Origin of the sequence: Cellulosimicrobium funkei (genome assembly GCF_001019615.1) — a bacterium.
GTDB classification, from domain to species: Bacteria; Actinomycetota; Actinomycetes; order Actinomycetales; family Cellulomonadaceae; genus Cellulosimicrobium; species Cellulosimicrobium cellulans_E.
Genome location: NZ_JNBQ01000002.1, coordinates 113,580 through 344,265, shown reverse-complemented (window position 1 = coordinate 344,265; position 230,686 = coordinate 113,580). Strand labels below are relative to the sequence as shown.

Annotated in this window: 184 protein-coding genes, 1 tRNA gene and 1 pseudogene (1 of these 186 running past the window's edge); 101 read left to right on the top strand and 85 right to left on the bottom strand. The window is 74.2% G+C overall.

The window, feature by feature from the left end:
- The first annotated feature begins 70 nt into the window (after positions 1–70).
- The 3 genes from FB00_RS03960 (at position 71) to FB00_RS03950 (ending at position 2,565) form a co-directional block, all read left to right on the top strand.
- On the top strand, positions 71–820 hold the full coding sequence (locus FB00_RS03960) for an SDR family oxidoreductase (protein ID WP_047231505.1): 750 nt from the start codon (positions 71–73) through the stop codon (positions 818–820).
- A 154-nt stretch (positions 821–974) separates the two neighbouring features.
- A complete protein-coding gene (locus FB00_RS20905) occupies positions 975–2,039 on the top strand; it encodes a GNAT family N-acetyltransferase (RefSeq protein ID WP_052877413.1) in 1,065 nt (354 codons plus the stop codon).
- A 106-nt stretch (positions 2,040–2,145) separates the two neighbouring features.
- Positions 2,146–2,565 carry a hypothetical protein gene (locus tag FB00_RS03950; RefSeq protein WP_047231504.1) on the top strand — a complete coding sequence of 140 codons (420 nt, stop codon included), beginning with the start codon at positions 2,146–2,148 and terminating at the stop codon, positions 2,563–2,565.
- A 28-nt stretch (positions 2,566–2,593) separates the two neighbouring features.
- Here the strand turns inward: FB00_RS03950 and FB00_RS03945 are convergent, their stop codons facing one another.
- Positions 2,594–3,055, bottom strand: coding sequence for a hypothetical protein (locus tag FB00_RS03945; protein WP_156186288.1), 462 nt, complete (start codon positions 3,053–3,055; stop codon positions 2,594–2,596).
- 168 nt (positions 3,056–3,223) lie between these two features.
- Positions 3,224–3,577, bottom strand: coding sequence for a hypothetical protein (locus tag FB00_RS03940; RefSeq protein ID WP_047231502.1), 354 nt, complete (start codon positions 3,575–3,577; stop codon positions 3,224–3,226).
- A 140-nt stretch (positions 3,578–3,717) separates the two neighbouring features.
- Here FB00_RS03940 and FB00_RS03935 point away from each other — a divergent pair, with 140 nt between their 5' ends.
- From FB00_RS03935 to FB00_RS03890, 10 genes are all read left to right on the top strand, one after another.
- Entirely contained in the window at positions 3,718–3,972 is a 255-nt protein-coding gene (locus tag FB00_RS03935; protein WP_047231501.1) for a hypothetical protein, read from the top strand.
- 477 nt (positions 3,973–4,449) lie between these two features.
- On the top strand, positions 4,450–6,615 hold the full coding sequence (locus FB00_RS03930) for a peptidase C14 (RefSeq protein ID WP_231581702.1): 2,166 nt from the start codon (positions 4,450–4,452) through the stop codon (positions 6,613–6,615).
- 73 nt (positions 6,616–6,688) lie between these two features.
- Entirely contained in the window at positions 6,689–8,905 is a 2,217-nt protein-coding gene (locus tag FB00_RS03925; RefSeq protein ID WP_197088735.1) for a peptidase C14, read from the top strand.
- A gap of 266 nt (positions 8,906–9,171) precedes the next feature.
- Entirely contained in the window at positions 9,172–10,557 is a 1,386-nt protein-coding gene (locus FB00_RS03920) for a Gfo/Idh/MocA family protein (protein WP_047231500.1), read from the top strand.
- A gap of 113 nt (positions 10,558–10,670) precedes the next feature.
- The gene (locus tag FB00_RS03915; RefSeq protein WP_047231499.1) at positions 10,671–11,945 is read left to right on the top strand and encodes an ABC transporter substrate-binding protein; all 1,275 of its coding nucleotides are present in this window, start codon (positions 10,671–10,673) and stop codon (positions 11,943–11,945) included.
- 76 nt (positions 11,946–12,021) lie between these two features.
- Positions 12,022–12,975, top strand: coding sequence for a carbohydrate ABC transporter permease (locus FB00_RS03910; RefSeq protein WP_082140951.1), 954 nt, complete (start codon positions 12,022–12,024; stop codon positions 12,973–12,975).
- Complete coding sequence (locus tag FB00_RS03905) at positions 12,972–13,892, top strand: carbohydrate ABC transporter permease (RefSeq protein ID WP_231581701.1); 921 nt, start codon at positions 12,972–12,974, stop codon at positions 13,890–13,892. Before FB00_RS03910 ends, FB00_RS03905 begins: the two co-directional genes overlap by 4 nt.
- An 8-nt stretch (positions 13,893–13,900) precedes the next feature.
- Positions 13,901–14,968 carry an NAD-dependent epimerase/dehydratase family protein gene (locus FB00_RS03900; RefSeq protein ID WP_047231498.1) on the top strand — a complete coding sequence of 356 codons (1,068 nt, stop codon included), beginning with the start codon at positions 13,901–13,903 and terminating at the stop codon, positions 14,966–14,968.
- Positions 14,968–16,149, top strand: a complete 1,182-nt coding sequence (locus tag FB00_RS03895; RefSeq protein WP_197088734.1) for a dihydrodipicolinate synthase family protein — start codon at positions 14,968–14,970, stop codon at positions 16,147–16,149. Before FB00_RS03900 ends, FB00_RS03895 begins: the two co-directional genes overlap by 1 nt.
- On the top strand, positions 16,146–17,207 hold the full coding sequence (locus FB00_RS03890; RefSeq protein WP_047231497.1) for a hydroxyacid dehydrogenase: 1,062 nt from the start codon (positions 16,146–16,148) through the stop codon (positions 17,205–17,207). The genes FB00_RS03895 and FB00_RS03890 overlap by 4 nt, the downstream gene beginning before the upstream one ends.
- A gap of 42 nt (positions 17,208–17,249) precedes the next feature.
- Here the strand turns inward: FB00_RS03890 and FB00_RS03885 are convergent, their stop codons facing one another.
- Positions 17,250–18,278, bottom strand: a complete 1,029-nt coding sequence (locus FB00_RS03885; protein ID WP_052877412.1) for a DMT family transporter — start codon at positions 18,276–18,278, stop codon at positions 17,250–17,252.
- Positions 18,279–18,360: 82 nt separating this feature from the next.
- Between FB00_RS03885 and FB00_RS03880 the strand changes: the two genes are divergently transcribed.
- Entirely contained in the window at positions 18,361–19,278 is a 918-nt protein-coding gene (locus FB00_RS03880) for a LysR family transcriptional regulator (protein WP_047231496.1), read from the top strand.
- Positions 19,279–19,306: 28 nt separating this feature from the next.
- On the opposite strand, the gene FB00_RS03875 is transcribed toward FB00_RS03880, so the two are convergent.
- On the bottom strand, positions 19,307–19,702 hold the full coding sequence (locus tag FB00_RS03875) for a YybH family protein (RefSeq protein ID WP_231581700.1): 396 nt from the start codon (positions 19,700–19,702) through the stop codon (positions 19,307–19,309).
- 147 nt (positions 19,703–19,849) lie between these two features.
- Between FB00_RS03875 and FB00_RS03870 the strand changes: the two genes are divergently transcribed.
- A complete protein-coding gene (locus tag FB00_RS03870; protein ID WP_047231663.1) occupies positions 19,850–20,311 on the top strand; it encodes a tRNA (cytidine(34)-2'-O)-methyltransferase in 462 nt (153 codons plus the stop codon).
- A 119-nt stretch (positions 20,312–20,430) separates the two neighbouring features.
- Positions 20,431–20,763 carry a hypothetical protein gene (locus tag FB00_RS03865; RefSeq protein ID WP_047231495.1) on the top strand — a complete coding sequence of 111 codons (333 nt, stop codon included), beginning with the start codon at positions 20,431–20,433 and terminating at the stop codon, positions 20,761–20,763.
- Positions 20,764–20,862: 99 nt separating this feature from the next.
- Here FB00_RS03865 and FB00_RS03860 read toward each other — a convergent pair whose 3' ends face one another.
- Together FB00_RS03860 and xylA are read right to left on the bottom strand one after the other, a co-directional pair.
- On the bottom strand, positions 20,863–22,458 hold the full coding sequence (locus tag FB00_RS03860) for a xylulokinase (protein ID WP_047231494.1): 1,596 nt from the start codon (positions 22,456–22,458) through the stop codon (positions 20,863–20,865).
- A gap of 1 nt (position 22,459) precedes the next feature.
- Entirely contained in the window at positions 22,460–23,650 is a 1,191-nt protein-coding gene (xylA, locus tag FB00_RS03855) for a xylose isomerase (RefSeq protein WP_047231493.1), read from the bottom strand.
- 102 nt (positions 23,651–23,752) lie between these two features.
- Here xylA and FB00_RS03850 point away from each other — a divergent pair, with 102 nt between their 5' ends.
- Positions 23,753–24,982, top strand: a complete 1,230-nt coding sequence (locus FB00_RS03850) for an ROK family transcriptional regulator (RefSeq protein ID WP_231581699.1) — start codon at positions 23,753–23,755, stop codon at positions 24,980–24,982.
- Between the two features lie 260 nt (positions 24,983–25,242).
- Here FB00_RS03850 and FB00_RS03845 read toward each other — a convergent pair whose 3' ends face one another.
- Complete coding sequence (locus FB00_RS03845; RefSeq protein WP_231581698.1) at positions 25,243–26,310, bottom strand: LacI family DNA-binding transcriptional regulator; 1,068 nt, start codon at positions 26,308–26,310, stop codon at positions 25,243–25,245.
- Between the two features lie 175 nt (positions 26,311–26,485).
- Here FB00_RS03845 and FB00_RS03840 point away from each other — a divergent pair, with 175 nt between their 5' ends.
- The 7 genes from FB00_RS03840 (at position 26,486) to FB00_RS03810 (ending at position 36,843) form a co-directional block, all read left to right on the top strand.
- A complete protein-coding gene (locus FB00_RS03840; RefSeq protein WP_047231491.1) occupies positions 26,486–27,424 on the top strand; it encodes a carbohydrate ABC transporter permease in 939 nt (312 codons plus the stop codon).
- Between the two features lie 2 nt (positions 27,425–27,426).
- Positions 27,427–28,383 (top strand): carbohydrate ABC transporter permease, encoded by a 957-nt coding sequence (locus tag FB00_RS03835; RefSeq protein WP_047231490.1) that lies wholly within the window; start codon positions 27,427–27,429, stop codon positions 28,381–28,383.
- An 87-nt stretch (positions 28,384–28,470) separates the two neighbouring features.
- The gene (locus FB00_RS03830; protein WP_047231489.1) at positions 28,471–29,808 is read left to right on the top strand and encodes an ABC transporter substrate-binding protein; all 1,338 of its coding nucleotides are present in this window, start codon (positions 28,471–28,473) and stop codon (positions 29,806–29,808) included.
- A gap of 137 nt (positions 29,809–29,945) precedes the next feature.
- Positions 29,946–32,099, top strand: coding sequence for a beta-galactosidase (locus FB00_RS03825; RefSeq protein ID WP_082140950.1), 2,154 nt, complete (start codon positions 29,946–29,948; stop codon positions 32,097–32,099).
- A gap of 134 nt (positions 32,100–32,233) precedes the next feature.
- Positions 32,234–35,836, top strand: a complete 3,603-nt coding sequence (locus tag FB00_RS03820) for an Ig-like domain-containing protein (protein ID WP_231581697.1) — start codon at positions 32,234–32,236, stop codon at positions 35,834–35,836.
- Between the two features lie 204 nt (positions 35,837–36,040).
- Entirely contained in the window at positions 36,041–36,373 is a 333-nt protein-coding gene (locus tag FB00_RS03815; RefSeq protein WP_047231488.1) for an STAS domain-containing protein, read from the top strand.
- Positions 36,370–36,843, top strand: a complete 474-nt coding sequence (locus FB00_RS03810) for an ATP-binding protein (RefSeq protein ID WP_156532764.1) — start codon at positions 36,370–36,372, stop codon at positions 36,841–36,843. Before FB00_RS03815 ends, FB00_RS03810 begins: the two co-directional genes overlap by 4 nt.
- A gap of 21 nt (positions 36,844–36,864) precedes the next feature.
- Here FB00_RS03810 and FB00_RS03805 read toward each other — a convergent pair whose 3' ends face one another.
- Positions 36,865–39,147: a SpoIIE family protein phosphatase gene (locus tag FB00_RS03805; protein WP_047231487.1), complete on the bottom strand. Its 2,283-nt coding sequence runs from the start codon at positions 39,145–39,147 to the stop codon at positions 36,865–36,867.
- A gap of 261 nt (positions 39,148–39,408) precedes the next feature.
- Between FB00_RS03805 and FB00_RS03800 the strand changes: the two genes are divergently transcribed.
- From FB00_RS03800 to FB00_RS03760, 9 genes are all read left to right on the top strand, one after another.
- Entirely contained in the window at positions 39,409–40,206 is a 798-nt protein-coding gene (locus FB00_RS03800; protein WP_047231486.1) for an ABC transporter ATP-binding protein, read from the top strand.
- A 237-nt stretch (positions 40,207–40,443) separates the two neighbouring features.
- Complete coding sequence (locus FB00_RS03795; RefSeq protein WP_231581696.1) at positions 40,444–40,764, top strand: YciI family protein; 321 nt, start codon at positions 40,444–40,446, stop codon at positions 40,762–40,764.
- A 28-nt stretch (positions 40,765–40,792) separates the two neighbouring features.
- On the top strand, positions 40,793–42,133 hold the full coding sequence (locus FB00_RS03790) for an RNA polymerase sigma factor (protein ID WP_047231485.1): 1,341 nt from the start codon (positions 40,793–40,795) through the stop codon (positions 42,131–42,133).
- 10 nt (positions 42,134–42,143) lie between these two features.
- Complete coding sequence (locus tag FB00_RS03785) at positions 42,144–42,875, top strand: GntR family transcriptional regulator (RefSeq protein ID WP_047231484.1); 732 nt, start codon at positions 42,144–42,146, stop codon at positions 42,873–42,875.
- A 164-nt stretch (positions 42,876–43,039) separates the two neighbouring features.
- A complete protein-coding gene (locus FB00_RS03780) occupies positions 43,040–44,116 on the top strand; it encodes a BMP family lipoprotein (RefSeq protein ID WP_082140949.1) in 1,077 nt (358 codons plus the stop codon).
- Between the two features lie 45 nt (positions 44,117–44,161).
- Positions 44,162–45,946 carry an ABC transporter ATP-binding protein gene (locus FB00_RS03775; RefSeq protein WP_082140948.1) on the top strand — a complete coding sequence of 595 codons (1,785 nt, stop codon included), beginning with the start codon at positions 44,162–44,164 and terminating at the stop codon, positions 45,944–45,946.
- Complete coding sequence (locus FB00_RS03770; RefSeq protein ID WP_082140947.1) at positions 45,943–47,262, top strand: ABC transporter permease; 1,320 nt, start codon at positions 45,943–45,945, stop codon at positions 47,260–47,262. The genes FB00_RS03775 and FB00_RS03770 overlap by 4 nt, the downstream gene beginning before the upstream one ends.
- Complete coding sequence (locus FB00_RS03765) at positions 47,259–48,185, top strand: ABC transporter permease (RefSeq protein WP_047231483.1); 927 nt, start codon at positions 47,259–47,261, stop codon at positions 48,183–48,185. The genes FB00_RS03770 and FB00_RS03765 overlap by 4 nt, the downstream gene beginning before the upstream one ends.
- A gap of 110 nt (positions 48,186–48,295) precedes the next feature.
- Positions 48,296–49,285: an ornithine cyclodeaminase family protein gene (locus FB00_RS03760; RefSeq protein WP_047231482.1), complete on the top strand. Its 990-nt coding sequence runs from the start codon at positions 48,296–48,298 to the stop codon at positions 49,283–49,285.
- Between the two features lie 101 nt (positions 49,286–49,386).
- On the opposite strand, the gene FB00_RS03755 is transcribed toward FB00_RS03760, so the two are convergent.
- A complete protein-coding gene (locus tag FB00_RS03755) occupies positions 49,387–50,436 on the bottom strand; it encodes an aldo/keto reductase (RefSeq protein ID WP_047231481.1) in 1,050 nt (349 codons plus the stop codon).
- Between the two features lie 79 nt (positions 50,437–50,515).
- Entirely contained in the window at positions 50,516–51,352 is an 837-nt protein-coding gene (locus FB00_RS03750) for a helix-turn-helix transcriptional regulator (RefSeq protein ID WP_047231480.1), read from the bottom strand.
- 130 nt (positions 51,353–51,482) lie between these two features.
- Between FB00_RS03750 and FB00_RS03745 the strand changes: the two genes are divergently transcribed.
- Positions 51,483–52,421, top strand: a complete 939-nt coding sequence (locus FB00_RS03745; RefSeq protein WP_047231479.1) for an SDR family oxidoreductase — start codon at positions 51,483–51,485, stop codon at positions 52,419–52,421.
- 39 nt (positions 52,422–52,460) lie between these two features.
- Here the strand turns inward: FB00_RS03745 and FB00_RS03740 are convergent, their stop codons facing one another.
- The gene (locus tag FB00_RS03740) at positions 52,461–53,507 is read right to left on the bottom strand and encodes a LacI family DNA-binding transcriptional regulator (RefSeq protein WP_047231478.1); all 1,047 of its coding nucleotides are present in this window, start codon (positions 53,505–53,507) and stop codon (positions 52,461–52,463) included.
- 322 nt (positions 53,508–53,829) lie between these two features.
- Here FB00_RS03740 and FB00_RS03735 point away from each other — a divergent pair, with 322 nt between their 5' ends.
- From FB00_RS03735 to FB00_RS03725, 3 genes are all read left to right on the top strand, one after another.
- Positions 53,830–56,103 carry a discoidin domain-containing protein gene (locus FB00_RS03735; RefSeq protein ID WP_047231477.1) on the top strand — a complete coding sequence of 758 codons (2,274 nt, stop codon included), beginning with the start codon at positions 53,830–53,832 and terminating at the stop codon, positions 56,101–56,103.
- 151 nt (positions 56,104–56,254) lie between these two features.
- Positions 56,255–57,664: a DUF1996 domain-containing protein gene (locus FB00_RS03730; protein ID WP_082140946.1), complete on the top strand. Its 1,410-nt coding sequence runs from the start codon at positions 56,255–56,257 to the stop codon at positions 57,662–57,664.
- Between the two features lie 104 nt (positions 57,665–57,768).
- The gene (locus FB00_RS03725; RefSeq protein ID WP_047231476.1) at positions 57,769–60,375 is read left to right on the top strand and encodes a discoidin domain-containing protein; all 2,607 of its coding nucleotides are present in this window, start codon (positions 57,769–57,771) and stop codon (positions 60,373–60,375) included.
- A gap of 58 nt (positions 60,376–60,433) precedes the next feature.
- Here the strand turns inward: FB00_RS03725 and FB00_RS03720 are convergent, their stop codons facing one another.
- The 6 genes from FB00_RS03720 to FB00_RS03695 form a co-directional block, all read right to left on the bottom strand.
- Positions 60,434–61,459 carry a 3-oxoacyl-[acyl-carrier-protein] synthase III C-terminal domain-containing protein gene (locus tag FB00_RS03720; protein ID WP_047231654.1) on the bottom strand — a complete coding sequence of 342 codons (1,026 nt, stop codon included), beginning with the start codon at positions 61,457–61,459 and terminating at the stop codon, positions 60,434–60,436.
- A 51-nt stretch (positions 61,460–61,510) separates the two neighbouring features.
- Complete coding sequence (locus FB00_RS03715; RefSeq protein ID WP_047231475.1) at positions 61,511–63,061, bottom strand: UxaA family hydrolase; 1,551 nt, start codon at positions 63,059–63,061, stop codon at positions 61,511–61,513.
- Positions 63,058–64,482: a Gfo/Idh/MocA family oxidoreductase gene (locus FB00_RS03710; RefSeq protein WP_269429989.1), complete on the bottom strand. Its 1,425-nt coding sequence runs from the start codon at positions 64,480–64,482 to the stop codon at positions 63,058–63,060. Before FB00_RS03710 ends, FB00_RS03715 begins: the two co-directional genes overlap by 4 nt.
- Positions 64,483–64,631: 149 nt before the next feature.
- The gene (locus FB00_RS03705) at positions 64,632–65,978 is read right to left on the bottom strand and encodes an ABC transporter substrate-binding protein (protein ID WP_047231474.1); all 1,347 of its coding nucleotides are present in this window, start codon (positions 65,976–65,978) and stop codon (positions 64,632–64,634) included.
- A 100-nt stretch (positions 65,979–66,078) separates the two neighbouring features.
- Entirely contained in the window at positions 66,079–67,056 is a 978-nt protein-coding gene (locus FB00_RS03700; protein ID WP_082140945.1) for a carbohydrate ABC transporter permease, read from the bottom strand.
- Positions 67,049–67,972 carry a carbohydrate ABC transporter permease gene (locus FB00_RS03695; RefSeq protein ID WP_047231473.1) on the bottom strand — a complete coding sequence of 308 codons (924 nt, stop codon included), beginning with the start codon at positions 67,970–67,972 and terminating at the stop codon, positions 67,049–67,051. Before FB00_RS03695 ends, FB00_RS03700 begins: the two co-directional genes overlap by 8 nt.
- 241 nt (positions 67,973–68,213) lie before the next feature.
- On the opposite strand from FB00_RS03695, the gene FB00_RS03690 reads away from it, so the two are divergent.
- Both FB00_RS03690 and FB00_RS03685 read left to right on the top strand, forming a co-directional pair.
- A complete protein-coding gene (locus tag FB00_RS03690) occupies positions 68,214–70,193 on the top strand; it encodes a DUF6807 family protein (protein ID WP_047231472.1) in 1,980 nt (659 codons plus the stop codon).
- Entirely contained in the window at positions 70,190–71,371 is a 1,182-nt protein-coding gene (locus tag FB00_RS03685) for a Gfo/Idh/MocA family protein (RefSeq protein WP_231581694.1), read from the top strand. The genes FB00_RS03690 and FB00_RS03685 overlap by 4 nt, the downstream gene beginning before the upstream one ends.
- A 13-nt stretch (positions 71,372–71,384) precedes the next feature.
- Here the strand turns inward: FB00_RS03685 and FB00_RS03680 are convergent, their stop codons facing one another.
- On the bottom strand, positions 71,385–73,781 hold the full coding sequence (locus FB00_RS03680) for a VWA domain-containing protein (RefSeq protein WP_052877410.1): 2,397 nt from the start codon (positions 73,779–73,781) through the stop codon (positions 71,385–71,387).
- Between the two features lie 154 nt (positions 73,782–73,935).
- Between FB00_RS03680 and FB00_RS03675 the strand changes: the two genes are divergently transcribed.
- Positions 73,936–74,355, top strand: coding sequence for a TIGR03618 family F420-dependent PPOX class oxidoreductase (locus FB00_RS03675; protein ID WP_047231470.1), 420 nt, complete (start codon positions 73,936–73,938; stop codon positions 74,353–74,355).
- Positions 74,356–74,380: 25 nt separating this feature from the next.
- On the opposite strand, the gene FB00_RS03670 is transcribed toward FB00_RS03675, so the two are convergent.
- The 8 genes from FB00_RS03670 to FB00_RS03635 form a co-directional block, all read right to left on the bottom strand.
- Complete coding sequence (locus FB00_RS03670) at positions 74,381–75,496, bottom strand: mannonate dehydratase (RefSeq protein WP_231581715.1); 1,116 nt, start codon at positions 75,494–75,496, stop codon at positions 74,381–74,383.
- A 2-nt stretch (positions 75,497–75,498) separates the two neighbouring features.
- On the bottom strand, positions 75,499–77,121 hold the full coding sequence (locus FB00_RS03665; RefSeq protein WP_231581693.1) for a mannitol dehydrogenase family protein: 1,623 nt from the start codon (positions 77,119–77,121) through the stop codon (positions 75,499–75,501).
- A gap of 175 nt (positions 77,122–77,296) precedes the next feature.
- Entirely contained in the window at positions 77,297–78,373 is a 1,077-nt protein-coding gene (locus tag FB00_RS03660) for a Gfo/Idh/MocA family protein (RefSeq protein WP_231581692.1), read from the bottom strand.
- A 17-nt stretch (positions 78,374–78,390) separates the two neighbouring features.
- Positions 78,391–79,206, bottom strand: coding sequence for an ABC transporter ATP-binding protein (locus FB00_RS03655; protein WP_047231468.1), 816 nt, complete (start codon positions 79,204–79,206; stop codon positions 78,391–78,393).
- Entirely contained in the window at positions 79,203–80,225 is a 1,023-nt protein-coding gene (locus FB00_RS03650) for an ABC transporter substrate-binding protein (RefSeq protein WP_047231467.1), read from the bottom strand. Before FB00_RS03650 ends, FB00_RS03655 begins: the two co-directional genes overlap by 4 nt.
- A 69-nt stretch (positions 80,226–80,294) precedes the next feature.
- Positions 80,295–81,188 (bottom strand): ABC transporter permease, encoded by an 894-nt coding sequence (locus FB00_RS03645; RefSeq protein WP_047231648.1) that lies wholly within the window; start codon positions 81,186–81,188, stop codon positions 80,295–80,297.
- Positions 81,189–81,250: 62 nt separating this feature from the next.
- Positions 81,251–82,078: a sugar phosphate isomerase/epimerase family protein gene (locus FB00_RS03640; RefSeq protein ID WP_047231466.1), complete on the bottom strand. Its 828-nt coding sequence runs from the start codon at positions 82,076–82,078 to the stop codon at positions 81,251–81,253.
- Positions 82,079–82,543: 465 nt separating this feature from the next.
- A complete protein-coding gene (locus tag FB00_RS03635; RefSeq protein WP_047231465.1) occupies positions 82,544–82,831 on the bottom strand; it encodes a hypothetical protein in 288 nt (95 codons plus the stop codon).
- A gap of 305 nt (positions 82,832–83,136) precedes the next feature.
- Between FB00_RS03635 and FB00_RS03630 the strand changes: the two genes are divergently transcribed.
- Together FB00_RS03630 and FB00_RS03625 are read left to right on the top strand one after the other, a co-directional pair.
- Entirely contained in the window at positions 83,137–84,141 is a 1,005-nt protein-coding gene (locus tag FB00_RS03630; protein ID WP_047231464.1) for a LacI family DNA-binding transcriptional regulator, read from the top strand.
- Positions 84,142–84,296: 155 nt separating this feature from the next.
- Entirely contained in the window at positions 84,297–87,686 is a 3,390-nt protein-coding gene (locus FB00_RS03625) for a family 16 glycoside hydrolase (protein WP_082140944.1), read from the top strand.
- Positions 87,687–87,843: 157 nt separating this feature from the next.
- On the opposite strand, the gene FB00_RS03620 is transcribed toward FB00_RS03625, so the two are convergent.
- Entirely contained in the window at positions 87,844–88,872 is a 1,029-nt protein-coding gene (locus FB00_RS03620) for a LacI family DNA-binding transcriptional regulator (RefSeq protein ID WP_047231463.1), read from the bottom strand.
- Positions 88,873–89,006: 134 nt separating this feature from the next.
- Here FB00_RS03620 and uxaC point away from each other — a divergent pair, with 134 nt between their 5' ends.
- From uxaC to FB00_RS23190, 9 genes are all read left to right on the top strand, one after another.
- Complete coding sequence (gene uxaC, locus FB00_RS03615; protein ID WP_231581691.1) at positions 89,007–90,506, top strand: glucuronate isomerase; 1,500 nt, start codon at positions 89,007–89,009, stop codon at positions 90,504–90,506.
- Positions 90,507–90,581: 75 nt separating this feature from the next.
- Positions 90,582–92,618, top strand: coding sequence for an alpha-glucuronidase (locus FB00_RS03610; protein ID WP_047231462.1), 2,037 nt, complete (start codon positions 90,582–90,584; stop codon positions 92,616–92,618).
- Between the two features lie 4 nt (positions 92,619–92,622).
- Entirely contained in the window at positions 92,623–94,110 is a 1,488-nt protein-coding gene (locus FB00_RS03605) for a serine hydrolase domain-containing protein (protein ID WP_052877409.1), read from the top strand.
- Positions 94,111–94,315: 205 nt separating this feature from the next.
- Complete coding sequence (locus tag FB00_RS03600) at positions 94,316–94,486, top strand: hypothetical protein (RefSeq protein ID WP_156186287.1); 171 nt, start codon at positions 94,316–94,318, stop codon at positions 94,484–94,486.
- Positions 94,486–94,842: a YciI family protein gene (locus FB00_RS03595; RefSeq protein ID WP_047231460.1), complete on the top strand. Its 357-nt coding sequence runs from the start codon at positions 94,486–94,488 to the stop codon at positions 94,840–94,842. Before FB00_RS03600 ends, FB00_RS03595 begins: the two co-directional genes overlap by 1 nt.
- A gap of 10 nt (positions 94,843–94,852) precedes the next feature.
- On the top strand, positions 94,853–96,184 hold the full coding sequence (locus tag FB00_RS03590) for an RNA polymerase sigma factor (protein WP_047231459.1): 1,332 nt from the start codon (positions 94,853–94,855) through the stop codon (positions 96,182–96,184).
- 730 nt (positions 96,185–96,914) lie between these two features.
- Complete coding sequence (locus tag FB00_RS21500) at positions 96,915–98,102, top strand: AAA family ATPase (protein WP_197088732.1); 1,188 nt, start codon at positions 96,915–96,917, stop codon at positions 98,100–98,102.
- Positions 98,099–98,608 carry a hypothetical protein gene (locus tag FB00_RS22240; protein ID WP_052877408.1) on the top strand — a complete coding sequence of 170 codons (510 nt, stop codon included), beginning with the start codon at positions 98,099–98,101 and terminating at the stop codon, positions 98,606–98,608. The genes FB00_RS21500 and FB00_RS22240 overlap by 4 nt, the downstream gene beginning before the upstream one ends.
- Positions 98,497–99,300: an RNA ligase family protein gene (locus FB00_RS23190; RefSeq protein ID WP_419865513.1), complete on the top strand. Its 804-nt coding sequence runs from the start codon at positions 98,497–98,499 to the stop codon at positions 99,298–99,300. Before FB00_RS22240 ends, FB00_RS23190 begins: the two co-directional genes overlap by 112 nt.
- Positions 99,301–99,348: 48 nt before the next feature.
- Here FB00_RS23190 and FB00_RS03580 read toward each other — a convergent pair whose 3' ends face one another.
- From FB00_RS03580 to FB00_RS03550, 7 genes are all read right to left on the bottom strand, one after another.
- The gene (locus FB00_RS03580) at positions 99,349–101,460 is read right to left on the bottom strand and encodes a beta-galactosidase (RefSeq protein ID WP_047231458.1); all 2,112 of its coding nucleotides are present in this window, start codon (positions 101,458–101,460) and stop codon (positions 99,349–99,351) included.
- Between the two features lie 35 nt (positions 101,461–101,495).
- On the bottom strand, positions 101,496–102,227 hold the full coding sequence (locus tag FB00_RS03575; protein WP_231581690.1) for a glycosyltransferase: 732 nt from the start codon (positions 102,225–102,227) through the stop codon (positions 101,496–101,498).
- A complete protein-coding gene (locus FB00_RS03570) occupies positions 102,224–103,774 on the bottom strand; it encodes a GH39 family glycosyl hydrolase (protein ID WP_047231457.1) in 1,551 nt (516 codons plus the stop codon). Before FB00_RS03570 ends, FB00_RS03575 begins: the two co-directional genes overlap by 4 nt.
- A 128-nt stretch (positions 103,775–103,902) precedes the next feature.
- A complete protein-coding gene (locus FB00_RS03565; RefSeq protein WP_047231456.1) occupies positions 103,903–105,564 on the bottom strand; it encodes an extracellular solute-binding protein in 1,662 nt (553 codons plus the stop codon).
- A 108-nt stretch (positions 105,565–105,672) separates the two neighbouring features.
- Positions 105,673–106,593 carry a carbohydrate ABC transporter permease gene (locus FB00_RS03560; RefSeq protein ID WP_082140940.1) on the bottom strand — a complete coding sequence of 307 codons (921 nt, stop codon included), beginning with the start codon at positions 106,591–106,593 and terminating at the stop codon, positions 105,673–105,675.
- Positions 106,587–107,636: an ABC transporter permease gene (locus FB00_RS03555; protein ID WP_047231455.1), complete on the bottom strand. Its 1,050-nt coding sequence runs from the start codon at positions 107,634–107,636 to the stop codon at positions 106,587–106,589. The genes FB00_RS03560 and FB00_RS03555 overlap by 7 nt, the downstream gene beginning before the upstream one ends.
- Positions 107,633–110,071, bottom strand: coding sequence for a glycoside hydrolase family 3 N-terminal domain-containing protein (locus FB00_RS03550; protein WP_047231454.1), 2,439 nt, complete (start codon positions 110,069–110,071; stop codon positions 107,633–107,635). Before FB00_RS03550 ends, FB00_RS03555 begins: the two co-directional genes overlap by 4 nt.
- 299 nt (positions 110,072–110,370) lie before the next feature.
- Here FB00_RS03550 and FB00_RS03545 point away from each other — a divergent pair, with 299 nt between their 5' ends.
- Both FB00_RS03545 and FB00_RS03540 read left to right on the top strand, forming a co-directional pair.
- Complete coding sequence (locus FB00_RS03545) at positions 110,371–111,405, top strand: LacI family DNA-binding transcriptional regulator (protein WP_047231453.1); 1,035 nt, start codon at positions 110,371–110,373, stop codon at positions 111,403–111,405.
- 170 nt (positions 111,406–111,575) lie between these two features.
- The gene (locus FB00_RS03540) at positions 111,576–113,183 is read left to right on the top strand and encodes an endo-1,4-beta-xylanase (RefSeq protein ID WP_231581688.1); all 1,608 of its coding nucleotides are present in this window, start codon (positions 111,576–111,578) and stop codon (positions 113,181–113,183) included.
- A gap of 136 nt (positions 113,184–113,319) precedes the next feature.
- On the opposite strand, the gene FB00_RS03535 is transcribed toward FB00_RS03540, so the two are convergent.
- Positions 113,320–114,063 (bottom strand): FadR/GntR family transcriptional regulator, encoded by a 744-nt coding sequence (locus FB00_RS03535; protein WP_047231452.1) that lies wholly within the window; start codon positions 114,061–114,063, stop codon positions 113,320–113,322.
- 175 nt (positions 114,064–114,238) lie between these two features.
- On the opposite strand from FB00_RS03535, the gene FB00_RS03530 reads away from it, so the two are divergent.
- The 3 genes from FB00_RS03530 to FB00_RS03520 are packed head-to-tail and all read left to right on the top strand — an operon-like array spanning position 114,239 to position 117,362.
- Positions 114,239–115,033 carry a (Fe-S)-binding protein gene (locus FB00_RS03530; RefSeq protein WP_047231451.1) on the top strand — a complete coding sequence of 265 codons (795 nt, stop codon included), beginning with the start codon at positions 114,239–114,241 and terminating at the stop codon, positions 115,031–115,033.
- Entirely contained in the window at positions 115,030–116,706 is a 1,677-nt protein-coding gene (locus FB00_RS03525; RefSeq protein WP_082140939.1) for a LutB/LldF family L-lactate oxidation iron-sulfur protein, read from the top strand. The genes FB00_RS03530 and FB00_RS03525 overlap by 4 nt, the downstream gene beginning before the upstream one ends.
- Entirely contained in the window at positions 116,703–117,362 is a 660-nt protein-coding gene (locus tag FB00_RS03520) for a LutC/YkgG family protein (protein WP_047231450.1), read from the top strand. Before FB00_RS03525 ends, FB00_RS03520 begins: the two co-directional genes overlap by 4 nt.
- A 70-nt stretch (positions 117,363–117,432) precedes the next feature.
- Here the strand turns inward: FB00_RS03520 and FB00_RS03515 are convergent, their stop codons facing one another.
- Positions 117,433–118,098, bottom strand: a complete 666-nt coding sequence (locus FB00_RS03515) for an NUDIX hydrolase (RefSeq protein ID WP_052877407.1) — start codon at positions 118,096–118,098, stop codon at positions 117,433–117,435.
- A gap of 74 nt (positions 118,099–118,172) precedes the next feature.
- On the opposite strand from FB00_RS03515, the gene FB00_RS03510 reads away from it, so the two are divergent.
- On the top strand, positions 118,173–118,889 hold the full coding sequence (locus tag FB00_RS03510; protein ID WP_331386735.1) for a uridine kinase family protein: 717 nt from the start codon (positions 118,173–118,175) through the stop codon (positions 118,887–118,889).
- 3 nt (positions 118,890–118,892) lie between these two features.
- On the opposite strand, the gene FB00_RS03505 is transcribed toward FB00_RS03510, so the two are convergent.
- From FB00_RS03505 to FB00_RS03470, 8 genes are all read right to left on the bottom strand, one after another.
- Positions 118,893–119,471 carry a hypothetical protein gene (locus FB00_RS03505; protein ID WP_156186286.1) on the bottom strand — a complete coding sequence of 193 codons (579 nt, stop codon included), beginning with the start codon at positions 119,469–119,471 and terminating at the stop codon, positions 118,893–118,895.
- Between the two features lie 129 nt (positions 119,472–119,600).
- Positions 119,601–120,458, bottom strand: coding sequence for a putative protein N(5)-glutamine methyltransferase (locus tag FB00_RS03500; protein ID WP_047231448.1), 858 nt, complete (start codon positions 120,456–120,458; stop codon positions 119,601–119,603).
- A gap of 134 nt (positions 120,459–120,592) precedes the next feature.
- Positions 120,593–121,669, bottom strand: a complete 1,077-nt coding sequence (locus FB00_RS03495; protein ID WP_047231447.1) for an LLM class flavin-dependent oxidoreductase — start codon at positions 121,667–121,669, stop codon at positions 120,593–120,595.
- Positions 121,666–123,060 carry an LLM class flavin-dependent oxidoreductase gene (locus FB00_RS03490; protein ID WP_047231446.1) on the bottom strand — a complete coding sequence of 465 codons (1,395 nt, stop codon included), beginning with the start codon at positions 123,058–123,060 and terminating at the stop codon, positions 121,666–121,668. The genes FB00_RS03495 and FB00_RS03490 overlap by 4 nt, the downstream gene beginning before the upstream one ends.
- Positions 123,057–123,860 carry an ABC transporter ATP-binding protein gene (locus FB00_RS03485; protein ID WP_047231445.1) on the bottom strand — a complete coding sequence of 268 codons (804 nt, stop codon included), beginning with the start codon at positions 123,858–123,860 and terminating at the stop codon, positions 123,057–123,059. Before FB00_RS03485 ends, FB00_RS03490 begins: the two co-directional genes overlap by 4 nt.
- Positions 123,836–124,699 carry an ABC transporter permease gene (locus tag FB00_RS03480; protein WP_082140938.1) on the bottom strand — a complete coding sequence of 288 codons (864 nt, stop codon included), beginning with the start codon at positions 124,697–124,699 and terminating at the stop codon, positions 123,836–123,838. Before FB00_RS03480 ends, FB00_RS03485 begins: the two co-directional genes overlap by 25 nt.
- The gene (locus FB00_RS03475; RefSeq protein WP_047231444.1) at positions 124,696–125,841 is read right to left on the bottom strand and encodes an ABC transporter substrate-binding protein; all 1,146 of its coding nucleotides are present in this window, start codon (positions 125,839–125,841) and stop codon (positions 124,696–124,698) included. The genes FB00_RS03480 and FB00_RS03475 overlap by 4 nt, the downstream gene beginning before the upstream one ends.
- A 553-nt stretch (positions 125,842–126,394) precedes the next feature.
- Positions 126,395–128,962: an ATP-dependent Clp protease ATP-binding subunit gene (locus FB00_RS03470; RefSeq protein ID WP_047231636.1), complete on the bottom strand. Its 2,568-nt coding sequence runs from the start codon at positions 128,960–128,962 to the stop codon at positions 126,395–126,397.
- A gap of 279 nt (positions 128,963–129,241) precedes the next feature.
- On the opposite strand from FB00_RS03470, the gene FB00_RS03465 reads away from it, so the two are divergent.
- The 3 genes from FB00_RS03465 to FB00_RS03455 all read left to right on the top strand — a co-directional run bounded on the left by FB00_RS03465 (position 129,242) and on the right by FB00_RS03455 (position 132,934).
- Positions 129,242–129,889, top strand: coding sequence for a hypothetical protein (locus tag FB00_RS03465; RefSeq protein ID WP_047231443.1), 648 nt, complete (start codon positions 129,242–129,244; stop codon positions 129,887–129,889).
- Positions 129,890–130,154: 265 nt separating this feature from the next.
- The gene (locus tag FB00_RS03460; protein WP_047231442.1) at positions 130,155–131,108 is read left to right on the top strand and encodes a universal stress protein; all 954 of its coding nucleotides are present in this window, start codon (positions 130,155–130,157) and stop codon (positions 131,106–131,108) included.
- A gap of 50 nt (positions 131,109–131,158) precedes the next feature.
- Positions 131,159–132,934 carry an ABC transporter ATP-binding protein gene (locus FB00_RS03455; RefSeq protein ID WP_047231441.1) on the top strand — a complete coding sequence of 592 codons (1,776 nt, stop codon included), beginning with the start codon at positions 131,159–131,161 and terminating at the stop codon, positions 132,932–132,934.
- Between the two features lie 3 nt (positions 132,935–132,937).
- On the opposite strand, the gene FB00_RS03450 is transcribed toward FB00_RS03455, so the two are convergent.
- Positions 132,938–134,998 carry an ABC1 kinase family protein gene (locus tag FB00_RS03450; RefSeq protein WP_047231635.1) on the bottom strand — a complete coding sequence of 687 codons (2,061 nt, stop codon included), beginning with the start codon at positions 134,996–134,998 and terminating at the stop codon, positions 132,938–132,940.
- A gap of 118 nt (positions 134,999–135,116) precedes the next feature.
- On the opposite strand from FB00_RS03450, the gene FB00_RS03445 reads away from it, so the two are divergent.
- On the top strand, positions 135,117–135,449 hold the full coding sequence (locus tag FB00_RS03445) for a cupin (RefSeq protein WP_047231440.1): 333 nt from the start codon (positions 135,117–135,119) through the stop codon (positions 135,447–135,449).
- A gap of 9 nt (positions 135,450–135,458) precedes the next feature.
- Here FB00_RS03445 and FB00_RS03440 read toward each other — a convergent pair whose 3' ends face one another.
- Positions 135,459–135,950 (bottom strand): hypothetical protein, encoded by a 492-nt coding sequence (locus FB00_RS03440; RefSeq protein WP_047231439.1) that lies wholly within the window; start codon positions 135,948–135,950, stop codon positions 135,459–135,461.
- Positions 135,951–136,062: 112 nt separating this feature from the next.
- Between FB00_RS03440 and FB00_RS03435 the strand changes: the two genes are divergently transcribed.
- The 8 genes from FB00_RS03435 (at position 136,063) to FB00_RS03400 (ending at position 144,983) form a co-directional block, all read left to right on the top strand.
- Positions 136,063–137,109, top strand: a complete 1,047-nt coding sequence (locus tag FB00_RS03435; protein WP_047231438.1) for a LacI family DNA-binding transcriptional regulator — start codon at positions 136,063–136,065, stop codon at positions 137,107–137,109.
- A gap of 98 nt (positions 137,110–137,207) precedes the next feature.
- A complete protein-coding gene (locus FB00_RS03430) occupies positions 137,208–138,374 on the top strand; it encodes a Gfo/Idh/MocA family protein (RefSeq protein WP_047231437.1) in 1,167 nt (388 codons plus the stop codon).
- A 71-nt stretch (positions 138,375–138,445) separates the two neighbouring features.
- Positions 138,446–139,669, top strand: coding sequence for a dihydrodipicolinate synthase family protein (locus FB00_RS03425; RefSeq protein ID WP_197088744.1), 1,224 nt, complete (start codon positions 138,446–138,448; stop codon positions 139,667–139,669).
- Positions 139,666–140,571: a sugar phosphate isomerase/epimerase family protein gene (locus FB00_RS03420; RefSeq protein ID WP_047231436.1), complete on the top strand. Its 906-nt coding sequence runs from the start codon at positions 139,666–139,668 to the stop codon at positions 140,569–140,571. Before FB00_RS03425 ends, FB00_RS03420 begins: the two co-directional genes overlap by 4 nt.
- Positions 140,572–140,759: 188 nt before the next feature.
- The gene (locus tag FB00_RS03415) at positions 140,760–143,072 is read left to right on the top strand and encodes a heavy metal translocating P-type ATPase (protein ID WP_369799791.1); all 2,313 of its coding nucleotides are present in this window, start codon (positions 140,760–140,762) and stop codon (positions 143,070–143,072) included.
- A 104-nt stretch (positions 143,073–143,176) separates the two neighbouring features.
- On the top strand, positions 143,177–143,611 hold the full coding sequence (locus FB00_RS03410; RefSeq protein ID WP_156186285.1) for a hypothetical protein: 435 nt from the start codon (positions 143,177–143,179) through the stop codon (positions 143,609–143,611).
- 65 nt (positions 143,612–143,676) lie between these two features.
- Entirely contained in the window at positions 143,677–144,276 is a 600-nt protein-coding gene (locus FB00_RS03405) for a DUF305 domain-containing protein (RefSeq protein ID WP_047231434.1), read from the top strand.
- A gap of 98 nt (positions 144,277–144,374) precedes the next feature.
- Positions 144,375–144,983, top strand: a complete 609-nt coding sequence (locus tag FB00_RS03400; RefSeq protein ID WP_047231433.1) for an alpha/beta family hydrolase — start codon at positions 144,375–144,377, stop codon at positions 144,981–144,983.
- A gap of 7 nt (positions 144,984–144,990) precedes the next feature.
- On the opposite strand, the gene FB00_RS03395 is transcribed toward FB00_RS03400, so the two are convergent.
- On the bottom strand, positions 144,991–145,533 hold the full coding sequence (locus FB00_RS03395; protein ID WP_047231432.1) for an rRNA adenine N(6)-methyltransferase family protein: 543 nt from the start codon (positions 145,531–145,533) through the stop codon (positions 144,991–144,993).
- Between the two features lie 158 nt (positions 145,534–145,691).
- Here FB00_RS03395 and FB00_RS20900 point away from each other — a divergent pair, with 158 nt between their 5' ends.
- Entirely contained in the window at positions 145,692–146,441 is a 750-nt protein-coding gene (locus tag FB00_RS20900) for a hypothetical protein (protein WP_156186284.1), read from the top strand.
- 4 nt (positions 146,442–146,445) lie between these two features.
- On the opposite strand, the gene FB00_RS03385 is transcribed toward FB00_RS20900, so the two are convergent.
- The 4 genes from FB00_RS03385 to FB00_RS20895 form a co-directional block, all read right to left on the bottom strand.
- On the bottom strand, positions 146,446–146,652 hold the full coding sequence (locus FB00_RS03385) for a hypothetical protein (RefSeq protein WP_047231431.1): 207 nt from the start codon (positions 146,650–146,652) through the stop codon (positions 146,446–146,448).
- A 345-nt stretch (positions 146,653–146,997) separates the two neighbouring features.
- Positions 146,998–147,070, bottom strand: a tRNA-Thr gene (locus FB00_RS03380).
- A gap of 112 nt (positions 147,071–147,182) precedes the next feature.
- Positions 147,183–148,730 (bottom strand): alpha/beta hydrolase, encoded by a 1,548-nt coding sequence (locus FB00_RS03375; RefSeq protein ID WP_047231631.1) that lies wholly within the window; start codon positions 148,728–148,730, stop codon positions 147,183–147,185.
- A gap of 90 nt (positions 148,731–148,820) precedes the next feature.
- Positions 148,821–149,414: a hypothetical protein gene (locus tag FB00_RS20895; RefSeq protein ID WP_156186283.1), complete on the bottom strand. Its 594-nt coding sequence runs from the start codon at positions 149,412–149,414 to the stop codon at positions 148,821–148,823.
- Positions 149,415–149,540: 126 nt separating this feature from the next.
- On the opposite strand from FB00_RS20895, the gene FB00_RS03365 reads away from it, so the two are divergent.
- From FB00_RS03365 to FB00_RS03355, 3 genes are all read left to right on the top strand, one after another.
- Positions 149,541–150,785 carry a low temperature requirement protein A gene (locus FB00_RS03365; RefSeq protein ID WP_047231430.1) on the top strand — a complete coding sequence of 415 codons (1,245 nt, stop codon included), beginning with the start codon at positions 149,541–149,543 and terminating at the stop codon, positions 150,783–150,785.
- Positions 150,786–150,935: 150 nt separating this feature from the next.
- Positions 150,936–151,310, top strand: coding sequence for an SHOCT domain-containing protein (locus FB00_RS03360; RefSeq protein WP_047231429.1), 375 nt, complete (start codon positions 150,936–150,938; stop codon positions 151,308–151,310).
- A gap of 72 nt (positions 151,311–151,382) precedes the next feature.
- Positions 151,383–152,372 carry a TIGR03557 family F420-dependent LLM class oxidoreductase gene (locus FB00_RS03355; RefSeq protein WP_047231428.1) on the top strand — a complete coding sequence of 330 codons (990 nt, stop codon included), beginning with the start codon at positions 151,383–151,385 and terminating at the stop codon, positions 152,370–152,372.
- A 7-nt stretch (positions 152,373–152,379) separates the two neighbouring features.
- Here the strand turns inward: FB00_RS03355 and FB00_RS03350 are convergent, their stop codons facing one another.
- A complete protein-coding gene (locus tag FB00_RS03350) occupies positions 152,380–153,276 on the bottom strand; it encodes an NAD-dependent epimerase/dehydratase family protein (RefSeq protein ID WP_047231427.1) in 897 nt (298 codons plus the stop codon).
- 102 nt (positions 153,277–153,378) lie between these two features.
- Here FB00_RS03350 and FB00_RS22615 point away from each other — a divergent pair, with 102 nt between their 5' ends.
- The gene (locus tag FB00_RS22615; RefSeq protein WP_082140935.1) at positions 153,379–153,810 is read left to right on the top strand and encodes a winged helix-turn-helix transcriptional regulator; all 432 of its coding nucleotides are present in this window, start codon (positions 153,379–153,381) and stop codon (positions 153,808–153,810) included.
- On the top strand, positions 153,807–154,343 hold the full coding sequence (locus FB00_RS03340; RefSeq protein ID WP_047231426.1) for a hypothetical protein: 537 nt from the start codon (positions 153,807–153,809) through the stop codon (positions 154,341–154,343). Before FB00_RS22615 ends, FB00_RS03340 begins: the two co-directional genes overlap by 4 nt.
- A gap of 40 nt (positions 154,344–154,383) precedes the next feature.
- Here the strand turns inward: FB00_RS03340 and FB00_RS03335 are convergent, their stop codons facing one another.
- Both FB00_RS03335 and tmk read right to left on the bottom strand, forming a co-directional pair.
- Positions 154,384–155,520: a DNA polymerase III subunit delta' gene (locus FB00_RS03335; RefSeq protein ID WP_047231425.1), complete on the bottom strand. Its 1,137-nt coding sequence runs from the start codon at positions 155,518–155,520 to the stop codon at positions 154,384–154,386.
- Positions 155,517–156,284, bottom strand: a complete 768-nt coding sequence (gene tmk / locus FB00_RS03330; protein ID WP_082140980.1) for a dTMP kinase — start codon at positions 156,282–156,284, stop codon at positions 155,517–155,519. Before tmk ends, FB00_RS03335 begins: the two co-directional genes overlap by 4 nt.
- A 58-nt stretch (positions 156,285–156,342) precedes the next feature.
- Between tmk and FB00_RS03325 the strand changes: the two genes are divergently transcribed.
- Complete coding sequence (locus FB00_RS03325; protein ID WP_047231424.1) at positions 156,343–157,053, top strand: HAD-IA family hydrolase; 711 nt, start codon at positions 156,343–156,345, stop codon at positions 157,051–157,053.
- A 6-nt stretch (positions 157,054–157,059) separates the two neighbouring features.
- On the opposite strand, the gene FB00_RS03320 is transcribed toward FB00_RS03325, so the two are convergent.
- A complete protein-coding gene (locus FB00_RS03320; protein WP_047231423.1) occupies positions 157,060–157,563 on the bottom strand; it encodes a MarR family winged helix-turn-helix transcriptional regulator in 504 nt (167 codons plus the stop codon).
- Positions 157,564–157,652: 89 nt separating this feature from the next.
- Between FB00_RS03320 and FB00_RS03315 the strand changes: the two genes are divergently transcribed.
- Positions 157,653–157,862, top strand: coding sequence for a hypothetical protein (locus FB00_RS03315; protein ID WP_047231422.1), 210 nt, complete (start codon positions 157,653–157,655; stop codon positions 157,860–157,862).
- Between the two features lie 89 nt (positions 157,863–157,951).
- Here FB00_RS03315 and FB00_RS03310 read toward each other — a convergent pair whose 3' ends face one another.
- Positions 157,952–159,034, bottom strand: a complete 1,083-nt coding sequence (locus tag FB00_RS03310; RefSeq protein ID WP_082140934.1) for a Gfo/Idh/MocA family protein — start codon at positions 159,032–159,034, stop codon at positions 157,952–157,954.
- A 136-nt stretch (positions 159,035–159,170) separates the two neighbouring features.
- Here FB00_RS03310 and FB00_RS03305 point away from each other — a divergent pair, with 136 nt between their 5' ends.
- A complete protein-coding gene (locus FB00_RS03305) occupies positions 159,171–160,040 on the top strand; it encodes an ABC transporter ATP-binding protein (RefSeq protein WP_047231626.1) in 870 nt (289 codons plus the stop codon).
- Complete coding sequence (locus FB00_RS03300; protein WP_047231421.1) at positions 160,037–162,706, top strand: ABC transporter permease; 2,670 nt, start codon at positions 160,037–160,039, stop codon at positions 162,704–162,706. Before FB00_RS03305 ends, FB00_RS03300 begins: the two co-directional genes overlap by 4 nt.
- A 64-nt stretch (positions 162,707–162,770) precedes the next feature.
- On the opposite strand, the gene FB00_RS03295 is transcribed toward FB00_RS03300, so the two are convergent.
- Positions 162,771–164,132: an MFS transporter gene (locus FB00_RS03295; RefSeq protein WP_052877403.1), complete on the bottom strand. Its 1,362-nt coding sequence runs from the start codon at positions 164,130–164,132 to the stop codon at positions 162,771–162,773.
- 1 nt (position 164,133) lies between these two features.
- Entirely contained in the window at positions 164,134–164,679 is a 546-nt protein-coding gene (locus FB00_RS03290; RefSeq protein ID WP_047231419.1) for a MarR family winged helix-turn-helix transcriptional regulator, read from the bottom strand.
- Between the two features lie 220 nt (positions 164,680–164,899).
- On the opposite strand from FB00_RS03290, the gene FB00_RS03285 reads away from it, so the two are divergent.
- Positions 164,900–166,045, top strand: a complete 1,146-nt coding sequence (locus FB00_RS03285) for a glycerol dehydrogenase (protein ID WP_047231418.1) — start codon at positions 164,900–164,902, stop codon at positions 166,043–166,045.
- Positions 166,046–166,147: 102 nt separating this feature from the next.
- Here FB00_RS03285 and topA read toward each other — a convergent pair whose 3' ends face one another.
- The 3 genes from topA to FB00_RS03265 all read right to left on the bottom strand — a co-directional run bounded on the left by topA (position 166,148) and on the right by FB00_RS03265 (position 171,951).
- Complete coding sequence (gene topA / locus FB00_RS03280; protein ID WP_047231417.1) at positions 166,148–168,910, bottom strand: type I DNA topoisomerase; 2,763 nt, start codon at positions 168,908–168,910, stop codon at positions 166,148–166,150.
- Positions 168,911–169,078: 168 nt separating this feature from the next.
- Complete coding sequence (locus FB00_RS03275) at positions 169,079–170,173, bottom strand: phosphatase PAP2 family protein (protein WP_082140933.1); 1,095 nt, start codon at positions 170,171–170,173, stop codon at positions 169,079–169,081.
- A 62-nt stretch (positions 170,174–170,235) separates the two neighbouring features.
- A complete protein-coding gene (locus tag FB00_RS03265; protein ID WP_047231416.1) occupies positions 170,236–171,951 on the bottom strand; it encodes an ABC transporter substrate-binding protein in 1,716 nt (571 codons plus the stop codon).
- Positions 171,952–172,087: 136 nt separating this feature from the next.
- Between FB00_RS03265 and FB00_RS03260 the strand changes: the two genes are divergently transcribed.
- Positions 172,088–172,795: a TetR/AcrR family transcriptional regulator gene (locus tag FB00_RS03260; RefSeq protein WP_231581686.1), complete on the top strand. Its 708-nt coding sequence runs from the start codon at positions 172,088–172,090 to the stop codon at positions 172,793–172,795.
- A 95-nt stretch (positions 172,796–172,890) separates the two neighbouring features.
- On the opposite strand, the gene FB00_RS03255 is transcribed toward FB00_RS03260, so the two are convergent.
- The 3 genes from FB00_RS03255 to FB00_RS03245 are packed head-to-tail and all read right to left on the bottom strand — an operon-like array spanning position 172,891 to position 179,014.
- Complete coding sequence (locus FB00_RS03255; protein WP_047231415.1) at positions 172,891–176,553, bottom strand: ATP-binding protein; 3,663 nt, start codon at positions 176,551–176,553, stop codon at positions 172,891–172,893.
- Positions 176,553–177,317, bottom strand: coding sequence for a DUF4194 domain-containing protein (locus FB00_RS03250; RefSeq protein WP_064316318.1), 765 nt, complete (start codon positions 177,315–177,317; stop codon positions 176,553–176,555). The genes FB00_RS03255 and FB00_RS03250 overlap by 1 nt, the downstream gene beginning before the upstream one ends.
- Positions 177,314–179,014, bottom strand: a complete 1,701-nt coding sequence (locus FB00_RS03245; protein WP_082140931.1) for a DUF3375 domain-containing protein — start codon at positions 179,012–179,014, stop codon at positions 177,314–177,316. Before FB00_RS03245 ends, FB00_RS03250 begins: the two co-directional genes overlap by 4 nt.
- Positions 179,015–179,391: 377 nt before the next feature.
- On the opposite strand from FB00_RS03245, the gene FB00_RS03240 reads away from it, so the two are divergent.
- On the top strand, positions 179,392–180,096 hold the full coding sequence (locus FB00_RS03240) for a vitamin K epoxide reductase family protein (protein WP_231581685.1): 705 nt from the start codon (positions 179,392–179,394) through the stop codon (positions 180,094–180,096).
- Positions 180,097–180,218: 122 nt separating this feature from the next.
- Here FB00_RS03240 and FB00_RS03235 read toward each other — a convergent pair whose 3' ends face one another.
- Positions 180,219–181,715 carry a S1 family peptidase gene (locus FB00_RS03235; protein WP_047231619.1) on the bottom strand — a complete coding sequence of 499 codons (1,497 nt, stop codon included), beginning with the start codon at positions 181,713–181,715 and terminating at the stop codon, positions 180,219–180,221.
- 118 nt (positions 181,716–181,833) lie between these two features.
- On the bottom strand, positions 181,834–182,805 hold the full coding sequence (locus FB00_RS03230) for a LysR family transcriptional regulator (protein WP_047231414.1): 972 nt from the start codon (positions 182,803–182,805) through the stop codon (positions 181,834–181,836).
- Between the two features lie 87 nt (positions 182,806–182,892).
- Between FB00_RS03230 and FB00_RS03225 the strand changes: the two genes are divergently transcribed.
- Positions 182,893–183,549 (top strand): TetR/AcrR family transcriptional regulator, encoded by a 657-nt coding sequence (locus FB00_RS03225; protein WP_047231413.1) that lies wholly within the window; start codon positions 182,893–182,895, stop codon positions 183,547–183,549.
- Positions 183,550–183,583: 34 nt separating this feature from the next.
- Here the strand turns inward: FB00_RS03225 and FB00_RS03220 are convergent, their stop codons facing one another.
- The 4 genes from FB00_RS03220 to FB00_RS03205 all read right to left on the bottom strand — a co-directional run bounded on the left by FB00_RS03220 (position 183,584) and on the right by FB00_RS03205 (position 187,431).
- On the bottom strand, positions 183,584–185,227 hold the full coding sequence (locus FB00_RS03220) for a DUF7059 domain-containing protein (protein ID WP_082140930.1): 1,644 nt from the start codon (positions 185,225–185,227) through the stop codon (positions 183,584–183,586).
- Between the two features lie 136 nt (positions 185,228–185,363).
- Positions 185,364–185,900 carry a hypothetical protein gene (locus FB00_RS03215; RefSeq protein WP_047231412.1) on the bottom strand — a complete coding sequence of 179 codons (537 nt, stop codon included), beginning with the start codon at positions 185,898–185,900 and terminating at the stop codon, positions 185,364–185,366.
- 109 nt (positions 185,901–186,009) lie between these two features.
- Positions 186,010–186,627: a hypothetical protein gene (locus FB00_RS03210; RefSeq protein WP_156186282.1), complete on the bottom strand. Its 618-nt coding sequence runs from the start codon at positions 186,625–186,627 to the stop codon at positions 186,010–186,012.
- Between the two features lie 93 nt (positions 186,628–186,720).
- Positions 186,721–187,431, bottom strand: coding sequence for a DUF981 family protein (locus FB00_RS03205; RefSeq protein ID WP_047231410.1), 711 nt, complete (start codon positions 187,429–187,431; stop codon positions 186,721–186,723).
- A gap of 134 nt (positions 187,432–187,565) precedes the next feature.
- Here FB00_RS03205 and FB00_RS20890 point away from each other — a divergent pair, with 134 nt between their 5' ends.
- On the top strand, positions 187,566–188,249 hold the full coding sequence (locus FB00_RS20890; protein ID WP_052877402.1) for a TetR/AcrR family transcriptional regulator: 684 nt from the start codon (positions 187,566–187,568) through the stop codon (positions 188,247–188,249).
- Between the two features lie 136 nt (positions 188,250–188,385).
- Positions 188,386–190,623: a glycoside hydrolase family 3 N-terminal domain-containing protein gene (locus FB00_RS03195; protein WP_231581683.1), complete on the top strand. Its 2,238-nt coding sequence runs from the start codon at positions 188,386–188,388 to the stop codon at positions 190,621–190,623.
- Between the two features lie 84 nt (positions 190,624–190,707).
- Here the strand turns inward: FB00_RS03195 and FB00_RS03190 are convergent, their stop codons facing one another.
- Positions 190,708–193,023: a sodium-translocating pyrophosphatase gene (locus FB00_RS03190; protein ID WP_047231408.1), complete on the bottom strand. Its 2,316-nt coding sequence runs from the start codon at positions 193,021–193,023 to the stop codon at positions 190,708–190,710.
- A gap of 232 nt (positions 193,024–193,255) precedes the next feature.
- On the opposite strand from FB00_RS03190, the gene FB00_RS03185 reads away from it, so the two are divergent.
- Both FB00_RS03185 and FB00_RS03180 read left to right on the top strand, forming a co-directional pair.
- The gene (locus tag FB00_RS03185; RefSeq protein ID WP_047231616.1) at positions 193,256–193,789 is read left to right on the top strand and encodes a sigma-70 family RNA polymerase sigma factor; all 534 of its coding nucleotides are present in this window, start codon (positions 193,256–193,258) and stop codon (positions 193,787–193,789) included.
- A complete protein-coding gene (locus FB00_RS03180; protein WP_047231407.1) occupies positions 193,786–195,213 on the top strand; it encodes a hypothetical protein in 1,428 nt (475 codons plus the stop codon). The genes FB00_RS03185 and FB00_RS03180 overlap by 4 nt, the downstream gene beginning before the upstream one ends.
- A 76-nt stretch (positions 195,214–195,289) precedes the next feature.
- Here FB00_RS03180 and FB00_RS20885 read toward each other — a convergent pair whose 3' ends face one another.
- Entirely contained in the window at positions 195,290–196,060 is a 771-nt protein-coding gene (locus tag FB00_RS20885) for an alpha/beta fold hydrolase (protein ID WP_052877401.1), read from the bottom strand.
- An 87-nt stretch (positions 196,061–196,147) separates the two neighbouring features.
- Here FB00_RS20885 and FB00_RS03170 point away from each other — a divergent pair, with 87 nt between their 5' ends.
- Positions 196,148–197,539, top strand: coding sequence for a M18 family aminopeptidase (locus FB00_RS03170; RefSeq protein WP_231581682.1), 1,392 nt, complete (start codon positions 196,148–196,150; stop codon positions 197,537–197,539).
- Between the two features lie 70 nt (positions 197,540–197,609).
- Here the strand turns inward: FB00_RS03170 and FB00_RS03165 are convergent, their stop codons facing one another.
- Positions 197,610–198,269 (bottom strand): hypothetical protein, encoded by a 660-nt coding sequence (locus FB00_RS03165; protein ID WP_047231405.1) that lies wholly within the window; start codon positions 198,267–198,269, stop codon positions 197,610–197,612.
- 102 nt (positions 198,270–198,371) lie between these two features.
- Between FB00_RS03165 and FB00_RS03160 the strand changes: the two genes are divergently transcribed.
- A complete protein-coding gene (locus tag FB00_RS03160; protein WP_156186281.1) occupies positions 198,372–200,882 on the top strand; it encodes a DEAD/DEAH box helicase in 2,511 nt (836 codons plus the stop codon).
- 218 nt (positions 200,883–201,100) lie between these two features.
- On the opposite strand, the gene FB00_RS03155 is transcribed toward FB00_RS03160, so the two are convergent.
- The 8 genes and pseudogenes from FB00_RS03155 to FB00_RS03120 form a co-directional block, all read right to left on the bottom strand.
- Positions 201,101–201,568, bottom strand: coding sequence for an Rv3654c family TadE-like protein (locus tag FB00_RS03155; protein ID WP_082140927.1), 468 nt, complete (start codon positions 201,566–201,568; stop codon positions 201,101–201,103).
- The gene (locus FB00_RS03150; RefSeq protein WP_331386733.1) at positions 201,565–202,017 is read right to left on the bottom strand and encodes a TadE family type IV pilus minor pilin; all 453 of its coding nucleotides are present in this window, start codon (positions 202,015–202,017) and stop codon (positions 201,565–201,567) included. The genes FB00_RS03155 and FB00_RS03150 overlap by 4 nt, the downstream gene beginning before the upstream one ends.
- Positions 202,018–202,020: 3 nt before the next feature.
- Positions 202,021–202,227 carry a DUF4244 domain-containing protein gene (locus tag FB00_RS03145; protein WP_047231404.1) on the bottom strand — a complete coding sequence of 69 codons (207 nt, stop codon included), beginning with the start codon at positions 202,225–202,227 and terminating at the stop codon, positions 202,021–202,023.
- Between the two features lie 251 nt (positions 202,228–202,478).
- Positions 202,479–203,284 (bottom strand): annotated as a pseudogene (locus FB00_RS23185) (aminoglycoside 3'-phosphotransferase).
- Between the two features lie 229 nt (positions 203,285–203,513).
- Positions 203,514–204,137: a type II secretion system F family protein gene (locus FB00_RS03135; RefSeq protein ID WP_231581679.1), complete on the bottom strand. Its 624-nt coding sequence runs from the start codon at positions 204,135–204,137 to the stop codon at positions 203,514–203,516.
- Positions 204,134–204,784: a hypothetical protein gene (locus tag FB00_RS03130; protein ID WP_047231403.1), complete on the bottom strand. Its 651-nt coding sequence runs from the start codon at positions 204,782–204,784 to the stop codon at positions 204,134–204,136. The genes FB00_RS03135 and FB00_RS03130 overlap by 4 nt, the downstream gene beginning before the upstream one ends.
- A 7-nt stretch (positions 204,785–204,791) precedes the next feature.
- Entirely contained in the window at positions 204,792–206,078 is a 1,287-nt protein-coding gene (locus FB00_RS03125; RefSeq protein ID WP_419865512.1) for a TadA family conjugal transfer-associated ATPase, read from the bottom strand.
- The gene (locus FB00_RS03120) at positions 206,075–206,791 is read right to left on the bottom strand and encodes a hypothetical protein (protein ID WP_047231402.1); all 717 of its coding nucleotides are present in this window, start codon (positions 206,789–206,791) and stop codon (positions 206,075–206,077) included. Before FB00_RS03120 ends, FB00_RS03125 begins: the two co-directional genes overlap by 4 nt.
- A gap of 145 nt (positions 206,792–206,936) precedes the next feature.
- Between FB00_RS03120 and FB00_RS03115 the strand changes: the two genes are divergently transcribed.
- The 6 genes from FB00_RS03115 to FB00_RS03090 all read left to right on the top strand — a co-directional run bounded on the left by FB00_RS03115 (position 206,937) and on the right by FB00_RS03090 (position 214,530).
- Positions 206,937–207,758, top strand: a complete 822-nt coding sequence (locus FB00_RS03115; RefSeq protein WP_047231401.1) for an HAD family hydrolase — start codon at positions 206,937–206,939, stop codon at positions 207,756–207,758.
- Between the two features lie 371 nt (positions 207,759–208,129).
- Complete coding sequence (locus tag FB00_RS03110) at positions 208,130–209,620, top strand: NAD-dependent malic enzyme (protein WP_082140926.1); 1,491 nt, start codon at positions 208,130–208,132, stop codon at positions 209,618–209,620.
- A gap of 2 nt (positions 209,621–209,622) precedes the next feature.
- On the top strand, positions 209,623–210,459 hold the full coding sequence (locus tag FB00_RS03105) for an RNA methyltransferase (RefSeq protein WP_331386732.1): 837 nt from the start codon (positions 209,623–209,625) through the stop codon (positions 210,457–210,459).
- 268 nt (positions 210,460–210,727) lie between these two features.
- The gene (locus tag FB00_RS20880) at positions 210,728–211,321 is read left to right on the top strand and encodes an alternate-type signal peptide domain-containing protein (protein ID WP_052877400.1); all 594 of its coding nucleotides are present in this window, start codon (positions 210,728–210,730) and stop codon (positions 211,319–211,321) included.
- Positions 211,322–211,441: 120 nt separating this feature from the next.
- On the top strand, positions 211,442–213,868 hold the full coding sequence (locus FB00_RS20875; protein WP_052877399.1) for a BspA family leucine-rich repeat surface protein: 2,427 nt from the start codon (positions 211,442–211,444) through the stop codon (positions 213,866–213,868).
- Complete coding sequence (locus FB00_RS03090; protein WP_082140925.1) at positions 213,865–214,530, top strand: signal peptidase I; 666 nt, start codon at positions 213,865–213,867, stop codon at positions 214,528–214,530. The genes FB00_RS20875 and FB00_RS03090 overlap by 4 nt, the downstream gene beginning before the upstream one ends.
- On the opposite strand, the gene FB00_RS03085 is transcribed toward FB00_RS03090, so the two are convergent.
- Entirely contained in the window at positions 214,520–217,153 is a 2,634-nt protein-coding gene (locus FB00_RS03085; protein ID WP_047231400.1) for a LuxR C-terminal-related transcriptional regulator, read from the bottom strand. The two genes, FB00_RS03090 and FB00_RS03085, sit on opposite strands and share 11 nt — an antisense overlap.
- A gap of 243 nt (positions 217,154–217,396) precedes the next feature.
- Between FB00_RS03085 and acs the strand changes: the two genes are divergently transcribed.
- From acs to FB00_RS03070, 3 genes are all read left to right on the top strand, one after another.
- Positions 217,397–219,415, top strand: a complete 2,019-nt coding sequence (gene acs / locus FB00_RS03080) for an acetate--CoA ligase (RefSeq protein ID WP_047231399.1) — start codon at positions 217,397–217,399, stop codon at positions 219,413–219,415.
- Positions 219,416–219,618: 203 nt separating this feature from the next.
- Complete coding sequence (locus FB00_RS03075) at positions 219,619–221,067, top strand: cellulase family glycosylhydrolase (protein WP_082140924.1); 1,449 nt, start codon at positions 219,619–219,621, stop codon at positions 221,065–221,067.
- Positions 221,068–221,182: 115 nt separating this feature from the next.
- A complete protein-coding gene (locus FB00_RS03070; RefSeq protein ID WP_047231398.1) occupies positions 221,183–222,157 on the top strand; it encodes a pentapeptide repeat-containing protein in 975 nt (324 codons plus the stop codon).
- Between the two features lie 154 nt (positions 222,158–222,311).
- Here the strand turns inward: FB00_RS03070 and FB00_RS03065 are convergent, their stop codons facing one another.
- The 3 genes from FB00_RS03065 to FB00_RS03055 all read right to left on the bottom strand — a co-directional run bounded on the left by FB00_RS03065 (position 222,312) and on the right by FB00_RS03055 (position 226,359).
- A complete protein-coding gene (locus FB00_RS03065) occupies positions 222,312–223,685 on the bottom strand; it encodes an MFS transporter (RefSeq protein WP_082140923.1) in 1,374 nt (457 codons plus the stop codon).
- Positions 223,686–223,725: 40 nt separating this feature from the next.
- The gene (locus FB00_RS03060; protein ID WP_231581678.1) at positions 223,726–224,883 is read right to left on the bottom strand and encodes an FAD-dependent oxidoreductase; all 1,158 of its coding nucleotides are present in this window, start codon (positions 224,881–224,883) and stop codon (positions 223,726–223,728) included.
- A gap of 165 nt (positions 224,884–225,048) precedes the next feature.
- Positions 225,049–226,359: an MFS transporter gene (locus FB00_RS03055; protein ID WP_197088728.1), complete on the bottom strand. Its 1,311-nt coding sequence runs from the start codon at positions 226,357–226,359 to the stop codon at positions 225,049–225,051.
- Positions 226,360–226,519: 160 nt separating this feature from the next.
- On the opposite strand from FB00_RS03055, the gene mshD reads away from it, so the two are divergent.
- The 3 genes in view from mshD to FB00_RS03040 are tightly spaced (at most 43 nt apart) and all read left to right on the top strand, a layout consistent with a single transcriptional unit that may run on beyond the window.
- Positions 226,520–227,539, top strand: coding sequence for a mycothiol synthase (mshD, locus tag FB00_RS03050; protein ID WP_052877397.1), 1,020 nt, complete (start codon positions 226,520–226,522; stop codon positions 227,537–227,539).
- A 43-nt stretch (positions 227,540–227,582) separates the two neighbouring features.
- Entirely contained in the window at positions 227,583–229,847 is a 2,265-nt protein-coding gene (locus FB00_RS03045; protein ID WP_047231397.1) for an RNA degradosome polyphosphate kinase, read from the top strand.
- A 3-nt stretch (positions 229,848–229,850) separates the two neighbouring features.
- On the top strand, positions 229,851–230,686 hold the 5' portion of the coding sequence (locus FB00_RS03040; RefSeq protein WP_082140919.1) for an NUDIX hydrolase. The gene runs 202 nt beyond the window's last position; the window shows 836 of its 1,038 coding nt (coding positions 1–836); its start codon is at positions 229,851–229,853; its stop codon lies beyond the right edge, outside the window.

The following is a 230,686-nucleotide window of genomic DNA, read 5'->3' as shown; positions in this document are numbered from 1 at the left end:
CAGCCCGGCGCGACTCCCGGTCGACCTGAGGAGGATGCACCCGCATCCACCGATCTCAGGGAGGCACCACATGGCTCGCATCATCGTCGTCGGCGGCACCGGGCACGTCGGCTCGCGCGTCGTCGAGAAGCTCACCGCGCACGGGCACGACGCCGTCGCCGCATCACGCCGCACGGGCGTCGACGCGTACACCGGCGCAGGGCTGACGGAGGCGCTGGCCGGCGCCGACGTCGTCGTCGACACCACCCAGGCGCCGTCGTACGTCCCCGACGAGGTCCGGGAGTACTTCGCCACGTCGACCGCGAACCTCGTCGCGGCGGAGAAGGCGGCGGGCGTCCGCCACCACGTCGCGCTCACCATCGTGGGCACCGACCGCCCGCAGGGCATCGGCTACTTCCACGGCAAGGCCGAGCAGGAGCGCGTCGTCCGCGAGTCGGGAGTGCCGTACTCGCTCGTCCACGCGACCCAGTTCTTCGAGTTCACCCCCGCGATCATCGGCACGGCCGCGCACGGGGACACCGTGCGGGTGTCGTCGGCGTCGATCCAGCCGATCGCCGCCGAGGACGTCGCGACCGCCGTCGCGCGGATCGCCGCCGGGGAGCCCGTGGGCGACGTCGAGATCGCCGGCCCGGAGGTCCTCGCGATCGGCGACCTCGTGCGCCGGACGCTCGCGGCGCAGGGCGACGGGCGCGAGGTCGTCACGGCGGACGACGCGCCGTACTTCGGGGCGCTGATCGAGGACCGCACGCTCGTGGCCGTGGACGGTGCGCAGATCTTCGGGACGCGCCTGGAGGACTGGCTCGCCGCGCAGGCAGCCTGACGGTGCACCCCGGGTGGCGGCACGCCGCCGCCCGGGGTGTCGTGCGTGCCCAGCCCGGCCCGCACGGTCCGTCGCGTCGCACGCCGACGGTCGTCCCGCGACCCTACTTTTGCTATAGCATCCCGTCAACACCGGCACGCGACCCTGGACGGCCATGCATCTGCGCACCGCCACGCCCGACGACGTCCCCTCCCTCTACGCGCTGTGGGACCGCGCGTTCGACGCGCCGCTCATGGTGCCGGTCTACGAGACCGACGACGGTCGGCTCGACCGCACGCACGTCGCCGTCGACCCGCTCCACGGCGGGGTGGTCGGCTCGGTGTACTGGACGCCGCGCGAGGTCGGCGGGCCAGATGGCGACACGCTGCGGGCCGGCGGCGTCGCCAACGTCGCGACCGCCCCTGAAGCCCGCGGCCGGGGCCTCGTCCGGGCGCTGCTCTCCCGGGCCGTCGAGCAGATGGAGCGTGCCGGCACGCACGTCGCGCTGCTGTTCACCGGCACCCCCGACGTCTACCGGTCGAGCGGCTTCGAGACGTTCGACGTGCCGCTCCTGCGCGGCGCGCCGCGTCAGGTCGACGAGCCGGACACCGGGCGGGAAGACCTCGACGACGGTGCGCTCCCGACGGACACCGCCCCGTCGGACCTCGTGAACGACGGCGCCGTGCGGGTCCGCACCGACCGCCTGCCCGGCGTCCCGTGGCCCGCGTGGTCGGTCGCGCTGGGGCGCGAGCAGCTCGCCGTGCTGCACGACGCGTTCGACACCGTGGCGGGCGGACCGCGTCCCCTCGCCATCCGACGCACCGCCGAGCACTGGGAGCAGCGCATCCCGCTCTGGTACTCCGGCGCCGAGGTGTTCACCGCACGGGCCGCCGACGGGGAGGTCGTGGGCTACCTCGTCCTCGAGCCCGAGCCGGACGTGCTGAAGGTCCGCGAGCTCGGCGTCGACCCGGCGTCGGACCGCGCGCACGACGTCGTCGACGCCCTCGCGCGCACCACGCTCCACCGCGCGCACCTGCACGGCTCTGCCACCGTCGAGGTCCGGCTGCCCGCGCACCCGCTCGCCGAGCGCTTCGCCGCGGCGGTCCTCGACGCGCCGACGCCGGGGACGGACACGACCGGGATGCTCCGTCCAGTTCGCGCGGGGGTCGACGTCGTCGCCCGTCTGCGGGAGGCCGCCGCAGCCGGGGTGGGCTTTCATTGGCCGGGCGACTACCTCTGACCGTTATCTCGGGCACAAGCAATCGCCGGCAGGCGCAGCGCGAGGATGGGGTCGACACATTCACCGTGACGATGGGACGCGCAGGTCGCCCTTATGGTGGGGCCCGATGGACGAGAACATCGCACAGCACATGCGCGACCGTCCTGCAGAGCGTGTGTGGCTCGTGTGGGACGCGGCGCCCCAACATGACTTCGATGGCGTCGCGTTGGCGGCCGGACTGAGGCCTCTGGGGGACTGCTGGATCGAGATTGATGCTGATCGCGCCGAGCAGGTACTCGCACATGTCCTGCGTACCGGCCTGGCCTATAGCGACGAACACATGCCCGAGCACCGAGCACGGCGGCTCGCTCGGGAGTTCATCCGCTCGTGCGGCACCGACGAGACGCGCTACGCCACGAACACGAAGGGCCTCCCGGGCAGCCACCTTGCCTCATGGATGCCCGCTACTGACTACACCATCGACGGCGGCATCGTGATCCTCGGGACGTCGCGCTCGGCGTGCTACTGGGTGGCTGACGAAGACTAGAACCGACCGATGACCGAGGAGTCACGCCCTAGCTCGACTCCAGACCATGGGCGTCGAGCCATGTGACGAGGCGCGCAGGCTCGGCGAGATAGGCGGCGCCGGCCCAGTGTCGCGACTCGACCCTGGAAGGCAGGTCGACGCGAACGACCTCGATGAGGCCGTCGTGCTTGTCGTAGAACTCGATGACGAAATCACCTGTGCACATGCACAGGAAGTCGGTGACCTCGGTGACCCGCAACGCGTCGATGAGTTCACCGAGGTCATCGACGCCGCTCGTCGAGGCTGTCCGGCCCCGGCGGAGGATCGAGACCCTCTTCAGCGTCGCATGATCAAGAACATCCTCGGCGGGGTTCATCGCGAAGACGAGGTATCCGCCGACCGTGATGTCCGCTCTGACTGCCCCGGCGAGCGCGCGATGCAGCGCTGCCGGGTCTGCGCTGGGAGGCCCCGAGAACCGCAGCACTGGTGCCTTCCTGGTCTTTCTCGCCACGGCGCTCAATCTACCCAGACGTGTGTCAGGCAAACGCCGAGCGCCTGGTCGTGGTATCCGCCGGGGAACAAGCCAGAGCGCGTCTTCCACGGTCGGTCCGACAGGCACACCCTTGTCCGCAGCGCGGGTGCCGAGCGGGATTGCCATCGCCTCTCTGCGGACTGGCGCTCATCTCCCTGCGATCCGTCGCAACACTTGACCCGCCTCGTCTCGCGAGATCCCCATGCGCACCTCGAACTCCCAGTCCTCGATCGCTTCGGGGCCGTAGCAGACCTCGGTCAGTGCGTTGACTATCGCGGAGCGATCATCAACGCTCAGGACGTACTGGTCGCGCGCGAGCCACTCCTCCAAGGGGCCGTCCCAGCCGTCAGGAGGAACCCGGTAGAGCCCCTTGTCGATGCACGTCGCGCACGCCCAGGCATCCTCGGAAGTCAGCCCGAGCCAACGAGAACGGTCCGCCGACTCCGCGGAGAGCGGTCCGCCGCACCAGTCGCAGTAGACCTGTTCCGCAGAGCTCGCCACGTCGGCAATCTACAGCATGGAGGCCCCGGCGAGGAGGAGCGCACCGGGCTGCGGGCTAGTGGTGAAGCGCCCGCCGATCGCCAGTCCTCCGCGCCCGGGGACGACACACGTCGAGCGACCGCCGTGCCACACTTCCGGCCATGGCCGATCGCGAACCCGACAAGCCATCGGGATGGTACGAGAGCTGGTTGCGGGACGTGGCCGGTGCGGCGCCGGTCCGCACAGGGCCGCTCTTCCTCGGCTGGGTGGGGGTCGTCTCCGTCGTCGCGGCGGTCGTGTACCTGATGGGAGGCCGGAGCGAGCCGGCATACATGGCTCCCATCGGAGTCGTCTCCATCCTCTACTGGTCCCTCGCGGTGCCCGCCTACGTGGCCAAGCGCTACCGCGGCCGATGAGCGATCACGGGTCGGGTCGGGCAGCGGCTCGCAGGTCGGCGCGTCGCCGCCCTGGCCCTGAACCGCGATCACACGAGCGGTCCGCGCAGGTCGCGTCGCATTTTGCTATGGCATTCAGGGGCCGCTCACACTCTCTCTGACCTGCATCGACACGCATCGTCCATCTCTTGACGATGCCATAGCATTTGGCTACTCTCCGAGAGTCCGGTTCACCGTCGCAACGACGCGCACGAACCCGCTGACCCCGACCCAGCACCGGAACCGCACGACCCCCGCAGCACCGCTCCCCCGGAACACCCCGCAGCCCCGGGCCGCCGGAGCCTTCGCGTCGCCCGCCCGCACGGCGTCCTCCCGACGTCCCGAAGGGTGCCCGAGTTGTCCACTCCCCGATCCCAGACCCGCCCCGCGTCCCCGACCCTCGGCCAACCCGAGCCGGCGGTCGACGCCCCGCCCCCGTCGCGGCGCAGCCTGCTGCGCGTGGCCGGTATCGCCTCCCTCGCCGCAGGCGCCGTCGCCCTCGGCACCGGCAGCGCCCACGCCACGCCCCTCGCCGGCGCACCGCTCGGCGCCAAGAACGACGACAAGCCCGACGCCGAGGTCCTCGTCGCCGCCACCGTCGCCGAGCTCACCGGTTGGAAGGCCAAGAAGGTCGACGACGGCACGGTCGCCCAGCTCCTCGGCCACGCCGCCGCGGGCGACGGCGCCGCCCGCCTCGTGCGCTACGACGCGAAGTCCACCGCCGCACCGAACGGCGGCACCGTCCTCGCCCCCGCCGACGCCACGACCACGGGCCGCTGGCACACCCTGCACACCGGCACCGCCGACTTCCGCTGGTTCGGCCTCTTCGGCCCGGAGAACCCCGCCGACGCCGCGCTCGACGCCCTCGTCGACGACCCGAGCATCACCCGCATCGAGGCCCACACCGACCTCAACTTCACCCGCCGCCACACGTTCACGCGCTCGAACCTCGAGCTCGACTTCGGCGGCAACACGGTCACGAGCGAGGGCATCGAGCGCAACGCGCACGACAACCCGTTCGGCGCGGTCCTGTTCTTCCAGGGGCGGGTGACCGACGAGACGCAGCAGCGCACGCTCGCCGCCACCCTCCCCGACCTCGCCGACGTCTTCGAGGTCGCGGACGCGGGCGCGTTCGCCGTCGGGCAGTGGTGGGCGCTGCGCTCGGACGAGCGCCCCGGGGGCGGAGGCGACGAGCGCGAGCTCCAGCGCCTCGTCCAGGTCACGCAGGTGCTCGACGCGACGCACGTGCGCGTCGACTACAAGAACGGCTGGGAGCTGCCCGCCGGGCGCGTGCTCACCTGGACGCGCGTCGAGCCCGTCGAGCAGGTGCACGTGCGCGCGATGACGTTCCACGGCTCCGGGCCCTTCGACGGCCCGGCGAACGGCGAGCTGCCCGACGACCGCGAGATGACCGGCTCCCACCCCGTCGCGTTCGAGTACGCGGTGCGCTGCGACGTCTCGGACGTGCACGGCCACCGCACGTGGTGGCCCGTGATCATGCGGCGCTGGAACACCCACTTCGTGACCGAGCGGTGCTCGGTCGCCAACCCCCCGACGGTCTTCTACGGCGGCGCCGGCTACCTCACGCAGCAGATCTACTGCCTGTACGGGCGGGTCTCCGACTGCACGAGCCACAACGCGCGGCACCTCAACGACCTCACGGCGTCGGCGTACTGCCTCGTGGAGAACTGCCACGGCGACGGGGACGACCAGGGCGGCAACCCCTTCACGACCCACGGCCAGTACGAGCACGACCTCGTGTTCGTCGGCAACAGCGGGCTCATGGACATCGCCAACTCGGGCGGCCAGTGGGGCACGGCGGCCAAGCGCATCACGGTCAAGCACCACACGTGCTCGTGGTTCGTCGCGGGCACCAAGATCACGGACCTCACGCTCGAGGACGTGCACGTCGTCGCACGGTCGACGTTCGACCCGCAGGCGACGCTCACGATCAACGCCGACGGCGCACAGGTGCGCGGCTGCACGGCCGGCTTCTTCGCCGTCGGGCAGCGGTCGTCGCTGTCGCGGCGCCCGACGGTCGTCGAGGACTGCGCGTTCGCGCTGCCCGCGGGGTCGGTGCTGCACCAGACGCCGGTGACGAACGCCGTGCACTTCGTCCGCACCCGGATCACGGGCGTGGACGGCACGATCCTGCGCGGTGCCGGTCCCGTGACGTTCACCGACTGCGAGCTCGTCGGCGGCACGGACGACGCGCCCGCCGCCCCGGTCGACCTCGGCTCGGCGGACGTCACCGTCACGGGCGGGTCGTGGCGGGGCGTGGGCGTGCGGCTCAGCGGCGCGCGCGACCAGCGGCTCGTGCTCGACGGCGTGCGCGCGTCGGGCACGACGACGGCCGGCGCCCTCGTCTCGCGCGGCACCGGCGCGGGCGCCGTGGACGTCACACTCCGCGGCGCCGACCTGCGGGCGACCGACGACACCGCGCACGTCGCGCTGCGGGCGGGCGACCGCTACGCCGCGACCGGGTCGCGGTTCACGGGCGGCCGCCTCGACCTGCCCGACGGCGTGCGCGTCCTCCATGCCCGCAACGTCGAGACCGGCGTCGACCGCACCGGGCTCCCGACGTCCGGCGACGGCGTGCTCGTCGACGCGAACCTCGTCGTGTGACCCACCCGGGCACCCGAACGTTCCTCCCCACCGACACCCGCGCCGTCGTGCACGGGCCGACGAAAGGACACCCATGACCCTCGACACCACGACCGAGCCGACGACGGCGGCGCCGGGCGAGGCCGCCCAGCCGCCCTCGCGGCGCAACCTGCTGCGCGTCGCCGGCATCGCCTCCCTCGCCGCGGGCGCCGTCGCCCTCGGCAGCGGCAGCGCCCACGCGGCGCCCCTCGCCGGAGCGCTCCCCACGGGCAAGAACGACAAGCCCGACGCCGAGGTCCTCGTCGCCGCCACCGTCGCCGAGCTCACCGGCTGGAAGGCCAAGAAGCTCGACGACGGCACGGTCGCCCAGCTCCTCGGCCACGCCACCCCCGGCGACGGCGCCGAGCGCCTCCTGCGCTACGACGCCAAGTCCACCGCGACCACCAACGGCGGCACCGTCCTCGCCCCGAGCGACGCCAGCGCCAAGGGGCGCTGGCACACCCTGCACACCGGCACCGCCGACTTCCGCTGGTTCGGCCTCTTCGGCCCCGACGACCCCGCGGACGACGCGCTCGACGCCCTCGTCGACGACCCCAGCATCACCCGCATCGAGGCCCACACCGACCTCAACTTCACCCGCCGCCACACCTTCACCCGCTCGAACCTCGAGCTCGACTTCGGCAACCACCTCATGACGACCGAGGGCATCGAGGACGCCGGGCAGGACGACCCCTTCGCGGCCGTGCTGTTCTTCCGCGGGAAGGTCACGGACGACGTCCGGACGAACACCCTCACGGCGACGATGCCGGAGCTGCGCGACGACTACGAGGTCGCGGACGCGTCGCGGTTCGAGGTGGGTCAGTGGTACGCGGTCGAGGTCAACGCGCTCACCGGCCGGTGGGAGCGCGAGCTCCAGCGCCTGGTGCAGATCACGCAGATCGTGGACGCCACCCACGTGCGCGTCAACTACAAGGCGGGCTGGTCGCTCGCGAAGGGCCGCACGCTCACGTGGACGCGCGTGGAGCCCGTCGAGCAGGTGCACGTGCGCAACCTCGTGTTCCGCGGACGACCTGACGGCGACCAGTACACCGGTTCGCACCCGATCGCCTACGAGTACGCGGTCCGCTGCGACGTGGAGAACGTGCACGGCGTCGCGACGTTCTGGCCGCTCGTCATGCGCCGGTGGAGCACGTTCTTCCGCACGGCGGGCTGCTCGCTGACCAACCCGGCGTCGGTCACGTGGGGCGGCGCGGGCTACCTGACGCAGCAGATCTACTGCAACTACGGGCACGTGGTCGACTGCCACACGACCAACGCGCGGCACCTCAACGACTGGACCGCGTCGTCGTACGGGCTGGTGGAGAACTGCCACGGCGACGGCGACGACCAGGGCCCGTTCGTCACGCACGGCCAGTACGAGCACGACCTCACCTACGTGGGGAACTCGGGCCTCATGACGTTCGCCAACTCGGGCGCGGCCTGGGGCGGCGCGGCCAAGCGCATCACGGTGACGCGGCACGTGTGCTCGTGGTTCGTCGCGCGCGTCAAGGTCACCGACCTCACGCTCGAGGACGTGCAGGTCATCCGCAAGGACGGCCTCGCTGGGTCGGGGATGCTGTGGGTCAACGCCGACGGCGTGCAGCTCCGCGGCTGCCAGGCCGACGACACGCTGATCATCTCCCAGGCCTCGGCGCTGTCGAAGCGGCCCAACGTCATCGAGGGGTCGCGGTTCGCGGTCCTGCCGGACACCGCGATCACCCAGGCGAACGTCACGAACCCGGTGCACCTCGTCCGCACGACCCTGAACGGGCTGAAGAACGCCTCGTTCGCCGGGAAGGGCCAGGTCGTGCTCGACGCGTGCACGCTCGAGGCGGCCGAGGGCGAGGGGACCGTGACGGCGAGCGGCGACCTCACGGTGCGCGGCGGCGTCGTGCGCAACGTCGCGATCGTCGCGGCGGGCGCAGCGGAGCAGACGATCCGGCTCGACGGCGGTGCCCGGCTGGAGGGGAAGCCCGCGGGCGGCAGCTTCCTGCGTCGGGCGAAGGCGGACAAGCCGGTCACGTGGGCGCTCGACGGCGTCCGGAGCACCGCGCCGTCGGGTGACACTGGACACGTGAACCTAGACGCCGGTATCAACAAGTGGTCTGCCACGGGCTCGACCTTCGCGGGCGGCAGCCTCGCGCTCGCGCCGTCCGCGCTGGGCGGCGACTCGTACGCCCTGCACAGCGGCAACGTCGAGCAGGGCGTCACCCGCACGGCGTTCCCCGAGGACGGCGACCGCGTCGTCACGACGGGCAACCTCGTCGTCTGACACCAGCCCGACGGCACCACCCGCCGAACCCGGGATCGCTCCCCAGGACGCCTTCACCCTGGGGAGCGATCCAAGGTTCGGCGGGCGGGGGGAGCCGCGGCGCGAAGGTCACAACTCCGCATCGCGTCGTGCGCGAGTTAACACGAGCGCCGATCTGGCGTAACATCGGCATGGCAGGCTTGCTATAGCAAATAGCAAACGAGGCCTGCCAGGGCCGGGAGACCCCCGCCCCGCAGGACCATCGCAACGGAGCAAGGACCGCACACGTGACCCCGAACCCCCAGCCTGTCACCGTCGCCCTCGTCGGCGCCGGCAACCGTGGTCAGACGTACGCGCGCTGGATCGCCGAGCACCCCGACCGTGCCCGTCTCGTCGCCGTCGCCGACCCCCGACCCCACCAGCGCGGGCTCGTCGTCGACCAGGCCGTCGCGGCGCAGGCCGGCCTCTCCGCAGCCCACGCCCTCGCCTCGGGCACCGAGTCGGGCGCGACGCTCGCTGTCGAACCGCGAGTCGAGCTCCCGCAGGTCGCGGAGTTCGCCGGCTGGCAGGACCTCGTCGCCGCGGGCGACGCCGACCGGGCCGCCGGGGGCACGGGCCGGCTCGCGGACATGGTCATCGTCGCGACGCAGGACCGCGAGCACCGCGACCCCGTCGTCGCGCTCGCGCCGCAGGGGTACGCGATCCTCGTCGAGAAGCCGCTCGCGCCGAGCCCGGAGGAGTGCCGGGACGTCGTGGACGCGGTCGAAGCGTCGGGCGTGCTCTTCGGCGTGTGCCACGTGATGCGCTATATGCCGTACACGGACCTCGTGAAGTCGGTCGTCGACTCGGGCGTCCTGGGCGAGATCGTCAACGTCCAGCACCTCGAGCCCGTCGGCTGGTGGCACGACGCCCACTCGTACGTCCGCGGGCCGTGGCGCTCGGAGAAGACGTCGAGCCCGATGCTGCTCGCGAAGTCGAGCCACGACCTCGACTGGATCCGCTACGTCACCGGCAAGCGGATCACGACGGTCGCGAGCTTCGGCTCCCTCAAGCACTTCCGGCCCGAGGAGCGCCCCGCGGGCGCGGCGGACCGCTGCCTGGACTGCCCGCTCGAGCCCACGTGCCCGTACTCGGCGCCGCGCCTCTACCTCACGACGCTGCGCGAGCAGGGCCCGATCTGGCCCGTCTCCGTCATCACGGACGCGACCGACGAGGCGGGCGTCGTCGAGGCCCTGCGCACGACCGACTACGGCCGCTGCGTCTACGGCTCCGACAACGACGTCGTCGACCACCAGGTCGTCGCGATGGAGCTCGAGGGCGGCGGCGCGGCGACGTTCACCATGACCGCGTTCTCCGAGCAGGACCACCGCAAGACCCAGATCTTCGGCACCCACGGGTGCCTCGACGGCGACGGCGAGAAGGTCCGCGTGACCGACTTCCGCGACGGCAGCGTCACCGTGCACGACGGCGGCCACCACGGCGCCACCAACGCCGCCGACGACCACGGCGGCGGCGACTCGGGGGTCATGGACGCGTTCGTGCGCGCCGTCGCGACGGGGGACCCGAGCCACGTCCGGTCGGGCGCCGTCGAGTCCCTCCAGAGCCACCTCGCCGTGTTCGCGGCCGAGGAGTCGCGCCACCGGCGCACCGTCGTCGACGTCCCGGCCCGCTGACGCGTCCGGCGCGACGACCGCACCACCCCGCACCTCCACAGCACCACACCGCACAGCACCACCCCACCCCCCACCCGCCCACCCCGGCGGGACCTCACCAAGGAGACACGTCGATGACCCTGCGCACGACGAAGCGCCTCTGGACCGCCGCTCTCGCGGTAGGCACGCTCGGCGCGCTGAGCGCCTGCGCCGGCGGTGCCGGCGCCGGCAGCTCCACCCCCACCCCCGAGGACGGCGCCGCGTCCGGCTCCGTCACCATGTGGACCTACCCCGTCATTGCCGACGAGGCCGCCCACAAGGCCTTCTGGGACGAGCAGGTCGCCGCCTTCCAGGAGGAGAACCCCGACGTCGACGTCAAGGTCGAGATCTACCCGTGGGCGGGCCGCGACGAGACGCTCGCGACGGCCATCGCGGGCAACAAGGGCCCCGACGTCGTCTACCTCATCCCGGACCAGATCCCCAAGTACGGCAAGTCGCTGGCCGCGGTCGACAACTACGTCACCGACCAGGTGGGCGACCTGCGCGAGAACGCGTCGAAGGCCGTCACGGTCGACGGCGCGATGCTCGGCTCGCCGCTGATCATGAACAGCAAGCCGCTCGTGTGCAACGCCGCGGCGTTCGAGGCCGTCGGCGAGGCCGGCAACTACCCGGAGACGTGGGACGACCTCATGGCGCTCGCGCCGACGTTCCAGGCCGCCGGCTACGACGTCACCAACTACTGGGGCTCGGTCGACGCGACGCTCAACGAGTCCTTCTACCCGCTGCTGTGGCAGGCGGGCGGGTCCGTCTTCTCCGAGGACGGCTCGTCGGTCGCGTTCGACTCGCCCGAGGGCATCGAGGCGCTCCAGTTCGCGGTCGACCTCGCCGAGGGCGGGTACATCGAGAAGGACCTGCTGACGACGATCCCCGCGTTCGAGCAGACCAACACCGCCAAGGGCAAGATCGCGTGCACCTGGCAGCAGGGCCCGGCCGACGTCGCGGGCTTCTGGGGCGAGGAGAACGTCGTCGTGCTCCCGCCGCTCAAGCAGGCCGAGGCGGTCGCGTTCGGCACGGTCGGCTCGCTGTCCGTGCTCAAGACGGCGGAGAACCTCGACGCCGCGGGCAAGTGGGCCGCGTTCGCGACCTCGCCCGAGGTGAGCACCGAGTACGCGAAGGCGGCGGGCTGGTTCTCGCCGTACGAGAGCGAGTCGGGCCTCTACGCCGACGACCCGGTGCTCTCGGCGCTCGAGGACACGCTCCAGTACACGACCGCGGGCGAGGTCAACGAGAAGTCCCGTGAGGTCATGGGCGTGCTCGCCCCGGAGATCCAGGCCGCGCTCATCGGCGAGAAGACGCCCGAGCAGGCCCTGAAGGACGCGGCCGCGGCGGCGAACCCGCTGCTCGGCTGACCGACGTCGCGGCGCGGGCGGCCCTCCCCCTGGCCGCCCGCGCCGCGGCACCCCTCGCGGTACGAGAGGAGAACCCATGACCGCGACCGCCCCCACCTCGGACGGGCTCACCGCCGACGGGGCCGACCGGCGCCCGGCGCCGAAGCCCCCGCGCGGCGGCACCCGCCGCGTCCTGGAGCGCCGTGAGGCGAGGATCGGCCTGCTGTTCGCCCTCCCCGCGTTCCTGCTGTTCCTGCTGTTCCGGTTCGGCCCCGCCATCGCGGGCGTCGCGCTGAGCTTCTTCGACTACACCATCGGCGTCGGCGCCGAGTGGACGGGCGTCGAGAACTTCCGGCGCATGGTCGACGACCCGATCTTCTGGTCCGCGCTGCGCGTCACGGTCGTGCTGAGCCTGCTCATCGTCCCGGTGTCGCTCGCGATCTCGACGTTCATGGCGCTCATGGTGCGCCGCTCGTTCCGCGGCTCCGGCTTCTACCGGTCGGTGTTCTTCCTGCCCGTCGTCACGAGCCTCGTGCTCGCCGCGACCGTGTTCACCTGGGTGTTCTCCACGAACGGCCCGTGGTCCAAGCTCATGGGGGCGCTCGGGTTCTCGACCGACTCGTGGCTCGGCGACACGCTGCTCGTGCTCCCCGCGCTCGCGATGGTCGCGATCTGGTCGCGCTTCGGGTACGGGATGCTCATCCTCCTCGCCCGCATGCAGGACCTGCCGCGCGAGCTCGAGGAGGCGGCCGCGATCGACGGCGCCGGACCGTGGAAGCGGTTCTGGTTCATCATCGCGCCCCAGCTCAAGCCGACCCTGTTCTTCCTCGCCGTCATCGAGACGACGGCGTCGTTCCAGATCTTCGACCTCGTCTACGTGATGACCGCCGGCGGACCGGCCCGGGCGAGCTACAACCTCGTCTTCTACATCTACGACCAGGGCTTCAAGTACTTCGACCTGGGCTACGCGAGCGCGCTCGGCGTCGCGCTGTTCGTCGTCACGCTCGTCGTCGCCCTCATCCAGCGCTACGCCATCGGGAGGGACAAGTGACCGCCGTCGACCCCACCACCACCGGGCGGGTGCTCGAGGGCGCCGCGATGCCCGTGCGCCCCACCGCGACCCGCCGCCGGCGCGGCCGCAAGGGCGCGAGCGACCTGTCGCTGCGCGGCAAGGTGCTGCGCTACGTCGTGCTCTCGCTCGCCGCCGTCGTGACGATCTTCCCGTTCTACGCGATGGTCGTGCTGTCGCTGAAGCCGGCCGCCGCGATCGACTTCCCCGCGTCGCTCCTGCCGACGAACCTCACGACCGAGGCCTACGACCGCGTGCTCGGCGCGGGCAACATCGGCACCTGGCTCGTCAACACGCTCGTGTACTCGGTCGTGTCCGTCGTCGCGGTGCTGCTGCTCGCGTCGATGGCCGGCTACGCGTTCGCGAAGAAGAAGTTCCCCGGGCGCGAGGCGATGTTCTGGTCGTTCCTCGCGATGGTCATGGTCCCGTACCACGTGACCCTCATCCCGACGTTCATCCTCATCGCCCAGGCGGGCGGGCTCGACACGTACTGGGGCCTGATCCTGCCGACGCTCGCGAACGCGCAGGCCGTGTTCCTCATGCGGCAGTTCATCCTCGACCTGCCCGACGAGCTGTTCGAGGCCGCGAAGCTCGACGGCGCCTCGGAGTGGCGCATCTTCCTGCGCATCGTGCTGCCGCTGTGCAAGCCGATCCTCGCGACGCTCGGCACGTTCGTCTTCCTGTGGCACTGGAACGACTTCCTGTGGCCGCTCATCATCGGCCAGGGCACCGACCACTGGACGCTGACCGTCGGCATCGCCTCGCTCCAGCAGCAGGACGTGCCGCTCAACATGGTGCTCGCGGGCGCCACCATCTCGTTCGTTCCGATCTTCGCCTCGTACCTCGTGGCCCAGCGCTTCTTCGTCGAGGGCGTCACCTCGTCCGGCATCAAGGGATGACTCACCACATGACCACGCAGACCAGCACCACCGCCCCGGCCGCCCTCAAGGCCCCGACGTCCGTCGCGGAGCTCGAGGAGCTGCTCACGACGCCGTCCCCCGCCCTCGTGGAGGACCTCGCCGCCCGCTCGGGCGACCTCGTCATCCTCGGCGCGGGCGGCAAGATGGGCCCGAGCCTCACCGTCCTCGCCCGCCGGGCGCTCGACGCGGCCGGGCGCACGGGCGACGCCGTGCACGCCGTCTCGCGGTGGTCCGACGCCGCGCAGGCGGACCGTCTGCGCGACGCCGGGGTGAACGTCGTCGCGGCCGACCTGCTCGCGCCCGACGCCGACCTCGCGTCCCTCCCCGACGGCGCCGACGTCGTCTACATGGTGGGCGCCAAGTTCGGCACGTCGTCCGCGCCGTCGCTCGCGTGGGCCGCGAACGCGGCGCTCGTGCACGACGTCGCGCGCCGCTACGCCGACTCGACCATCGCCGCGTTCTCGACCGGCAACGTCTACCCGCTCGTGCCCGTCGAGTCCGGCGGGTGCTCGGAGGAGCACCCCGTCGGGCCGGTCGGCGAGTACGCGATGAGCTGCCTCGGCCGCGAGCGCGTGCTCCAGCACGCCGCGCTCTCGCGTGGCACGAAGGTCGTGACGATCCGCCTCAACTACGCCGTCGACCTGCGCTACGGCGTCCTGTTCGACGTCGCGTCGCCGATCCTCGCGGACGAGCCCGTCGACCTCACCACCGGGCACGTCAACGTCGTGTGGCAGGGGTACGCGAACGAGGTCGCGCTGCGCTCGCTGGGCCTCGCGTCGTCGCCCGCGACGGCGATCAACCTCACCGGCCCGGAGACGGCGTCCGTGCGGCGCCTCGCGGAGCTCCTCGGCCGCGGCCTCGACCGCGAGGTGTCGTTCACGGGCGAGCCCGCCCCGACGGCGCTGCTCAACGACGCGACCCGCTGCCACGAGCTGTTCGGCTACCCGCAGGTGCCGCTGCGCACGCTCGTGGACTGGCAGGCGCAGTGGCTCGCGGCCGGCCTGCCGACGAGCGGCAAGCCGACGAAGTTCGCCGTGCGCGACGGGGCGTTCTGATGACGGCCTCCACCGCCGCGGCGCCGGCCACCCCGAGCCTCGCCGACGACGTCGCCGCGCTCCTGCGCGCGGGGACCGTCATCCCGGCCCAGCCCCTCGCGCTCGATGCCGACCGCCGCCTCGACGAACGCCGCCAGCGCGCGCTCACGCGGTACTACCACGCGGCGGGCGCGGGCGGCGTGGCCGTCGGCGTCCACACGACGCAGTTCGAGATCCGCGAGCACGGGCTCCTGCAGCCCGTGCTCGAGCTCGCGGCCGAGGTGTCGCGCGCGACGGTCGCGGGCGACGCGCCCGCGGGCTCGCTGCACGCCGGGCCGCGCCCGCTCGTCCAGGTCGCGGGGGCCGCCGGCGACGTGCGCCAGGCCGTCGCGGAGGCGGAGCTTGCCGCGGGCCTCGGCTACGACGCGGTGCTGCTCGCGCCGCGCGTGCCCGGTCTCGCCGGCTCGCGCGAGGAGGTCGAGCGCGTGCTGCTCGACCGCGCCCGCGCCGTCGGCGAGGTGCTGCCCGTCATCGGGTTCTACCTCCAGGAGGCGATCGGCGGGCCGCGCCTGTCCGTCGGCTTCTGGCGCGAGTACGCGTCGATCGAGGCGGTCGTCGCGATCAAGGCGGCGCCGTTCCACCGCTACCGGACCATCGACGTGCTGCGCGGCGTCGCCGCGTCGGGGCGCGGCGACGAGATCGCGCTGTACACGGGCAACGACGACGCGATCGTCGCGGACCTCACGCAGCGCCTCGACGTCCCGGTGACCGACGCCGAGGGCCGCGCCTCGACCTTCACGGCCCGGTTCGTGGGCGGCCTGCTCGGGCAGTGGGCGGTCTGGACCCGGGGCGCGGTCGAGACGCTGGCCCTCGCGCACGCCGCGCACGGCATCGGCCCCGAGGGCGGGGCGACCGTGCCCGACGCCGCCGCCCTCGCGACCCTCACCGCGCGCGCGGCCGGCCTCACCGACGCGAACGCGGCCGTCTTCGACGCGGCGCACGACTTCGCGGGCGTCATCGCGGGCGTCCACGAGGTGCTGCGTCGCCAGGGCCTGCTCGACGGCATCTGGTGCCTCGACCCGGACGAGACCCTCTCCCCCGGGCAGGCCGACGAGCTGACGCGCGTGACGGCGTCGTACCCGTGGCTCGCCGCCGCGGACGACGCGCTCGTCGCGGAGCACCTCGAGGCCTGGCTGCGATGACCGGCGCGCCCGGCGTGGAGACCGTCGCGGGGCCCGGTCCGGGGACCGCGGCCCGCGCGGTCGTCGCGGTCGCGCCGTGGCTGCGCGCCGAGCTGTTCGCCCCCGACGCGTGGGAGCGCCTGGCCGGCGCGGGACCGTTCGACGTCGTCGACGACCCGCGGGCGCTCGGCGCCGCGCTCGACCGGCTGAGCCCCGCGGCGCGCGAGCGCGTCGACGCGCTCGTGATCTCGTGGGGCACGCCTCCCCTGGACGCGGACCTCCTGGACCGGCTCCCCGGGCTGCGGCTCGTCGCGCACACGGGCGCCTCCGTCAAGCCGTTCGTCACGCCCGCGCTGTGGGCTCGCGGGGTCCGCGTGACGCAGGCGGGGCAGGCCATGGCGCGCCCGGTCGCGGAGGTCTCGGTGACGTTCGCGCTCGCGCTGCTCCACCAGGTCCCCGCGTTCCACAACGCCCTGCACGACGGCGTCCCGTGGGCCGACGCCGAGGCCGCACCTCCGCGGTACGAGATCGCGGGCACGCGTGTCGGCGTCGTCGGGGCGTCGCGCACCGGACGCGCCGCGATCGCGATGCTGCGCGCGCTCGCCGCGGAGGTCGTGGTCGCCGACCCGACCCTCTCCCCCGCCGACGCGACCGCGCTCGGCGCGACGCTCGTCGGTCTCGACGAGCTCCTCGCGACGAGCCGCGTGACGATGCTGCACGCGCCCGTCCTGCCCGAGACGCACCACCTGCTCGGCGCGCGCGAGCTCACGCTCCTGCCCGACCACGCCGGGCTCGTCAACACCGCGCGGTCGTGGCTCACGGACGAGGACGCGCTCGTCCGCGAGCTCGCGAGCGGGCGGATCAGCGCCGCGCTCGACGTCTACGACGCCGAGCCGCTGCCGGAGGACCACCCGCTGCGCCGCCTGCGGAACGTGCTCCTCACGCCGCACCATGCCGCTGCGACCGTGCAGGGCCGGCTCGCGCAGGGCGAGATCGTCGTCGACGAGCTCGCCCGCTTCCGCGCCGGGGAGCCGCTGGTCCACGAGGTGCGCGAGGCCGACCTCGACCGCATGGGCTGAGCCCGCGGGGGACCGTGTCGGGGCGGGCCGTCCCGGGGCGGGTCAGGCTCCTGGGTCCGGCACCCGAGGCGCCGGGCCGAACCTCCGCCGCGGGAGCGTCGCGACCGCGACCCCGGCGAGGCACAGCGCGCCGCCCGCGAGCGTGACGACGGCCGGCACCTCGTCGAGCACGAGCCAGGAGAGCACCACGACGATCGGCGGGACGAGATAGGTGGTCGCCGCCGCGCGACCCGCGCTGAGGCGCGAGAGCGCGTACCCCCACGTCGTGAAGGCGACGGCCGTCGGGCCGAGCCCGAGGAGCACCACGGCCCACGTGGACGACGCGGGAGCCGACCCCGCGTCGGCGGCGAGCGCCGGGGCGAACGGCAGGAGCGCGACAGTGCCCGCGAGGCACCCGACCCACGTCATCGTCAGGGCGTCGACGCGTGCGAGCAGCCGCTTCTGCGACGTCGCGGCGCCCGCGTAGAGGACCGCGGCCGCGAGCCCGAGCGCGACCCCGACGACGTCGCGCTCTCCCGACGACGTCGCCGCGGCGATGATCGCCACGCCCGCGAACGCCGCCGCCATGCCCACGAGGAGCCGGCGCGGGAAGCCCTCCCCGAGCAGCAGTCCTGCGAGGACCGCGACGAGGACGGGCGCCACGTTGACGAGCAGCGCCGTGGTCCCCGCGTCGAGGTGCTGCTCGGCGGCGTTGAGCGCGAGGTTGTAGAGGCTGAACCACCCGACGCCCCACGCGAGGACGGCGACGAGCACGCGACCGCGTGGGAGGACGGGTCTCGCACCGCTGCGCAGCCACCGGACGGCGACGATCGCCGTGAGGCCGACGCTGCCGGCGAGCTGGCGGCCGAGCGCGAGGGACCCGGGCTCGTAGTCGTGGCCTGCGGCCCGGACACCGATGAACGCCGATGCCCACAGCAGGACGGTCACGGCCACGGCGAGGACGACGGGCATCGCGGCACGACCGGCCGACCCGCGAGCGGGGGGCGGGCCCGACCGGTCAGAGGCCGCCGCGGGGGCGGCGGGCCGGACGGCGTCGACGGGCGTGGTCGTCGGGGTCTCGGGTGCGGTCACGCGTCGATCGTCGCCCCAACCCACTGTTCAGCACCAGCGAGATTTCCTACCCCTCGATTCAGTCTCGCTGTAGCGTGGAGGGATGCTCGACGTTCATCGCCTCCGGATCTTCCGCTCGGTCGTCGCGAGCGGGTCGGTCCAGGCCGCCGCCACCACGCTCGGGTACACGCCGTCCGCCGTGAGCCAGCACGTCGCCGCGCTCCAGCGCGAGACCGGTCTGACGCTGCTCGAACGAGCCGGGCGCGGCGTGCGGCCCACCGCGGCGGGGCTCGCGCTCGCCGCCCAGGCCGACGGCGTGCTCGCGCGCCTCGGCGAGGCGGAGGCCGTCGTCGCGGACCTGCGAGCGGGCCGCACGGGCTCGCTCTCGCTCGCCTACTTCGCGTCGGTGGGCGCCGCCTGGCTGCCGCACGTCGTGCGCCGGCTCACGGCGGACTTCCCCGGCGTCCGGATCGACCTGGAGCTGCGCGAGACCATCCCCGACGACCCCGACGCGCGCGCGGACGTGCAGCTCGTCGTCGCGCCGCGCGGGTTCGACCCCGGGAGCGGCTTCCGGTCGCACCACCTGCTCGACGACCCGTACGTCGTCGTGCTGCGCGACGACCACCACCTGGCGCCCCGCGACGAGGTCGAGCTCGCCGCGCTGCGCGACGAGCGCTGGGTCGACAACGACTTCGCGCGCGGCTGGTGCCGCCGCAACCTCGTCGAGGCGTGCACGGCCGCCGGGTTCAGCCCGCCGTTCCACGTGGAGGCCCACGACTACCCGACCGCGATCGCATTCGTCGGCGCAGGGGTCGGGGTCACGGTCCTGCCCGCGCTCGGCGCCGCGCACCTGCCTCCCGGGCTCGTCGCCGTCCCGGTCGTCCGCCCCGCGCCGGTGCGCTCGATCCACGCCGTGCTGCGCGACGCCGTCGTCGGCACGCCCCCGGCCCGGGCCGTGCTCGACACGCTCCACCAGGTCGTGGGCGCACGTGTCGATCTGGTGGGTTCCCGTTCGACCTGAGGACGAGAGGGTCGGGAGGTGGTCCGGCTTATGCCCCGTCGGACGCCGTGTACGACCGGCCGGGCCAGTACGGCCACTCCTCGAAGCGCTCGACGCGCCCGTCCGGGGCGAACCGGAGCACCCACAGGTCGCGGTACTCCTGCATCTCGGGCGCGAGGTACCGGACCTCGAGACGCACGACGGCGTCGTGGCCCTCGACCGCGACGGGCTCCGCGGTCACCGTGAAGGTCGCGCCCTCGTCCGCAGTCCAGAAGCCGCGGATCGCGTCGTGACCGCGCAGCGGCTCGTCGTCGTAGGGCGAGCGCAGGTACGTCGCGTCCGGGGTGAACAGCCGCTCGACGGCGGTCGTGTCGCTCGCGCGCCACGCCTCCTCGTACGCCGCGACCCAGGCCGCCACGGCCACGCGCTGTTCGCTTCCGGGCACGGGTCCTCCTTCGTCGGTCGTCGTCGACCCGTCCGACGCTACCTCTCCCGCGGCGCTGCGAGAATCGGGGGGGTGAGCGAGACCCCCGACCCCGGCACCGACTGGCGACCGCACGTCGCCGACCCGGCCGCCCGACCGCCGTCGACCCTGCCCCACGTCGTGTTCTACGAGCCGCGCATCCCCGGCAACACGGGCAACGCGATCCGCCTCGCCGCGGTGACCGGGGCGCGCCTGCACCTCGTCGAGCCGCTCGGGTTCGACCTGGACGAGCCCAAGCTGCGGCGCGCGGGCCTGGACTACCACGACCTCGCGAGCGTCGAGGTGCACGCGGGCCTCGACGCCGCGCTCGCGACCCTCCCGGGCCGGGTGTTCGCCTTCACGACGCGCGCGACGACGTCGTTCACCGACGTGACCTACCGGCCCGACGACGTCCTGCTGTTCGGCCCCGAGCCGACGGGCCTGCCCGACGAGGTGCTCGCCCACGAGCGGATCACCGACCAGCTCAAGATCCCCATGCTGCCCGGGCGCCGCTCCCTCAACCTCACCAACGCAGCGTCGATCGCCGTCTACGAGGCGTGGCGGCAGACGGGCTTCGCCGGGGGCGCGTGAGGGAGACCGCGTACCGGGTACGGGTCACGGGCCGGGTTTTCCCGGATGCCGGGGCGCGGCGCGACGAGGTGGACTGGGGCCGGGCCGGGCAGGCCCACCACCCCGAGCGAAGGAGCTCCATGCGAACCACACGCCAGCGCGCCCTGGTCGTCTCCGCCCTCGTCGCCGCGGCCGTCGCCGTGGCACCGTCCGCGGTAGCCGCGCCGTACGACGGCGGACCCTGCACGTTCGACGTGACCCGGACCGGGAACGTCTTCACCGTCAGCGCGGGCACGTGCGACTGGGTCCTGCTCGAGGTCTACGGCAACGCGTACGGGATGAACCTCAACCGGTCGGTCTCGACGACGTCGGTCGCGTCGGTGGAGATCGCCGGACCGGTCTGGGGCGTGACCGGCGCCGCCGCGGTGGGCCGCAAGGCGGGCGTGACGGGCCCCGTCGTCCGCGTGCTCTGACCACCCCTCCCCCGGCCCCCGCTGAGTGCATGAGATAGTCGCGTCCGAGGGTCTCGGACGCGACTATTTCATGCACTCAGCGGGCGGGGCGGGTCCAGGTCAGACGAGGTCGCGGACCGCCGCGTACTGCTCGCGGATGGCCGGGACCGGGTCGGCCTCGACCACCGTGGCCGACGACGCGGCCCAGGTGGGCGGGGCGACGTCCGCCCCGGAGCCGCCCGCCGCGTGCGCGGCGAGGACCCAGGCCGCCTGGCGCGCGGCGCCGTCGGCCACGTACTCGCCAGGCTCAGGGACCGTGACGGGCAGCCCGAGGACCTGCGGCGCGATGCGCCGGACCGCCTCGGACTGCGCGCCGCCGCCGATGAGCTGCACGCGCTCGACCCGGACGCCGAGCGCCCGCAGCGCGTCGAGCCCGTCCGCGAGGCCGCACAGCATGCCCTCGACGTACGCGCGCGCGAGGTGCTCCGGAGTCGACGTGCCGAGCCGGATGCCGTGCAGCGTGCCGGACGCGTCGGGGCGGTTGGGCATGCGCTCGCCCTCCAGGTACGGCACGAGCACGAGCCCGTCCGCGCCGGGGGGCGCCTGGAGCGCGAGCCGCGACAGCCCCGCGTGGTCGACGCCGAGGACGGCGCGCGCCGCGTCGAGCACCCGGCTCGCGTTGAGCGTCACCGCGAGCAGCAGGTAGCGGCCCGTCGCGTCGGAGAACCCGTTGACGAGGCCGGAGCCGTCCGCCGTGCGGTCGTCGGTCACCGCGGACACGACGCCCGACGTCCCGATCGACACCGCGACGTCGCCCGCGACCATGCCGAGGCCGAGGGCCGCGCCCGCGTTGTCGCCCGCACCGGGGCCGAGCAGCGTGCCGCCCTCGACCGCGCTGCCTGCGACCGAGGCGTGCGCGACGCCCGCCACGGCTGAGGGTGCGACGACGCGCGGCAGCACGACGTCCGTCCGGCCGAACGCGAGTTCGAGGAGATCGAGGCGGTACGCGCCCCGGCCGTCGGGACCGTCGTCCCTGGTCGCGTCGTAGTAGCCGGTGCCCGACGCGTCGGACGCGTCGGTGACGAGCGCGTCGAGGTCCGGGCCGAGCGGCGCGGACTCGTCGCCCGCCGGGCCGTACCCCGCGATGCGCCACGTGAGCCAGTCGTGCGGCAGCGCGACGGCGGCGACGCGCGCCGCGTTCTCCGGCTCCGCGTCGCGCAGCCAGCGCAGCTTCGTCACCGTGAGCGAGGCGACCGGCACGGACCCGATCGCGTCCGCCCACGCCTGGGCGCCCGCCTCGGTCGCGGACTCGACCCGGTCGTGAGCGTCGGGGACGCCCTCGGCGAGGCGGGCCTCGCCGAGGTCACGGATCAGGTCGCGCGCCGCGGGCGCCGAGCGCGTGTCGTTCCACAGGAGCGCGTCGCGCACGACGTTCCCGTCCGCGTCGAGCGCGACGAGGCCGTGCTGCTGGCCGCCGACGGCGAGCGCCGCGACGTCGTCGAGCCCGCCCGCCGCGGACGCGGCCTCGCGGAACGCGTCCCACCACGCGTCGGGGTGGACCTCCGTGCCGTCGGGGTGCTTGGCCGAGCCCGTGCGCACGAGCGCGCCCGTCGCGGCGTCGCGCACGACGACCTTGCAGGACTGCGTGGACGTGTCGACGCCGGCGACGAGCGTGCGCTCGCCGCCGGCGTCGGACGTCCTGGCGTCGGTCGTCACCTCAGCCGATCAGGTGCTCGAGCGCGAGCTGGTTGAGGCGCACGAAGCCGAAGTCGCGGTTCGCCGCGGCGTCGACGTCGAACTCCTCGTACGCGCTGCGGTCCGCGAGCAGGTCGGCGACCGACTCGCCCTCGCCCAGCGTGGGCTGGCCGAGCTCGAACACGCCGGAGTGCGCGAACGCCTCCTGGACGCGGCTGTCGGCGCGGTACGCCGCGGCCTTGCGCGCGAGCAGGCGGTAGGTCTCCATGTTGGCGCGCGCGGAGTCCCACACGCCGACCTCGTTCTCGGTGCGCGACGGCTTGTAGTCGAAGTGGCGCGGGCCCGTGTACGTGGGGCCGCCGTTCGGGAAGCCGTTCTCCAGCAGGTCGACCGTGAAGAACGCGGAGAGCAGGTCGCCGTGGCCGAACACGAGGTCCTGGTCGAACTTGATCGAGCGCTGGCCGTTGAGGTCGATGTGGAAGAGCTTGCCCGCCCACAGCGCCTGCGCGAGGCCGTGCGTGTAGTTGAGGCCCGCCATCTGCTCGTGGCCCGTCTCCGGGTTGAGGCCCACGATGTCGCCGTTGTCGAGCTTCGCGATGAGGCCGAGCGCGTGGCCGATGGTCGGCAGGAAGATGTCGCCGCGGGGCTCGTTCGGCTTGGGCTCGAGCGCGATCTTGAGGTCGTAGCCCTTCTCCTTGATGTACGCCGCGGTGAGGTCGAGGCCCTCGGCGTAGCGCTCGTGCGCGGAGTGCAGGTCCTTGGCGCCGTCGTACTCGGTGCCCTCGCGGCCGCCCCACATGACGAACGTCTTGGCGCCCAGCTCCGCCGTGAGGTCGACGTTGCGCAGCACCTTGCGCAGCGCGTAGCGGCGCACACCACGGTCGTTCGACGTGAGGCCGCCGTCCTTGAACACGGGGTGACTGAACAGGTTCGTCGTCACCATCTCGATGACGAGGCCCGTGTCCTCGGCGGCCTGGCGCACGGAGTCGAGGCGCTTGGTGCGCTCGGCGTCGTCCGCGCCGAACGGCACGACGTCGTCGTCGTGGAACGTGAAGCCCCACGCGCCGAGGTCGGCCAGGCGGCGCACGGACTCGGCCGGGTCGAGCGCGGGACGGCTCGCGCTGCCGAACTGGTCCTGCGCGGTCCAGCCCACGGTCCACAGACCGAAGGAGAAGTTGATGTCTGTGTCGTGTCGGGTGGTCTCGTCGGCCACGGTGGTCTCCTCGTCGAGAGGGCCGTGACGCGGTCCTCGCGTCGACGGCCTATTTTTGTCTTACGGATGAACTTATCCGCCCGGGTCGGTAAGGTCAAGACCGTGAACCGCAGCGTCGCGACCCGCACGGGTCCCCCAGCAGCACGGCAGGCCACGCTGCGCGAGCACAACCTCGCCCTCGTCGCCCGCGCGGTCTTCGAGTCCGCCCACCCCTGCTCGCGCGCCGACATCGCCGCGGCGAGCGGCCTCACGCGCGCGACCGTCTCGACCCTCGTGGACCGGCTCGTCGCCGCGGGCATCGTCGCCGAGCTCCCTCCCGCGACCCCGCAGCGCGCCGGACGGCCCGCCGTCCCCCTCGCGCCCGCGCCGCACTCGCTCGTCGGGCTCGGCCTCGAGGTGAACGTCGACTACCTCGGCGGCCGCGTGCTCGACCTCACCGGCGCCGTCGTCGCCGAGCACGTCGACCCGGACGACCTGCACGACAGCGATCCCGCCGAGGTGCTCGCCCGGCTCGGTCGCATCGCGCAGGACCTCCTCGCGACGGTCCGCGACGACGGCATGACCGTCGCCGGAGCGCGCCTCGCCCTGCCCGGCCTCGTCGACACGCGCGCCGGACGGCTCGAGGTCGCGCCCAACCTCGGCTGGTCCCACCTCGACCCCGTCCGCCTCCTCGGCCTCGACCCGGACGTCCCCGTCGAGATCGGCAACGAGGCCAAGCTCGCCGCGCTCGCCCAGGCGAGCCGCGGCGTCGTGCCCGACGACGCGACCGCGCCCGCACCGTCCACCTACCTCTACGTGTCGGGCGACGTCGGCATCGGCTCCGCGATCGTCGTCGACCGCCGGCTCTTCCACGGCCGCCACGGCTGGACCGGCGAGGTCGGGCACGTCGTCGTGGACCCGCGCGGGCCGCGCTGCCGCTGCGGCGCGACCGGCTGCCTCGAGCAGTACGCGGGCAAGGACGCGCTCCTGCGCGGTGCGGGCCTGCCGGTCGACGCCCCCACCGAGACGCTCGTCGCCGCGCTCGACGCCGCGGAGCCCGCCGCGCTCGCCGTCGTCGAGCAGGCCGGGACCGCGCTCGGCAGCGCGCTCGCCGACTACGTGAACCTCGTCGACATCGACACCGTGCTGCTCGGCGGCATCTACCCCGCGCTCCTGCCTTACCTGCGCGGCGCGGCCGAGGCCGAGCTGCGCACGCGCGTCCTCGCCGCCCCGTGGACGGACGTCGTCCTGCTCCCCGCCCCGGTCGGCGACCACGCGGCCCTCACCGGCGGCGCGCGCGAGGTCCTGCGCGGCGTCGTCGAGGACCCGAGCGCCTGGGTCGCCGACGACTGACCCTCCGCCGAGCCAGAACGCTGCCCGCCCCGCGCGGCATGGGCGAACAGACACCGCCGGCAGTCGCCCGGGTGAGCGACTACCAGGGCAAGACGGCGCAGGGCGGGGTGGGTGGTGGTGCCGCGTCGTGGCGGGCCTGGCGGGAGCCGCGAGGAACGAGCGGCGGATGGTAGACGCGGCACCACCACCCACCCCGACCACCCAGGCCAGCCACACGCCGTCGGGCACAGGAACCACGGCTCTACCTCGCGGCCGGGGTTCTACCCCGGGGGCGGGGCGGTGCTCGCGCGCTCGACGAGGCGGGTCGGGACCAGGCGGGTGCCGGTCTCGTAGACGCCCTCGCGGACCTGTCGGAGCACCTGCTCGACGAGCCGGCGCCCGACCTCGGCGAAGTCTTGGTGGACCGTCGTGAGCGGGGGCAGGAACTCGCTGGACTCGGGCAGGTCGTCGAACCCGACGACGCTCACGTCCTGCGGCACGCGCCGGCCCGCGTCGTGCAGGGCACGCACGAGCCCGAGGGCCATCTGGTCGTTGGCGGCGAACACGGCCGTCACGTCGTCACGCTGCGCGAGGCGGAGCCCTGCCTCGTAGCCGGACGAGGGCGACCAGTCGCCCCGCTCGATCGGCGGCACCTCGCGCCCGGCCTCCTCGAGCGTCGCGCGCCACGCGGAGGTGCGGCGCTCCGCGGCGAACGAGAGCGCGGGCCCGGCGAGGTGGTGCACCGTCTCGTGGCCGAGGTCGAGCAGGTGCTGCACGGCCTGGCGCGTGCCGTCGGCCTGGTCGGTGTCCACGACGGCGTAGCTCTCACCGGCGTCGGAGTCGGCGACGACGACCTGGACGCCGGGCGGCAGGCTGACCCGCGCGACGTCGAGGAGGTGGACCTCCATGAGCAGGATGATCGCGTCGACGGCGAGCTCGCCCAGGCGCGTGAACGCGCCGTGCACGCCGTCCTGCGTCGGCGCGGCGACGGGGATGACGGTGATGGCGTAGCCCTCGGCGGCGGCGGACGTCGCGATGGCCTCGAGCGTGCGGACGTTGCCCGTGGTCGCGAGCGAGAAGAGGATCACGCCGATCGTGCGGAAGGAGCCGCTCTTGAGCGCGCGGGCGGCGCTGTTGGGACGGTAGCCGAGCTCGGTCATGGCCTCGAGCACGCGCGAGCGCGTCGCCTCGACGACGCCCGGGTGGCCGTTGGAGACGCGGGAGACGGTCTGCGCGGAGACCCCGGCGACGCGTGCGACGTCGGCCATCGAGACGCGCCGTGCCGTGCGGACGGCAGCTCCCCCGGTGCGCGTCAGGGCGGGGGTCTCGTCGTCGAGCCCGTCGGTCATGGCTTCCTCGTCCTCGTGGTGTCGGCACAGTACCTGGGCCGGACCGACATCGTGGCCGGTCACGGACCAGCGTAGGCGATGTTTGCGTAAACACCGAACCTCGTGCCATGCTCATGTTTACGCAAACACCGGCGACGACCGACGTCGCCGTCCCCCGATGACGAGGACCCCCAGCATGACGACGACGTCCCCACCCGTGGCAGGGCACCGGCCACCGGTCGGCGCTCCTTCGTCCCTCCCGGCCCGGCGCCGACGGCGCTCGTGGACCGGATGGGGCTTCGTGGGGCCGTTCATGGCGGTCTTCGCGCTCGTGTTCCTCGCGCCGATCGCCTACTCGATCTACCTCAGCCTGTTCCGGACCCAGATGGTCGGCGGCACCCAGTTCGTCGGGTTCGAGAACTACGCGCGCGCCTTCTCCGACCCGCAGTTCTGGTCGGGCGTGTCGCGCGTCGGGCTGTTCCTCGTGGTCCAGGTGCCGATCATGCTCGGCATCGCCCTGCTCGTCGCCCTCGCGATCGACTCGGGCCGGCTCTACGGGCGCAACTTCTTCCGCATCTCGATCTTCCTCCCCTACGCCGTCCCGGCCGTCGTCGCGACGCTCATGTGGGGGTTCATGTACGGGACGCGGTTCGGCCTCGTCGCCAACATCAACGACGCGCTCGGCACGGCGATCCCCAACCCGCTCTCCCCCGACTGGGTGCTGCTGTCGATCGGCAACATCGTGACCTGGGAGTTCGTGGGCTACAACATGCTCATCTTCTACTCGGCGCTACGCGTGGTTCCCACGTCGCTCTACGAGGCGGCCGAGCTCGACGGCGCGTCCCAGTGGCAGGTCGTGCGGGCCATCAAGATCCCCGCGATCCGCGGCTCGCTGGTCATCGCCACGATCTTCTCGATCATCGGCTCGTTCCAGCTCTTCAACGAGCCCAGCATCCTCCAGAGCGTCGCGCCGAACGCCATCACGACGTACTTCACCCCGAACCTGTACGCGTACTCGCTGTCCTTCTCCGGCCAGCAGTACAACTACTCGGCGACCGTCGCCATCATCATGGGCGTCCTCACGATGATCGTGGCCTACGTCGTCCAGCTGCGCGGCATGCGCAAGGAGGCCTGACGATGACCGCCACGACCCCCTCGACCCCGGCGGTCCCCGCCGCGTCCCGCACGACGACGAGCGCCACGACGCGCAAGCCCGTGCGCCTGCGCTCACGCGCCCCGCACAGCGTGGCCCGCCCGCGCCGCAGCGTCCTGATGACCGTCCTCACCGGGATCGTCCTGCTCTACGCGCTCGTGCCGCTGTTCTGGCTCGTCGTCAACGCGTCCAAGACGCAGTCGAGCCTGTTCTCCTCGTTCGGGCTCTGGTTCAGCGGCGACTTCGCGCTGTTCGACAACATCGCGCGCACGCTCACCTACGACGGCGGCATCTTCGGCCGTTGGTTCGCCAACACGCTGCTGTACGTCGTGCTCGGGGCGGGCGGCGCGACCTTCCTCGCCGTGCTCGGCGGGTACGCGCTCGCCAAGTTCGACTTCCCGGGCAAGCGCGGCGTCTTCGCGACCGTCATCGGCGCGGTCGCCGTCCCGGGCACTGCGCTCGCCGTCCCGACCTTCCTCATGTTCAGCCAGATGGGCCTGACGAACACCCCGTGGGCCGTCATCATCCCGTCGCTCATCTCGCCGTTCGGCCTCTACCTCATGTGGGTCTTCGCGGCCGAGTCGATCCCGACGGAGCTGCTCGAGGCCGCGCGCATGGACGGCTCGAGCGAGGGCCGCACGTTCTTCCAGGTCTCCCTGCCGCTGCTCGCTCCGGGGATCGTCACGGTCCTGCTCTTCACCATGGTCGCGACCTGGAACAACTACTTCCTGCCGCTGATCATGCTCAAGGACCCCGACTGGTACCCGCTGACGCTCGGCCTCAACGCGTGGAACGCGCAGGCCGCGACCGCCGGGGGCGAGGCGATCTTCGACCTCGTGATCACCGGCTCGCTGCTGACGATCCTCCCGCTCGTCGCCGCCTTCCTGCTGCTCCAGCGCTACTGGCAGTCCGGCCTCGCGGCCGGGTCCGTCAAGGAGTGACGCGCCCCCGCGTCGTCTCCACGCCCTGCACCACCCCAGACACCCACCCCGCCCGATCCGTCTGACGACGAAGTGAGAGGAACCCTCATGTCCATCCGCACCACCCGCGCCCTGCGCGCCGTCGCCGCCACCGGCGTCGTCGCGCTCGCCCTGGCCGCCTGCAGCTCCGGAGGCAACGACTCCGGCGCGGACGCCGGCTCGGCCGACGACGTCGCGGCGGCTCTCGAGGAGGGCGGCAGCCTCACGGTGTGGGCCTGGGAGCCCACGCTCGAGCAGGTCGTCACCGACTTCGAGGCGAAGTACCCGAACGTCGACGTCGAGCTCGTCAACGCCGGCACCGGCAACGACCAGTACACGGCGCTCCAGAACGCGATCGCGGCCGGCAAGGGCGTGCCCGACGTCGCCCAGGTCGAGTACTACGCGCTCCCGCAGTTCGCGCTCTCGGACGCCGTCGCCGACCTGTCCTCCTTCGGCGCCGACGAGCTCGACGGGACGTTCACGCCCGGCCCGTGGAGCGCGGTCCAGCAGGGCGAGGGCATCTACGGCCTGCCCATGGACTCCGGCCCCATGGCCCTCTTCTACAACGAGGAGGTCTTCACGCAGCACGGCATCGAGGTGCCGACGACGTGGGACGGCTTCGTCGAGGCGGCGCGCGCCCTGCACGCGGCCGACCCGAACGTCTACATCACCAACGACACGGGCGACGCGGGCTTCACGACGTCGCTCATCTGGCAGGCCGGCGGCCAGCCGTTCCAGGTCGACGGCACCGACGTGACGATCGACCTCGCGGACGAGGGCAGCACGAAGTTCGCGGAGACGTGGCAGACGCTCATCGACGAGGACCTGCTCGCGCCGGTCAGCTCGTGGAGCGACGAGTGGTACCAGGGCCTCGGCAACGGCACGATCGCGACGCTCGCGATCGGCGCCTGGATGCCCGCGAACCTCGAGTCGGGCGTGCCCGACGGCGCCGGCAAGTGGCGCGTCGCCCCGCTCCCGCAGTGGGAGGAGGGCGCGTCCGCGAGCGCCGAGAACGGCGGCTCGGCACTGTCCGTCCCGGCCGCGAGCACGAACCAGGCGCTCGCCTACGGCTTCCTCGAGTACGCGAACGCGGGCGACGGCGTGCAGGCGCGCGTCGACGGCGGCGCGTTCCCGGCCACGACGGCCGAGCTCGGGTCGGACGAGTTCCAGGGCTACGAGTCCGAGTACTTCGGCGGCCAGAAGATCAACGAGGTCCTCGCGCAGTCGGCGTCCGACGTCGTCGAGGGCTGGTCGTACCTGCCGTTCCAGGTCTACGCGAACTCGATCTTCAACGACACGGTCGGCCAGGCGTACGTCTCGGGCACGACTCTCGCCGACGGTCTGAAGGCCTGGCAGGACGCGTCCGCGAAGTACGGCACGGAGCAGGGCTTCACCGTCAACGAGTGACCTGATCCCGCCGGGCGCCTGCCGGGGTGCCCGGCCGCCCCCACGGTCGCGTGGTCGTGCCTCCCGGCACGACCACGCGGCCCCCACCGGCGGCGCACCGCGTCGTCCACCGCTCTGCGAGCATCTGAGGAGCCTGCATGTCCACCCCCACCCCGTTCCGCTGGCTGCGCCGTCCCGGGCCGCACACGCCGCCGGGAACGACGGCCGCGGCCGTCGGAGCGACCGACGCGTACGCGCCGTCGGGCCTGTCCTACGGCGCGGACTACAACCCGGACCAGTGGCCGCGCGAGGTCTGGGACGAGGACGTGCGCCTCATGCGCGAGGCGGGCGTGACGGTGGTCTCGCTCGCGATCTTCTCGTGGGCGCGGATCCAGCCGACGGAGCACACGTGGGACTTCGCGTGGCTCGACGAGATCATGGACCTGCTTCACGCGAACGGCATCACCGTCGACCTCGCGACGGCGACGGCCTCGCCGCCGCCGTGGCTCACGACCAAGCACCCGGAGATCCTGCCGCAGACGCGTACCGGCGAGACGCTGTGGCCCGGCGCGCGCCAGCAGTGGCGCCCGACGTCGCCGATCTTCCGGTCGCACGCGCTGCACCTCGTGGAGCGCATGGCCGAGCGGTACGGGAACCACCCGGCGCTCGTGGCCTGGCACGTCTCCAACGAATTGGGCTGCCACAACGTCGACGACTTCTCCGACGACGCCGCCGCGGCCTTCCGCGCGTGGCTGCGCGAGCGCTACACGACCCTCGACGCGCTGAACGACGCGTGGGGCACGGCGTTCTGGTCGCAGCGGTACAGCGCGTGGGAGCAGATCCTGCCGCCGCGCCTCGCGGCGTCGCACCCGAACCCGACGCAGCAGCTCGACTTCAAGCGCTTCTCGTCCGACGCGCTGCGGCAGTACCTGCGCGCGGAGGCCGAGATCCTGCGCCGCATCACGCCCGACGTCCCCGTGACCACGAACTTCATGGTCATGGGCGAGACGAAGGGCATGGACTACGCCGCCTGGGCGGACGAGCTCGACTTCGTGTCCAACGACCACTACGTGCTCCCCGGGCCGCAGGCCCTGGACGAGCTGTCGTTCTCCGCGAACCTCACGGGCGGCATCGCCCGGCACAAGCCGTGGTTCCTCATGGAGCACTCGACGAGCGCGGTGAACTGGCAGCCCGTCAACGTCGCGAAGAAGCCGGGCGAGCTCGCGCGCGACTCGCTCACGCACGTCGCGCACGGCGCCGACGCGGTCTGCTACTTCCAGTGGCGCCAGTCCGCGGCGGGCGCCGAGAAGTACCACTCGGGGATGCTCCCGCACGCGGGCGAGCGCTCGCGGCTCTTCCGCGACGTCGTCGCGCTCGGCGCGACGCTGCGCGACCTCGCGCCCGTCGCGGGGAGCGAGCAGAAACCCGCGCGCGCCGCGATCGTCTTCGACTGGGACTCGTGGTGGACGAGCGAGCTCGACTCCCACCCCACGGACCGGCTGCGCTACCGGCAGGAGGCGCTCGACTGGTACTCGGCGTTCCTCGCGCTCGGCGTGCGCGCCGACGTCGTGCCGACGGCCACGGACCTCGCGGGGTACGACGTCGTCGTGGCGCCCGTGCTGCACGTCGTCCCGGCCGACCTGCGCGACCGTCTCACGGCGTTCGTCGAGGGCGGCGGCCACCTCGTGACGACGTACTTCTCGGGCGTCGTCGACCAGGACGACCACGCGTGGCTCGGCGGCTACCCGGGCGCGCTGCGTGACCTGCTCGGCATCCGCGTCGAGGAGTTCGCGCCGCTGCTGGACGGCGAGAGCGCGACGGTCGAGGTCGCGGGCGAGCAGCTCGAGGGCACGCTGTGGACCGAGCCGGTCGACGTCGTCGACCCCGACGTCGAGGTGCTGGGCTGGTACAAGACCGGCGAGCAGTCCGGGCGCGCCGCGGTGACGCGCCGCACGGTCCGGGGCGGGGAGAGCGCCGGCTCCGCCGCATACGTCTCCACGCGGTTCGGCCGCCTCGGCCTCGTCCCCGTGCTCGCGCGCCTGCTCGACGACGCGGGCGTGCGCAGCGAGCTGCCCGCGGGCGTGCGCGGCGACGTCGAGCTCGCCGTGCGTACGGACGGGACCGACGACTTCTGGTTCCTCGTCAACCGCACGGCGCGTCCGGTCGAGGTGCCCGACGTCGCGGGCGACGTCCTCGCCGGCCGCCGCCTCGCGCCGTCGGGCGCTGGCTCCCCGGAGACCGGCGCGCTCCTGCTCGAGCCGCGCGGCGTCGCCGTGGTACGACGCCCGGCCGAACCGACCCCGCCGAGGTAGAGCCCCGGTACCACGAGGTAGAGGCCCGGTAGGCCGAGACCGCGCCTCTACCTCGGCAGAACAGACCCCGCGGGAACGACCCGCACCCGGTGCACCCCGCCGGTTCGCAGCGACGCGAAGGAGGTGGCTCAGGGATGAGCCTGACCGACACCGACACGACCATGCGGGGTGGACCACCCGGTCCTCGCCGCACGAGCAGCCCGGGCGGTCGGGCCGTCCACGGGACGAGCGCGCGGCTGGTGGCAGGCCTCGGCGCCGGGGCGCTGGTCGCGGGCTGCGCGCTCGCGGCCCTGCCCGCGCAGGCCTCGCCCCTGGGCGCGGTCGCCGCGGCCGGCACGACGGCGGCCGCGGCCGACGTCGCGGGCGTCACCGTGACGCCCGACCCGTCGTACGCGGGCGCGCCGTTCGAGGGCTGGGGCACGAGCCTGGTGTGGTTCGCCAACGCGACGGGCGGCTACCCGGACGAGATCCGCGACCGGCTCGCGGACATGGTGTTCGGCGACGAGGGCCTCAACCTCAACATCGCGCGCTACAACGTCGGCGGCGGGAACGCCCCCGACGTGCCGGACTACCTGCGCGCCGGAGGCGCGGTCGACGGCTGGTGGAAGGCGCCCGAGGGCACGACGCGCACCGACGTGGACTGGTGGGACCCCGAGAACCCGGACCACTGGGACGAGGACGCCGACGCGACGCAGCGCTGGTGGGTCGACCGCATCAAGGACGACGTCACGCACTGGGAGACGTTCAGCAACTCCCCGCCGTGGTTCATGACCGTGAGCGGGTACGTCTCGGGCGGGTTCAGCTCGACCGCGGACCAGCTCAAGACGGACAGCATCGACGACTTCGCGGCCTACCTGGTCGGCGTGACCGAGCGCCTCGAGGACGCGCACGGCATCGAGGTCGACACGATCGACCCGTTCAACGAGCCCAACACCAACTACTGGGGCACGCAGCTCGGCGCCGACGGCAACCCCACCGGGGGCCGCCAGGAGGGCGCCCACATGGGCCCCGCGCTCCAGGCGAAGGTCGTCCCGGCGCTCGCCGCGGCGCTCGAAGGCTCCTCGACCGACGCCGTGGTCTCGGCGATGGACGAGACGAACCCCGGCACGTTCGCGACCAACTGGAACGCGTACCCGCAGGCGGTCCGCGACCAGGTGTCGCAGCTCAACGTCCACACCTACGGCACGGGCCAGCGCACGACGGTCCGCGACATCGCCAAGGGCGAGGACAAGCCGCTGTGGATGAGCGAGGTCGGCGGCAACTGGAGCTCGACGGGCCAGGACTTCGAGACCATGGAGTCCGGCCTCGGCAGCGCGCAGCACATCGTCGACGACCTGCGCGAGCTCGAGCCGAGCGCGTGGGTGTTCTGGCAGCCGGTCGAGGACTACGCCAACATGGCGCCCGGCGGCGAGAGCGCGAACGGCATGAACTGGGGCGAGATCCAGATCCCGTTCGACTGCACCGCCGAGGACACGCTCGAGACGTGCCCGATCTACACGAACACGAAGTACTGGGCGACCCAGAACTTCACGCACTACATCGAGCCGGGCGACTCGCTGATCCGCTCGGACGACGCCAGCAGCACGGCCGCGGTGTCGGCCGACGGCACGTCCGCGACGGTCGTGCACGTCAACGCCACGAAGGGCGAGCGCGCCGTGACGCTCGACCTGTCGAAGTTCGGTGCGGTCGGGTCCGATGCGACCGTCACCCCCGTGGTCACGAGCACGGCCGGCTACCTCGTCGAGGGCGAGCCGGTGGACGTCACGACGGGTGCGGACGGCCCCAGCGCGACGCTCGTCGTGCCGGCCGAGTCCGTGACGACGCTCGTCGTCGACGGCGTCTCCGGCGTCGCGGACGACGCCGCGCTCGTCCAGGACGGGCACGCCTACCGTCTCGACGGCGTGCAGGCGGACCGCTCGCTCGCGCCGTCGGCGTCGGGCACGGGCGTCGTGATCCGCACCGACGCGCCGGTCGCGGAGCAGGCGTGGGAGCTCACGGCGCTCGGCGCGCCCGAGGGCTCCGGCACGCACCGCACGCGCTACGCCGTGACGAACGCGGCCACGGGCCGCCAGCTCGCGGTCGCGGCCGACACGTCCGCCGTCCTCCAGGACCCGCCCACCGACGTCGCGGACACCCCGCTCGCCGCCCAGTGGATCCTCTCGACGACCGGCGACGGCACCTTCACGCTCGTCAGCGCGTCCTCGAAGACCCTCCTCGAGGTCGGCGGCCAGGCGACGGCCGACGGGTCCCCCGTGGGCACGTACCTCGCGAACTCGGGTGTGAACCAGCGCTGGCGGATCGTCGACGAGACGGTCCTCGGCATCGAGCCGGTCGAGGCGTTCACGGCGCCGGGCACCGCGCCCGAGCTCCCCGCGACCGTCACGCCCGTCTACCGCGACGGGGCGCGCGGCGCGCTCCCCGTGACGTGGGACGTGCCGGACGACGACGCGTGGGCCGAGCCCGGCACCGTCGAGGTGACGGGCACCGTGGTCGCGCCGACCGGCGGCGAGGTCGCCGCGACGGCGACCGTCGTCGTCGACGAGCTCACGTCCACGCTCCCCGCGCGCGCCAAGGCGTACGCGGGCGGTACCCCGGCCCTGCCCGCGACCGTCACGGCGGTCGCCGCGGGCGGCGCGGAGGTCCAGCGCCCGGTGGTCTGGGACGACGCCCCCGCGGGCGCGTACGACGCCGTCGGGGTCGTCGAGCTCACGGGCACGGCAGACGCCGGGGCGGGCGCCACGCTCCCGGCCACCGTCCGCGTCCAGGTCACCGAGGCCGCGTCCGCCAACGGCGCGCTCGCAGCGGGCACGACCGCGAGCGCGACGTTCACCGAGCCGGGCTACGCCGTCGGGGGCGTCGTCAACGGCAACCTCACGGACAAGGCCTGGTCGAACTGGGTGTCCGGCACCAAGCGGTCGTCCGACACGCTCGCCGTCACGCTCCCCGCCGACCGCGACGTCACCGGCGTCGTGACGCGGTTCTGGAAGGACGGGTCCAGCGCGAGCTGGGCGCAGTCCGTCCGGCTCCAGGCCCTCGTGGGCGGCACGTGGACCGACGTCGGCGCGCCCGTCCCGGTGGACGCGTCGCCGGACGGCCCGGCGCCCGCGGTCGAGATCCCCGCGGACGTCCGGACCTCGTCCGTGCGCGTCGTCCTCACGGCGCGGGCGAACACCCACCTGGTCGTCTCCGAGATCGAGGTCCTCGCCAAGGTGCCCGGCACGGGGACCGACGCCACGGCGTCGGGCATCACCCTGGCCGGCGAGCCCCTCACCGGGTTCGACCCGGCCGTCACGGCATACGACGTGCCCGTCGCGGGCGGGGTGCCCGCCGTCGAGGCGGCCGCGCACGACCCGTACGCCACGGTCGCGGTCCAGGCCGCCGACGCCGTGCCCGGCACGACGACGGTGCGCGTCACCGCCGAGGACGGGACGGAGCAGGCGTACGAGCTGCGCTGGACGGCAGACGCCGGCACGGCGCCGGTGACGGCCGTCGCCGAGACGCGGTGCCTGGCCGGCAAGGTCTACGTCGCGGTCCGCGCCACGAACGACGGCGACGCGCCGCTCGACGTGACGCTCGCGACGCCGTACGGCACGCGGACGTTCACGGGCGTCGCCCGGGGCGCGAGCGCGTACCAGTCGTTCGCGTCGCGCGCGGCATCCGTCCCCGCCGGGACGGCCGTCGTGACGGTCGACGGGTTCGAGCCCGTCGAGGTCGCGTTCGACGCGCGTACCTGCTGAGCCGTCCGGCCCCGCCACGGGCCCGGTCGACGTCGTCCGCGACGTCGTCCGGGCCCGTCGCCGTCCGGCGGGACCGGCACCGGGCCCGGGTCCGACCAGAAGAGATCCGCGCCACGCGGCGGATCGCAGAGCGAGCGTCGGCAGGTCCGCGTACCGTGTCCCGGGTGCCCGGCACGGTGTCGGGACGAGGAGGAGCGCACCACGGTGACCCCGACGACGAGCGGCGACGTCCTGACGACGAGCGGCGGCACGCGCTGGACCATGCGCGGCGAGATCGACGCCGCGGTCCAGGCCCGGCGCGAGGACGAGCTGCTGCGGATCGCGCAGTCCGCGAACGAGCGCATCCACGTCGACCTCGGCGAGGTGACCTTCATGGACTCGGGCGGCCTGCGGCTGCTCTACCACGCCGCGACCGCGGGCTCGGGAGCTCCCGTCCTGGAGCGCGTCCCGCGCCGTGTCCGCGACCTGCTGGAGCTCAGCGGGGTCGTCGACCTCTTCGAGCTCGCGGACGACCCGACCGACGAGGACAGCGCGTGAGCGTCGAGCACGCCGCGGTCCCCGTCGGCTTCGTCGAGATCGGCTCCTGGCCGCTGCGCGGCCTGGGTGATCTCGCGACGCTGCGCGAGGGCCTGCACCGCCTGCTCACCGGCGGGCCGCTCCCGCCGGACCGCGCGCTCGAGGCGACGCCCGAGCGCGTCGTCCTCGTCGCGAGCGAGCTCGCCACCAACGCCCTGCGCCACGGCCTGCCGCCCACGCGCGTGCGGCTGCTCAGCGACGGGCGCGAGCTCGTCGTCGACGTCGTCGACCACTCGCCGGACGCACCCGTGGTCGCCGGACGGCGCTCGCCGGGCGCGGGCGGGTTCGGACTCGTGCTCGCGCAGCGGGCGTCGACGGCCGTCGGCTGGTGCCGCACCGGCACGGGCGAGAAGCACGTGTGGGCACGGTTCGACGTCCCGGTCTTCCGTGCCGGGGCCTCGGTGCGCAGCGCGCTCCTCCCCGTCGGCTGACCGCCGACCCGGCCACCGCCCTCAGGCGTCGCGACGCACCAGGAGCAGCGTCGCGTCGTCGGCGGAGCGCGGGTCGCGCGCCGCGGTGACGATCCCGTCGACGTCCACGTCCGGGCCCGTCGAGAAGACCGCCGCGAGCCTGTCCAGGCCGTCTCGGATCGACTCTCCCCGCCGCTCGATGAGACCGTCGCTGTAGAGCACGAGCGCACCCCCGCGCGGTACCTGCACGCGCTGTGCTGGCGGGACCCGGTCGACGAGCCCGAGGGGCGGCACGCTCGCGCTCTCGGTCCAGGCGGTGCTGCCGTCGGGGCCGACGACGAGCAGGGGCGGGTGGCCCACCGACACGTGCTCGACGACGCCGCTCACCGTGTCCAGCAGCGCGACCGCGAGCGTCGCGACCTCGCCCGGCAGCGTCCAGCGGGCGACCTCGGCCAGCCGCGCCACCGCCTCGACCGCCGATCCCGTGCTCACGAGTGCCGCGCGCAGCGTCGTGCCGAGCTGGCCCATCGTCGCGGCCGCCTGGAGCCCGTGCCCCGTGACGTCGCCGACCACGAGCGCGAGCCGGCCCGAGGGGAGCACGAGGGCGTCGTACCAGTCGCCGCCGACCAGCCCGGTGCCGGCGGACTCGTAGCGGGACTGGAGGGTCCAGCCCGGGACGTCGGGCAGCAGCGCCGGCAGGAGGCTGCGCTGGAGCTCCTCGGTCGCGCGCACGGCCTTGCGCCCGCGCAGGTACAGCGCCTCGACGAGGTGGCCGCGCAGCGACGTGGCGACGTCCGTCTGGTCCGACGTCCACGGCGCGCTCTGGCCGCGCACGACCTCGCGCCAGCGCTCGAACGACTTGCGGGGGCTGAGCCGGACCGTCTCGCCCTCACGCTGCGCGATCGCCTTGTTGTACGGGTCGCCGCCCCAGTCGACGTGCCGCAGCACCTCGTCGCGCACCCACACGACGACCTGGCCCTCGGGCAGGACGATGCCCAGCACCCCGGCGACATCGGGCGCGAGCGCCGCGAGGTCGGGCGCGTCGCGGCCGAGCGCCTCGGTCGCGACGAGGTCCTCGTCGTGGCTGAGCACCCAGGCCACGAGGGCGCGGCACCCGTCCTCGTCGGGCGTGCTGCCGACCTTGATGAGGCCGCCCTCGGCGACGACGATCGCGCCGTCGGCGCGGACGAGGCGGCGGAGCCACCCGGAGCGCGTGAGCGCGGTGCCGATCGGGACGCTCTCGTCCCGGCTGTCGGCCGCCAGGTGGGCGAGGACGCCCTCCGCGCGCCGCACCTCGGCCTCGCGCTCGTCCTCGGCCTGCGCGACGAGCCGGACGGACAGCGCCGACCCGAGGAACTCCGCGGCCGTGCGCACCTCGTACGGAGGCTCGTGCGGACCTGCGTAGTGGTGGCACGCGATCAGCCCCCACAGCCTGCCCTCGCGCAGCAGCGAGATCGACATCGACGCGCGCACGCCCATGTTGCGCAGGTACTCGAGGTGGATCGGCGAGACGCTGCGCAGCGTGGAGTACGTGAGGTCGAGGGGCGCGCCCGTCGTCGGCAGCAGCGTCGGGACGATCGGCTGCGGCTCGTAGTGGACGTCCGCGATGAGGCGGATCCAGTTCTTCTCGTACAGCGCCCGGGCCTGCGGGGGGATGTCCGACGCCGGGTAGTGCAGCCCGAGGAACGCGTTGAGGTCCTCGCGGCGTGCCTCGGCGACCACCTCGCCGTTGTACGCGGCGTCGAAGCGGTAGATCATCACGCGGTCGAACCCGGTCAGCTCGCGCACGTGCCGGGCCGCGTCGTCGTACAGCTCGTCGAGGGTCGCGGCGCGCTCGAGGTCGCGCAGCGCGTGCCGCACGGCGAGGTACGTGTTGGGGAACGTCAGGGGGCGCGCGCCTGCCGCGGACTCGAGCTCGACGACGAGCACCGGCTCCGTCTCCGGACCGTCGGCGGGCAGCGGGGGCCGGTGGAGCACGGCGTCCACGACGACGGACGCCCCGTCCCAGCGGTCGAGGGTCAGCGTGACGGGGTTGCGCGTGGCGAGGTCGCCGACGTTCGCGGCGTGGTCGAGCACCCGGCGTGCCGGGTCCGCACCCAGCGCGTCGGCGAGCGGGCGGCCCGCGAGCTCCTCGGCCGAGGTCCCCAGGTACCGCTCGACGTTGGCCGACGCCTGGAGCAGCACGCCGTCCGACTCACGCACGACGAGCAGGACGCCCCGCGGCTGGATCATGCCGGGCACGTGGATGGGCTCGCGCGCGCAGTTGTCGAGGTCCACCGCCTCGCCGGGCGCCAGCAGCTCCGGCTCGTCGACCGTCCTGGTCACGTGCTCCTCCGTCCGGGTCGCCGCGCACAGGCACGGTGCCGCGGCGCGGGTCGACGGACCACCTGGGCTCGAGGATCCTGGTCGAGTGCCCCAGGCTACCGCGCCTCGTGGCTCAGGCCGGCAGGCGGCCCCGGGGGACGTCGCCGCGTGCCGCCAGGGCGCTGCCCGTGAGCGACGCCACGGAACTCCGCGGTAGCGTCGTTCGTCGGACGAGCGGGGCCCCGGACCGCCCGCCCGGCCCCGACGACCAGAAGGTGACCCATGAGCACGACGACGACCCCGATCCTGCGCGCCACCGGCCTCGCCGCCGGCTACGGAGGGCCCGACGTCGTCCACGGCATCGACCTCGACGTGACGCCGGGCGCTCCGCCGGTCGGGATCGTCGGCGAGTCGGGCGCCGGAAAGTCCACGGTCGTGCGCGCGCTCGTCGGGCTCGTCCGGCCGACGGCCGGCCACGTCACGTACGCCGGGCGCACGGTCACCAAGCTGTCGCGCCGGGACAAGAAGCAGTTCACCGCCGACGTCCGACGCGTCTCGCAGGACGGTCTCGCCGGGATCGGGATCGACCCGCGCTGGACCGTCGACCGCACGCTCTCCGCGGCGCTCAAGGACGCGCGGCGCGCCGGCCGCCCCAGCGGGCGGTCCGTCGAGGACCTGCTCGGCGACGTCGCGCTCGAGCCCCGGTACGCGCCGCGCACGATCCACTCGCTCTCGGGCGGGGAGAAGCAGCGCGTCGCGCTCGCCGTCGCGCTCGCCACGCGCCCGCGCGCCCTGCTGCTCGACGAGCCGCTCACCGCCGTCGACCCGGCGATGCGCGGCGACGTCGTGCGGCGCCTCGCCGACGCGACCGCCGAGCTCGGCACCGCGGTGCTGCTCGTCTCGCACGACCTGGAGCTCGTCGAGCGGATGTGCCCCTCCGTGCACGTGCTCGCCGACGGGACGTTCGTCGCCTCCGGCGCGCTGCGCGACGTCTTCGCCGGCACCGCCCCCGGCGCCGACCACCCGGCCGTGCGAGGGCTCGCGGAGGCCGCCCCGCTCGCCGTCCAGCGGTTCCGCTGACGCTCCGGAAGAACTCGTCGGCGGCGCGTGTCGAAGACCGGGGGGTCGCCGTCCGACGTCAGGGTGAACACGCCTTCACGACACTAGGGTCGAGGGGGCACTCACCGAGGAGGAACGTCATGCGCGTCATGGTCATGATCAAGGGCACCGGGGCCGACGAGGACAAGATCGCTCCCACGCAGGACATGCTCGCCCAGATGGGCGCGTACAACGAGGAGCTCGTCAAAGGCGGGCATCATGCTCGACGGCCAGGGCCTCCAGCCCACCGCCAAGGCCGCGCGCGTCGTGTTCAGCGGGGGCGAGACGTCGGTCGTGGACGGTCCGTTCACCGAGTCCAAGGAGATCGTCGCCGGGTACTGGATCTGGCAGGTCTCCTCGCTCGAGGAGGCCGTCGAGTGGGCCCGCAAGTGCCCGAGCGACCCCAGCATGGGGCTCGAGGAGGTCCTCGAGATCCGGCCGATCTTCGAGATCGAGGACTTCGGCGCCGAATACACGCCCGAGCAGCGCGAGAAGGACGAACGCCTCGCCGAGCAGATCCGCGCCCAGCAGGGCTCCTGAGGGTCACCCGGCGAGCACGGGCACCGCGATGACCGACGTCTCCCGCACCGTCGAGGCCGTGTGGCGCATCGAGTCGCCACGGCTCGTCGCGGGCCTGGTCCGGACCCTGCGGGACGTCGGCCTCGCCGAGGAGGTCGCCCAGGAGGCGTTCGTCGCCGCGCTCGAGCAGTGGCCCGAGCAGGGCGTCCCGGACAATCCCGGCGCGTGGCTGACCACCGTCGCGCGTCGCCGCGCCGTCGACCTGGTCCGCCGCGAGCGCACGCGCGACGCGAAGTACGCGCGGCTCGCGGCGGACCTCGCCGCGCCCGGGGCACGGTCCGGCGCAGGGACGACGGCGGTCGCGCGCCCGGGCGACGGCGGCGCGGTCCTCGTCGGGTCGGTCCCGGCCCCCGACGCGATCGTCGACGACCCCGTGGGCGACGACCTGCTCGCGCTCGTCCTCGTCGCGTGCCATCCCGTGTTGCCGCGCGAGTCCCGCGTCGCGCTCACGCTGCGCCTCGTCGGGGGCCTGACGACCGACGAGATCGCCCGAGCGTTCCTCGTCCCGTCCGCGACGGTCGGGCAGCGCATCTCCCGCGCCAAGCGGACGCTCGCCGAGGCGAACGTCCCCGTCGACGTCCCGCAGGCCGACGAGCTCGCCGCCCGCGTGCCCGCCGCGCTCGAGGTCGTGTACCTCGTCTTCACCGAGGGGTACGCCGCGACGTCGGGCGACACGTGGGTGCGGCGCGAGCTCGCCGAGGACGCCATGCGCCTCGGACGCGTGCTCGCCGGGCTGCTGCCGGGCGAGCCGGAGGTGCACGGGCTCGTCGCGCTCATGGAGCTCCAGGCGTCACGGTTCGCCGCGCGCACCGGGCCCGACGGCGAGCCCGTGCTCCTCGAGGACCAGGACCGCTCCCGCTGGGACCTGCTCCTCGTGCGGCACGGCCTCGCCGCGCTCGACCGCGCGCTCGCGCTCGGCACGCGCGCCGGGAAGGCGCTCGGGCCCTACTCGCTCCAGGCCGCGATCGCCGCGTGCCACGCCCGCGCCGCGACGTGGGCCGACACCGACTGGGACGCGATCGTCGCGCTCTACGACGCTCTGGCGTCGGTCGCGCCCTCCCCCGTGGTCGAGCTCAACCGCGCCGTGGCCGTGGGCTACGCGGACGGTCCCGAGGCCGCGCTCCTCGTGCTCGACGCCGTCGCGGACGACCCGCGCCTCGCGCGCCACCACCTCTACGGCGCCGTGCGCGGCGACCTGCTCACGCGCCTCGGCCGCCACGCCGAGGCGGCGGACGTCCTCGAGCACGCCGCCGCGCTGGCACCCACCCGGCACGAGCGCCGGCTGCTCCTCGAACGGGCGGCGGGAGCGACGGGGCGGTCCGCTCCCTAGGATCGAGGGCGTGACCACGACGCCCACCTCCCGCGACGACACCGCGCGTCCGTCACTGCGCGAAGCGGCCTACGAGGCGCTCAAGGCACGGATCCTCGGGCTCGACCTGCACCCGGGGCAGCGCCTCGTCGAGCGCGACATCGCGACGGAGCTGGGCGTCTCGCGCGTCCCGCTGCGCGAGGCGCTGACGCTGCTCGAGAGCGAAGGGCTCGTGGTCCTCGTCCCTCGGCAGGGCGCCGTCGTCGCACCCTTCACGCGGGACGACGTCGAGCACCTCTTCGAGGTCCGCGAGAACGTGGAGGTGCTCGCGTTCCGGCTCGCCGCGCTCCGACGCTCGGAGAGCGACCTCGCCGCGATGCGCGCTTCGGTGGACGCCGCCCGTGCCGCCCTGGACACGCACGACGACGCCGCGACGGCGGCAGCCAACGCCGGGTTCCACGCCGCCGTCGTGACCGCGTGCGGGAACCCGCTCCTGCGCTCGATGCTCGCCCCCCTCGACGCGCGCGTGCGCTGGCTCTTCCACCTCACGAAGCAGCGTGACACGCGCGAGCAGTGCGAGGAGCACGCCGCGATGCTCGCGGCGATCGAGGCGCGCGACGAGGACGCCGTCGCCGTGCTCGCCGCGCGGCACGTCGCGTCCGGGCGCGAGCCGAGCCTCGCGCTCGCGGAGACCTGGGCCTCGGCGCCGATCGACCCCGTGGCCGCGACCCGCACGCGCAACCGGGCGCCCCGGCCGCGCTGAGCCGCCACCGCACGCCGGCGACCTCCCGCCCGCACGCCTGTCCTCGCGTCGGGCGCACGGCGGTGGTCGGTCACGCACGATTTACGGTCGGTTGACACCCACGAAACACGGCGTCCGCACACTCGGGGCTTAGTGGTATACCACTAACTCGACCAGGAGGACCCATGCGCAGCACCCGCTCCACCGCCGTCCCGACGTCGTCCGGCCGCACGCCTCGGTCGCCCCGGCACCGTGCCCACCGGCTCCGCACCGCGGCCGTCGCGGCCCTCTCCGCCGCGAGCCTCGTCGCCCTCTCCGCGTGCGGCACGTCCACCGAGGCCGGGACCGACTCGGACACCGCCGGTGCCGAGCCGCTCCGGGTCGGCGTGTTCCTGCCCGGGTCGACGTCCGACACCGGCTTCATGCAGTCCGCGTACCTCGGCTACCAGCGCCTCGAGGAGGAGCTCGGCGACGAGGTCGAGCTGTCGTTCGTGGAGGAGGTCGCCGCGGCCGACTACGAGCAGACGCTCGTGCGCTTCGCGAGCGCGTCGGACCTCGTCGTCTCGGTCGGCGGCCAGACGGACGCCGACCTGCGCAAGGTCGCGCCCCAGTTCCCCGACGTCACGTTCGTCGAGATCGGCGGGCCCGCCGACGCGGAGCCGCTCGAGAACCTCGCCTACTACGACCCGCAGCAGGCCGAGGCGGAGTACCTGTCCGGCGCGCTCGCCGCGCTGTCGTCCACCACGGGCAAGATCGGGTTCATCGGGGGCGTCGAGCTGCCCGCGATCGTCAACGCGTCGGTCGCGTTCGCGAACGGCGCGGAGGCGGCCGTGCCCGGGACGACGGTCGTGACGCCGCAGTTCCTCGGCGACTTCAACGACCCGGCCAAGGCCAAGCAGGCCGCGGCGGCCAACTTCGGGGTGGGCGTCGACGTCGTCGGGCAGATCGTCAACCTCGGCAAGCAGGGCATCGAGCAGGCCGCGAAGGACGCGGGCGCGTCGATGATCGGCGGCCCCATCCCCGGCGAGTGCACCGACGGCGGTCCCTACGTCGGGTTCGTGCGCACCGACGTCGGTACCGAGGTCGAGCACGCCGTCCGGTCCGTCCTCGACGGCACGTGGGAGGCGGCCCAGGTCCCGTTCGGCCTGACGAGCGACCTCGGCGGCACCGAGCTCGTCGTCTGCACGGACGACCCCGAGACCGTCGCCGCGATCGACGAGATCACCGAGTCCGTCGCGAGCGGCGCCGTCACCCCGTACTGACGGACCGCCGCCACCGCCACCCCACCCCCACCGGACGGAGCTCCCATGCCCACGACGCTCCCCGCAGGCGCCGGCGCGGCACCCGACGCGCCCGCAGCACTCCCCGCACCGCTCAAACCGCCCGCGCTCGTCCTGCGCGACGTGACCCGGGTCTTCGGCGCCCACACGGCGCTCGACGCGGTCGACCTCGACGTCGTCCCGGGCGAGGTGCACTGCGTGCTCGGCGAGAACGGCGCCGGGAAGTCGACGCTGTGCAACATCGTGTTCGGCTCGCTCCGGCCGACGTCGGGCGAGGTCCTGCTCGCGGGCGAGGCCTACGCGCCGGCCTCGCCCGCGGACGCCCTCGCGCACGGCGTCGCGATGGTGCACCAGCACTTCTCGCTCGTCGCGACGCTGACCGTCGAGGAGAACCTGCTCCTCGGCCGGGGCACGGGGCGCCGCCTGCGCCCCGACCGGCGCGGGCTGGCGACGCGGCTCGCCGAGATCGAGCGGACGCTCGGCCTGCGCGTCGACCCGGGCGCGCGGGTCGGCGGGCTCACGGTCGGGGCGCGCCAGCAGGTCGAGATCGTCAAGGCGCTCCTCGACCGCCCGCGGCTCCTCCTGCTCGACGAGCCCACGGGCGTCCTCGGCCCCGACGAGATCGACGGCCTGCTCGCGACGTGCCGCCGCGTCGCGGACGCGGGGACCGCCGTCGTGCTCATCACGCACAAGCTCGCCGAGGTCATGCGCGTGGGCGACCGCGCGACCGTCCTGCGCGGCGGGCGCGTCGTCGGGACCGGCGTCCTCGCGCGGGACGCGCACGGCACGAGCACCCGCGGAACCGACACGGACCGTGCCGAGGAGCGGCTCACCGCCGCCGACCTCGTCGCGCTCATGGTGGGCCGCGACGCGTCGAGCCTCGACCCGGTCCTCGCGGCGAGCGTCGGCGTCACGAGACCGGGCACCGACGAGCACACGGAAGAGCATGCGGACGAGCACGGTGCCGGCGGCACCGGGGCGCGCGGGCGTCCCACCGCCCGGGCGGACGGCCCGGCCGAGGTCAGGGTCGCCGAGGTCGACGCGGCCGCCCTCGGCGTGGGTCCCGCTGTCCTCGACGTGCGCGGGCTCGTGGTCGACGGAGCCGACGGCGCGCGGCGGGTCGACGCGGTCGACCTGGTCGTGCGGCCCGGCGAGATCGTCGGGATCGCCGGCGTCGAGGGCAACGGCCAGAGCGAGCTCGTGGCGGCGCTGTCGGGTGCCGTGGTCCCCGCCGGGGGGCGGGTCCGGCTCGACGGCGTCGACATCACGACGGCGCGTCCCGGGCGCCGGACCGCGCTCGGCCTCGGCGTCGTGCCCGAGGACCGCCACCACGAGGCCGTCGTGACCTCGCTCAGCGTCACGACGAACCTCCTCCTCGGCGGCCTGCGCCGGTTCCGGCGGTTCGGCCTCCTCGACCGGAAGGCCATGCGCGCGGCGGCCGCCGACCTCGCGCGCCGGTTCGACGTGCGGGCCGCGAGCCTCGACGCCCCGGTCTCGTCCCTGTCCGGCGGCAACCAGCAGAAGGCGGTGCTCGCGCGCGAGCTGAGCCTCCACCCGCTGCGGTGCGTGGTCGCCGCCCAGCCGACGCGCGGGCTGGACCTCGGGGCCGTCGACGCCGTCGTCGCGCACCTGCGCGCCGCCGCCGACGCCGGGGTCGGGGTCCTCGTCGTGTCGAGCGAGCTGTCCGAGCTCCTCGTGCTGTGCGACCGCGTCCACGTCGCCTACCGGGGTGCGCTCCGCGGCCCGGTCCCCACCGCCGACCCCGACGCGCGCGACCGCGTCGCCCACCTCATGACGGGAGCCTCCGCATGACCGCGCCCACCGCCCGTCCCGGCCTCACGACCGGCGTCGATCCAGAACCGTCCCTCGGCACCGCGGACCGGCCCGGTCCCCCGTCCGCGACCGGTTCCCCGCCGTCGCGCGACGTTCCCGCCCGACCGCCCGCCCCCGCCGAGGACCGGTCCCGACGCGCCGGCGACCGGCTGCGCGCTCTCGCCCCGGCGCTCGTCCCGCTCGCCGCGGTGCTCGGCGCGCTCGCCGTGAGCACCGCGCTCGCAGCCCTCGCCGGTGCCACGCCCGCGCAGGCCGCGGCCGCGCTCTGGGAGGGCATGGTCGGCACCCCCTACGCGATCGGGTCCTCGGTCAACGTCGCGGCCGTGCTCCTGCTCGTCGCGACAGGCTTCCTCGTCGCCCACCGCGCCGGGCTCGTCAACGTCGGCGGCGAGGGCCAGATCTGCGTCGGCGCGGTCGCGGCCACCGCGGTCGGGACCGCGCTGCCCCCGGCCGTGCCCGCCGTCGTCGCCCTCCCCCTCGTGCTGCTCGTCGCCGCGCTGGGCGGTGCGGCGTGGGCGTCGGTCGCCGCGTGGCTCGCGGTGCGACGCGGCGTGAGCGAGGTCATCACGACCCTGCTCCTGAACTTCGTGGGCGCCGCGGTGCTCGTGCTCGCCGTCCACGAGGAGGCGCTCCTGCGCCAGCCCGTGACGAGCTCGGAGACCCTCCCGCAGTCGTCGCCGCTCGTCGACGCCGCGCACCTGCCGCTGCTCGGCCTCCCGGGGTCGCCCGCGACGGTCGGCGGCGTGCTGGCGCTCGCCGCCGCGCTCGTCGCGTCCGTCGTGCTGCGCCGCACCGCGACCGGGGTGCGGCTCGCCGCCGTCGGGCAGTCGCGGGCCGCGTCGCTGCGGCTGGGCCTGCCCGTCGACCGGCTGCGCTTCTCCGCGCTGTCGACGGCCGGGGCCACGGCAGGGCTCGCGGGCGGCGTCCTCGTCGCGTCGGCGCCGCACGTGCTCGACGACGGGCTGTCGTCCGGGTACGGGTTCTCCGGCCTGGTCGTCGGTCTGCTCGCGCGCGGCTCGTTCGCCGCGGCTGCGGGCATCGCGACCGCCCTCGGGTTCCTCGTCTCGGGCGGGATCAACCTCCAGCTCGCCGCCGGCGTCCCGGCGTCGATCACGCAGATCACCGAGAGCCTCGTCATCCTCGGCGTCGCCGGCACCGCGATCTGGGCGGTCCGACACCCGGCAGGCGTGCGCCCACGGTCGCGCCGCCGGTCCCCGGGCCACGACCGTCCACGACCCGGTCAGCGCACCCTGTCGCACCCGTCCACCGCTCCCACCCCGGAGGTCACGCGATGATCCCCACGCTCACCGACCTGCTCGTCGCGAGCGTCGCCCTGTGCGTCCCGATCCTCGTCGCCGCGAGCGGCGAGCTCGTCGGGGAACGCGCCGGCGTCCTCACCATGAGCGTCGAGGGCATGATGCTCACCGGCGCGTTCGCCGCGGTCGTCGGCGCGACGTCGAGCGGCTCGGCCCTCGTCGGGGTCGCGTGCGGCGCGGTCGCGGGACTGCTGGTCGGGGTGCTCCAGGCCGTCCTGAGCGTCACGCTGCGTGCCGACCAGATCGTCACCGGGATCGCGGCCAACGCTCTCGCGCTCGCCGGCACGACGTTCGGCGCGCGCCTGCTCCTCGAGCGCGGCACCGAGGTCCCGGGGTTCGAGCGCGTCGCGATCCCGCTCCTGTCGCAGATCCCCGTGGTCGGGCCGGCGCTCTTCCGCCAGACCGGCCTCGCGTACGTCCTGCTCGCGGCGGTCGTGCTGCTCGCAGTGCTCACGTCCCGGCGGACGCGCTGGGGACTCGCGGTCGACGCCGTCGGCGAGGACGCGGCGAGCGCCGACCGTTCGGGCATCGGCGTGCTGCGCGTGCGGTTCACCGCGGTCCTCGTCGTCGGCCTGCTCTCCGGACTGGCCGGCACGCAGCTCGCACTGTCCGAGGTCCGCACGTTCACCGACAACATGACGGCCGGAGTCGGCTACCTCGCGGTCGTGGCCGTCATCGCGGGGAGCTGGCGCCCCGTCGGCGTGGCCGTCGCCGCGCTCGCGTTCGGCCTCGCGCAGGCGCTGCAGTTCACGCTGCCCGCGCTCGGGGTCGACGTGCCGTTCGCGCTGCTCGTCATGCTCCCCTACGTCCTCGCGCTGCTCGCCGTCGCCGGATTCGTCACCCACAGCAGGCCGCCCGGCGCGCTCACGACACCCTTCGTCCGCCTCGGCCGCACGGCATGACGGCACCCCCGCCGCGCGGCGCGATCCCGCACCCCGGAGAGTCCGCCCGGCCCTCGGCGCTGGCCCCTCTCGTACCCCACCGCCCGACCCGCCCGACCTCTGGAGACCCCGTGCCGCTCGTCCTCACCCGTTCCGACCTCGCCGGGCTCGTGACACCCGCGCAGGTGATCGACGTCGTCGAGCAGGCGTTCGCCGACCTCGCCGACGGGACGGCCGCCCAGGCGCCGCTCGCCGTCGCGGCCGTCGACGACCGGGCGCACTTCCTGCCGATGACCGCCGTGTCGCCGCGCGCCGGGCTCGCGGGGTCGAAGCTCCTCGCCGACATCCCCGCGAACCGCGAGCGGGGCCTGCCCGCGCAGCGCTCGGTCCTCGTGCTCGCCGACGCGACGACCGGCGAACCCGTCGCGGTGCTCGACGGCGGCCTGCCCACGCGCCTGCGCACCGCCGCCGCGAGCGCGGTCGCGACGCGCTGGCTCGCGCGTCCCGACGCGCGCGTGCTCGGCCTCGTCGGGGCGGGCGGGCTGGCGCTCGAGCACGTCAGCGCGATCGCCGAGGTACGACCCCTCGAGCACGTGCTCGTCTGGTCGCGCTCCGACGCGACCGTGCGCACCTTCGTCGAGCGGACGACGGCGCGGCACCCCGACCTCAAGGTGACCCGCGTGGGCTCGCCCGCGAGCGCCGTCGGGTCCGCCGACGTCGTGTGCACGCTGACGCCGGCGCGCGAGCCCGTGGTGCGCGGCGCGTGGTTCCACCCCGGCCTGCACGTCAACGTCGTCGGGGCGCCACCCCGACCCGACCACCGCGAGGTCGACGGCGAGGCGATGGCCCGCGCGCGCGTCGTCGTCGACTCGGTCTCGACCGCCCTGCACGAGTCCGGCGACGCGCTCCTCGCGATCGCCGAGGGGGCGATCGACGAGGCGGCGTGCGGGCTCGAGCTCGGCGACGTCGTCACGGGGCGCGCGACCGGCCGCCGCGCGCCCGACGAGGTCACGCTCTTCGACTCGGTCGGCCTCGGCCTGCTCGACGTCGCGATCGGACGCCTGCTCGTGGACGCGGCCCGCCCGACGGGCCGCGGCCGGTCGGTCGACCTGTCGGCGTGACCCCGCCCCTGCCGAGGGAGAACCCTGGTCTGCCGAGGGAGAACCCCGGTGGCGCGAGGGAGACCCTGGTGACCAGGGTCCTCCTTCGCGCTACCAGGGTTCTACCTCGCGAGGACGGACTCGATCGCAGCCGACTCGTCGGCGGTGAGCGGGGGCGCCGAGAGCGCCGCGACGTTGTTCTCGAGCTGGCGCACGCTGCTCGCTCCGATGAGGGCGGACGTGACGCGGTCGTCGCGCAGGACCCAGGCGAGGGCGAGCTGGGCGAGCGTCTGGTCGCGGCCGGTGGCGATGTCGTTCAGCGCGCGAGCCTTCTCGAGGTAGGACTCGTCGAGGTTCTGCTCGGACAGGAACGGGGAGTCGGGGCGTGCGGCGCGCGACCCCTCGGGCGCGGAGCCGGAGAGGTAGCGGTCGGTGAGCAGGCCCTGCTGGAGCGGCGAGAACACGATGGTGCCGACGCCGAGGTCGCCCACGACGTCGAGCAGCGACTCGCTCTGGACGCCGTCGTACCGGTCCTCGTGCGCGGGGTCCTCGACGTGGCGGTTGAGCATCGAGTAGCTGGGCTGGTGGATGAGCAGCGGGGTGCCGAGGTCGGCGAGGATCGCGGCGGCCTCCCGCGTGCGGGACGGCGAGTAGTTCGAGACGCCGACGTAGAGCGCCTTGCCCTGCTGGACGGCGTCGTGCAGCGCCCGCATGGACTCCTCGAGCGGCGTGCTCGGGTCGGGGCGGTGGTGGTAGAAGACGTCCACGTAGTCGAGGCCCGTGCGCGTCAGCGACTGGTCGAGCGACGACAGGAGGTACTTGCGCGAGCCGCCGTCGCCGTACGGCCCGGGCCACATGTCGTAGCCCGCCTTGGAGGAGATGACGAGCTCGTCGCGGTACGCGCCGAGGTCCCGGGCGAGGTGGCGGCCGAAGTTCTCCTCCGCGGAGCCGTACGGCGGGCCGTAGTTGTTGGCGAGGTCGAAGTGCGTGATCCCGAGGTCGAACGCGCGGCGCAGCACGGCGCGCTGCGTCTCGAACGGGTTGACGTCGCCGAAGTTGTGCCACAGACCGAGCGAGATCGCGGGCAGGTCGAGGCCGCTGCGCCCCGTCCGGCGGTAGGTCATGGTGTCGTAACGGTCGTCGGCGGCGACGTAGCGCGGGGCGAGAGGCATGGGTCCATTCTGCCTCCCTGCGCCCTGGGAGCTGTGCCCAGACTCGTCCCGCAGGCGGGCCGTCGTCTCGCACGACGTCTCAGGCCCGGGCTGGTCCGAGGACGGTGAGGAGCTGCAAGCGTTCCGCGGACTGGCTACCAGGTGCTGCGGTGTAGACGAGCAGCGAGTGCGACTGCTCGGGATCGAGCAGGGTCTGGCAGCTGAGCTCGAGCGGTCCGACGAGCGGGTGGAGGTACCGCTTGACCTGGCGTGGTCGCACGCCCACCTCGTGCCGGTCCCACACCGTGCGGAACTCCTCGCTGCGGTCGAGGAGAAGCCGGGCCAGGTGGGCAGCGCGCGACTGCGGCCCCCGCAGGGCGAGCACCCCACGCAGCCCCGACGCGTACATCCGGGAGTAGAAGGCGTGGTCCTCTGGGAAGTAGAGATCGCGCACCGACGCATCGGTGAACCAGCGGTACCCGATGCTTCGCGAGGGGCCCGTGTACCGGCGAAGGTCGCCGACGAGCGCGACGCCGGGAGGCGTCTGCCACAGCGTCTCGCCGAGCTCGGTGACGATCTCCGCCGGTGTGTCTTCCAGGCGCTCGATGATCCGCAGCAGCCCGGGGTCCACGTGATCGCCGGCCGCCCCGGGCTCGGGCGGACGATGCCCGGCGAGCCGGAACAGGTGGTCGCGTTCCGCGCGCGACAGGTGCAGGCCCTGCGCGATCGAAGCGACCATCTGCTCCGAGGGCTGCGGGCCACGCTCCCTCTCGAGCCGGGAGTAGTAGTCCGTGGACATGTGGCACAGGCTCGCGACCTCCTCTCGCCGCAGCCCTTCGGTGCGGCGCCGCGATCCACGCGGCAGACCCACGTCCTCGGGCTGCAGCACGGCGCGACGGGTGCGCAGGAAGTCGGCGAGCCCCGCTCTGTCGATCATGGGTCCATCGTCACGTGCCTGGGGCTGCCGAGCCACGGATCATCAGGCCGTGGATAACGTGCTGCGCCTGGCTGAACCTGGCATGGGCCGTCCGCCGCGGCCCGACCGCGTCCAGCACCGAGGAGTCCTCATGCCCCGTACGAGCCACGAGATCACCGTCCCCGACCTCACGGGTCGGCGCGCCGTCGTCACCGGCGCGAGCGACGGCGTCGGCCTCCAGATCGCGACCCGGCTCGCCGCCGCCGGGGCCGACGTCGTCATGCCGGTCCGCAACCCGCACAAGGGCGAGGCCGCGGCGGCGCGGATCCGAGCCGGACACTCCGCAGCCCGCCTGACGCTGCGTGAGATGGACCTGTCCTCGCTCGCCTCCGTGTCCTCGTTCTCGCAGACGCTGCTCGACGAGGGGCAGCCGATCCACCTGCTCGTCAACAACGCCGGCGTCATGACACCGCCCACACGTCAGGTCACCACCGACGAGTTCGAGCTGCAGTTCGGGACCAACCACCTCGGCCACTTCGCCCTCACCGGCCACCTCCTCCCGCTCCTGCGGACCGGGCAGGCCCGGGTGACGTCGCAGGCGAGCGTTGCCGCACGCAGCGGCAGGATCCGCTGGGACGACCTCCAGTGGCAGCAGGGCTACGACGGGATGGGCGCCTACCGGCAGTCGAAGATCTCCGTCGGGCTGTTCGCGCTCGAGCTCGACCGGCGCAGCACGGCACAGGACTGGGGCATCACGAGCAACGTCTCCCATCCCGGTGTCGCCCCGACGAGCCTGCTCGCAGCACGGCCCGAGCTCGCCCGTGACTCCGCGACACGAGGCCGACGCATGATCGAGTGGCTGTCCTCGCACGGACTGCTCGTCGGGACGACGCAGACGGCAGCCCTGCCCGCTCTCATGGCCGCGACGTCCCCCGACGCGAAGAGCGGTGCCTTCTACGGACCGCAGTGGCCGGGCAACGCCGGCGGACCGCCCGGAGAGCAGAAGCTCTGGGCCCCGCTGCGCGATGCCTCGGAAGCCGCGCGCCTCTGGTCCGTCTCGCAGGAGCTGACAGGCGTCACGTTCGACTGACCGGCGCACGGCGTCGGCCGAGCGTCGCTGCGCGCCGGTCTAGGCCGAGTCCCGCACGACGAGCACGGGGTCGAAGATCCGTGACGTGACCCGTGGCTCGCCGGTCTCGACCTGCTCCAGCAGGAGGCGCGCCATCTCGGCCGCCATCTCCTCCACGGGCTGGCGCACCGTCGTCAGGGCCGGGCGCGTGAGCGTGCCGGCGGGGCTGTCGTCGAACCCGACGACAGCGACGTCGTCCGGCACCCGGCGCCCTTGCTCGCGCAGCGCGTGGACCGCGCCCTGCGCCATGACGTCGTTCGACACGAAGACGCCGTCGAGCCCCGGTGCGGTGCGCAGCAGCTCGAGCATCGCGGCCTCGCCGCTCTCGACCGTGAAGTTGCCCTCGACGCTCGGCACGTACGCGTGACCCCGCCGCGCCATGGCGTCGCGGAAGCCGTCGAGGCGGTCGCGCGCGGCGAGCACGTCGAGAGGCCCTGAGACGACGCCGACCGTCCGGCAGCCGCGGTCCAGCAGGTGGTGCGCGGCGAGCCGTGCGCCGTCGGCGTTCGCGACGTCGACGTAGCTCACCGGGAGGGGCCGCGGTGGCCGGGCGAAGAGCACCGTGGGCCTGCCCGTGGCCAGGAGCTGCTCGGGGAGCGGGTCGTCGGCGTGGGTGGAGACCAGGAGCGCGCCGTCGGCGTTGCCGAACCGGAGGTACGACACGACCTGCCGCCTCGCCTCGTCGCCGTCGGCGAGCATGAGCACGGGGTGGACGTCGTGCGGGCGCAGGGACCGCACGAACGACCCCACGACGCGGCCGAAGAACGGGTCGGCGAGCAGACGCGGGAGGTGCAGGCCGTCGTCGGGCGCCGGCTCGGCACCGGAGACGACGACCGCGACGGTCCCGGTGCGGCGCGTGACTAGCGAGCGCGCGGCGCGGTTGGGCACGTAGCCGGTCGTCGCGACGGCCTCCAGGACGACCTCCTGGACGGCGGGAGCGACCTTGCGCTTGCCGTTGACGACGCGCGAGACCGTCGCGCGCGACACGCCCGCCACCCGGGCCACGTCGTCGAGCGTCGGCGCCCGGTGCCTCACGTCCTCGCTCACACCATCGACGATAGCAGGGGTAAGAGCGCTTTCCCGGCTGGCACCGGCCCGGGGCACGCTCGGGATCGGCGTCCATTTCTTACTAACCAGTTTGTCAGACTTAGTGACCGTTTTGAGTCGTTTTATGCACGTATTCCTACCCGATCTCACGGCCGCTGCGCTTGACAGCCCTCGTGAGCGGGTGAAAACTCGGGCCTCGGGTAAGAGCGCTCTCCCTGCTTCATACCTCAGCCGCGGCGCCGCGGCTGAGGGTACGGCTCGACGACGAACTGTGCCCCGGGTCGACGCAGACCTGGGGCGGACGGAGAGGTAGACGAACACGATGCGCACCACACCCCCCACCGCCCCCGGGCGACCCCGCAGACGCCGAGCGGCCCGCGCCGCGCTCGCAGCGCTGGCCTCCGGCGCGCTCGCGGGAGCGGCGCTGGTCGTGCCCGCGACGACCGCGAGCGCCGAGCCGGTGCTCCTGTCCCAGGGCAAGCCCGCCACCGCGTCGTCCGTCCAGGACGACTGGGCCGGGTACGCCGCGGGCAACGCCGTCGACGGCGACCTCGGCACGCGCTGGTCCAGCGCCTGGAGCGACCCCCAGTGGCTCCAGGTCGACCTCCAGCAGGCCGCGAGCGTCGACCGTGTGGAGCTCGTCTGGGAGGGCGCCTTCTCCTCCGCGTACCAGGTCCAGGTCTCCGACGACGCCTCCGCGTGGCGCACGCTCTACTCCACGACCCAAGGCGACGGTGGCACGGACGTGCTCGACGTCGACGGGGAGGGCCGCTACGTGCGCGTGCTCTCGACCGCGCGTCCGGGTGGCTACGGCCACTCGCTCTACGAGTTCCGCGTGTTCGGCGAGGCGGGCGGCTCGGGGCCGGTCGACCCGACCGACCCCGGTGACCCGACCGACCCGTTCCCCGACTACGTGCACCCGGGCCACCCGACGGTCCCGGTCAAGGACTCCGGCCCGAGCGTGGTGAAGGTCGTCGGCGGGAACGGCGACTGGGACCTCCAGGTGGACGGGCAGCCGTACACCGTGCGCGGGTTCACGTGGGGCGGCACGAGCGCCGAGGAGACCGGCCCGCGCATGCAGGGCCTCGCCGACATCAACGGCAACACGACCCGCACCTGGGGCACGGGCGCCGACTCGCGCGCGATCCTCGACGCCGCGGCCGCGCACGACGTCCGCGTCATCGCGGGCTTCTGGCTCATGCCCGGCGGCGGCCCGGGGTCGGGCGGCTGCATCGACTACCGCACCGACACGACGTACAAGAACGACACCAAGGCCGACATCCTGCGCTGGGTCGAGGAGTACAAGAACCACCCGGCCGTCCTCATGTGGAACATCGGCAACGAGGCGATCCTCGGCCTCCAGAACTGCTACTCCGGCACCGAGCTCGAGGAGATCCGCGACGCGTACGCGTCGTTCGTCAACGAGGTGAGCGTCGCGATCCACGCGATCGACCCCAACCACCCGACGTCGAACACCGACGCGTGGACCGGCGCGTGGCCGTACATCCGCGACCACGCGCCCGACCTGGACCTGCTCTCCATCAACGCCTACGGCGACGTGTGCAGCATCGCGAGCGCGTGGGAGGCCGGGAACTACGGCAAGCCGTACGTGCTCACCGAGGGCGGCGCGGCCGGCGAGTGGGAGGTGCCGGACGACGCGAACGGCGTCCCGGACGAGCCCACCGACATCGAGAAGAGCCGCGCGCTGCCGCTGTCGTGGAAGTGCCTCATGGAGCACGAGGGCAAGGCGCTCGGCGCGACGTTCTTCCACTACGGCGTCGAGGGCGACTTCGGCGGCGTATGGTTCAACGTCACGCCCGGCAACAACAAGCGCCTCGGCTACCACGCGATCGCCCAGACGTGGGGCGTCGACCTCGCGGGCGTGAACACGGCCCCCCGCATCAGCGGCATGGCGATCCCGGGGGCGACGTCCGTGACCGCCGGCGCCACGCTCGACTTCGACCTCGCCGCGACCGACCCCGACGGCGACCCGATCAACTACGTCGCGTTCTTCAACAGCAAGTACATCGACGGCGCCGGCGGCCTCGCCTGGACCGAGCTCACGAGCAAGGGCCAGGGGAAGTTCTCGGTCACCGCACCGTCGCGGCTCGGCGTGTGGAAGCTCTACGTCTGGGCCGAGGACGGGAAGGGGAACGTCGGGGTCGAGACGCGCTCGTTCCGCGTCGTCGCACCGCCGGTCGCGGGGACGAACATCGCGCAGGGCAAGACCACGACGGCGTCGAGCTTCGACCCCTGGAACGGGAACTGGTCCCCCGGCCAGGCGACCGACGGCGACCAGGGCACCCGCTGGGCGAGCAACTGGAACGACGACGAGTGGCTGACGGTCGACCTCGGATCCGTCCAGGCGTTCCAGCACGTCCAGCTCGTCTGGGAGACCGCGTTCGGCAAGGCCTACCGGATCCAGACGTCGAACGACGGGCAGTCCTGGACCACGGTCCGCACGGTGACCGACGGCGACGGCGGGGTCGACAGCCTCGACGTCGCGGGCAACGGCCGCTACGTGCGGCTCCAGCTCGACGCGCGCGGCACCGAGTGGAGCTACTCGCTCTTCGAGCTCGGCGTGTACCAGCGCTGACACCCGCAGACGTCCGGGTGGGGGCGGCGGCAACCGCCCCCACCCGGCACGGCGCCCGGTGACAGACGCCGGGCGTGCCCATCATCCGCGCAGCGTCGCGCGCTCCTGCCCGAGAGGCTCCGCAGCGCGCGACGACCTCGAAGGAGGAAGCATGCACGGCACGACACGCACCACCACGCTAACGCCTCCCCGGCACGGCAGACGCCGCGCCGGGACGGGCCGACGCCGGATCGCCGCGACGATGACCGGCGTCCTCGTCGCGTCGACCTCGGTCGTCGTCACGACGAGCGCCGCCGCCGCCCCGGACACCCTGCTCTCCCAGGGTGCGCTCACGGCGGCGTCGAGCTCCGAGTCGGGCGGCCTGGGCCCCCGGTTCGCGGTCGACGGCGACCGGGCGACCCGCTGGGCGAGCCAGCCGAGCGACGACCAGTGGCTCCGCGTCGACCTCGGCGAGGCGCACGACCTCGACCGCGTCGTCCTCGACTGGGAGGCGGCGTACGGCAAGGACTTCACGGTCCAGGTGTCGCAGGACGGCCGGTCCTGGACGACCGTCGCGACCGTGGCCGACGGGACGGGCGGCGTGCAGTCGTTCGACGTCGACGTGACGGGTCGCTACGTCCAGGTCGTCGGGACGGAGCGCGGCACGCAGTACGGCTACTCGCTGTACGAGCTCCAGGTGTTCGGCGACGGCGACGCGCCGGACCCCGAGAACCCGCCGGAGTGGGACGACGAGGTCACGCACCACGAGTTCCAGGCCAACTGCTCGTTCTCGCACTTCCTGCCCGACGACCCGATCGTCTTCCCCGGTCAGCCCGGGAGGTCGCACCTGCACACGTTCGTCGGCAACCGCGTGACGGACGCGTTCACGGTCCCGGAGGACCTGTTCGAGAACACCGACTCGACCTGCACGGTCCCGCAGGACCACTCGTCGTACTGGTTCCCCGCGATCGAGAAGAACGGCGTCCCGATCGAGCCCGACATCCCCATGACGATCTACTACAAGTCGGGGATCGACGACTACACGAAGGTCAAGCCCTTCCCGCCGGGCCTGCGGTTCGTCGCGGGCGACATGATGGCGACGTACGACGAGTTCCGGACCGCGCCGGGCGCCGTCGAGGGCTGGGAGTGCGGCGACATCTCGAAGAGCTGGGACATCCCGGCCCACTGCCCCGAGGGCACCGAGCTGAACATCCGCTACCAGGCCCCGAGCTGCTGGGACGGCATGCACCTGTCCCCCGACGCCTCGGCGCACATGGGCCACGGCGCGCACATGGCGTACCCCGTGGACGGGCAGTGCCCCATGACGCACCCGATCGCGGTCCCGATGATCGAGTTCAAGATCGCGTGGCCCGTGAGCGGTGACATGTCCGACGTGAGGCTCGTGAGCGGCTCCGACCAGTCGTGGCACTACGACTTCATCAACGGCTGGGAGCCCGAGGTGCTCGAGCGCCTCGTGGAGCACTGCATCAACGGCGGTCTCCAGTGCAACCCGCGCGGGTACGACCTCTACAAGCCGCACCGCGGCACCGTCCTCGACGAGAACTACCAGCTCGTCGGCTGACACCCCACCGCCCGACGGGCGCGGCGTCGTCGAGCACGACGGCGCCGCGCCCGGGGCACGGTCGTGCCCGTGGCACGACCCACCGACCCGAAGAAGGCAGGACCATGCACCTCCGATCCCCGGCCAGGCTCCGCCTGGCCTCCCTCGCCGCCGGGCTGACCGCGGCGTGCGTCGCGGCGCCGCTCGTGGCGGCCGCCGCGCCCGTCGCCGCCGCGGCGGGACCCGTCAACCTCTCCCAGGGCAAGCCCGCGACAGCATCGAGCGTGCAGGGCGACTACGCCGCCGCACGGGCCGTCGACGGCGACCTGAGCACCCGCTGGGGCAGCGAGTTCGCCGAGGGCCAGTGGCTCCAGGTGGACCTCGGCCAGGTCTCGACGCTCTCCTCCGTCGCCTTGAGCTGGGAGGGCGCCTACGGCAAGGGCTTCCGCATCGAGGCGTCCGACGACGGCACGACCTGGCGCACGCTGCGCACCGTCACCGACGGTGCGGGCGGGCAGCAGACCCTGTCCGTGTCCGGGACCGGACGCTACGTGCGCCTGCTCGGCACCGAGCGCGGCACCGGCTACGGCTACTCGCTGTGGGAGCTCCAGGTGTTCGGCACGCCCGGGACCGACGGCGGAACCGTCGACCCGGGCGACGACTGCACGACGAACGCCGCGCTCGGGAAGGCGGCGACGGCGTCGTCCGCCGAGGGCGCGTACGCCGCGGGCCTCGCCGTGGACGGCAACGCCGGAACGCGCTGGAGCAGCGAGTTCTCCGACGCGCAGTGGCTCCAGGTCGACCTGGGCGCGATCAAGCCGGTCTGCGGGATCGAGATCGACTGGGAGGGCGCCTACGGGAAGGGCTTCCGCGTCGAGACGTCCGACGACGGCACCCTGTGGCGCACCCTGCGCACGGTCACCGACGGGACCGGCGGCAAGCAGGTCGTCGACGTCACCGGGTCCGGTCGCTACGTCCGGCTCGTCGGCACCGAGCGCGGCACCGGCTGGGGCTACTCGATCTGGGAGCTGCGCGTGCTGACCACGGGCGACGGGACGAACCCCGGAACGGGCGAGCCGATCGAGGGCGGCGGGGACCTGGGGCCGAACGTGCACGTGTTCGGCCCCGACACCCCGGTGGACCAGATCCAGGCCGCCGTCGACGCGGCGTACGCGGCGCAGGAGGAGAGCCAGTTCGGGCTGCGCCGCGACCAGTTCCTCTTCGAGCCCGGCACGTACCCGGTGCACGTCAACGTCGGCTTCAACACCGCGGTCAACGGCCTCGGCAGGAACCCCGACGACGTGAACATCACGGGCGGCGTCTGGGCCGACGCGGAGTGGTTCGAGGGCAACGCGACGCAGAACTTCTGGCGCTCGATCGAGAACCTCGCCGTCACCCCGACGGGCGGCGACATGCGCTGGGCGGTCTCGCAAGCGGCCCCGATGCGTCGTATCCACGTCAAGGGCAACCTCATGCTGCACTCGTCACGCTACGGGTGGGCGTCGGGCGGCTTCACGGCCGACTCCGTCGTCGACGGCCAGGTGCGGGGCTACACGCAGCAGCAGTGGTACACGCGCGACTCGACGCTCACGGGCGGCTGGGACGGCACGCTGTGGAACATGGTGTTCTCCGGCACCGAGAACGCCCCGCCGACGACGTTCCCCGAGCCTGCGGTCACCACGCTCGACACCACGGGCACGGTCCGCGAGAAGCCGTACCTCTACCTCGACGGCGACGACTACGCGGTCTTCGTCCCGTCGCTGCGCGAGGGCACGCGCGGCGCGACGTGGAAGAACGGCTCCACGCCCGGCACGTCGATCCCGCTCGACGACTTCTACGTCGCGCACCCCGGCGACACCGCCGAGCACATCAACGCCGCGCTCGACCAGGGTCTGAACCTCCTGCTCACCCCGGGCGTCTACCACCTCGACGAGACGATCGAGGTGAACCGCGCCGACACGGTCGTGCTCGGCCTCGGGTACGCGACCATCGTGCCCACCGCGGGGCAGACCGCGCTCCAGGTCGGCGACGTGGACGGTGTCCGGGTCGCCAGCGTCCTGTTCGACGCCGGGGCGGCCGAGTCCCCGAGCATGCTCACCGTGGGCACGGACGGCTCGAGCGCGGACCACGCCGACGACCCGATCTCGATCCACGACGTGTTCGTGCGCGTCGGCGGCGCGCACGCGGGCAAGGTGGACAGCGCGATCGTCATCAACGCGGACGACACGATCGTCGACCACATCTGGTCCTGGCGCGGTGACCACGGCGAGGGCATCGGCTGGGACGTCAACACCGCCGACTACGGCCTCGTGGTCAACGGCGACGACGTCGACGGCTACGGCCTCTTCGTCGAGCACTACCAGAAGTACAACACCCTGTGGAACGGCGAGCGGGGGCGCACGATCTTCTACCAGAACGAGCTCCCGTACGACCCGCCGAACCAGGCCGCGTGGAACCACGACGGCATCCGCGGGTGGGCGGCGTACAAGGTCGCGGACCACGTGCGCAACCACGAGGCGTGGGGCCTGGGCTCCTACTGCGTGTTCACCTCGGACGCGTCGATCGTCTCGGACAACGGGTTCGAGGTCCCGATCACCCCGGGCGTGCGGATGCACTCGCTGCTGACCGTCTCGCTCGGCGGGGTGGGCACGTACGAGCACGTCATCAACGGCGTCGGCCCCCGCGCCAGCGGCGTCGAGACCGTCCCGGCGAAGGTCGTCAGCTACCCCTAGGCGGGTGCGAGCATCGCCGTCGGCCCGGTGCAGGGGCCGGGCCGACGGCGACCGCTCGTCAGCGGGTCGGGGTCTCCACGACCTGGCCCGCCCAGGCGAACCCACCGCCGAAGCCGAAGAGCAGGGCCGGGACGCCGGCGGGGATCTTGCCGGCGTGCCACCACTTGGAGAGCCCGAGCGGGATGGACGCGGCCGACGTGTTGCCCGACTCGACGATGTCGGTGACGACGATCTTGGACTCCAGCCCGAGGGACTTCGCGAGGGGCTCGATGATGCGCAGGTTCGCCTGGTGCGCGACGAGGACCTCGATGTCGTCGAGCGAGACGCCGGAGCGCTCCACGACGGAGCGTGCGCGGTCGGCGGCGCGCGTGATGGCCCACTTGAAGACGGCGCGGCCGTCCTGGGCGAACTTGTCCGCGGGCGACTCGATGAGCACGGCGGGCGTGAGGTCGGGCTCCGAGCCCCAGGTCACGGGCCCGACGCCGGGCTCGTCCGTCGCGCGCAGCACTGCCGCGCCCGCGCCGTCGGCGGTGAGGATGCACGTGCTGCGGTCGGTCCAGTCGGTGAACGCGGTGAGCTTCTCCGCGCCGACCACGACGGCGGTGCGGGCGGAGCCGGCGCGGATCGCCTGGTCGGCGAGGCCGACGGAGTGGGCGAACCCGGAGCAGGCGACGTTGACGTCGAGCACGGCGGGCCCGACGACGCCGCGCAGGTCGAGCTCGGACGCCTCCTCCGGCGTCGACTGCCCGGGCATGACGCCGGTGCGCAGGTGGTAGGCGACGCGGCCCGCGGTGTTGGGCGAGCGATCGGTCGCGGTGGCCGTGGCGACGATGACGAGGTCGACCTCGGCGGGGTCGACGCCCGCGTCGGCGAGCGCGTGGCGCGCCGCCGCGGTGGCCATGTCGGCGACCGTCGTGTCGTCGTCGGCGACGTGCCGCGTGACGATCCCGGTGCGCGAGCGGATCCACTCGTCGTTGGTCTCGACGAGCTGCGCGATGTCGTCGTTCGTCAGCGTCTTCTCGGGCTGGAAGTGACCGAGGCCGGCGATGCGCGACCCGGCCGCGCCGGTGGCGGGAGTGAGCATGAGGTCGATCATGTCACGCAGCCGGCGGCCCCAGGACCGGGTCCTCTGGCCTCAGGTGACCGTGCCGAGCTGCCACGGGACGAACTCCTCGCCGCCGAGGTCGAGCTCCTCGCTCGCCGTCTGCTCCCCCGAGGCGACGGCGAGGATGCGCGCGAAGATCTCGTCGCCCACCTCCTCGAGCGTCGCGACGCCGTCGACGATCCGCCCGCAGTCGATGTCCACGTCGTCGCCCATGCGCGCGAAGAGCTCGCTGTTGGTCCCGAGCTTGATGCTCGGCGTCGGCTTGCAGCCGAACACGGACCCGCGGCCCGTCGTGAAGCACACCACGGTCGCCCCGCCCGCGACGAGCCCCGTCACGGAGACGGGGTCGTAGCCGGGGGTGTCCATGAAGACGAAGCCCTTGGTGTCGAGGGGCTCGGCGTACTCGTGCACCGCGGCGAGGTCGGCCTGCCCGCCCTTGGCGACGGCGCCGAGCGACTTCTCGAGGATCGTCGTCAGCCCGCCCGCCTTGTTACCCGGCGACGGGTTGTTGTCGAGCGTGCCCCCGCCCGCGACGGCGTAGCCCTGCCACCACTCGAGCCGGTCGAGCAGGCGCTGCCCGACCTCCGGCGTCACGGCCCGGCGCGTGAGCAGGTGCTCGGCGCCGAACACCTCGGGCGTCTCCGCGAGCGCCGACGTGCCGCCGTACGCGACGAGGCGGTCGGACGCGATCCCGAGCGCGGGGTTCGCGGTGATGCCGGAGTAGCCGTCGGAGCCGCCGCAGTTGAGCCCCAGGACGAGGTCGGCGACGTCGCAGTCGGTGCGCTCCCAGCGCGCGTCGATCTCCTGCACCATCTCACGCACCGCCTCGACGCCAGCGCGGACGGTGGCCCGCACTCCCCCGGTGTCCTGGATGGTCAGCGTGCGCACGACCGTGTCCGGCGACAGGTCGGCCCCGGCGAGCACGGTGTCGACGGCGATCATCTCGCAGCCGAGGCCGAGCACGAGGACGCCCGTGACGTTGGGGTGGGCGGCGTACCCGCGCAGCGTGCGCAGGAGCACCTGGGCGCCCTCGCTCGTCGGCACGAGCCCGCACCCTGACTGGTGCGTGAGGGCGACGACGCCGTGGACGTCGTCGTAGGCGTCGAGCGCGAGGCCGCGGAACTGGTCGGCGATCATGCGCGCCGTGCTCGCGGAGCAGTTGACCGAGGTGAGGATCGCGACGTAGCTGCGCGTGCCGACCGTGCCGTTCGCGCGGCGGTAGCCCCGGAACGTCGGGCGCGGTCCGGGCGGCGTCGCCAGCGGGGTGTGCACCGTGGCGAGCTCGTGCTCGCGCTCCCCCGGCGCGTACCCGAGGTTCTGCGTGTGCACGTGCTCGCCGGCGCGGACGTCGCGCGTCGCGACGCCGATCACCTGGCCGTACTTGCGCACGGGACCGCCCGTGGCGACGTCCCGCAGCGCGACCTTGTGCCCGCGCGGGACGTCGTCGAGCACGTCGACCGAGCCTCCGGTGGGAAGTCCCACGACGTCCCCGGGCGCGAGGTCGCGCGTCGCGACGGCGACGTCGTCCTCGGGGCGCAGGACGAGCAGGGGCGTGTCCACCGCGCGCGCGGCCGCGGTCACGACGGCACCGCCTCGGGTCGGGGTGTCGCGGCACGCTCGAGCGAGACGCCGAGGTCGGCGGTCCGCACGACCTGCCCCGTCTCGAGCGAGCGGTTCGCGGCGACGCCGACGGCGACGCTGCGCAAGCCGTCGACGTATCCCGCCGCGCGGGCGAGCGGGTCCTCGCCCGCGCCCCGGAAGACGTCGGCGAGGAGCAGGCGGTCGCCGCCGCCGTGCGAGCCCTCGCCCTCCTCGATGACGAGCTCGCGTGCGGGCTCCCAGTGCCGCTGCACGACGAGGCGCGCGCCGTAGGGCCGGACGTCGCCCGCCCCCGGGTCGTGCACGGCGCTCGGGTCCACGACCGGGCGTCGCTTGCCGTCCGGCCCGAGGGCCTCGGCGGCGTGCCCCGACTCGACGTGGGCGCGCTCGACGACGTCGAGCTCGACCCGGCCGCGCGTGCCGTTGACGGCGACGCGGTAACCCTCCCAGGGGCTGTGCGCGGTGAGCGAGTAGGTGAGGGTCGCGCCGCGGCGGTAGCCCACGAGCGCGCCGATCGTGTCCTCGATGGTGACGCCGGGCGCGAACACGTCGCGGTCGCGCACGTAGCCGTCCTCGGCCTCCGCGTCGAGGTAGAGCGCGCGGAGCGTGTCGTCCCCGGCGAGGTCGATGCCGAACGGGTCGTCCTGCGCGGCGTCGCGCCCGAGGCCGGGGCGGTCTCCCGGGGGACGCCCGGCGCCGTCGTCGCCGTAGAAGCGGAGGCCACCGCGCGCGACGACGGTCTCGGGGACGTCGTCGAGCCACCAGTTGACGAGGTCGAAGTGGTGGCTCGCCTTGTGCACCGCGAGGCCGCCCGACGCGGCCTTGTCGCGGTGCCAGCGCCGGAAGTAGTCGGCGCCGTGCACGGTGTCGAGCAGCCACTCGAAGTGCACCGAGACGACGTCGCCGATCTCGCCCGAGGCGATCACGCGCCGCAGCGCGGTGTTGCGCGGCGAGTACCGGTAGTTGAACGTCACGGTGAGCGTGGCCGACGAGCGCTCGGCGGCCGCGCGGATGCGCGCCATCCCGGCCGCGTCGGTCGTGAGCGGCTTCTCGCACACGACGTCGACACCGGCCCCGAGCGCCGCGACGACGTAGTCCGCGTGGGCGTGGTCGGGCGTCGTCACGATCAGCGTGTCCACGGCCTGCTCGGCGAGCATCCGGCCGAGGTCGGACGGTTCGTAGCGGGGCAGCGGCCCGAGGCCCGCGGCCTCCAGGCGACGGTCGTACCAGGCGGCGCGCACCGGGTTGGGCTCGCACCACGCGACCAGGTGCCCGTCCTCGCGGTGCTCACCGAGCAGCGCGTCGACGAACATGCGGGCGCGGTGCCCGGTGCCGGCGACGGCGTAGCGCCGCGGGCGGCCTGTCGTCGCGGTCTCGGTCGGGGTGGTGCCGGGGTGGTGCACGGGTCTGCGGTCCTCTCGGGGTCCTGGGCGCGGGGTCTGCGCGACGGTGGGGTCGTGCCGGTGCGAGTCCTGGTCGGGCCTGGCCGGGCCGGTCCGTGGGGCGACGGACCGGCCCGGCCGGTCAGGGGTGGCGGGACGCCACGGCGGGGCTACTGCCCGATGGCCGCGCCCACCTCGTCGAGGAACTGCGTCGCGGCGTCCTGCGGAGACTTCTGCTCGAACAGCACCTCGGTGTTGATGCGCTTGAGGATCTCGACGACGTCGCCGGCGCCCTGCGGCGGGACGGGCGGGCCGTCCACGACGTCGGCGCCGAGCGCCTCGAGGAAGTCCGCGGCCTGCTTGTCGGCCGGGGAGAGGCTGTCCTTGACGGCCGCGCGCACCTCCGTGTTCGCGGGCAGGCCGCGGTCGGAGAGCATGAGCGCCCCGGCCTCGGGGTCGTTGAGGAGGAAGTCGACGAACTTCGCCGCCGCCTCGGGGTGCTCGGACGTCTTGGCGACCGAGTAGTACATCGCGGGCTTGAAGTACATGCCCGTGCGCTCCCCCTCGGACTCGCCCGGGAGGCGCAGGAGCTCCAGGTCGCGACCCGACGCGGTGCTGATGGCGCCGAGCTGGTTGGTCCACCACATGCCCATGGCGCCCTGGTTGGTCCCGAGGAGCGAGCCCTCCGGGCCGGCGCCCTCGAGCTCGACGGACCGCGCGGCGTCGGGCTGGCCCCCGCCCGCCTGGAGGTCGAGGGAGAGCTGGAAGAAGTCCGCGACGGTCTCCGCGGAGACGCCGAGCTCACCCTCGGGCGTGTACAGGGCCTCGCCGCGCTGGCGCGCGAGGATCGACAGGCCGGCCTCGTTGAAGCCGTAGTCCTGCGTGCCGTAGATGCCGTCGGTCGACCCCGCGGTCACCGCGTTCGAGACCTCGACGTAGTCCTCCCACGTCCACGTGGCGTCGTCCGGCACCTCGACACCGGCGTCGGCGAACACCTGCGGGTCGGCGAGCACCGCGTAGGCGTTCACGCCGGTGGGGATGCCGTAGAGCGCCCCGCCCGTCTCGCCCGAGCCCACGACCGACTCGTCGATCGAGCTCGTGTCGATGTCGAGCTCCCCGAGGTCCGCGAGGACGCCGCGCGAGGCGTAGTCCGCGAGGTAGCGCTCCTCCTGCGTGATGACGTCGGGCGCGTCGCCGGCCGCGACCGAGGTCGCGAGCTTGTCCCAGTACCCACCCCAGTCGGTGTAGTCGGCGACGACCGTGATGTCGGGGTTCTGCTCCTCGAAGAGGTCGATGATCTGCTGCGTCGTCTGGTGGCGCGTGTCCGAGCCCCACCACGAGAAGCGGATCTGGACGGGCCCGGACTCCGCGGACGACGACTCGTCGTCGCCGCCCGGGTTCGCGACGCCGCCGTCGCCGCCGCAGGCGGTCAGGGCGAGGGCACCGACGGTCAGTGCGGCGGCCAGCGCCGCGCGGCGCGCGCCGGGCCGGCGCGAACGGTGGATCGAGGTGTTCATGACTCTCCTTGTGCGTGACGGGACGTCGTCGTTCTGTCGTGCGGAGCGGTGCCGGTCGGCACCGGGTGGCCCCCGGGCGGGTGCCCGCGGGCCGGAGGAGCTACTTGATCCCCGTCGTGGCGATGCCCTTGACGAGGTACTTCTGACCGAAGAGGAAGACGAGGAACACGGGGACCAGGGAGACGATCGACATGGCGAACATCGGGCCCCACGAGCTCTGGCCCGTGGCGTCCACGAAGGTGCGCAGCGCGATCGGGACCGTGTACATGTCCGGCTTGGTCAGGAAGATGAGCTGGCTGAAGAAGTCGTTCCAGGTCCAGATGAAGGTGAAGATCGCCGTCGTCGCGAGCGCCGGGAGCGCGAGCGGCATCATGATGCGCAGGTAGATCCGGCCGTGGCCGCAGCCGTCGAGCCGCGCGGCCTCGTCCAGCTCCTTGGGGATCCCGCGGAAGAACTGGACCATGAGGAAGATGAAGAACGCGTCGGTCGCGAGCAGCTTGGGCACGATGAGCGGCAGGAACGTGTTGATCCACTCGAGCGAGGAGAACAGCACGTACTGCGGCACGATCACGACGTGGATCGGCAGCATGATCGACATGAGCATGATCGCGAACCAGACCCCGCGGCCCCGGAACTGGAGCCGGGCGAACGCGTAGGCGGCGAGCGAGCACGAGACGAGGTTGCCCAGCACCGAGCCGAGCACCACGACCGCGGAGTTGAGCAGGTAGTGGCCGAACGGGTGGGTGAGCGCGTTCCACCCGTCGGTGTAGTTGCCGAGGTCGACCGCGGACGGGATGAGGCCCGGCTCGCGGAAGATCAGCGCCGACGGCTTGAACGAGCTCGCGAGCATCCACAGCAGCGGGTAGAGCATCACGAGGCCGAACGCGACGAGCAGCACGTGCTTGAGCACGGACCGGACCCGCGCGGACTGCGCACGACGCCGAGGTCGCGGGGCGGTGGGCGGCGCGTCGGCCGCGAGCTGGGAGAGCGTCGACCGGGAGCGGGTCCCGGGGGCCGCGTCCTCGATGACGGCGGCGTCGGTGGGGGTCCCCGTGGCGGGGTGCGTGGTGTCAGTCATCGTAGAAGACCCAGTACTTCGAGGCGAGGAAGTTGACGAACGTCATCCCGCCGATGATCAGGAGCAGGAACCAGGCCATCGCCGACGCGTAGCCCATCTCGAGGGAGCCGAAGCCCTTGAGGTAGAGGTAGAGCGTGTAGAACATCGTCGAGTCCGCCGGCCCACCGGTCCCGCCGCTCACGACGAACGCCTGCGTGAAGGACTGGAACGCGTTGATGAGCTGGAGCACGAGGTTGAAGAAGATGATCGGCGTGAGCATCGGCACCGTGATCGAGCGGAACTGACGCCACCGGCCGGCGCCGTCGATCGACGCCGCCTCGTAGTACATGCGCGGGATCTGGCGCAGCCCGGCGAGGAAGATGATCATCGGCGCCCCGAAGGTCCACACGTTGAGGGCGACGAGCGTGCCCAGCGCGTAGTCGGGGTGCGAGACCCACCCCTGCCCCTCGATCCCGACGAGCGCCAGGACCTGGTTGATGAGCCCGTCGGCGCCGAAGACCTGGCGCCACAGGATCGCGATCGCCACGCTCCCGCCGAGCAGCGAGGGCAGGTAGTAGATCGAGCGGTAGACCGCGAGCCCGCGCAGTCCCTTGTCGAGCAGGAGCGCGAGGCCGAGCGCGGCCGCGAGCTGGAGCGGCACGGAGACGAACACGTACGTGAACGTCACCTGGAGCGAGTTGAGCAACCGCGGGTCGGCGAACATCCGCTCGTAGTTGTCCCAGCCGATCCAGCTCGGCGCCTGGAGCAGGTTGTAGTCCGTGAAGGACAGGTACAGCGACGCCGCCATCGGGCCCGCCGTGATGAGCGCGAGGCCCACGAACCAGGGGGCGAGGAAGAGCGCCGCCGCCTTCCCGTCCCCCTTCTTGCGTGCGGGCCGCCGCGTGGCGGTCCCTCGCGCGAGCTCGGTCACCGCCATGCGAGACCCTCCTCGCACCTCGTGCCGGTCATCCGTCACCCTCCGGTCGTCGTCGATCGGTAGTCCTGCTTTCCCCCGTCACGGGGAAACCGGTTGCTGGGTGAGGACCGTAGCACATGTGGAACCGGTTTCCCATGGTGTACGGTCAGGTCATCGCGCGGCACCGGCCGACCCCGGCGAGCGCAGGCACCACGCAGTCGTGCGTGCCCGCGGCGCGCGAACCACGACTCGAGGGAGAACGATGGCAAGCGTGAGCACACGGCGAGGCGGGGTGACGATCGCCGACGTGGCGACCGCCGCGGGCGTCTCCCGGGCGACGGTGTCGCGCGTCATGAACGGCCGCGCGACGGTCGACCCGGAGATCAGCGCGCGCGTCCGTCAGGCAGCCGCCGACCTGAGCTACCGGCCCAGCAACGTCGCGCGGAGCCTGTCGCTCGGACGGACCAACACGGTCGCGCTCGTCGTCCCGGACCTGGGCAACCCGGTCTTCCAGCAGATCCTGCGCGGCGTCACCTCGGCCGCCGCCCCGGCCGGGTACCGCGTCCTGGTCGCGGACACCGCCGAGGACCCCACGGAGGAGGCCGCGATCGCGCTCGAGGCACGGCTGCGCTGCGACGCGCTCGTGCTCGTCTCCCCGCGCATGCCCGCGGCCGAGCTCGCGCTGCTCGTCCCCGACGTCTCCCCCGTCGTGCTCGTCAACCGGGAGCTCCCGCACCCGGGCGAGGCGGCCGTGCCGTCGCTCGTCGTCGACTACGCCGACGCCGCGGCCCAGGTGCTCGAGCACCTGCTCTCCCTCGGCCACCGCCGGGTCGCCTACCTCGCCGGCCCGCCCGGCAGCGCGTCCGACGCGCTCCGGCGCACCGGGCTGCGGCGCGTGCTCGACCGCACGCCCGACCTCGAGCTCGTCGAGCTCCCCGCCGGGCCCGACATCGCCGCCGGCCACGCCGCCGTCGACGAGGTCCTCACCGCCCGGCCGACCGCCGTCGTCGCGTTCAACGACCTCGTCGCGTTCGGCCTGCTCGCCGGGCTCAACGAGGCGGGCGTCGCGGTGCCCAAGGACATGTCCGTCGCCGGCTTCGACGACATCGACCTCGCGCGCTACGCGACGCCGTCGCTCACGACGGTCGCCGTGCCGCAGGCCGAGCTCGGCCGGCACGCCTGGAAGGAGCTCTCCGCCCTGATCGACGACTCCGCGCCCGCGTCCCGCACGACCCGCTTCGAGCCGCGGCTCGAGGTCCGCGCCACGACGGGACCCGTCCCGCGCCAGGTGGCCCGGGCCCGCGTGGCCCCGCCGGCCGAGCCCGCCGGCACGGTCGTCGTCGAGAGCGCCGGAGCCGGGGCCGCCGACCAGCCCGTGACCCGGGAGGTCCGCTGGGCCCCCGACGGGGAGGCCGTCGTCCTGCGCGCCGGCGACCTGCGCCTGGCCCGCTACCAGCAGGGCGACCGCATCCCGGCCGTGCACGCGCCGCGCTCCTACCTGCACCCGGTCCACACCCTCGCCGGCGTCCCGCTCACCGACGCCGGCCCCGTCGACCACCGCCACCACTACGGCGCCTCGATGGCCGTCGCCGACGTCAACGGCACGTCGTACTGGGGCGGTCGCACGTTCGTCGCCGACGTCGGCCCGACGCTCCTGCCCAACCACGGCCGCCAGGTGAGCCACGCGCTCGCCGTCGACCCCGTGGAGCAGCACCTGCTGCACGACGGCGTCCGCTGGCACGACGAGCAGGGCGTCCCCCAGCTCGAGGAGGACCGCCGTCTCGACGCGTGGATCCTCGACGACGAGTCTTGGGTCCTCGACTGGCGCTCGACCCTGCGCGCCGAGCGCGGCGCGCTCGTCATCGGCTCGCCCGCGACCAACGGGCGCCCCGGCGCCGGGTACGGCGGCTTCTTCTGGCGCCTGCGCGCGGCGGCCTCGACGAGCGTGCTCAGCGCGCACGGGCGTGGCGAGGAGAGCGCTCACGGCAGCACGTCCCCCTGGGTCGCGTTCGTGCAGGAGCACCCCTCCCACACGACGACGCTGCTCCTGGTCCAGCAGGGCGAGACGGTGCCGTGGTTCCTGCGCGCCTCCGAGTACCCCGGGGCCGGCCCGGCCCTGGCCTGGGACGCACCCCGGACCGTCCCGGCGGGCGGCACGCTCGAGACGGGCGCGCGCGCCGTCCTCGTCGACCGCGGGCTCGACCTCGACGAGGCCGCGGCGCTCGCGGACCGCGTCCGGTGAGCGCGAGCCTACGGGCCGCCGCGCCCGGGACCAACCACGTGCTCGGCCCCGCGCAGTCGGCCGTCCCGGTCGCCGTCGTCGGGGTCCACGGTCACGGCGGGTCCCACCTGCGCACGGTCGCCGCGCTCGCGGAGCAGGGCCGCGTCCGGCTGAGCGCGGTCGTCGACCCGCGCCGCCCGGACGACGCCCCCGCGCCCTGGTTCCCCACGCTGGGCGACCTGCTCTCGTCGTCCGACGCGGCCGTCCGCCCCGAGGTCGTCGTGATCTCGACCCCGATCCCGACCCACCTCCCGCTCGCGCGCGCCGCGATGGAGGCGGGCGTCGACGTCCTGCTCGAGAAGCCGACCGCCGCGTCCCTCGCGGAGCACCTCGCGCTCGTCGAGGTGGCCGAGCGCACGGGCCGCCGGTGCCAGGTGGGCTTCCAGACCTTCGGCTCGCACGCGGTGGACGCGGTCGCCGAGCTCGTCGCGGACGGCGAGGTCGGCGACGTCGTGGGCATCGGGGCCGTCGGCACGTGGGTGCGGACCACCGGCTACTGGCGCCGGGCGCCGTGGGCGGGGAGACGCCGGCTCGACGGCCGCGACGTCGTGGACGGCGTCGTCACCAACCCGCTCGCCCACGCGGTCGCGACCGCGCTGCGCATCGGCGGCGCCCGCACGGCCGACGACGTCGCGCACGTCGTGACCGATCTCTGGCGCGCGAACCCGATCGAGGCGGACGACACGTCCTCGCTGCGCGTGGTCGCGCGCGACGGCCTGCCCTACGGGTTCGGGCTCACGCTCTGCGCGCCCGAGCGCACCCCGGCCCGCGTCCTCGTGCTCGGGACGGACGGCGAGGTCACGCTCGAGTACGAGCACGACCGCGTGCTCGTCCGCACCCCCCGGGCGCACGTGGAGAAGACGTACGGCCGCACCGGGCTCCTGGAGGACCTGCTCGCCGCGCGCCGCGACCCGGAGCGCCGGCTCGCGTGCGACGTGCGCGACACCGGCGCGTTCATGCGCGTCCTGGAGGCCGTGCGGACGGCCGCAGACCCGCGGCCCCTCGACCCGGCGACCGTGACGTGGACGGGTGAGGGAGACGACCGCCGCCCCGTCGTCGACGACGTCGCGCGGTGGTGCGAGGAGGCCGCGCGCACGGCCCGGACCTTCACCGAGCTCGGGGCGCCCTGGACGCGCTGAGGGAGTGCCGCGGTCAGGGTGCGACGCGACGGCGTACCGCGGCGACGAGCGCCCACCCGGCGAGGCCCAGGAGCGCGGCTCCCGCGAGCAGGCCCGCGACGCCCGCACCCGTCGTGGCCAACGACCCCGATCCGGGTGCGCTGGCAGGGGGCGGTGTGGCCGCGGGAGGCGTCGTGGTCGGTGCCGGCGTCGGCTCCGCGACGTCGTCGTTCGTCACGGTGCACGTGAGCGCGTCCTCGTCACCGACGCTGACGACGTCGCCGACCACCTCGACCTCGGCTCCCGTGACGTCGTCGACGCACACCCACCCCAGCGACGCGTACTCCTGCGGCCCCTCCTCGGCGAGCACATAGTCGCCGGGGTCGACGGAGGCGTGCGTGACGGCGTCGCCACCGGTGGTGCCCTCGATGCTCACCGTCCCGGTCGCCGACAGCGTCCAGTCGCCGGCCGTCGCGGTGCCGCCGTCGTCGTTGACGACCACCTTGACCAGGGTCAGCATGGGCGGGCACGTCACCCGGTTGGTCACCTCGACCGCCCGAGCGGGGCTCGCGGCCGTCGTGCCGTAGGGCAGCGGGGCGGGCTCCACCGCCTCGCCGTCGACGGACGTCACCTGGGCGTCCGCCAGCACGCACCCGTCCGGGACGGTCGTCGTCTCGTCGACAGTGACGCCCTCGGGGCCCTGATAGCCGCCGCGCTCGACGCCCCACTCCTGACCGGAGGCCTCGGCACCTCCCGGGCCCGTCAGCGAGAGGTCGGCGGTGAAGCCTCCCGGCTGGTCCCCTTCGGCGTACTCGGTGCCGTCGATGAGCCACACCTTGTCGACCACGACGCCGCCGAGGGGCTGGTTGTACACGGTGCAGCTCACGAAGCCCGACGCCGGGAGCACGACGCCGAACGTCGTCTCGCCGCTGCTCGTCGCCTGCACCGGCGCGTCGTCGTCGAGCTTGTCGACGCACACGGCGTTCTGGCCCTCGACGGGCACCAGCGTGAAGCCGTCCTGCTGGTTCTCGGTGATCGTCACCTCGGCGTCCTGCGGCGCCCCCTCGTAGTCGACCTCGAACGCGACGCTCCCGGTGCCGTCGTCCGTCGTGGTCGCGGAGGCGGGGTCGAGCGTGACACCGGTCGCGGACGTGCCCGCGTCGAACTGCCAGCCCGCGCCGGCGGGTACGGCCCCCGTGACGTCGCCCGCCTCGTTCTCCGCGGGGACGATTTCCTTCGTGACGTTGATCCGTCCCTCGCAGCCGCTCAGGAGCAGGTCGCGCAGCGCCGCCCCCGCGGCCTCGAAGTCGTCGAGGTCGAAGTAGTCGGCGTCGCGGGGGTCGCCGCCCGCGTAGAACGTCTCGCCCGAGAGCGCCCGCAGGTTGAGCCGCGTGACGTCGTCGATCCCCGAGCCGACGCCGAGCACCAGCAGCCGTGCGCCGTCGGCCTTGACGGCGTTCGCCGAGTAGATGCCGTTCTCCACGTCGCGCAGGTGCGTGGTGCCGCCCGTGCCTCCGCTACCGGTGGCGCCGAACCGGGTCGGGTTGCCGTCGGTGATCATCACCACCACCTGATAGGCCGGTTCGGCGTCCGCCACGACGCGCAGCCCCTGGTCCCAGTTCGTGCCCGAGCCGGTGGTCCAGCCGGCGTACTGGGCCTTGAAGGAGTCGGCGCCCTGCTGGGTCGCGACGCTGACCAGCTCGGGATGGTTCGCGTCCGACCCGGAGCTCGGCGAGAAGCGGTCGAACGAGAAGACCGCGAGCCGGGACGGGGTGCCCACGAGGGCGTCGGCCACCGAGTCCGTGGCGGCCTTGAGGTTGGTCACCTGGCTGCCCAGCGACGAGGACAGGTCCAGCACGAGCGCGATGTCGGCACCGCACTGCGCCGTCAGCGCCGGGTTGCTCCGCGAGAGCTGCCAGACCCCCTCCGAGTCGGTCACTGGCCGGCCGCTCGAGGCGGATCCCGCCATGAAGCCGATGTCGGGGTCGAGCGAGGAGTAGGTCTGCCCGCCGACCAGGGCCGGGGTCGTGAAGGCGTAGGGCTGCGCAACCGAGCTCGACCCGCTCCCGGGGCCGACCCGGAGCGTCGGGCTGGTGAACCACCCTGCGGGGGCGGCGATCTGCTTGACCACGTACCGGGCAGCGGCGTTCGCGCCGCCCGCGTCCGTGTCCGGGACCGTGAAGGAGCAGTCGCCGTCGGCGTCGGAGACGCACACGCCCCAGTCGTCGTCCACCACGGTGGTCGCGTCGACCGTCGCGTACAGGCCCAGCGTCACGCCGGGGAGTGGGGCGACGGCGCCGGCCGCGGTCCGGTCCCCACCGACGCGCACCGTGACGACCGACTCGTCGGCCGTGGGCGTCGGCACCTCGGCCGACGCCCCCTGCGCGCCGCCGACGAGCGCTGCTCCCACGAGCACCAGACCGGACGCCACGAAAACGCGCCACCGACCGTCCACATCGCGCATCTTGCCGCTTCCCTTCGCCCCGTACGTCACCGAGAACGCTATGCCGAAGCCCGGTGCGCCGCGCGGGCGGCGCCCATGGCGTAGCGTCGGGACGTCCCGCCCCGACCGTGGAGGAGCCGTCGTGTCCCGTCCCCCGCTGCCCGCCGCGCTCGTCGAGCTGCTGCGCCGCCCGAACGCCGCCGTCATGGCGACGGTGCGCTCTGACGGCGCGCCCGTCACCGCGGCGACCTGGTACGTCTGGGAGGACGACGGCCGCGTGCTCGTCAACCTCGACGAGTCGCGCGTACGCCTCAAGCACCTGCAGAACGACCCGCGGGTCTCGCTCACCGTCCTCGACGAGAACTGGTACACGCACGTGACGCTCATCGGCCGCGTCACGGAGCTGCGCGCGGACGAGGGCCTGGCCGACATCGACCGGATCTCCCGCCACTACACGGGGCACGAGTACGCGAACCGGCACAGCCCGCGCGTCAGCGCGTGGATCGACGTCGAGCGCTGGTACGGCTGGGGCGAGGCGAAGGCCGCCGCCGAGGACGCGTAGCCGCTCCCCCGACGGCGCCCGCCCGTCAGGCGTCGTACCGGAACGCGTCCCATGCGCCGAGCAGGTACTGGATGCCGAGCGCGCGGTCGTACAGGCCGTACCCGGGCCGGGGCTTGTTGGTCGTGTTCTCGTCCCACAGGTGCCGGCCGTGGTCGGGGCGCACGTAGCCCTGGTAGCCCGCCTCGGCGTACGCGCGCATGATGCCCGTCGTGTCGACGCTGCCCTCGCACGCGCGGTGCGCGACCTCGGTGAAGTCGCCGTTCCCGAGGTGCTTGATGTTGCGCACGTGCGTGAAGTGGATGCGGTCCATGAACGTGCGCACGGCGTCGACCGGGTCCTGGTCGGGGTTCGCGGAGAAGCTGCCCAGGCACAGCGTCAGGCCGTGGTACGGGCTGTCGTGCAGGGACAGCACGCACGCCAGGTCGTCCTTGGTCGACACGACGCGCGGCCAGCCGAAGACGTCGTACGGCGGGTCGTCGGGGTGCACGCCGAGCTTGACGTCGGCCTCCTCGCACGCGGGGATCACCGCGTCGAGGAAGTACCGGTAGTGGGCGTACATGTCCTCGCGCGTCACGCCCTCGTAGGCGGCGTCGAGCTCGGTGAAGCTCGCGAGCCGCTCGGGCTCCCAGCCGGGCAGCGTGAGGCCGTGCGTGTTGGCCTCCATGTCGGCGATGAGGCTCTGCGGAGACATCGCGTCCACGACGGCCCGCTCGAAGAACAGCGCGGTCGAGCCGTCGGGCAGCGGGTGCCACAGGTCGGTGCGCAGCCAGTCGAAGACGGGCATGAAGTTGTAGCAGACGACCTTCACCCCGGCCCGACCGAGCCGGCGGATCGTCGTCACGTAGTTCTCGATCGCCTCGTCGCGGCCGAGCCCGAGGACGGTCCTGCCGAGCTTGATCGACTCGTGCACGTTGACGGACTCGACCACCTCGGCGTCGAAGGTCCGGGTGATCCCGCGTGCGCGGGCCTCGTCGCTCAGCCCGGTGATCTTCGCGACCTCGGCGTCGATCTCCGCCTGCTCCCACACCTCGCCGGCCTGCTTGCCGTGCAGGCTCCACACGATCGTCTCCACGCCCGGGACCTGACGCACGTGGTCGAGCGTGACCGTGTCGTTCCCCTCGCCGTACCAGCGGAAGCCCATCTTCACGGCGCGCTCTCCTCGTTCCTCGTGGTGGTCGTGCTGCTGGCGGTCGCGCTCGCGGCGACGACCGCGTCGGCGACGTCGGGCAGGCGCTCCGCCGGGACGCCCGGCAGCAGGCCGGGGAGGAGGACGAGCGCGCGGACCGCCGCGGCGTCGTCCGGCGCGCCCTCCACGACCGCACGCAGCTCGTCGCCGCGCGGGTCGTCCACCGTGCGCCCGGCACCCACCTCCGCGACGACGTACCCGGCCCACGCGGCGAGCGCCGCGACGACGCCCCGCGGCGCCGGGGCGTCCGGCTGCGCGGCGAGCAGGTCGGCGAGCGTCGCGCCCCAGCGGAACGGGATCTTCTGCGTCCCGTCCATCGCGACCTGCCGTGTCGTGTGACCTGTCGCGGGGTTGGCGAACCGGTCGAGCAGCGTCTGCGCGTACGCGGCGAGGTCGACGCCGTCGGGCGCCTCGAGCGTCGCGAGCGCGTCGGCCTGGAGCGCCCGGGCGCCCGCGGCGAGCGCCGGGTCGGCGACGGCCTCGGCGATCGTCGCGTGCCCGGCGAGCGAGCCCGCGTACGCGAGATAGGAGTGCGCACCGTTGAGCAGGCGCAGCTTCGCGCGCTCGTAGGGCGCGACGTCGCTCGTGAGGGTCGCCCCGCCCCGCTCCCAGGCGGGGCGCGGCCCGGCGAAGCGGTCCTCGATCACCCACTGGACGAAGGGCTCGGCGACGACCAGACCCTCGTCGCGCGCGCCGAGCAGCGTCTCGACCTCGTCGCGCTGGGCGGGCGTGGTCGCGGGCACGATGCGGTCGACCATGCTGCACGGGAAGGTCACCGACGCCGCGAGCCAGGCGCGCAGCGCGTCGCCCTCGGCGCCCGGGAGCGCGGCGTCGACCGCCTCGCCCACGAGCCGCGCGAGCACGTGCCCGTTGTCGGCGAGGTTGTCGCAGCTCAGGACGGTCAGCGGCGCACCCCCGGCCCGACGTCGCGCCGCCAGCCCGCGCACGAGGAGCCCGACGGCGCTGGTCGCCGCGGCGACGCCGGCCGCCTGGCCGCTCGCGTCCGCGTCGGGCGCGCCCGAGCCCGGAGAACCGGCGGAGGCCTCCTCGCGGCGCAGCACGTCGAGGTCGGTCGCGACGGCGTCGACGTCGAGGCGCCCGTCGGCGCGGCGCGCGTACCCCTTCTCGGTGACGGTCAGCGTCACGACGTGGGTCGTGGGAGCCGCGAGCGCCGCGAGGACGCGCGCCGTCTCCTCCGCGGGCCACGCGACGTCGGTCACCGAGCCCACGACGCGCGGGGACGCGCCGTCAGGCCCGACCGTCAGCACGGTGTAGACCCCACCCTGCGGGCGGAGCTGCTCGCGGACCGACGCGGAGCGCTGCGTGACGCCGAGGATCCCCCAGCACGTCTCGCCCGTGGCCCGCGCGGCGTCCTCGGTGACGACCGCCTGGTGCGCGCGGTGGAACGCACCGATCCCGAGGTGGACGATCCCCACCTGGGTCGGGCGGACCGGCGACGGTGGGAACGCGGGGTGTGCGTCACGGTGCAGGCGTGGGCGCGCCGTGCGCGCGGCGTCGGCGGACGTGGCGGCGGGTGACGTCGGGCCGGGCAGGCTCCGGGCGTCTGTCGGGGCGGTCACGCGGCCTCCTGGGGTCGGTTCGGCGATGTCGCCGGGTGGTCCGGCCGGGACCCGCTCCCGGAGACGGTTCTGCGAACGATTGTAGCCACAGCATCAGAGTGATAGACGGCGGTTGCGGGATCACGGGTGCAAACGTTCGCCATCGTACGCGCAGCCGTGCCGCGTACCGGCGATGTCACGGCACCGACGGAGCCGCTCCCTGCGCCGCGAGGTCGGCCGGTCGGACGGTCCGTCCCGTCGCGGCGGCCTCGCGGATCGCGCACAGGAGCCGGACGGTCTCGATCGCGTCGGCGGCCCCCACGGGAGGTGGCGCGGCGCCGTCGAGGGCCGCGAGCACCTGCTCCCACTGGGTGCGGTGGCCGGCGTGACCGATCGCGAGCGGGTCGGCCGCCCCGCCCGCCGCGCTCCCGGACGCGGGGGCCGCGATCCCCGGCACGTCCCAGCGGAGCACCTCGTCCTGCGCGAGCTCCACCGAGCCGCGGGACCCGTGGAGCGCGAGGGTCGCCGGGAACCCGGGAGGCGTCGCCGTCGTGGTCGTGACGACCCCGAGCGCGCCCGACGCGAGGCGCAGCGTCGCGACCGTCGTGTCCTCGGCGAGGTCCTCCCCGAGCCTTTCGCCGAGGTCGCCCGTGCGGGCGAGCGTCCCGGCCTGGGCCGTGACCGACTCGACCGGTCCGCACAGCCAGCGCAGGAGGTCGACGTTGTGCACGCCCTGGTTCATGAGCGACCCGCCACCCTCGGCCGTCGACGACCGCCAGGGCGCGGCGGCGTAGTAGTCGTCGTCGCGGTACCAGGGCACGTGCGTCGCGACGAGGCGCAGCTCGCCGAGCGCGCCGTCGTCGAGCGCGCGCCGGAGCGCCTGGTGCTGGGGCTCGAAGCGGCGCTGCGAGACCATCGAGACCAGCAGGCCTCGCTCGCGCGCCACGCGCTCGACGAGGAGCGCGTCCTCGACGGTCACCGCGAGCGGCTTCTCCACGACGACGTGCTTGCCCGCCTCGAGCGCCGCGAGCGCGAGGCGCGCGTGGCTCCCGCTCGGCGTGCAGACCGCCACGACGTCGACGCCCTCGTGGCGGACCACCTCGTCCGGCGCCACGTGCACGGCGCGCCCGGACGGGGTCAGGTCCTCGTGGAGGGCCGCGCCCCCGCTGTACGCGACGAGCCGCGCCCGCGGTGCCAGGTCGCGCACGGCACGCGCGTGCAGCACGCCGATGCTGCCCATCCCGACGATCCCGACGCCGACAGCGGTTCCCACCCCCCGCACGGGCCCGCTCACTCGGCGACGTGGCTGGCGCCGAGCAGGTCGCGCAGCCGCTCGGCGGCACCCGTGAACCGGGGGTCGACGAGCGTCGTGCCGTAGTCGCGCTCGTCGGGCAGCCCCGGCTCGAGGGTCTCGACGATCCGTCCCGGACGCGGGCTCATGACCACGATGCGGCTCCCCAGGAACACCGCCTCGGGCACCGAGTGTGTGACGAGCACGATGGTCGTGCCGGTCTCGCGCCAGATGCGGTTCATCTCGATGTTCATCTGCTCGCGCGTGAGGGCGTCGAGCGCGCCGAACGGCTCGTCCATGAGCAGGACGCGCGGCTCGTGCAGCAAGGCCCGGCACAGCGCGACGCGCTGCTGCATGCCGCCGGACAGCTCGTGCGGCAGCGCCTTCTCGAAGCCCGTGAGCCCGGTCAGCGCGATGAGCGCGTCCGCGCGCTCCTGCGCCCGGCGCTTGTCCATGCCCCGCATCTCCGCCTGGAGCAGGATGTTCCTGCGCACCCCGCGCCACTCCAGCAGCGCCGACCGCTGGAACGCGAACCCGATCTCGCGCTGCGGGCGCGTGACAGGCTGCCCGTACAGGCGCACCTCGCCCTCGGTGTAGGCCGTGAGGCCCGCGACGATCTTCAGCAGGGTCGACTTGCCGCAGCCGGACGGCCCGACGATCGTGACGAACTCGCCCGGCTGGACGCTCAGCGAGACGTCGTCGAGCGCCACGGTCTCCGACCGCTTCGACGTGAAGCGCATCGTGAGGTCGCGGACCTCGATGATGGGGTCGGCGCCGACCGCGTCGGCGCGGGCGTCGAGCTCGGTCGCGGTCACTGGTCCGCCCCGAACGCGCCGTCCCAGAAGTCGGCCGGGGTCGTGCCGCCGTCGAAGTCCGTGTTCTCGGACAGGAAGGTCAGGGTGTCCGTCCACTGCTCCTCGGTGTTCACGCCGGGCGCGGGAGCGTCCTCGAGGTTGAGCAGGTCGATCGTCGCGGCGAGCTGCGCCGCCAGCACCGCCTCGTCGGGCGCCTGCTCGGCACCCGCGGCCATCGCCGCGACCGCCGCGTCGGGGTCCTCGGACGCCGCGAGGAAGGCGCGCGACGTCGCGCGCACCATCGCCTCGACGAGCTCCGGGTCGTCCGCGATGAGCGCCTCGTTCGCCACCAGCCCGGTGCCGAGCAGGTTCATGCCGAAGTCCGCGAAGGGCAGCGCGTCGACCTCCTCGCCGGTCTGGTTCTCGATCGTCGGTGCCTGGTCGTGGTGGAAGCCCTGGATCGCGTCGACCTTGCCCTCGATGAGCGCGGCGATCTTGCCCGCCGCGTCCACGTTGACCACGGTCACGTCCGCCGGGTCGACGCCGTTGAGCTCCAGCCAGGCCGGGAACGTCCCGTACATCGCGTCGCCCGGCGTGCCGCCGACCGTCTTGCCCACGAGGTCGGCCGGCTCGGTGATGCCCTGGTCGGCGAAGAACTCCACCGAGCTGGGGCCGGTCTGGAGGAACACGCCCACGCTGCGCACCGGCATCCCCGAGCTGATGGCGTTCGCGAGCGGCGGGGTGTCGGCCCAGCCGAAGTCGGTGTTGCGCTGCGCGACCTGCTGGACGGTGTTCCCCGAGCCGTTGCCGGGCTGGATCGTGAGGTCGATGCCCTCCTCCTCGAAGATCCCCTGCTCGACGCCGTAGTAGAACGGCGCGTGCTCGCCGTAGGGGACCCAGTTGAGGGTGACGGTGACCTCGGTCAGGCCACCCTCGCCCTCCGCCGGCCCGGACGGGTCGGCCGACTGCCCGCAGGCCGCCGTCCCCGCCACCACGACGCCGGCGACGGCCAGCGAGACTGTCAGACGTGCACCACGCATGGGAAGACTCCTTCTGCTCGTGCCGCCTCGTCGTCGGGGCGGCGGACTCTGGGATGGGTCGGCGGCGGGTCAGGAGGACGCGAGGACGAGGTTCCCGCGCCGCGACGCGTGCCACGGGATGAGGAGGCGCTCCAGCAGCTCGACCAGGAGGAACAGCACCACGCCGATGAGGGACATGAGGATGAGGTCGGCGAACAGGAGCGGCGCGTCGAGGTTGCCGCTCGCGAGGAGCAGCACGTACCCCAGGCCGCGGTCGGCGCCGACGAACTCGCCGACGACGGCGCCCACGACCGCGAGCGTGACGGCGACCTTGAGGCCGGACATGAGCTGCGGCAGCGACCCCGGGAAGCGGATCTTGCGGAACGTCTTCCAGCGCGACGCGCCCATCGTCGCGGACATCTCCAGCAGCTCGGGGTCGATCGACCGCAGCCCGGCGACGGCCGAGACCACGACCGGGAAGAACGCGATGAGCACCGCGAGGATGATCTTGGGGGCGGCGCCGAACCCGAACCAGACCACGAGGATCGGGGCGATCGCGATCTTGGGGATGACCTGGGCGAAGAGGATGAGCGGGTAGAGCGACTTCTCGGCCGTCGGCGAGTAGACGAGCAGGACGGCCGTCGCGACGCCGATCACGGCCGCGAGCACGAACCCGACGACCGTCTCCATCGTGGTCACCCAGGTGTGCTCGGCCAGCATGGCCCAGTCCTCGACCATCGTGTCCCAGACGGCGCCGGGCGACGGGACCAGGTAGGCCGGCACGAGCTCGCGCCACGCGACGAACCACCACACGGCGAACAGGGCGAGCAGCACCAGCGCGGGGCGCCAGGCCGCCGCGGCGACCGCGACCACCCGGCTGCCGAACGACGTCGTGCCGCGCCCGCGGGGGCCGGGGCGCCGGGCCGCCCCGGCGGGCGGTCGCGCCGCCTGGCGGGCCGGTCGCACTTCCTGGGCAGTCGTCATCGTGCGGTCCTCCATGGTCGTGGTCCTGGTCGTCGGCGGGGCGTCCGGGCGGGGCGCGTCGGTCATCGGAACGGCACCGCCTCGGCGTCGAGGATCGTGGTGAAGGCCTCCCAGGCCTCGGTGAACAGCTCCGGCCCGGAGAACCCGCCGAGGCTGTGGGCCTCGCTCAGGTGCGGTTCGAGCGAGAAGAACCCGTCGAAGCCGTCGTCGCGCAGAGCCCGCACGGTCTCGGGGACCTGGCCGTCCCCGCGCCCGGCGGGCACGACGGCGCCCGTCGCCGCGAGCGCGTCCTTCACCTGGACGTACTCCAGGTACGGGCGCAGCAGGGCGTAGCCGTCGGTGAAGGGCCGCACGCCCACCTGGACGAAGTTGGCCGAGTCCCACGCGAGCGCCAGGTGCGGCGACCCGACGGACTCGACCACGTCCAGGCACCGCTCCGGGACGTCGCCGTAGATGTCCTTCTCGTTCTCGTGGACCAGCACGACGCCGGCCGCGCGCGCCACCTCGGCGAGCGCCGCCATCCGGCGCAGGACGACGTCGCGCCACGACGACGGGTCCGTCCCGGGGCGCACGAAGAACGAGAACACCCGGACGTACGGGGCCTCGAGCTCCTGCGCGACGCGGGCTGCGTGCCGCATCCGCACGAGGTGGGCGTCGAAGTCCTCGTCGACGAAGATCTTGCCGACGGGAGACCCGATGCTGGAGACGCGGAGGTCGTGCGTGCGCAGCAGGCCCGCGACCCGCTCGCGCTGGTCGTCGTCGAGGTCGAGCACGTTGGTCCCCCACGCGCTGCGGAGCTCGACGAACCCCAGCCCGAGCTCGGAGGCGACGACGCACTGCGTCTCGACGTCGGGCGAGATCTCGTCGGCGAAGCCCGAGAGCGTCCACATCGTGCGCCTTCCCTTCTGCTGGTGGCCCCCGGCGACGACGCGGCCGGCACCGTCGGCCCGCCGACCGCAGCCTCCGGCCCGGGGAGGGGCGAGTGCGGAGGGGGCGGCGCGGGGCCGGTGAGGCGAGGACGCGGGGTCGTACGGGACGGTGGTCGAGGTCCTGCGCACGGAGCTCGTTCTCCGTACGCCTGGCATGGACAGTAGGTGCGGGCCATGGCATGGACAACGAGTTGCCATTTGTTGCACCTGACAGCGCTGGACGAGCGTCCGGGTCGCGAGGCGCACCGGGCCGCGGGTGCTGGGCCGCGCGTGAGCGCGACGCGCGCAGGAGGGCGCGGTTGCCTTCGGTTGCCGCCGGTCGGCGGCGCTGGGCGACGCCCTGTGACGGTCCGGTGACGGAACATCCACGGCTGCCGGGCCGCGTCGGTGGCGGTCCAGGCGGCGCGCCCGGAGGGCGCCGGCGCGTCAGGTGCCGGGATCGGCCGGGGTGCCGAGGTCGAGCGCGACGAGCCGGAAGCCCGCCGACCGGACGGCCCGCAGGACCTCGCCGCGCAGCGGCTCGCTCGCCACGACGGGCAGCTCCGCCTGGGGGGCCTCGACCCGGGCGAGGTCGCCGTGGTGGTGGACCCGCAGGTCCTCCAGGCCGAGCCGGCGCAGCTCGCTCTCGGCCGCCTCGACCTGGACGGCGGCCTCACCGTCGCGGGCCCGGTCGACGGCGAGGTCGACCGGCGGCGCCTGGTCGGTGCGGCTCATCGACGCCGTCCGCCGGGCACGACCGCGACGGCACCGGAGGGTCGGGGTCCAGGCCGCCGACGTGCCGCCGTCGGGCGCAGGGACGCGTTCGCACGCGAGATCACGGAGCCATTGGAGGCTGCCCGTCGGGGCCCGTCAAGGAGTTGCCGTCGGTTGCCGTGGGGTTGCCACGGGACGCACCGCGGGGCGGGCCGGGCACGAGGCGGGCACGGCGCGCGTACCGGCTGGTCACGCGGCACGACCGCGACACGAGGGCGACAACCGGTTGTTGTCCACCGCTGTCAGGGCCGTTACAGTCCGACCGCATGACCTCAGCCGGCAATGGTGCCAGCCCGACGATCTACGACGTCGCCCAGGCGGCCGGCGTCGCCCCCTCGACCGTGTCACGGACGTTCTCGCGGCCCGGCCGCGTCAACGCGCAGACCGCGGAGCGAATCCGCCAGGTCGCCAACGAGCTCGGCTACCGCACGAACCCGCTCGCGCGCGGCCTGCCGACCGGCCGGACCTCGCTGCTCGCGATCGTCGTGGCCGACGTGACCAACCCGTTCTTCTTCGAGATCATCCGCGGCGCGGAGAAGACGGCCCGCGACGCCGGGTACACGCTGCTCATGGTCGACGCGCACGAGTCCGACGAGGCCGAGCGCCGCGCGCTCGACCGGACGCTCCCTCTCGTGGAGGGCCTGATCCTCGCGACGTCGCGGCTCTCGGACTCCTCCATCCGGGTCGCCGCCAAGCAGCGGCCCACCGTCGTCATGAACCGGCACATGACCGACGTCCCGAGCGTCCTGACGGACAACGCCCAGGGCATGCGCAGCGCCGTCGAGCACCTGGTCGGCCTCGGCCACACGAGCCTGGCCTACGTCGCGGGGCCGGAGGCGTCGTGGGCCGACGGCATGCGCTGGCGCGCGTTCCGCGAGGCGACGCGCGAGACCGACGTCCAGGCGCGGCGGATCGGCCCGTTCGCCCCGACGCTCGCCGGCGGGCTCTCTGCGGCCAAGTCGCTCCTCAAGCACCCCGCCACCGCGGCCGTCGCGTACAACGACCTCATCGCGATCGGCGCGATGCGGGGCCTGCGGCGGCTCGGCGTCGAGGTGCCGCGCGACCTGAGCATCGTCGGGTTCGACAACATCTTCGGCTCGGACTTCTGCACCCCGCCCCTCACGACCGTCGCCGCGCCGCTGCGCCACTTCGGGTCGTTCGCGGTCCAGCGGCTCCTGGCCCAGCTCCGCACGGCGCCCGCGCCCGCCGCCGGGCCGACGCTGCTCCCGGCGAAGCTCGTCGAGCGCGGCTCGACCGGCGCCCCGGCCTGACCGCACCCCCGCGGGCGCACCCGCCGGCGGGCCAGGGGCAACAAGTGGCAACTCGTTGCCCGGACCGCGCGCGCCCCCGGATAGTGACGGCACAGCGCACCGATGCGCGCCCTGTGCGCAGTCCGACGCACGGTCCTCGACGGAGAGGCAGGCTGATGGAACACCCCTCGACCGACGCACCACCCGCGCACGTCACGCCGCGGCACCGACGCAGAAGACGGCGTGCCGTCGTCGCCGCGCTCGCCGCCCTGGCCGTGCCGTCCGGCGTCCTCACGGCCCAGGCCGCCGTCCCGACCGCCGCACCCGCCGTCGCACCCGCCGCGACGCAGGCGGACATCCGCCCGCAGGAGCCCGGCGTGACGCTGCGCGTCTTCGACGTCCAGGTCATCCTCGACGACTACTGCACGCTCAAGCCCGGCCAGACGCCCAACGTCGACAAGATCATGCCGACCATCGACTGGACCACGGCGGCCGACTTCGGCCTCACCGACAAGTTCGTCACCGAGGTGACGGGGTACCTGAACGTCCCCGAGGCCGGCACGTACGACTTCCGGATCACGAACGACGACGGTGCGCGCCTGCTGCTCGACGACGAGCTCGTCGTCGACCACCCCGGCCGCCACGGCGCGACGTCGAAGGAGGGGTCGATCCAGCTCGACGCGGGCTACCGCGCGCTGCGCATCGACCACTTCGACGGCGAGTTCGACCAGCGGCTCAAGCTCGAGTGGCGCCCGCCGGGCGCGTCGGGCTACGTCGTCGTCCCGAACTCCGTGCTGAGCACCGACGCCGACGTCACGCGCGTCACCTCGCCCGGCCGCAAGGAGTGCGAGGGCGTCACCGAGGCCCCGGGCGACGGCCTGCCGCTCACCGAGGTGCACCCCGACTACACGCTCACCGACCTGCGCCCCGAGGGCTTCCAGCCGCAGGTGACGGGCATGGACTGGCTGCCCGACGGCCGTCTGGCGATCTCCACGTGGGGCGGCGACCGGCTCACGCAGCGCGGCGAGGTCTACCTGATCGACCACGTGCAGGGAGACACGGGCGCCGACGACGTGACCTACACGAAGGTCGCGGAGGGCCTGACGGAGCCGATGGGCCTCAAGTACGTCGACGGCACGATCTACGTGTCCGAGAAGGACGGCCTCACCGCGCTCGTCGACACCGACGGCGACGAGGTCGCCGACGACTACGACACGATCGCGACCTGGCCGTTCGGCGGCAACTATCACGAGTTCGCGTTCGGCCTGCTCTACGAGGACGGCTACTTCTACGTCACCACCGGCATCGCCATGGTCCCGGGCGGCAACTCGCTCGACCCGCAGCTCGCGGAGAACCGCGGCTCGGTCATGAAGATCAGCAAGGAGACCGGCGAGGTCGAGTACGTCGCGGGCGGCCTGCGCACCCCCAACGGGCTCGGCTGGGGCGCCGACGGCGGCATGTACGTCACCGACAACCAGGGCGTCCGCATCCCGACCTCCAAGCTGGTGCGCGTCGAGGAGGGCGCGTTCTACAACCACTTCACCAACCCCGATGGCCCCTACGACGACCAGCCCGTCACCGAGCCGGTCCTGTGGATGCCGCACAGCGAGATCTCGAACTCGCCGAGCAACCCGGTCGTGCTGACCGAGGGCGTGTTCGCCGGGCAGCTCGCGATCGGCGACGTCACGTACGGCGGCCTCCAGCGCGCCTACCTCGAGGACGTCGCGGGCCAGGAGCAGGGCGCCGTCTTCCGCATGACGCAGGGCCTCGAGTCCGGCGTGAGCCGGACGAGCGTCGGGCCCGACGGCGCGATCTACGTCGGTGGCATCGGCTGGTCCGGCAACTGGGGCCAGGCGGGCAAGCTCTCCTACGGGCTCCAGAAGCTCACGTACGACGACAACACCGCGTTCGACATGCTCGCGATGCGCGCCGTCGAGGGCGGGTTCGAGATCGAGTACACGCAGCCGCTCTCCGAGGAGACGGCCCAGGACCTCGCGTCGAAGTACACCGCCGCGCAGTGGCGCTACGTCGCGACCCCGCAGTACGGCGGCCCGAAGGTCGACGAGGAGGACCTCGACGTCACGGCCGCGACCGTGTCGGAGGACCGCAAGACCGTCACGCTCCAGATCGACGGGCTGAAGCCCGGGCGCGTCGTGAACGTCCACTCCCCGCGCCCGTTCGCGTCCGAGACCGGCCAGGAGCTGTGGAGCACCGAGGCCTGGTACACCCTCACGCGCCTGCCCGACGGCTCCGTCGCACCCCCAGTCTACGAGGCCGAGGGCGCCGACATCAGCGGCGGGGCCGGCTGGAACAGCAACCACGCCGGCTACTCGGGCTCCGGGTTCGTCGACCGCAACTGGGAGCCGGGCGCCCAGACGACGTTCGCCGTCCGCACCGAGGAGGCCGGCCTGCACGACCTCGCGATCCGCTACGCCAACGGCCAGAACAGCGACCCCACGCCGCTGCCGAGGAACCTGAGCCTCTACGTCAACGGCGAGAAGCTCAAGCAGGTCTGGTTCGACAGCACCGTGGCGTGGTCCACCTGGGCCACCCAGGTCGAGACCGTGCCCCTGCGCGAGGGCGCCAACACCATCACGATCCGGCACGACGACGACGACATCGGGCACGTCAACCTCGACAGCCTCACCGTCACCCCGACCGAGCGCATCACCCTGTTCGACGGCGACGACCTCGACCGCTGGGCAGCCGTCAACGGCGGTGGTCCCGCGACGTGGCCGATCGCCGGCGGGTCCGTCGAGTCGTTCGGGGGCGACATCCGCACCAAGGAGAAGTTCGACGACTTCCGGATGCACGTCGAGTGGTACCAGCCGGAGCACGCGCCCGAGGTCACGGGCCAGGCACGCGGCAACAGCGGCGTCTACATCCAGGAGCGCTACGAGGTGCAGGTGCTCGAGTCCTTCGGCATCGACCCGCCGCGGAACGACCACGCCGGGGCGATCTACCTCCAGAGGGCTCCCGACGTGAACGCGGCGACCCCGATGGGCACGTGGCAGACGTACGACATCACGTTCCGTGGAGCCCGCTTCGGCCCCGACGGCAAGAAGACCGAGGACGCGCGCCTCACGCTCGTGTGGAACGGGCAGGTCGTGCACGACGACGTCGCCGTCACGGGCAAGACCGGCAACGGCCGGGCGGAGGGACCGACGTCGGGGTACATCAAGCTCCAGGACCACGGCGACCCCGGCCTCAACCCCCGGTTCCGCAACATCTGGATCGAGCGGCTCCCGGGCGTCGAGGAGCCCGGCCAGGAGGAGGTCGCGATCACCGCGACCGCCGAGGTCCGGTGCCTCGCAGGCACGCCGTACGTCGCCGTGCGCGCGCTCAACGACGACACCGTGCCGCTGGACGTCGTCCTCGACACGCCGTTCGGGTCCAAGACGTTCACCGACGTCGCCCCCGGCAAGAACGCCTACCAGTCGTTCGCCGTCCGCGGGGTCGAGGACCCGACGGCCGGATCCGTGACCGTCACCGCCCGTCCGTCCGACACCTCTGACGAGCGGGAGACCGTCGCGACCCCGGAGCACGGCCAGCCGTCCTGCGGCTGACCGGCCCGGTCCGAACCCGGGGCTGTCTCATGCGCCACCCGGCGCACGAGGCGGCCCCGGGTTCGTCGTCGGCGGTGGGAGAACCCAGGTGGCGCGCGAGATAGAGGTTCCCGTCGCGAGGTAGAGCCCGGCTCGCTCTACACCGAGACCGGAGGCTCTATCTCGCGGGAAGGTCGCGGGTGGGGGCGAGGGTCGTCGAGTCGCGCACCATGAGCTCGACGGGGAGGACGTCGTCGGGCGAGGTCGCGGGGTCGTGCGACCCGTCGGCGGCGGCGCCGCGACGCGTGCCGAGCGCGGCGACCAGGCGGTCGACGGCGCGGGCGCCGAGGCGCGCGAGGTCGGTGCGGACCGTGGTGAGCGGGGGCGAGGCGAGGGTGGCGACGAACGTGTCGTCGAACCCGACGACGCTGAGGTCGCGCGGGACGTCGACGCCGCGCTCGCGCAGGCGTGCCACGAGGCCGAGGGCGACGAGGTCGTTGTAGGCGAGGACCGCCGTCGCTCCCGACGCGACGACGAGGTCGGCGGCGGCGCGGCCGCCCTCGACCCGAGGGCGGAACGACCCCACGGTGACGGTCTCGACGTCCGGGTAGCGCTCACGGGCGACGTCGAGCCCGGCGCGGCGACGGGCGTCGGACCAGGAGCGGTCGGGCCCGCCGACGTAGGCGACGCGGCGGTGGCCCAGCGCGCGCAGGTGCTCGACGGCGAGGAGGACGCCGTGCGCGTCGTCCGAGGAGACGGAGGGGACGCCGTCGTGACGGAGGTTGACGAGCACGACGGGAGCGTCACGCGCGGCCTCCAGGTCCGCCTCGGCCGCGCGCGGGGAGCACAGCACGAGCCCGTCCGTCTGGGACCGCAGCCCGGTCACGAGCTCCGTCTCGAGCGCGGGGTCCTCCCCCGCGTCGACGACGAACACGGCATGGCCCGTCTGGCGCGCCCGCGCCTGCACCCCCTTGGTCACCGACGCGAAGTACGGGTTCTCCAGGTCGGGCACCACGAGCCCGAGGGCCCCGGTGCGTCCCGCGCGCAGGCCGCTCGCGGCGCGGTTGGGACGGTAGCCGAGGCGGTTGGCCACCGCGACGACGCGGTCGCGCGTCTCGGGGGCGACGCGCTCGGGCTCGGCGAGGGCCCGCGAGACCGTGGAGATCGACACCCCGCTCTCGCGGGCGACGTCACGGACGGTGACCACGGCTGCCTCCTCGGCGCTCGGGCCCCGCGGGGAGACCGGGGCTGCGAACGATTGTAGCGCTCGGGGTCGACGACACAGCGGAACGCCGATGACGTAGGATGCAAACGTTCGCAACGACGCCTCTGGAGGAACCCGTGACGAGCACGGCCCACCTGGACCCGACCACCGCGACGGCGCCGTGGTCCCTGCACCCCGACCGCGCGCTCCCCGCCGACCCCGTGCTCCGACCGCTCGCCCGCGAGGTCTACGCCGCGACGCGCGACCTGCCGATCGTCTCGATGCACGGCCACGTCGACGTCGCGCTGTTCGCCGACGACACCCCGTTCGGCGACCCCGCCGCGCTGTTCGTCACGCCCGACCACTACCTCGTGCGCATGCTCGTCGCCCAGAGCACGTCACCGCACGGGTCGCCGGGCGTGCGCGGCGTCCAGGACCTCGGGGTCGCGCCCGTGCCCGGCGCCCCCGACGGCACCGCCCCCGCCGAGACGGACCCGCGCGAGATCTGGCGCCGGTTCTGCGCCGGGTGGCACCTGTTCCGCGGCACCCCGACGCGGTACTGGACGGAGCACGCGCTCGTCGAGGTCTTCGGCGCCCCGGTGAAGCCGTCGGCCGAGACCGCGGATGCGCTGTACGACCACCTGGTCGACCGGCTCGCGCGTCCCGAGTACCGTCCGCGCGCGCTGTTCGAGCGGTTCGGCCTCGAGCTCCTCGCCACGACCGACCCCGCGCAGTCCCCGCTCGCCGACCACGCGCGCCTCGCCGCGGACGGCTGGGGCGAGCGCGTCGTGCCCACGTTCCGCCCCGACCCGCTCCTGCACCTCGACCGCGCCGACTGGGCGACGCAGGTCGCCGAGCTCGGTGCCGCGGCGGGCACGGACGTCGTCGACTATCGCTCCTACCTCGACGCGCTGCGCGCACGCCGCGCCGCGTTCGTCGCCGCCGGCGCCCGCGCGACCGACCACGGCCACCTGACCGCCGACACCACTCCTCTCGACGACGCCGACGCCGCCCGCATCCTCGACCGCGCGCTGCGCGGCGAGGCCACGACGGCCGACGCGCGGGCGTTCTCCGCGCACATGCTGTTCCAGATGGCCGCGATGTCGGCCGAGGACGGGCTCGTCCTGCAGCTCCACCCCGGCGTCCTGCGCGACCACTGCGCCGGCGTCGCGCAGGCCTACGGTCCCGACAAGGGCTACGACATCCCCGAGCGCACCGAGTACGTGCGCGCGCTGCGCCCCGTCCTCGAGGCGTTCGGGCACCACCCCGGCTTCCGGATGATCGCGTTCACCGTCGACGAGGACACCTTCTCGCGCGAGCTCGCTCCCCTCGCGGGCGTCTACCCGGCGCTGCGGCTCGGCGCCCCGTGGTGGTTCCTCGACACCCCTGACGGCATGCGTCGCTTCCGTGAGGCCGCGACCGACTCCGCGGGCTTCTACAACACGAGCGGGTTCGTCGACGACACGCGCGCGTTCTGCTCCATCCCGGCCCGCCACGACCTCGCACGCCGGATCGACGCCGGCCACCTCGCCCGCCTCGTCGCCGAGCACCGGCTCGACCTCGACGAGGCGCTCGAGACCGCCGTCGACCTCGCCTACCACCTGCCCCAGGCGTCCTACCCGCCGTTGAGTGCATGAAGTAGTCGCCGCGGCGGCCCGATCTCGCGACGATTTCACGCACTCACGCTCAGACCGTTCCCCCAGGAGAGACCCGTGACCACCCCGGACCACCCGTCCGTGCACCCCGCCTGGCTGCCCGACGCCGCGACCGCCTTCCTGCACGGCCGCACCGTGCTCGTCGCGGGCGACGGCCCGCTCGCCGAGACCGTCCGCGGCGAGGCCCGCCGTGCGGGCGCGACCCTCGTCGACGGCGACGCCGACCTCGTCCTGCGCGACACCGGCGCCGTCCCCGGCGGCGAGGGGTTCGTCGTCGCGCACCGAGACGGCCGCCTGGACGTCGCGGCGGACGACGACGCCGCGCTCCTCCACGCGTGGTTCCACGTCGTGCGCTCCGGGACGACGGACGCCGCCGGCCACCCGGACGCTCGCCACGAGCCCGCGCACGCGCTGCGCATGCTCGACCACTGGGACAACGTGGACGTCCACCCGGTCATGGGCCAGGTCGAGCGCGGGTACTCGGGCGGCTCGATCTTCTACGCGGACGGGCACGTGCGCGAGGACCTGTCGCGCGTCGAGCAGTACGCGCGCCTGCTCGCGGCGACGGGCGTGAACCGCGTCGCGATCAACAACGTCAACGTGCACGCGCGCGAGGCGCGGCTGCTCACCGACGGCCTGCCCGACGTCGCGCGCGTCGCCGCCGCGTTCCGGCCGTGGGGCATCCGGGTGCACCTGTCCGTGAGCTTCGCGTCGCCGATCGTGCTCGGCGGGCTCCCGACGTCGGACCCGCTGGACCCGGGCGTCCGGGCGTGGTGGGCGGACGCCGTCGCGCGCGTGTACGCGGCGATCCCCGACTTCGGCGGGTTCGTCGTCAAGGCGGACTCCGAGGGGCAGCCGGGGCCGTTCGCGTACGGGCGCGACCACGCCGACGGCGCCAACCTCCTCGCGCGCGCCCTCGCCCCGCACGGCGGCACGGTGCACTGGCGCGCGTTCGTCTACAACCACACGCAGGACTGGCGTGACCGCTCGACCGACCGGGCGCGCGCCGCCTACGACCACTTCGCGCCGCTCGACGGGCGGTTCGACGAGAACGTCGTGGTGCAGGTCAAGCACGGCCCGATGGACTTCCAGACGCGCGAGCCCGTGTCCCCCGTGCTCGCCGCGATGCCGCGCACGCGCCTCGCCGTCGAGCTCCAGGTGACGCAGGAGTACACGGGCCAGCAGCGCCACGCGTGCTACCTGGGCCCGTGGTGGAGCGAGATCCTGCGGTTCCGGCCGTGGGGCCCGGTCGAGGGCGACGACGGCTCCCCCACGGTGTCCGACGTCGTCGGGGGCGCGGGCCCGGGGGCCTCGCCCCAGGTGGCAGCCGCGCGGGGCGGCGGGATCGCCGCGGTGTCCAACGTCGGCGACGACGCGTTCTGGACGGGCCACCCGCTCGCGCAGGCGAACCTCTACGCGTTCGGCCGCCTCGCGTGGGACCCGACGCTCGACCCGACCGCCGTCCTCGACGAGTGGGTCGCGCTGACGTTCGCGTCCCCGTCGTCCGCGAGCGCCGACCGCACCGTCGACCCCGACGTCCGGGCGGGGGTCCACGCCGTCCTCGACGACTCGTGGCGCACCTACGAGGCGTACACCGCGCCGCTCGGCGTGGGCTTCATGGTGAACCCGGGGCACCACTACGGGCCGTCGGTCGACGGCTACGAGTACTCGCCGTGGGGCACGTACCACTTCGCCGACCGCGACGGCATCGGGGTCGACCGCACGCGCGCGACCGGCACCGGCTACATCGGCCAGTACCCCGCACCGTGGCGCGACGTCTACGAGTCGCTCGACACGTGCCCCGACGAGCTGCTGCTCTTCTTCCACCACGTGCCGTACGGGCACGTGCTGCACGACGGCACGACCGTCGTCCAGCACGTGTACGACACCCACTTCGCCGGCGTCGAGCGCGTCGAGGAGTACGTGCGCACGTGGCAGGGACTGCGCGGCGCGGTCGACGACGCGGTGTTCGAGCGGGTCACCGAGCGCCTCGCGGAGCAGCTCCGCTCCGCCCGCGAGTGGCGCGACCAGGTGTGCACCTACTTCCTGCGCGCGTCCGGCGTGGCCGACGCGCACGGCCGCACGATCTACTGAGCACGTGACCGAGCACCCCGTGACCGAGACCGCGACGGCGTCCCCCACCGGGCCCGCCGCGCCGGCGCCCTGCCCCGAGGCGCACGGCATCCCGTCCGCCGCGGTCCTCGACCTGCTCGACGCGCTCGAGGGCGGCGGGCTCGACCCGCACGGCCTCGTCGTCGCGCGCGACGGCATCCCGGTGGTCGAGGCGGCCTGGGCGCCGCACGACGCGCCGCTACCCGGTCTCGTCTACTCCGTCTCGAAGACGTTCACCGCGCTCGCCGTCGGGCACCTCGTGGCCGAGGGGCGCCTCACGGTCGACGACCGCGTCGGGGAGGTGCTCGGCCTGCCCGACCCCTCCGGCCTCACCGTGCGGCACCTGCTGACGATGAGCACCGGTCACACGTCCGGCCAGCTCGCCGAGATCGGGTTCGACCTCCCCCGCCTGCTCGCCACCCCGCCGGAGCACGCCCCGGGCACGCACTTCGCGTACAGCTCGCCCGCGTCGCGCGCGCTGTCCTCGGTCGTCACCGCCGTGACCGGTGAGCGCCTGCTCGCCTACCTGCGCCCGCGCGTGCTCGATCCGCTCGAAATCACGCACCCGTGGTGGGTCGAGATCGACGGACTCGACCAGGGCTTCTCGGGGCTGCACGTGACGACCACCGAGCTGGCGCGCCTCGCCGTCGCGATGGCCGACGGCGGCCGGTACGCGGGCGTCACCGTGATCCCGCCCACGTGGCTGGCCGCGATGCGCGAGCCTTGGTCGGACACGGCGGAGCACGGCGGCGCCCCCGGGGTGGCCGGCGGGGAGCCGCCGGACTGGTCGCGCGGCTACGGCTACCAGGTGTGGACGAGCCGGCACGGGTTCCGGGCCGACGGCGCGTACGGGCAGTTCGCGATCGCCGTCCCCGAGCGCGGGCTCGCGATCGGCTACCGCGGCGCGACCCGCGACGCGCAGTCGACCCTCGACGCGATCTGGGCGTTCGTCGAACGCGCGAGCGACGGCAGCACCCCGCTGCCGCCCGACCCCGCCGCCGCGGCGCGCCTCGCCGACAGGCTCGCGACGCTCGACGCGTGGCCGGGCGTCGTCGGCCAGGAGCTCGACCCGCAACCGACGCCGCAGGACGTGATCAGCCCGGTGCCGTGGACGCTCCACGCCGTCCGGGCCGGGTCCCCGTACACCTGGCGCCTCGACGTCGGTGGACAGCCGGTCCCCGTCGCCGAAGACCGCTGGACGACGCGCGTCCTGCCCTGGCCCCACGCCGCCGAGGGCTCCGGCCCTGCCGCGGGGCCCGTCGTCGACCCCGTGCTCGTCGTCTCGACGCGCGGCCGCGCGCTGCCCGACGGCACCGTCGAGGTGCACGTGGTGCTCCCGACGTCGCCGCACCGCCTCGTCGCGACGGGCCGCCCCGGGGAGCGCCTGACCCTCGCCTGGCACACGACGCCGCTGTGGCACCCGAGCCTGTCGACGCTCGTCGTCCCGGCGGCCCACGCCGCGACGTTCTCCTGACGCGAGATCGACCCGCCCGTCTCCAGATCGGCCCTCCGAGGGTCGATCTAGAACGCTCGGGTCGATCTCGCGGGACCTTGCCGCCCCGCCCTGCCGCCGCCCCGACGGATTCCCAGAACTCGTCGCCGCGTCGTGTCGATCTCGCCGCCCGGGCTTCGTCGTCTGGGTGAGCGGCCGCACGGGCCGCACCGACGGAGGAGGCACGATGACCTTTCTGCAGACGATCCTCGCGGCGAACCGGGAGCAGCCGCCGGACCTCGCGCGCTACCGTGACGGACGGCGCAGCGTCGGCGACGGGATCGACGTCGCCGACGTGGTGCTCTACGGGCCGACGGCGCTCCGCCGGCCCGCGACGACGAGGGCGGAGGACCTCTGATGCGCTACCTGATGCTCGTGCTCGGCACGCCGCACGACCCCGACCTGCGACCCGAGGAGTTCGAGGCGGCCCCGCCGATCGAGGAGTGGGTCGGACGGCACTACGGCAGCGGCGCCGCGGTGATCGGCGACCGGCTGCGACCGGCGGAGGACGCCGTCGGCGTGCGGGTGCGCGGCGGCAAGGTCCTCGTCACCGACGGCCCGTTCTCCGAGACCAAGGAGACGATCGCCGGGTTCGACGTCCTCGAGGCGCCCGACCTGGACACCGCGATCGCCATCGCGTCCGAGCACCCCATGGCGTACGGCGGCGCGATCGAGCTGCACCCTGCGTGGCCGCTCGACCTCGACAGGCCCTGACCTGTCGGTCGTGACGGACCCGAGCCGCGCCGTCGAGGACGCGTTCCGCACCGAGTGGGGACGCGTCCTCGGCGCTGTCGCGCGCAGCACGGGCGACCTCGACCTGGCCGAGGAGTCGGCGCAGGAGGCGTTCGCGACCGCGCTGCGCACGTGGGGCCGCGACGGCGTCCCGGAACGTCCCGGCGCCTGGCTCACGACGACGGCCCGCCGGCACGCGATCGACGTCCTGCGACGGCGCCGGGTCGAGGCGGAACGCGTCGCCGCGTCCGGCCGGCTGGGCGAGCGCGTCGACCCGGGGCCGCGGGCCGGCAATCCCGCCGCCGACCCCGTGGTCGAGCAGGTCGCCGTCGGCCTCGACGACGACGCGTGGGAGCCGGACGACCCCGACGGCGACCTCCTGCGACTGCTGTTCACGTGCTGCCACCCGGCCCTGCCCGCCGAGGCGCGGGTCGCCCTCACCCTGCGGTCGCTGACCGGCATGACGACGGCGCAGGTCGCGCGGGCCTTCCTCGTCCCCGAGGCGACGATGGCGCAGCGCCTCGTCCGAGCCAAGCGCCGCATCCGCGCGACCGGGATCACGTTCCGGGTGCCGCCCGCCTCGCTCCGGGCGGAGCGCGTCGACGGCGTCCTCGCCGTCCTGTACGTGCTCTTCACGGAGGGCTACGACGCCTGGGCGGAGCCCGCCGACGTGGTCGAGGGATCTGCCGAGCGGCGCGCGCTCGCCGACGTCGCCGTCCGGCTCGCGCGCCTCGCCGCACGGCTGCTCGACGACGAGCCCGAGGCACGTGGCCTGCTCGCCCTGCTCCTGCTCCAGCACGCGCGCCGGGACGTGCGCGTCGGCCCGGACGGCGCGACGCGCACCCTCGCCGAGCAGGACCGCGCGCGCTGGCGGCACGAGGAGATCGCCGAGGGCGTGGCCGAGCTCGAGGCGGCGCTCGCCGTCGGGCGCCCCGGGCCGTACCAGGTGCAGGCCGCCGTCGCGGCGCTGCACGACGAGGCTTCCGACGCCGACGCGACCGACTGGCCCCAGATCCTCGGCCTGTACGACGTGCTGCTCGACCTCACCGGCTCGCCGGTCGTCGCGCTCAACCGTGCGGTCGCCGTCGCCGAGGTGCGCGGGGCGGACGCCGGCCTCGCCGCGGTCGGCGCCGTCGCCGCCGAGCCCGCGCTCGCGGGATACCACCTGCTGCCCGCGGTGCGCGCCGAGCTGCTCGAGCGCGCCGGACGCCCCGCGGACGCCGCCGCCGACCTGCACCGCGCACTCGCGCTCGTGGACCGCGAGGGCGACCGCCGCCTCCTGCAACGCCGCCTGGCGGACCTTCCTCCCGCGAGATCGACCTAGAGTCTGTTTCGGAAGTGGTCAGCGGTGGACTAGCGCTTCCAAGACCTGGGTCGTGATGGTGGCGTGGTCTAGCTCAGTAGTCGCGGGTGTGCTCGTCGGTGGCGGCGTCGCGGTGCCCAATCTCGTAGCCCCCGAGTGCTCCAGGGCGGGCGTGGACTGAGATCGACCTGTCGATGTCCTCGTCGCCGGGGTAGACCACGAAGAGCGTGTCGGTCGTGGTTCTCAGCTTCGCGTGCAGGCCCAGGATCTCGACGTGGTCGGGAACTCGACGTAGTCGCCGTCCTCGGTGTCGGGGCAGCACGGCGGTCGCTCAGACAGCCAGGACGGCAGCCAGTCCCACTTCCGAAACAGGCCAGAGGCGCCGGATGGCAGCTGGACGTCAAGCCATAGAACGAAACGTGTCGCGAGGCAGTGTCGTGCAGAGGGCGCGCGCAAGACGACCGTCGTTCCCATGACAACAACGGCCGAAATCAAGCAAGGAGGCGGCGAGACGGAGTATCGTAGCGCCGAACACCATCCGAGAGGACGAGCCTTGCTTACCGAACTGCGGATCAAGAACTTCAAAGCTTGGCGAGACACAGGACGCATCGAACTCGCGCCACTAACCATACTATTCGGCTCAAACTCCTCGGGAAAGTCAAGTCTCCACCAGTTCTTGCTAATGCTCCGCCAGACAGTGGCGTCACCGGATCGTAAAAGAGTACTTCACACAGGTGACGACAGCACACCCGTGGACCTCGGCAGCTATTCCGACCTTTTGCGCGACCCAAACACCTCTACGCCCTTGGAATTCGAACTCGGCTGGAAGCGGATAGAGGACCTCTCGATCTACGACGCACGACACGATGAGTGGTTCGAAGGTCGCGAAATGTCCTTCCAATGCAAAATGAGTGCGGTTGGCGAGGCACCCCCGCGTGTCCGCGTGGACGAATACATGTATACGCTTCAAACGGACTCGAACGACACTCTCCTCCTTGGAAGCGAAAGAGACTCCGCCGGAAAGTACCGCATGAAAGCACAGGGGGTCGAACTCGTTCGGACACTCGGACGAAAGTGGCCAGTTTCTCCCCCATCGCAATTCCACGCCTTTCCGGATGACCTCGCGACGCGCTACCAGCATCTTGATTTTGCGCCCGACCTCACGCTCGCACTCGAAGAGCAGCTCTCGTCGATAAACTACCTGGGCCCACTACGCGAAAAACCTGGCAGGCTCTATCGCTGGTCCGGAGAAGAAGTCGGACACGTGGGTTGGCGAGGCGAGCGTACCGTTGAGGCTCTTCTCGCTGGTCGTGACCGCCGCTTCAATCGTCGGCCCCGGATGCGTTACGAACCTTTGCAAGCCGTCGTCGCGCGTTGGCTCAAAACTCTCGGAGTGATTGACTCCTTCTCAGTCGCCCCTATTGGCGTTGGGCGTGATGAGTACGAGGTTCGCGTAAAAGCACCTGGAAGTTCGCGAGAGGTCCTACTCACCGACGTTGGATTCGGCGTGTCGCAGGTGCTCCCTGTCATAGTCGAAGCATTTTACTCGGCGCCGGGCTCGTCTGTGATCATGGAGCAGCCAGAGATCCACCTCCACCCTTCAGTGCAGGCCGGGTTAGCTGACCTCTTTATCGAGGCCATCAAGATGCGCGAGCACGGAGAACCCCGCAACACCCAACTAATTGTCGAATCGCACTCAGAACATCTGCTCCGCCGACTTTTGCGTCGTATTGCTGAGGAAGAGATTGATCCGGGCATGGTCCGATGCTATGTGGTAAACACCGGAAGGTCCGGATCGCGGATTGAGCCGCTCGAGCTGGACGCCTATGGCAATGTCCACAATTGGCCAGACAACTTCTTCGGCAACTCCGCAGAGGATCTTATCGCTCAATCTCGGCGAGCCCGGGAGCGGCGTCGTGAAAGGCAGTCTGCACTGTGACCCGAGTCATCGACACCAACGTTCCTCTCGTAACCAAACTGGTTGATGGCCACCCACCCGAGCTCCTAGACGCTTGTGAGCAGATTATCGAGGAGATTCTCGAGCAGAGGATGAGGATCGTTACCGATCTGGACGGGGAGATCGTCAGCGAGTACTTGCACCAACTCAGCTTGAGTGGACAACCTTCACTCGGGGACGCATTCGTGAGATACGTGCATGATTCCCGGTTCACATGGGAAGAGGCGACGCGCCCAGACATTCAGCCGGACACATCCGCGGAGAATTCGTATGGCGCCCTTGGGGGCGACGACGCGGAGATCGACCCTTCGGACCGCAAGTTCGTCGCTGCCGCAAAGGTCGCGGGAGTGCCAGTAGTTCAGGCGACAGACACCAAATGGCTGAACTGGGCGAGCGTGCTCGCCAGACACGGTGTTGTGGTGATATTCGCGCACGAGCCATCGATCCGCAGGGCGTACGAGGCCAAATTTGGCCACAAAGCGCCATGAGCGAGTTCTTTCGATTTCCCCACACCCCATACCTAGCCGAACCCGAGGGTGTAGATGTTCGCCGGGACAAGGTCCTTACCGCTTCCGAACGCGCTGCATTTCTGCGACAGAGGTTGCACGTGGAGGAAAAGGTTGACGGCGAGAATCTCGGAATCTCGTTCGACGGCGAAGCCCTTCGCTTTCAAGCGAGGGGAAGTTATGTCGCGCCTGGCGGAAAGCACTTCCATGGACTAGCAACTTGGGTTACCCCGCGCGCGGAGAGGATCGCCCGGGCACTGGGGAAGGACCTCATCCTTTTCGGTGAGTGGTGCGCGATTACGCACAGCGTTAGGTACGACGCCTTGCCGGATTGGTTCCTAGTGTTCGATGTATTCCAACGCTCTGCCGGTACATTCTGGAACATCGCGGATCGCGATCGTCTCGCGAGACATCTTGGATTGTATAGCACCCCACACCTCGGGAATGGGACGTTTGAACTCGGGGACCTCTCGGACATGCTAGACACGAGCCGCGTGGGTCATGAAATGATGGAGGGCCTCGTTGCGCGCGCAATTGAGGGCCGCTCTCGCGCAAAGCTAGTGCGGCCGAAGTTCATCCAGGGGATCGAACAACACTGGATGACATCGCCGCAAAGAAGGAACCGTTTGACCCCCTCACTCCTTAGGGATGCGAGTACACAACCCGGCGGCTAATTGCATAGGCGCGTGGGTATTGCGCTGCGGGCGCACTTCAGGCATTGACTATGAGCGGTCCTCCCGCAGCACGACGACGTCGGTCGGGGCGAGGCGGAGCGGCTCGCCGTGCTCAATCCGGCGGCCGGTGAGGAGGTCGGTGCCCGCCGCGTGCGCCGCGACCTCGACGGTCTCCTGGGCGTGGTTGAGGACGAAGGCCGTGCGGTCGCCGTCGCGCTCGCGCACGGCGAGCTCGAGGTCGGGGACGTCGGCGTACGGGCCGACGAGGCCGTGCCGGTCGAGCACGCGGCGCACGACCCACGAGACACCCGGCTCGTCGAGCGCGGTCGCGACGTACCAGGCCTCGCCGGGGACGCCGTCGGTCCCCCCGACGCGGTGCCGCGTCACGGCCGGGGCGCCGGCGTAGAACTCGGCGCCGTACGTCCCGACGACCTCGGCGCCCTGCGGCACCAGGACCTCGAACACGAGCTCGCCGCCCACGACGAGCGGCGCCTCCCCGCTGCCCGGCGTCCCGGCGGCACCGGCGACGTCGTCGAGGTCGGGGTCGTGCAGCGCGACCGGGTTCACGACGCCCGGCTCGGCGGAGTCCGTCTCCTCGACACGGATCCCGAACAGCGGGCCGAGCGGACCGGGCGCGTCCAGGAGGAACGCGTTGTCGTCCTCGTCGACCCGGCCTGCCCAGAACGACGACAGCACGGTGCCGCCCCTCGCGGCCACGCCCTCCAGACGCGCGGCGACGTCGCCCTTCAGCAGGTGCAGCATGGGCGCGACGACGACGTCGTACCGCGACAGGTCGGCGGTCACGGGCACGACGTCCACGTCGGCGTTCGCCTGCCAGAGCGCGCGGTAGTACGCGAGCACCGTGTCGACGTAGCGCGCGTGACGATTGAAGCCGTCCGTCATCTCGGCGGCCCACCACGAGTCCCAGTCGAACAGCAGCGCGACGCGCGCCGGGGTCCGGGCGCCGAGGACGGCGTCGCCGAGACCGCGCAGCTCGCCGCCGAGAGCGGCGATCTCGCGGAAGCTGCGCGTGTCGCGCCGGCCCGCGTGGTCCAGCATGGCGCCGTGGTACTTCTCGCACGCGCCCTTGGACTGCCGCATCTGGAAGTAGAGGACGGCGTCGGCGCCGTGCGCGACGGCCTGCCACGACCACAGGCGCAGCACGCCCGGGCGCTTCACGGGGTTGACGTCGCGCGAGGCGGTGATGGTCGGCGTCTGCTCCATGACCCAGAACGGCGCGCCGTCCTTGAGCCCGCGCATGAGGTCGTGCGCGAGCGCCATGCGCGCGTGCTCGCGCTGCCCGGGCGGGTAGTTGTCCCACGACGCGAAGTCGAGGTCGTCCGCCCAGCGGTGGTAGTCGAGGGGCCGGAACATGCCCATGAAGTTCGTCGTGACGGGCGTCGTCGCGTCGTGCTCGCGGATGCGGGCCTTCTCGTCGCGGAAGTTCTGCCGCATCGCGTCGGTCATGAAGCGGCGGTAGTCGAGCGTGATGCCCTGGAACGCGGTGTGGTCGGGCCCGCGCCAGTGCTCGGTGAGCTTGTTCGGCGGCACGACCTGGTCCCAGTCGGAGAAGAGGTGCGACCAGAACGTCGCGTTCCACGCCTCGTTGAGCCGCTCGATGGTGCCGTACCGCTCACGCAGCCACCCGCGGAAGGCGACGGCGCAGCGCTCGCACCAGCAGCCGCCGTCGTACCCGCCGTACTCGTTGCCCACGTGCCACGCGACGAGGCCGGGCGTGCCGGCGTAGCGCTCGGCGATGCGGCCCGCGAGCTCGGCGGACAGGCGGCGGTAGACGGGCGAGCTGGGGCACGCGTTGTGCCGCTGCCCGTACGCGTGCGCGCGGCCCTCGAAGTCGGTCCGGTTCACCTCGGGGTAGGCGTGCGCGAGCCACGGGGGCAGCGCCCCGGTCGACGTCGCGAGCACGATCTGGCGCCCGCCCTCGACCGCGCGCGCCACGATCTCGTCGAGGCGCGTGAAGTCGTAGGTGTCCTCGGCGGGCTGGAGGTACGACCACCCGAAGACGGCGAGCGTCACCGTGTCGATCGACGCCTCGTCGAACGCGGCGTAGTCGTCCTCCCACACGGCGCGGGGCCACTGCTCGGGGTTGTAGTCGCCCCCGTAGAGGATCTTCTCGGTCGCGGGCAGACGGGCGGGGGTCATGACGGGGACGGCTCCTCGGGTGGACGGGTCGGGGGTCAGACGGACGTGAAGCGGGCGCGGACGTCGTCGAGCATCCGCCGGTCGTTGCGGTACCAGCACCACACCCACACGCCGCCGACGAGGGCGAGGACGCCGTCAGTCGCGAACCAGGCGACGCCGGCCGCGGCGACGAGCAACGAGACGACGCCGAGGCTCACGAGCGGCATCCGGCCGAGGTAGTGGGCGGCGAGGCGGGCGACGTCGCGCGTGCGGAACGAGAAGAGGGTCGCGATCGCGACCGCGTGCAGCCCCCACACGAGCGCGAGCACCGCGATCACGACGAGCACGGCCGCGTACGTCGGGCCGACGCCGGCGGCCGAGGCGTTCGCGAGCACGACCCCGACGACCGCGAGCACCCCGAGTGCGGGCGCCCACACGCGCAGCGCGTCGAGCGCCCCGCGGCGGTAGCCGCGCACGAAGGTGCGGGCGGGCGCGACCTCGTCGTCGGACTCGCGCGCCCGGACGGCGTACAGGGCGGCGGACAGCGCGGGTCCGAGCGGGAGGGCCGCGAGCGCCGCGAGCGGCACGTTGGACGCCGCGCGGTCGAGCAGCAGGAGCAGGGCGAGCGTCGGCAGCGCCGCGAGCGCGAGCAAGGCCGTGACGACGACGTACCAGTAGACGAGCGCCGTCGCGCGCCCGAGCGTCCCCTGGCCGAGCGCGCCCGGCAGCGGCGATCCCGTGCTCCTCCCCGTGCCAGACGGCGGAGCGGGCCGGGACACGTCGCTCACCGTGCGCTCTCCCGGCCGATGGTCCGGCCGAGGATCCGGTCGTCGTCGAGCCACGCGGGCGTCTCGTCGCGGACGGGGTCGATCTCGACGAGCGTCACCTCGTGCCGCGCGAGCGTGAGCGCGAGGTCCACGCGGCCGTCCACGACGGGGAGGGACGTGGTCGAGCGGGCGGGTTCCGCGGCCTCGTGGAGGAGGTCGAGCTGGCGCGCCGTCGGCGACGCGGGGCGGCCGAGGTGCTGCCACGCGGTGAACGCGTTGCCGTCGGTCTCGTTCACGACGCTGCGGTGCGCGGACGCGCGCTGCGGGGCGCCACCGCCACCCGGCGCCCCGACGGGGACGGAGAGCCGCAGCTCGTGCCGCTCGGGCTCGGCCGGGTCGTCGGTCCCGCCGACGGGCTGCCACGCGAGCACGGTGACCCGGCCCCCCGCGTCGCGCGTCACGAGGTGGTCGGCGCCGCGCGCGAGCACGTCGGGGCCCATGCGCGCCATGAACGTGTAGAGGTGGTAGGTGGGCTTGCGCACCTGGCGGTGGGCGAGCATGCCGAACCCGCCGTGGAAGATCGCGGTGGGGATGTTCTCCTCCTCGAAGACGTCGCAGAACGTCCAGTAGGAGAACGAGTCCACCACGTCGCCGCCGGCGGCGAGCACGGGCGCGAGGGCGGCCGCGTTGTACGCGGTGTCGTGCACCGGGTTGTCGGGGCGGTAGCTCGTGTTGAACTCGGTGACGTGCGCGGGCAGCCCCTCCAGCCGGGTCCCGGCGAGGAGCTCGCGCGGGCGCGCGAACTGGTCGAGCAGGTCGGTCGGGTGGCGCAGGGTCTGGTAGACGCCGAACGGGACGTGCTGCGCGGGGCCGGTCGTGTACGCGTGGAAGGACACGAAGCCGCACGGCAGGTCGCGGGCGGCGACGGCGTCGGCGAACGGCGCCCACCAGTCGTCGGCGCCGGGCGAGATCGCCGGGCCGCCCACCTGGAGGTCGGCGTCGACGTCCTTCACGGCGTGCGCGGTCGCCTCGTACAGGCGGAGGTAGGCCTCCTGGTCGGCGCCCTCCCAGAAGTTCACGAGGTTGGGCTCGTTCCACACCTCGACCGGCCACGTCCGGACCTCGTCGATCCCGTAGCGGTCGACCAGGTGGCGCAGCACCGCGGTCACGAGGGCGGCCCACTCGCGGTGGTCGCGCGGCGGCGTGACGTTGCCCTTCCACCAGAACACCGTCTGGTCGCCCGACGCGAGGCCGGACGGCATGAACCCGAGCTCGAGGAACGGCCTGACCCCGAGCGCGAGGTAGGCGTCGACGACCTGGTCGACGTAGGTGAAGGCGTACCGGGTGCCCTGGTGCCCCGCGACGTCGTACGGGCGGTGGACCCCGACGTCGTCGGACAGCAGGCCGTGGCCGCGGATGTACCGGAAGCCGATCTCGGCCTGCGCGAGGGCGAGCGACTCCTGGTAGTCCTGGCGCAGCGCGAGGTTGAACCGGCCCGTGCCCACGCACGTGCGCCACGCGTCGGACAGGACGGCGACGGGCTCGGACGGGACGACGGTGGGTGTCACGGGTGATGCTCCTGCGGGGAGGGGTGGTGCGGTGGGTGCTGCGGGCGGCGGACCGCCGTCGCCCGGTGGGGCGACCGGGCGACGGCGGGGCCGTGGTGGCGGGTGCCAGGGGCACCCGCCGGAGGACGTCAGCCCGCGGAGCGGGTGAGCGCCGCGTTGTAGGTGTCGATGAGCTGCGTGCCGCCGAGCCCGTCGATCTCGGACACGTAGGCGTCCCACTCGCTCAGCGGGCGCTGACCGGTGACGAAGCCCGCGGTCGCCGCCATCACGGCGTCCTTGATCTGCGTGTCCAGGAGCGACGTCTGCTCGAGCTCGAGCTCGTCGAGGCTCGCGGCCGGCTTGACCGGCAGCATCTCCTTGCGCTCGAGCACGGCGTCGGTCCACGCCTTCGTCTCGTCCGTCATGACGGACTGGAGCAGCTCCTTCGAGGAGCCGTTGGCGAGCAGGAACACGCCGTTGCTGTACCCGAAGTCGGCGTTGAGCTTCTTCGGCGCGTCGGGGTTGAGCGCGTTCCAGCCGATGTCGGCCGGGAGCGTGCGCGTGCCGCCCTCGTTCGTGTACGTCTCGCCCTCGACGCCCCACTGGGCGAACTCGATGCCCTCGTCGGAGTAGTACAGCCAGTCGACGAACTGGAGCAGGGCCTTGAAGTACGGCTTCTCGGCCGCCTCGCTCGAGATCATGAGGCCGGACGACAGCCGGCTCCCGGCGAGCATCCCGCCGAACGGCCCGTCGGGCAGCACGATCATGCGCAGCGTGACGTCCTTGCCCGCCTCCGCCAGCTTGCTGCGGTAGGCCGTGATCTCCTGCGTGTTGCCGGAGATCGCGGCGGCCTCGCCGTTGACGAACTTCTGGATCGCCTGGTCGTCGTTCTGCGTGATCTCGGGGTCGAGCAGGCCGTCGGAGGTCAGGCCGGCGACGTACGTGATCATGTCCTTGTACGCGTCGGTCGTGCCGGTGAGCTGGAACTCGCCGGACTCCTCGTCGAACCACGTGTTGGAGTAGCCCCAGCCGCCCTCCGTGCCGTAGTTCGGGGCGATGTACTGGAGCATCGCGCCGAGCGGCTGCGTGTCGGTCCAGCGGTCGGTCATCGCGTACGACAGCTCGGGGTTCGCGGCCTTGACCGCGGCGAGCTGCTCCGCGAACTCGTCCCAGGTCTCCGGCTCCTCGGTGATGCCGGCCTTCTGGAACAGGTCGTCGTTGACGACGACCGAGTACTGCACGTCGGGGATCTCGCGCAGGCCCGGGAGGAGGTAGTACTTGCCGTCCGCCTGGCGCTTGGCGTCGAGCTCCTCGCCGAGGCCCCACTTCTCCACCTTGTCGGCGAAGTTCGGGAGGTACTCGAGGTAGTCGGAGACGGGCAGGATCGCCCCGCCGGAGACGAACTGGACCTCCTGGCCGGGGTAGGTCACCGGGATGAGGTCGGAGGCGTCGCCGGCGCCGATGAGCAGCGCCTTCTTGTTGTCCCAGTCGGCCAGCGGGACGTCGGTCCGCGTGAAGGTGACGTTCTGGTTGGCCTCCAGGTTCTGGAAGATCGACCAGTCCTCCTTCACCGGGTAGTTCGGGTGGTCGCGGTACATCAGCGAGAAGTCGACCGGCTCCGTGGCCTTGAAGGTCGTGCCGACCTCGAAGTCCTCCATGGCGCCGACGGAGTGCTCGGCGTCGATCGTGACGGCGCCACCCCCCTCCTCGGGGTCGGGCGTGTCGCCACCCCCGCCGCTGCACGCGGTCAGGACCAGGGCCAGGGTGGTCGCGGTCGCCACCGTGGCGGCCGGGATCCGGATCGTTCTCATCTCTCTCCTCGGGTTCGAGCTTCGTCGCTCTGACGTCGCTGAGGTGCGGGTGGTGCGGTGGGGTGGTGCGGGTGGTGCGGTGGGGTGGTGCGGGTGGCGCGTGGCGGCTCAGCCCTTGACGGAGCCGAGCATCACGCCGGAGACGAAGTACTTCTGCACGAACGGGTACAGGCAGACGATGGGCAGGACGGTGAGCAGCATCGTCACGGACTGGATGTTCGAGCCGATCTGGACCGCCTCCTGCGAGCCGGGCCCGGTCGCCGCGGCGATGAGGTTGCGCAGGTAGACGGTGACGGGGAAGAGCTCCTTCTTGTCGAGGTACAGGAACGCGCCGAACCACGAGTTCCAGATGCCCACCGCGTAGAAGAGCGTCATGGTCGCGATGACCGCCTTGGACAGCGGCAGCACGATGCGGCCGAAGATCCCGTACGTCGACAGCCCGTCGATCGCGGCCGCTTCCTCGAGCTCCGTCGGGAAGTTCTCGAAGAACGACTTCATGACGAGCAGGTTGAAGACGGAGATCGCGCCCGGCAGCACGACGGCCCACATCGTGTTCCGCATGCCCAGGACGTCCGCGACGAGGATGTAGTTCGGGATCAGGCCACCGCCGAAGAACATGGTGAACACCGCGATGCCGATGAACGCGTTGCGCCCCTTGAGGTGACGGCGGCTGATCGCGTAGGCGTACGTCGTGGTGAGCGCCATCGCGATGAGCGTGCCGACGACCGTGTAGACGACCGTGTTCTTGTAGTTGGTCCAGAACATGGCGTCGGAGAGCACGTACTGGAGCGTCTGGACGTTGAACCCGCGCGGCACGAGGTTGACGTTGCCCGCCGCGATCTGGCCCTCGGACGAGAACGCCTTCGCGACGAGGTTGACGAACGGGTAGAGCGTCACGACGCACACGACCGCGAGGACGAGGCCGTTGACCACGCGGAACGCGCGGTACCCGCCCGTGTCCTTGATCGTGCCGCCCTCGCGGCGGACGGCGGTGAGGTCCGGCGTCGCGGACAGGGGGTCGGTCACCACAGCGAGGCTCCAGTCAGGCGGCGCGAGACGGCGTTCGCGGAGAGGACGAGCACGAGCCCGATGAGGGCCTCGAACAGCCCGATCGCGGTCCCGTAGGAGAACTGCGCGGACTGGATGCCGACGCGGTACAGGTACGTCGAGATGACGTCGCCCGTGGAGTAGATCAGCGGGTTCTGCAGCAGCAGGACCTTCTCGAACCCGACCGCCATGAAGGAACCGATGTTGAGGATGAGGAGCACCATCATCGTGGGGCGGATGCCCGGCAGGGTGATGTGCCACGTCTGCTGCCACCGGTTGGCGCCGTCGATGCGCGCCGCCTCGTAGAGCTGGTCGTCGATCGTCGTGAGCGCCGCGAGGTAGAGGATCGTCCCCCACCCGACGGTCTGCCAGACCTCGGACGAGACGTAGATGGTGCGGAACCACTCGGGCTGCTGCATGAACGCGACCGGGTCTCCCCCGAACGCCTCGACGATCTGGTTGACCGTCCCGTTGACCGACGTGAGCTGGAGCACGAGGCCCGCGACGATGACGATCGACATGAAGTGCGGGAGGTAGGAGACCGTCTGCACGATCTTCTTGAACCGGCGCGACCGCAGCTCGTTGAGCAGGAGCGCGAAGACGATCGGCAGCGGGAAGCAGACCAGCAGCGTGAGGAGCCCGAGGATGACGGTGTTCCAGAACACCTGCCAGAACTGTGCGTTCTGGATGAACATCTCGAAGTAGCGGAAGCCGACCCACTCGTCGCCGAACACGCTGCCGCCCGGACGGAACCGGCGGAACGCGATGACGTTCCCCAGCATCGGGAGATAGCGGAAGACCAGCAGGAACAGCACGGGCACCACGAGGAACGTGTACAGCCGCCAGTCCTTGCGCAGCGCGACGCGCCACGGGACGCTGCCGGCCTTGCGGCGCCGGGCGGCCCGGCGCGCGCGGCCGCCGCCGTCGCCCGCGGGCTCGCCGGGCCGCGCGTGCTCGGCCGCTGCGACGGCGCTCGCGACGGTGGTGGCCTCGCCGACGTCGACGGGGCCCTGGTCCAGGGTCATCCCACGCTCACCTCCTCGTGATCGTTCTCGCGGTGCGTACCCGGCGCGGCCGGGACGGTCGCGGGTCCGGAGACCCGCACGTCGGTGACGAGGCGGCGCGTGTGGTCGACCTCGCGCTCGGGCCCCACGAGGCGCAGCGGCAGCGTCGCGACGACGTCGGCGCTGGACCGCGAGACGCGCAGCTCGACGTCGCCCGGCTCCACGACCCGGCGCCCGTCGGCCCCGGTGAAGGACGTGACGTCGGCCGGCACGACGAACGACACGGTCGCGGCCTGACCCGGGTCGAGCGCGACGCGCGCGTACCCGACGAGGCGCACGACGGGCCGCGTCACCTGGGCGACCGCGTCGTGCAGGTAGAGCTGCACGACGTCGGCGCCCGGGACGCTCCCGGTGTTGCGCACGGTGACCTCGACCCGGGCCTCGCCGTCGACCGGCCAGGGGGCGGGCCCGCCGGCCGCGGCGCCGACGACCTGCGCGTCCTCCCACGCGAACGTCGCGTAGGACAGGCCGTGGCCGAACGGGAAGGCGGGCGTCGGGTCGACGCTCGAGACGCCGGAGCGCAGGCCGAGCGGCGCCGAGAGGTAGGTCGCGGGCTGACCGCCGGGGTCGCGCGGGACGCTCACGGGCAGGCGGCCCGACGGCGACACCTCGCCGGCGAGCACCTCGGCCACCGCCCGGCCGCCGAGCTGGCCGGGGAAGAACGCCTGCACGACCGCCGCGGGCGGCGTCGGCTCGTCGAGGAGCGCGCCCAGCGCGTAGGGCCGGCCGGTGAGGAGCAGCAGGACGACGGGCGTTCCCGTGGCGAGCAGCGTCCGCACGAGGTCCTCCTGGACACCGGGCAGCCGCAGGTCGGCGGCGTCGCACCCCTCGCCCGAGGTCCCGCGCCCGAACAGCCCGGCCCGGTCCCCCACCGCCACGACGCACACGTCCGCGCCGCGCGCCGCCTCGACGGCTGCGGCGAACCCGCTCGTGTCCGACCCGGTCACGTCACAGCCCCGGGCGTGCACGACGTCGAAGCGCGACCCGAGCTCGGTGAGGACCGTCGGGATCTCGATCCCGGTCTCGACCTCGGGGTGCTGGGCGCCGACGTGTGCCGGGAACGAGTAGCAGCCGAGCATCGCCATCGGGTCGTCCGCGAGCGGGCCGACGACGGCGAGGCGCGTCCCGGTCGCGAGCGGCAGCGCGCCGCCGTCGTCCGCGAGCAGCACGACCGCCTCGCGCGCGAGGCGCAGGGCGAGGTCGCGCCCCGGCGCGTCGTCGAGCACGAGGCCCGCGCCGCCGTCGGGCACGGGCTCCCAGCCGGGGTCGAGGAGGCCGAGCTCGACCTTCTGCCGGAGCACGCGGTGCAGCGCCTCGTCGACGAGGGACTCCTCGACGTCGCCGCGGCGCACGGCCTCGGCGAGCGCTGGACCGAACGCGTCGACGGTGGGGAGCTCGACGTCGACGCCGGCGCGCAGCGCGAGGCGCGCGGCGTCCGTGCCGTCGGCGGCGACCTTGTGCAGCGTCTCGAGGAACCGGACCCCGAAGTAGTCGGCGACGACCGTGCCGTCGAAGCCCCACGTCTCGCGGAGCAGGCCGGTGAGGAGGCCCCGGTCGGCGGCCGACGGCATCCCGTCGACGTCCGTGTAGGCGTGCATGACGGAACGCGGCCGACCGTGGCGCACCGCGATCTCGAACGGCGGCAGGATGACGTCGGCGTACTCGCGCGGCCCCATCGCGACGGGCGCGAGGTTGCGGCCCGCGCGGGAGGCGGAGTACCCGGCGAAGTGCTTGAGCGTCGCGACGACGCCGGACGACTCGAGCCCGCGCACGTACGCGGCGCCGACCGTCCCGACGAGGTACGGGTCCTCGCCGACGGTCTCCTCGGTGCGGCCCCAGCGGTGGTCGCGCGTCACGTCGAGCACGGGCGCGAGCCCCTGGTGCACTCCCGCGGCCCGCATGCTCGCGCCGATGCGCGCGGCCATCGCCTCGACGAGCTCCGGGTCGAAGCTCGCGCCCCAGGACAGCGGGACGGGGTAGGCGGTCGCACGCCACGCGGCGAACCCGGCGAGACACTCCTCGTGCACCTGGGCGGGGATGCCGAAGCGGCTGGCGGCGACGAGGTCGCGCTGCGACCGCTCCAGGGAGCGGGCCCCGGCCTCGGGGCTGACCGGCGCGGTGCCGTAGGGGCGCGTGAGCTGACCGAGCCCGTGCTCGATGACGGACTCCCACGTGGGGACGTGGCCCGTCATGTCGGCCTGGTGCGGCGCGACGCCCCCGCCGGAGGCGTCCGCGCCGACCCACACGCCGACGAGCTGGGCGAGCTTCTCCTCCAGGGTCATCGCTGCGGCGAGCGCCCGGGCACGCTCGGCGGCGCCCCGCCGCACGTCGCGCCACGGCTCCGTGGTCGTGGCCTCGTGCCGCTCAGGGGCGGCCGGGGTCGTCTGCGTCGTCAATCGTGGTCCTCGGGTCGGTCACGTCGTCGTGCCTCGCCCGGTGGCCCGGGCGTCCACGGCATCGTGGTCTTCGAAAGTATCGGTAACGGTTCCGATACCCGTTGGTCCGGGACGCTAGACCGACGGCGGACGCGTCGTCAAGCGAGACTCGGGTCACAGTTCGATGACGACGGCTTGCGAGGCCTTCCTCGCCAAGAGGCGCGGGATACCAGCGAAGATCACCCGCCTCGGCAACGGACGAGCGCCACGCACAAGTGCTACGGTTCGACTCGAAAGTTGCGACCAGCACGAGGAGCGCCATGCCAGCGCAGGACCGGGGTGCCGCCACGGGTGGCCCCGCGACCATCGCGTCCATCGCCGCGGAGGCCGGCGTGTCCGTGCCCACGGTGTCCAAGGTGCTCAACGGCCGGCCCGACGTCGCGGCGTCCACCCGCGCGCGCGTCGAGGCCGCGCTCGAACGCCACCAGTACCGACGCCGGCGGTCCGCCCCCGCGACGCCGACGCCCCTGATCGACCTCGTGTTCCACCAGCTCGACTCCGCGTGGTCGATCGAGATCATCCGGGGCGTCGAGGAGGCGGCGGCCGCCGCGAAGGTCGGCGTGGTGCTCTCCGAGCTCGGCGGCGAGCACCGGCCACCCCAGGACTGGCTCGACGGCGTCCTCGCGCGCCGCCCCCTCGGGGTCCTCCTCGTCCTGTCGAGCCTCGACCAGTCCCAGCGGCACCAGCTCGAGTCCCGCTCCATCCCGTTCGTCGTGGTCGACACCGAGGGCGAGCAGCCCGCCGGCGTCCCGACGGTGGGGTCCAACAACTGGAGCGGCGGGCTCTCCGCGACCCGCCACCTCCTGGGCCTCGGCCACCGTCGCGTCGCGATCATCTCGGGACCGTCGGACGTGCTGTGCAGCCGCGCCCGCATCGACGGCTACCGCAGCGCGCACGATGAGGCGGGGATCGTCGTCGACCCCGGGCTCGTGCGCTACGGCGACTTCTACGTGGACGGCGGGTACGAGCACGGCAAGGCGCTGCTCTCGCTCCCGGACCGCCCGACGGCGATCTTCGCCGGGTCGGACATGCAGGCGCTCGGCGTCCTGCGGGCCGCGCGCGAGCTCGGCCTGCGGATCCCCGAGGACCTGTCGGTCGTCGGCTACGACGACCTGCCGCTGGCCGGCTGGATCGGCCCGGAGCTGACCACCGTGCACCAGCCCCTGCACGAGATGGCGGGGACGGCGACGCGCATGCTGCTCGACCTCGCGCGGGGCGGCCGGCCCATGAACCAGCGCCTCGACCTCGCGACCGAGCTCGTCGTGCGCGAGAGCACGGCGCCGCCGCAGACCTGACGCTCCACCCTCATTTGCGCGACCCTGTCACCGCTGTCGGGTTTGTCCCACAATGTAAAACGTTATCGATAACGATTGCCACAGCCTCTCGGTGTGACTAGCGTCACTCGCGCACGTTGTTCGCGCTGGTGGGCCAACGGAGGTCCACCCCGGGAGGAAGAGGATCGACGATGACCCGAGCACTACCCTTGCGCAGCACGAACGGCGGGAGGTCGGCCGCCCTGGCCGCCCTCGTGGCCGTGCTCATCACCACCGGCGTCGGTGTGGGCTCCGCCCAGGCGGCCGGCTCCACCCTCGAGGCCGCGGCCGCCGAGTCCGGCCGCTACTTCGGCACCGCCCTCGCGGCCGGCAGGCTGTCCGACTCGACGTACTCGACCATCGCGAACCGCGAGTTCGACATGATCACGGCCGAGAACGAGATGAAGATGGACGCGACGGAGCCGTCGCAGAACAGCTTCAACTACTCCCAGGGCGACCAGATCGTCAGCTGGGCGACGAGCCGTGGCAAGCAGGTCCGCGGGCACGCCCTCGCGTGGCACTCGCAGCAGCCGGGCTGGATGCAGAACATGTCGGGCTCCGCGCTCCGCCAGGCGATGCTCAACCACGTGACGCAGGTCGCGACGCACTACCGCGGCAAGATCTACGCGTGGGACGTCGTGAACGAGGCGTTCGCCGACGGCGGCTCGGGCGCGCGCCGCGACTCGAACCTGCAGCGCACCGGCAACGACTGGATCGAGGCGGCGTTCCGCGCGGCCCGCGCCGCCGACCCCGGCGCCAAGCTCTGCTACAACGACTACAACACCGACAACTGGAGCCACGCGAAGACGCAGGCCGTCTACTCCATGGTCCGCGACTTCAAGGCGCGGGGGGTGCCGATCGACTGCGTCGGCTTCCAGGCCCACTTCAACTCGGGCAACCCGGTCCCGAGCAACTACCACACCACGCTCCAGAACTTCGCCGACCTGGGCGTCGACGTGCAGATCACCGAGCTCGACATCGAGGGCTCCGGCTCCTCCCAGGCCGAGCAGTACCGCGGCGTGGTCCAGGCGTGCATGGCCGTGTCGCGCTGCACCGGCATCACCGTCTGGGGCGTGCGGGACACCGACTCGTGGCGCGCGTCCGGCACCCCGCTGCTGTTCGACGGCAACGGCACCAAGAAGGCCGCCTACACCGCCGTGCTCGACCAGCTCAACAGCGGCGGCGGGACCCCCGGCGGCCCCGGGGAGAACCCGGGCGGAGACGGCTCCTGCACGGTGACCGTCACGCGGGGCGACTCGTGGGGCGACCGCTTCAACACGACCTTCCAGGTCTCGGGCGCGTCCGACTGGACCGTGACCATCCGCACCGGCTCCGGCCAGAGCCTGCAGAACTCCTGGAACGCCGCCGTCACCGGCACGAGCGGCACCCTCACCGCGACACCGAACGGCAACGGCGACGCGTTCGGGATCACCTTGTACTCGAACGGCAACACCACGCTCCCGACGGCCACCTGTGCGTCGGCCTCCGGAGGCGGAGGCGAGACCTGCACCGTGACCGTGACGCGGGGCGACTCCTGGGGCGACCGCTTCAACACGACCTTCCAGGTCTCGGGCGCGTCCGACTGGACCGTGACCATCCGCACCGGCTCCGGCCAGAGCCTGCAGAACTCCTGGAACGCCGCCGTCACCGGCACGAGCGGCACCCTCACCGCGACACCGAACGGCAACGGCGACGCCTTCGGCATCACGCTGTACTCGAACGGCAACACCACGCTCCCGACGGCCACCTGCTCGGCCTGACGGGGCGCCGGGGTGGCGGGACCGTCCGTCCCGCCACCCTGGCGGAGTCCCGGCGGAGGCCCGGAGGACAGCGTGTTCGCACGCCGCTCCAGGCCCGACCGTGACCGGGCCGCGACGCCGCCGCACCGGAGGTCGCTCAGAGCCCCGTCTCGGCGTAGAAGCCCTCGATGTGGGCGCGGACCTGACGCGCGGCGCGATCGCCGTCGCCCGCGGTCACGGCCGCGAGGACGGCGCGGTGCTCGGCGCGCAGGCGTGCCGCCGTCCGCTCCCAGGACGGCAGGGCGGCGCTCCCCTGGGCGACGTACGACTCGATCGCGCCGCGCAGCCCGGTCATGACCGCCTCGACGAGCGGGTTGCCCGCGATCCGCACGAGCAGCACGTGGAACGACGCGTCGAGCTCGCGGAACTCCTCGGCCGCGAGCGCCCGGTCGTCCATGCGGTCGAGCAGCGCGCGCGCCGCGGCGAGCGCCTCGGCGACCTCGGGCGTGCCCGGCCCCGGGTCGGCCCCCCGCTCGCCGGTGCTCTGCGCGGCGACGACCCGCTCGGCTGCCGCGCCGGCGGCCCACGTCTCGAGGAGCACGCGCGTCTCGACCACGTCGCGCACGGCGAGCGTCCCCGACGCGACGTGCAGCCGCACGGCCGCCCCGAGGCCGGCGGCGGGCCGGTCGACGACGGTCGCCCCGGCGTCGGGCCCGGACCCGACGGCCGTGCGCACGATGCCCATGGCCTCGAGGACGCGGATCGCCTCCCGCACGGAGGGGCGCGAGACGCCCAGCTCCTCGGCGAGCGCGCGCTCGGCCGGGAGCCGCTCGCCGAGCGCCCAGCGACCCGTGGCGAGGTCCGCCTCGATGCGGGCGAGGACGCGTTCGTGGGTGCGCACCCGCCCAGGGTAGGCGACCCCGGGTCGCTGTGGTCAGACCTCACGGCGTCCCGTGGTCTACAGTGGGCCGTCTGTGGTCAGACCACAGCCGCGGCGCCTCACCGCGGCGGTCTCGGCAGGCGGCGCGGACGCGGCCCGGCGAGACTGGACCGACTCGCCCTCCCCCGGAGCAACGATGCGCATAGCCCTCACCGCGACCTGCATCGGCGACGTGATGTTCCCCCAGGCACCGCGCGCCACCGCCCTCCTCCTCGAGCGCCTCGGCCACGAGGTGTTCTTCCCCGAGCGGCAGGCCTGCTGCGGCCAGATGCACGTCAACACGGGGTACCTCGACGAGGCGGTGCCCGTGGTGCGCAACCACGTCGAGGCGTTCTCCCCCGTGCTCGACGGCGAGTGGGACGCGGTCGTCGTGCCGTCCGGGTCGTGCACCGGGTCCGTGCGGCACCAGCAGGGCATGGTCTGCCGGCGCGCCGGCCTCGACGACCTCGCGCGCACCGCCGACGCGGTCGCCGCGAAGACGTACGAGCTGTCCGAGCTGCTCGTCGACGTGCTCGGCGTGACCGACGTCGGCGCCTACTTCCCGCACCGGGTCACCTACCACCCGACGTGCCACTCGCTGCGCATGCTCCACGTCGGCGACAAGCCGCTGCGGCTCCTGCGGGCGGTCGAGGGGATCGACCTCGTCGAGCTGCCCGCGGCGGAGGCGTGCTGCGGGTTCGGCGGCACGTTCGCGCTGAAGAACGCCGAGACCTCGACCGCGATGCTCGCCGACAAGATGACGCACGTGAAGGCGACGGGCGCCGAGGTCCTCACCGCGGGCGACGCGTCGTGCCTCATGCACATCGGCGGCGGGCTCTCGCGCATCCGCGCGGGCGTCCGCACGCTGCACCTCGCGGAGATCCTCGCGTCCACCAAGGACGCGCCCGCCACCGCCGGGGTCGGTCCGTCGACGCGCGGGGGTGCCCGGTGAGCCGCACGTTCCTCGGCCTGCCCGTGCGGCGCGGTGCGCGCACCCTGCCCGACGACGTCGCGCACCCCGGCGGGCACGGCACCTCCGCGGGTGCGGGGGCGGCGTCGGACGCGTTCGGCGACGTGCCGCACCCCGACGCGCCGCTGCGCTGGGGCGGGTCGTTCCCCGACGGGGCGCGCGAGGCCCTCCAGAACACGCAGCTCCGCCGCAACCTCGCGCACGCGACGTCGACCATCCGGGCCAAGCGCGCGGCCGTAGTCGGCGAGGTGCCGGACTGGGAGGCGCTGCGCGACGCGGGCTCCGCGATCAAGACCGACGTCATGGCGCGCCTGCCCGAGCTCCTCGAGGAGCTGGAGCGGAACGTCGTGGCGCGCGGCGGCGTCGTGCACTGGGCGCGCGACGCCGACGAGGCGAACCGGATCGTCGCGGACCTCGTCAAGGGCAAGGGCGTCGACGAGGTCGTCAAGGTGAAGTCGATGGCGACGCAGGAGATCGGGCTCAACGAGGCGCTCGCCGCCGAGGGGATCGCGGCGTACGAGACGGACCTCGCGGAGCTCATCGTGCAGCTCGCCGACGACATGCCGTCACACATCCTCGTGCCCGCGATCCATCGCAACCGCGCGGAGATCCGCGAGATCTTCCTCGCGCGCATGGGCGACGCCCCGCCCGACCTGTCGGACGTCCCGCGCGAGCTCGCGATGGCCGCGCGCGCCCACCTGCGCCGCAAGTTCCTCTCGGCGAAGGTCGCGATCAGCGGCGCGAACTTCGGCGTCGCGGACACGGGGACGCTGACCGTCGTCGAGTCCGAGGGCAACGGCCGTATGTGCCTCACGCTCCCCGAGACGCTCATCACGGTCATGGGGATCGAGAAGGTCGTGCCGACGTACACCGACCTGGAGGTGTTCCTCCAGCTCCTGCCGCGCTCGTCCACGGGCGAGCGCATGAACCCGTACACGTCCCTGTGGACGGGCGTCACGCCCGGCGACGGACCGCAGGAGTTCCACCTCGTCCTGCTCGACAACGGCCGCACGGACGTCCTCGCCGACGAGGTCGGGCGGGCCGCGCTGCACTGCATCCGCTGCTCGGCGTGCCTCAACGTGTGCCCGGTGTACGAGCGCGTCGGGGGTCACGCGTACGGGTCGGTGTACCCCGGCCCGATCGGCGCGATCCTCACGCCGCAGCTCACGAAGTCCTCCGGCGGCCTCTCCGGCCACCACGACCCGAACGCGTCCCTCCCCTACGCCTCGACGCTGTGCGGCGCGTGCTACGAGGTGTGCCCCGTGAAGATCGACATCCCGTCGATCCTCGTCGAGCTCCGGGCGCGCGAGGTCGACGCCGACCGCGGCCGCCCGACGGGGTGGGGCGCCGCGATGAAGGCGGCATCGTTCGTCATGTCCGACGCGCGGCGGTTCGAGCTCGCGGAGAAGGCGGCGGGGGTCGGGCGCCTGGTCGCCGGTCCGAAGGGCCGGATCTCGACCCTCCCGCCGCCCGCGTCCGCCTGGACCCGCTCGCGCGACCTCCCGGCCCCCGCGAAGCAGACCTTCCGCGACTGGTGGCGCGACCGCCCCGCCCCCGCCCCGGCACCCCCAGGCGCCGAACCCGGGGATACGGGCGGGTTCGGCGCCGCGGCGACCGACAACCCCGGGTTCGGCGAGGGGGGTGAGGGCCGATGAGCGCGCGCGACGACGTCCTCGCCCGCGTCCGCGCCGCGCTCGGCGGGTCGACGGCGACCGGCTCGGCGGCGTCCGGCTCCGTCCCGCGGGCGTACCGCGAGCGCGGCGACCTCGCGCCGGGGTCGCCGGAGGCCGTCGACGTCCTCGTCGACCGGCTCGTCGACTACCGGGCGCACGTGCACGTGGCCGCCACGGCAAGCGAGGTGGCCACCGTCGTCGGTGACCTGCTCGCGGACGCGGGCTCCGTCGTCGTGCCGCCGGGGCTCGACGTCGCGTGGCTCGACGCGCTGGGTGCCGGGACCGTCGTCGTGCCCGACGCGCGCGACGACCCGCGCACGCCCGACGAGCTCGACCGCGTGGACGCCGTCGTCACGGCCGCGCGCGTCGCGATCGCCGACACCGGCACGATCGTGCTCGACAGCGAGCCGGACCAGGGCCGCCGCGCGATCACGCTCGTCCCCGACCTGCACGTGTGCGTCGTGCGCACCGACCAGGTCGTCGAGACGGTCCCCGAGGCCGTGCGGCTGCTCGCCGCGCACCCGGAGCGACCGCAGACGTGGATCAGCGGCCCCAGCGCGACGAGCGACATCGAGCTCTCACGCGTCGAGGGCGTCCACGGCCCGCGCACCCTCCACGTGATCCTGGCGCCGAGGTAGAACCCGCGGTCGCCAGGTAGAACTCCGCAGGTTCTACGTCGCGACCGCGCGTTCTACCTCGCGGCAGAGGTCATGCCCGACGGCGGTGGCGCACCTCCGCGAGGACGGTCGCCAGACGGACCGGGAAGTCGTCCGGCGTGCCGGCCGGGAGCGCGTCGACCGGGAACCACGCGACGTCCTCGCTCTCGTCGCTCACGGCCGTCCGCGCGTCGGGATCCGCGAACGCGACGAACCCGACGTCCCAGTGCGTGCGGCACGTCCCGAACGCGGCGGCGAGGTCGTGGCGGTGCACGTCGACGGGCGCGGCGGGAGCGACGGCCTGGTGCTCGGCGCCGGGGCCGTCGTCCGGGTCGGTGGACGGCTCGGGGTCCGGGTCGAACGGGACGAGGTCGTCGAGGCCGCTCTCCTCGCGCGCCTCGCGATAGGCGGCGCCCGCGAGCGTCGTGTCGCCCGGCTCGATGTGGCCGCCCACCTGGACCCAGAACTGGCCCTTGCGGTGGAAGCAGAGCAGGACGCGGTCCAGGTCCGGGCTGAGCACGAAGCAGCTCGCCGTGAGGTGCTGCGGTCCGCCGTCGCGCCGGACGGCGTCGGCGCGTGCGCCGGACCCACCGTCGCCGCGGACGAACGCGCGGTACTCCGCCGCGAGCGCCGCCTGCTCCTCGTCGGCCGGCTCCCACCGGTCGAGGCGGGCGAGGGCGTCGCGGGCGAGCAGGGCGGCAGGATCGAGTGCGGTCACCGGGGAAGGCTACGTGCCGCCCCCGACGCCCAGCCCTGACGAGCCCGCGCCGGACGCTGCGACAATGGTGTCCCGTGAGCGACCCTCAGCACCACGCCGACGGCGGTCCGGCCGACGCCGCGAGCCGGACCGACCCGGTGACCGCCGATCCCGCCGGGGGTCCGGCGCTGTTCGACCTCCCGCCGGGGTCACGTGAGGTCCCGACGCGGATAGTGCTGCTCACCGGGGCGTCCGGCTCGGGCAAGACGTCGCTCACGCGGCGCCTCGGCCTCCCGGTCGTCGCGCTCGACGACTTCTACCTCGACCACGACCACCCCGACCTGCCGCAGCGGTTCGGCATCGTGGACTGGGACGACCCACGCTCGTGGGACGCGACGGGCGCCGTCGCGGCGCTCGTCGAGCTCGCGCGCACAGGGCACGCGGACGTGCCGGTCTACGACATCCCGACGTCGCGCCGCACGGGGACGACGCACCTCGACGTCACGGGCTCGCGGGTCGTGCTGGCCGAGGGGATCTTCGCGGCGGAGATCGTCGCGGCCTGCCGCGCCCAGGACGTGCTGGCCGACGCGATCTGCCTGCGCCGGCCGCGGCTCATGACGTTCTGGTTCCGTCTGCTGCGCGACCTCGCGGAGATGCGCAAGCCGCCGCTCACCCTGTTCCGGCGCGGGTGGGGACTCCTGCGCGCCGAGCCCGCGCTCGTGCGCCACTGGGAGTCGCTCGGCTGCCGCGCGCTGACGCCCGCGCAGGCGGAGAAGGAGATCCGCGCCCTGCTCGTCCGGCCGTCGACCTAGCTGTCAGGCCAGCGGGTCGGCGATCTCGACCGTCGCGACGGACGGGCCGCCGCAGCCGGCGCCGAAGTCGCCGGTCGTCGGCAGGAACTCCGGATCCACCTCCTGCTCGACGACGACGTCACCGGACGCGAGCTCCACGACGCGCACGACGATCGGGCCGACCGGGCCGTTCAGCGCGGAGCCCGTCCACTCTCCGCGCGACGGCTCGGCCGGTGCGTCCTCCGCCGACGCCTCGGGCGTGGTCTCGACAGCGTCCGGCTGGTCCGGCTGGCCCGGCTCGTCCGGCTGCACCGGATGCACCGGATGCACGGGGACCGTCGTGGGGATCGGCTCGGGGTCGATCGAGATCGTCCCGTCGCGGACCAGCCCGCAGGGTTCGACGCCGACGCAGCTCACGGCGACGCCGTAGGCGTCCCGATCCGGCCAGGAGTCGTCGAGCCGGACCTCGAGGCGCGCCACGTAGCCGACCGCGGGGCACGCGGTGACCAGGCCTCCCGGGCCGCCGCACGCGGGCAGCACGGCCACGAGCAGCGCTGCGGCAAGTCCGTGCCCGCGCCGCCGTCCCCGTCGGTCGCTCGTCATCGCCGCCCATCCCCCGCACGTCGGTTCTCGTCCTGCACCTGTCGCGAGCGGCCGGATCCTTGCACCGAGCGAGAGCCCGTCCCGGTCCGGCGAAAGTGGGAGCGGCCCCGGAGACGCCAGGGCCGCCCCTCACGGCACGGCGGGAAGCGTCCCGACGACGATCGTCGCCCCGATCTCCTCGTCCCGGACGACGCGGGCCCGCAGTCCCGCACCCTCCAGGACACCGACGGCGCCCGCCGCCTGCCGCTCGCCCGACTCGGTGAGCAGGTGGCCGCCGGGCACGAGCCAGTCGCGCGCCTCGGCCGCGACGCGGCGCAGCACGTCCAGCCCGTCACCTCCGCCGTCGAGCGCGACGTGGGCCTCGTGGTCGCGCGCCTCGCGCGGCAGGAGCGGTATCTCGCCCGTCGGGACGTACGGCACGTTGGCGAGGAGGAGGTCGACCCGGCCGCGCAGACCGGCGGGCAGCGGGTCGAAGAGGTCGCCCTCGTGCGCGCTCCCGCCGACGGCGGCGACGTTCCGCGCGGCGCACGCGACCGCGGCCGGGTCCACGTCGCTCGCGTGCAGCACGACGGCCGACTCCCGCGCGAGGTCGGTCGCGGTCGCGAGGCCGAGCGCGCCCGCGCCGCAGCACAGGTCCACCACGACGACGGGCGACCCGCCGGGCTCACCGTCCGCTGCGCCGTCGGGCAGCCCGGCCGACACGCCACCCGCGGCCTGCCGCCCGAGCGCGACCGCCTCGTCGACGAGCAGCGTGGTGCGCTGCCGCGGCACGAACACCCCGGGGTCGACGGCGACGCGGAGCCCGTGGAAGTCGACGTACCCGAGCAGGTGCTCGAGCGGCTCGCCCGCGACGCGGCGCGCGACGAGCGCCTCGAGGTGCGCGTCGTCGTCGGCGCGCTCGGCGAGGAGCGCGGCCTCGTCCTCCGCGAAGACGCACCCGGCGGCGCGCAGGCGGGCAGTGAGGTCGTCGAACTGGCTCCGGTCCACGTCCGGACGGTACTCCGGGCCCGGCTGCGTCCGCGCGGGGATTGCCCCCACCGCCGCGAGATCGACCCGCGCGTCCGAGATCGACCCTCGGTAGGTCGATCTCGCGGCGCGCGGGTCGATCAGGGGGGCGCCGTTCAGTCCCGCAGGAGCGGGAGGAGCCGGGTGCCCTGGCGCTCGATCTCGCGCAGGTACGGGGTGTCGGAGAGGACGAAGTGCGTGACGCCGAGGTCCTGGTAGCGCCGCAGCGACTTCGCGACGTCCTCCGCCGAGCCGACGAGCCACGTCGTGCCCGCTCCCCCGCCGCCGAACCGGCCGGGCGTCGTCCAGAGGTTGTCGTCGAGCACCTCGCCGCGCGCCGCGAGGTCGAGCAGGCGCTGCTGCCCGACGGCGGTGCGCCGCCCCCGGTCGCGCGCGGACCACGCCTCGGCCTCCGGCGACCGCGCGGCCAGCTCCGCGACCTTCGCCTCGGCGTCGGCCCACGCCTGCTCGGTCGTGTCGCGCACGAACGTCGTGATCCGCAGCCCGAACTCGAGCGGGGCGTGCTCGCGCCCCAGGTCGGCGCTCAGCCGCTTGAGACGGTCGATGCGCTCCGAGATCCCGTCGAGCGGCTCGCCCCAGAAGAGCTGGACGTCGGCCTCGGTCGCGGCGACCCGCTCGGCCGCCTCCGACGCGCCACCGAAGTAGATGCGCGGGTGCTGCCGATCTCCACGCACGACCGGGCGCGGCCCGAGCGACGAGCGCGTGACGGAGAAGTGGTCGCCCGCGTACGTGACCTCCTCCTGTGTCCACAAACGCCGCACGATCTGCAGGAACTCGCGCGTGCGGGCGTAGCGGTGCGCCGGGTCCGCCTCGCCGTCGCCGTACGCCTCCTGCCCGTCCGTGCCGGACACGATGTTCACGCGCAGCCGGCCGCCGCTGAGGTGGTCCAGCGTCGCGGCGGCGGACGCGAAGTGCGCGGGCCGCCAGAACCCGGGCCGGATCGCGACGAGCGGCTCGAACGTCGTGGTGCGGGCGGCGAGCGCCGTCGCGACCGTGAACGTGTCGGGACGCCCCCAGCTCGTCCCGAGCAGCGCGCCCGCGAACCCGTGGCGTTCCAGCGCGTGCGCGTGGCTCGTCAGGGTGTCGAGGCTGTTGTGGTCCTGGACCGTGTCGTCCCCGCGGTGCCCGGGACGGACCTGGTTCGGGATGTACCAGAGGTGCTCGGCGCTCACGCGAGGGCCTCCTCGAGGACGCGCGCGCCGCCGTCGGACGAGGCTCCCCCGTACCGGTTGGTGGGCCGCTCGAGCCCGTAGTGCTCGCGCAGCGTGCGGCCCTCGTACTCCTCGCGGAACAGACCGCGCTCGCGCAGCACGGGCAGCACGTGCTCGACGAACTGCTCGAGCCCCGACGGCAGCACCGCGGGCATGATGTTGAACCCGTCGGCGGCCTCGGCGTCGTACCAGTCCTGGATCGCGTCGGCGACCTGGTCGGGCGTGCCCGCGAACGTGCGGTGCCCGCGGCCGCCGCCGAGGCGCCCGATGAGCTGGCGCACGGTGAGCCGCTCGCGGCGCGCGAGCTCGACGATCAGCGTGTACCGGCTCTTGGCGCCCTCGATCTCGTCCTCGGACGGCAGGTCGGCGGGCAGCTCGCGGTCGAGCGGCAGGTCCTCGGGCGCGAGGCGCAGCGTCTTCGCGAGCTGGGCGCGGGCGTACTCGGGGACGATGAGCTCGTCGAGCTCGCGTTCCCGCGCGAGCGCCTCCGCCTCGGTGGACCCGATGACGGGGACGATGCCGGGCAGGATCTTCACCGTCCCCGGGTCCCGCCCGACGGCGACCGCCCGGGCCTTGAGGTCGCGGTAGAACGCCTGGGCGTCGTCGAGCGTCTGGTGCGCGGTGAACACCGCCTCGGCGTAGCGCGCGGCGAGGTCCTTGCCGTCCTCGGACGACCCGGCCTGCACGATGAGCGGCCGCGCCTGCGGCGAGCGCGGCGTCGTGAGCGCACCGTGCACGGAGAAGTGCGTGCCGACGTGGCCGGGCGCGTGGATCTTGGCCGGGTCCGCCCACACGCCCGCGGCCTTGTCGGCGAGCACGGCGTCGTCCTCCCACGAGTCCCAGAGGCGGAACGCGACGTCGAGGAACTCCGCGGCGCGCTCGTACCGCACGGCGTGCGCCGGCTGGTCGTCGAGGCCGAAGTTGCGCGCGATCTCCGGCCCCGCCGTCGTGACGACGTTCCACCCGGCCCGGCCGCCGGAGACGTGGTCGATCGACGCGAACCGCCGCGCGAGGTTGTAGGGCGAGTTGTACGTCGTCGAGGCCGTCGCGATGAGGCCGATGCGCTCGGTCACGGTCGCGATCGCCGTGAGCACGATGAGCGGGTCGAGCGACCCGGCCGGGCGCCGCCCGACGTCGGACCGCAGGCCCGGCCCGTCGGCGAAGAAGATCGAGTCGAGCTTGCCCGCCTCCGCGACCTGCGCGAGGCGCTGGAGGTGCGCGATGTTCGTCGACGTCCACGACGGGTCGCTCTCGGGCAGCCGCCACGACGCCTCGTGGTGGCCCGTGCTCATGAGGAACGCGTTGAGGTGCAGGCGCCCGGGGCGGTGTCCTGCGGAGTCGTGGCGGGTCATGCGGCGATGTCCTTCCTGTCGTCCCGGACCACGCCGAGCGCGTCGAGCAGCTCGGTGCGGAGCAGGGAGAAGCGGGGGTCGGCGGGGTCGCGCGCCTCGCCGGGGCGGTAGCTCTGGTCGATGCGGCGCTCCGCCGCGATGCGTCCCTCGTCGAGGACGACGACGCGGTCCGCGAGGACGATCGCCTCGTCCACGTCGTGCGTCACGAGCAGGACGGCGGGGCGGTGCCGCGCGCACAGGTCGCGCAGCAGCGCGTGCATCCGGATGCGGGTCAGGGCGTCGAGCGCGCCGAACGGCTCGTCGGCCAGCAGGAGCCGCGGCGAGCGCACGAGCGAGCGGGCGAGCGACACGCGCTGCTGCTCGCCGCCCGAGAGCTCGTTCGGCCACGCGCGCTCACGCCCGGCGAGCCCCACCTCGGCGAGGCTCGCGCGGCCCGCGTCGCGCGCCGCGCTCCGACCGCGGGCCCCGGCGTCGAGCCCGAGCACCACGTTGTCCAGCACGCGCGCCCACGGCAGGAGCCGCGAGTCCTGGAAGACGACGGACACCTGGTCGGGCACGACGACCTCGCCCGAGCCCGCGACCCCGTGGTCGAGCGCCGCGAGCGCGCGCAGGAGCGTGCTCTTGCCCGAGCCGGACCGCCCCAGGATCGCGACGAACTCGCCGTCCTCCACGGTGAGGTCGAGGTGGTCGAGGATGCGCTGCTCCCCGTACGACCGCACGAGCGAGCGGACCCGCACCGCCGCGCCGACCGCCGTCGGGCGGTCCTCCTCCACGCTCAGTCCTCCAGCGTGCGCCGCCACGACAGCACCCTCCTCTGCAGGAGGCGGACGGCGAGGTCCGCGGAGTAGCCCAGCACGCCGTAGACCACGAGGCCGACGAGGATGATCTCCGTCTGCCCGTACGTCCGCGCGAGCTCCATCATGTAGCCGATCCCGGCCGTCGCGTTGACCTGCTCGACGACGACGAGCGCGAGCATCGACCCCGTGACCGCGAACCGCAGCCCGAGGAAGAACCCCGGCAGCGCGCCGGGCAGGATGACGCGGCGCACGAACTGCCAGCGCGAGAGCTGCACCGTCTCGGCGAGCTCGACGTAGCGGCTGTCGATCGCCCGCAGCCCGTTGTGCGTGTGCAGGTAGATCGGGATGAACACCCCGAGCGCGATGGTGATGACCTTCATCTCCTCGCCGATCCCGAACCAGAGGATGAGCAGCGGCAGGAGCGCGAGGTTGGGGATCGCGCGCTTGACCTGGATCGGGCCGTCGAGCACGGCGTCGCCGACCCGGCTCAGCCCGGCGGCGAGCGCGAGCACGACGCCCGCGACGATGCCGAACGCGAGGCCGAGCGCCGCACGCGTGAGCGACACCCCGAGGTGCGCGCCGAGCTTGCCGTTCGCGACGAGCTCCGCCCCCGTCGTGACGACCGTCCACGGCGCGGAGAGCACGCGGGGGTCGATGAGCCCCGTGGCGGAGCCGACCGACCAGACGCCGACGAGGAGGGTCACCCCGACGAGCGCCGCGAGCGGGATCGGCCGGCCGAGCCCCAGGCGCGTGCCGCGGGGCCGCACGTCCGTGGTGGTCGCGGGTGCGTCGTCGAGGCTCGGGACGGCGAGATCCACCCGGTCGACGACCGCCGCGCTCACTGCGAGCCCCCGTCGCGGGCCGCCGTCGCGGCCTCGCCCGCGACGGGGCCGAAGCGCTCGTCGAACAGGTCGGCGGCGTCGAACGGCTCCTGGTCGAGCTCGGTCGCGAGCAGGTCGATCGTCGCCTGGGTGCGCTCGATGCCCTCGGTGAGGTCGGACGGGATGTCCGGGACCGGTGCGTGGTCGATGAGGTACTGCGCGTCCTCCTCGCTGAGGCCCTGGTCCTCGACGTAGTACCCCTGCTTCCACTCCTCGGGGTGCTCGTCGATCCAGACCTTCGCCGCCGCCCACGCCGCGACGTACTCGCGCAGCGCCGCGGCCTTGGCCGGGTCCTCGACGACCTCCGTCGGGCCGTAGAGGTGCGAGGCGTCGTCGCGCAGGTGGTGCTTGACCGACGTCGCGCCGTCGGCCTCGTACGTGCCCAGGTAGCGGTAGAGCTGCGTGCCGCCCAGCGGGGCGATGTCGACCTCGCCCGCCGCGAGGGCCGTCGAGTACACGTCGCCCGTGCTCGGCAGCTCGACCAGCTCGACGTCCTCCTGGGTGAGGCCCGCCTCCTGGAGCGCCTTGAGCACGATCGCGCCCTGCGCCTGGCCCGGGCTGAACGCGATGCGGTGGCCGCGGAAGTCCTCGAGCGAGTCGAGCTCGACGCCGGGCGCGCCCGCGAACTCGTAGATCGGCGCGTCCTCCCAGTTCTCCCGGTAGATCGACGCGTAGATCTGCACGTCCAGGCCCGTCCACGTCGCGTGGATCGGCGGGATCTCGGCCACGGCTCCGACGTCGAGCGACCCCGCGCGGAACGCTTCCGTCGTCGCGGGGCCGCCGGAGATGTTGGCCCACTCGACCTCGAACGAGAAGTCGCTGTCGAGGTCGTCACCGGCCAGCTCGAACGCCTTCTGCGTCGTCGGGTCACCGATCCGCAGGACCGTGCCCTCGGGCACCTCGGTGGGCAGGTCGGCGTCGGCGGCGAGAGCCGCGCCGTCGGCCGGGTCCGTGCCGCCGGAGGCCTGCGCGGCGCCGCACGCACCCGTGGCGAGGAGCGCGACGAGGCCGAGCGCGACGGCGGTCGCGCTCCGGCGGCGCGACGAACGACCGGACTGGCGGCCGGGCGGTGCGGAGGAACGGACGAGCGGGTGTGCGGGCATGGCGAGTCCTCTCGGGGAGAGCGCACGGGCGCATGCGGAAGCCGCGCGCGGGAGGTGAGGTGGTGAAAGGGCCCGACAGCGGCCGGGGCGGCCGTCGGTCAGTGCGTCGACGTGCTCAGCGGCACGGGGTCGGACGACACGCGGCGCGGCGACACGCCTGCGAGTCGAGCGCGCGACGACACGCGAGGCCGGGCACGCGCCCGGCGTCGGCGGCGGGGACGGCGACAGGGCCCCCCGGTGTCGTCTGCATGCGGGCGACTGTGCCAGCGTGCGCACCACCCGGAAAGGGGCACCGCGTCCCGTCCCACGAGGCGGACGAACGTAACGCCGTGCAACGGCGTCGCGTCCTGTACGGCGAGGTAGAACCTCCGGTCGCGAGGTAGAGCCCCGCGGGTACTACCTCGCGACCGGAGGTTCTACCTCGCGCGGCGGCGGCGCTCCCCGGCGGGACGACGACGGGCCCCGACCCTCCCGGAGGAGGATCGGGGCCCGTGTGTCAGGCGGCTGCCGATGGGGCAGACGTCGTCAGGCTCTCAGGAGCGGATCACACCACTCACTCAGCGCCGGCCTGGAGCTCGCCCGTCGGGGGCAGGTCGCGGACCGAGACGCCGGTGGGGGCGTCGAGCGCGGCGGCCGCGCCCACGCTCACCGGGCCGCGGTCGTGCTCGCCCTTGGAGACACCCCGGAAGGTGAACTCCCCGAGCAGGCCCTCGCCCTCGGCGTCGACCAGGACGATCTCGCCGGCCTTGAGCTCGCCGAACAGGATCTTCTCGGACAGCACGTCCTCGATGTCGCGCTGGATCGCGCGGCGCAGCGGACGGGCGCCCAGGACCGGGTCGTAGCCCTTCTCGGCGAGCAGGACCTTCGCCGCCGGGGTGAGCTCGATGCCCATGTCCTTGTCCCGCAGGCGGGTGTCGAGGCGGGCGATCATCAGGTCGACGATCTGGATGATCTCGGCCTGCGAGAGCTGCGGGAAGACCACCACGTCGTCGACGCGGTTGAGGAACTCGGGGCGGAAGTGCTGCTTGAGCTCCTCGTTGACCTTCGCCTTCATGCGCTCGTAGGACGTGACCAGGTCGCCGCCGGCGTTGAAGCCGGTCTGGACGCCCTTGGCGATGTCCCGCGTGCCGAGGTTGGTCGTCATGATGATGACGGTGTTCTTGAAGTCCACGACACGGCCCTGCGAGTCGGTCAGGCGACCGTCCTCGAGGATCTGCAGGAGCGAGTTGAAGATGTCCGCGTGGGCCTTCTCCACCTCGTCGAACAGGACGACCGAGAACGGCTTGCGCCGCACCTTCTCGGTGAGCTGACCACCCTCGTCGTACCCGACGTAGCCGGGGGGCGAGCCGAACAGCCGCGAGACGGTGTGCTTCTCGGAGAACTCCGACATGTCGAGCTGGATGAGCGCGTCCTCGTCCCCGAAGAGGAACTCGGCGAGCGCCTTGGCCAGCTCGGTCTTCCCGACGCCGGTCGGGCCGGCAAAGATGAACGACCCACCGGGGCGCTTGGGGTCCTTGAGGCCCGCACGCGTACGGCGGATGGCCTGCGACAGCGCCTTGATCGCGGCCTCCTGGCCGACGACGCGCTTGTGCAGCTCGTCCTCCATGTGCAGCAGGCGGCTGGACTCCTCCTCGGTGAGCTTGAAGACCGGGATGCCCGTGGCCATGGCCAGGACCTCGGCGATCAGCTCCTCGTCCACCTCGGCGACGGTGTCCAGGTCACCGGACTTCCACGCCTTCTCCTTGTCGGCACGCTTGGCCGTGAGCTGCTTCTCCTTGTCGCGCAGGCCGGCGGCCTTCTCGAAGTCCTGCGCGTCGATCGCGGACTCCTTCTCGCGACGCGCCTCGGCGATCTCCTCGTCGAGCTCCTTGAGCTCCGGCGGGGCCGTCATGCGGCGGATGCGCAGGCGCGCGCCCGCCTCGTCGATGAGGTCGATCGCCTTGTCCGGGAGGAACCGGTCGTTGATGTACCGGTCCGCGAGCGTGGCCGCGGAGACGAGCGCGGAGTCCGTGATGGACACGCGGTGGTGCGCCTCGTAACGGTCGCGCAGGCCCTTGAGGATCTCGATCGCGTGGTTGAGCGACGGCTCGGCGACCTGGATCGGCTGGAAGCGGCGCTCCAGGGCCGGGTCCTTCTCGACGTGCTTGCGGTACTCGTCGAGCGTCGTCGCGCCGATCGTCTGCAGCTCGCCGCGCGCGAGCATCGGCTTGAGGATGCTCGCGGCGTCGATCGCGCCCTCGGCGGCACCCGCCCCGACGAGGGTGTGGATCTCGTCGATGAACAGGATGATGTCGCCGCGCGTGCGGATCTCCTTGAGCACCTTCTTGAGGCGCTCCTCGAAGTCACCGCGGTAGCGCGAGCCGGCCACGAGGGCGCCGAGGTCGAGCGTGTAGAGCTGCTTGTCCTTGAGCGTCTCGGGCACGTCGCCGCGCACGATGTCCTGCGCCAGGCCCTCGACGACGGCGGTCTTGCCGACGCCGGGCTCGCCGATCAGCACCGGGTTGTTCTTGGTGCGGCGGCTCAGCACCTGCATGACGCGCTCGATCTCGAGGCTGCGCCCGATGACCGGGTCGAGCTTGCCCTCGCGCGCGGCCTGGGTGAGGTTGCGCCCGAACTGGTCGAGCACGGCCGACCCGGACGGCTGACCCTCGGCGGGGCCGCCGGCGGCGACGGGCTCCTTGCCCTGGTAGCCGGACAGGAGCTGGATGACCTGCTGGCGCACCTTGTTGAGGTCGGCGCCCATCTTGGTCAGGACCTGGGCGGCGACGCCCTCGCCCTCACGGATGAGGCCGAGCAGGATGTGCTCGGTGCCGATGTAGTTGTGGCCGAGCTGGAGCGCCTCGCGCAGCGACAGCTCGAGCACCTTCTTGGCGCGCGGCGTGAACGGGATGTGCCCGCTCGGGGCCTGCTGGCCCTCGCCGATGATCTCGGTCACCTGGGTGCGGACGCCGTCGAGGGAGATCCCGAGGGACTCCAGCGCCTTGGCCGCGACACCCTCGCCCTCGTGGATGAGGCCGAGGAGGATGTGCTCGGTGCCGATGTAGTTGTGGTTGAGCATCCGTGCCTCTTCTTGGGCAAGGACGACGACCCGACGGGCTCGGTCTGTGAATCTCTCGAACATGTGCTGCTCCTCGTGAGCGGCGTACACCTGCCCGCCGGACGACGGGTACAAGCCTGACCGCATTGACTCTATGCGGTTCGAACGAGCCGCACCCCCTCCGTATGCCGTTGTTCGCCAGGGGCGTGAAAGAGGGGTCGGGCCGTGACCTGCGGGCGCGCCGGACGCCGTCGTGCGCAGATCACCCGGCCCGACACGCGCGCGGCACGTTGACCGCGACGCGCGCCCCGGGCAGGCTCGGGAGTGCGCCCCGCACGGACGGCCAGAAGGGTGGCGAGAGCGATGCACCAGCCGGACCAGCAGCCCGAGGACCCCACCGCGCCGGGAGCCGACGAGCGGGACGCGCGGCCCGCGAGCGCGCCCGCCACGTGGGAGCAGGTCGTCGCCCGGTTCCACGGCGTCGTCGCCGAGGTGGACGACCCGTTGACCTGGGGCCTCGACCTCGACGAGGAGACGCTCACGGGGGCCGGGCACGGCGCCCACGACCCGGCGGAGGAGCGGTTCCTGCGCTCCTACGTGTCGTTCACGGGCGAGACGCTGGACGTCGAGACGCTGCGCGTCCTGGCCGCGCACGACGAGCAGGCGGAGGACATCGTCCGCACCGCCCTCAGCGGGGCGCTCGCCGCGCCGCTGCACTCCGACAACCCGGGCGACGACGACTTCCTCGACTCCTACCAGGAGTACCGCGCCGCGATGCGCGCGATCGTCGAGGAGGTCGACGTCGCGCCGGTCACGCGCACCACGTTCGTGGTCGACGGCGAGCCGCAGGCCTGCCTCCACGTCACCGTGCGGGAGCACGCGGCCGTGTACGTCCCGCTGGACGACCGGGCGCTCGTCGTCTCGGGACCGGCCGACCTGCTCGCGCTGGTGGACGTCGTGACCCGCCCGTTGCGCAACATCCTCCAGGACGAGCCCGAACCGAGGTTCTGACGCCCTGATCGGCCCGACCCCGAACCCGGGGTTGCGGTCACCCAGGCCGCCGAACCCGGGGATACGGGTGGGTTCGGCGCCTGCGGGGACGACAAGCCCGGGTTCGACCGCACGTCGGTGACCCTCGTCCCTCCATCAGGGACGGGTGTCACGGGCGGATCGCGGTGTCGCGGCCTAGGGTCGAGTCAGCACCGGTGCCGGGCGACGGTGCCGGGACAGCACGCCGACGGCGCACGCGGTCGGCCGACCGGGCGGAGGTGGCGGGATGCGCGGCGTGATCGTCGGTGTGGACGGGTCGGAGGAGTCCGGCGGCGCGCTCGACTGGGCGCTGCGCGAGGCGGCGGACCGGGGCGTGCCGCTCACGGCCGCGCTCGCGTTCGAGTCGCGACAGGGGTCGGGTGACGGCCCCGACGCGGCGGCCGACGAGAAGCGCGCTCTGGTGCAGGAGTGGCTGGACGCCGCCCGCGCGCGCACAGGTCTCGCGCCGGACGCGGTAGCGGCCACGGCCGTCGCCGAGCGCGGCAGCCCCGCGGCGGTCCTGCTCGCCCTCGCCCAGCCCGGGACCGCCCAGCCCGTCCAGGACGACGTGCAGCTCGACCCGGGCGACGGCGACGACGCCGACCTGCTCGTCCTCGGCCGCTGCGGCCGGGGACGCCTCGGGCGCATGGTCCTCGGGTCGGTCCCGACCGCCGTCGTGCAGCACGCGACCGTCCCCGTGACCGTGGTGCGCGGCACGCCCGACGTGCGCCACGACCACGCCCGGCCCGTCGTGGTCGGGGTCGACGGGTCGTCGACGTCGGTCCAGGCGCTGCGGCACGGCGCGGACGTCGCGCGGCGCACGGGCGCGACGCTCGAGGCCCTGTTCTGCTGGCAGATCGTCTCGCTCGCGCCGCTCCCCGACTCGTGGGGATGGACGCCGCCGATCGACGACTACGAGAAGTTCGCCTCCCAGAAGCTCGATGCGGCGCTCGAGGCCGCGGGCGTCGACCTGCCCGACGACCGCCTCGTGCGCAGCGTGAAGCACGTGCACGCCGCGAAGGGGATCATCGAGGCGTCGTCGCACGCGGAGCGGCTCGTGCTCGGCAACCGCGGCGTCGGCGGGTTCGACCGCCTGCTGCTCGGGTCGGTGAGCCGGCACGCCGTCGAGTACGCGCACTGCCCGGTCACGGTCGTGCGGCCCCCGGACGCGACCCACCCCTCAGGCGCGCACGACGCCTGAGGGTTTCGCCCCTCGAAACGATTCGACGTCACCCGCCCCGCGGGTGGACCATGTGGCACGTGCAGATCGAGGACACCTACGACGGCTCCCGACCCGTCCGCACCGTCACCCGGCTCTTCGCGCCCCAGCGCGGGCGGCTCGCCGCCGCGGCGCTCGCCTTCGCCGTCAAGCACTCGCCCGTGTGGGTGATCCCGGCGCTCACGGCGACGGTGATCGACGTCGTCGTCGAGCACCGGCCGCTGCGCGAGCTGTGGATCACGGGAGCGGTCATGCTCGCCGTCGTCGCGCAGAACCTCCCGCTGCACACGCTCTACGTCCGGTGGCTCTCGACCGCCGTGCGCACGGTCGAGAACGGGCTGCGCATGGCGCTCTCGCGCCGGCTCCAGGAGCTGTCGATCGGCTACCACCGCCGCGTGAGCGCGGGCGTGCTCCAGGCCAAGATCGTGCGCGACGTCGAGAACGTCGTCGAGGCGTCGCGCACGACGTTCGACTCGGGCATGGCCGCGCTCACCACGCTCGTCGGCGCCATCGTGCTCACGGCCGTGCGCGTGCCGGAGTTCCTCGTCATCTTCGCGCTCACCGTGCCCGCCGCGGCGTGGCTCGTCGTCGCGATGCGGCGCCGCATGACCACCCGCAACGCCGCGTTCCGGGCCGAGGTGGAGAACATGTCGGCGCGGGTCGCCGAGATGACGCACCTCATCCCCGTGACGCGCGCGCACGCGCTCGAGGAGCGCGAGCTCGACCGCATGGGCTCGGTGCTGCACCGCGTGCGTGAGGCGGGGATCCGGCTCGACGTCGTCAACGGCCGCTTCGGCGCGTTGTCGTGGATCGTGTTCCAGGTGCTCTCCGTCGCGGGGCTCGTCGGCGCGGCGTGGGTCGCGTGGACGCAGACCTTCGCGGTGTCCCCCGGCGACGTCGTCATGCTGTCGAGCTACTTCGTCACGCTCACCGCGTCCGTGACGGGGCTGCTGAGCCTCGCGCCGATCATCACGAAGGGCCTGGAGTCCGTGCGGTCCATGGGCGAGGTGCTGGGCGAGCCAGACGTCGAGCGCAACGCCGGCAAGCGCGTCCTCGACCACGTCGAGGGCCGCGTCGCGTTCGAGGACGTCACGTTCGCGTACGACGACGTCCCCGCGCCGGGCGAGGAGCCCGCCCTCGCGGTCGACCACCTCTCCCTGACGGCACGGCCCGGCGAGACGGTCGCCCTGGTCGGGGCCTCGGGGTCGGGCAAGTCGACCGTGCTCAACATGGTCATCGGGTTCCTCACGCCGACGTCGGGGCGCGTCCTGGTCGACGGCGTCGACACCGCGACGGTCGACCTGCGCTCCTACCGCCGGTTCCTCGCGGTCGTGCCGCAGGAGTCGATCCTGTTCGAGGGGTCCGTGCGCGACAACGTCACCTACGGCAGCCCCGACCTCACCGACGACGCCGTCGAGCGGGCGCTGCGCGACGCGAACGCCTGGGACTTCGTCACCGAGATGGGCGGCCTCGACGCCGTGATCGGCCAGCGCGGCGGGCGCCTCTCCGGCGGGCAGCGTCAGCGCCTCGCCATCGCCCGCGCCCTCGTGCGCGACCCGCGCGTGCTCGTCCTCGACGAGGCGACGTCGGCCCTCGACACGACGTCCGAGCGGCTCGTGCAGGAGGCGCTGGGACGACTCATGCGCGGCCGCACGACGTTCGTCGTCGCGCACCGGCTCTCGACCGTGCGCGGCGCCGACCGCATCGTCGTCATGGACCACGGCCGCGTCGTCGAGGTCGGCAGCCACGACGAGCTCGTCGCCGCCGGCGGTGCGTACGCGAGCATGCACGCGACGCCTGCCGCCTGAGCGTCAGGGTCGGCGGCCTCCCGTCGCCGTACCCCGGAACGCGAAGACGAGGACGCGGACGGCGAGCACGGTCCCCACGAACCCGAGCGCCGCGCCGAGGACGGCGAAGAGGCGCAGACCCTCGACGAGCTCGGGGCCGGAGTCCGCGGAGACCAGCACGACCGCCGCCACGACGGCCGCGGCGGCGATGACGGTGGACACGACCTGCTGCACCAGACCGGTGACGAAGGCGCGGTCGTCGGGGTGGGCGAACGACCGGACGTTGACGGTGAGCCGCCCGGCCTCGACGTCGCTCGTGATCTTGGCGAGCCGGCGCGGGAGCCGTTCGAGCTCGGGTGCGAGGCCGAGGAAGAGGCTCGTCGCGCGCTCGCGCAGGCCCTCCGGCGTGACGACGCGCCGCACGAGCGGCTGCGCCGTCGCGCGGGCCCCGGCGACGAGGTCGAACCCGGGGTCGATGAGGCGCAGCGTCCCCTCGAGCGACGTGAACGTGCGGAACGCGGCGGCGACCTGCGACGGCACGGCGAGCCCCGCGTCGGTGACGAGCCGGAACAGCGCGGTGAACATCGCGCCGCTCGCGCCGGCGCCGCGGAACCGCACGATCACCTGCCCGACGGCGCGCTCCAGGCGGCGCACGTCGAGGTCGGCCGGGGCGTCGAGCAGCTCGAGCAGCGCGTCGGTCGCGGCGACGGCGTCGTCGGCGTCGACCGCGAGCAGCACGGCCGCGAGCGCCAGGCGCTCGGGCTCGCCGAGCCTCCCGACGGAGCCCATGTCGAGGAGGCCGAGCCGGCCGTCGTCGGTGACGAGCACGTTGCCGGGGTGCAGGTCGGCGTGGAACGTGCCCGCGACGAGCACCTGCTCGAGCGTCGCGGTGAGGAGCCGCGACGCGAGGTCGGCGCGCACGGCGTCCTCCAGGCCCGCGAGCACGTCCGCGGCGCGGCCGACGGGGACGCCGTCGAGCCGTTCCATGACGAGCAGGGTCGTGCCGGAGAGCTCGGGGTAGACCTCCGGGACGCGGACGCGCGGCCCCGCACCCGGGGCGTCCCCGCCGTCGTCCGACGCCGCACCCCGCGCGAGCGCCGCGCGCAGCGAGAGCGTGTTCTCGAGCTCGACCGTGTAGTCGAGCTCCTCGCGCAGCGACGCCGCGAAGCCGTCGGCGAGGTCGACGACGCCGAGCGACCTCCCCCACGCCGTGTCGCGCTCGATGCGGCGCGCGAGCCGCCCGAGGATCGCCAGGTCCGTCTCGACCTGCGCCCGCGCGCCGGGCCGCTGCACCTTGACCACGACCTCGCGCCCGTCGGGCAGGCGGGCCGCGTGCACCTGCCCGACCGACGCCGACGCGAGCGGCTCGGGCGAGAACTCGGCGAAGGCCTCGTCGATCGGCCTCCCGAGCGCGCCCGTGACGGCCGCCTCGACCTGCGACCACGGCGCGGGCGGGACCTCGCTCTGGAGCGTGGCGAGCGCGTCGGCGAACGTGGCGGGGAGCAGGTCGCGGCGTGTCGACAGGACCTGGCCGAACTTCACGAACGTCACGCCCGCGTCGCTCAGGGCGTCCCGGAGTGCGGCGGCCTGCCGACGCTGATCGGTGCGCGACAGGCGCGACCCGTCGGGCTGCCGTGCCCCGCGCGTGAGCGCCCCGCCGAGGCCGTGCCGGACGCCGATCGCGAGGATCTGCGCGTACCGCCGGGTCTCGCGACGCCCCTGCCGCAGGCCGCGCAGCGCGCGCCACGGCCCGGGCACCGAGCCGGTCGGCACCAGCAGCTCGAGCACGAGCAGCACGCACAGCCCCAGCACGAACGCCCACGCGAACGCGAGGACGACCGCGACGAGCGCGACGCCGGGCGCGACGGTGAGCGTCCCGTCCGCGCGCGACCAGCCGGCGTCGAGCAGGCCGTTGGTGAGGACCCACGACGCGACGGAGAGCATGGCGAACGCCACCACGGCGGAGCGGATCCAGCCGACCGACGCCCCCATGACGCGCCGCGCCGTCGCCGCGAGGAGCAGGAGCATGACGACGGTGAAGACGATGCCGACGAGACCGACGAAGAACCCGGAGACGACCTGCATGACCGCCACTCTTCCGGACGGTGCCGCGGATCACCACCACACCCGCGGCGCGCCCCGGGACGGGCACCGTGCCGCCGGGCGCGGCATGATGGAGCTCCCCCCACAGGTCGGAGCCCCGATGACGAACGTCGACCTTCTCACCGACGCCCACCTCACCCACGCCCGGACCGCCCCGAACGGGCGCAGCGCCGAGGTCGTGCTGCACGACGGGCCCCTGCGTCAGACGATCCTCGCGCTGCGCGCGGGCGTCGAGCTCGGGGAGCACAACTCGCCGCCGGCGGCGTCGATCCAGGTGCTCCGTGGGCGCGTCCGCGTCACGGCGCTCGGCGAGGGCGACGTCGAGCTGGGCGCGGGCGAGCTGCGCGTCCTCACGCACGAGCGCCACGCAGTGGGTGCGCTCGAGGACTCGGCGTTCCTCCTCACCACGGTGACGAGCGTCCCGAACGCCTGAACGGCGGGCTCAGCGACGTACGGCCCACGCCGCGAGCGCGAGCGCGACGGCGTCCTCCGCGACCGCGCCCGGCCAGTCGGGGCGCGACCCGACGGCGAGGCGTCGCCAGGCCGCGCCGCCCCACGTCCCGACGGCCGCGCCCGCGGCGCCGGCCACCGCGGCGGCGACGACGCCCGCCGGGCCCGTGCGGTGCCGGGCCAGGAGGATCCCTCCGGCCGCACCGCTCCCGAGCCGGACCACCGGCCCGGGTGGGTCGAGGCGGCTCCGCGCCTGCGGCAGCTTGTCGCCCACCATCTCGCCCACGACACCCGCGACGGCGCCGGCCCGCGCGAGCAGGCCGGGTCCGCCGGACCCGCCGCGCGACCCGCCCCCGACCCATCCTCCGAGCACGGGCGCCGCGGCGCCGAGGCTGCTGCGCGACCCCGCGGCGACGCCGAGCGCGAGCGCCCGGGCGAGGAGCGCCGTCGTGCCGGGCGTGGGTGCTGCACCGTGAGACGTCATGGGGTTCCTCCTACGGCACGTCGGCCGTGCGGTGTGTGGCGGTCTCGTCGAACGTAGCCGTTCCGGGCGCGGCCCACCCGGGCTGCGGGAGCGGTCCCGCTAGCCTGGGTCCGTGCCCGGACCCACTCTGAGCGAGGTCGCGCGCGACGCCGGCGTCTCCCTCGCGACCGCCTCCCGCGCGATCAACGGGAGCGCGAACCGCACGGTGCGCCCCGACCTCCGGGAGCGGGTGCTCGCGTCGGCGCGTCGGCTGGGCTACTCGCCGGACCCGAGCGCGCAGGCCATGGCGCGCGGCCGCACGACGAGCGTGGGCCTCGTGGTGCACGACATCGCGGACCCGTACTTCTCCTCGCTCGCGGCGGGGGTCGCCGACGCGGCCGACCGCGACGGGCTCATCGTCACCCTCACGAGCACGCGGCACTCGCCGGAGCGCGAGCGCACGTTCGTCGAGCTCATGGACCGCCAGCGCGCGCGGGCGGTCGTACTGGGCGGCGGGCGGCTCACTGAGGACGCCGACGGCGCGCTGCGGGGCGCGCTCGAGCGCTACCGCGCGTCGGGGGGCGGGGTCTCGCTCGTGGGCCAGCCGCTCGGCGACCTCCCCGCGGTGGAGATCGCCAACGCCGACGGCGCCGCGGACCTCGCGCGCGCCCTCCACGGCCTGGGCTACCGCGCGTTCGGCGTGCTCGCGGGCCCGGCGGGCCACCGCACCGCGCTCGACCGGGCGCGCGGCTTCACCGAGGCGCTGGCCGCCCTGGGCTCGCCCGTCGCCGGCGAGGCGGTCGTCGAGTGCGCGTTCACGCGCGACGGCGGCCACGGCGGGATGCGCGCGCTGCTCGAGCGCCTGGGGCCGGAGCGCCCCGACGCGGGCACCCCGCCCGTCGCCGTCTTCGCGGTGAACGACGTCATGGCCGTCGGGGCGATGGCCGCGGCGCGCGAGGCGGGGCTGCGCGTCCCCGAGGACGTCGCCGTGGCGGGCTTCGACGACATCGTGACGCTGCGCGACGTCACGCCCGCGCTGACGACGGTGCGCATCCCGCTCACGGAGGTCGGGGAGCAGGCCCTCGCGCTGGCGCTCGCGCCGCTCGACGCCGACTCCGAGCCCCGGCGGGTCGAGGTCCGCGGCGAGGTCGTGCTCCGCGAGTCCACGCCCCGGCTCTGATCCCTGTTGACGCGGGAAAACGGTTCCCCTACGCTCGCGGAAAGCGCATTCCGCGTTCGGCGCACCGCCGGGCGCCCGACCGACGACGGAGCCGATCGATGACCACCACCCGAACCCTGCGGATCGCGATGAACGGCGTGACCGGCCGCATGGGGTACCGCCAGCACCTCGTCCGCTCGATCCTGCCGATCCGTGCGCAGGGGGGCGTCGAGCTCCCCGACGGCACGCGCCTCCAGGTCGAGCCGGTGCTCGTCGGGCGCAACGAGACCAAGCTCCGCGAGCTCGCCGCGCAGCATGACGTCGAGCACTGGACCACCGACCTCGACGGCGTGATCGTCGACCCGGCGACCGACGTCGTCTTCGACGCCTCGATGACCGCGCTGCGCGCCAAGACGCTCACCAAGGCGATGCAGGCCGGCAAGCACGTCTACACCGAGAAGCCGACGGCCGAGACGCTCGCCGAGGCGATCGACCTCGCCCGGCTGCGCGAGGAGACCGGGGTGACCGCCGGCGTCGTGCACGACAAGCTCTACCTGCCCGGCCTCGTCAAGCTCCGCCGGCTCGTCGACGAGGGCTTCTTCGGCCGCATCCTGTCCCTGCGCGGCGAGTTCGGCTACTGGGTGTTCGAGGGCGACCACCAGGCGGCGCAGCGCCCGTCGTGGAACTACCGCGCCGAGGACGGCGGGGGCATGACGACCGACATGTTCTGCCACTGGAACTACGTGCTCGAGGGCATCCTCGGATCCGTCAAGACCGTCACCGCGCAGACCACGACCCACATCCCGACCCGTTGGGACGAGCAGGGCACGGAGTACGCCGCGACCGCCGACGACGCCGCGTACGGGATCTTCGGGGTCCAGACGCCGGGCGGCGACCCGGTCGTCGCGCAGATCAACTCGTCCTGGGCCGTGCGCGTCCACCGTGACGAGCTCGTCGAGTTCCAGGTGGACGGCACGCACGGCTCCGCGGTCGCGGGACTGCGCAAGTGCGTGGCGCAGCAGCGCGCCCACACCCCCAAGCCTGTGTGGAACCCCGACCTCCCCGTCACCGAGCCGTTCCGCGACCAGTGGCTCGAGGTCCCCGCGAACGCCGACCTCGACAACGGCTTCAAGGCCCAGTGGGAGGAGTTCCTGCGCGACGTCGCCGCCGGCCGCCCGCACCGCTACGACCTGCTCTCCGCGGCGCGCGGCGTCCAGCTCGCCGAGCTCGGGCTCCGCTCGTCCGCCGAGGGCCGCCGCCTCGACGTGCCGGAGATCGTGCTGTGACCGCGCCGACGACCGAGGCTCCTGGCGCGCGCGAGCTGCGCGACCGGGACGGCAGCGGCGCCGTCGTGCGCCTGCCCCGCTTCGCCGACGACGGCCGCGTCGCCGGGACCGAGGTGCGCGAGCTGCTCGTCCCCGGCCCGTGGACGACGCCGTCCGCGCCCTTCACGTCGCGCGTCGCCTTCGCGGCCGCGCACGTCGTGCCGCAGGTGGGCGCGGAGAACGTGCCCGGCGCGCCCGCCGTCGTCGACTGGGACACGACGCTCGCCTACCGGCACCGGCTCTGGGAGCACGGGCTCGGGGTCGCGGACGCGATGGACACCGCGCAGCGCGGCATGGGCCTCGACTGGGCCGCGACCCAGGAGCTCGTGCGGCGCTCGGCGGCCGAGGCGCGGACCGTCGGCGGTCGCGTCGCGTGCGGCGCGGGCACGGACCAGCTCGACCCCGCCGTCGTCGCGGGCTGGGAGCCCGGTGACCCCGCGGCGCTCGCCGCCGTCACCGACGCCTACCGCGAGCAGGTGCGCGTGGTCCAGGACGCGGGCGCCCAGGTGATCGTCATGGCGTCGCGCGCGCTCGCGCGCGTCGCCCGCTCCCCCGAGGAGTACGCGCGCGTCTACGACGCCGTGCTCGCCGAGGCCGAGGCACCCGTGATCCTGCACTGGCTCGGCACGATGTTCGACCCCGCGCTCGCCGGGTACTGGGGCACGGGCGACGACGTCGCCGCGGCCACCGACGTGTTCGTCGACCTGGTCCGCGCCCACCAGGGCCGCGTCGACGGCGTGAAGGTGTCGCTGCTCGACGCGGGGCACGAGAAGGACCTGCGGGCCCGCCTCGCCGCGCTCGACCCGGGCACCGGCCCCGCAGCGCCGGGTCCCGTCCACCTCTACACGGGCGACGACTTCAACTACCCGGAGCTCGTGGTCGGCGACGGCCGGGCGCACTCGGACGCGCTGCTCGGCATCTTCGCGGCGATCTACCCCGCCGCGTCGACGGCGCTCGGCGCGCTCGACGCCGGGCACCCCGACCGCGCGCACGCGATCCTCGCGTCGACCGAGGCGCTGGGGCGCCACGTGTTCGCCGCGCCGACGTACTACTACAAGACGGGGATCGCGTTCCTGTCGTGGCTCAACGGCACCCAGCCCGCGTTCCAGATGGTCGGCGGGCTCCAGTCCGGGCGCTCGGTCGCGCACCTCGTCGCGCTCGTCCGGCTCGCGGACCGGGCCGGGCTCCTGCTCGACCCGGACCTCGCGGCGCGCCGCACGCGCGCGTTCCTCGAGGCGAGCGGGGCGGCGGCGTGACCTCCGCGGACGCGCCCGACCTCTCGCGGTGCTCGCTCAACACCGCGACGGTCAAGCGCGCGACGCTCGAGGAGGCGGTCGGCCTCGCCGCCGAGGCGGGCTACGGGGCGCTCGGGCTGTGGCGCGACCGCGTCCAGGAGATCGGCGCCGGCCGGGCCGCGACGGTCGTCGCGGACGCCGGGCTGCGCGTGTCGTCGCTGTGCCGGGGCGGGTTCCTCACCGCGACGGGTGCGGACGACGTCGCCGCGGCGCTCGACGACAACCGGCGCGCGATCGAGGAGGCGGCCACGATCGGGACCCGCGAGCTGGTGCTCGTCGTCGGCGGGCTCCCCGCGAACAGCGCTCCCGGGCAGGCGCCGCGGCCCGACGCCGGCCCGGCCGACCGCGACGTCGTCGCCGCGCGCGGGCGCGTGGCCGACCGGCTCGCCGACCTCGCGCCGTTCGCCGCGGACCACGGCGTGCGGCTCGTGCTCGAGGCGCTGCACCCGATCTTCGCGGCCGACCGCGCGGTGCTCTCGACCCTCGGGCAGGCGCTCGACCTCGCCGCGCCGTTCGACCCGGCGGTCGTCGGCGTGGTCGTGGACACGTACCACGTGTGGTGGGACCCCGACCTGCGGTCGAGCGTCGCGCGCGCCGGCGCCGAGAGACGGATCGCGGGCTACCAGGTGTGCGACTGGATCCTGCCGCTCGCCGCCGACCCGTTGCTCTCGCGCGGCTACGTGGGCGACGGGTACGTCGACTTCGCGACCATCACCCGCTGGGTCGCCGAGACCGGGTACACGGGCGACGTCGAGACCGAGATCTTCCACCAGGAGATCTGGGACGACGACCCGCGCCGCGTCGTCGCGACCGTCGCCGACCGCTACAGCCGCCACGTGCTCCCGCACCTGAACCCCGCCTGAACCGGCGGACGGGGCGAGCGCCCCAGCCCGCCCGACCCAGCCCGTGCGCGGCTCGGCACCCTCCCGCCGAGCCGCACACGGGCTGTCGTGCGTCCGGCCCCGGCCCGTCCGAGGGGTTGACGAGACGGGACCGTCGGGGCATGATCGGGAGCGGAAGATACCCCATGGGGGTATCGGGAGGAGGAATGGTGGACCACCGCAGGGAGCACGGCCACGGCACGGGCGGCGCCGCTCACCACGAAGGCCACGAGCACGGCGAGGCCCGGGTGGTCACGACGGAGGACCACGCGCACGACGACCACGCCGGGCACGACGGCCACGGCACGCACGCCGGGCACGAACCGTCCGGCCATGCGGCCCACGACATGTCCGGCCACGCGGGCCACGACGCGTCCGGCCACGCGGGCCACGACATGTCGGGCCACGCGGGCCACGACGCGTCCGGCCACGCGGGCCACGACATGTCGGGCCACGGCGGGCACGGCGGGCACGGCGACCACGTCGGGCAGTTCCGTCGCCTGTTCTGGGTCATGCTCGTGCTCGCCGTGCCCACCGTCGCGCTGAGCCCGATGTTCGCCATGCTCCTCGGCTACGACCTGCCCGACGCCGCGTGGCTGCCCTGGGTCTCCCCCGTGCTCGGCACGGTCATCTTCTTCTGGGGCGGACGCCCGTTCCTCACCGGCGCGGTGAGCGAGCTCCGTGGTCGCAAGCCCGGGATGATGACGCTCATCTCGCTCGCGATCACGGTCGCGTTCGTGTCGTCGCTCGGCGCGAGCCTCGGGCTGCTCGCGCACGAGCTCGACGTGTGGTGGGAGCTCGCGCTCCTCGTCGTCATCATGCTGCTCGGCCACTGGCTCGAGATGCGCTCGCTCGCGCAGACGGCGTCGGCGCTCGACTCGCTCGCCGCGCTCCTGCCGGACGAGGCGGAGCGCGTGGCGGACGACGGGTCGGTCACGACCGTCGCGCCGACCGACCTGCGCGTGGGCGACCTGGTCGTCGTCCGGCCGGGCGGTCGCGTGCCCGCGGACGGCGAGGTCGCGTCCGGGTCCGCGGACGTCGACGAGTCGATGATCACCGGGGAGTCGCGCCCCGTGCGCCGCGCCGTCGGCGACGCCGTCGTCGCCGGGACCGTCGCCACGGACGACGCGCTGCGCGTACGGATCACGGCCGTGGGCGAGGACACCGCGCTCGCGGGCATCCAGCGGCTCGTCGCCGACGCCCAGGCGTCCTCGACCAAGACGCAGCGCCTCGCCGACCGCGCCGCCGGCTGGCTGTTCTGGTACGCGCTCGGTGCGGCCGCCCTGACGATCGGGCTGTGGCTCGTCTTCGGCACGCCCGAGCAGGCGCTGATCCGGGCGATCACCGTGCTCGTCATCGCGTGCCCCCACGCCCTGGGCCTCGCGATCCCGCTCGTCGTCTCGCTCTCGACCGAGCGGGCCGCGAAGGCCGGCGTCCTGGTGAAGGACCGCCTCGCGCTCGAGCGCATGCGCACGGTGGACACCGTCCTGTTCGACAAGACCGGGACGCTCACCGCGGGCGAGCCGGTCGTGGCGCACCTCGCGACCGCGGGCGGCACCACCGAGGACGAGCTCCTCGCGCTCGCCGCCGCGGCCGAGGCCGACAGCCAGCACCCGCTCGCGCGGGCGATCGTCGACCGCGCTGCCGAGCGGCACGTCCAGGTCCCGCAGGCGACCGACTTCCGGTCGCTCACCGCGGTCGGCGTCGAGGCGACCGTCCCGGCCCCCGACGGCGCGCGACGCGTGGCGGTCGGCGGTCCCGCGCTCCTGCGCGAGCGGCGGCTCGACCCCCTGCCCGACGCCGAGGCCTGGGCCCACGACGGCGCGACCGTCCTGCACGTGGTGGTCTCGCCCGAGGCGGGGCACGACCACGCGACGGGCGAGGTCGTGGGCGCGTTCGCCCTCGCGGACGCGATCCGCCCCGAGTCGCGCGAGGCGGTCGACGCCCTGCACCGGCGCGGCATCAAGGTCGTCATGATCACGGGCGACGCCGAGCCCGTCGCCCGCGCGGTCGGCCGCGAGCTGGGGATCGACCAGGTGTTCGCGGGCGTGCGCCCCGAGGACAAGGACGCGAAGGTCGCGGAGCTCCAGCACGACGGCCGCGTCGTCGCGATGGTCGGCGACGGCGTCAACGACGCTCCCGCGCTCGCGCAGGCGGACGTCGGCATCGCCATCGGCGCCGGCACGGACGTCGCGATCGCGTCGGCCGGGGTCATCCTCGCCAGCTCCGACCCGCGCGCCGTGCTGTCGATCATCGAGCTGTCGCACGCCTCGTACCGCAAGATGCAGCAGAACCTGTGGTGGGCCGCGGGCTACAACATCGCGGCGGTGCCGCTGGCGGCGGGCGTGCTCGCTCCCGTCGGGTTCGTCATGCCGATGGCGGTGGGCGCGATCCTCATGTCCGCCTCGACGGTCATCGTGGCGCTCAACGCGCAGCTCCTGCGCCGCATCGACCTCGACCCGGCGCGGCTCGCCTCCCGGTGACCTCCACGTCGAGCACGAGCTTGCCGTCGTTCTCCGCGCGAGAACGACGGCAACGTCGTGCTCACGGGCGCGCAGGGTCGTGGTCGGCCGTCGTGCTCGTGGGCGTGCTGGCCGCAGCCGTCCTGTGGATGCACGTCCTGGCGGGCAGCAGCACGCACCACGGCGTCGCGCTGCCCGACGGCGGCGCCGGGCACGGGGGTCCGGTCACCCTCGTCGAGGGTCGGCAGGCGCCCGCGGGCGACGCCCTCTCCGGGCACGGCGACCTCTCGTCCGCCTCCACCGGGCTCGGCCGCGTCGACGGCGCGGGCGCCTCCGGGCCGCACCTGGATCTCTCGATCGGCGTCGACCCTCACGGCAGCGCGGGGCCGTTGTGCCTCATGGTGCTCGTCGCGCTGGTGACGCTCGCCGCACGGGACGCGCTGCGCCGTCGGGCACCGTCGCACCCGCCGGGGGACGCGGCGCGCGCCTCCACGGGACTCCGGGTGCCGGTCCCGGACCGACCGCCCGACCTCCATGCGCTGGGGATCAGCAGGACGTAGGCCGACGCCGGCCCCGTCCTGGGCGCCGACGTGCGCCCGCTGCACCCCACGAACGGAGATCGACCATGATACGCACCGCCCGCACGACCCTCGCCGCGCTCGCGCTCGGCACGACGCTCGTCCTCGCCGGCTGCTCCGACGCCGGCACGGGCGACCACGACGAGCACCCCGCAGCAGGCTCGTCGAGCGAGACGTCCGCGGGCGTCACGACGGCGTCCGACGCCGACGTGATGTTCGCCCAGATGATGATCCCGCACCACGAGCAGGCCGTGGAGATGTCCGCGATCGTGCTCGCGAAGGACGGCGTCGACGAGCGCGTCGTCGCGCTCGCGGAGCAGATCGAGGCGGCCCAGGCCCCCGAGGTCGAGCAGATGACCGCGATGCTCGACCGCTGGGGCGCCGACCCGTCCGGCGGCGACCACGGCGGCCACATGGACGGCATGCTCGACGACGAGGCGCTCGCCGCGCTCGAGGCGGCGCCCGCCGAGGAGGCCCAGCGCCTGTTCCTCGAGGGCATGGTCGAGCACCACGAGGGCGCCGTCGCGATGGCGCAGGACGTGCTCGCCGAGGGCGAGGACCCCGAGGTGCGCGCCCTCGCGGAGGAGATCGTCGCGACGCAGCAGGAGGAGATCGACACGATGCGGGGGCTCCTCGCCGAGCTCTGACCCGCCGAGCACGACGTGGGCGTCGCTCTGAGCGTCGTCGCGACGCCCACGTCGTGCTCGACCAGGAGGAACGTCGTGCTCGCTGCGAGACTGGGCGGGTGACCACGCCGACCCCCGCCGACCGGCCCGTCGCCGGCGTCCTGCTCACGCCGGGCGCCGGCGCGAGCCGCGACCACCGCGCGCTCGTCGCGATCGACGACGCGCTCGCCGCGCTCGACCCGCCCCTGCCCGTGCGCCGCGTCGACTTCCCGTACCGGACCGCGGGCAAGCGGATGCCCGACCGTCCGCCCGTCGCGATCGCCCACGTGCGCGCCGAGGCGGAGGCGTTCGCCGCCGAGCTCGGCACGACGACGGACCACCTCGTGCTCGGCGGCCGCTCGTACGGCGGGCGCATGTGCTCGATGGCCGTGGCCGAGGGTCTGCCCGCCGCAGGGCTCGCGCTGGTCAGCTACCCGCTGCACCCGCCGGGCAAGCCCGAGCGCCTGCGCACCGAGCACTTCCCCGACCTCCGCGTGCCCGTGCTCCTCGTGTCGGGGCGCACGGACCCGTTCGCGACGCCGGACGAGCTCACCGAGCACACCGCCGCGATCCCCGGCCCGGTCACGCGCGTCGAGCTGCCGGGCGCGCACGACCTCAAGGGCCAGGACGCCGCGGTGTGCGAGGCGATCGTCACGTGGCTCGGGACGCTCGGCCGACCGAACCCGTAGGCGCACCTCAGCGCCGCCCTCGCCGGACGCGGAGCACGACCGCGTCGACACGCGGCGGCGGCCGGAACGCCGAGCGCGGCACGGGCCGCCCGACCTCGACGGCCCAGCCCCGCGCGGCGCGGCCCGCCGTGCCCTCGCCCGCGGCGATGCGCCGCGCGGCCTGCCGCTGCACGACGACGTCCGCCGCCACGAGCGCCGATCCCCGGGCGAGCACGCGGGCGAGCAGGGGCGACGTCAGCCCGAACGGCGGGTTCGCGACGACGCGGAACGGGCGCCGCGGCAGGCGCAGGTCGGCGAGGTCGACCTCCAGGACCGTCACGTCCGCACCGGCGAAACGCTCGCGCAGGGTGCGGGCGCGGCGCGGGTGCAGCTCGACGGCGAGGACGCGCGCGCCCGCGGCCACGAGGTGCCGCGTGAGGGCCCCGTCCCCCGCCCCGAGGTCGAGGACGAGCTGACCGGGGCGAACCCCGGCGTCGTCGACCACGCGCGCGGCGTGCTCAGCGGTGAGCGGGTGCCATCCCCACTCGCGCCGCGAGGCCGGCCCGGCCACGACGCACCATCGTCACGAAGAACATGGCGGCCACGCTAGGACGGCACGAGCGTCGTCGTCGAGCGATTTGTCCGGGCTCACGACAGGCCTTTCCGACGGCGAGCCAGGTTTGCGTACGATGTGCCGCGGACCACGCCCGAGCCGACCCGGAGGTGATGATGCGCGCCGCTGGCCGACTGCTCGCGCTCGCGACGCTGGGGGTCGTCACGGCGGCGCTCGCCGCGTCGCCGGCGGTGGCCGACGACCGCGACGGCGGCGGCGGTCTCACCGTCACCGTCGACTCCGTGTCCTTCGACGCGAGCCGGCTGCGCGACTCCTCAGGGTGGCTCGGGTACATCGTCACGGCCCCTGACGGGTCGCACGCGCGCAACCTCGGCGACCGGTACTCGCGGGAGGACGCGGCCGACGGCGTCCTGGAGCTCGACGTCCCGCAGCGCGGGCCGTACGGCGACGGGTACTGCGTCAGCTGGGTCCTCGTGACGGGTATCGACCGGCAGTTCGCCGGGTGGAACGGCGACACCGCCGTCTGCACGACCGCCGCCACGCCCCCGCCGACGACCCCGCCCCCTGCTCCCGCGACGGAGGCCCCGGTCGAGGCGCCGGTGGTCGAGGCGCCGGAGCCGGTCGTCGATGCACCCGTCGAGACGGCAGAGGCGCCCGAGCCGGAGGTCACCGAGGAGCCGACGCAGGAGCCGACGACCGAGGCGCCCGTCGAGCCCACCCCCACCGAGACCCCCACGACGCCCCGGCCGGAGCCGTCGCGCGCGCCGCTGACGTCCGCCGCGGAGCGCATGGCGCCTCCCCCACCCGCGGAGGAGACGTTCCCGACGCTCGCCGTGGTCGGCGTCGGCGGGCTCGTCGCCGCCGCCGCGGGGGGCGCGATCCTGCTGCTGCGCCGCGTCGGCTGAGCCCTCAGCGCGTGCGCGGCGCGGCGCCCCTGGCCGCGCGACGCTGCCACCGCACCAGCTCGTCGACGTCCCCCGCCGTGTAGTCCGGGTCCGACGGGTCGTGCGCCGCGACGGCGGGGCGCGGGAATCGTGCGGCGCGCGCGTTCAGCGGACGGGCGGCGCGCGGGGTCGGTGTGTCGGTCTCGCGGAGGGTCGCCGGGCTCTCGACCATCGTGGGCCTCGTCTCGTCGGGTGGCATCGGCACGAGCCAAGCCCGGGAACGCGTCCGGCCGGTGACGAGAGTCCGTCCAGCAGACGAACAGTCGGCGGAGCCCTGGCGGTTGCGCGGGCTCGCCACCGGGCGGCAACAAGCCGGGCTCGTCTCCGGCCTGACGGCGCCCGGCCGACGCGACCCGTGCCGACCGGATGTCCTTCAGAGGTGCGGTGCTGCCGCAGGACGCGCGGCGACGAACAGCGACGGGAGGGTCACCCGGCACGGCGAGCCGGACGACGCACCACCTCCTGGGAACGACGAAGCCCTGACCAGCGCTTCCGCTGGTCAGGGCTTCGGTGTCGGAGCCGCCTAAGGGAATCGAACCCTTGACCTATTCATTACGAGTGAATCGCTCTGCCGACTGAGCTAAGGCGGCGTGCTACGTCCCGGTCCGCTCCGCGAACCGCTGGCAACGAGCGCCTACTGTACCCAACGACCGGGCCAGATTCCAAAGCGGCCCCGTGGCCCGCCGTCGGACGCTCCCCGGGTCAGCAGCGCAGCCCGTCCTCGGGCACCGTCCCGTCCACCAGATAGTCGTCGACGGCGTCGCCCAGGCACGCGTTGGAGCGGCCGTAGGCCGTGTGGCCCTCACCCTCCCAGGTGAGCAGGACGCCCGATTCGAGCGTGTCCGCGAGGCCCTCGGCCCACACGTACGGGGTGGCGGGGTCGTTGGTCGTCCCGATGACGACGATGGGCGCGGCGCCCTCGGCGTGGAGGTCGAACTCCTGCTCCACCACCGGGTACGCCCAGCCGTCGCACGTGAGGCCGCCGAACGCGAAGAAGAAGCCCATCGTCGGCGCGGCCTCCTCGAGGCGCTCGAGCTGGGCCTGCATCGCGTCGGGGTCGTCGTCCTGGCGGCCGTCGAGGCAGTTGACCGCGCGGAACGCCTCCGACGAGTTGGTCGAGTACGTCCCGTCGGGGTTGCGGTCGTTGTAGAAGTCGGCCAGGTAGAGCAGCAGGTTGCCCGTCCCCTCCTCGAACGCCTCCGTGAGCGCCTGCGTGAGCACGGGCCAGCTCTGGTCGTTGTAGAGGGTGACGGCGACGCCGTAGAAGCCGAGCGTCTGCGTCACCCGGCGCTCGCTGTCCGTCGGCAGCGGGTTCGCCTTCGCCGCGTCGAGGAGCGAGCGGATCTGGCGCATCCCCGCGTCGGCGTCCCCGCGCAGCGGGCAGTCGGCGCCGGCCTGGCAGTCCTCGACGTACGCGCGCAGGGCGTTCTCGAAGCCGACCGCCTGCTGCTCGGAGATCGTGTCGGGGTCGAGCGACGTGTCGATCGCGCCGTCGAGCACGAGGCGCCCGACCTTGTCCGGGAACAGCCCCGCATAGGTGGCGCCGAGCTGCGTGCCGTAGGAGTAGCCGAGGTAGGCGAGCTTCTCGTCGCCGAGGACGGCGCGCAGCATGTCCATGTCCCGCGCGGCGCTCTGCGTGTCGACCTGGCCGAGCAGGTCGCCCGTGTTCTCGGCGCACGCCTCGGCCCAGGCGCGGCGGTCCTCCGCGAGCGCCTCGAGCCCCGCCTCGTCGGTGTCGAAGTCGCGGGACAGGGACTCGTCCTTCGCCGCGTCGTCGAGGCACTCGACGGGCGCGGACTGGCCGACGCCGCGCGGGTCGAACCCGACGAGGTCGTAGGCAGCGGTGACGCGCTCGCCGACCGTCGGGGCGAGGCTCGTGATGAAGTCGATCCCGGAGGCCCCGGGCCCGCCCGGGTTGGTGAGGAGCGAGCCGATGCGCTCCCCCGTCGCAGGCTGCCGCTTCACCGCGAGCTCGATCTCGCCCGCCGCCGGGTCCTGCCAGGAGAGCGGGGCGCGCGCCGTCGCGCACTCCCAGCCCGCGCCGCAGTCCTCCCAGGCGAGACTTTGGCCGTAGAACTCCTCGAAGCCCTCGGGACCGGTCTCGCCCGTGCCGGACGCGGAGGTCGCGACGTCGTCCACAGGGGTCTGCTGCTTCGGAGGCACCGAGCACGCGCCGAGGACGAGGGCCAGCACGAGGGTCGCGGCGGCGACCAGGGGACGTCGAGCAGCGCGGGAGGGGGGCGTCGTCACCCGCACACGGTAGCCGCTCCGCGGGTGCACGCAGGTCGGTCCCGCCGGGGCGGGACCGTCCTTTCACGCGCTCTTCACCGCAGGGACCGGCTACTCCTCGACCCAGGCCGACTCGCCGGTCGTACCGTCCGCCGCGGGCGGGACGACGACCGTCCCGCGGTCGCCCAGGACGACGCTCACCTCGCCGCTCGCATCCACGTCGTCGGGCACCCCGACCACGGAGGTAGCGGGCACGTAGTCCATCGTGCACGGCGTGTCCGGGGCGATCTCGACGAACGTCACGACGACGTCGCCGCCCTGGACCTCGGCCTCGTCCTCCGCGAGCACGGGGCACGTGCTCGACCCGTACGTCACGACGAACAGCAGCCCCGGCTCCGCGCTCCACGCGGCGCCCGTCCCGCCCTCGGTCGGCGCGTCGACCCCGGGCGGCAGGCCCGTGCCGTGCGCGCCCGCCACGACGTCCATCGTCCCGGCGTCGGGCAGACCCTCCTCCTCGGACGCGTCGTCCGACGGCTCCTCGGACGCGTCCTCACCGGGCTCGGTGGACTCCTCGGACGCGGACGGGTCGTCGCCGCCGCCGTCGGTCTCGGAGGCACACGCCCCCAGGAGGCCGACCGCGAGGACGAGCGAGACCGCGGATGCGGCACGAGCCGACCGGGAGACGGGGCGGCGGACGGGAACCATGAGCACTCCTCGGTCGACGACGGGTGGCGCGACCATCGTGGTCCCTGGGGGGCGGTCGTGCGCGGCGAACCGCGACGCGCCGGACGATCGTGACCCGACGGTGACCCGGGATGGGAGCATCCCAGCATGGACGCTCCGCTCACCACGCCCGGCACCGGGCGGCCCCCGCTGCCCTGGGGCCTGCGCACCGACCTCCGGCGGCACGGCGACGGCGGCGACTCGAGCCGCGTCGGCTACGTCGAGCTCTTCTTCGACCTCGTGTTCGTCTTCGCGGTCACGCAGCTCTCGCACGGCCTCATCGCGCACCCGGGGGCCGACACGCTCGCGCACACGCTCGTCCTGGGCGTGGCGGTGTGGTGGGTGTGGGTCTTCACGATGTGGACGACGAACTGGCTCGACCCCGAGCGTGTTCCCGTGCGGACGATGCTCGTCGTCCTCATGCTGCTCGGCCTCGTGCTCGCGAGCGCCATCCCCGAGGCGTTCGGCGACAAGGCCCTGCTGTTCGCGGTGATGCTCGTGACGATGCAGGTGGGGCGCAGCGCGTTCGTCCTGGTCGCCCTGGGCCGGGTCTGGCCGGAGAACGCGGTGAACTTCGTCCGCATCACCACGTGGTTCGTCGTCTCGGGAAGCCTGTGGATCGCGGGTGCGGTCGCCGAGGAGCACCGGCTCGCGCTGTGGGCGGTCGCGTGCGCGATCGACCTGGCGGGACCGCGCGCGATGTTCTGGCTCCCCTGGCTCGGCGCGTCGCGCGCGAGCACGTGGGTCGTGCGGGGCGAGCACATGGCCGAGCGCGTGAGCCTGTTCGTCATCATCTGCCTGGGCGAGTCGATCATCGTCACGGGTGCCGCGTTCGCGGAGCTGCCCCTCGACGCGACGACCGTCTCCGCGTTCTGCTCGGCGTTCGCGAGCACGGTGCTCATGTGGCTGCTCTTCTTCGACCGCTCGGAGCGGCGCGCGACCGAGTACTTCACGTCGCGCGACGAGCGCGGCATGGTGGCGCAGACGGCGTACACGTACGTGCCGTTCGTCATCGTCGCGGGGATCGTGCTCACCGCCGTGGCGGACGAGCTGGTCCTGCTGCACCCGCTGGGTCACGACGACGCGGGCCACGCCGACGCGTGGACCGCCGCGCTCGTGTGCGGGGCGGCGGCGACCTACCTGGTCGGCAACGCGCTGTTCCGCCGCGCGGCGGGCGGGCGGTGGTCGCTCCCGCACCTGGCGGGGGCCGCCGCGGTCGCCGCGCTCTTCGGCACGCACGCATGGCTGACGCCCCTCGCCCTCAACTGGACCACGGACGCCATCCTCCTCGCCGTCATCGTCGGCGACGTCGTGCGGGCGAGGAGCCGGGAGGCGGTGCCGGACCCGGGGTGATCCGCACCGAGAGACGAGGTACGGCACCTTCGCGCGCTTCACCCGGCTTTCGCCGGGCGCGAACCACCCATCGTCGCTAGGTTCGCCCTGTTGGTGCGCGGCAGCCGGCCGTGCTCCGGGTACGGGGATCCGTCGAGAAAGGGCGCGACCGTGGACTTCTGGGACTTCTTCTGGCTCCTCGTCTGGAGCTTCTTCTTCATCGCCTACCTCATCGTGCTCTTCCAGATCATCGCGGACCTGTTCCGTGACCGGGAGCTCTCGGGCTGGTGGAAGGCCGTGTGGATCATCTTCCTCATCTTCCTGCCGATCCTGACGTCGCTCGTCTACCTCATCGCCCGCGGGCGCGGGATGGCGGAGCGGCAGGCGGCCGCCGTCGTCCAGGCGAAGCAGGACACCGACGCGTACATCCGCCAGGTCGCGAACACCTCGCCGGCCGAGCAGATCACGCACGCCAAGTCGCTCCTGGACTCCGGGGCGATCACGCCCGAGGAGTTCGCGCAGCTCAAGGCGAAGGCGCTCGCCTGACCGACCTCGCGTGACCGGACGGGCCGGTCGCACCCGCGTGCGGGTGCGGCCGGCCCGTCCCACGATCGAGGGATGACCCGCTTCGGCTACACCCTCATGACCGAGCAGTCCGGCCCGCGCGCGCTCGTCGAGCACGCGGTCGACGCGGAACGCGTCGGCTTCGAGTTCGAGGTGATGAGCGACCACTACTTCCCGTGGCTCGACGCCCAGGGCCACTCCCCCTACGCCTGGTCCGTGCTCGGCGCCGTCGCCCAGGCGACGGAGCGCGTCGGGCTCATGACGTACGTGACCTGTCCCCTGCTGCGCTACCACCCGGCCGTGGTCGCGCAGAAGGCCGCGACGGTCGCCCTCCTCTCCGACGACCGCTTCACGCTCGGCCTCGGCGCCGGGGAGAACCTCAACGAGCACGTCGCGGGCGAGCGCTGGCCCGCGGTCGGCGAGCGGCACGACATGCTCGAGGAGGCCGTGGAGATCATCCGGTCCCTGCTCGACGGCGAGCGCCTCACGTTCGAGGGCGTGCACTACCGCGTCGACTCCGCGCGGCTCTGGGACCTCCCCGACGAGACCGTGGAGATCGGCGTCGCCGTGTCCGGCCCGCAGTCGATCGAGCGGTTCGCCCCGCTGGCCGACCACCTCGTGACCACCGAGCCCGACGCCGACGTCGTCGAGCGGTGGTCGGGGGTCCGGGACCGTGCGGACCTCGCGCCGTCGCGCGTCGTCGGGCAGATGCCGATCTGCTGGGACCCCGACGAGGACGTCGCGGTGGCCCGCGCGCACGAGCAGTTCCGCTGGTTCGGGGGCGGCTGGCACGTGAACGCCGACCTGCCCACGACCGAGGCGTTCGAGGCCGCGAGCCAGTTCGTCCGGCCCGAGGACGTCGCGGAGTCGATCCCGTGCGGCCCGGACCTCGACCAGATCGTCGAGGCGGCGTCCGCGTGGTGGGAGGCGGGGTTCACCGACCTCGCGCTCGTCCAGGTGGGCGAGGTCGGGCAGCGCGAGTTCCTCGCGGACGCCGCGGGGCCGCTGCTGGAGAAGCTCCGCGCGGCGGCCCCGGCGACGTGAGCGGACGTCAGGCGCGCGCCGCGGCCTCGGGCACGTAGGAGCCGCTCTCCAGCTCCTCGACCAGCGACCCACGGACCGGGGTCCAGCCGAGCTCGGCCGCCCGGACGGCACGCGTCGCCTGGTCCAGCAGCAGCGCGTCCGCGAAGGGCGCCCCGAACCGCTCGCGGGTCGCCTCGACGGACTGCGGCACGACGACTCCGCCCAGCCCTGCGGCCCGGCTCGCCGCCTCGGTGAGCGCCCGGACCGTGGGGTGCTCCGCCGTCGTGCCGAGCAGGTGGCCGCGGGCGCCGTGCTCCAGCGCGAGCGCGTAGAGCACCGCGAGGTCGTCGACGTGCACGACCGACCAGTGCTGCGCGCCGTCGCCGACGAGCGCGAGACCCGGTCCGTCCGGTCCGTCCACGCGCGGCGCCCCCGAGACGAGCGCGGGGATGCCGCGACCGTCCCCGTAGACGACGCCGGGCGCGACGACCGACGCGACGACGTCCTGGGCGAGCAGCAGCTCCTCCACGGCGACGCGCCACGCGACGATCGCGGGCGGGTCGGTCGGCGAGGTCTCCGTCGCCGACCCGCCGCCCCACTTCCACACCCCGCTCGTGTGCACGAACGGCCTGGTCGTCCCTCCGAACGCGCGCGTGACCGCCTCGACGACCGCCCGGTCGAGGGCCTCGCTCGTCCCGTCCCCGGGTGCGGCGGCGTGGATCGCGCCCTCGGCCCGGTCGAGGACGGCGACGAGCGCGTCGACGTCGTACGCGTCCATCTGGACGGGGGTCGCCCCGGCCGCGGCGACGGCCGCGGCGGACGCCTCGGACCGCACGAGCGCGGTCACCTCGTGCCCGCGGCCGCGCAGCTCGCGCAGCACGGCCGACCCGACGAACCCGGTCCCCCCGGTGAGCAGCACCTGCATGTCGTACCTCCCGTGTCGTGGCCGGTCGGCGACCGGTCCGGACGGCACGGTATCTCTCAGGTACTGGTGACTTCACCGTGCCATACTTCCCCGGTGGATACCATGGCGAGCCCGCCGCGCGGCGACGCCGCCGCCCGCGTCTCGCGGAGCGGACCCGACGGTGGTTCCGACGGCGCACCCGACGTGTTCTCCGCCGACTGCCCGAGCAGGCTCGTCGTCGAGCGCATCGGCGACAAGTGGACGCTCCTCGTCTTCATGGCCCTGCGCCGGCGCGTCCTGCGCTTCGGAGAGCTGCGCGACCTCGTCGGCGTCGTCACGCCCAAGGTCCTGACCCAGACGCTGCGCTCGCTGGAGCGTGACGGCCTGGTCCAGCGCACGGTCTACGCCGAGGTGCCGCCGCGCGTCGAGTACGCGCTCACCGACCTCGGCCGGTCGCTCCTCGGCCCCATCGACGCGATCCGTGCCTGGTCGGAGGAGAACGGCGAGCGCATCGCCGCGTCCCGCGCCGCCGCGAGCGACCGGACCGGGGCGTGAACGCCCGCCGTCGGACCCGACCCCCGCGTCCGCGCCGGCAACCACCGCGCGACCCTCCCCTGCGCTGGTGGTCGGGACTCCTGCTCGCGGCGGTCCCGCTGGGGATCGGCGCCCTCCTGCTCCGCGCGTCGTGGGACGACCTCGCCGAGGGCGAGGAGGTCGTGCCCGCCGTGCTGGTGCTCGCGTTCCTGCTCGCGTTCGCGGTCGGTGCCGTGTCGTTGACCGTGCCCCGACGCCTCGGCGAGCGCCTCTACGCGGTCGCGAAGGTCCTTCTCACGGGCACGGTCACCGTCTTCTTCGGCTGGCTCGTGATCGGCGGCCTGCTCGTCCCGGAGCTCGTCGCCACGGGCTCGGGCAGCGGCCGCGCCCCGAGCACGCCCCTGGCCGCGCGGATCACCGCGGTGATCGCCCTGGTCGCGTTCGGGGGTGTCGCCGTCCAGGCGCTCGTCGACCGTCGGCGACGCCGGCGCCGGGGCGGCGGCGGTCGCGCGCCGCTCGGGAGCGGGATGTTCTCCCGGGGGCGCCGCCGCTGAGGGCGGGTCGGCCCTGCGGGCAGGGGCGGCCGTGCGCGCGTCAGCCCTGAGGACGCAGCGCGATGACCATCGCCTCGACCGCGAGCAGCGGCGCGACGTTGCCCTCCAGCCGCTCGCGCGCGACGCCGATCGCGTCCATCCGCCGCACGGTCTGCTCCGGCGTGGAGTCCTCGGCGAGCGTGCGCACCGCCTCCGCGAGCTCGACGTTGACGAGCTCGACCTCCGCCCCGAGCTGCACGACGAGCACGTCGCGGTAGAGGGACAGCAGGTCGACCATCGCGCGGTCGAGCACGTCGCGCTGGTGCCGGGTCGCGCGCCGCTTCTGGTCGGCCTCGAGGTCGCGGAGCTGGGACCGCAGGCGGGGCGGGAGGGTCTCGCCGTCGGCGACGCCGAGCGCGCGCAGCAGCTCCGCCTTCTCGGCCGCGTCGCGCTCCTCCGTCGCCGCCTTCGCCTCGGCCTGCGCGAGGTCCACGAGCTCGCCCGCGGCGAGCACGGCGTCGCCCACGCCGCGGACCCGGCGCGCGAGCGAGAGCACCGACGTCCGCCGGTCCCGGGCTCCGGCGTCGCGGGCCAGCCGGCGTGCGAGCCCGATGTGGCTCTGCGCCGCGCGGGCGGCGACGAGCGCGACGTGCTCGTCCACGCCGTCGCGCTGGACCAGCAGCCCGGCCACGGCCTCGACCGGGGGCACGCGGAGCACGACGCCACGGCACCGGGAGCGGATCGTCACGAGCACGTCCTGCGGGCTCGGCGCGCAGAGGATCCACACCGTGTGGGGCGCGGGCTCCTCGATCGCCTTGAGCAGCACGTTCGTCGTGCGCTCCGCCATGCGGTCGGCGTCCTCGACGACGATCACGCGGCGCCGGCCCTGCGACGGGCTGCGGCTCGCGACCGTCACGAGGTCGCGCACCTCGTCGATCTTGATGGTGACGAGCTCGGTCGCGACGAGCGTCACGTCGGGGTGCGTCCCGGCGAGCGTCGTGCGGCACGCCTGGCAGTGCCCGCACCCGCCCTGCTCGCACTGGAGCGCGGCGGCGAACGCGCGCGCGGCGTTCGAGCGGCCGGAGCCGGGCGGGCCGGTGAGCAGCCACGCGTGCGTCATCGCGGCGGGGTCGGTCGCGGCGGCGCGGAGCACCTCGACGGCCTGCTCCTGGCCGACGACGTCGTCCCAGACGGTCACGCGGCCCCGCTCCCCGTGGCCGGCCCGGCGGCGGCACCCGGCCCGAGGCCGAGACCCGGGGTGTACCCGATCGCGCTGTCGGTGTCGTCGAAGCCGTCGTCGGGCTCGGCCGCGATCGTGTCCTCCGCCTCCTCCACGACCGGCGTGAGCTCGAGCCGCGCGGCGACGTCGACCCGGATCTGCGCCTGGAGGTCGTCGATCGAGGCCGTGGCGTCGAGCACGACCCAGCGCTCCGGGTCCGCCGCCGCGCGCGCGAGGAACGCCTCCCGCGTGCGGCGGTGGAACTCCGCCCCGGCGCGCTCCAGGCGGTCGTGCTGCCGCCGGATCCGCGCGGAGGCCGCTGCCGGGTCGAGGTCGAGCAGGATCGTGACGTCCGGCATGAGGTCTTGCACGGCCCAGCGCGAGATGAGCTCGACCTCGTCCGCGCCGAGCTCGCGCCCGCCCGCCTGGTACGCGACCGACGAGTCGAGGTAGCGGTCCGTGACGACGATCGCACCCCGCTCGAGCGCGGGGCGCACGAGGCTCGCGACGTGGTGCGCGCGGTCCGCGGCGTAGATGAGCGCCTCGGTGCGCGGGTCCATGTCCTGCCCGTGGAGCACCGCCGCCCGCAGCTCCTTGCCGAGCTCGGTGCCGCCGGGCTCGCGCGTCAGCACGACCTCGCGCCCCGTGAGCTCGCCGAGCCACTGCCCGAGAAGGCGCGACTGGGTGGACTTGCCGACGCCGTCGCCGCCCTCGAAGGAGATGAAGTACCCGGGTGCGCTCACGGCGTCCACCCTATCCGCGGCGTCGGACACGGGTGCGGCCGCGGGCTAGCCTCGGGGCATGCCCGACCCCGCCACCGCGCCCCGCTCCCTGCCCACCCCCGGCGTCGCGTTCGCCGGACGCACGTTCGACGCCGTCCTGTTCGACATGGACGGCACGCTCATCGACTCCGTCCCGGCGGTCGACCGCAACTGGCGGCGCTGGGCCGCGGAGCACGGCCTGCCCGACCCCGAGGAGTTCCAGATCCAGCACGGCACCCCGGCGCGCGCGCTCATCGCCGAGCTCCTGCCGGAGGACCGGGTCGAGCCGGCCTACGAGCGCATCCACGCGCTCGAGCTCGAGGACAACGAGGGCGTGACGATCCTGCCCGGCACGCGGGACGCGCTGGCCGTCCTCCCGCCCGGACGGCAGGCGATCGTCACGTCCTGCACGCGCCCGCTCGCCGCGGCGCGCATGGCGGCGTCGGGCCTCGACGCGCCGTCGGTCGTGGTGACGGCCGACGACGTCGCGCGCGGCAAGCCCGACCCGGACCCGTTCCTGCTCGGCGCGGAGCGCCTCGGCGTGGACCCGGCACGGTGCCTCGTCGTCGAGGACGCCCCCGCGGGGATCGCCGCGGCGCGCGCGGCGGGCTGCGCGACCCTCGCCGTGACGGGCACCCACTCGGCCGCCGAGCTCGCGGAGTCCTCCCCCGCGCCCGACGCCCTGGCGACGGGGCTGGCGGCGGTCCGCTTCGTCGTCGGTCCCGACGGCGTCCGCGTCACCGACGCCTGACTCTCGTCAGTAGACGCCCGCGCGCAGCGCGGCGGCGACGACCTTGGACGCCGCGGCGTGCACCTCGGCGAGCTCATCGAGGCTGAGTCCTGTGGCCGCGACGATCGCCGGCGGGACGCGCTCGGCGTCGCGGCGGCGCGCACGTCCCTCGGCGGTGAGGGTCACGCGGACCTGGCGACCGTCGTCGGGCGAGCGCGACCGGCGCACGTACCCGAGCGTCTCGAGCCGCTTGAGCAGGGGCGAGAGCGTGCCGGCGTCGAGGTGCAGGCGCGCGGCGAGGTCGCCGACGGTCGACGTCGTCCCCGCGGCGTCGTCCTGCCAGAGCGCGAGGAGCACGAGGTACTGCGGGTGCGTGATGCCGAGCGGCTCGAGCAGCGGTCGGTACAGCGCCACCATGCCCCGCGCCCCCGCCGAGAGCGCGAAGCAGACCTGCGCCTCGAGCGCGAGGGGGTCGGCGAACAGCGTGCCCGCGCCCCGCACGGCCGTCCTGTCGACCTCGTCACCCGTCATGGCGCCATGGTACCGAGGAGCGCGCTATTCTTGGCACACCAATGATTGGTGCACCAATCATCTGACGAGACCCTGCAGCGGAGGACACCGTGGCGCGGAAGAACGACAGGCGCACGCTCGGCATGCGCATCACCGAGGGGTTCCTCCCGATCTTCGGCCCCGCCCAGGTCGGCCGCCAGGACGCCGACGGGCGCGGCGTCTCCGACGCGGAACGCGAGCGCGACCAGGAGCTCAAGACCCGCTTCGAGCGCGTGACGGGCCCGGACGGCCGCAGCTACGTCGTCGAGCACACCGACTGACCCTTGCCGCGAGATCGACCCGAGCGCTCCCAGATCGACCCTCCGTAGGTCGATCTCGAACGCTCCGGTCGATCTCGCGGCGGACGGGCTCACTCCCCCGGGTAGACGACCCCGATCTGGCGGCGCACCTCGTCGAGCGTCCGCATGACCTCGAGCGTCGAGTCCCACGACATGCGCGGGCTCTGCATCTCGCCCGCGGCGACACGGCGCGCGACCTCGGCCGCCTGGTACTGCTTGCCCTCGCCCGTGAAGCCGTCGTAGTACCAGGACGCGCCGTCGTGCCGGATCACGCGGAACGACGTCGGCGCGTAGAAGTTCCCCTCCACCTCGATGCGCCCCGCCGTGCCCGAGATCACCGCGGCCGTCGCGGTGCGCGACCACAGCGTCGTCGAGAGCGTCGCCTGCGTGTCGCCGTAGCCGAGCACGACGCTCACCTGCCCGTCCACGCCCGTCTCGGTGAGCGAGCCCACCGCGGTGACCGACGACGGCGCGCCCAGCAGGTCGTGCGCGAACGACACCGGGTACACGCCCAGGTCGAGCAGCGCGCCGCCCGCGAGCTCCGGGGCGTAGAGGCGGTGCTCCGGGTCGAACGCGAACCACTGGCCGTGGTCGGCGCTGAGGTTGACCACGTCGCCGATCTCCCCGCGCGCGATCACGCCGCGCAGCGCGGCCACGTGCGGCAGGAACCGCGTCCACATGGCCTCCATGACGAACACGCCGGCCTCGCGCGCGGCGTCGAGCACCTCGACCGCCTCCGCCTCGTTGCGCGTGAACGCCTTCTCGACGAGCACGTGCTTGCCCGCGCGGATCGCGAGCAGCGCGTGCTCGTGGTGGTGCGAGTGCGGCGTCGCGACGTAGACGACGTCGACCTGCGGGTCCTCGACCAGCTCCTGGTAGCCGTGGTGCGTCGTCGGCACGCCGTGCGCGGTCGCGAAGCGCTCGGCGCGCACGCGGTCGCGGGAGCCGACGGACGCGACGCGACCCTGCGTGTGCTGGCGCACGGCCTCCGCGAACGACGACGCGATGCCGCCCGCGCCGAGGATCCCCCAGCGGATCGGGGGTGCGCTGCGCGGGTCGGGGACCGTGCCCGTGACGTCGGCGGACAGGTCGGGGACGGGGTGGACGGCGGGCCGGGCGGACTGCTCGGCGGGCGTCGGGGCGACGGTGCTCATGGGGCCACGCTATCCCGGTGGGATCGCTCCCATACGGCTGGGTCCACGGATCGTCGCACCGCATGGTGCCCGACGACGTCGCATCTCCCCCGCGCGGGTGGTGCGGCGCGCGCCGCGCCGCGCCACGATGGGGACCATGACGTCCCCCGCGCCCCGGACCGACGCGCCGACCGACACCCCGGGCACGCCCGAGGCGCGCGCGAGCGCCCGCGAGCTCGTCAAGGTCTACGGGTCCGGCACGACGGCCGTCCGCGCTCTCGACGGCGTCGACGTCGACTTCGCGCGCGGAAGGCTCACCGCGATCATGGGTCCGTCCGGCTCCGGGAAGTCGACGCTCATGCACTGCCTGGCGGGGCTGGACTCGCCGACGTCCGGCAGCGTCGTGATCGACGGCCAGGAGATCAGCCGCCTCTCGCAGCGCCGGCTCACGGCCCTGCGCCGCACGCGCGTCGGGTTCGTCTTCCAGGCCTACAACCTCGTGCCGACGCTCACCGCGGCGGAGAACATCACGCTGCCGCTCGACATCGCGCGCACGCACGTGGACCGGGCGTGGTTCGACGAGGTCGTCGACTCCGTCGGGCTGCGCGACCGCCTGCACCACCGCCCGTCCGAGCTGTCCGGCGGGCAGCAGCAGCGCGTCGCGTGCGCGCGGGCGCTCGTCTCGCGGCCGTCGATCGTGTTCGCCGACGAGCCGACCGGCAACCTCGACTCCCGCTCCGCGGGCGAGGTGCTCGCGTTCCTGCGGCGGTCCGTCGACGAGCTCGACCAGACCGTCGTCATGGTCACGCACGACCCGCGCGCCGCGTCGTACGCGCACCGCGTCGTGTTCCTCGCCGACGGCCGCCTCGCGGGCGAGCTGCACGACCCGTCGCAGCAGGACATCCTCGACGCGCTCGCGCTCGCGGCGGACGACGACGGCCCGCCGGCCGGCCCGCCCGCCCCGCAGGCAGGCGGATCGTCCGCGGCTCCTGCCGGGCGCCATGCCGCGCCGGTCGACCCGGCATGATCCGCGTCGCGCTGCGGGGCGTGCGCGCGCACGTCGTGCGGTTCGTGCTCTCGGTGCTGGCCGTGACGCTCGGCGTCGCGTTCGTCGTCGGCACGTTCGCGTTCCGGGGCATGCTCTCCTCCACGTTCGACGACATCATCGCGACGACGCTCACCGCCGACGTCTACGTGCGCGGGTCGCAGGAGGTCACCGGGGACGCAGCCGGTCCCGGGGGCGGCGGGGGCGGCGGGAACGGGTTCGCGGGCGACCGCACGCTCGTCCCGGCCGACCTCGCGGCGGACGTCGAGGCGGTCGACGGCGTCGCGCGCGCCGTGCCGGACGTGTCCGGGCCCGTCGTGCTCGTCGCGGCCGACGGGACCGCCGTCGTGACGACGGGCCCGCCCAGCACCGCGTTCTCGGTCGACCCCGAGGACCCCAGCCTCACGCTGCTCGACGGCGCCTGGCCGGCCGCGGGCGAGATCGTGCTCGAGCAGAGCGCGGCGGAGACGGCCGGGCTGACGACGGGCGACGAGACGACGGTCGTGCTGGGCGGCGAGCCGACGCCGGTGACCGTCTCCGGGGTCTTCGGGATCGAGGCCGCCGCGGCGGGCGCGGTGCTCGTCGGGATCGACGGCGAGACCGCCCGCGCGGTGTACGCGCCGGACGGCATGGTGCCGCAGCTCTCGGTCTGGTCGTCGCCGACGTCCGGGGAGGTCGACGAGGACGCGCTCGCGGAGCGCGTCGGCGACGTGCTGCCCGACGGCGCCGAGGCCGTGACGGGAGAGCAGGCGCGCGCCGAGGCGAGCGAGGCCGTCGAGGAGGTGCTCGGGTTCGTCGAGACGTTCCTGCTCGTCTTCGCCGCGATCGCGCTCTTCGTCGGGGCGTTCATCATCGCGAACACGTTCGCCATGTCCGTGCGGGAGCGGCTGCGCGAGCTCGCGCTGCTGCGGGCGCTCGGTGCGTCGCCCGGCCAGGTCTTCAGCTCGGTGCTGGTGCAGGCGCTCGTCGTCGGGCTCGTGGGCGGCGGGATCGGAGTCCTCGCCGGGGCAGGGCTCGTGCGCGTCATCCGGTGGGGGCTCGCCCTCGCCGGCATGGAGTTCTCGGGCCGCGTGCCGCTCGGCGCGCCGCAGGTCGTCGCGGCGGTCGGGCTCGGGGCGGTGGTCAGCGTGCTGGCGGCGGTCCTGCCCGCGCGGCGGGCCGCGGCGATCCCGCCGGTCCAGGCGATGCGCGACGACGTCGCCCCCGACCGCGGGACCGGCGTCCGTGCGGTGGGCGGGATCGTGCTCGTCGCGGCGGGGGCCGGGGTCCTGTGGCTCGCGTCGTCCCTCGGGTCGTCGGTCGCCGACGCCCCGACCGGCTGGGCGTGGGTCGACGACCTGAGCCCGCGCGTGCTGCTCGGCGTCGGCGCGGGGCTCGTGCTCGTCGGCGTGCTCGTCGGGTCCCCGGCCGTCGCGCGGGGCGTGCTCACCGTGCTCGCGTGGCCGCTCGTCGTCGCGCTGCGGCCGCTCGGTCGCCTCGCGCGCGGCAACGTGACGCGCAACCCGCGCCGCACGGCGAGCACCGCGGGCGCGCTGCTCATCGGCATGGCGCTCGTGTCCGTCACCGGCGTCATCGCCGCCTCGACCCAGGCGTCCGTGCGCAGCATCGTCGAGAACGAGGTGCGCGCCGACCTCGTGGTGGACTCCGCGACGCTCGTCGTCCCCGAGGGCGCCGTCGAGGCGGTGGCCGCGACCCCGGGCGCCGCGGTGGTGGACACCGTGCGGCTGGGCCTCGCGTCGGTCGCGACGGTGGGCGGGGGCACCGGGGCGGAGGGCTCCGGCGGCGACGCGGCCGACGACGGCGAGCCGCACGGGACGGACGTGGCCGGCGTGCCCGCGGGCTTCTTCGACACCGCCCTCGACCCCGTGGCGCTCGCGGGAGACCCGACGGCGACGCTCGAGGCGGGGGACGTCGTCGTGCACCGGCGCACCGCGCGCGAGCGCGGGTGGGAGGTGGGCGACACGCTGCGGCTCGGCGAGGGCGCCGCCGCGGTCGAGGCGCGCGTGGGCGCGGTGATCGACAGCCAGCTCGTCGGGACCGGGATCCTCGTGCGCGACGACGTGTTCGACGCCGTCGTGCCCGCCGCGCAGGCGAGCGTCCGGATCGTCTACGTGTCGGCGGCGGAGGGGGCGTCGGCGGCGGAGGTGGAGGACCTGCGCGCGGCGCTGACGACCGCCGTCGAGCCGTTCCTCGTCGTCACGGTGCTCGACCGCGAGGAGACCGCGTCGGCGTTCGCCGACCAGGTGAACCAGGTGCTCGTCATCCTCTACGCACTGCTCGCGCTGTCGATCGTCATCGCGCTGCTCGGCATCGTCAACACGCTCGCCCTGTCGATCATCGAGCGCACCCGCGAGATCGGGCTGCTGCGCGCCGTCGGGCTCGGGCGGCTCCAGCTCGCGGGCGTCATCGCGATCGAGTCGGTGCTGACCGCGGTCTACGGGACGGTGCTGGGCGTCGCGACGGGCATCGGGATCGGCGCCGCGCTGCCCGGCGTGCTCGCCGACGAGGGCCTGAGCACGCTCGCCGTCCCGTGGGGCCAGGTGCTCGCGATCCTCGGCGTCGCCGTGGTGATCGGCCTCGTCGCGAGCGTGTGGCCCGCGATCCGCGCCGCCCGCCTCCCGGTCCTCGACGCGGTCACGGTCGACTGACCGCGCCCCTGCTGTGCATGAGACGGTCGCGCTCCGGGCACCCGGGCGCGACTGCTTCATGAACTCACCGGGTGGGGGACGAGGTGCGGTAGCGGCGGAGAGGAGCGTTGCGCCACGCGACGAGCCCGACGACGGCGCTCGCCGCCAGGCCGCCCACCGCCAGCGCGACCGGGGCGGACGTGAGCGACGCGAGCACCCCGCCGCGGAAGTTGCCGACCTCCGGACCCGCGACTCCGACGACGTGCTCGACCGACGACACGCGACCGCGGAACTCGTCGGGCGTCTCGAGCTGGACGAGCGCGCCGCGGGTCACCACGCTCACCGTGTCGGCGGCTCCCGCCACCGCGAGGCACGCGAGCGCGAGCCACAGCGGCCCCGCGAGGCCGAACGCGGCGAGCGCGACGCCCCACGTCGCGGCCGCGGCGAGCTGGAGCGCGCCCGCCCGCGGCGCCCGGGTCACCGCACCCGAGAACAGCCCGGCCCCGATGCCGCCCACCGCGACGGCGGACAGGAACAGGCCGAGCGTGCGCGGGTCGCCGTCGAACCGGAGCTCGTTGACGAGCGGGAAGAGCGAGATCGGCATCGCGAGCACGGTCGCCGCGACGTCGGTCGCGAACGAACCGCGCAGCGTCGGCTTGCGCCACACGATCCACCACCACCCGCCCGCGGCGGCCCGACGGCGCGGCGCGGGCGCGGCAGCCGGCGCGCCCGTCGCCAGGGCCTCGACCAGGGGTTGCGTCCCCACCGCACGGTCGTCGCCAGGAGCGCCGACGGGGACGACGGCAGCCACGGCGTCGGACGGTGCCGGAGGCGTCGCCGGCGGGCTGCCCGGCGGGAGCGGCGGGAGGCGCACGAGCCCGAGCAGCGCGACGAGCGCCGCCACGGCCTGCAGCCCGTACGCCGCCGAGAGGTCCCAGCGTGCGAGCACCAGACCGGCCAGCGCGGGGCCGACGAGCATCGCGACCTGGAACGCGAGGTTCTGGAGCGCGAGGCCTGCGGCGACCTGGTCGGGAGGGAGCAGGCGGGGCGGCACCGTCCGCCGGGCCGGGGATCCCAGCGCGTTGCACGCGGCGCCGAGGCTCACGAGGCCGAGGAGCACCCACACCGACCCGTTGCCCGCGAGGGCCTGCGCGACGAGCCCCACGGCGGCCAGCACCTGCCCCACCGCGGCGAGCCGCATGATCGTGCGCCGGTCGTGCACGTCGGCGAGGTGACCGCCCACGAGTCCGAGGGTCAGGAGCGGGATGGCCGTGGCGAGGCCGATCGTGCCCGTCCACAACGGGCTGTGCGTGAGCTCCCAGACCTGGAGCAGCACGGCGACGTTGGCGATCTGGAACCCCAGCCCGCCGACGGCGGACCCGGCCCACAGGTCGCGGTACGCGCGGCTGGAGCGCAGGGGGCGGACGTCGAGGACGTGGTCGCGCACCTCAGCGCTCCTCAGGCGGGGCCGCGTCGGGGTCGGGCTCGGTGGGCCCGGCGAGCAGCGGGTAGCCCGCCGCGTCGAGCCGCTCCACGAGGCGGTCCCGCAGCGAGCGGCGCGCGAGGACGCGCTCGAGCTCGACCACGACGGCGCTCAACGCGTGCGGCAGCTCGTCGTCGATCTCGGCGACGGACTCCTCGGTCGCGCGCCACTCCGCCTCCAGGAGCGGGACGAGCGCGCGAGCCTTCTCGGTGAGCGCGACCCGGCGCGTCCGGGCGTCCGGGCCGGGCTCGGTCTCGACCAGACCCTCGCGCCGCATGGCCGTGACGGTCTGGCTCATCGCCGAGTGCGTCCGCCCGAGGGACTCCGCGAGCTCACGGATGGTCAGCGGGCCGGTGTGCGCGAGCCGGATCAGCGGGTAGACGAACCGCGACCTCACGCCCTCGATGCCTCGGTCGGTGTAGACCGTGCCGATCTCGTCGTCGAGGCGCCGCAGCAGCGCGTGCAGGGCGTCCCAGCGCCCGGGCACGGTCGTCGGGTCGATTAATGTCATAGCACTGTTATAATAGCCCTCATACGTTTTCGCGAAGGCTCGCCCGGTGGACCCGTCGCGCTGCCCGCTCGCTGACCAGGCCGGGACCAAGGTCACGCGACCCGGCGTCCCGGTGGTAGTCGCCTGGGTCGCGTGACACGGTGGGGATGGCCGGCGGGCACCGGCCTCGCACGGCTGCGGCGCGCCCGACGGCGACCCACCGACTCCACAGGAGGCCACGATGTCCGAGGTTCCCGTCCGCACGCTCATCAGCCCGTTGCGCTACGTCCAGGCCCGCGGCGCGCTCACGCGGCTCGGCGAGTTCGTCCGCCCGATCGGCACGAAGCCGCTGCTCGTCGCCGACGACGTCGTGTGGGGCATCGTCCAGGACACGGTCGCCGTGTCCTTCCAGGACCAGGACCTCCCCCGCCACCGCACCGGGTTCGGCACGTACGCCACCGCCGCGGAGGTCGACCGGCTCGCGCGCGAGATCGACGAGCTCCAGGCCGACGTGATCGTCGGCATCGGCGGCGGCTCGACCATCGACGCGGTGAAGGCCGCGGGCCACCTGCGCGGCATCCGCTGGGTCTCCGTGCCGACGGTCGCGTCCACCGACGCCCCGTGCTCCGCCCTGTCCGTCATCTACACCGAGGACGGCGCGTTCGAGGAGTACCGGTTCTTCCCGCACAACCCGGACCTCGTGCTCGTCGACACGGGTCTCGTCGCGAACGCTCCCGCGAAGTTCCTCGTCGCCGGCGTCGGCGACGCGCTCGCGACATGGATCGAGGCACGTGCCGTCGCCGAGGCGAACGCGTCGACCATGGCCGGTGGTCTTCCCCTCGTCACGGGCACGGCGCTCGCGCAGCTCTCGTGGGACATCCTGTGGGAGAACGCGCTGCCCGCGATCGACGCCGTCGCGAACCACCTCGTGACGCCCGCCGTCGAGAAGGTCGTCGAGGCGAACACCCTCCTGTCCGGGTTGGGCTTCGAGTCCGGCGGCCTCGCGGCGGCGCACGCCATCCACAACGGCCTCACCGCCGCACCCCAGACGCACGGGCTCACGCACGGCCAGAAGGTGAACATCGGCTCCGTCACACAGCTCGTGCTGGAGGGCGCACCGACCGAGGAGATCGAGGAGTTCGTGCGCTTCACGACGCGGGTCGGGCTGCCGAACACGCTCACCGAGATCGGACTCACCGCCGACGACGTCCAGGACCTCCAGCGTGTCGCGGAGGCCGCCACCGCGGAGGGCGAGACGATCCACGCGATGCCGTTCCCGGTCCGCGTCCCGGAGCTCGTCGACGCCCTCCGCTCCATCGAGGGCTTCTCCCGCCGCGTCCGGGCCGAGGCCGGCCTCCCCGAGCCGGTCAAGCACGCCGCGCACTGACGCGCGCCCCCGGGCCGGAGCCCAGCCGTCGCGGCGGGAGCCCGGCCCGGGGCAGGCCGACCTGGCGGCCCGTCCCCTCGATCAGGTTCAGCGGGAAGGCTGCTACTTCTTGGCGGCGGTCTTCTTCGCGGCGGGCTTGCGCGCCGTCGTGCGCTTCTTGGCCGGGCCCTGGGCGCGCTTCTCGGCGAGCAGCTCGATCGCACGCTCGGGCGTGATCGACTCGGGCGTGACGTCGCGCGGGAGGGTGCGGTTGGTCTCGCCGTCGGTGACGTACGCGCCGAAGCGGCCGTCCTTGACGACGATCGGCTTGCCGCTGTTCGGGTCGTCGCCGAGCTCGCGCAGGGGCGGGGTCGCGGCGCGCTGGCCGCGGCCGCGCTTGGGCTGCTTGTAGAGCTCGATCGCCTCGTCGAGGGTGACGGTGAACATCGACTCCTCGTCGGGCAGCGACCGCGAGTCGGTGCCCTTCTTGAGGTAGGGGCCGTAGCGGCCGTTCTGCGCGGTGATCTCCTCGCCGGACTCGGGGTCGGTCCCGACGACGCGCGGCAGCGACAGCAGGCGCAGCGCGTCGTCGATCGTGATCGCGTCGAGCGTCTGCGTCTTGAGCAGCGACGCCGTGCGCGGCTTGGGCTGCGCGGCCTTGGCCTTCTTCTGCGCGGCGGCGGACAGGCTCGTGTCGATCGGCGGGAGGTCGAGCACCTCGGTGACGTACGGCCCGTAGCGGCCGGCCTTGGCGACGATCTCGTTGCCCGACACGGGGTCGGTGCCGAGCACCTTGCCGTCGTCGGCGCCGGCCGCGAGGAGCTCGCGCGCCTTGGCGACGGTCAGCTCGTCGGGGGCGACGTCGTCGGGCACGGACGCGCGCGGCGGGTTCTCGCCCTCCTTGACGGGGACGGAGAGATCCTCCACGTACGGGCCGTACCGCCCGACCCGGAGCTGGATGCCCTCCCCGATCGGCACCGAGTTGATGCCGCGCGCGTCGATGTCGCCGAGGTTCGCGACGAGGTCGCGCAGGCCCTCGGCGTCCTCGCCCTTCGCGGCGTCGCCGAAGTAGAACTCGGTGAGCCACGCGACACGGTCCCGGCGTCCGGCGGCGATCTCGTCGAGGTCGGCCTCCATGCGCGCGGTGAAGTCGTAGTCGACGAGGCGGTCGAAGTGCTCCTCGAGCAGCCGCACGACGGCGAACGCGAGCCAGCTCGGCACGAGCGCCTGCCCGCGCGAGAGCACGTACCCGCGGTCCTGGATCGTCGAGATCGTCGACGCGTACGTCGACGGCCGTCCGATCCCGAGCTCCTCGAGCGCCTTGACGAGGCTGGCCTCGGTGTACCGGGGCGGCGCGGAGGTGGAGTGCCCGTCGGCGGTGAGGTCGTCGGCGCGCAGGGCGTCGCCCTCGCTCATCTGCGGCAGGCGCGCCTCGTCACCGCCCTTGGCCCCGACCACGGGCGCGTCCTCGGCGTACCGGTCGACGTCCGAGCTCTCCTCGTACGCGGCGAGGAACCCGCGGAACGTGATGACCGTGCCGGACGCGGCGAAGACGGCGTCGCGGCCCGCGACGTCGGCCGCGGCGGACGAGAGGGTCGCACCGAGGCGGACCGAGGCGGTCGACCCCTTGGCGTCGGCCATCTGCGACGCGACGGTGCGCTTCCACACGAGCTCGTAGAGCTTGAACTGGTCGTCGCTCAGCTCGCGCTTGACCTGCGCGGGCGTGCGGAACGAGTCGCCCGCGGGACGGATCGCCTCGTGCGCCTCCTGCGCGCCCTGGTTCTTCGCGGCGTAGACCCGCGGCTTCTCCGGGACGAACTCGGGGCCGTAGAGCTCGGCCGCCTGGCGGCGGGCGGCCGTGGTGGCCTCCGCCGACAGCGACGGCGAGTCCGTACGCATGTAGGTGATGTAGCCGTTCTCGTACAGCGACTGCGCCGTGCGCATCGCCTGGCGCGACGACATGCGCAGCTTGCGGCTCGCCTCCTGCTGGAGGGTCGACGTCGTGAACGGGGCCGCGGGGCGGCGCGTGTACGGCTTGGTGTCGAGCGAGCGCACCGCGAACACGGCGTCCGTGAGGCCGGCCACGACGGCGCGGGCCGTCGCCTCGTCGAGGTGCGCGACGCCGTCGCGCACCGCCGCGGCCTTGAGCTGCCCCCGGTCGTCGAAGTCGCGGCCCGACGCGACGCGCGCGTCGCCGACCTGCACGAGCCGGGCGCCGAACGCCTTCCCGGCGTCGGCGGCGGACGCGTCCGCGTGCTCGAAGGTGCCCGTGACGTCCCAGTACTCGGCGGGGACGAACGCCATGCGCTCGCGCTCGCGCTCGACCACGAGGCGCGTCGCGACCGACTGCACGCGACCGGCCGAGAGCCCCTGGGCGATCTTGCGCCACAGCACCGGCGAGACCTCGTAGCCGTAGAGGCGGTCGAGGATGCGGCGGGTCTCCTGCGCGTCGACGAGGTGCTCGTCGAGGTCGCGCGTGTTCTGCAGGGCCCGCTGGATCGCCTCGCGCGTGATCTCGTGGAACACCATGCGCTTGACGGGGACCTTGGGCTTGAGCGCCTCGAGCAGGTGCCACGCGATGGCCTCGCCCTCGCGGTCCTCGTCGGTCGCGAGGTAGAGCTCGTCGGCGTCCTTGAGCGCGCGCTTGAGCTCGGCGACCTTCTTCTTCTTGTCCGCGTAGACCTCGTAGTACGGGTCGAACCCGTGGTCGACGTCGACGGCGAACTTGCCGTACGGGCCCTTCTTCATGTCCGCGGGCAGCTCGGACGGCTGCGGCAGGTCGCGGATGTGCCCGACGCTCGCCTCGACCTCGTAGTCGTCGCCGAGGTAGCCCTGGATCTTGCGAGCCTTGGCGGGCGACTCGACGATCACGAGCTTGCGTGGCATCCGATCCTGCTTTCGTCCGTGCGTACGTGTCCGTGGCGGGCGCTCCCCGCCCGACGGCGGCCGGGCACCACCCGGGGCGCGCCCGGTGCGTCGTGGTGCCGCGAGGACGACCCTCCGGTCGTCCGCCGTGGCAGCCTACGACGTTACGCCAATCGCGCCAGCCGCACCCTACCGCCGAACCGGACGGGCGTCCGGGCGGGCTGTGGACTGGCGGACGAGGAGCAGGACGGCGAACGCCGCGGCGGTCACCGCGAGCACTCCCGCCACCCCGCCGGCGTACGCGGTGACCTCCTGCGCGGCCGTCGTGTCCCACGTCGCGGGCGTCGCCCGCAGCGCGAGAGCCGCCGCCACACCGGCCGCACCCGCCCCGAGGAGGAGCAGCACGGCCATGACCGTCGAGCCGGGCGAGGCGCCGGCGCCCGGGTCGAGCGCCGACCGCGGCGTGAAGGCGCACACGAGCGCGGCCCACGCCAGGACGACGAGCACCGCGGCGACGACGTCGCTCGGCCGGTGCCACTGCCCGACGAGCGTCGAGACCCCGGTCGCGGCCGTGTACGCACCGCCGAGGACGACCACGAGCGGTCGGGCCGCGCGCGGCACGACGAGCAGCAGGGCTGCGGCGACCGACCCGGCGACCGTGGTGTGGCCGCTGGGCAGCGAGTTCTCCCAGTGCCAGCCGCCGATGAGCTCCTCGCGGCCGAGGAGCGAGTGCTTGACGAGCTGCGTCGTGACGTTCGCCCCGACGACGAGGAACGCCACCTGCACGGCGAGGCCCCAGCGGCGACGCAGGAGCGCGATCCCCATGGCGGCGCCGAGGCCGCCGACGACGAACGCGACCGAGACCGTGTCCAGTACCGGCTTGGCCACCGCCCAGAGCTCGCCCTGGCCGGTGACGGCGCCGTCGAACGCGGCGCGCTCGAGCATCTGCCCGGCGAACGTGTCGACGAAGAACCGCCACACGAGCCAGGCGCACGCGACGGCGAGCGCCGCGACGACGGCGGCGACGACGCGCGACGCGGTGCTCGGGCCGTCCGCCTCGACGGTCGGGAGGGGGCGGGGCGCCGGCTGCGGCGCCGGCGGGTGGGACGCCCCGGGCGGGTACGTGCCGGCCGGCGGGTACGGCGCCGGAGGGGGCGGAGCGGCCGGCGGGTACGGAGCGCCGGAGGGCGTGGGCGGCAGCACCGGCGGCGTCGCCGGGAGCGGTCGCGTTCCCGACCCGCCGCTGGTCGGCAGCGGCCGGGTCGGGGCGTGGTCGGCAGGCATCCCTCCACGGTAGAGGACGCGTGTGTGCGTTCGGGGAAGACGGCGGGAAGAGCCTCCGTGCGCTACTCCCCCGCGCTGGGCACGAGCCGCGTGAGGATGAGCGACGCGGCCGGGCTGGTCGGCTGCGGCGACGCGTACGGGTCGGCGTCCGACGGGAAGCCGGTGTAGGCGACGGTCGAGTACTGGGCGGCCGTCGGCCGGCCGAGGAGCGGGATCGCCGGGACCTGGTCCACGTAGACGTGCTGGATCGTCGCCAGCGCCGCGGCGCGCTCCGCCTCGTCGGTCGAGGACGCGTAGGTCTGGAACGCGGCGTCGGCCGCGGCGTCCTGGAACCGGCCGAAGTTGGCGTCGGCACTGGTGCCGAGAGGGCGCAGGTGCGCACCGTTCATCTGGCTGGAGTACGTGTCCCAGGGCGTCGCTCCGCCGTCGGTCCAGTGCATCGACGCTTGGAAGTCGCCCTTGCCGATCTTGTCGAACCACTCGGCCTCGTCCTGCCCCTCCACGGTCGCGACGATGCCGAGCCGCGCGGCCGCCTCCTTGACCGCCTCGAGCTCCCACATGTAGTCGGTCCACCCGGAGGGGTTCGTCAGCGTGAACGTGACGGGCGTGCCCTCCTCGTCCTGGAGGACGCCGTCCACCAGCTCGTAGCCCGCGTCCTCGAGGATCGCGGTGGCACCGGGGACGTCGACCGCGAGGGCCCGGTCGGCGAGCTCGGGAGCGACGAACGGGTCGCCGGCCGGCAGCGGCAGCCCGGTCGCGCTGCGCAGCGGGGGCCAGACGCCGGAGGTGGCGGAGTTCGAGATGCTCTCGCGGTCGAGCACGGCGTTCAGCGCGCGCCGCACGGCGACGTCGTCGAACGGCGGCACCTGCGTGTTGAGGAAGAGCGCGTCGATCGCCAGACCGGTCGGGGCGAACTGGTGGAGGTGGTCGGGGTCGGCGGCGAGGTAGACCCTCTCGTAGCCAGGGATGTACGCCCAGCCCCACTGCACGTCGCCGCTCACGTACGCCGCCGTGAGCGAGTCGTTGTCCGGGTACGCGACGTACCGCAGCTCGGGGACGGCGAGGGGTCCGCCCCAGTAGTCGTCCCGGGCCGTGAGGGTGACGCCGTCGGGCGCGAACTCCTCCAGGACGTACGGGCCCGTGCCGACGGGATCGACGTTCGGGTCCTCCAGGAGCGTCTGGGCGGGACGGTCGGCCCACACGTGCTCGGGCACGACGAACGTGTTGATCGCCTTCGTGCGGTTGACGTACTGGCCGCTCCCGAACGTCACGACGACGTCCCGCCCCTCGACGCGGACGTCCTCGTACGGGAGGAGGTCGGGGTTCAGCGCGGGGTCGTCCCTGCGGAGCGTGAACGTGAAGGCGACGTCGTCGGGCGTGAGGGGCTCGCCGTCGGACCAGAGCACGCCCTCGCGCACCGTGACCCGCAGCTCCGTGTAACCCGCGTCCCAGGACCAGGCGCTCGCCAGCCACGGGGTCGGGTCCTGGGCGGGGTCGACGAGGTTGACCTGCGCGAGCGGCTCGTAGAGGACGTGCGCGTACCCGAGCTTCTGCGCGGCGGACCCGCTGTCGAAGGGGTTGTTGTCCTCCTCGTCCACCGAGTTGGGCATCCCGATCGTCAGCACGGAGGGGGCCGCCTCGTCCGCGGGCTGCTCGGCCGGCCCCACGAGGCCGCAGGCCGAGGCGACGAGCGCGACGGGGACGGTGAGGGAGGCGACGACGGCCGCGCGACGCACCGCGGCGCGGACGGTACGGCGGGCGGCGGTGCGAGTGGTCACGCGGGGCTCCTCGGCGAGTCCGTGATCTGCGGCGACGCCGGGCGCTCCGTCGCCCTCGACGCCATTCCGGAGGCGATTCAACCACACATTACTTACTCGTCAGTAAGAGATCCTGGGTCACAGTATGGTTACCGTCATGACCGACGCCACCCCCGCGCGGAGCGCCACCGACGCCGCCCCCGCACGGACGCCCCGCCCCCGCCGCACGCGACCGGCGACGCTCGAGCGTCGCGAGGAGATCCTGCGCGCGGCGATGCGCGTGTTCGGGTCCAAGGGCTACCACCAGGGCTCGCTCGCCGAGGTCGCCGAGCAGGTGGGCATCACCCACGCCGGGGTGCTGCACCACTTCGGCTCCAAGGACCGCCTGCTCACCGAGGTGCTGGAGTTCCGGGACCGCGTCGACGTCGAGCACCTCGAGGGGCAGCACATCCCGGGCGGGCTCGACCTCTTCCGGCACCTCGTCAAGACCGCCGCGATCAACGCCGAGCGGCCCGGGATCGTCCAGGCCTACACCGTGCTCACGGGCGAGGCCGTCACCGACGGCCACCCGGCCAGCGCCTGGGTCACCGAGCGCTTCACCGGGCTGCGCGCCGACATCGCGGGCGCGCTGCGCGAGGTGATCGAGGAGCGCCACGCCGCGGGCGACACCGAGACCGACTACGAGCTCACCGACGCCGCGCTCGACCTCGCCGCGTCCACGATCATCGGCGCGATGGACGGGCTCCAGATCCAGTGGCTCCTCGACCCCGACGCCGTGGACCTCGCCGAGTCGACCGCGTTCGCGATCGAGTCGATCCTCGCCTCGACCCTCGCCGGGGCACGGCGACCGCGCCCGCTCGACTGACGGTCGTCGTCGCGCACGGCGTCCGCTCAGGGAACCTCGCCGGGACCAGCGTTCTCCCTCGCGCGACCGGGGCTCTACCTCGGGCGACCGGGGCTCTACCTCGCGGCGGGCTCGGGCTCCGCCGCGGTCTCGAGTCCGGCGTCCGACGGCGGCGCCTCGCCGACCGTGCGACCGTCGCGGTACGCGGCGATCGACAGGGTCCGCAGGCGTGACGACCGGCCCGACGGGTTGTCCACGAACCCGACGGCCGAGATGTACGGCTCGATGACGTGGATCTTCTGCAGCGGCGTGACGATGAGCAGCTGGAGCCCCAGACGGCGGAACAGCTCGAGCGCGAAGCGCGTCGACTCGTCCGACCCCCGCCCGAACGCCTCGTCGATGACGACGAACCGGAACGCCGTCGACCGCACCGCGCCCCAGTCGAGCTTGAACTGGTAGGCGAGCGACGCCGCGAGCACGGTGTACGCGAGCTTCTCCTTCTGGCCGCCGGACTTGCCGCCGGAGTCGGAGTAGTGCTCGTGCTCGGAGTCGTCGGCGCGGGACCGCTCGGACGCGGAGAGCACGAACCAGTTGCGCACGTCGGTCACGCGGCGGCGCCACGCCTCGTCGAGGTCCGTCATGCCCTCGCGCCCGCGGAACCGCTCGACGAGCGCCTTGACCCGCAGGAACCGGTCCTCCGAGTACGACAGCGCGCCGTCGGCGAGCGACCCGTCGCCCTCGGCGAGCGCGCGGTCGTCCTCCGCGAGGATCCCGTCGCCGTCGGTGCACGCGCGCAGGTCCTGCTGGAACTCGCGCACCTCGAGGTTCGGCGTCCGCGACATCTCGAGCCGGATGTACCGGCCCGGGTTGTAGTCGATCGCGCGGAGCGAGTCGTTGATCGTGTCGATCCGGTCGCGGATGACGTCAGCCTGCTTGGCGAGCTCGGCCGCGAAGCCCGCGATGTCGCGGATCGCGTTGGTGTTGAGGTACGCCTTGAAGTCGGCCTCGAAGCGCGGCAGGTCGTCGCGGACGAGCCGGTCGTGGATCTCGCGATAGCCGTCGGCCGACCGCACGTCCGCGTCGAGCTCCGCCGTCTCCACCGGGTACGCCGAGCGGAAGGACGCCATCTGCCCCGCGACCCGGGTCCCGAGGTCGGCGCGCTCACGCTGCGCCTGCTCCGCCTCGGCCGTGAGCCGCGAGCGCACCGCGTTCTCGACGGCGTCCAGGTCGGCGGCCCGCGTCGGGCCGGTCGCGCCGTCCCCGTCGGCGGGCCCGACCGCCGCGAGCTCGCGGTCGAACTCCGCCGCGAGCGCCGCCGTCGTCTCCTCGTCGAGCGTCTCGCCCGCGCCGTCGAGCACCGCCCGTGCCCGCTCGCGCGCGGTGCGCGCCTCGTCGAGCGCGTGCCGGTCGGCGCCGAGCGTCGCGACGACGCGGTCGCGCTCGGCCTCCAGCTCGCCGTGGCGGCGCGCGTTGTCGTCGAGCAGGCCCGCGATCCGGCCGAGCTCGTCGCTCGCCTGCTCGAGGCGCCGCTTCTCCTCCGCGAGCTCCGCGATCCGCGCCGTCTCGGCGCCGCGGTCGAGCTCGTCCCAGTCGCGGTAGACGTCGAGCCGCCCGAGCGCGGCCGAGCGCGCCTGGAGCTCGCCGCGCACGGCGGCGGCCTCGTCGCGGCGCCGCGCGAGCGTGTCGCGCCGCGCGGTCACCTCGGCCGCCTGCTCCAGCAGCGCGTCGATCTTGGCCTGCGTCGACCACCCGAGCACGTAGCCGCGACGGTCGTCGACCGCACGCGTGTCGTTCTTCTCGTGGTGGTCGGGCGAGTGCTTCACCTGGCCCGCGCGCGTGATCGCGCGGGGCAGCCGGCGGAACGCGTCGAGGTCGGGCGCGCACGCGTGGTCCGCGCGCCGCTCCAGCTCAGTCTCGACCCACGCCGTGAGCGACGGCGCGTCGTCGAGGCGGCGCACGTCGAGCAGGTCGGCGAGCAGCGGGACGTCGTCGCGCGGCGCGGGCCGGGCGGCCGGCACGCGCTCGGGCACCCGGTGGTACACGAGCCGCAGGCCCAGGTGCTCGCGGTCGACCCACGCGGCGACGGCCTCGTAGTGCGCCGCCGGCACGAGGAGCGAGAGCGCGAAGCCGCGCAGCACGCGCTCGGCCGCGCCCTCCCAGTCGGCGTGCTCCGGGCGCACCGCGAGCAGCTCGCCGACGAACGGCACGTCGCCCGGCGCGAGCCCGACGGCGGCGCACAGCCGGTCACGGACCTCCAGGTGGGTGCGCGGCAGGTTGGAGCGGCGGTCGGCGAGGCTCGCGAGCTCGGCCTTGACGTCGGCGGTCTCCTGCTCGACGGCGCGCAGCTCCGCGGCGACCTCGCTCACCCGCTCCTCCGCCCGGGCGAGGTCGTCGCGCACGCGCACCGCGGCGTCGTCGGCCCGGCGCCGCAGCGCGGCGAACGCCTCGGCGTCGACGAGCGCGGCGGCCACGGCCGCCGCCCCGCCGCCGAACCCGGGGTCGTCGTCACCGCGGCCGCCGAACCCGGGGACGTCGCCGGGTTCGGCACCCCGGGGGGCGGTAACCCCGGGTTCGGCGCCGTCGGCGCCGCCGAGCGTGAGGCCCGCCGCGGCGGCGTAGCCCGCGAGCTGGGTGACGCGTCGCTCCCGCGCGGCGCGCTCGACCTCGCGGCGGGCGACCTCGCCCTCGATCGCGGCGAGCCGGTCACCGCCGTGCCCCGCGCGATCGAGCTCGAGCCGCTGGCGCTCGGCCGCGAGGAGTCCCAGCTCGTCGCCGACGCGCTGCCGGCGGGACTCGCCGTCCGCCACGCGCTCGTCGAGCGCGCCGATCAGCCCGTCGAGGTCGGCCACGCGGCGCGACGCCGTGAACGCGCGCAGCGCGTCGCGCCGGGCCACGAGCGCCGCGGACCGCTCCCCCAGCGCGTCGTGCGCGTCGCAGTCCGTGAGCAGCGGCGCGAGGCGCTCGATCTGCGCGGTGGCGCGCACGACGGCGTCGTGCGCGCTCGTGAGGTCGTCGAAGTGCGCGACGAGCCGGTCGGTCCAGCGGTCCGCGTCGAACGGCTCGAGCATGTGCTCGCGCACGAACTCGCCGAGGTCGCCGACCGACTTCATGGACACGGTCTGGTGGAACAGGTCCATCGCCTGCTCCGACGGGATGCCCAGCAGGCGGCGGAAGTCGCGCCCGTACTCGGGGAAGTGGTCGCGCACCTGGGCTCCGGACTCGCGCAGCCGGCGCCGCAGCGCCGCCACGTCGCCGCCGAACCCGGCGAAGTCCTCGGTGATCGTCAGCGACCGGTCGGCCGTGACGAAGAACCGGTCCGGCTGGCCCGACTGCCCCGGGGCGAGCCAGAACACCTGGGCGAGCGTGACCTCCTGGTCGAACCCCCGGTTGGAGAACCGGCCCAGCACCACCGAGTACGTGCCGCGCTCGCGCAGGCCGACGTGGCGCGTCGTGCCCGTGGCCTCGTCGCGCTCGGACTTGTAGTGCCCCGCGACGTACGAGCGCAGGGACCGCTCGCGCGCGCCCGCGCCCGCCGCCTTGTTGTAGGAGATGCGGTGCGACGGCACGAGCAGCGTCGTGACGGCGTCGACGATCGTCGACTTGCCCGACCCGATGTCGCCCGTGAGGAGCGCGTTGCGGCCGTCGAGGTCGAACGCCCACACGCGCTGGTCGAACGTGCCCCAGTTGAGCACCTCGAGCCGCTCGAGGCGGAAGCCCGCCCGGGCGTCGAGGTCCGCCGCCGGGTCGTGCAGCTCGACCGCGCTGAACAGGCCCTCCATCACGCCACCGTCCTCGTCGTCGTGCCTGCGCTCGTCGCTGCACTCGCCCCCGTGCTCGTGCCGGTGCCCGCCGTGCCCGACGCCGTCCCGCGCGCCCCGCCGTCGGCGGCGAGCTCCAGGTACTGCGCGAGGCGTGCGTCGAAGTCCGCGAGCCACTGGGCGTCCACGAACGCCTTGAGGATGCGGCGCACCTCGTACCGCCGCGCGTCCCCCGCGGCCGGGTCGCCGTCCTCGACCGGGGCGGCCCCGCCGTCGGGCGCACCGTCCGGGTCGGGACGGCCCGCGGGACGCAGGAAGCCCAGCTCCACGACGCGCCGCACCAGACCGTCGACCCGGTCGACGAGCCGCGCCTCGTTGGCGGCGGCGCCGGCGTCCTGCGCGAGGAAGACCCGCAGCAGGTCGACGATCTCCGTGCGCGCGAGCACGAGGCGCGTCTCGCCGCCCTCGGAGTCCGCCTGCGCGAGCCGCTTGCGCAGCAGCGCGAGCAGCAGGCTCACGTCGAACGGCAGCTCGCGGCGCGGGATCAGGCGGGGCACGCGCTCGTCGCGCTCGTGCTCGGGCTGCGAACGCAGGTAGGCGTAGCCGTCGCCCTCGTCGACGACGACCTGCAGGCCCATCATCGCGACGGTGTCGCGCACCTGGGCCTCGCGCGCGAGCAGGTCGCGCCACAGCGCCTCGCCGGACTCGCGGTAGACGACGCCCTTGAGCAGCGACGTCACGACGACGGACAGCTCCGGGTCGCGCGCGGTGCGGGTGGTGCTCACGGGGTCTCCTCCGGGGCGGGGTCGGCGGTGTCGTGAAGGTGCTCGTCGCGTGGGGTCGCGGGCGGGCGGTGCGGGACAGGGTCGCGCGGCGCCGGCGGGACCCCGCCGGCCGCCCCTGTGCGCCGCGCGTAGGTGACGCGGGGCAGGCGCGCGACGCGCACCACCGGGTCCGGCGCACCGTCGTCGGCGACCGGCCCGCTCGGGGCCTCGCCCTCCCAGCGCACCTCGTCGGTGCGCTCGTCGTCGTGCACGACGACGAAGCGCGGGTCCTCGAGCGACAGGTACGTCACGAGCTCGGCCAGGCCGTGCTCGAGCGGCGCCGCCTCGAGCAGGTCGGCGAGCGCGACCTCCCCCGGTCCGCCCGGGGCGGTGAGCGTCGCCCGGACCGTGCGCGCGAGCCGCTCGGGGTCCACGTGCACCTGGTCGTAGAGGGCGTCGACCTCGAAGTCGTCGTCGCCGGCCTCGACGTGGTCGGAGTCGAGCCGGGCCGTGGGTCGCGGCGTGAACAGCGGCCGCTCCGTCGGCAGCACGACGTCCGGAGCGACGGCATCGATCGCCATGCCGGGCGGGCCGCCCGGTCCGCGGCGGACGTCGCGCGCGGCGAGCGCCTTCGCCTCGACGCCGCGCAGGATGTCCATGACGCGGCGGTTCTCCAGCCACACCTGGTCGTCGAGGAAGCGGCGGAGCTGCTCCGAGAGCGTCCGCACGGTCGCCTGCGTGCGCTCGCCGGCGTCGAGCCAGTCGTAGTGGACGCGCCGCAGCCGGCGGTGCTCCTGCTCCCGTGCCGCCGCGTCCGTCGCGGCGGCGTCCGGGACCGGGCCGGGGGCCCCCGGGGCCGGCCGGACGACGTCGGGCGCGATCGCGTCGAGGGACTGCACGCGCTCGACGAGCGCGGCGAACTCCTCCTGGCGGCGGCGGTCGAGCAGGAAGTCGTAGAAGGCGTGGAACGACCGGCCCTGGTCGGACTCGGCGATGGCCGTGCGCGACCGCACGACCTCCTCCAGCAGCTCGCCCTTGGCGCCGTCCCAGCCGGTGATGCGCTCGCGCAGCTCGCGGTCGAGCGAGCGGAAGTTCGCCTCGACCTCGCGGAAGTCGGAGAGCAGGTCGGCCGCGGTCTGCGTGAGCTGCTGGTAGCGGTCGCGCTGCGCCGCGGCGTCGAGCACGGCCACGCGTCCGGCGCGCACCTGCGCGATCTCCTCGTCGATCGCGGCGCGTCGCTCCTCGAGCTCGCGCAGGCGCTCGGCAGGGTCGGTCTGCGTCCCGACGGCGAGCTGGCGCAGGAGCTCGAAGACGGTGTTGAGCCGTGACTCCGTACCCACGAACCCGCGCCCGCGCAGCGACGCGACCCAGCGCACCGCCTGCTCGACGGCGGGCGTCGCGTCGTAGTGCGGCTCGCCGGAGCCCGGCGGGTACCAGGCGCGCAGCCACCCCTGGTCCGGGTGGGCCCAGTGGTCGACGTATGCCTGCGGGGCGCGCGGGTAGCGGGGTTCCGAGCCGGACGCCCGGGCGGACCGGCCGTCGACCGCCCACAGGTGGTCGTCGAGCCGCGCGACGAGCTCGCTCTCGGGGATCGCGCGCACGTTGTCCTCGACGAACAGCGAGCCGAGGAACGACAGCACGAGCGGCGCCGTGTCCGCGCGCAGGAGCCGCCACGCCGCGCTCGACCGTCGCAGGGTGTCGACGTCGTCGTGCTGCACGCAGGTCCTCTCGGGGGGCTCGGGCCGGTCGGCGCCGCGGGGAGCGCGGGGCGCCCCCAGATCTTAGGCGGGGACGCCCGCACCGCCGGGACGACCCACCGGGGGTCGGCACCCGAAGCGACGGCGAGCGCTGCGTCCGTGCGCGACGGATGCGTCCGCGGACGCAGCGCTCGAGCGGGAGCGCATCGCTCGGCAGCGGCCTGAGCGCGGGGCCAGGATCCGGGACCATGGTCCCTGTCGGCGGCGGGTGCGTGCTTCGTACCCTGGGTGCGGCGCCGAGCCGGCAGCGCGCCCACCCTGCCGGCCGGCGCCACCTTCTGCCCGCCCGCCGGGGCGTCCCCCGACCCGGCGGGGCCCCGCGGACCCGAGGACCGCCCGTGACCGGAACGACCACCGCCCTGACGGACGACGCGCGACCGGGCGACCGGGCGCCGTCGGGCACGGAGCGGGTGCAGGACGCGGGGTTCGACCCGTTCGTGAGGCCGACCGGCTGGACCCACTCCCGCGGCGCGCTGTTCGGCGAGATGCTGCTGTTCGGCCTGCTCAGCCTCACCGCGGCGTTCGTGCTCTCGTACGACGCCGTGCTCCTCGCCGCCAACCCCACCGCCACGCTCTCGTGCGACGTCAACACCGTGCTGTCGTGCGGGACGGTCGCGCAGTCGTGGCAGGCACAGGTGTTCGGCTTCCCCAACGCGTTCCTCGGGCTGATCGCGGAGCCGATCGTCATCACGACGGCGGTCGCGGCGCTGGGCGGGACGCGGTTCCCCCGCTGGTTCCTCTTCGCCGCCCAGTGCGTGTACTTCCTCGGGGTGGTGTTCGCCTACTGGCTCTTCTACCAGTCGATGTTCGTCATCGGCGCGCTGTGCCCGTGGTGCCTGCTCATCACGGTCTCGACCACGCTCGTCTTCGCGTCGCTCCTGCACTGGAACGTCCTGGAGGACAACCTGTACCTGCCGCGGGCCGCGCAGGCACGGATGCTCGGCTTCGTCCGCTCGGGGGCCTACGGGTACCTGGTGGCCGCGTGGCTCGTGGGGCTCGCGATCCTCGTGGTGCTCAAGTACGGCCCGGCGCTGCTGGCCTGACGACCCCCGCGCGCGGCGAGCCGCGACCACGTCCCTGCACGCCGCCGAGCACGAGGCTGCTCCCGGACAGAGGACGGGAAGAACGGCAACCTCGTGCTCGGCGATCGGACGGTCAGGACGCGTCAGGGGGTCGTGGCCCCCAGCGAGTAGGCACCGGAGCCCGCGTACGCGTGCACGACGAACCGGTAGTAGCCCGCCGCGCCGCTGTAGGTCAACGACTCGTTCGCCCCCGGCGACGTGGACTGCGCGACCGAGACCCACGACGACCCGTTCCACTTCTGGAGGTACAGGTCGTAGTCGGTGCCGGCCGGGCCGGTCACGCAGCCGCGGTGGGAGCCCGCGGTCGCGGCCGTGTAGTAGGACCCGTTCGGCTGGACGGCCGTCGCCCCGGCAGAGAGCGTCCCGGAGTACGTCCGGGCATAGCCGGTGCAGCCCGTCGGCGGCTCGGGGTTGCCGCCCCCGCCGTCGCTCGTGACGAGCGTGAGCCCGTACGCGGACAGGATCTCGCCCACGGGCTGGAAGTAGGTCGTGCCGCCGGAGGAGCAGTTGCCCGACCCGCCCGACGTCACGCCCTGCGCCTGGTTGCCCGCGACGAGCGAGCCGCCGGAGTCGCCCGGCTCGGCGCACACGTTCGTGCGGATGAGCCCGCTCACGGTGCCCTGCGGGTAGGTGACCGAGGCGTTGTACGCCTGCACCGTCCCGCAGTGCCAGCCCGTCGTGGAGCCCGACCGGCAGACCGACGCGCCGACCGGCGCCTGCGTCGCCCCGGCCACGGCCACGCGGCCGCCCGCGTAGTTGTTCACCGCGCCCACCGGCGTGTTGCCCGCGTCGACCTGGACCCAGGCGTAGTCGTTGCCGGGGAAGCTCGACCCCCGGAACGTGCCGGCCGGTCCCGACGTGCGCGCGCCGGTCGAGCCGCAGTGCCCGGCCGTGACGAACCCGCCCTGGACCGCGAACCCGACGGAGCAGCGGCTGCCGCTGCCGATCGTGTAGGCGTTCCCGCCCACGACGTCGATCAGCGGGCGCGGTGTCTCCGCCGTCTCCTCGTACGCCACCGCGTCCGCGGGCACGCCCGCCGCGGCGACCTGCGCGGCGACGTCGGCCTCGCCGCCGTCGCGCACGGAGACGACGACGCGGTTGCGCGTCACGTCGACGTACCAGCCCGGCAGCGCTGCCGGGTCGTCGGCGAGCGCGCCGTCGAGGGCCGCCCGCCAGGTCTCGAGGTCGGCGAGCGTGTGGTCCACGGTCACCGCGGTGGCGCCCTCGGCCCGCACCGCGCGGGCGTCGGCGGCGTCGGTGACGCCGACGTAGAGGACGTTCGCGCCGTCGTCGACCCAGGCGCCGGCGTAGTCGGCGCCCAGACGACGCTCGAGCGCCGCCTCGGTGCCCGCGGCGTCGGACTGGAAGGCGAGCCGCGTCCGTGCGTCCCGCGCGCTGAGACCCAGGTCGCGCTGGAGCGCGCGCTCCAGGCCGGGGGTCGTCTTGGGGACCGCGCGCACCGTCGCGCGCTGGTCCTCGGGGGCGGGCGTGTCCGCGACGGCGTGCGTCGCGGCCGCGCCCGTCAGGAGCGTCGCGGCGGCGGTGACCGCGGCGATCCTCCTGCGGAGTGGTCGTGTCATGTCGTCCATTCCCTTCGCCGGGCCCGGGTGGCCCGGTCGAGGGCCACGCTAGGAAGACGCCCAGGGCGCGCCCAGATCACGATCAGGTCATACGCGGGCGCTATGTGCGGGAGCGCCCCTACGCGATCTCCACCGGGTGCTCGGCGCGCCAGCGCCGGTAGCGCGGCGAGCGCTGCACCGCGTCGCGGTGGGCCCCCGCGGCGGCGCGCTCGATGACGTCCACCGGCAGGCGCTCCGCCGCGTCGCGGCGCCATCCCACGTGGTGCGTCCAGCGCAGCGGGGCCCCGTCGAGGGCGACCGTCCGCACGCCCGGCGCGTCGAGCAGCACGGGCTGGACGAGCGCGACCGCGTGTCCCCCGCGCACCTGGTCGATGCACGACGTCCGGTCCGACTCCCCCATCGCCCGCGGCGTGAACCCCGCCCGGACGCACGCGCTCACGAAGCACCGCTCGAAGCACCCGCTGCCCGGAGCCGTGAGCCACAGCGCGTCGGCGAGCTCGCCGAGCCCGACGGCGTCCCGCGTCGCGACCGGGTGGTACTCGTCGACGAGGACGAACACGGGGTCCGTCGACACCGCCGTCCACACGAGCCCTCCGTCGGTCGGCGGCGACGCGTCGTCGCACATGCCGACCAGCGCGACGTCGAGGGTCCCGCTCGCCAGCCGCTCCGCCGTCTCCTCGACCGCCCACGACGTCGCCGTGGTGACGAGGAGGTCGTCGACCCCGAGGGCCGCGGGCAGCGCCGCGTGCAGGCGGCTCGCGAACAGCCCGCCGATCGCGGAGCTCACCGTCCCCACGCGGACGGAGCCCGCCGTCGCCCGGTCGCTCACGTGCCGCCGCGCGTCGTCGACGAGCGCCGCCATCGCGGGCAGCACGACGCGCGCGTGGCGCAGCACCAGCTCGCCGAGCTCGGTCGGGCGCGCTCCCTGGCGGTCGCGCGTGAACACGCACCCACCCAGCGCGCGGTCGATCCGGTTGAGCTGGGCGGTGAGGGCAGGCTGCGCGAGACCGAGCGACGCCGCCGCCTTGGTCACGCTGCCCGACTCGGCCACCACCACGATCATGCGCAGGTGACGCACCTCGAGGTCCATGCGACCTGAACGTATCGGTGCGGCCCAGCCCTGTCTCGCCGCGGTCCCGCCGGTCTCCGGGACCACGCGAGCGCATAGGCTGCCCCCGTGAGCGCCGACGACGACGCAGGCGTCCCCCCGACCCCGGGCTCCCGCGGTCGGGGCGGCCGTCGCCGCCAGGAGATCCTCGACGTGGCCGCGGCGGCGTTCGCGACGCGCGGCTACCACGGGGCCTCGCTCGCCGAGATCGCCGACGAGGTCGGGATCTCCGCGCCCGCGATCCTCCACCACTTCCGGACCAAGGAGGGGCTGCTCACCGCGCTCCTCCACGCGCGCGACGCCGAGGACGCGGACGGCGACGACGGTCCCGCCCGCGCGTCGTCCCGTCCGCACGGGCTCGCCTACCTCGACCACCTCGTCGCCACGGTCGCGCGCAACGTCGCGCGGCCGGGCATCACCCAGCTCTACGCGGTCCTGTCCGCCGAGTCCGTCACCGACGGCCACCCCGCCCAGCAGTGGTTCCGCGACCGCTACGTGGGCCTGCGCGCCCTGGTCGAGCGCGCGCTGGAGGAGGCCCTGGAGCGCGGCGAGGTGCACGTGGGCACCGACGTCGAGCAGACCGCGGCCGCGATCGTCGCCGTCATGGACGGGCTCCAGGTCCAGTGGCTCCTGGACCCCGACCGCGTCGACATGGTCGCCGTGACGCGGCGCACGATCGACGCGCTGGTCGCCGCGCTCGGGGCGGCCCCCGCCGGACGCCCCTGACCGCGGGACGCCGACGGCGCCGCGGCCACCGCTCTCAGCCGACCGCGGTCAGGAAGCCGTCGCGCACGAGGCCCCGCACGGTCGGCAGCAGCTCGCCCGCGAGGTCGTCCGCCGGCACCTCGAAGAGCGCGGCGATCGCCCCGACGAGCTGCCCGACCGTGAGCTCGCCGTCGCTCGCCCCGACGAGCGCGGCGAGCCCCGTCGACGCCTGGACGGCCCGCCCGAACCCGTCGCCCTGACGCAGCAGGACGACCGAGGGGTCGGGAGCGCCCGGCGTGTGGAACCGCTCCTCGGTCACGTCGGGCGCGACGGCGAGGCGCGCGCCCGCGAGCGCGGCGTCGTCGCGGGCCGTGAGCCAGTCGTGCGCGGCGAGCGCCGCCGCGAGGTGCCCCCCGAGGGGCTGGCGGACCGGCCCGGTGCGCTCCTCGAGCCGACGCAGGCCGGGACGCGCGCCGTCGAGCGGGCGTCGCAGCGTCACGATCCCGAACCCGACGGCCTCCACGTCGCGGGCCGCGAAGTCGTCGAGCCACGCGGCGTAGGCGGCCGCCCACGCCGCGGGCTCCCGCTCCGGGGTCGTGCCGCCGTCACGGATCCACGTCTCGGCGTACTCGGCCGGGTCCTGCACCTCGCGCTGGACCACCCAGCCGTCCAGCCCCGCCGCGTCGAGCCAGGCCCCGACGCGCTCGTCCCACGGGATACCGCGCCGGTGCTCCCAGTTACCGAGGAGCTGCGCCACGCCACCGGGCGCGAGCACCGCGCCGACGCCCGTCACGAGGTCGCGCACGACGTCGTCGCCCGCCCGCCCACCGTCGCGGTACTCGTAGTCGGGCAGGGCGTCCGCACCGTCGCGCCCGCCACGCGGGGTGATGACGAACGGCGGGTTCGACACGACCAGGTCGAACCGCTCGCCCGCCACGGGCTCGAGCATCGACCCTGCGCGGAGCTCGATCGGCGTGCCGGGCCTCGCCACCCCGGCGTCGGGCACCGTGCTGGTCGCCACGTTGAACGCCGTGTTGAACGCTGTGAAGCCCAGGGCGCGGCGCGAGATGTCGGTGCCGACGACCGACCGCGCGTGCCGCGCGGCGTGCAGGGCCTGGATCCCGCAGCCCGTCCCGAGGTCGAGCACCCTCCCGACCGGGGTCCGGACCGTCACCTGCGCGAGCGTCAGGGACGCCCCGCCCGCGCCCAGCACGTGGTCCGGGGCGAGCCGGCGGCCCGTCGCGAGCTCGCCCAGGTCCGACGACAGCCACCACGTCACCGGACCCGCCGCGTCCGATGCCGCGTAGGGCCGCAGGTCCACGACGGCGCGCACGGCGTCGTCGTCGGCCGCGCCCGCGGCCTCGACCAGCCCGAGCCGCCGCGCGCCGTCGACCCCCGTGCGCCCGAGGGCCGCGTCGAGCGCGGCGCGCGGGACGTCGTCGCCCAGGACGAACAGCGCGGCCAGGGCGGCCGCGGGGTCGGACTCGCGGCCCCGCAGCGCGCGCCGCGCCGGCACGGCCTGCTCGCGGTGCAGCGCGGCCGAGGCCACCGGGCCGAGCACCCGCTCGACGCCGTCGACCGTGAATCCCGCCGCCGCGAGGTCCTCGCGCAGCGTCGCCGCGGCGACCGCGAGCTCCGCCGGCGCCAGGCCCGCACCGGGCGGGGCCGGGCTCACGACGACGTCCGGCGGGGCGGGCATGGAGGAGGCAGGGGCGGCGTCGGCGGGAGGCATGGGTCCATCCTGGCGGATCAGCACGGCGACGGCCGGTCCGGCCCCGGACGCACCGGACCCCGGCGCGCCGAGGCGGGCCGGGGTCCGGTGGGAGCAGGGGACGTCAGCAGTTCTGCGTGCCGTACACCGCGACGTTCTGCGCGGAGGTCTGGAACGTCTCGTCGGTCATGGCCGACGTGATGGCGGACATGTCGGCGCTGGCCGGGTCGTCGACCGCGGTCTTGAGCGTGTCGGTGAGCTGGCGGAAGACGCCGGTCACGTTGTCCCAGTCGGCGCTGATCTCGGCGGGAGCCTCGGCAGCCTCGAGCGACGCGGTGAACGTCTCGAACTCGGTCACGGCGCCGGCAGGGTCGCTGGTGTCGATCGAGCCGAGCGAGCTCTGGGCGTCGATGAGGGTCTCGTAGGCCGTGCAGAAATCGCCCGACGCCTCGGCGTCGCCGGACTCCTCCTCCGTGGGCTCCTCCGACTCGGTGGTGTCGCTGGCCTCGTCCTCGGCCGGGGTCGTCTCCTCCGACGCGGTGGTCTCGGAGTCGGTGCTCGCGTCGTCGCCCGAGCCGCCGCAGGCGGCCAGGCCGAGCACCAGCAGGGCGCTCGTCGCGAGGGCGGTCGTGGTCTTCGTGATCGTCAGTCGGTTGCGCATGGGACCCATGGTTTCCCATGTCGGTGCCTCGCGCGCCCCCAAACCGCCGAGGTGGGGAGCCCTCCCCATGTGTCGAGCGCCACCGGGTGAAAAGACCGCCGTGCCCCGGTCAGCGCGCGCAGCCCGCCCGGAAGTAGTCCGTGACGGCCTGCGACGACGTCGTGAGCGCGGCCGTGTCGATGCGTCGCCCGACGCGGTCGATCGCCCGGGACAGCTCGCCCGTGTCGCGCGCGCCGGTCGCCTCGACCTCGTCGGCGATCATCGTGAGATAGGTCGTCACGACGGCCCAGTCGCGGGCGATCTCGCCCGGTGGCGTGGCCCCGGTGAGCGCGTCCCGCGCCGTCGTGAAGCCCTCGACGAGCGCCTCGGGGTGCTCGACGGTGAGGTTGACCTGCGCCTTGGCCGCGGCCCCCCACGCGACCTCCGCGTCCCGGCAGACCGGGTCGACGACGGTCGGGGCGGCGGGATCCGCCGTCGTGCCCTCGTCCCCGTCCCCCGGCTCGGCCGCCCCGTCGTCGGGCACGGCCCCCGGGGTGTCGGCACCGCCGCCGTCCACCGGGGCGGCGTCGTCGCCCTCCGCCGCGGCGGGCGGGGACGGTGCGGCGGCGGGTGCGGCCTCGGGCAGCGACACGACGTCGAACGCGCCGCTCGCGACGACGGCGAGGCAGAGCCCGGCGACGACGGCGAGGACCGCGGCGTGTGCCACGACGCGCACCGGTGATTGCATGGCCCTATGATGACGCCTCGCGCGCGCGAGGCGAACCCCGCGAGCCGTCCCGGCCCACGGGGTCCTGTCCCGCCGCTCGGCGTCGGCCCGTCGTCAGCCCATCGTGTTGACGATGAGCCCGATGTGGGTGAAGAAGTTCATGGCGCCGAACAGCAGGAACGCCACCCCGGACAGGCCCCAGGCCCACCCGATGACGGTTCGGACGGCGCGGCGACCGGAGCGCACCGCGAACGGGAAGAGGATCGCCCCGACGCCGACGAGCGCGATCAGCCCGGACATGAAGATCGCCTCGACGAGCGGGTAGGCGGCGAACGCGCCCGAGATGGGCTCCTCCGGCGGTGCGGCGAAGAGCTGGTACGTCACGCCCGCGATCGCGATGGCGACGAGCCCGAGGCCCATGCCGAGCACGAACACCGAGACGGGGCGGGCCACGGCCTGGAGGTGCTCGGTCGCGTCCGCGCGCTCGAGCGCCGCGCGACCGCGCGTCCACAGGTAGAACGCCGCCGCGAGCAGCAGCACGCCGAACGCGAGGCTCGTCTCGCCGAAGATGATGTTGTCGAACGGGAAGCCCCCCGCGGCGAGCGGCCACGTGAGCGTCATGTGCAGCCCCGTCGCCGTGAGGATCGAGCCGAGCACCCCGAACGCGAGCGACCACCCCTCGACGACGACCTTCCCCGGCGACCGCAGCAGCTCACGGCCGAGCATGACCAGCAGGATCAGCCCGGCGCCGACGGCGACGGACATCACGGTGTTGTAGGTGGGCATCTGCGCCCAGTCGATGACGAGCCCCTCGGCGGCGACCATCTCTGTCCACTCCTCGTTCGTTCCCACGAGCCGCACTCACGACTCGTGGGCAAGAACCATACGCACGTATAGGTTATTCCCCGGGGTGGCCGCACGTCCCCCGGCAGGAGCGACCGCCTCACTACGATGGCCCCGTGGACGACGGAGCGGGCACCATCGACCGGGCAGAGCGGCGCGACGGGGAGAACGCCGGAGCCGGGGCGACGCGCGAGACGCTCCACGACCCGGCGCACGGCGCGCGAGCCACGGTGCAGGGACGCAGCGCGCAGCGGCAGCGCGCGATGGTCGAGGCGGCGGCGCACCTGCTCATCGAACAAGGATTCGGGGCCGTGACCCACCGCCAGGTGGCGCGCGCTGCGGGCGTGCCGCAGGGCTCGGCGTCGTACTACTTCCCGACGAGCGCGTCGCTGGTCTCGACGGCGGTCGAGGCCGCGGAGGACGTGCGCGCGACGGCGGCGCAGGAGCGGGCGGACGCGCTGACGCGAGAGCCTCGCTCGAGCGCGGCGACGGCGCGCGAGCTGATCGAGACGCTGTACGCGCCGCACGTGGACGACACGGTGGTCGACGTGCGGCTGGACCCGATGCTCACGGCGATGCGCGACCCTGTGCTGCGGCCGATCATGCGCGCGTCGCGGCCGCGTCTGCTCGCGGCGGCACGGAGCGTGCTGGACGCGTCGGGGCACGCGCACGTGACGGACGTCGACCTGGTGGCGCACGTGGTCGACGCGGCGCTGCTCTCCGCCGCGGCGGCGGAGGACGGGCGCGTGCTGGACCATGCGACGGAGACGGTCGCGCGCTTCCTGGACCACTGGCACTGATCGCTCAAACTTACTTACCGGTTATTCAGTTTTACCGGTAGAGTGGCCGCGCCCGGGCTCCCGAGCGCGTCGGTGGCGACCCGCCCGGCGCGCACCGCCCCGGGGAACCGTCGCCGTCGCCGTGGAAGGACCGTCCGTGAGCACCCTCCCCTACCTCGACCCCGCTCTGCCCGTGGCCGACCGCGTCGAGGACCTCCTCGCGCGGATGACGCTCCCCGAGAAGGTCGGGCAGATGCTCCAGCTCGACGCGCGCGACGGCGTCGGGCCGGCGGTCCTGGACAAGCACGCCGGGTCGCTGCTGCACACGTCCCCGCAGAACGTGGTCGAGGCTCACGCGCTCACGGGTCAGACCCGGCTCGGCATCCCCCTGCTCGTCGCCGAGGACTGCATCCACGGCCACTCCTTCTGGGTCGGCGCGACGATCTTCCCCACGCAGCTCGGCATGGCCGCCACGTGGGACCCCGAGCTCGTCGAGCAGGTCGCGCGCGCCACGGCGGTCGAGGTCGCCGCGACCGGCGTCCACTGGACGTTCTCCCCCGTGCTGTGCATCGCGCGCGACCTGCGCTGGGGGCGCGTCGACGAGACGTTCGGCGAGGACCCGTACCTCATCGGCGAGCTCGCGTCGGCGATGGTGCGCGGGTACCAGGGCGACGGCCTCGCGGACCCGACCGGGATCCTCGCGACCGCCAAGCACTTCGCCGGCTATTCCGAGACCCAGGGCGGCCGCGACGCGAGCGAGGCCGACATCTCGCCGCGCAAGCTCCGGTCCTGGTTCCTGCCCCCGTTCGAGCGCGTCGCGCGCGAGGGCTGCGCGACGTTCATGCTCGGCTACCAGTCCATGGACGGCGTGCCCGTCACCGTCAACGGCTGGCTGCTCGACGACGTCCTGCGGGGCGAGTGGGGCTACACGGGCACGCTCGTCACCGACTGGGACAACGTCGGCCGCATGGTCTGGGAGCAGCACATCCAGCCCGACTACGTGCACGCCTCCGCCGCCGCCGTGCGCGCGGGCAACGACATGGTCATGACCACGCCGAAGTTCTTCGAGGGCGCGCTCGAGGCGGTCGCGCGCGGCCTCGTGGAGGGGGCCGCGATCGACGCGGCCGTGCGTCGCATCCTCACGCTCAAGTTCCGGCTCGGGCTGTTCGAGGACCCGCGGCGTCCCGACGTCGCGCGCCAGGAGGCCGTCATCGCGTCGGCGGAGCACACCGCCGTCAACCTCGAGGTCGCGCGGCGCTCGCTCGTCCTGCTCACGAACGACGGCACGCTCCCCTTCACGGGCGGGCGCACGGTCGCCGTCGTCGGGCCCAACGCGGACGACGACCACACGCAGCTCGGCGACTGGGCCGGCGCGTCGGGCCAGGCCGACTGGCTGCCCGACGGCCACCCGCGCGAGATGACCACGACCGTGCTCGACGGCTTCCGCGCCCTCGTCCCCGAGGACTGGACGGTCACGCACGCGCGCGGCGCCGACATCCTCACGCTCGAGCCGGACCCCGAGGGCGAGCTGTTCCCCGACGGCCAGCCGCGGCCGCAGGTCGTCGTGCCCGCCGAGCCCGACGACGCGCTGATCGCCGAGGCCGTGGCCGCGGCGCGCGACGCGGACCTCGTCGTCGCCGTCGTCGGCGACCGGATCGAGCTCGTCGGCGAGGGCAAGTCGACGGCGACGCTCGAGCTCGTCGGCGGCCAGGTCGCCCTGCTCGACGCGCTCGTCGCGACCGGCACCCCCGTCGTGGTCGTCGTCGTCGCGTCCAAGCCGCTCGTGCTCCCGCCGTCCGCCCACGCGGCGGCCGCGATCGTCTGGGCTGCGAACCCGGGCATGCGCGGCGGCCAGGCCGTCGCGGAGCTCGTGCTCGGGCAGATCGAGCCGGAGGGCCGGCTCCCGATCTCGTTCGCCCGCCACGCCGGCCAGCAGCCCACGTACTACAACGTGGTCCGCGGCCAGCACGGCGACCGGTACGCCGACCTCACCCAGAGCCCCGCGTTCGCCTTCGGCGAGGGCCTGAGCTACACGACGGTCGACTACGCGGACCTGCGCGTCCTCGGCTCGGTGCACGGACCCGACGACGTCGTGCGCGCCCAGGTCACGCTCACCAACACCGGCACGCGGCCCGTCCGCGAGACCGTGCAGGTCTACGTGAGCGACACGGTCACGTCCGTGACGTGGGCCGAGAAGGAGCTCAAGGCGTACCGCAAGGTCGCGCTCGCACCGAGAGAGCGGGTGACGGTCGACCTCGAGGTGCCCGTCGCGGACTGCACGCTCGTCGACGCCCAGGGCCGCCGGGTCGTCGAGCCCGGCGAGTTCGAGCTCCGCGTCGGCCCGTCGTCCCGCGAGGACGCGCTCCTGCGCGCGCCGTTCACCGTCAAGGGCTGAGAGCACGCCCGTCCGCTGGACCAGGACGAGGACGCCCGGGCCGCGCACGGCCCGGGCGTCCTCGTCCGTGCTGGTCCGCGACGGTCAGGCGCCGGTCGCGACGCGCTCCGGCTCCACCGTGGACTGCTCGCGGTCGACGCGCGCCGCGCGGAGCCGCGACATGATCACCGCGCCGAACGCGATCGCCGCCGCGACGACCGCGATACCGATGCGCAGCGCGTGGTTCGCGTCGTCCGGCACGCTCATGAGCACCACCGCGGGGGCGATGAGCACGGACACGAGGTTCATGACCTTGATGAGCGGGTTGATCGCCGGACCGGCCGTGTCCTTGAACGGGTCGCCGACCGTGTCGCCGATGACGGTCGCCGCGTGCGCCTCGGAGCCCTTGCCCCCGTACGCGCCGTCCTCGACGATCTTCTTCGCGTTGTCCCACGCGCCGCCCGAGTTGGCGAGGAACACCGCCATGAGCACCCCCGCACCGATCGCCCCGGCGAGGAAGCCGGCGAGCGGCCCGACGCCCAGGCCGAACCCGACCGCGATGGGCGCGAACGCGGCGAGCAGACCCGGCGTCGCGAGCTCGCGCAGCGAGTCGCGTGTGCAGATGTCCACGACCTTGCCGTACTCGGGGCGCTCCTTGAACGTCATGATCCCGGGGTGCTCGCGGAACTGACGTCGCACCTCGAAGACGATCGCCCCGGCGGCCCGCGTCACGGCGTCGATCGCGAGGCCGGAGAACAGGAAGACCGTCGCGGCACCGAGGATCAGGCCCACGAGCGTGATGGGCGAGATGATCTGGTAGTCGAGCATGGCGGTGACGAGGCCGCTGCCGACCGCCTCGACGTCCGCGAGCGCGTGGCTCACGGCGTCGGCGTACGACCCGAAGAGGGCCGTCGCCGCGAGGACGGCCGTCGTGATCGCGATGCCCTTGGTGATGGCCTTCGTCGTGTTGCCCACCGCGTCGAGGTCCGTGAGGATCTGCGCCGCCTCCGCGTCGCCGTCGCCGGACTCGCCGACCGACATCTCGTAGATGCCCTGGGCGTTGTCCGAGACCGGGCCGAACGTGTCCATCGCGACGATGACGCCGACCGTGGTGAGCAGCCCGCACCCGGCGAGCGCGACGAGGAACAGCGCGAGCCACACCGAGCCGCCCGCGAGGAGGAACAGGCCGCAGATCGCGGCCGCGATCACCCCCGCCGTGTACACCGCGGACTCGAACCCGACGCCGATGCCCGACAGGACGACGGTCGCCGCGCCCGTGCGCGAGGTGGCCGCCACGTGCAGCGTCGGCTTCGACGTCGTGCCGGTGAAGTAGCCCGTGATCCACAGGATGATGCCCGCGAGGACGATGCCGATGACGACCGCGAGGCTCGCGACGACGCGCGGGTCGGCCGCGAGGCCCGACAGGTCGCCGAGGTCCGCGGTGCCGTCGAGCGCCGAGAACGACGACGGCAGGTAGACGAACGCCGCGACCGCGGCGAGCACCGCGCCGATGAGCGCGGAGAGGTAGAAGCCGCGGTAGATGGCCCTGAGCCCGTTCTCCTGGCCGCGCACGCGCGTGATGAAGACCCCGAGCACGGCGACGAGCGCGCCGATCGCGGTGACCACGAGCGGGAAGACGAGGCCCTCCTCGCCCATGGCCGCCTTGCCGAGGATGAGCGCCGCGACGAGCGTCACGGCGTACGACTCGAAGAGGTCGGCGGCCATGCCGGCGCAGTCGCCCACGTTGTCGCCCACGTTGTCCGCGATCGTCGCGGCGTTGCGCGGGTCGTCCTCGGGGATGCCCTGCTCGACCTTGCCGACGAGGTCCGCGCCGACGTCGGCCGCCTTGGTGAAGATGCCGCCGCCGACGCGCATGAACATGGCGAGCAGCGCGGCACCGAAGCCGAAGCCCTCGAGCACGGCCGGGGCGTCGCCCTTGTAGATCAGCACGACACCCGCGGCGCCGAGCAGACCGAGGCCGACGACCGACATGCCGACGACGCCGCCCGTCCGGAACGCGATGCGCGCGCCCTCGGTGCGTCCGCCGGGCCGGGTCGCGGCCGACGCGACGCGCACGTTGGCCCGCACCGCGAGCCACATGCCGAGGTAGCCGATCGCCGCCGAGAACCCCGCGCCGACGAGGAACGCCACCGAGCGCCCGACGCGGATGCCGCCGTCACCGGGCAGCAGGAACAGCAGGCCGAACACGATCACCGCGAACAGGGCGAGCGTCCGGAACTGGCGGCTCAGGTAGGCCCCGGCGCCCTCCTGCACGGCCTGGGCGATGTCCTGCATCTTCGCCGTGCCGTCGTCGGCGGCGAGGACCTGTCTGCGCAGGACGAACGCGAAGACCAGCGCGACGAGCGCGATCACCGCGATGACGGTGACGATGGTGAGACTTTCCGAACCGAGCGTGAGCATCCGTCCTCCTTGACGAACCGCGCGACCGTCGCGCCGGTCCCCTGCCGGAGCGATGGGGGTGAGTCTACGCACGTGTGGCGTGCGTCACGACCACTCGTGCACGGCCTCACAAGCGAGCCCCTGCTCGTGCTGCGCCACGTCGTGAGGGAATGTGCGCGCGACCCCCAACCGAATGCTCGACACGGTCGTTGAGAAGGGCGACGGTGTTCACGACAAGCAGGAGGCATGCGCGATGGCGCGTTGGGAAACGGTGCTGGACGAGATCGTCCGCACGCGGCGACGGGCGCTCGTGGGGTACGCCTACCTCCTCACGGGGGACGCCGCCGAGGCGGAGGACCTCGTCCAGGAAGCCCTCTTCCGGACGTTTCGCCGCGGCCGCGCCGCGACGGACTTCCAGCTCGCCGAGAGCTACGTGCGCCGTTCGATCCTCACGGCCTTCGTGGACGGCACACGCCGCCGCAAGCGATGGGACGGGGTGCTGCACCTGCTCGGTCCTCGACCCGAGACGCACACGACGCACCTCCCCGAGGTACGCCTCGACATCGTGGAGGCGCTCGGCGCGCTCTCGCCCCGAGAGCGCGCCTGCGTGGTCCTCCGGTACTTCAGCGACCTACCCGTCCGGAGCGTCGCCACGCAGCTGGGGATCAGCGAAGGGACGGCCAAGAGGTATCTCAGCGACGCGAACGCCAAGCTCGCCGCCCGCCTGGGCCCGGTCCGAGCGACCGACGACGACCTGACCGTGCAGAACCAGCGAGGTGCGCGATGAACCGGCCCATCCCCGACGAGCCCTTCGACCTCGAGGGAGCTCTGCACTCCGCCGCCGACGCGGTGCACCCGACGACCGCCGACGCGATCGCCCGCGAGCGCCTGCACGGGGCCGTGCGGCGGGCCCGGCGGCGCCGCGGGGCGCTGGTCGGTACCGCCGCCGCTCTGGCGCTCGTCCTCGGTGGCGTGGGCGTCACGGCAGCCTGGGACCGCAGTCCCGAGCCCCTCATGCCGGCGCCCGCGCCGAGCCCCGACCCCACGCCGACGGACCCTGGCCCCACGCACCCGGCCGACTTCCCCGCGCCAGTGACCGAGGATGACCTCCGATGCGGCAGCCCGGCCCCGGCCGCCACCGGCGCCGACCTGCTCGCGACCGCGACCGTCGAGACCTCCGCCCTGTCGGTGCCCTCGCCCGGGCTCGCCGACGTCGTCGCGCAGCTCCGGGTCGAGGACGGCGCCGACGTGGTCGCGCTCGACCCCACGGTGCGCGCCGGCTATGTGCTGGTCCAGGACGGCACGATCGTCTCGACCACCGCCAGGTGGCCCGACCCGGCGCACGACGAGGCACCGACCGAGCTCGCCGCCGGGTCCGTCGTCCCCCTCGCTCTCTCCGTCGACTCGTTCGCCGTCTGCGACCTCTACGGCGCGGGCGAGTCGCCCTCGCTGGAGCCGGGCGAGTACGAGCTCGCCGTCATCGTGCCGTGGACCGTCCTGCCCCACGCGGCGGAGACCCACGACGACGGGGAGTCACCGTCGGGCGCGGGCCGCGCGACACCGCTCTTCGACGGCTGGCTGGTCTCCACCACCGTGCCGGTCGTCGTCGACCCGCCGGACCCGCCCGGGCAGGCGGAGGGGGCCGAGGCGCCGGACCCCCTCGTGCACGCAGCCACGGGCCCGTCCACGACGTTCCCGTCCGGGCCCACGTCCGCAGACCTCGAGTGCGGCATGCCCGCGCCCACGCCGTCGACGTCGGTCCTCGCGTACCTGGCTCGACCGGGGGCGATCCAGGTGGGGTCGGGCACGACCACGACGCGTGCCTCGATGCTCTACGGCGACTCGCTCGCCCAGGTCCGGGCCGCCTACCCGACCACGGCGAACGCCTACGTCGTGGTGCGCGACGGCTTGATCGTCAGCTCCACGAGGTCGAGCTCCCGGACGTCGGCGGACCTGCGGACCACGGTGCTCGCCGCCGAGGAGCCGGTGCCGTTCGAGTACTCCGCCGAGATCCGCTGTGACGACGGCGCCGCCACGGGAGGGACCCTGCCTCCCGGTACGTACACCTACCACGGGCTCCTGCCCTGGACGATCACGTCGTACAGCCTGTTGCAGAAGGATGGCTCCTGGGGTGCCACCCAGACCGGCGACGACGCTCCTCTCTTCGAGGGCTGGCTGGTCTCCGAGCCGGCGTCGTTCGTCGTCCGCTGAGCGACCGCGGGCCCGGTCGCCTTCGTCACCGGACCGCGGTGCGCGCATCGTGGAGGCGCTCCCGGCGGACCCGCCATCACGCCACGGCGCTCGCGGTCCCCCCACCGGCTGAGCCCAGCGCGAGGTGCGCGACGACGTCGGGCCGGGTGAGCGGGAAGAGGTGGCCCTCGCCCGCGAGGCCGACGCGCGGGACGGCGAGCCGGTCGGAGAGCTCGCGCTGCTGGCGCAGGAAGCGCGCGCTCGCCCGGAGCCCGGTGATGAGCAGGGGGTCGACGGACGTGGGGAGCGCGCGGCCGCCGTCGAGCAGAGCACGGACGCGCGGCGCCTGCTCCCAGCTCGCGAACCACTGGTGGGCGAGCGTCGTCCACGCGTCGCGCGACCCGTAGCGGGCGCGGGAGACGTGGTGCGGGAGGCGGTCCGGCCGACGCGCGACCACCCGGACGCCCACGCGGCGCAGCTCCGGTCCCGTCACGGCGAGGCCGGCCGCGAGCACGCTCGCCGCCGCGGTGCCCGCCCGGGCCAGGGCCCGCCCCGTGTGCAACGCCGGGAGGTGCGCCTCCCACGGGCTCGTCGGGTCGAGGAGCACGAGACGGCGGACCTCGTCCGGGTGGAGCAGCGCCCACTCGAGCGCGGTGAGCCCGCCGACGGAGTGCCCGACGAGGTCGACGGGCTCCGACCCGTCGACGCCGAGCCCGGCGCGCACCGCGTCGACCGGTCCCGTCACGGGCACGCGCCACGCGTCGAGGACGCGGACGTCGTCGGTGCCGCCCGCGGCGCCGAGGGCGCGCGCGAGAGGGACGAAGTCCTCGGGGGTCAGGGCGAGGCCCGGCAGGACGACCCAGGTCATGCGGACTCCGTTCTTCTCGCGTCACGCTCCGGCACCCGGCCTCGACCACCCTACGGAGCGCTCCTGGGCGTGCGTAGGGTGGAGCCTGTGTCGACGCCCAGCACCCCCGTGACCGACCCCACCCCCCACGAGCGCGCGCACGCGCAGGACCTCGCGACGTTCGTCGAGGCGTCCCCGTCGTCCTACCACGCGGCCCACGAGGTCGCGCGCCGCCTGGAGGCTGCGGGCTTCGAGCGGCTCGACGAGACGGCGGCGTGGCCGTCGGCGGGCGGCAGCGGGGGCGACGGGCCCGCGGGCGGGCGGTACGTCGTCGTGCGCGACGGCGCGGTGATCGCCTGGGCGGTCCCGGCCGGCGCGACCGCGACGACGCCGTTCGCGATCCTCGGTGCCCACACCGACTCCCCCGGCTTCAAGCTCAAGCCGCGCCCGAGCGTGGGCCGCGAGGGCTGGTGGCAGGCAGGCGTGGAGGTCTACGGCGGGCCGCTGCTCAACTCGTGGCTCGACCGCGAGCTCGAGCTCGCCGGACGCCTGGTCACGGTCGACGGCGAGGAGCACCTGGTGCGCACCGGGCCGCTCCTGCGCATCCCGCAGCTCGCGATCCACCTCGACCGCGCGGCGAACGACGGGCTCGCGCTCGACAAGCAGCAGCACACGCAGCCCGTGTGGGGGCTCGCGTCGGCGTCGGGGCCGGCCGGGTCCGACGCCGCGGGCGCGCCGCACGGGACGAGCGGCGGGGACGTGCTCGTGGAGCTCGCGCACCACGCGGGCGTGCGTGCGAGCGAGATCGCCGGGTACGACGTCGTCGTCGCGGACACGCAGCCGCCGCGCGTCTTCGGTGCGCACGGCGCGTTCCTCGCGTCCGGGCGGCTCGACAACCTGCTGTCGGTGCACGCCGGGCTCGTCGCGCTGCTCGAGGTCGCGGGCACGCCCGACCGGCCCGTCGAGGGCGACGCGATCCCCGTGCTCGCCGCGTTCGACCACGAGGAGATCGGGTCGGAGTCGCGCTCCGGGGCGTCGGGCCCGTTCCTCGCCGACGTGCTCGACCGGGTCGCGGCCGGCCTCGGCGCGACCGACGAGGAGCGGCATCGTCAGCTCGCGGCGTCGCTCTGCGTGTCGAGCGACGTCGGGCACTCGGTGCACCCCAACTACCCGGAGCGCCACGACCCCGCGAACCGGCCCCTCGCGGGCGGCGGGCCGATCCTCAAGATCAACGCCAACCAGCGGTACACGACCGACGCGCACGGCGCGGCGGCCTGGGCGCGGGCCTGCGCACGGGCCGGGGTGCCGAGCCAGGAGTTCGTGTCGAAGAACACCGTGCCGTGCGGCTCGACGATCGGCCCGCTCACCGCGACCCGCCTCGGCATCCGCACGGTCGACGTCGGCGTCCCCATCCTCTCGATGCACTCCGCGCGCGAGCTGACCGCCGTCGTCGACCCGTGGTACCTCTCCCGCGCGGTGGTCGAGGTCTTCCGCGGCTGACCCGCCCCGCAGGCCCCGCCGAGCATGCGGTGGGTTCCCGTCCCACGACCCTGACGGGACCCACCGCATGTCAGCGGGGTGCGGCGGCGTGCTCGGCGCGGGTGCGGATGCCGCGCAGCATCTTCTGCGTCATGAGGAAGCTCACGGGCTGCACCGCCTCGACGACGGCCCGGCCCGCGGCGCCCAGTGGCAGGTACCGCTCACGGACCAGCAGACGCGACCGGGGCGTGCCGTCCTCGCCCGGCGGGAGCGGGCGGACGACGAACGCCCAGGAGAACCGGAACGGCATCGTGTCCGGCTGCCCCGGACCGGGGGCGCCGAGCAGCACGAGGTGCGAGCCCGGCTCCAGGAGCGCGACGCGCAGGACGGCCTCGTCGGCGAGGTGGACGTCGTCGCCCACGGCCAAGCCCTGCCAGCGCTCCTCGATCGCGTCCGCGCTGCGGATGTCCAGGCCGATCAGGTTCTCCAGCGCGTCGTAGGAGTAGAACCCGCCACGACCCTGACCGAGCTGCACCAGCCACGGCCAGACCTCCGACGGCGGCGCGTCGACCGTGACCGCGCGCGTCGCGACGACGGCGCGCGCGTCGGGCACGAGGTCGTCGCCCGGGAGCACGCACTCGTGCTCGCCCTCCCACGTGCCCCACGTCTGGGTCATGCGCCGGGTGAGCAGGAGCGCCCCGACGGCGAGCGCCGTCGTCGCCACGAACCGGACCCCACGCACCGCTCCCATGACCCGATCCTCGGCCGCGCGCCGTGCCTGGCGCGAGGGCCGGAGGTCCCGAGCGCGGCCGCCGTCGGCCGAAGGGTGGGCCGGAGGTGGGAGACTCGGAGCGTGCCGCACGCCCCCGCCCCTACCTCCCTGCGATCGACGAGCGCGGCCCTGCTCGACGTGCTGCGCGCGGGCGGGCGGCGCGACGAGCGGCTGCTGCACGTGCGCGAGCTGCCCGCGCGGGCGGGCACGCAGGCGGAGTGGCCGGACTGGGCCGACGCGTCGCTCGTCGCGGGGTACCGCGCGCTCGGCGTGGACCGCCCGTGGGAGCACCAGGTCGTCGCGGCCGACGCCGCGTGGTCGGGCCGGCACGTCGCGCTCGCCACCTCGACGGGGTCCGGCAAGTCGCTCGCGTTCTGGCTCCCCGCCCTCTCCTCGGTACGGGCCGACGCCGCCGCACGTCTCCTCGACCCCGGCCGCATCGAGTCGGTCGCCCGACGTGGCGCCGTGCTCTACCTGTCGCCCACCAAGGCGCTCGCCGCCGACCAGCTCTCGGGGCTCCAGCGGCTGCTCGACGCCGCGGGGACGCGCGACGTGCGGGTCGCGACGTGCGACGGCGACACCGGGCAGGACGAGCGGCGCTGGGTCCGCGAGCACGCCGACGTCGTGCTGACCAACCCGGACTTCCTGCACTTCGCGCTCCTGCCGTACCACCGCGGCTGGTCGCGGCTGCTGCGCGACCTGCGGTACGTCGTCGTCGACGAGGGCCACGCCTACCGCGGGGTGTTCGGTGCGCACGTGTCCCTGGTCCTGAGACGCCTGCGTCGCCTGGCCGCGCACTACGCGCGCGAGGGCGACCGCCCGCCGACGTTCGTCGTCGCGTCGGCCACGACGGCCGACCCCGCGACGAGCGCCGCGCGCCTCGTGGGGGTCGAGCCCGACGACGTCGTGACGGTCGCGCAGGACACCTCGCCCGCGGGGCGCAAGACGTTCGCGCTGTGGGAGCCGCCCGTCGTCGTGGGCTTCGACCCGGCCACCGCCGCCGGTCCCGCCGAGGGGCACGACGACGACCCGACCGTCCCGACGACGGTCGACGCCGCGGCCGAGCACCCCCGCCGCAGCGCGACGGCCGAGGCCGCGGACCTGCTCGCGGACCTCGTCATCGCGGGCGCGCGCACGCTCGCGTTCACGCGCTCGCGCCGCGGGGCGGAGTCGGTCGCGGTCCAGACGCAGGACAGCGTGCGCGTCGTCGACCCGCGGCTCGTGCGGCGCGTCGCCGCCTACCGGGGCGGATACCTGCCCGAGGAGCGGCGCGAGCTCGAGGACGCCGTGCGCACCGGCGACGTCCTGGGCCTCGCGACGACCAACGCGCTCGAGCTGGGCGTCGACATCTCGGGTCTTGACGCGGTCCTCATCGCGGGCTGGCCGGGAACGCGCATGTCGGTGTGGCAGCAGGCGGGCCGCGCCGGGCGCGCGGGCGCGGACGGCCTCGTGGCGTTCGTCGCGCGGGAGGACCCGCTCGACACGTTCCTCGTGCACCACCCCGAGGCCGTGTTCGACGCCCCGCTCGAGGCGACCGTGTTCGACCCCGCGAACCCGTACGTGCTCGCGCCCCACCTGTGCGCGGCCGCGGCCGAGAACCCGCTGCGCTCCGACGACCTCGCGGCGTTCGGCGACCCCGACGCCGTGCGCGGTCTGCTCGACGTGCTCGTCGCCCGCGGCGCGCTGCGCCGTCGCGCGTCCGGCTGGTACTGGACGCACGCACAGCCCGCGTCGGGCATGACCGACCTGCGCGGCTCGGGCGGCGCGCCCGTGCGGGTCGCCGAGGCGCGCACCGGCCGGCTGCTCGGCACGGTCGACGCCGCGTCCGCGGACGGGTCCGTCCACGACGGCGCGGTGTACGTCCACCAGGGGCGCACCTACGTCGTCGAGCACCTCGACCTCGCCGACCATGTCGCGCTCGTGCGCCGCCAGGACGTCGACCACGGGACGTGGTCCCGCTCTACGACGTCCATCACGATCGTCGACGACCCCGCCGACGGCGACGTCGCGGCGGGGCGCGAGGTCGTCGAGCGCTCCTGGGGGCCCGTCGGCTGGGGTTACGGCCCGGTCGACGTGTGCTCGCAGGTCGTGAGCTTCCAGCGCCGCCGCCTCCTCGACATGCAGGTCCTCGGCACGGAGACGCTCGACCTCCCCGAGCGCACGCTCCCCACGATGGCCGTGTGGTGGACCGTCCCGCAGTCGGTGATCGAGGAGGCGGGTGTCGACGCCGACGAGCTGCCCGGCGCGCTGCACGCCGCCGAGCACGCGTCGATCGGCCTGCTCCCGCTCCTCGCGACGTGCGACCGCTGGGACCTCGGCGGCGTCTCCACCGCCCTGCACGCCGACACCGGCGAGGCGACCGTGTTCGTGCACGACGCCTACCCCGGCGGTGCCGGCTTCGCCGAGCGCGGGTACGAGCTCGGCGCGACGTGGCTCCGCGCGACGCGCGACGCCATCGCGCGCTGCCCCTGCCACGACGGCTGCCCGGCGTGCGTCCAGTCCCCCAAGTGCGGGTCGTACAACGCCCCGCTCGAGAAGGCCGCCGCCGTCCGCCTGCTCGACGCCGTCCTCGCCCACGCCCCCACGCCGTAGAACCGCGGGCCGCCGAGGGAGAACCGGGTCGTACCTCGCGGTGCGCTGGGTCGTCGGGTGGCTGGTGGTGCCGCGTCTCCCGTCCGCCGCTCGTTCCTCGCGGCCGCCGTGTCCTCGGTCGGGATCGCGTCCAGGCCCGACCACGAACGCGGCACCAGCACCACCCCGCCCGGCTCCGTCTCACCGTGGCCCGTGGTCACCGTGACCAGGGTGCTCGTTCAGCGCGCGGTCGCCGGGCCGGCGCGGGCGGCGGCGCTCGCCCGACCCAGCGCGACACCGAGGACGGTGACGCCGGTGGTCGAGGTGACGTCCACCCGCACGACTCCGCCGTCCTGCTCGGCGCACGCGGTGACCGAGACCGCGTTGCGCGCCGCGACCTCGCGGGCACGACCGCACGGGTCCCAGCCGTCCCGAGCGGCCGTGGCCGCCGCGAGCGCCGCGAGGTCGGCGCCGGTCTGCGCCGCCCCGCGTGCTGACTGGGCGTGTGCGAGCGCGCCCAGCCCGAGGGCGAGCACGAGCACGGCGGCAACGATGCCGAGCACGAGCACCGTGCCCGCACCTCGCTCCGCGTCGGGCGCCGCGTCGTGCCGCCCGACCCCGGCCTGGGCCGCGCGGCGACCGATGCGGCGCCCCGCCCGTGCACGCGCGGCCGAGCCTCGCCGGACCACGGCCGGGTACCGCGTCATGGCTCGACCCACGCGACGGCCTCGCCGCGCGCACGCAGCGGCGACCCGGAGAGCCACCCGCCGACGACGGGCGTCGTGACGCGGACCTCGACCCACGGGTCGCCGCGCACGACGCCGACGGTCGCGTCGTCCCCTGCCACCCGGAGCGCCGTCGCGCGGACGGTCGCGTCGTCCTCACCGATCGCGGCGGCACGGGCGGCGGCCCTCGCCGCGTCGGCGGAGCGCATCTGGGCGCCCGCCGCCGCGGCGAGGGTGAGGACGACGACGAGGACGAGGACGACCGCCGGGAGCGCGACGGCGAGCTCGGCCGTGACCGCACCCCTCTCCTGGTCGTCGCGCGACCGGATCCCGCGGGAGCGGACCTCGCGCGGGCGGACCTCCCGCGAGCAGAGCGTCCATGGCCGGGACCCGCGCCACGTACCGGTGCCCGTGCCTGCGTCCCGTCGCACGGCTCAGCCCAGCGACAGCGCGCTGCGCACGATGCCGAGCAGCAGCTCGCGCACCTCGCCGCTCTTGAGCACGACGATGAGCAGCCCGGCGAAGCCCGCCGCCGCGACGGTCGCGATGGCGTACTCCGCGGTCGCGAGACCGGCCTCACCGTCCTGTCCCTGGCTCGTCCCCTTCAGGCGCGCGAGCGCGCGCCGAACCCGTCCTGGCATGTCAGGTCTCCCCTCTCGTGGCCCGCGTCCGCGGGCGGTCCAGGACACCGTGGCGGGTCGACGACCGGGCACGCACCCTGCCCCGCGCCGCCGGTGGACGGGACCCTCGCGCGACTGACCTGTGGACGGCGTCGGTCCCCGCCCCTCGGGGCATCGTCGCGGAAAGGACCGCGCCCGCGTGCACGTGCCGAGGCCCGCGCTCGCCGGTGTTGCCGCTCGAGGCGACCACGACCCTGCCCGCGCGCGGACCGTCAGTCCCAGGTCAGCGGGTCCAGGAGGAGGTGGAACCGGAGCCGGTCCGCGTCGACCGGAGAGCCGTAGAGCCGCTGGAGCTGGTCCTGGAGGTGCTGGGCCTCGTCCGGCCACGTGTCCTGCGCGCTCGCGAGCAGCAGCGACAGGTCGGCGTGCCGGTCGGCCGCGCCGAGGCGACCGAGGTCCACGAACCCGGAGACCTCCAGCGTCTCGGGTCGAGCAGGATGTTGGGCAGGCAGAGGTCGCCGTGGCAGACCACCTGGTCGGCAGCCTCCTGCTCCTCGCGTACGGGCATCTCGGCGGCGAGCTCGGCGAGCAGGTCGCGACCCGTCCGGGCCTCCTGCTCGGGGCGCAGGAACTCCCGGCGCACGGCGCCACGCGCCACCACGTCCTGCGCCAGCGCGTACATCGTACGTAGCCCCCGGTCGAACGGGCAGTCGCCGGCGGGGACGTCGTGGAACGCCGCGACCGCCGCGACGATGTTCGTCCACGCCTGCCGGACCTGGTCCGGACGGACCTGGTCGGCCGGCGTCCCGGGCACCGCGCTGGTCGTCAGGACCGCCCCGTCAGGGGCCTTCACCCATCCCAGCAACCGAGGCCCGGGGATCCCCCGTGCGGCGGCCCACCGCACGCGGTCACGCTCCCCGGCCAGCGCGGCCACCTGGTCGTCGCTCACGACCTTGGCGTACCGAGCACCGTCCGTGCTCACGAAGACCCGCGCCGACGACTCGCCGCTACCGACCGCCTCCCAGAGCCCCTGGGCGAGGGCTCGCCGCACGGTCGGGCCGACGGCGGTCGCATCCATGGACCCACCGTAGCGAGCGGCCCGTCGGTAGGCAGGAACGGCACTCGCGCTCGACCCAGCACGAGCAAGAACTGGGCACGGGTGGCAGGCCCGGTGCCGACAGTCCGACATCCCGAGAGCCCGACAGCCCGACAGCCCCAGAGCCCGACAGCCCCAGAGCCCGAGAGCCCGAGAGCCCGAGAGCCCGAGAGCCCGAGAGCCCGAGAGCCCGAGAGCCCGAGAGGATCGACTACCCACCCAGCAGGCCCGAACCCAGAGAGACGAGGACGGGCACCAGCCCGACGAGCACGAAGGCCGGGAGGAAGCACGCGCCGAGCGGGAGGACGAGGTGCACGGCGAGGCGCGCCGCGGCGGCCTTGGCCGCGGCGGTCCGGTCCTGGCGCGACGCCTGCGCCGCGGCCCGCAGCGCGGGCGCAGGGGCCGCACCGTGCAGCCAGGCCGGACGCAGCGCGCGCTGGACGACCGCGAGCCGCGGTGGCGCCGTCGCCCAGGCGGCGTCCCAGGACGCGCCGAGGAGGAGGGCCGCGCCCGCGGCCCGCAGCCCGGCCCCCTCCCGACCACCGACGCACGAGCCGACCACGTCCAGCGCGCGCGGCACCGCGGCCCCGGAGCGGACCGCCGCCGCCAAGAGCTCGAGGAGCACGCCCGTCTCGAGGGTCCCGGTGTGGTCCGGGCGCCCCCGACCTCCGCTCCGGGCCTCCCGCTCGCCGTCACCCCGCGCCCCGTCGGGGCGGCCGGCGGCGCTCTGCGCGCGTCGCGACACCACGACGGCCCGCCGCGCGACGGCCGCCCGCGCCGCCCACCACGGCGCGGCCGCCGCCAGGACCCACGCCGTCACCAGGAGCGCGGTCACCGGTCCTCCCCCGCGCTGCGCGCCCGCTCGACGAGCCGAGCGGACCAGGTACGGCCCGCGAGCAGGAGCACGAGCCCGAGCAGGACCCCGGCCGTCCCGAGGCCGCCGTCGGTCGCGGTGCCGAGCGGGTCGGCACCGAGCACGTAGCCCAGCAGCACACCGACCGCCGGGAGCCACAGGAGCACGCGCGCGGTCGCCCGGGGCCCCGCGAGCGCCGCGTCCCGCTCCGCGCGGGCCTCGGCGTCCGCCGCGACCGAGGCCGCGACCTCGTCGAGCACAGAGGCGAGCGGCGCGCCCACCTCGACCGCCAGCCGGCACGCCGCCACGAGGGCCCGCGCGGTCGCCGGCCCGCCCACGTGCGGCGCGAGCTCGGCGACCCGGGGGACGCCCGCGGCGTCGACCCGCACCCCGACCGCCCGCTCCCACGCGACCCCGGGGGCGGCCCCGGACCGCAGGAGCGACCCCACCTGCGTCACGACGACGCGCACCAGCTCCGGCACCGCCCGCGCCGGCGACCGGCGTCGCAGGACCGACGGCCGCCCGGGCCGCGAGGACGAGGTGCCGACGACGCTGCGGGCCCGGCGCCCGCCTCGCGCTGCCACGCACCAGACCGCGGCCCCGACGAGCACACCCACGAGGACCGTCATCGACGCCTCACGCGCACCACCGCGCCACGAGCTCGTCCCAGGCTGGGCCGGCGACCGGCCCGGCTGCGCTGGTGCCGCCGTCGTCGCCCTCGCGGTCGCCGCCGCCGTGCGCGGAACCGTCGCGCGAGCCCGACACCCCGTCCCACGAGGCCGCGACGTCGACCCGGAGCCCGGTCCGGACGTCGCCCCGCACGACCCCGACCTGGGCGAGCACGCGCCGGGTCCTCCCGGCCACCCGCACACGACGCAGGTGCAGCACGACGTCGAGGCCGCCGGCCGCCTGTGCCGCCACGGCGGCACGGTCCATGCCTGCGAGCGCCGCCAGCGCCTCGAGCCGGGCCGGGATCACCTCGACGTCGTTGGCGTGGATCGTCGCCAGGCCGCCCTCGTGACCGGTGTTGAGGGCCATGAGCACCTCGCGGACCTCCGCCCCGCGGCACTCGCCGAGCACGATGCGGTCGGGGCGCATCCGCAGCGCGGCGCGCACGAGGTCGGCGAGGTCGACCTCTCCGGCGCCCTCGACGTTCGCCCGCCGCGCGGTGAGCGGGACGACGTGCGGGTGGTCCGGGTCGAGCTCGCGCGCCTCCTCCACGCAGACGATGCGCTCGTCGGGCGGCACGAGCGCGAGCAGCGCGGCGAGCAGCGTCGTCTTGCCGGTGCCGGTCCCGCCCGAGACGAGCATGCTCGCGCGCCGGGCGACGAGCCCGCGCAGTACGGGTTCCCAGGCATCCGGGACCGTGCCGGACGCGACGAGGTCGGGAAGCCCGAACGTCCGCGTCCGCAGCACGCGCAGCGAGATCACGGCCCCGGGCCTGCACACGGGTGCCACCACCGCGTGGAGCCGCGTCCCGTCGGGGAGCCGGGCGTCGACCACGGGCGAGGCGTCGTCGAGGCGCTGCCCGCCCGCGGCGGCGAGCCGCACGGCCAGCGACCGCACGGCCTCCGGCCCGCCGAGCGCGACGACGACCCGTTGGAGCCCGGCCCCGCGGTCGACCCAGACCTCGTCGGGCCCGTTGACGAGCACGTCGGTCACGCCCGGCTCGTCGAGGTAGCGCTGGAGCGGGCCGGCACCGAAGATCTCCGCGTGCGCCGTGCGGGTGAGCTCCCGCAGGGCGGTGGTACCGAGCACGCGCCCGGACGCCCGCAGCGCGTCGGCGACGGCCGCGTCGTCGGGTCCCGCCCCCGAGCCCGCCCCCGGCTCGGCGCCGGCCCGCACGAGGCGGTCCCGCACGCCGTCGAACAGCGGGCCGCGCCCGCGCTCGGTCCGCCCCGGGACCGCGTCGCGCCCGCTCACCGGTCGCTCCGCGCGTACCGCGCCGCGAGGTCCCGACCAGCGCGGACGACCGGCCCCCGGCCGACGCACGGACCCTGGCCGCGCTCGATCGCCCCGGCGAGAGCCCGGTCCCAGCCGACGGTCGTCGCGACCTCGAGCCCGACGGCGTCTGCGACCTCGCCGCCGGACAACCGCCCCGGAGCCGGCCGGCGCAGGACGAGCGCCGCCGGACCGGGGACCCGGTCGCGCACCGCCGCGGCGCCCGCGACCCCGACCACGTCGAGCGGCGTCACGACCAGCACCTCGTCGCACGCCCCGAGAAGCGCCGCACCGACCGCGCCCGGCCCGATCGCGGCGCGGTCGACGTCGAGCACGAGCACCCCCGACCGGCCCGACGTGACCTCGGCGAGCCCTGCCACGACGTCCGCGAGCGCCGCGGCCTCCGGTCCGCCGCCGCGCTCGGTGCTGACGACCGGGACCGTGCCCCACCGCGGCAGGCGTGCGAGGAGGTCCTCGCCGTCGAGCCGGCCGCGCGCGTCGGCCAGGTCCGGCCAGCGCACCCCCGGGTCCTGCTCGATCCCGAGGAGCACGTCGAGCCCACCGCCCACGACGGCGAGGTCGACCAGGCAGGTGGGTGCGCGACGTCGTGCCACCGCGCGGGCGACCGAGGCCGCGACGACGCTCGCCCCCGCCCCGCCGCGCGCTCCCACCACCGCTACGACCGCTCCGCCCATCGCGTCCTCCCCCGCTGCCCCGTCGACCGGCGCCCCACCTTGCCCTGACCGGCGGGGCGTCGTCGGGCCGCACGCGCGGCCTGTGGACGGGCACCCCGGCGAGCGCTCCTGTGGACGGCCACGTTCCGCGGCTAGGCTCGCGACCGTGACCCCGCTCCCGGACCCGACGGACCCGCCGCGCGCCGGCCGGGTCGCCGCGTTCTTCGACCTGGACAAGACGATCATCGCGACGTCGTCGGCCGCGGCGTTCTCCCGGCCGTTCTTCGCCGGCGGGCTCATCAACCGCGGGGACGTGCTGCGCAGCGCCTACGCGCACTTCCTCTTCATGGTGGGCGGGGCCGACGCGGACCAGACCGAGCGCATGCGCGCGCACCTGTCGAGCCTCGTGACCGGCTGGGACGTGGCCACGGTGTCGCGCATCGTCGAGGAGACGCTGCACGAGCACATCGACCCCGTCGTCTACGCGGAGGCGGTCGAGCTCATCGAGTCCCACCACGAGCACGGGCACGACGTCGTCATCGTGTCCGCCTCCGGGAGCGAGGTCGTCGAGCCCATCGCGGCGGTGCTGGGCGCCGACCACGCGATCTCGTCGCGCATGGCCGTCGAGGACGGCCGGTACACGGGCGCGATCGACTTCTACGCGTACGGCGAGAACAAGGCCGTCGCGCTCCGCGAGCTCGCCGAGCGCGAGGGGTACGACCTGGAGGCGAGCTACGCCTACTCCGACTCCGTGACCGACGCCCCCATGCTGGGCGCCGTCGGGCACGCGTTCGTCGTCAACCCCGACCGGACGCTGCGCCGGCTCGCCGCCGAGCACGGCTGGGGCGCCCTGACCTTCTCGAAGCCCGTCGCCCTGCGGTCGCACCTCGCCGGGTCGACGCCGGCCCTCGCCGCGGCGGGCGTCGTCGCGCTCGGCGTCGTGGCGTGGGTCGTGTGGCGCGCGCTGCGCCGGCGACGCCGCGACTGAACGACGCGCGGGCCGGGGCCACGAGACGGTTCCCACCGACCGCCGAAGGGCCCGATCCGGACCTCCCGGACCAACCGCTCGGTGCTGTTCGAACGCTGTAGAACACGGTGTGGAAGTACCCGGGGAACGGTTGCGCCCGCCGACGGTCCGGGCTGTGATGGAGGGACAACAGCATCTCGGCGGTACCCACGCGCAGGAAGTCCACGTAGGGACTCGCTGACCGGACGAGACCCGGCCACGACGGCCACCTCGCGCCGTTGCAGCGGACACGGTTGCACGCCTGATAGCCGCCGCGATGCTGGCGGGACGGCGCTCCTGAGGGGGCGCCGTCGTCGTGCCGGGCGCGTGGTCGCCGCGCGATACTGGAGCCCATGACGTCAGCGCCGAGTGTCTCCTCCTCCATCACCGTCCGCCTCCAGGTCGAGGCGCGCCCCACCGCCGTGAGCGAGCTGACGACGGCGATCGAGCACACGGGCGGGATCGTCTCCGCGCTCGACGTCACGGCGTCGGGACACGAGCGCATCACGGTCGACGTCACGGTCGCGACGCGCGGCGAGGAGCACGCCGGGCAGATCGTCGACGCGCTGCGCGCGCTGCCGGGCGTCGTGGTCGACCGCGTCTCGGACCGCACGTTCCTGCTCCACCTGGGGGGCAAGCTGAAGATCGAGTCCAAGGTGCCGATCCGCAACCGCGACGACCTGTCGATGATCTACACGCCCGGCGTGGCGCGCGTGTGCGAGGCCATCGCGGCCAAGCCCGACGACGCGCGCCGGCTCACGATCAAGCGCAACACCATCGCGGTGGTCACCGACGGCTCGGCCGTGCTCGGCCTGGGCGACATCGGCCCCCTCGCCTCGCTGCCGGTCATGGAGGGCAAGGCCGCGCTGTTCAAGCGGTTCGCGGACATCGACGCGTTCCCGATCGCGCTCGACACGACCGACGTCGAGGAGATCGTGCGGACCGTCAAGGCCATCGCGCCGGTGTTCGCGGGCATCAACCTCGAGGACATCTCCGCACCGCGCTGCTTCGAGATCGAGGCCCGCCTGCGCGCCGAGCTCGACATCCCGGTGTTCCACGACGACCAGCACGGCACGGCGATCGTCGCGCTCGCGGCGCTGACGAACGCGCTGAAGGTCGTGGGCAAGGACCTGCCGGACGTGCGGATCGTGCTGTCCGGGGCCGGCGCCGCCGGGACCGCCGTGCTCAAGCTTCTCCTCGCGGCGGGCGCGCACGACGTCGTCGTCGCGGACATCGAGGGCGTCGTCCACCCCGACCGCCCGGGACTGTCCCCCGCGCTCGCGTGGACGGCAGCCAGCACGAACCCCCGGCTCGTCACCGGGACGCTGCGCGAGGCCGTCGTGGACGCGGACGTGTTCATCGGCGTCTCCGCCCCGGACGTCCTCACGGGCGACGACGTCGCGCGCATGGCGCCCGGCGCGATCGTCTTCGCGATGGCGAACCCGCGCCCCGAGGTCGACCCGGTCGAGGCGGCACGGCACGCGGCGATCGTCGGCACCGGGCGCTCCGACTTCGCGAACCAGATCAACAACGTCCTCGCGTTCCCCGGCGTGTTCCGCGGCCTCCTCGACGCGCAGTCGCACCGCATCACCGACGGGATGCTGCTCGCCGCGGCCCGCGCTCTCGCGTCCGCGATCCACGAGGACCAGCTCAACCCCACCTACATCATCCCGAGCGTGTTCAACCCCGAGGTGACGACTCTTGTCGCCGCCGCCGTCGAGCGGGCCGCGCGCGCCGCCGACGAGGCCGAGCCCGCCGCGCTCACCGGCGGGCTCCCGCGCGTCGCGCCCGCGACGGCACCCATGTCGGTCTCGCCGACCTCGACCACCACCCCGGAGGCCTGACCGTGCAGCGCGTCACCACCCGCAACGCCGCGTTCCAGCAGTGGGAGGCGCTGCTCGGCAACCGCACCAAGCGGCACCGCGCGGGCGAGATGGTCGTCCAGGGGGTGCGCCCGATCACGCTCGCCGTCGAGTCGGGCTGGACCGTGCGGACGTGGCTCGTCGACGCGGACCGGTCGCTGTCGAGCTGGGCGCACGCGATGCTCGACCGGGTGCGCACCCAGCGGTTCGCCGTGTCGTCGGAGCTGATGCGCGAGCTCGGCGGCAAGGAGGACGACGCGCCCGAGCTGCTCGCGATCGTCGCGACACCACCCGACGACCTGGGTCGGATCGCCGCGGACGGCCGCGCTCCGAGGGACGGCGCCGCGTTCCTCGGCGTCGTGCTCGACCGGCCCACGAGCCCCGGGAACGTCGGGACGGTCGCGCGGTCGCTCGACGCGTTCGGGGGCGGTGGGCTGATCGTCGCGGGGCACGCCGCGGACCCGTACGACCCGCGCGCCGTGCGCGCCAGCACCGGCTCGATCTTCTCCGTGCCCACGGTCCGCGTCCCCGCGGGGCGTGACGTCCTGGACTGGGTCTCCGCGCAGCGCTCCGCCGGGATCCCGCTGACCCTGCTCGGGACGGACGAGCACGGCGACGTCGAGCTCGCCGAGCACGACCTCACCGGGCCGACGCTCGTCCTCACCGGCAACGAGACGACCGGTCTCAGCGCGGGCTGGCGCGAGGCGTGCGACGTCATGGTGAGCATCCCCATGCTCGGCACCGCGAGCTCGCTCAACGCCGCGAGCGCGACCACGGTCGTGCTGTACGAGGCCGTGCGCCAGCGCCGCCCGCGCGGCTGACCCAAGGTCCGGCCCTCCGTCCCGGCCCGACAGCGGGCCTGCCCCCGGCGGCGCCGGCACCCCGGACGCGGCGCCGGGCAGAGACGCCTCAGCCCCCGCCCGCGCACCCTCAAAGTTGCCTCGGGCATTCGTAACACCCCTGGTGGGCGCGCTGGCGCTACCTACTCAGTCCCCTCCGCGCACCCCCGTGCACGCCCGCGCGACCGGATCCTGCTGGAAGACGGGCGCGCACGGTGCGGGTCCGAGCACCAGGAGGGGACCGAGCACCATGACCACCACCGCCACCACCACGAAGAAGAACCACGGGGCCGTCAAGGGCACGGTCGCCGCCGCGGCCGGTGTGGCCGTCCTCCTCGGCGGCGCGGGCACGTTCGCGCTGTGGAACCAGAGCGGTGACATCGGCATCTCCGGCACCGGGACCGGCCAGCTCACCGCCGACTTCGGCGCGATGGAGTGGCAGGACGTCACGCCCAACGGGGTGGCGGCCCACGACGTCGACCCCGAGGCGTTCCGCATGGTCCCGGGCGACGTGCTCGAGGGCACCGCGACGATCGACTACGCCGTGACGGGCGAGAACATCCTCGTGAAGCCCGAGCTCACGGGTGTCGACGGCGCCACGCAGTCCTTCCTCGACAGCGGCAAGCTCACCGTCACCACCGCGCTCCTGGACGGGTCCACCCCCGTGACCGAGCTGGTCGACGGCGACACCGGGACCCTCACCGCGAAGGTCACCATCGCGTACGCCGCGGACGCCAGCAACGGGACCAGCGACGCCGACATGAACCAGACCGTCGACCTCGACGGGATCGAGTTCGTCCTCCAGCAGCAGGCCCCGGCCAACCGCGCGCCCGCCGCACCCTGATCCCCACGGGCGGGGCGGTAGCGCCCCCTCCTGCCCCGCCCGTGGTTCTGCCCGGCACGCGCCGGGCTCCCGGCCCTCGGACGGCACCACCCCCGACCCGCACCCCAGACGGGAACCGCCATGCACGCTCTGGCCCGGTCCACGTACCCGCTGCGCGCGACCCTGCTCGCCGCGGTAGCGACGGTCGTGCTGCTGCTCACGCTGCCGGCCACGGGGGCGTACGCGGCGTGGAACGACGGCACGCCGCTCGGCACGTCGTCGGTGACCACCGGCAGCCTCGGACTCGACCAGGACGCTCTCCCCGGCGGCACCTGGTCGAAGGCCGGGGCCTCGTTCGACCCCGCGACCGACCGGCTCACGGCAGGCACCACGCTCACGCACACGGTCACGGGGGTCGCCGTCACGGCCGTCGGGGACAACCTCCGGGCCACGTTCGCCGTCTCCGGCGCGCAGGTCCCGGCCGAGGTCGCGGACCATGTCTCCGTCGCCGTCGCGTCCGACCCCACGCCCGTCCTCGGCGCCGGCTCGGACGCCGACGGGCACCAGACCGTGACGCTCGTCCTCACCGTCACCGCGGACGCGGCGCTGCCGTCGGGGACGCAGACGATCGACCTCACCGACCTCGTCGTGACGCTGACGAACGGGCACGCCTGGACGGACACGGCGTCGCTCGACGCCGGCACGCTCACCACCGGACGCGCCCCGGCGCCGGGCGGTTCCACCCTCACCCTCATCTACTCCCTCGCGCTCGACGACGACGGCGTCCTGGGCTTCTACCTCGACGACCCGGCCCCCGGCACCACGATCGCCTGGGGCTTCTGGGAGGGCGGCACCGAACGGACGACGACGGCCGTCGACGGCCTGAACGCGATGGACTTCGGGGACCGCCAGACCAACCCGAACGTCCGCGTCACCGGCGCGTTCGACGCTCTCGGTTCGCCCGATCAGGACGCGCGCCTGATCGGCGCCCTGACCCACGTCTCCGGCTGGTCCGAGGCCTACGGCTCGACCTCTGCCCGGCACGCCTTCAAGGACGCCGTCCACCTGCAGAACATCACGGAGCTCCCGGACACGCTGACGGACACCGCGTACGCCTTCCAGAACGCGGGCTCGGCCAACCCCCTGGGCTCGCAGTCGTTCGAGCTGACGGGCTGGGACTCCTCGCGCGTCACGACCATGGCCCACATGTTCGACGGCGCCACGAACTACAAGCAGTACCAGCCCACCTGGGACACCTCCAACGTCACCGACATGTCGTTCATGTTCGCGAACGCCCGCTCGTTCCGCGGGCCGATCAGCTTCTCGAGCACAGCTCGCGTGTCGACCATGGAGGGCATGTTCCAGAACGCCACGGCCTACGAGGGAGCCTCGTGGTCGGAGGGTGCCTTCATCCAGTTCTGGGACGTCTCGAGCGTCACGAGCATGGCGCACATGTTCGACGGCGCCACGGCGTTCAACCGTCGGCTGGAGAACTGGGACACGTCGAGCGTCACCGACATGTCGGCGATGTTCCGGGGCGCCACCTCGTTCAACCAGGACCTGTCGCGCTGGGACACGTCGAGCGTCACGGACATGTCCGCGATGTTCCAGGGCGCCACGGCGCTGAACCAGAACCTCAACACCGTCGGGAGGCGCTGGGACGTCTCGAAGGTCACCACGATGGCGCACATGTTCGACGGCGCACGGACGTTCCACGGCGACATCACCGCGTGGGACACGAGCAGCGTCACGGACATGTCGTCGATGTTCGAGGGAGCCGTCAACTTCAACGGCAACCTGGGGAGCTGGTCCCGCACGCGCAGCGTCACGACCATGAGCCGCATGTTCATGAACGCGGACGCGTTCAACCAGGACCTCGTCTCCTGGGACACCGGCAGCGTCACGGACCTGTCGTTCATGTTCGCCGAGACGGCGAACTTCCACGGTGACGTCCGCACCTGGGACCTCTCGTCCGTCACGACGACCGCCCACATGTTCCAGAACTCGGCCTTCGACTACTACTCGCTCGGCGCCTGGGGCGACGACCCGGTCTGGGACGTCTCCCACGTCCAGGACATGTCGTTCATGTTCGCCGGGTCGCGGTACGACCACTCGCTCGCCGGCTGGGACCTGTCGAGCGCGACGGACGTGACGTCGATGTTCCAGGACGCCGCCCGCTTCGACCAGGACCTGTCGAGCTGGACCGTGCGCCCCGACGTCGTCCGCACGGACTTCAACACGGGCGCGAACCCGGCGTGGGTCGCGAACGCGGCTTGGCAGCCACCGTGGGTCGTGCAGGGCGCCGCCCGTACGGCACCGCCCGCCCCCGATGCGCAGGACGCGGCAGGGTCAGGGGCCATGACCGAGGTCGCGCCGGGGGACGACACCGCGGCCGACGCGACGGCGGACGCGGCGTCGGACGCGGCGTCGGACGCGTCCGCGACGCCCGACGAGGACGCCGCCGACCCCGACCCCGAGACCGAGACCGGTGGCGGCACCGCGGGGGAGCTCGCCACGGACCCGTCGGCACGTCCGACCGCCGTCCCGGCGGAGGAACGGGCAGAGTGAGCACGAGCACGGATCCCCGCCGAGCTCCTCAGGAGGTCGAGATCAGCACCCATGACGCGACGGGAGGCGTGTCGCCGGAGAGCGTCCCGGAGCCCGAGACCGCGGGGCCCGGACGACACCCCGTGCTCTCCGGCCTGTGGGCGGGCGTCACGTACGGCCTGCTCGCTCTCGTCCTGCTCCTCGCGGGCCTGCTGATCGTCGTCCCGCGGATCGCGGGCGGCGTCCCGCTGACGATCCTGTCCGGCTCGATGGAGCCGAGCCTTCCTGTCGGGTCGCTCGCCGTCGTCGTCCCGGTCGAGCCCGAGGACGTGCGCATCGGGCAGATCGTCACCTACCTGCCGAACCCGGACGACCCGACGGCGATCACGCACCGCGTCACAGGCATCACGCACCGGCCCGACGGCGGGCTGGCGTTCACCGTGCAGGGCGACGCGAACGCCGCCGCGGACGCACCCGTGCAGGACTACCAGGTCCGCGGTCGGGTCCTCTACGCGGTCCCCTGGCTCGGGTACCTCAACTCGGCCGTCAACGGAGACGAGCGGTCCGTCGCGGTCTACGTCGTCGCGGGCGCCTTCTTCCTGTGGGCGCTCAGCCTGTGGTGGCGCGCGTGGCGCCGCCGGGCGACGGTCGCCACCGACGCACCCGGCACCGTCAACCCATGAGGCCGCGCCTGTCCGCGACGCCGAGCTTCTGCATGGCGCGGTAGAGGTGGTTCTCGACCGTGCGCACCGAGAGGAAGAGCCGGCTGGCGATCTCGCGGTTCATGAGCCCGTCCCGCGCGAGGCCGACGATCTCGCGCTCCCGTGCAGTGAGCCCGGCCGCCCCGTCCGGCGTCCGGCCCGGGGCGCGCGACTCCCCCGTCACCGCGGCGACCTCCTCCGGGGTGAGGGGCGTACGCCCCTCCTGCGCGGCACGCTTATGAGCGACGTCCACGGCCGCCTGCGCCAGCGGGCCACCGGCGCGCAGCGCGCCCGCCGCCTCGAGGACCGCGCCGCTCGTCCCGTGCTCCAGGTACCGGTGCAGGCGCACGGCGGGCGCGAGGAGCGGGACGCGCATGCCGGCGAAGGCCTCCTCCAGCCGGGCGAGCCGCCGCTCCCCGAGCCGCTGGGGCGTCAGGGCCCAGCAGAACGCGGCCGAGGCGAACCTCCCCTGCGCCCACAGCGCCTCGCCCGCGCCCCACAGCGCCTCCCCGTCGGGCTCGCGCCCTGCGGCCGCGTCCACCTCGAGCCGCGCCCACGGCCGGAGGAAGTCCAGCGCGGGGACGTAGGGCCGCGGCGTGCTCTCCAGCTCGTCGAGCAGGGTCCGCGCCAGCCCGTCCCGGCCCTCGCGCGCGTGCAGGACCGCCGCGAGCGCGAAGACCCGGTCGTCGTACGGGCTCTGCACCGGCCCGCACCGACCGAGCCGCAGCACGACGCTCAGCGCACGCAGGGCCCGGTCGTGGTCGCCGCGCAGGAAGAACGCCGTCGCGAGCCCGCGCGACGCGAGCCGGATGCCGAACGGGGCGAGGTCGTCGTAGGCGGCACTGAGCCGCCCGCGCGACCAGGCCACCGCGTCGTCCACCTGGCCGGCGAGGAGCAGCGCGTCGCCGCGCAGCGCGTCGAGCTGGTGGGTGAACGGCCGCTGCCGGGACGAGCCCTGCCATGCGCCCAGCAGCTCGATGGCCCGGTCCGGGGAACCCGCCTCCAGCGCGCCCTGCACCCGGAGGATCGTCGCGAGGCCGCGCAGCGCCTCGGGGACGTCCCGCTCGTCGTCGACGTCGGCGAGGTCGAGGTCGGCCACGTCGAGGTCGGCGACGTCAAGGTCGGCGACCTCGAGGCCGACGTCCGGGTCCGTGCCGCCGGGGTCGCCCGCTCCCGACGACCGGTCGGCAGCACCGCGCGCGTAGAGCCGGTCGAGGTGCGCGAGGAACGGCTCGCCCAGCCCGGGGAGGACGAGGCGGCCGGACGGCCCCGGGTCGTGCAGGAGGCCCCCGCGGATCGTCCCGCCGCTGCGCGCGGCCCACTGCCCGCGGAGCAGCACGTACGCACCGACCTCCTCGGGCGCGTCGTCCTCCCCCGCCGTCGTGCCCGCGAACACCTCGTCCGCGTCCACGACCGCCAGCCCGTCCACGAGGTAGAGCCGCAGGAGCGGCAGCGCGCTCGCGACGTCGCGACGCTCTGACCAGGCGCGAGACCACAGCGCCGCGCGCGTGCGCACCGACTCCGAGATCAGCGCGACCTGCTGGTGGACCGGCCGGTCCTCGGGGACGACGGCGTCCTCCTCGACCGTGCCGACCGCGCAGGCCGCGCGCGGACCCGGCTCGGTGGACGCGGCCCCCGTGCCCAGCAGCTCTGCGGCGCGCTCGCGCAGCAGAGCCCGCCGGGCCGGCGTCAGGCGCAGCCGCAGCGCGTGCCCGAGGACGGGCGGTCGGACGGCCACCATGCGGGTCCGCGACCGCTCGTCCACCGCGATCCGTCCCGCGGCGTCGAGCGCGAGCACGACGTCGTCGCCGAGCAGGGTGCGCGCGTGGTCGAGGTCGACGAGGCCGAACCAGGCGAGCGCGTCGAGCGCGTCGAGCTGGTCGGCGGGGAGCTGGCTCAGCAGGCCCTGGACGACGGGCTCGGCCGGCAGGGTCTCCAGGCTGCCCGTCTGGGTCCAGCGACCCCGGGTCCGGCCGACCACGCCGGCCTCGAGCGCCGCGGTCGCGAGGAGGCTCTCGACCCGCGGGTTCCCGCCCGACCGGCCCGCGACCGCGGCGGCCAGCCCGACCTCGACCGCGCCGCCGAGGACGTCGCCGAGGAGCGCGACGGTGGCGTCGACGCCGATCGGTGCCACGCGCTCGAGCACGGCGCCGGTCGTGAGCGGCGCGCCCGCGTCGAGGGGCACCCCCGACGGGACGGTCGTGACGACGCGGACCTGGTCGGGTCGCTGCCGGGCGGCGGCGGCCACGACCGTGAGCGACGCCCGGTCGAGCAGGTGGACGTCGTCGACGAGCACGACGGCGGACCGGGAGCCCAGCGCCTCGGCGAGCACCGTGGCCGCGTCGACCGCCCCGCCGCGGCCCGAGCCACGGGGCCGCAGCACGGGATGGGTCGCGAACGCCGCGAAGGGGACGGCGTCGCCCGTCCCCGCGCCGGGCAGCTCGACGACCGCGGTGCCCGACGACCGCAGCGGCCCGACGAGCGCGCGCAGGACGGTGGTCTTGCCCGACCCGGCGTCGCCTCGCAGGACCACGTCGTGGCCGGCTCGCAGCCATCCCGTGACGGCCGCGAGCGCGTCCTGGTGGACGAAGGCGCTGTGGCCCACTGGCGCTCCCCCTCCCCGTCCGGCGCGACACCCCAGGATGTCAACACCCCTGGCGGACGGCGACCGGAGGCGCCGGCGGACGAGGTTTGCTAGGAGAGCGCCCGAATCATGGACGCGGTGACCCCCGTCACCCGCGAGGTCTAGACTCGCCCGCGACGAGGCCCTACAGGGACCCGCCTCCCCGGGCGCGACGCGTCGCGCGCCGGCGGACCGCACCAGAGTCGATGCGCACCGGAGGTCAGCGTGCCAGAGAACGAGTCCACCACCGCTCAGCCCGGGTTGGAGAACCTCCTCCACGAGACCCGGAGCTTCCCGCCGAGCCCGGAGTTCGCCGCGCAGGCGAACGCGAAGCCGGAGCTCTACGAGGAGGCGCGGGCCGACCGGCTCGCGTTCTGGGCGCGGCAGGCGAACGACCTCGTCACGTGGCGCACGCCCTTCACCGAGACGCTCGACTGGTCGCAGGCCCCCGTCGCGCGGTGGTTCGCGGACGGCACGCTCAACGCCGCCTACAACGCGGTGGACCGTCACGTCGAGGCGGGACTGGGCGACCGGGTCGCGATCCACTTCGAGGGCGAGCCGGGCGACACCCGCACGGTGACGTACGCGGAGCTCCAGCGCGACGTGTCGCGCGCGGCCAACGCGCTCGCGGCGCTCGGCGTCGAGACCGGCGACCGCGTGGTCATCTACCTGCCGATGGTCGTCGAGGCCGTCGTCGCGATGCTCGCGTGCGCGCGGATCGGCGCGCCGCACTCGGTCGTGTTCGGCGGGTTCTCCGCCGACGCGCTGCGCAGCCGCATCGCCGACGCCGAGGCGAAGCTCGTCATCACGGCCGACGGCGGGTACCGCCGCGGCACGGCCTCGGCCCTCAAGCCCGCGGTCGACGAGGCGCTCGCGCCCAAGGAGGGCGCGGACCCGACCACGGTCGAGCACGTGCTCGTCGTGCGTCGCACGGGCCAGGACACGGCCTGGACGGACGGCCGCGACGTGTGGTGGCACGAGGCGCTCGAGTCGGCCGACACGACGCACACGCCGGTGTGGGTCGAGGCCGAGCACCCGCTGTTCATCCTCTACACGTCCGGGACGACCGGGAAGCCCAAGGGCATCCTCCACACGACCGGCGGGTACCTCACCCAGGCCGCGTACACGCACCGCAACGTCTTCGACCTCAAGGCCGAGAGCGACGTCTACTGGTGCACGGCCGACATCGGCTGGGTCACGGGCCACTCGTACGTCGTCTACGGCCCGCTGCTCAACGGCGCGACGCAGGTCATCTACGAGGGCACCCCGGACTCCCCGCACCAGGGCCGCTGGTGGGAGATCGTCGAGAAGTACAAGGTCTCGATCCTCTACACCGCGCCTACCGCGATCCGCGCGTGCATGAAGTGGGGCGAGGAGATCCCGGCGAAGTTCGACCTGTCGTCGCTGCGCGTGCTCGGGTCGGTGGGCGAGCCCATCAACCCCGAGGCCTGGATGTGGTACCGCCGCGTCATCGGCGGGGACCGCACGCCCATCGTCGACACCTGGTGGCAGACCGAGACGGGCGCGATCATGATCTCGCCCCTGCCGGGCGTCACGGCCGCCAAGCCGGGCTCCGCCCAGGTGCCGCTCCCGGGCATCGTCGCGGACGTCGTCGACGACGAGGCGCACTCCGTGCCGAACGGGGGCGGCGGGTACCTCGTCCTGTCCGAGCCGTGGCCGTCCATGCTGCGCGGCATCTGGGGCGACCTCGAGCGCTTCAAGGACACGTACTGGTCGCGCTTCCCGGGGATCTACTTCGCGGGCGACGGCGCCAAGAAGGACGAGGACGGCGACATCTGGCTCCTCGGGCGCGTCGACGACGTCATGAACGTCTCGGGCCACCGCCTCTCGACCACGGAGATCGAGTCGGCGCTGGTGTCGAACGAGATCGTCGCGGAGGCCGCGGTCGTCGGCGCGAGCGACGACCTCACGGGCCAGGCCGTCGTCGCGTTCGTCATCCTGCGCGGCGAGCACGCGGCCCGGGCCGCGGACGCCGACGGGGCGGCCGCCGTGCAGACCGAGCTGCGCAACCACGTGGCGAAGGAGATCGGCCCGATCGCCAAGCCCAAGCGCATCCTCGTCGTGCCGGAGCTGCCCAAGACCCGGTCCGGCAAGATCATGCGCCGCCTGCTGCGCGACGTCGCGGAGAACCGCACCGTCGGCGACGCGACGACCCTCGCCGACTCGTCGGTCATGGAGCTCATCTCGGCCGGCCTCCAGAAGCCGTCGTCCTCCGAGGACTGACCGGCCCACCGCCGACCACGGGGTCGGTGCCGTTCTCCGCGCGAGGACGACACCGACCCCGTTCTCGTGCGCGGGCAGGCTCGTGCTCGGCGGGTGCGCCTCGCTTAATCGGTTCAGGCACTGCTCGACGGCGGCGCTCCGACCTCACGATGTCGGGGCACGCCGACCCGGGCGTGCGACGCCGACAGAGACGAGGTCGTCCGATGAGCCGCACCGCCCCCGCACCCGACGCCGACGCCGCCCGACCTCCCGGGACCGGACGGTCCGCCCCGCTCGTCGCGGCGCTCGTGACCGCCGCGGTCCTCGCCACGTGCGGCGCGGTCGCGACCGCCACCGCGCGGTCCGCGGCGGCCGCCGAGACGGATACCGAAGCGGACACGCCGCCGGGCATCCACGTCGCCGACGGGAGGATCGTCGAGGCCGACGGCACGGACCTCGTGCTGCGCGGCGTCAACCACGCGCACACCTGGTACACGCACACCACGGGGTCCTTCGCCGACATCAAGGCGGCCGGCGCCAACACGGTGCGCGTCGTCCTGTCGAGCGGCGACCAGTGGACGCGCAACTCGCCCGAGGACGTCGCGCACGTCGTCGACCTGTGCGAGGAGAACCGCCTCGTGTGCGTCCTCGAGGTGCACGACACCACGGGCTACGGCGACCAGTACGCGCCCGACGCGGGAACCCTCGACCAGGCGGTCGACTACTGGGAGGACCTGTACCCGACGCTCACCGGCACCGAGGACTTCGTCCTCGTCAACATCGGCAACGAGCCGTTCGGCAACGACGCGACGGTCAACCAGCGGTGGGCGCCCGAGACGTCGGCCGCGATCCAGCGCCTGCGCGGCATCGGCTACGAGCACGCGATCGTCGTCGACGCCCCGAACTGGGGGCAGGACTGGACGAACGTCATGCGCGCCGAGGCGCAGGGCGTGCTCGACGCCGACCCGGACGCGAACACGATCTTCTCCATCCACATGTACGGCGTGTACGCGCAGGCGGCGACGGTCACGGACTACCTGGAGCACTTCGTGGACGCCGGGCTGCCGATCATGGTCGGCGAGTTCGGCTGGAAGCGCGCCGAGGGCGACGTCGACGCGGACGTCGTCATCGCGGAGGCGAACCGCCTCGGCCTGGGCTGGCTCGCGTGGTCGTGGAGCGGCAACACCGACCCGTACCTCGACATGGTCCTCGGGTTCGACGCCGCGTCACCGAGCGCCTGGGGGACGCGCGTGATCGACGGACCGGGCGGCCTGCGCGAGACCGCGGTCGAGGCGTCGTGGTTCGACGGCGACGGACCGGTGGACCCGCCGGACCCCACGGACCCGCCCGACCCGACCGACCCGCCGGACGACGAGGCGTGCTCCGCGACCGTCCGCGTCGCGAACGCCTGGCCCGGCGGGTGGCAGGGCGAGCTCGTCGTCACGGCGGGTGACGCCGCGGTCACGGGCTGGACGGCGACGTTCGCGCTGCCGTCGGGCACCGCCGTCGCGCAGCTCTGGGGCGGCGTGCACAGCACGACCGCGTCGGGCGTGCAGGTGACGAACGCCGCGTGGAACGGCGCCCTCGCGGCGGGCGGCACGACGACCGCCGGGTTCATCGCGACGGGCGCCGCCCCGGCCGCCGCACCCGCGGCGGTCTGCACCGCTCCCTGACCCTGCGCGCCGGGTGCGGGACCGGCGACCGGGTCGCACCGGACCCGGTCGCCTCTCCGCGCCCGCGGTCGATTTCCCCGTGCCCGGCCTCCCGCGGACGGCGTAGCGTCGAGACGTGCCACCCGTTCCCGCGGCCGACGGTCGCGCCCTCCTCGTCGAGCAGCTCGACCTGCGCAGCGACTGCGCGCGCTGCACCGGTCTGTGCTGCGTGGGGCTGCACCTCGTGCGCTCCGCCGACTTCGCGATCGACAAGCCCGCGGGCACGCCGTGCCCGAACCTGCGGGAGAGCTTCGGCTGCGGCATCCACTCACGGCTGCGCGAGTCCGGGTTCCCCGGCTGCGTCGCGTACGACTGCCTCGGGGCGGGCCAGCGCGTGACGGCGGCCGTGCGGTCCGCGCACGACGGGGGGACGTGGCGCGACGACCCCGCCGCGGCGCGCGACGCGTTCGCCGCGCTCCCCGTCGTCACGCAGCTCCACGAGCTGCTCTGGTACCTCGCCGAGGTGCTCTCGCTGCCCGCCGCGGCGCCCGTGCACGACTACGCACGGCGCGCCCTCGCGCAGACCGCGCCCCTCGCGGACCTCGCGCCGGCCGCCCTCCTCGCGCTCGACGTCGGCGCCGTCCGCCGGGACGTCGGGCCGCTGATCGACCGTGCGAGCGCGCTCGTGCGCGACTCCGCCCGGCGCGGCGTGACGCGCCGGGTTCCCCGTCGGGAAGCGGCGGACGCCGGATCGCGGTCCGCAGGCGGCCGAGGACCCGCCGCGGGCCACGACCGGCGGAAGCCGGGGCACGCCGTCGGGCACCGGGTGCCGGACGGCGGCGTGCGGCGCCGCCTGCGACCCGGCGCGGACCTCGTCGGTGCCGACCTGCGCGGGCTCGACCTCACCGGGTCCGACCTCCGGGGCGCACTGCTGCTCGGCGCCGACCTGCGCGGCGCCCGGCTCGACGCCGTCGACCTCCTCGGCGCGGACCTGCGCGGTGCCGACGCGCGCGGCGCCGACCTCTCGCGTGCGCTCTTCCTCACCCCGGCGCAGGCCGGCGCTCTCCGCCGGGACGAGCGCACGACCCTCCCCGCCGCGCTCCGCCCCTGACCGGGCGCCCCGCGACGTCGGCACTTCCAGCCGAGATCGGCAGCCGCAACTGCCGGTCTCGGCCGGATGTGCCGATCTGGGCCGCGAGTACCGACCTCGTCGGCCTCCGTCAACCCGGCCTCCGTCAACCCGGCCTCAGTGAGCCCGGCCTCCGTCAGCGCAGCGTGGCCCGCCGCGCCAGCGGCGCCGCCACGACCGCGCACACGACGACGAGCGCCGCCGCGCCCCAGGCGAGCGCGCCGTACGACGAGAAGCCGATGATCGCCCCGGCGAGGATGCCGCCGACCGCGCCGCCCGTGTTCATCGCGAGGTCGGAGAGGCCCTGCACGGACGTGCGCGACGGACCGGGCGTGGCGTCGACGAGCAGCGCCGACCCGGCGACGAGCCCGCACGACCACCCGAGCCCGAGCAGCACGAGGCCGACCGTCAGCCGCGCGGAGTCCTCGCCCGGCGCGCCCGCCACGACGACCGCCGCGGCGAGGAGCAGCGCGCCCCCGACGTAGAGCACGCGCGCGTGCCCGACCCGGTCGGCGAGCCACCCCACGACCGGGCTGAGCGCGTACATGCCCGCGATGTGCGCGCTGATGACCAGGCCGACGACCTGGAGCGTCGCGCCGCCGTGGTTCATGTGGACGGGCGTCATGGACATGAGCCCGACCATGACGAGGTGGCTCAGGACGATCGCGCCGAGGGCGAGGCGCGCCGTCGGGCTGGCCGACACGACGGCCCACCCCGCGCGCAGCCCGTCGCGCCACGACGACCCCTTGCCGTCGGCCGGCACAGCACTCGGCGCGGCGCCCGGCGCCGCGCCCGAGGTCGCGTCCGACGCCGCGCGCGACGCGAGCAGCGGGTCCGGCCGCAGCCACACCGCGACGACAGCCGCGGCCAGCGCGAACGCGACCGCCGCGAGGACGAACGGCGCGGCGCTCGGCGCGGTCGAGCCGTGCTGCGCGTGCGCGTCGCCGAGGCGCAGGCCCGGGCCGGCGACGCGGTCCGCGAGCCCGGCGAGCGTCGGCCCGACGACGGAACCCACCGTCGTCGCCCACACCACCACGGACAGGTCGCGCGCACGCCGCTGGGGCGTCGCGAGGTCGGTCGCCGCGAACCGGGACGCGAGCCCGGCGGCCGTGCCCGACCCGAAGAGCAGCATGGCCACGACGAGCAGGGGCCAGGAGCCGACGAGCACGGCGACCGTCGCGAGGACCGCGCCGCCGGTCGCGACGCCGAAGCCGAGCAGCAGGGACGGCCGCCGCCCGCGCTGCCCCGCGACGTGCGCGAGCGGCAGCGCGACGAGCGCGGCGCCGACGACGCCCGACGTCGAGGTGAGCCCCGCGATCGCGTCGGACCCCGAGAGCGCGGACGCGACGAGCGGCGCGACCGCGATCCCGCTCGCCACGCCGACCCCCGAGAGCACCTGCGTCGCGGCGAGCGTCGTGAGGGTGCGGCGCTGCGTCGGGAGGGCGGGGTCGCCCGGCGCGGCCACGGGCTGCGCGGACGACGGGTCGGGGGCGGGCGGTTCGGTGCTCACGGGTGCACCGTAGGCCGCGGCGGACCGCCCTGACGAGGGCTTACACCGCCAGGGGCAGACGAGATCCCGCCGTGCCGTCGACGCTCCGGCTCGCACCGAGCGCGCGCAGCACTCCCCGCGCGGCCTCGCGCCCGGCCCGGTTCGCGCCGATCGTCGACGCGCTGGGCCCGTAGCCGACGAGCTGCACCCGCCGGTCGCGCCCCGCTGTCGTGCCGTCGAGGACGATCCCGCCGCCGGGCTCGCGCAGGGCGAGCGGCGCGAGGTGGTCGAGCGCGGCACGGAACCCGGTGGCCCAGAGGACGACGTCGGCGGGCTGGAACAGCAGGCCGTCGTCGTTCGCGCCCGCGGCCCACTCGACGCCCCACGGCGTCATTCGCTCGAACATCGGCCGACGGCGCAGCACCCCGCTCGCGATCCCCGCGCGGTAGCGCGCCGTGAGCGGCAGGCCCGTGACCGAGACGACGCTCCCCGGCGGGAGGCCCGCGGACGTCCGCTCGGCGACGCGCGCGACGGCCGCGCGCCCGAGCTCGGGCGAGAACTCCTCCTCGACCCAGACCGGCTCGCGGCGCGTGACCCACGTGGTGCCGGACGCGTGCTGGGCGATCTGCAGCAGGAGCTGCGTCGCGGACGCCCCGCCGCCCACGACCACGACGTGCTGCCCCGCGAAGTCCTCGGCGGCGCGGAAGTCGTGCGTGTGGAGCTGGCGGCCGCGGAACGTCTCCATCCCCGGGTAGCGGGGCCAGAACGGCCGGGTCCACGTCCCCGTCGCGTTGACGAGGGTGCGCGTGCGCGCGGTGAGCTCGCGCGCGTCCGGCCCGGCGCCGACCGTCGCGCGCACGCGCAGCAGGGCGGGGTCGTCGGGGTCCTGCGTCACCTCGTCGACCGTGACGGGGCGCAGGACGCGCAGGTCGTTCTCGCGCTCGTACGCGGCGTAGTAGCGCGGCACGGCGACGTTCGCGCGCTCCGCGGGGTCCCCGGCCGGGAGGGGGACGCCCGGGAGGTCGTGCACGGCGTGCGTCTCGGCCATGGTCAGCGAGTCCCAGCGGTCCTGCCACGCCCCGCCGGGGCCGCGACCGCCGTCGAGCACGAGCGGGTCCAGCCCGGCGCGACGCAGGTGGTAGGCCGCGGACAGCCCCGCCTGCCCGGCCCCGACGACCACGACGTCCACCGTCTCCCGCACGTCCGTCACCTCGCTCACGACGCCCTCAACGACCGGGACCCGCCGAACCTTCCCGGGCACCGGGCACTGTGCCGAACACGACATGGGGGTCGCTCTGGGCACGTTGACGACCCCCATGTCGTGCTCGACGGCGGGTGGTGTCGGTCTCGCGGACGGCGCGAGCCGTCTGCCGTGTCGGGTGCGTCAGGTGCGATCCGGGACGCGCTGGAGCCTGCGGATCGGCCGCACGGCGAGGAGCGCGACGACCGTGAGGGTTCCCACGACCGCGCCCACCAGGAGGACGCGGTCGGTGCCGAACGCGGCGACGGCGGGACCGGCCAGGGCGGCGCCGATCGGGTACATGCCGACCGACCCCGCGACCTCGTAGGCGTGGACCCGGTTGAGCACGTCGCCCGGCACCTGGGTCTGCACGCTCGTCGCCCACATGACGCCCCACACGCCGACACCCACACCCACGAGCACCTGCGCGACGGCGAGCGCCCACACCGGCCAGCCGAGCACGAGGCCGAGCGGGTAGAGGGGGTAGGCGACGAGCGCGACGGCCCCGGCCGCGAGCGGTCGCCGGGGCTTGAAGCGGATCGCGAGCAGCCCGCCGACGACCGTCCCCACGCCGAGCGCGCTGTTGAGGATGCCGAACGCGGTCGCGCCGTGCTCGGGCACGACGACCCCTGCCGCCACAGGGAGCTGCGGCCCCCAGGCGAGCACGGCGTAGACCATCCAGATGACGATGACGCCCCACAGCCACGTGCGGGAGCGGAACTCGCGCCAGCCGACGGCGAGGTTGTGCCAGAGCCCCGCCCCGGCCGGGGGCGCGGGCACGACGCCGAGCCGGAGCGCGAGGAGGCACAGGGCGCTGGTCCCGTAGGCGACGGCGGAGAGGATCATGACCCAGCCCGTCGACCCGAACCCGACCAGGACGCCGGCGAGCGCGGGGCCGCCGAGCCCGGTGATCGCCTCGGAGGTCCGGAGGATCCCGTTCGCGCCCTGCACGTCGCGCGCCACGAGCGGGACGGTCGACGCGGCCCCGGGCTGGAACAGCGCGTTGGCGGTGCCCGCCACCACGAGGAGCGCGTACAGGTGCCACAGGTGGTCGATGCCGCGCACGAAGAGGACCGCGAGGAGCACGTGCGCGGTGAGGTTCGCGAGGTCGGCGACGATCATCATCCGGCGCGCCGTGAACCGGTCGGCGAGCACGCCGCCGAACAGCACGAGGCTCGCGAACGGGGCGACGAGGAACGCCATCGCGTACCCCGCGACGGCCAGCCCGTACCCGGAGCTGAGCAGGCCCGCGGAGACAGCGACCGGCAGCATCGCCCAGCTCAGCAGCCCCGCGCTGCGGGCGGTGAAGTAGTACCGGAAGTTGCGGGTCCAGATCGCCGGCTCCCGCGGTTCGCCCGGAGACGGTGCCGGTCCGGGCCGGTCCTGCACCGCCGCCGGTACCGGGGCCGCCGTCGCGGGCGACGCCCCGGGCACCTGCTCCGTCGCTTCCTCCACCGCGCACGCACCCATGGCGCCCCCTGCCCTCCGTCGTCGATGCCGCGAACCGTCGGACGTGACAACCGTCACCCGCCCCGGAACCTTCCCGACCAGGCACGACGCGTCGGTCGCGCGCCCCGGGTTCGGCCGCGCGGGGAGCCGGGGGCAAGATGGACCGGTGGAGACCGCGATCCTCTGGCACACCGGCCCGCTCATCGACGACGTCGAGATCGCGCAGGTCCACGACCTCGCCGCCGCCGCCGAGCGCGAGGACGGCGTCGCCGCCCTCTCGGAGCAGCCGCTGCTCAACCTGCGCGAGGCGACGGACGACGTCGTGCACCTCCTCACGTGGCGCGCGGGCGAGCTCGCGGGGTACGCCCAGGTGGACAAGCGCGGCGAGGCGCCGAGCGCCGAGCTCGTCGTCCGCCCCGAGCACCGGCGGCACGGGCTCGGGTTCCACCTGCTCGGCAGCGCGGCCGACCGCGCGGCCGAGCCGCGCCCGGGCGACCCCGACCACGACGAGCAGGCGCACCCCGGCGCGGAGACCGACGGCGAGCCCGCCCGGGTACCCCGCCCGCCGTTGCGCGTCTGGGCCCACGGCGACCTCCCGGCGGCCCGGGGCCTCGCCGCGCGGGCGGGGTACGACGTCGTGCGCGAGCTGCTCGTCCTCGAGCGGCCCCTCGACGGGCCGGAGGTGCACCCGCGCCCGGAGATCCCCGCGGGCCTGCGGCTGCGCGCGTTCGTGCCCGGCGACGACGACGCCGCGTGGGTCGCGGTCAACGCGGCGGCGTTCGCGCACCACCCCGAGCAGGGCCGGCTCACCGTCGACGACCTGCGCGCGCGCATGCGGGAGGACTGGTTCGAGCCGACCGGTCTCCTGCTCCTCGAGCGCACCCCGGACCCCGGTTCCGGCACGGCGGGGATCGTCGGGTTCGTCTGGACCAAGATCCCGACCGGCCAGCCCGACGGCGCGCGCGAGGGCGAGATCTACGTCGTCGGCGTGGTCCCGGACGCCCAGGGCGAGGGGCTCGGCCGGCTGCTCACCGCCGTCGGTCTCGCGCACCTCGCCGAGCGGCGCGCCACGACCGCGGTGCTGTACGTCGACGGCGACAACGTGCCCGCGGTGCGCACGTACGAGCGCGCCGGCTTCACGCGCCGCGCGGTGCACGTGCAGTACGCGCGCCCGACCGCTCGGTGACCCGTGTCACGCACCGTTCACCATCTGGTGCCACCATGAACCCATGACCGACACGTCCACGCAGCGCACGCTCGACCCGGACCTCGCCGCGCACATCGCCGAGCACATCGCGGAGGAACCCGAGATCGAGCCGGTGGGCGCAGAGCTCGGCCTCGGCCCGCTGCCCGACGACCGGTTCGCCGACCGCGAGCTGAGCTGGCTCGCGTTCAACCAGCGCGTGCTCGAGCTCGCGGAGGACCCGAGCCAGCCGCTCCTGGAGCGCGTCCGGTTCCTCGCGATCTTCGCGTCCAACCTCGACGAGTTCTTCATGGTCCGGGTCGCCGGACTCAAGCGCCGCATGGCGACCGGCATCGCGGTCACCGCCGCCTCGGGGCTCTCGCCCCGCCAGGTGCTCGACGCGATCAGCGAGCGCGCGCACGACCTCATGGCGCGGCACGCGCGCGTGTTCGCCGACGACGTCCAGCCCGCGCTCGCCGCCGAGGGCATCACGCTCGTGCACTGGGACGAGCTCGAGACGCGTGAGCAGGAGCGCCTGCACAAGTTCTTCCGCAAGCAGATCTTCCCGGTGCTCACGCCGCTCGCCGTCGACCCCGCGCACCCGTTCCCGTACATCTCGGGGCTGTCGCTCAACCTCGCGGTCGTGGTCGCCAACCCGACCACGGGCAAGGAGCACTTCGCGCGCGTCAAGGTGCCGCCGCTCCTGCCCCGGTTCATCGCCGTGGACGCGCGGGGCCGCCCGAGCGCGCCGACGTCGCAGACCGCTGCACCCGACCGCGGGCCGACGTCGTTCGTGCCGATCGAGGAGGTCATCGCCCAGCACCTCGACCACCTCTTCCCCGGCATGGAGGTGCGCGAGCACCACCTGTTCCGCGTCACGCGCAACGAGGACGTGGAGGTCGAGGAGGACGACGCCGAGAACCTGCTCCAGGCCATGGAGAAGGAGCTCCTGCGGCGCCGGTTCGGACCGCCCGTCCGGCTCGAGCTCACGCCGGGGATCAGCCCACGCATCCGCGCGCTGCTCGTGCGCGAGCTCGGCGTGGTCGAGGAGGAGGTGTACGAGATCCCCGAGCCGCTCGACCTCACCGGGCTCAACCTCATCGCCGACCTCGACCGTGCGGACCTGCACTTCCCGCCGTTCGTCCCGACGACGCACCGCCTCCTCGCCGAGGTCGAGAGCGCGTCGCCCACGGACGTGTTCGCCGCGATCCGCGAGCGCGACGTCCTGCTGCACCACCCGTACGACTCGTTCTCGACGTCGGTCCAGACGTTCCTCGAGCAGGCCGCGGCCGACCCGGCCGTGCTCGCGATCAAGCAGACCCTGTACCGGACGTCGGGGGACTCGCCGATCGTCGACGCGCTCATCGACGCCGCCGAGGCCGGCAAGCAGGTGCTCGCGCTCGTCGAGATCAAGGCGCGGTTCGACGAGCAGGCCAACATCTCCTGGGCGCGCAAGCTCGAGCAGGCGGGCGTGCACGTCGTGTACGGGATCGTGGGGCTCAAGACGCACTGCAAGCTCTCGCTGGTCGTGCGCCAGGAGTCGGACGGCCTGCGGCGCTACTGCCACGTCGGCACCGGGAACTACCACCCGAAGACCGCGCGCCTGTACACCGACCACGGGCTGCTCACGTGCGACCCCGACGTCGGCCAGGACCTCACGCGCCTCTTCAACCAGCTCTCCGGGTACGCGCCCCAGTCGAGGTTCCACCGCCTGCTCGTCGCGCCGCGCACGGTCCGCTCGGGGCTCGTCGAGCGCATCGACCGCGAGGCGGCCGCGGCGCAGGCCGGCCACGAGGCGTGGGTGAAGATCAAGGTCAACTCCGTCGTCGACGAGACGACGCTCGACGCGCTGTACCGCGCGTCGCAGGCGGGCGTGAAGGTCGACCTCGTCGTGCGTGGCATCTGCGCCGTCCGCCCGGGCGTGCCCGGGCTCAGCGAGAACATCCGCGTGCGCTCGATCCTCGGCCGCTTCCTCGAGCACTCGCGCATCTACGCCTTCGCCAACGCCGCAGGCCCCGCCATCGGCGAGGGACCCGAGAGCGGGCCGGAGGTGTTCATCGGCTCGGCCGACCTCATGCACCGCAACCTCGACCGCCGCGTCGAGGCGCTCGTGCGCATCACCGACCCTGACCAGGTCATCGAGCTGCTCGACCTGCTCGACGTGTCGATGTCCGAGCGCACCGCGTCCTGGCACCTCGACGCCGACGGCACGTGGCACCGGCCCGAGTCGGGGCCCGACGGCACGCCGCTCGTCGACCTCCAGGCGAGCCTCGTGCAGCGACAGCGCCGCCGGCTCGTCGGGAGGCGGTAGCGGATGGGTGTGCCCTCCCCCGCCCTGCGCAGCGGGCTGCCGCTCGTGGACGCCCTCGGCCCCACGCACGTGTCGCACGCCCCGGTCATCGAGTCGGCCGGCGCGCTCGTGTGGCGCGTGCGCGACGACGACCTCCAGGTCCGCCTCGTCCACCGGCCCCGGTACGACGACTGGTCGTGGCCCAAGGGCAAGCTCGACCCCGGCGAGACCTTCCAGGCCGCGGCCGCGCGCGAGGTCGCCGAGGAGACGGGCAAGCCGGTCGTGCTGGGCGTCCCGCTGCCGGGACTCCAGTACCTCACGCCCGAGGGTCGCGTGAAGCGCGTGCACTACTGGGCGGCGCGCCGGGCGTCGCAGAAGGCGGACGCCGGTGCGCTCGCCGCGCGCGCGCCCGTCCCGCCCGTGTCACCGCAGGAGATCGACCGCGCGGCGTGGCTGTCGGCCGACGATGCCGCGCACCGGCTCACGCGCCAGGCCGACCGCGCCCCGCTCGAGGCCCTCGTGCGCGAGCGCGAGGAGGGGCGGCTGGCGACGCACGTCGTCGTCATCGCCCGGCACGGCAAGGCCGTCTCGCGATCGGCGTGGCACGGCGACGAGCAGGACCGTCCGCTCACGCCGGCAGGGCACGCCCAGGCCGTCGCCCTGGTGCCCGTGCTCGCGGCGTACGGCGTCGAGACCGTCGTGACGAGCCGCTGGGACCGGTGCGCCCAGACGATCGCGCCCTACGCCGGCGCGTCGGGGCTGGAGACCGTGAGCATCGACCACCTCACGGAGGCGCAGCACGAGCGCTCCCCCGCGCGCGTCGCGCGGACCGTCCGCGAGCTCCTCGAGGCCGAGCGGTC

What these genes read in the sequence shown, in the direction of transcription:
- FB00_RS03520 (WP_047231450.1), top strand. Translation starts at nt 116,703, where the DNA reads ATGAGCGCGCGCGACGACGTCCTCGCCCGCGTCCGCGCCGCGCTCGGC.
- FB00_RS03285 (WP_047231418.1), top strand. Translation starts at nt 164,900, where the DNA reads ATGTCCGAGGTTCCCGTCCGCACGCTCATCAGCCCGTTGCGCTACGTC.
- FB00_RS03490 (WP_047231446.1), bottom strand. Translation starts at nt 123,060, where the DNA reads ATGACCCGCCACGACTCCGCAGGACACCGCCCCGGGCGCCTGCACCTC.
- FB00_RS03890 (WP_047231497.1), top strand. Translation starts at nt 16,146, where the DNA reads ATGACCGGCGCGCCCGGCGTGGAGACCGTCGCGGGGCCCGGTCCGGGG.
- FB00_RS03650 (WP_047231467.1), bottom strand. Translation starts at nt 80,225, where the DNA reads ATGCGTGGTGCACGTCTGACAGTCTCGCTGGCCGTCGCCGGCGTCGTG.
- FB00_RS03555 (WP_047231455.1), bottom strand. Translation starts at nt 107,636, where the DNA reads ATGACCCTGGACCAGGGCCCCGTCGACGTCGGCGAGGCCACCACCGTC.
- FB00_RS03900 (WP_047231498.1), top strand. Translation starts at nt 13,901, where the DNA reads ATGACCACGCAGACCAGCACCACCGCCCCGGCCGCCCTCAAGGCCCCG.
- FB00_RS03645 (WP_047231648.1), bottom strand. Translation starts at nt 81,188, where the DNA reads ATGACGACTGCCCAGGAAGTGCGACCGGCCCGCCAGGCGGCGCGACCG.
- FB00_RS03835 (WP_047231490.1), top strand. Translation starts at nt 27,427, where the DNA reads ATGACCGCCACGACCCCCTCGACCCCGGCGGTCCCCGCCGCGTCCCGC.
- FB00_RS20880 (WP_052877400.1), top strand. Translation starts at nt 210,728, where the DNA reads ATGACCACCACCGCCACCACCACGAAGAAGAACCACGGGGCCGTCAAG.
- FB00_RS03730 (WP_082140946.1), top strand. Translation starts at nt 56,255, where the DNA reads ATGCACGGCACGACACGCACCACCACGCTAACGCCTCCCCGGCACGGC.
- FB00_RS03765 (WP_047231483.1), top strand. Translation starts at nt 47,259, where the DNA reads ATGATCCCCACGCTCACCGACCTGCTCGTCGCGAGCGTCGCCCTGTGC.
- FB00_RS03790 (WP_047231485.1), top strand. Translation starts at nt 40,793, where the DNA reads ATGACCGACGTCTCCCGCACCGTCGAGGCCGTGTGGCGCATCGAGTCG.
- FB00_RS03310 (WP_082140934.1), bottom strand. Translation starts at nt 159,034, where the DNA reads ATGAGCACCGTCGCCCCGACGCCCGCCGAGCAGTCCGCCCGGCCCGCC.
- FB00_RS03700 (WP_082140945.1), bottom strand. Translation starts at nt 67,056, where the DNA reads ATGACTGACACCACGCACCCCGCCACGGGGACCCCCACCGACGCCGCC.
- FB00_RS03625 (WP_082140944.1), top strand. Translation starts at nt 84,297, where the DNA reads ATGGAACACCCCTCGACCGACGCACCACCCGCGCACGTCACGCCGCGG.
- FB00_RS03690 (WP_047231472.1), top strand. Translation starts at nt 68,214, where the DNA reads ATGGCAAGCGTGAGCACACGGCGAGGCGGGGTGACGATCGCCGACGTG.
- FB00_RS03470 (WP_047231636.1), bottom strand. Translation starts at nt 128,962, where the DNA reads ATGTTCGAGAGATTCACAGACCGAGCCCGTCGGGTCGTCGTCCTTGCC.
- FB00_RS03705 (WP_047231474.1), bottom strand. Translation starts at nt 65,978, where the DNA reads ATGAACACCTCGATCCACCGTTCGCGCCGGCCCGGCGCGCGCCGCGCG.
- FB00_RS03950 (WP_047231504.1), top strand. Translation starts at nt 2,146, where the DNA reads ATGGACGAGAACATCGCACAGCACATGCGCGACCGTCCTGCAGAGCGT.
- FB00_RS03670 (WP_231581715.1), bottom strand. Translation starts at nt 75,496, where the DNA reads ATGGGCTTCCGCTGGTACGGCGAGGGGAACGACACGGTCACGCTCGAC.
- FB00_RS03540 (WP_231581688.1), top strand. Translation starts at nt 111,576, where the DNA reads ATGACCCGAGCACTACCCTTGCGCAGCACGAACGGCGGGAGGTCGGCC.
- FB00_RS03075 (WP_082140924.1), top strand. Translation starts at nt 219,619, where the DNA reads ATGAGCCGCACCGCCCCCGCACCCGACGCCGACGCCGCCCGACCTCCC.
- FB00_RS20885 (WP_052877401.1), bottom strand. Translation starts at nt 196,060, where the DNA reads ATGACCTGGGTCGTCCTGCCGGGCCTCGCCCTGACCCCCGAGGACTTC.
- FB00_RS03735 (WP_047231477.1), top strand. Translation starts at nt 53,830, where the DNA reads ATGCGCACCACACCCCCCACCGCCCCCGGGCGACCCCGCAGACGCCGA.
- FB00_RS03545 (WP_047231453.1), top strand. Translation starts at nt 110,371, where the DNA reads ATGCCAGCGCAGGACCGGGGTGCCGCCACGGGTGGCCCCGCGACCATC.
- FB00_RS03120 (WP_047231402.1), bottom strand. Translation starts at nt 206,791, where the DNA reads ATGGGCGGAGCGGTCGTAGCGGTGGTGGGAGCGCGCGGCGGGGCGGGG.
- FB00_RS03475 (WP_047231444.1), bottom strand. Translation starts at nt 125,841, where the DNA reads ATGCCCGCACACCCGCTCGTCCGTTCCTCCGCACCGCCCGGCCGCCAG.
- FB00_RS03775 (WP_082140948.1), top strand. Translation starts at nt 44,162, where the DNA reads ATGCCCACGACGCTCCCCGCAGGCGCCGGCGCGGCACCCGACGCGCCC.
- FB00_RS03960 (WP_047231505.1), top strand. Translation starts at nt 71, where the DNA reads ATGGCTCGCATCATCGTCGTCGGCGGCACCGGGCACGTCGGCTCGCGC.
- FB00_RS03215 (WP_047231412.1), bottom strand. Translation starts at nt 185,900, where the DNA reads ATGCGCAACCGACTGACGATCACGAAGACCACGACCGCCCTCGCGACG.
- FB00_RS03745 (WP_047231479.1), top strand. Translation starts at nt 51,483, where the DNA reads ATGCCCCGTACGAGCCACGAGATCACCGTCCCCGACCTCACGGGTCGG.
- FB00_RS03275 (WP_082140933.1), bottom strand. Translation starts at nt 170,173, where the DNA reads ATGCCTGCCGACCACGCCCCGACCCGGCCGCTGCCGACCAGCGGCGGG.
- FB00_RS03780 (WP_082140949.1), top strand. Translation starts at nt 43,040, where the DNA reads ATGCGCAGCACCCGCTCCACCGCCGTCCCGACGTCGTCCGGCCGCACG.
- FB00_RS03725 (WP_047231476.1), top strand. Translation starts at nt 57,769, where the DNA reads ATGCACCTCCGATCCCCGGCCAGGCTCCGCCTGGCCTCCCTCGCCGCC.
- FB00_RS03440 (WP_047231439.1), bottom strand. Translation starts at nt 135,950, where the DNA reads ATGACGTCTCACGGTGCAGCACCCACGCCCGGCACGACGGCGCTCCTC.
- FB00_RS22615 (WP_082140935.1), top strand. Translation starts at nt 153,379, where the DNA reads ATGGCGAGCCCGCCGCGCGGCGACGCCGCCGCCCGCGTCTCGCGGAGC.
- FB00_RS03445 (WP_047231440.1), top strand. Translation starts at nt 135,117, where the DNA reads ATGACGAACGTCGACCTTCTCACCGACGCCCACCTCACCCACGCCCGG.
- FB00_RS03750 (WP_047231480.1), bottom strand. Translation starts at nt 51,352, where the DNA reads ATGATCGACAGAGCGGGGCTCGCCGACTTCCTGCGCACCCGTCGCGCC.
- FB00_RS03460 (WP_047231442.1), top strand. Translation starts at nt 130,155, where the DNA reads ATGCGCGGCGTGATCGTCGGTGTGGACGGGTCGGAGGAGTCCGGCGGC.
- FB00_RS03910 (WP_082140951.1), top strand. Translation starts at nt 12,022, where the DNA reads ATGACCGCGACCGCCCCCACCTCGGACGGGCTCACCGCCGACGGGGCC.
- FB00_RS03770 (WP_082140947.1), top strand. Translation starts at nt 45,943, where the DNA reads ATGACCGCGCCCACCGCCCGTCCCGGCCTCACGACCGGCGTCGATCCA.
- FB00_RS03190 (WP_047231408.1), bottom strand. Translation starts at nt 193,023, where the DNA reads ATGCTCACGCTCGGTTCGGAAAGTCTCACCATCGTCACCGTCATCGCG.
- FB00_RS03145 (WP_047231404.1), bottom strand. Translation starts at nt 202,227, where the DNA reads ATGCCAGGACGGGTTCGGCGCGCGCTCGCGCGCCTGAAGGGGACGAGC.
- FB00_RS03595 (WP_047231460.1), top strand. Translation starts at nt 94,486, where the DNA reads ATGCGCTACCTGATGCTCGTGCTCGGCACGCCGCACGACCCCGACCTG.
- FB00_RS20895 (WP_156186283.1), bottom strand. Translation starts at nt 149,414, where the DNA reads ATGGTTCCCGTCCGCCGCCCCGTCTCCCGGTCGGCTCGTGCCGCATCC.
- topA (WP_047231417.1), bottom strand. Translation starts at nt 168,910, where the DNA reads ATGCCACGCAAGCTCGTGATCGTCGAGTCGCCCGCCAAGGCTCGCAAG.
- FB00_RS03235 (WP_047231619.1), bottom strand. Translation starts at nt 181,715, where the DNA reads ATGACACGACCACTCCGCAGGAGGATCGCCGCGGTCACCGCCGCCGCG.
- FB00_RS03630 (WP_047231464.1), top strand. Translation starts at nt 83,137, where the DNA reads ATGACCTCAGCCGGCAATGGTGCCAGCCCGACGATCTACGACGTCGCC.
- FB00_RS03925 (WP_197088735.1), top strand. Translation starts at nt 6,689, where the DNA reads ATGACCCTCGACACCACGACCGAGCCGACGACGGCGGCGCCGGGCGAG.
- FB00_RS03045 (WP_047231397.1), top strand. Translation starts at nt 227,583, where the DNA reads ATGACCGACACGTCCACGCAGCGCACGCTCGACCCGGACCTCGCCGCG.
- FB00_RS03260 (WP_231581686.1), top strand. Translation starts at nt 172,088, where the DNA reads ATGACCGACGCCACCCCCGCGCGGAGCGCCACCGACGCCGCCCCCGCA.
- FB00_RS23190 (WP_419865513.1), top strand. Translation starts at nt 98,497, where the DNA reads ATGGCTGAACTGGGCGAGCGTGCTCGCCAGACACGGTGTTGTGGTGAT.
- FB00_RS03325 (WP_047231424.1), top strand. Translation starts at nt 156,343, where the DNA reads ATGCCCGACCCCGCCACCGCGCCCCGCTCCCTGCCCACCCCCGGCGTC.
- FB00_RS03455 (WP_047231441.1), top strand. Translation starts at nt 131,159, where the DNA reads ATGTGGCACGTGCAGATCGAGGACACCTACGACGGCTCCCGACCCGTC.
- FB00_RS03320 (WP_047231423.1), bottom strand. Translation starts at nt 157,563, where the DNA reads ATGACGGGTGACGAGGTCGACAGGACGGCCGTGCGGGGCGCGGGCACG.
- FB00_RS03155 (WP_082140927.1), bottom strand. Translation starts at nt 201,568, where the DNA reads ATGACGCGGTACCCGGCCGTGGTCCGGCGAGGCTCGGCCGCGCGTGCA.
- FB00_RS03880 (WP_047231496.1), top strand. Translation starts at nt 18,361, where the DNA reads ATGCTCGACGTTCATCGCCTCCGGATCTTCCGCTCGGTCGTCGCGAGC.
- FB00_RS03165 (WP_047231405.1), bottom strand. Translation starts at nt 198,269, where the DNA reads ATGGGAGCGGTGCGTGGGGTCCGGTTCGTGGCGACGACGGCGCTCGCC.
- FB00_RS03230 (WP_047231414.1), bottom strand. Translation starts at nt 182,805, where the DNA reads ATGGACCTCGAGGTGCGTCACCTGCGCATGATCGTGGTGGTGGCCGAG.
- FB00_RS03845 (WP_231581698.1), bottom strand. Translation starts at nt 26,310, where the DNA reads ATGACCGACGGGCTCGACGACGAGACCCCCGCCCTGACGCGCACCGGG.
- FB00_RS03935 (WP_047231501.1), top strand. Translation starts at nt 3,718, where the DNA reads ATGGCCGATCGCGAACCCGACAAGCCATCGGGATGGTACGAGAGCTGG.
- FB00_RS03865 (WP_047231495.1), top strand. Translation starts at nt 20,431, where the DNA reads ATGCGAACCACACGCCAGCGCGCCCTGGTCGTCTCCGCCCTCGTCGCC.
- FB00_RS03755 (WP_047231481.1), bottom strand. Translation starts at nt 50,436, where the DNA reads ATGCCTCTCGCCCCGCGCTACGTCGCCGCCGACGACCGTTACGACACC.
- FB00_RS03695 (WP_047231473.1), bottom strand. Translation starts at nt 67,972, where the DNA reads ATGGCGGTGACCGAGCTCGCGCGAGGGACCGCCACGCGGCGGCCCGCA.
- FB00_RS03800 (WP_047231486.1), top strand. Translation starts at nt 39,409, where the DNA reads ATGAGCACGACGACGACCCCGATCCTGCGCGCCACCGGCCTCGCCGCC.
- FB00_RS03220 (WP_082140930.1), bottom strand. Translation starts at nt 185,227, where the DNA reads ATGCCCGCCCCGCCGGACGTCGTCGTGAGCCCGGCCCCGCCCGGTGCG.
- FB00_RS03640 (WP_047231466.1), bottom strand. Translation starts at nt 82,078, where the DNA reads ATGTGGACGCTCTCGGGCTTCGCCGACGAGATCTCGCCCGACGTCGAG.
- FB00_RS03895 (WP_197088734.1), top strand. Translation starts at nt 14,968, where the DNA reads ATGACGGCCTCCACCGCCGCGGCGCCGGCCACCCCGAGCCTCGCCGAC.
- FB00_RS03430 (WP_047231437.1), top strand. Translation starts at nt 137,208, where the DNA reads ATGACCACCACCCGAACCCTGCGGATCGCGATGAACGGCGTGACCGGC.
- FB00_RS03830 (WP_047231489.1), top strand. Translation starts at nt 28,471, where the DNA reads ATGTCCATCCGCACCACCCGCGCCCTGCGCGCCGTCGCCGCCACCGGC.
- FB00_RS20900 (WP_156186284.1), top strand. Translation starts at nt 145,692, where the DNA reads ATGCGCGCCGCTGGCCGACTGCTCGCGCTCGCGACGCTGGGGGTCGTC.
- FB00_RS03450 (WP_047231635.1), bottom strand. Translation starts at nt 134,998, where the DNA reads ATGCAGGTCGTCTCCGGGTTCTTCGTCGGTCTCGTCGGCATCGTCTTC.
- FB00_RS03825 (WP_082140950.1), top strand. Translation starts at nt 29,946, where the DNA reads ATGTCCACCCCCACCCCGTTCCGCTGGCTGCGCCGTCCCGGGCCGCAC.
- FB00_RS03305 (WP_047231626.1), top strand. Translation starts at nt 159,171, where the DNA reads ATGACGTCCCCCGCGCCCCGGACCGACGCGCCGACCGACACCCCGGGC.
- FB00_RS03350 (WP_047231427.1), bottom strand. Translation starts at nt 153,276, where the DNA reads ATGCAGGTGCTGCTCACCGGGGGGACCGGGTTCGTCGGGTCGGCCGTG.
- FB00_RS03820 (WP_231581697.1), top strand. Translation starts at nt 32,234, where the DNA reads ATGAGCCTGACCGACACCGACACGACCATGCGGGGTGGACCACCCGGT.
- FB00_RS20905 (WP_052877413.1), top strand. Translation starts at nt 975, where the DNA reads ATGCATCTGCGCACCGCCACGCCCGACGACGTCCCCTCCCTCTACGCG.
- FB00_RS03915 (WP_047231499.1), top strand. Translation starts at nt 10,671, where the DNA reads ATGACCCTGCGCACGACGAAGCGCCTCTGGACCGCCGCTCTCGCGGTA.
- FB00_RS03720 (WP_047231654.1), bottom strand. Translation starts at nt 61,459, where the DNA reads ATGCTCACTCCCGCCACCGGCGCGGCCGGGTCGCGCATCGCCGGCCTC.
- FB00_RS03355 (WP_047231428.1), top strand. Translation starts at nt 151,383, where the DNA reads ATGACCCGCTTCGGCTACACCCTCATGACCGAGCAGTCCGGCCCGCGC.
- FB00_RS03255 (WP_047231415.1), bottom strand. Translation starts at nt 176,553, where the DNA reads ATGGAGGGCCTGTTCAGCGCGGTCGAGCTGCACGACCCGGCGGCGGAC.
- FB00_RS03565 (WP_047231456.1), bottom strand. Translation starts at nt 105,564, where the DNA reads ATGAGAACGATCCGGATCCCGGCCGCCACGGTGGCGACCGCGACCACC.
- FB00_RS03385 (WP_047231431.1), bottom strand. Translation starts at nt 146,652, where the DNA reads ATGGTCGAGAGCCCGGCGACCCTCCGCGAGACCGACACACCGACCCCG.
- FB00_RS03405 (WP_047231434.1), top strand. Translation starts at nt 143,677, where the DNA reads ATGATACGCACCGCCCGCACGACCCTCGCCGCGCTCGCGCTCGGCACG.
- FB00_RS03130 (WP_047231403.1), bottom strand. Translation starts at nt 204,784, where the DNA reads ATGACGGTCCTCGTGGGTGTGCTCGTCGGGGCCGCGGTCTGGTGCGTG.
- FB00_RS03600 (WP_156186287.1), top strand. Translation starts at nt 94,316, where the DNA reads ATGACCTTTCTGCAGACGATCCTCGCGGCGAACCGGGAGCAGCCGCCG.
- FB00_RS03580 (WP_047231458.1), bottom strand. Translation starts at nt 101,460, where the DNA reads ATGACCCCCGCCCGTCTGCCCGCGACCGAGAAGATCCTCTACGGGGGC.
- FB00_RS03365 (WP_047231430.1), top strand. Translation starts at nt 149,541, where the DNA reads ATGGACGCTCCGCTCACCACGCCCGGCACCGGGCGGCCCCCGCTGCCC.
- FB00_RS20875 (WP_052877399.1), top strand. Translation starts at nt 211,442, where the DNA reads ATGCACGCTCTGGCCCGGTCCACGTACCCGCTGCGCGCGACCCTGCTC.
- FB00_RS03110 (WP_082140926.1), top strand. Translation starts at nt 208,130, where the DNA reads ATGACGTCAGCGCCGAGTGTCTCCTCCTCCATCACCGTCCGCCTCCAG.
- FB00_RS03180 (WP_047231407.1), top strand. Translation starts at nt 193,786, where the DNA reads ATGAACCGGCCCATCCCCGACGAGCCCTTCGACCTCGAGGGAGCTCTG.
- FB00_RS03300 (WP_047231421.1), top strand. Translation starts at nt 160,037, where the DNA reads ATGATCCGCGTCGCGCTGCGGGGCGTGCGCGCGCACGTCGTGCGGTTC.
- FB00_RS03205 (WP_047231410.1), bottom strand. Translation starts at nt 187,431, where the DNA reads ATGGTCGCCGCCGAGGGGCTCGTCATCGACTGGGCGCAGATGCCCACC.
- FB00_RS03210 (WP_156186282.1), bottom strand. Translation starts at nt 186,627, where the DNA reads ATGCAATCACCGGTGCGCGTCGTGGCACACGCCGCGGTCCTCGCCGTC.
- FB00_RS03530 (WP_047231451.1), top strand. Translation starts at nt 114,239, where the DNA reads ATGCGCATAGCCCTCACCGCGACCTGCATCGGCGACGTGATGTTCCCC.
- FB00_RS03185 (WP_047231616.1), top strand. Translation starts at nt 193,256, where the DNA reads ATGGCGCGTTGGGAAACGGTGCTGGACGAGATCGTCCGCACGCGGCGA.
- FB00_RS03635 (WP_047231465.1), bottom strand. Translation starts at nt 82,831, where the DNA reads ATGAGCCGCACCGACCAGGCGCCGCCGGTCGACCTCGCCGTCGACCGG.
- FB00_RS03795 (WP_231581696.1), top strand. Translation starts at nt 40,444, where the DNA reads ATGCTCGACGGCCAGGGCCTCCAGCCCACCGCCAAGGCCGCGCGCGTC.
- FB00_RS03840 (WP_047231491.1), top strand. Translation starts at nt 26,486, where the DNA reads ATGACGACGACGTCCCCACCCGTGGCAGGGCACCGGCCACCGGTCGGC.
- FB00_RS03290 (WP_047231419.1), bottom strand. Translation starts at nt 164,679, where the DNA reads ATGACATTAATCGACCCGACGACCGTGCCCGGGCGCTGGGACGCCCTG.
- FB00_RS03505 (WP_156186286.1), bottom strand. Translation starts at nt 119,471, where the DNA reads ATGACGAGCGACCGACGGGGACGGCGGCGCGGGCACGGACTTGCCGCA.
- FB00_RS03465 (WP_047231443.1), top strand. Translation starts at nt 129,242, where the DNA reads ATGCACCAGCCGGACCAGCAGCCCGAGGACCCCACCGCGCCGGGAGCC.